Here is a 222,058-nt window from a genome sequence, read left to right on the forward strand (position 1 = left end):
CCCCTCTCCCGCCCTGCATCCGCGGGCACCCTCCCCCGCAAAGGGGGGAGGGTTTAGACAGGGCCTTACTGCGCCAGCCCGACCTGCACGAGGTTGTCGCTGAAGGTCGGCGAGTGGCCCATGCCGCCATAGGTCGAGGCGCTGATGACGTTCACCGCCCCGTCGCGGTTGAGCGAGTGCCAGTAGCCGAGCGAGGCGATCACCAGCCCCGGCGGCACCTCGTCGGTCACCCGCGCCTGCCCGTGGAAGGCGCCGCGGTCGTTGAAGACCCGCACCAGCGCGCCCTCGCCGATCTCGCGGCTCTGCGCGTCGGCCGGGTTGATCAGGATCGTCTGCTCCCCCTGCGAGCGGATCTTGTGGGCCTCGTTGGCGTATTGCGAGTTGAGGAAGCCGTGGCTCTTGGGCGAGACGATGTTGAGGGGATAGCGCTCGGCCTGGGCCGGATTCGTCTCCGGGCGCTCGTTGGCCGGCACGTAGCCCGGCAGCGGGTCGAGGGCCTCGCCGCCCTGGAACTTCTCGTACATCTGCCGGAACGGCGGGGCCACGAAGTTGCCGCCGGTGACCGCGGCCTCCGAGTAGAACTCGCACTTGCCCGACGGCGTCGGGAAGTTGCCCTCGGCATGCGGCGTGCGCGTGTCCGGATCGCCGATGTTCAGGCGGTACCAGCCGTGCTGGCGGAAATGGTCCATGCCGATGCCGCCGAGCTTCGGGCTCTCCCAATCGAGATACCATTCCATGAGCTCGGTCTCGCTCATGGAGAACTGAGGCTCGGTGAAGCCGAAGGTCTTGGCCAGCCGCCGGAACAGCTCGGCGTTCGAGACCGTCTCGCCCGGCGGCTCGATCGCCTTCTGGTTCAGGGTGAAGAAGAAGTGCCCCCAGGAGAACATCATGTCGTCGTGCTCGGCCGCCATGGTGGCCGGCAGCAGGATGTCGGCGTAGCGGGCGGTGTCGGTGACGAAGTGCTCGCTGACGACCGTGAACAGGTCCTCGCGGGCGAGCCCGCGCTTGATCTTGGCGGTCTCGGTCGAGTTCGAGACCGGGTTGGCGTTGTAGACCATCAGGGCGTGGATGCCGGGCTCGATCCCGGCCTCGCCGGTCAGCACCTCGCCGAGCTTGAGCACGTTGAGCACCCGCGTGCCCTCGGGGATCAGGTCCGGCCGGCAGACCCGGTCCCAATGCACCGGGAACTCCCACAGCGGCATCTGGTAGACGCCGCCGCCCGGATCTTTCCACGAGCCGGTCAGGGCGGGAAGCGAGAAGATCGCGCGCAGCGCCTGGGCGCCGCCGGCACTCCGCTCCACCGCCACGCCGGGCCGAAGCGCCGCGTTGCGGGTGGTGGCGTATTCGCGCGCAAGCTGCCGGATGTCCTCGGCCGGGATGCCGCAGATCTCCGCGGCGTATTCCGGCGTGAAGGCCTGCGCCCGCTCCTTCAGCGGCTCGAAGCCGACCGTGTGGTGGGCGATGTAGTCGTCGTCGGTCAGGCCCTCTTCGATGATGACGTGGATCATCGCCATGGCGAGCGCGCCGTCGGTGCCGGGTTTCGGCATCAGGTGCCAATCGGCCTGGGCGGCGGTGCGCGAGCGGTAGGGGTCGATCACGATGACGCGGGCGCCGTGGCGCTGCGCCTCCTTCACCACGTGCCAGTGGTGGATGTTGGTCGAGACCGAGTTGCAGCCCCAGATCACGATGAGTTTCGACTGCGCGAAGCTCATCGGGTCGGTGCCGTTGGTCGGGCCGACGGTCAGCAGCCACGCCGTGCACGAGCCCGAGCCGCAGAACGTCTTCTCGGCGACCGTCGCGCCGAGCCGGTTGAAGAAGGCGTCACCCACGGTGAGCCCCTGCACCACGCCCTCGTTGCCGAGATAATTGTAGGGAAGGATCGCCTCCGCCCCGTGCGTCTCGATGATGCCGGTGAAGCGGCGGTGGATCTCGGCGAGCGCCTCGTCCCAGCCGATCCGCTCGAAAAGGCCGCTGCCCTTCGGGCCGGCGCGGCGCATGGGGTAGAGGATGCGGTCGGGGTTGTAGTGGTGGCGGTCGAAATCCTTGAGCTTGCCGCAGAGCGCGCCGCGGGTCATCGGATGATCCGGGTTGCCGCGCACGTCGATCAGCCGCCCGTCCTCGACGGTGTAGATCATCGAGCAGGTATCGGGGCAGTCGTGCGGACAGGCGCCGAGGCGCGTCACGGTCTGCGCGACCGTCTCCGACGCGAGCGGCTCCGACAGGGGCATGCGCTCTTCGAGCATGGTGTTCCTCCTCATGAGGCCGGATCTTGGCGTCCGGCTCTTGCAAGCATCGAGCCTAGCGCGGCGGCATCCGGAAAAATAGTGCGATTCTAAGAAGCACGAGCCGGTACAACCCCACCGCGCAAGATCGGACCTTGCACCATGATGCATCGGCCTCGAACGAAGCTCGGCCATGAAGGCGAGCGGCCATCCCCTCGCCGAACGGACGCCCTAGATGAGCCGGCGTGCCTCGCCTCGTCCTCGTTCTCATTCCGGCCGCGCTCATGGCCCTCGCCGGTCCGTCGCGTGCGGCCCCCTCGCCCGAGAGCGAGACGGTGGAGCAGGCGCTCTGCCGGCTGATCGAGGATTCGGCCAAGGCGCGGCAGCTTCCGGTGCCGTTCCTGACCCGGCTGATCTGGCGCGAGAGTTCCTTCCGCGTCGGCGTGGTGAGCCCGGCCGGGGCGCAGGGGGTGGCGCAGTTCATGCCCGGCACCGCCAAGGACCGCGGGCTCAGCGATCCGTTCGATCCCGAGCAGGCGATTCCCCACGCGGCGCATTTCCTGGCCGACCTCAAGCGGCAGTTCGGCAATCTCGGGCTCGCGGCGGCGGCCTATAACGGCGGGCCGGGGCGCGTCTCGGCCTGGCTCGCGGGCAGCGGCGGCCTGCCCGCCGAGACGCGGGCCTACGTCATCGCCATCACCGGCCGGCCGGCGGAGGATTGGCGGCCGAACGCCGCCGTCGAGATGCCGGAGGGGGCCGATCCGGCCGGCAAGAAGCCCGACGCGACATCCGAGCCGAAGCCCGTCGCGCCCGAGGCCGAGACGCAGACCTGCCTTCAGGTCACGGCGGCCCTGCGCATCCCCTCGCGCGGGGACCGCTTCGCGCTCGCTATCGAGGGTGGCCCGGCCGCGCCGTGGGGCGTGCAGCTCGCCGGCAACTTCTCGAAATCGCTGGCGCTCGCGAGCTTCCAGCGGGCACGCACCCGCTATACCAGCGTGATCGGCGAGGTGCGGCCCATGATCATCGGCACGCGCCTGCGCTTCCGCGGCACGCGCACCTTCTACCGGGTGCGCATCCCGGCCGAGAGCCGCGGCGCGGCGGACGGCCTCTGCCAGAAGATCCGCACCGTGGGCGGCGCCTGCATCGTCCTGCGGACCTGAACCCATCAACCATCATCGCGGCCGACCATCATCGCGGCACTGCGCGGCCATGAAACCGCCGCGACCGCCGCGTCAATCACGGATCACATGATCAAGGCATTCGTCTCCCTCGTCTCCCTGGTCTGCCTCGGGCTCACCGCCCTGGGCCTGAGCGGCTGCTCGCCCCTGGCGCTGTTCGACGCGCTCGGCCCCCGCGACAAGGGCGGACGGATCGCGCTGCGCGACGCGGCCTACGGCGAGGACCCGCGCCAGCGCCTCGACGTGTTCGTGCCGGCCGTGCCCGCGGAGCGCGCGCCCGTGCTGGTGTTCTTCTACGGCGGCTCGTGGAACAGCGGCAGCAAGGACGACTACGCCTTCGTCGCGCAGGCCTTCGCCGCCCAGGGCTTCGTGACCGTGCTGCCGGACTACCGGCTCTACCCGCAATCGCGCTTCCCCGACTTCCTGGAGGACGGGGCGGCGGCCATCGCCTGGGTGCGCGACAACATCGCCGCACACGGGGGCGACCCGAGCCGCATCCTGCTCGCGGGCCATTCGGCCGGCGCCTACAACGCGGCGATGCTCGGGCTCGATTCCAGCTATCTGCGCCGGGCCGGCGTCGATCCGCGGGTGATCCGGGCGGTGGCCGGCCTGTCCGGCCCCTACGACTTCCTGCCCTTCGACCAGAAGACCTCGATCGACGTGTTCGGACAGGCGCCCGATCCGAAGGCGACGCAGCCCGTCACCTTCGCCGGCGCCCACTCGCCGCCGGCCTTCCTCGCCACCGGCGACACGGACACCGTCGTGCGCCCGCGCAACACCGCGAGCCTCGCCGAGCGCCTGCGCAGCGCCCGCGTCCCGGTGCAGGAGCGGGTCTACGAAGGGCTCGACCACGCCGACACGCTGCTGGCGCTCTCCATCACCTTCCGCAGCAAGGCCCCGGTGCTGGCCGAGATGAGCGCCTTCCTGCGCCAGCACGCGGGCGCGCGCCGGCTGACCACGCTGACGATGCACTGACGCCTTCAGGGCGTGCGTCGCTCCACCCGTCGTGCCGTGATCGGTGTGAACGGAAACCCGGAGGGACGCGGCAGCCCGCGCCCCTACTGTCCCGGCATCGTCAGGATCAGCGGCCCGTTGCGGGTCGCCACGACCGTGTGCTCGTACTGGACCGTGAGGGCGCGCGGCCGGCTGTAGAGGGTCCAGGGATCGTCCCCGTCCTCGGCGAAGTCGGCGCCCAGCGACAGGAAGGGCTCGACGGTCAGAACCAAACCCTCCGCCATGATCCGGCGCTCGGAGGCGTTGGGCCAGGTCGCGATCTCGGTCGGCTCCTCGTGCAGCGACCGGCCGACGCCGTGGCTGGCGAGGTTGCGCACCAGGGTATAGCCGTTCTTCTTCGCGAAGCTGCCCACGGCCTGGCCGATACCCGCCAGCGGCTTGCCGGCCCCGACCTGCCGCAGGCCCGACCACATCGCCCGGCGCCCGTCCTTGCACAGCCGCTCGACCGCGCGCGTCACCGGCGGCACGGCGAACGAGGCGCCGGTATCGGCGAAGAAGCCGTCCTTCTCCGCCGAGACGTCGATGTTGACGAGGTCGCCCGGTCCGATCCGGCGCTCGCCCGGGATGCCGTGGGCGATCTCCTCGTTGACGCTGATGCAGGTGGCCCCCGGAAAGCCGTAGACCGTCTCCGGCGCCGGACGCGCCCCGGCCGCCTCGAGAAACCGCCGCCCGACCCCATCGAGTTCGAGCGTGGTCATGCCGGGCTCGATCGCCCGGCCCATCGCCTCCAGCGCGTCGGCCACGATGCGCCCGATCCGTTTCAGCGCCGCGAGGTCGTCGTCGCTCGACACGGTCATGGGGTCTCCTTCCGTGGGATGCCGCAGGGGTTCCGGCTCGGTGGGCTCTCTTGGTCCGAAGCCGACGCTTGGTACCAAATTGCGCGGTGCGCTTGGGGGTGGAAAACCAGCATTGGCGCTGTCCCACACTTGAGGCGAAATTTCAGCGGGCCACCGTATCGCTTCCGATGGGCCCCGTGACCCAGGCCTGAGGGCGACGCCCCATTTCAGCGCGAAGCGCACAAGGGATGGACGAGCGGACGAGGGTCAGGACCGCTGGATCACACCGCTGCGGAGCCGAGCCAGTCGACCAGCTTTCCGACATCCCCCGCCCGGGCCGGATGTCGGGGGTGAACGACCCAGTAGGGGTGGGCGTCGAGAACGGGCCCGAAGGGTTGAACCAGGGCGCCGCTCGCGAGGTCGTCGGCGGCAAGCACGACCGACAGAAGCGCGATCCCTTGACCCGCAATCGCGGCCTGAATGACGTGACCTTCGTCGCTGAAGTGAATGCCCGCGCCGCCGTCGACGTCCGTGATCCCGGCCTTCCGCAGCCAGACCGGCCATGTCGGCGTCTCGTCGGTCAGGTGGGGCCACTCGAAGTGCAGCAGCGGGTAGCGCGCCAAATCTCTCTCGGATCGAACCGCGAGGCGGGGACTGCAGGCGGGCGTGACCCGGTCGACCACCAGCCTGTGACCGTCGAGGTCGGGGTAGGGACCGGGCCCGTAGCGGACGGCAACGTCCACGCCGTCGCGGGCGAAGTCGACCAGGCTGTCGGACGCGTGCAGTCGCAGGTCGCAACCGGGATGCACGGCACGGAAGTCGGCAAGCCGTGGCACGAGCCACTTCGCGACGAAGGCGGTGGGAGCCGACAGCGTGAGAAGACCGGCCGCTTGCCGGCCGCGTATCCGGTCGATGGCTTCGGCGAACGCGTCGAAGCCATCGCGAAGCACGGGCAGCAGCACGGCTCCCTCGGCGGTCAGCCGGACCCGGCGCGTCTCGCGGTGGAAGAGGCGAAGCCCCAAGGTCTGTTCGAGAAGCCGGATCTGATGGCTGATGGCGGTCGCCGTGACGCCCAGCTCGTCGGCGGCGCCGCGGAAGCTCAGGCGGCGCGCAGCCGCCTCGAAGGCCCGCAGCGCCGCGAGCGGGGGAAGCGATCTGCGCATCGTCATGGCTGAACGTAGCTCATCCATCCCGTGAGGAGAACGCGTTCGTCACCCCGCATCCCAGCTGACACAAGGGCGCCTCCCAGGGACAGGAGGCTCCCATGAAAGCGATGGTGTTGACGCGGTTCGGAGGGCCGGACAGTTTCGAACTCCGGGACCTCCCCGACCCAAGGCCAGGCCCCCGGCAGGTCCGCGTGGCCGTGCATGCGACATCGATCAACCCGCTCGACGGACAGATCCGCCGCGGTGACTACGCCGACCAAGTCGAACTGCCGGCCATCATCGGCCACGATGTCTCGGGGGTCGTCGACCAGATCGGATCCGACGTGACGGAGTTCCGCGTAGGCGATGAGGTCTATTACACGCCGCGGATCTTCAGCGGGCCGGGATCGTACGCGGAATACCACGTGGCGGACGCCGACATCGTGGCACGAAAGCCCGTCAACCTGACCCATTCCGAGGCCGCGAGCGTCAGCCTCGTCGGCGTGACCGTTTGGGAAGGGCTGGTCGAGCGGGCCCGGTTGCAGGTGACCGAAACGGTCCTGATCCACGGCGGGGCCGGCGGTGTCGGGGCCATCGCCGTTCAGGTCGCCAAGGCCATCGGCGCGCGTGTCCTGGCGACGGCGCGCGGCAGCGACGCAGCCCTCGTCGAAGGGCTCGGCGCCTCGGCCGTCATCGATTTCGAGCGCGAGGACGACGTGGAGGCCGTCAATCGCCTGACCGACGGCAGGGGCGTCGATGTCGTTCTGGATACGATCGGGCGCGACACGCTTTCGTGTTCCCCCCGCATCCTCCGCGAGGATGGGCGCGTCGTCACCCTGGTGGACACCGCGACCCCCCAGAACCTCATCGAGGCCTGGGGCCGGAACGCGACCTACCACTTCGTCTTCTCTCGCCAGAGCAGCAGCAAGCTCGACGCCCTCACGCGCCTCCTCGAGCGCGGCCTCGTGGTGCCGCAAGTCGGCCTGGAGTTTCCTCTCGAAGAAGTCGCCCGCGCTCACGCGCGCTCCGAGGAGGGCCGGCTCAGGGGCAAGATCGTGCTTCGGGTCCGATCGTGACGCCGCCGGATCTCCGCCAGAGCCCCGGCTCTCACAGGTCGCAAGTTCCTGTTGGTCGAGGACGACGGCACCGAAATCACTGCCGTTCCATGTTGGCGTCGACGTCGTCGGACCGCGCTGCAGTGCCGAGCGCGGTCGCTCGAAAGCAGACGTGCTGAGCGTCTCACGTAGATCGCAAGCAGCCCTTCGCAGCAAACGCCAAGCGTGCAAGTCGGATCGCACGCATCCTTGCCGGACCCGGCGCCGCAGCCCCTGCCCTTCGTCCGCTCCCGGCCGGCGCCTCTTCAGGCGATCACCTCCCCCGGGATCGGCCGCGGCCGGCGGTCCGGGCCGATGGCGACGAAGGTGAAGAGCCCCTCCGTCACCTTCGTGGTGTCCTCACCCTCCCGCTCCCGCCGCCAGACCTCGACCTGGATGCGCAATGAGGTGCGGCCCGTCCTCACGATCCAGGCATAGAAACTCACCTCGTCGCCGACGAAGACCGGCCGGTGGAAGGTCATCGCCTCCGCCGAGATCGTGGCGCAGCGCCCCCGCGCCCGGCGTGCGGCGACGTTGCCGGCCGCCATGTCCATCTGAGCCATCAGCCAGCCGCCGAAGATGTCGCCCGCCGGATTGGTGTCGGTGGGCATCGCCACCGTGCGGATCACCGGCGGCCCGCGGTCGGTGGGCTGGGTTTCGAGGAGGTTCGGCTCGCTCGTCATCGGATATCTTTACGGATCGGAGGGTGCGTCCGAGCGTAGCAGCTGCCGTACCGGCCGGGCAGCGCACGGGGTGACGGCGGCCCAGACTTGTCGCGAACCGCTCCACTCCGCCAGCCGCGGAGGCCCCGCGCCGCCGACCGCTCAAATGCGACCAAACGCGTTAACCGATTTTTAACCCGGCGATTGCGGCCGGCGGGCGCCTGTGAGAGCTTCATTAACGGAAGCTTAACTGCTCGGTCAGGGCCATGCGTATCGCGTTCTCCAAGCTCTGTGTCGCTCGGCCCCGGACGGCGCTCAACCTGCTCGCGGGCCTCGCCCTGACCGGCCTCTTCCTGGCCGCGCCGGCGCGCACCGAGGCGCAGACCCACGCCGCGCTTCCCGCGGCCAGCCTGTCGGCGGTCACCACCGGCCCCGCCCGGCCGATCGCCGCCTGGGCCGAGTTCTGCGAGCGCTATGCCGGCGAGTGCGCCGTCGACCGCACGGAGCCGGCCGTCATCACCCTGACGCCCGCCCTCTGGCAGACGATCAACGCCGTCAACCGCCGGATCAACCGGGCCGTCGAGGCGGTGACCGATCTCGATCACTGGCGCGCGGCCGACCGCTGGGATCTGGCCGAGGATGGCCGGGGCGATTGCGAGGACTTCCAGCTGCTCAAGCGCCGCCTGCTCGTCGATGCCGGTCTGCCGCGCCGGGCCATGCGGATGACGGTCGTCATCGACGAGAAGGGCGAGGGCCACGCCGTCCTCACCCTCATCACCAGCCGCGGCGACCTCGTGCTCGACAACAAGACCAACGCGATCCTGCCCTGGACCCAGACCGGCTACACCTTCGTCAAGCGCGAGAGCCAGGAAGCGGTGGGTTGGGTCGCGCTCGGCCGCGACGCCTCGCCGCTCACCGCGGCCAACCGCTGAGCGGACCATTTCGACTGTTCCGGATCGGGACCGAACCCGGCGCCGACGCGTTAGCAGACATTAACGGGTCGGCGACCAAGGTTGACAGGTGGTTTCCGAGAGCGGCCCGCGGCTCGGAAAACCCCGTCGTTTCCTCGGGTTCGCCGTCCCAGGGTCCGCCCCATGCGCCGCATCCTTGCCAGCCTCCTTCCGGCCTTCGTCCTCCTCGCCGCCCTCCCCGCCCGCGCGGAGAGCCCGGAGGCCGCGCGCCACACGGCCTGGCAGGCCTGCCTCGACGACGCCTTCGCGGACCACGCCCGCACCACGAGCCGCAGCTTCGCGGCGACCAAGGCGGTCTCGACCTGCCGCGACCGCGAGGAGGTCTATCTCGGCGCGCTCGCGGGCTCTCCGCTCCTCGACGGCGAGGACGTGGCACGCATCCGCCCCGCCCTGATCGCCCGCGCCCGCGATCGGCTGATGGGCAGGCAGCGCTTCAGCGCGCTCTGAACCGACCCGCCGCTCACGCCAGCATGTAGGCCAGCAGCGAGCGCAGCTGCGCCGGCTTGATCGGCTTGTGGACGAGTTCGGCCCCCGTGGCCTGGGCGCGGGCGGCGATGTCGGCGCCGTGATCGGCGGTGGTGAGGATGACCGGCGTGACCCAACCCCGGTCGCGCCGCAGGACATCGACCACATCGAGGCCGCAGGCGCCGTTGTCGAGGTGGTAGTCGATCACCATCACGTCCGGCCGCATCATCCCGGCCCCGAGCGCGGCCACGACGCCCGCCTGATCGCGAAACACCCGCACCTCGGCGTCCCAGTTGCGCAGGAGGCGCTGCAGCGCCTCCGCCGTCGAGGCGTCGTTCTCGATCACGAGCACGCGGGCGCCGGTCAGCGTCGTCGCCAGGGGCGCCAGCGGCACGGACGCACCGGGGCGCTGCGTGGCGATCGGCAGGGTGAGGCTCAGGCGCGTGCCATGGCCGGGGCGCGAATGCAAGGCGATGCCGTGGCCGAGCGTCGCGGCCGTGCGCTGGACGATCGACAGGCCGAGCCCGAGGCCGACGCCCCCGTCATCGGATTCGCGCCCGCCGCGGTAGAACTCCTCGAAGACGAGCGCCTGCTCGTGTTCGGGGATGCCGCGGCCGGTATCGATGACTTCGATCCGGCAGAGCTTGCCGTCCTTGCCGCCCCCGCGCCGCGCGGCGATCAGCACGCCGCCGCTCTCGGTGTAGCGGATCGCGTTGGAGACGAGGTTCTGCAGGATGCGCTGCAGCAGCACGCCGTCGGTCTCCACCACGAGGTCTCCGCAGCGGGTGACGAGGCGCAGCTCCTTGCGCTCGGCGAAGGGCCGGAAGCTCGCCTCGATCCCGGCCACGAGCTCGGCGAGCCGCACCGGCTTGACCACCGGGCGCACGATGCCGGCATCGAGCTTCGAGATGTCGATCAGCGTCTTGATCAGATCCTCGATCGTCTCCAGCCCCCGCTCCACCTGCCGGGCGATCCCCTTCGCCTCCGGGCTCGGAGCGAGGTCGGTCAGCGCCGAGAGGGAGAGGCGCGCCGCGTTGAGCGGCTGGAGCAGGTCGTGGCTCGCGGCGGCCAGGAAGCGGGTCTTGGAGCGGTTGGCGGTCTCGGCCTCTTCTTTGGCCGCCTGCAGCGCCTCGTTGGAGCGCTCCAGGCTGTGCATCAGGGTCGTCAGTTCCTCCGTGCGGGCGCGGACGCGGCCGTCCAGCATGATCGCGGTCTGGAACAGCGAGTAGGCGCCCCCATGCTGGTCCATGGTGCGCTCGACATGGGCCATCAGCGCCGCGTTGATGCGCTCGAGCTTGGCCACGCGCAGGTTCAGCGACTCGAGGGTCTGCGGTTCGGCGGGAGGCTCCGGCCAGAGGGTGGGGCGGTTCATCGCGTGGCCTTCGCGGCGCGGGGGCCCGGCTCCTCGGCCCGGCCGATCGCGATGCCCGTGAAGGTCTGGTTGAGGTGCATCGAGCGGTACTGCTCGCCGTAGGTCTCGAAGCCGACCACCCCGTAGCGCTTGTACAGCTCGGCGATGCGGTGGCGCACCTGCCGGCTCTCGGCGTCGAGCCGCCGGAACACGCAGTCGAAACCGATCACGAGGTCGAGCCCGCCGAGCGCCGCGTCGAGGGTTTCGAGTTCCGCGCGCGTCGCCTCGACGATGTCGCGGGGCTGGGCCAGCGTCATCACCACGCCCTCGCCGATGGCGCAGAAGAAGGTCAGCGACCCGTCCGGCTCCACCCGGCTGATCGAGCGGCAATAGTACTCGCCGCCGATCTTCACCGCGAGCGGATAGGCGGCAAAGCTCATCGGCGTGAGGTTCTCCGGATCGAGCCCGACCGCCATGGCGTATTCGCGCGCGGCCGGCTCGGCGTTCAGTTCGGTGACCCGCCGCGCCTCCTCGCGGGCGGCGGTGACCACGAACTTGCGGCTGGTCGGCTCGAAATTGTCGCTCTTGAAGATGCGGATCGGGAAATCGGTCTCGACGAGCAGGATCACCGCCGCGTCGCGCCACAGCGCGCCCTCGTGGATCAGGACGGTGCTGCGGAAGGCGAGGTCGTCGGCCGCCGAACCGCCGATCAGGGGGATGCCGTCGAGCGCCCAGGCGACCGCCGAGACCACGGTTTCCTCGGCATTGGAGAGCGCATCGATCAGGGAGAGCGCGAAGCGGTGGCCGCTGCCCGCATCCGGGCGACCCTGATCGAGCAGGCGGCGCAGGCCCCGCACGGTGGAGGCGGCCCCCTCCACGTCGAGCCGGGCGATATCGGTGAGCAGACCCGAGACGATCCGGAAGCCCTGGCGCGGGAAGGCGATGACGACGAGGCCGCGGTCGATCGAGCCCGCCGGGCTGATGCCGCCGGAGGTGGAGCAGCCGGTCAGGGCCACGCCGGGAAAGCGGGCGGAGAGCGCCGCGGCGAGGGTCTGCGCGTCGTAGGCCGGCGAGAAGAACACGATGAGGTGGCCGAGCACCGCGCGGTCGAGGATCTCCGCCACGGCCGCGACCGCGCCCTCCGCCTCGGCCGCATCGGTCCAGGCCGTCTGGATTCCGCACAGATGCCGCCGCATCTGCGTACCGTGCGCCACCGTCCCGCTCCCTCGCACGGGGCCGCCTCCGGCAGACCGGAGGCCCCTGACATATTGTGCACGACTATGTCTGCGGCGCGGGGGTGTGGCAATGGGCGGGCGGCCCACGGCTTCGAGAGCGCGCCACGTCCTCGGGATCAGGCTACAGCCGCCGGCCGCTCGCTCCGCGCCCGGTAGGACAGCGCCTCGGCCAGATGCAGCCGCCGCACCTGTGCCTCGCCGTCGAGGTCGGCCAGCGTGCGGGCGAGCCGGAGCGTGCGGTGAAAGCCCCGGGCGGAGAGCCGCATCGTCTCGGCCGCGCTGCGAACCAGCGCCGTCCCCTCGGCGTCGGGCGCCGCGACGGTCTCGATGACCGTGGCCGGGCAGGTGGCGTTGGTGGTGGCGCCCGGCAGCCCGAGCGCGGCGTAGCGCGCGCCCTGAAGCGCCCGCGCCGCGGCGACCCGCGCGGCGGCCTCCGCCGAGCCTTCCGCGGGCGGCGGCAGGATCAGGTCGGCCGCGGTCACGGCCGCGACCTCAATCCGCAGGTCGATCCGGTCGAGGAGCGGCCCGGAGATGCGCGCGCCGTACTGCGCCGCGCAGCGCTCGTTCGGGCCGCGCCGGCAGGCGTAGCCCGGCTCCAGGGCCATGCCGCAGCGGCAGGGGTTCATCGCCGCCACTAGCTGGAAGCGGGCTGGGTAGGTCACACGGTGGTTGGCCCGCGCGATCATGATCTCGCCCGTCTCCATGGGCTGGCGCAGGGAATCGAGCACCTGGGGCGTGAACTCGGGCAATTCGTCGAGGAAGAGCACGCCGCCATGGGCGAGCGAGGCCTCGCCCGGCCGCGCGGCGATGCCGCCGCCGACGAGAGCGGCCATGGAGGCGGAGTGGTGCGGCTGGCGGAACGGCCGGCGGTTCGAGAGCGCGCCGCCCTTCAGCGCGCCCGCCACCGACTGGATCATCGAGACTTCGAGGAGTTCGCGGGGGCCGAGCGGCGGCAGGATCGAGGGGAGCCGGGCGGCGAGCATCGACTTGCCGGCCCCGGGCGGGCCGTTCATCAACAGGTTGTGGCCGCCGGCCGCGGCGATCTCCAGGGCGCGCTTGGCGCTCTCCTGCCCCTTGATGTCGCGCAGATCCGGCATCGGCCCGGCCGGCGCGGCCACCGCGGGCTGCGGCCGGGCCATGACCTGGCTGCCCTTGAAGTGGTTGGCGAGCTGGATCAGCGAGCGCGGCGCCAGCACGTCCATGTCGCCGGCCGCCCAGGCCGCCTCCGGCCCCGTCGCCGCGGGGCAGATCAGCCCGAGCCCCTGGCCGTTGGCCGCCATCGCCGCCGGGAGCACCCCGGCCACCGCCGTGATCGAGCCGTCGAGCGCCAGTTCACCGAGCACGCAGTAGCCGCCCAGCGCATCGGCCGGCAGCGCGCCGATGGCGCCCATCACGGCGAGCGCGATCGGCAGGTCGTAGTGCGAACCTTCCTTGGGCAAGTCGGCGGGGGCGAGGTTGCAGGTGATGCGCTTGGCCGGCAGCGCCAGCCCGGAGGCGATCAGGGCCGAGCGCACCCGCTCGCGAGACTCGGCCACCGCCTTGTCCGGCAGGCCGACGATGGTGAAGGCGACAGCACCCGGCGCGATCTGCACCTGCACGTCGACGGCGCGCGCCTCGATCCCCTCGAAGGCGACGGTGGCGACGCGCGTGACCATTCTTCCCGTGCCAACCCCGATGCCGGAGGTTGCAGACTAGGCGGCGATACGCGCAAGAGCAATCGAAAGCTCGGCCGTTGGCGTGGCCAGGCAGGAACCACCGGCGATACAATTCGTTCGCCGGGTACCGATTTGCCGAAGGAGACTTGCATGTTTGCCCGCCCGCTCGCCGCCGCCGCGCTCGGCCTCGCCCTGCTCGCCGGCCCGGCGCTCGCCGACCAGAAGCTGCCGCCCGAGCAGCAGACCCAGGTCGAGGACATCCTGAAGAAGGAGGGCTTCACGAAGTGGAAGGAGATCGAACTCGACGACGGCATGATCGAGGTGGACGACGCCATCGACGCCAACGGCAAGCAGTTCGATCTCAAGCTCGACCCGAAGACCATGGAGATCGTGAAGCGCAAGGCGGAGTAGTCCGCGGGCCCCGGGAGGCCGTCTCCCGGGGCTACTTCACGCGGGTGAAGTAAGCCCCGCTCTGCGCGACGCCCGCGCCGTCCGGCTTGAGCCCCTGCCAGCGGGTGGTCAGCCGGGCGCCCTTCGTCAGGGTGAACAGCGGCTGGTCCGGCTTGTAGACCGCCACCCCGTACCTGTTGAGCGTCCCGCCGTCGCCGTAGCGGTGGAACGCCACGGCGAGATCCTGTCCCTCGCGGCGGGTCCGGCAGCGGATCTTTTCGTCGCTCTGGAAGCCCTTGATCGTCAGAACACAGCCGTCGCGGATGTCCGGGGGCAGCAGCACGAGGTCGTAATTCACGACGATTCCGGTGCCGCCGGCCGTGCGTCCGGCCGCGTGCGCGTAGCGGTAGCGGCCCTGCCAATCCTTGAGCGCGCCCTCCTGCGCCGGCTCCTGCGCCAGGGCCGCCCCCGACAGGCCGGCGAGCGCGGCCAGAACGCTCGAAATCCTGATCGTCCGCATGGCTCCTCCCTTCGAGAGGGTGAAGCATGGTCGCCGACGCCGGCCGAGACAACCCGGCCCGCGACCCGGCTTGCATCCGCCCGCGCCTGCCGTCATATACGGCTCGGGAGGTTGGCGAGGGACGTTTCACTCGCCAACCGGGTCAGGTCCGGAAGGAAGCAGCCCTAACGAGACCGAGCGGGTCTTTGTCCAGCCTCCCACCCTTGCCGTCGGTTCAAGCCGGACGGCCCCGGCCTCTTCCGAAAAATCCGACGGCGGCATGGACGAGACGCACGGCACGCTCACCGACGAGCCGGGCCTGCCCGGCATGCCCGCCGCTGCGCCGGCCGCGACGCCCTACCGGGTGCTGGCGCGAAAATACCGCCCCCAGACCTTCGACGACCTGATCGGCCAGGGCGCCATGGTGCGCACGCTGGCCAACGCGTTTTCCGCCAACCGCATTCCCCAGGCCTGGATGCTGACCGGGGTGCGCGGGGTCGGCAAGACGACCACCGCCCGCATCCTCGCCCGCGGCCTCAACTATCTGCGCGACGGCCAGCCCGATACCGGGCCGACGGTGGCGATGCCCGAACTCGGCCGCCACTGCCGGGCGATCATGGAATCCCGGCACATGGACGTGCTGGAGATGGACGCCGCCTCGCATACCGGCATCGACGACGTGCGCGGCATCATCGACGGCATCCGCTACGCGCCCACGGAAGCCCGCTACAAGGTCTACATCGTCGACGAGGTCCACATGCTTTCGGAGAAGGCGTTCAACGCCTTCCTGAAGACCCTGGAGGAGCCGCCGCCTCACGCCAAGTTCGTGTTCGCGACGACCGAAATCCGGAAAGTTCCGGTCACGATTCTGTCGCGCTGCCAGCGCTTCGACCTGCGCCGGGTCGAGGCCGACGTGCTCTCCGCCCATCTGAGAAAGATCTGCGGCGCGGAGGGCGTCGCGGTCGAGGACGAGGCGCTCGCCGCCCTCACCCGCGCCGCCGAGGGCTCGGTGCGCGACGCGCTCTCCCTGCTCGATCAGGCGATCGCCCACGGGGCGGGCGCGGTGACGGCAGGCGGCGTGCGCGACATGCTCGGCCTCGCCGACCGCTCGCGCATCGTCGATCTGTTCGAGGCGGTGATGCGCGGCGACGTGCCGGCCGCCTTCGCCGAGCTGCGCGCGCAGTACGATTCCGGCGCCGACCCGGCGGTGGTGCTCTCGGATCTGGCCGGCTTCACCCATCTCGTCACCCGCCTCAAGCTCGTTCCGGGGGCGGGTGCCGACCCCACCTTGAGCGAGGCGGAGCGCGTGCGCGGCGCGCACTGCGCCGAGCGCCTGCCCGTGCGGGCCTTGTCGCGAGCGTGGCAGATCCTGCTGAAGGCGCTGCCCGAGGTGCAGGCCGCGCCCCGTCCGCTCGCTGCGGCCGAGATGGCGATCGTGCGCCTCGCCTACGCCGCCGACCTGCCGACGCCCGACGAGGCCCTGCGCCGGCTCCGAAGCGAGAGCGCCGGCGCCGAGGGAGGTGCGGCGAACGCCTCCCGGCCGATCCCGGCCCGCGACGGCGGCCCGGGCGCCATGATGGCACGCGAGGCGGGCTCCGCGGCGCTGCAGATGGTGCCCTCGCCCCAGCCGCGCCCGGCCCTGGCCTCGGTCCCCGTCACCGCCGCGGCGCCCGAGGCGGCGCCCCGCCCCGCCCCGGCCGCGCCCGCCGGGCCGCGGCTCGGACGCTTCGAGGACGTGGTCGCCCAGGCCGAGGCTGCCCGCGACATCGCCTTGAAGGTCGCCCTGGAGCGCGACGTGCATCTCGTGCGCTTCGAGGAGGGGCGGATCGAGTTTCGCCTCGCGGCCGGCGGCCGGACCAGCCTCGCCAACGATCTCGCCCGGGCGCTGGACGCCTGGACCGGGCGGCGCTGGGTGGTCGTGGTCTCCAAGGAGGAGGGTGCGCCGACGCTGGAGCAGAACACCCGGCAGGCCGAGCAGACCCGGCACCAGAACGCCGCCGCCCACCCGCTGGTGCGCGAGGTGCTGACCCGGTTCCCCGGCGCGCAGATCGTCGACGTGCGCGACAAGGTGCCGGATGCGGGAGCCGATGTGGCGCCGGAGACGGCCGGGCCGGTCGAGCCGCTGCCGGACGAGACGGACGACGACGCTTAGCGCGTCGTCTCTGCCCGAAAGCCGGCCGCCTCCGTGCGGGATGATGCACGAACCGTCGCGATTGCCCTGGCAGGCCTGGGCGCGGGTGCCTAAGTGCCGAAGGCGAACCTGACCTCGACCGGAACCGGAGCGGATCCCACCATGCGCGACCTCATGGGCATCATGAAGCAGGCCCAGGCCATGCAGGAGAAGATGGCCTCGCTCCAGTCGGAACTCGACTCGGTGGAGGTGTCGGGTGCGTCCGGCGGCGGCGCCGTGAGCGTGCGCATGACGGCCAAGGGTCAGGTGCTCGGCGTCGCCATCGATCCGAGCCTGATGGTCGCCGACGAGCGCGAGATTCTGGAGGATCTGATCGTTGCCGCCTGCAACGACGCGCGCGCCAAGGCGGAGGCGACGGCGCAGGAGAAGATGGCCGAGCTGACCAAGGGCCTTCCCCTGCCTCCCGGGATGAAGCTGCCGTTCTAGCTCGGTCCCTGAGGAGTTGGCTGCGAGAGCCAGCTCCCTCGCGCCGCCACTGTCATAGGTTGTACTCCGACGTCGTTCTCCGTCGGCGGCGAGCCCATTCCTGCGTCAACCTGCCACGCCCGATCGTTGATTGCTCCTGTCCTACAGCCCCAGCGCGCGGGAATTTTTGAAAAACCTGATGAATCGCAGTGGCATAGCCACAACTTGCCGGCCTTGCATCCATAGTCGTTCCGTCCGCGGCTCAAAGATGCGCTCGAGCGGCAGACGCAACTCCAAATTATGTTAAGGCATGTAACTCGCCGATACGGTATGACGTGTTGGCCGGGCCGAACGCGGCCCCCCTTAGCGAGGCTCGGCGGTTCCGTCGGCCTTTCTCCGATCAGTGCCGGCGGAACCACCGCCGCGTTCCGGGGAGAGGCGATGACGGTCCCATCTCCCTTCACCCTGATCGCGGCGATGCTCCTCGCAACCGTCGTCGGCGCCAATCTCTGGGCGCTGCGATGCGCGGCCGCAATGACGGCTGCCGACGAGGCCGAGGGTGGAGATCGCTGACGCGATGCTGCTGCGGCCGAAGCCTCAGGCGGTGAGCCGCAGGGATGTGGCTTCCAGGCGCTCGTCGGCCTTGCGCGCGACGACGACCTGACGGACGCCCGCTTCCTTGGCCAGCCGGTAGAGCGAGACCAGCGCCGGATCGTCGGCTGCGGCATCCGAGGCGATCACGATCGAATCCATGCAGGGACCGACCGCGGTGACGAGGTCCGCCGCATCGCCGCCTGCAGCCGCGTCGAGGCGGCAGAGCACCCAGTCGTAGCTCTGCGCCAGGGCGTTGAGGCCGATGGCAAGCCCCTGCGGCTCCTCCACCAGCACGTCCAGGGATGCGAAGCCACGCTTGACCGCATGCAGCCGCGAGCCGGGCACGGCCTGGATCACGTCGGGGAACTTGGCCGCGCCGGCCACGAGGTCGGTCAGGCCGGGCTCGGCAAGGCCGGTGGCTGCACCGTTGACGTCGATCAACAGCGTCTGACCCCGCGGGCCGAGCACCCGAGCGAGGTCGGAGGCGAGGCCCGGCTCGCCCGAGCGCTGCGTCTCGACCACGAGCACGCAGCCTCCCCCGCCCTGCTCGGCAATGCCGGCGAGCCTGGCGATCAGCCCGTCGAGATCGGCCGAGGAGGCGGAGGAGCGCGTGGGAACGCTGAAGCGACCCTGGCCACCCTGAGCCGGCGCATCGACGCCCACCGGCACCGGGCTGGCGAAGACGGGGTGATGGACGGTGGCGGTGGCGCGCAGGGAATTGGCGAAGGCGAGCGCCGGCGCGAAGCGCTCGGCCGCGGAGGCCGGGTAGGTCGAGCCGTAGACGGGCTCGTGGACGGGCCGTCGGCGCGCGACGGGCTCGGGCTCGGGATAGAGATCGGGACCGGGGCGCACGGGACGGACGGAGGCCGTCTCGCCCTCGTCCTCGGTGCGGTCCTCGCCCGGTCCGGCGGGCGGCGCCACGAGGAGGTGGCGGCCGATGACGCCCGCGCTGGAGAGCAGGAAGGCCAGCAGGGTGGCAAAAGCGATGATCGGCAGCTTCTTGGGGAAGGAGGGCAGATCGGGCACCACCGCACGGGAGACGACGCGAGCATCGGCCGGGCTCGCATTCTCGGCGTCGCGCGCGGCAGCCTCGCGATAGCGGGCGAGGTAGGATTCGAGCTGCTCGCGCTGCGACTTCGCCTCGCGCTCCAGGGCGCGCAGCTGCACCTCGCTGGTGTTGCCCTTGGCCACCACGTCCTGCTGGCCGTCGACGGCCGCGCGCAGGCTCTCGACCCGCGCGCCCGCGATCTTAGCGTCGTTCTCCAGGGTGCGCACGATCCGCTCGGCCGCAGCCTTGATCTGGCTCTCCAGATCCTGAACCTGCGCGGTCAGTTCCTTGATGCGGGGATGGGCCGGCAGCAGCGTGCGCGATTCGAGCGCGAGCTGCGCGCGCATCGCCATGCGGCTCTCGACGGTGCGCCGGATCAGTTCGTTGTTGGCGACATCCGGGATTTCGAAGGCCCGGCCCTCCTTGATCATATCCTTGAGGAGCTTGGCGCGGGCGGTGAGGTCCGCCTGGATGGTGCGGGCCTGCGAGAGCTGGCTCGACAGCTCGGAGAGCTGCTGGGAGGAGAGCGGCTGGGCCGCATTGCTGCTGCCGACGCCGATCAGGCCGTTCTTGGCGCGGAAGGATTCCACCTTCGCCTCCGCCTCGGCGACGCGGGCGCGCAGAGTCTCGATGTTGTTGCCGAGCCAAGTCGAGGCGTAGCGGGCCGTATCGACGGAGGCCGCGGCCAGGGAGGCGAGGTAGAGGTCGGCGACCGTGTTGGCGCCGCGCGCCGCGAGATCGGGATCGCGCGAGCGGAACTCGAAGGAGAGGATGCGCGACTTGCCGACGGGATAGACCAGCAGGTGTTCGAGGTAGTTGTCGAGGATGCGATCCTCGGCGGCGCGCTCCATCGGGGCGGAGGCGAGGCCGAGCATCATCAGCGTGCGCCGGATGGCCGAGCTGCCCTCGGCCTGCGGATCGAATTCCGGGTTGCCGATCAGGTTCAGGCTGCGGATCGCCTGCCGGGCGAGATCGCGCGACATCGCAACCTGCACCTGACTCGCCACGGCCTGCTCGTCAATCGGCTGGGCTTGGTCCGCCCGTTCCGCCGCGGTGCGGGCGAAGGCGGGGTCGCGGCTCTCCAGGAGAACCTTGGCCTCGCCGGTGTAGCGTGGGGTCACGACCTGCACGAACACCACGGCGCCGAGCGCGGCGATGAGCGTCGGCAGCGCGATCCAGGCCCAGGAGCGGCGCAGCACGCCCGCGATCTGCGAGACGGCCAAGCCGTCGCCGGGGCCGCCGGGACCCGTTGGGCCGCCGGGCGGGATGGAGGACGGATCGGTCGACAGCCGGAGGCGAGGCATGGGCAGTCTTTACGCAAGGCAGAGCGCGGGCCTGGGCAGGCGGCCCGTCGCTGATCAGTAGAAAGCGTTAAGGTTGACTTCGCGTTAAGACGCGGGCCGCACCCCTGCTCTGCGGGCACCAAACCGGAATCAGCATCGATCCTGGCAAATGTTGCGATGCGCCTCCGCCGGCCGGCTGGATCAGCTTTCGTTAACCATGTCGCCTTAAAGCAGGAACAAGGTTTCTCACGACAGCGATGGCGATGCAGCGGCGCGCATTCCTTCTGGCCCTCCCGTCGGTCCTGACCCTCGGTGGCTGCCTGCGTCCGGACTTCCGGACCACGGATCTCGATGCCACCGGCACGGGCTCCATCGGCGCACGCTACGCCCTCGCGGCCGGCGACAAGCTGCGCGTGATCGTGTTCGGGCAGGACAACCTGTCCAACATCTACGCGGTGGATGGCGGCGGGCGGATCGCGATGCCGCTGATCGGCGTGGTTCAGGTCGGCGGTCAGACCACGGCCCAGGCCGCACGGTTGATCGAGTCGAAGCTCGCGGCCGGCTACGTGCGCGAGCCGCACGTGACCGTGGAGGTCGATGCCTACCGGCCCTTCTACATCCTCGGCGAGGTGACGACCTCCGGCCAGTATCCCTACGTCAACGGCATGACCGTGGAGACGGCGGTGGCGATCGCGGCGGGCTTCGGGCCGCGGGCGGCACGCGACTACGCCGTCCTCACCCGCGACGGACCCGGCGGCCTCATCAACGGGATCGTGCCGATGTCCTATCCCGTGCGGCCGGGCGACACGATCGTCGTCAAGGAGCGGTTCTTCTGATCCTGAAATCACGCGACCCGGCGGATCACAGCTTCCCCCGGACGGCAGCGTTCATGGACGCCTAACCGCGATCCGCGAAAACTGCGAATGCGGAGCTTACGAGCGCCGGTCGAGGCGCTTTCGAGCGGGCGGCTTAACCCTGCACTGACGGGACGGACGCCATCTTCGCGACGGATCGGGCCCCACTGTCGGGATCGCCCGCGCGGAGACCGTCGCCGTGGCCGCCCCCATCGCCGCCTCACTTGCCGCCAATCTCGCCGCGCGCCCGGCGGCGGACCTGCCCTCCCTCGGCACGGGCGGTGAGCGCCATCGCATCCTCCACGTCTTCCGGGCGCCCGTCGGCGGCCTGTTCCGCCACGTGGTCGACCTCACCCGCCTCCAGGCGGCGGCAGGGCACGCGGTCGGCCTCGTCTGCGATGCCTCGACCGGAGGCGAGCGAGCCGAACGGGCGCTGGCCGATCTGGCGCCCCATCTCGCCCTCGGCGTCGTGCGCGTCCCGATGCGCCGCAACCCCCATCCGCGCGACCTTCAGGCGATGAAGACCGTGCGCGAACGGGCTCTGGCGGTGGGGGCGAACGTCCTGCACGGACACGGTGCCAAGGGCGGTGTCTTCGCCCGCCTCTCGCCGCTCGGTGCGGCGGGACAGGGGGTGATCCGCACCTACACCCCCCATGGCGGCAGCTACAATTACCGGCCCGGCACGGCCCTGCACCGGCTCTACATGGCGGCGGAGCGCCTCATGGCGCGCTCGACCGATCTGTTCCTGTTCGAGAGCGAGTACGTCGCATCCCGCCACAACGCCTATGCCGGCGGGCCGCAGCGGCTCGCGCGGATCGTCCATAACGGCATCGCCGAGGCGGAGTTCGCCCCGGTGGGAACGGTGCCCGACCCGTTCGACCTCGTCTATGTCGGCGAGTTGCGCGAGGCGAAAGGCCTTCCGGTGCTGCTGCGGGCGCTCGCCCGACTCCACTCCGAGGGCCGCAACCTGCGGCTCCTGATGGTGGGGTCGGGGCCGGATACCGAGAGCCTCACGGCCATGGCCGGAGCCCTCGGGCTTGCCCAGGCCATCGCCTTCGAACCGCCTCAGGCCATTCGCCCGGTGCTCGGCCGCGGCCGCGTGATGGTGGTTCCCTCGCTCGCGGAGTCCCTGCCCTACGTCGTCCTCGAAGCCGCGGCCGCCGCTCAGCCGCTCGTGGCGACCAATGTCGGCGGCATCCCTGAGATTTTCGGCAGCCTCTCCCGCGACCTCGTTCCGCCGGGCGATTGCAGTGCGCTCAGTCGCGCCATCGCCCGCATCCTCGATGAACCGCCGGAGGCGCGCGAGGGCCGCGCCCGCGCCCTCAGCGCTTCGCTGCGAACCCGCTTCTCCATGGAGCGCATGGCGGCCGACGTGCTGTGCGGCTACGCGGCCGCCCTGCGGGCGCGCTCGCCACGGCCCTTCACGATCCCCGCCTCGGCCTGATCCGGCGCGACGAGCCATCTCCGTGGGGCCTGTATCCGCAGGCCTCGATCCATGGATCGAAGCGGCGTCGCATTAAGAGTTTCTTGTCGGTTCGTCGGTATTGTCGAAGCCGGAGGCTGACAGTTTTCACGTGGAACATCGCGATGAGTGCCATCGACGTCCGTGATCTGCTCAAGGCAGCCGGGCAGGCCGGCTCGGCAACGCCGGTCCCCGCACCGCTGGGGCTCGGCGAGGCGAATGCCTCCGGGGTCATCCAGAACGCGTCCTCGCCTCGCCCCACGAGTCCGTGGCTCTCGCCGGTCGTGCTGACGGGCTGCGTGCGCCTGTTCGAATTCTGCGGGCTGATGCTGCTCGGCTTTGCCCTGCATCAGATCCTGCTGCGCGGGATCGTGCCCCTGGCGCCGCGCTATCCCGCGGCCATCCTCGCCGTCACCCTCGCGGGGCTCGGCCTGTTCCAGGCTTCCGGCAGCTACCGGATCGGTGCCCTGCGGGATTTCTCCAAGACGGCGGCGAAGCTCGCCACCGGCTGGTCGATCGCCTTCCTGATGGTGGCCGCAGCCATGGTGCTCGGCAAGATCGCCGACCATTACTCGCGGATCTGGCTGCTCGGCTACTACGCGGCCGGACTCGCCTTCCTGTTCGCGAGCCGGACGGCGGTCTCCCTTTTCGTGCGGCAGCAGATGGCGAAGGGCCGCTTCGATCGCCGCACCGCCATCGTCGGCGGCGGCCCGGCCGCCGAGGAGATGATCCGGGCGTTGGAGGCCGGCGGCGACCACGGCATCCGCATCGTCGGCATCTTCGACGACCGGGGCGACGACCGCGCCGGCACCATGGTGGCGGGCTATCCGAAGCTCGGCAACGTCAGCGACCTCGTCGCCTATGCCCGCATCAACACCGTCGACCTCGTGGTGTTCACCCTTCCGATCTCGGCCGAGGCGCGCATCCTGCAGATGCTCGCCAAGCTCTCGGTGCTGCCGGTGGACATCCGCCTCTCGGCGCATGCGGCCAAGCTACGGCTGCGCCCGCGGGCCTATTCCTATCTCGGCGGCGTGCCGCTACTCGACCTGTTCGACAAGCCGCTCGCCGACTGGGACGTGATCCTCAAGGGCTTGTTCGACCGTCTCGTCGGCCTCGCCCTGCTGCTGATGCTGTCGCCGGCCATGCTCGCGGTGGCCGTGGCCGTGAAGCTGACTTCGCCCGGTCCGGTGCTGTTCCGGCAGAAGCGCTACGGCTTCAACAACGAGCTGATCGAGGTGTTCAAGTTCCGCTCGATGTATGTCGATCAGTGCGATGCGGGTGCCGCGCAGCTCGTGAGCAAGTCCGATTCCCGCGTCACGCCGGTCGGCCGCTTCATCCGCAAGACCTCGCTGGACGAGTTGCCCCAACTCTTCAACGTGATCCGCGGCGACCTCTCCCTCGTTGGTCCGCGCCCGCACGCCCTTCAGGCGAAGGCCGCCAACACCCTCTACGATCAGGTCGTGGACGGCTACTTCGCCCGCCACAAGGTCAAGCCCGGCATCACCGGCTGGGCTCAGGTCAACGGCTGGCGCGGCGAGACCGACACCAGCGAGAAGATCCAGCGCCGGGTCGAGCACGACCTGCACTACATCGAGAATTGGTCGATCCTGTTCGACCTCAAGATCCTGCTCACCACGCCGCTCGCGCTCTTCAAGACCGACAACGCGTACTGAGGATCTTTGAGACTTCGAACGGGAGAGAGCCCGGGATGCGCCGTCGCGCCATCCCGGGCTCTCGTCATTCAGGGCGTGTCACCTGCCTACGCCGTGCGTTCCGACCCTAGGGCAGCGCGCCGGCCTTCTCCTTCACCTGGGTCATCGTATCCTGGCAGGCGGCCTCCTGGCCGGCCTTGTCCTGCTCCTTGGCCTTGGCGAGCAGCTTGCGTGCCTCTTCCACGCCGGCCTTGGTCGGCTTAGTCGAGGGGTCGGAGGGGGCGCCGGCCGGCGGCTTGTCCAGGGCCTTGGACGAGCCCGACGAGGTCGGACCGCCCGGAGGCTCCTTGCCCGTTACCTGCTCAGCGCCGGCGCTGTTGAGGCGCCGCTCCACCGCGGCGATGTCGTCCTTGCAGGTGATCGCCAGGGCGGGTCCCGCCGCGACCATCAGGCCGAGGGCGACGGGCAGGCTGAGGGCTCTGTGCATGGGCTTGTATCCTCCGATCGATCCGGGCGGGTCGGCCGTGACGCCGCCTGCTTCGGCCGGAGAAAGCTGGTGGGACCCACCCGAGGTTCCGCCTCTGCGACGCTTCGCCCGGGCGCTTCCGACATGAGAAAGGGTGCGGATCTCGCGATCCGCACCCTTCTTTCGTCCCGATGTTTTCGGGAATTCAGCGCATCAGCTGGACGAGCGCCTGGCCGGCCGGACCCGTCAGCTCCCGGGCGTCGATCGTGCCGTCGTTGTCCGGATCGGCGGCCTTGAAGTACATCTCGACGGCGGCGAGATATTCCTTCTTGTCGAGCGTGCCGTCGTTGTCCGGGTCGAGCTTCTTGAGGTCGGCCTCGGTGAGGCGGCCCTGCAGCTCCTTGGCATCGAGGGTGCCGTCCTTATCCGGATCGAGCTTGTCGAAGGCGGCGGACGCAGCTGTCTGGGCCTCCTTGAGATCGATCGTGCCGTCCTTGTCCGGATCGAAGGCAGCGATGTCGACCTTGGTCGTGGTCGGGGCGGCATAGGCCGGAACCGCGACGAGCGCGGCGAGAAGAACGGCGGAGGAAAGACGGAACGCCATCGGCGCAAACTCCTGGTCGAAGGGCCCGGTCGGACCGGGCGGGCGGCAAAGTCGCAGGGCGGCGGGCAGGACGAGGTGCATCGGGCGCCCCGGCCATCCGGCCTCGCTTCAACTTGCGTAACTTGCCCGGGAAAGTTTGGCAATAGGAGGGGGCGTCTTTCACGACCCTTTTGCCCGACCTGCCCTGCGTCGCATCCCAGACATGTGAAGACGGCGCGGCTCAATCAAGAACCGCGCCGTCTTTTGGGGCTGGGGTGCCCCGGGCCTTGCGGGCCCAGGAGCGTGTCGTGCGATTGCGCGGGGCCTTAGCCCTTGCGCACCAGCGGCTCGACGATCGGAGCCGGCGGCGGGGGCTCGAACAGGATGCGCAGGCCGCCGAAGGCCGCCACCGGCGCGCCGGGCGCGAGGCTGCGGTTCGAGGTGGCGTTGGGCACCGAGATGATCGGGACCTCGTTCACCGGCGAGAAGGTGCCGAAGGTGGCGTACTTGGTGTTGAAGGCGTTCTCGACGTATCCGTAGAGCTCGATGTTCGGAGCGATACGGTAGCTGGTGTTGAAGCCGAACACCGCGAAGTCGCCGGTGGTCTTGTTCTGGTTGGTCGGGTCGCCGACGAGGAACTTGCCCGTGGCGAAGCGGGCGAGCGCGCCGACGCGCCATTCCGGCGTGACCTGGTATTGCAGGCCGACCTTGAGCTGATGCGGCGCGACGCCGGGCAGGCGGTTGCCGGGCCGCACGAGCACGACGCCGCTCTCGTCGCCGCCGGCGCTGTTGAACGGGTTGCCGGGTGCCGCGAGTTCGACCGGCGACTCGAAGGTGGCGTTGACGAGGGCGTAATCGACGAAGGCGCTCCAGGTCGGCGTGTTGTAGAACAGGCTCACCTCGGCGCCCTGCCGCTTGGTCGAGCCGACGTTGCGGAAAAAGGCGCGGCCGATCGTGTCGGGAGCCGGCACGAACAGGATGTCGTCGTCGTTGCGGGTCGTGAAGAAGCCCGCCTTCCACGAGAAGATGCCGCCGAAGACGTCGTCGGGCTGCGGGATGCGGCCGCGCAGGCCGGCCTCGACGGTGCGCGCCACCACCTGCTTCAGCGGCGGATCGCCGACGAAGAAGTTGGTGAGCGAGCAGGGCGCCTGCGGGTCGGCGCAGGACAGCTCGGCCGGGGTCGGCGCGCGGTTGGCTTCCGTGTAGCCGCCGTAGGCGACGAGGTAGTCCGGGACGATCTTGTAGGTGGCGCCGATGCCGGGGTTGAAGCGCTGGTAGTAGTGGTCGCCGTTGAGCGCCGTGCCGATCTGGTCGCGCAGGATGATCTTGGCCATGTTGAACCGGCCCTGCAGCGTCAGGGTCAGCCGGTCGGTCAGGTCGGTGTTGTTCGAGAAGTAGATGCCGCCGTAATCGTTCGAGGTGCGCACCGAGACGGGTGTGATGATGCCGTCATCGCTGGAGACGACCACGCCGGGGGGCGAGAAGCCGCGATCGAAGGTGAGGCCGCCGATGGAATTGTCCGCGGTGAAGCGGGTGCGACCGCCGTCGTAGGAGCCGCCGAGCACGAAGCGGTTCGGCAGGCCGAACAGCGTCTCGCGCACCACCGTCTGGACCGTGGCGCCGAAATTGTCGGTGTCGGTGCGGGTCTGGTTCAGGAAGGCGTAGGGGCCGCCCTCGTCGAAGCGGTCGGCGAAGACCGGGTTGACCGCGCCGAAGTTGAAGGTGCGCAGGCGGTCGACCCGGACCGGGTTGCCGGTGCGGTCACGCAGGAAGAACTGGTTGTCGTCCGCGCCCTCGGAGCAGACGAAGCGCTCGTCGACCTCGCAGTTCTCCACGTCGGCGGCGTCACCGTTGGCGGTGCGCTGGCGGAACAGGCCGTAATAGGCGTTGCCCTGCACGCTGATGGTGGGCGTGACGTCGTAGGTGCCCGAGAGCTGGAAGCGCAGGAAGTCGTTCTTGGTCTGGTCGGGATAGGTGAACACGTCGGCGCGGTTGGCCTTGAGCAGTTCCACCGGGGCGGTGCCGTTGCCGGTGAGGCTGTTGCTGGCGCCGATCACGTTGAAGTGGAACTCGCCCCGCTCCGCCTGAACGCCGAGGTCGGCGTAGATCTGGTTGAGGCGCGAGGGCGAGTGCTTGCGCCAGCCGTCCTCGCCGAGCTTGGTGCCGGCGACGTAGAGGCCGATATTGTCGATGCGCTGGCCGTGCTGGAACGCCACCGCGCCGCGGCCGAACGAGCCGCCGAGCAGGTTCAGTTCGGTGCCCTGGTAGGTGAAGCCGTTCTTGAGCGTCACCGCCAGCGAGCCGCCGAGCGCGTTGAGGCCGAAGGCCGGGTTCGAGCCCTCCAGCTCGATCCGGTCGACCGCGATGTCGGGAATGAGATCCCACTGCACGGTGTCGCCGAAGGAGGTGTTGAAGCGGGCGCCGTTGAGGTAGACCGCCACGCCCTGCGGCGAGCCGCCGAGCGGCGAGGCCTCGAAGCCGCGATAGGTGATCGTCGGCTGGAAGGGGTTGCCCTGCGCGTTGTTGATGCTGATCGAGCCGACGCGCTCGTCGAGCGCGCGCACGGTGCTCGGGAAGCCGACCCGCGAGACGTCGCCGGCGGTCAGAACGCTCGTGTTCTGCGGCAGCTTGTTGCGGTCGATGCCGTCGAGCACCGTCACCTCGCGCAGACCCGAGGGGGTCGGGGTCGTGACCACCCGGCGCGAGGCCGCAACCGGCGTATTCGAAACGACGCTGATCTCTTCCAGCGTCACGGCCTGTTGGCCGCCCGCGCCCTGCGCCATCACCTGTCCCGGAAGCAGCGCAACCGATGCGATGAGGCTGCCTCGCAGCACCCGCATAGTCATTCCCCAGCCCTTGTCATTCGTGCTTGCCGCCCCTTGGATGGGACGGTTGCCGGATGTTGCTGGAGGCCGGAGGCCGCGACAATCGCCGCAGCGCCTCTGGGGGATTATTTATGATGAAACGCTCAAGCTTACCGAAGCCGCGTGCTGTTACGGCAACATATTTCTCGCTGTTCTTCAATCACTTACGGACAAAAAGGCAGAGAGATCCGGGACGATTCGGCAACAAACCAAACCGCACACGCCAGAAGCATGGAGCACGATTCGACTGCGGCCGAACGCAGCCGGAAAGATGACTTAAAGCAGAAACTCAGCCTGCAGGCTGATACCTCGGGGACGGGGAACGTTGTCGAAAGAATTCGCGCTGCCCGCCGGCCGTGCCCCGGGCCGATGCCGGGGCACGCGCGGGCCGTCCGCGTCCGTAACTCAGCCTGCAGGCTGATACCTCGGGGACGGGGAGCGTTGTCGAAAGAATTCGCGCCGCCCGCCGGCCGTGCCCCGGGCCGATGCCGGGGCACGCGCGGGCCGTCCGCGTCCGTCCGGATCAGAGGCGCGACTGGATGCGGCGGGCGACCTCGCCCAGGCGCTGTTCCAAGATCGTCGGCACCTCGCAGACGTAGGAGACCGACTGGTTGCGCTCGTCGAAGATGCGCCGGTCCCAGTTGAACTGCGTCTCCAAGTCTGCGGCTTCCTTGGAGGCGACCTTGGTCGGATCGGATTCCGGGCTGTCCTTGAGCTCGCTCACCTTGTCCGCCTCGTCACGGATGCGCTCGGCGAGACGGCGCTGGCCCTGAGCGTAGCGGGTAATGCCGTTCATCACGGTGCTGCGCTCGCCGTTGATGACCTCGAACACGCCGGCGAAGACGCGGGTGAGGCGCTTGCCCTTCTCGGCCGGATCGACCTTCGCCGCGAACTCGTCGAGCAGCGTGTCGACCTCCCGCAGCTCCGTGCGGCGGGAGGCGAGCTTGCGGGCGAGCTGGGCCGCCTCGCGGTCGTTGCCCCATTCCCCAGCCTCGGCGAGATCGGGGCCGGTCCAGACCGAGCCGTAGCCGAGCGTCGTGACCTTGCGCTGCGGGCAGGGCCAGTCCGGATCGGCCTTGGGCTGCGCCAGAGCAGGGCTCGCGGCGAGAGCGAGAAGGAGGACGAGCGGGAGGCGGACGCTGTGAGGGGGCATGGGCAAGCTCATCGGGGATGTCTCAGGCGGCTTCGCCGGCCGGTCCGCCCCGCCGGGCCATGATGCCGCGGCCCGGATCGTAGGCGATCGCGGCGAGCGCGAAGAACAGGAGGCCGGTTCCCACCACCACGGCGCAGGCGAGCGGCTCGAAACGCCCGTAGAGGGCGAAGCGCACCAGTTCGACGGCGTGGGTGAACGGGTTGGCTTGGCAGATCCAGTAGAGCCATTCGCTCGAGGCCCGGACCTGCCAGAGCGGATATAGGGCAGAAGAGGCAAAGAACATCGGGAAGATCACGAAATTCATGACGCTCGCGAAGTTCTCGAGTTGCCGCACCAGCGAGGACAGGAACAGGCCGATCGCGCCAAGCATCAGTCCCGAGGCCAGGAAGGCGGGCAGTGCGGCGAGGTAGCCGACCGGCGGAATGCCGGTCTCCCAGAACCACGCGATGGCCAGAAAGGCATAGGCCTGCACGATCGAGACGCTGACGCCGGCGATCAGCTTGGCGAGCAGCAGCGACCAGCGCGGATAGGGCGAGGTGAGCAGCACCTTCATGGAGCCGACCTCGCGGTCGTAGACCATGGAGAGCGAGGATTGCATGCCGTTGAAGAGCTGGATCATCACGGCGAGCCCCGGCACCACGTAGGCCTCGTAGAGCACGTAGGTCTCGTAGGGCGGCGTGATCGAGGTGCCGAGCGTGTTGCGGAAGCCCGCCGCGAAGATGAACAGCCAGACCAGCGGGCGGACCATCGCTGAGAAGAAGCGCTCCTTCTGGTGGAAGAAGCGCAGCAACTCGCGGCGCACGATGCCGCCGAGCGCGATGAGGTAGCCGACCGCATCGAGCCGGCCCGCATGGGGAACCGGTGTCGCGGCCTCCTCGGTGCGGGCCGCGACGCCGGATTGCGACGAAGAACTCATGACCGGAAACTCATGACCGGAAACTCATGCGGCGGACTTCACGGTCTCGCGGCCGGGCTCGGCGACGAGGCGGCGGAAGGCGGCTTCCAAACTCTCGCCGGGCCCGGCGATCTCCCCGGCGCGGCCCCGGGCGACGATGCGGCCCTTGTGGAGCACGACGGCGTCGTCCTCGGGCGAGATCTCCTCGAAGATGTGGGTCGCCCAGAGCACCGAGAGGCCCTCCTCCCGCACCAGGGCGCGGACGATGGCGACGATGTCGGCGCGGGATTCGAGGTCGAGCCCCACGGTCGGCTCGTCGAGCAGCAGGAGGCGCGGCGCGTGGATCAGGGAGCGGGCGATCTCGATGCGCCGCGACTGGCCGCCGGAGAGGGTGCGGATCTTGTCGTCGCGCCGCTCGGCCAGCCCGACGCGGGCGAGCAGCGTCGCGATCCGCGCGCGCGCGGCGGAACGGGCGATGCCGTGCAGGCTCGCGTGATAGTGCAGATTCTGCGCGACGGTGAGGTCGGTATCCAGCGTCCGGGCCTGGAACACCACGCCGAGGCGGGCGAGCGCCCGCGAGGGCTCCCGGTCGAGGGGATGGCCGAGGATCGAGACCCGGCCCTCCTGATGGTTGTAGAGCCGGGTGATCACCGAGAACAACGTGGTCTTGCCCGCGCCGTTGGGGCCGAGCAGCGCCATGAAGTGCCCGCGCTCCACCGTGAGCGACACGTCGTCGAGCGCGGCGCGCTGCCCGAAGCGGTGGCTGACGCTGGCGACCTCGAGGGCGGCGCTCATTTCGGCAGCGCCCGCCGCGCGTCGTCGAGGGCTTCCAGGCACTCGTCGAACTCGCCCTCGCCCTGTTCGCGCTCGGCGATCTTCAGCGCGCGGGTGAGTTTTTGGGGGACGCTTCCGGGCGCGAGCTTTTCGGCCTGCGCCCTCACCGCGGCGATGCCCTCGGCGCAGGCGGCCCGGTCGTCGGCCAGCGCGGGGGCGGCGAGGAGGATGAGGGCGAATGCGGCGCCCGCCATAAACCCGCCCCCCTTCGCGGGGGAGGGTGCCCTGCGGATGCAGGGCGGGAGAGGGGCCGGCTCCGCACCGTCCGGAAGCGGCGCTCCCCTCACCCGACCCGCTTCGCGGGCCACCCTCTCCCGCAGAGGGAAGAGGGGAATGGCTGTGCGGGATCTGAAGCCGATGCGCATGATCAAGCTCACTTCACCGTAATCGTGCCGGCCATGCCCTTCTCCTCAAGCCCTTGCGCGTACCACTTGTACGCACCCGGCTTGATGGCGACGAACTCGATGGCGATCTCGCCGGGATCGTCGAATTCGAGGTGATCGGGCGGGCCGCCGCCGTGGATCTCCTTGTGCTCGATCACGATCTGGTTGAACCAGATGTAGCGGAAGAACTCGGGCGCGTAGAACTTGTATTCCTGCCGCCCCTTGGCGACGATGCGCAGGCGGTAGGCCTTGCCGGCCTCCAGCTCGATATCCTTGTTCTCCACCACGAAATCGTTGCCCTCCTCGTTGCCGAGGACGAGGTCGGGCAGGTTCTGGCGCTTCTTGGTGAGGTCGAGGGCGCCGGCCGGGGCGCTCGCAAGCATCAGGGCCGCGGCGGCGAGGCCGAGGCGCGTCGTCCATCTCATGTCCGTTTCCTCCCTGCGCCGCCTTTGAACGGCGGTCCGTCGGTTATTTCTTCGAGATCGCCACGCCCCAGGGCAGCAGCCCGACCGGGATGCTCTTCACCACCTTCAGCCCCTCCACGTCGATCACCGACACGTCGTTGGAGGTGCCGTTGGTCGTGTAGAGCTGCTTCTCGTCCGGGGTGAAGGCGAGCTGCCAGACGCGCTGGCCCACGGGGAGGTACTTCTGCACCTCGTAGGTCTTGGCATCGACCACGGCGACGCGGTTGGCCGGCCCCAGCGCCACGAAGGCCTTGGTGCCGTCCCGGGTCAGGCGCACGCCCACGGGCTGGATCTGCTCGTCGGTCACGCTCGGAATCTTGAAGGTGATCTTCCTGATGACCTTGCGGGTGGCCACATCGATTACCGAGACCGTGCCGCCCACTTCCGCCGAGACCCAGAGGTATTTGCCGTCCGAGGAGAACTCGGCGAAGCGGGGCCGCGCATCGACCAGCACGTTGTCGATCACCTCGAAGGTCTTGGTGTCGATGAAGTGGGCCATGTTGGTGGTCTCGGAGGTGTTCACGAGGATCTTGCCGTCCGGCGACAGACCCATTCCCTCCGGCTCGACCCCCACCGGCACCTCGGCCAGCACCTTGTTCTTCTCGATGTCGAGGATGGTGACCTGGCTGTCGTCCTCGTTGGCGACGTAGAGCGGGTTGCCGCTCTGATCGAGGATGAACTGCTCCGGGTCCGGACCGGAGCGCAGCGAGCGGACCACCTTGCCGGTTGCCGTGTCGAGGACGTCGATGCGGTCGTCGTCGCTGGCGCAGACGAACAATTCCTTGTCGTCCTTGGAGAGCGTCACGCCGCGCGGACGACGCCCGACCTTCCAGGTTCCGGTGACCGCCATGGTCTGCGTGTCGATGACCGAGACGGTGTTGGCCTTCTCGTTGGTGACGTAGGCGGTGAAGGCCTGGGCGCTTGCCACGGTCCCGAGCCAAGCGCCTAAGGGTAGCGCGCCCGCGAGCAACGCGCAGCCCAGCCCTGCCCTGACGCGAGCGACCATCGGCATCCTCCCTGTCGTCGGCGGCGCTTGGATGCGCCGCGGTTGAATTCGTCTTGAGGGCGACATGGCCCTCGGGACCCGGCGCCTCAAAGAAAAAACGGGTGAGGGACGGCTTCCCGGCGGGCGGTCGATTGCCGCATCGTCCTCGGATCCGCCGAGGGTTTCGCCCGTTCGTGCCCCGGCCGCACCCGGAAACGATCACTTCAGCTTGCACGCGGTCTCGGGCTCGTCGGCGCCGAGGGTATCGAGCGGCGTGCGCTGGTGGATGAAGCCCTGCTCGGGCGCCACGGAGACCATGGCCTTGGGCTGCACCACGATGATCGGCTGGCGCAGCTGGTGGTCCCAGGGCCGGTAGGTCAGCGAGACGCCCTTGTAGGCCGGCAGCGAGAATTCGGGCGTGACGAGGTGAGCGGCGATCACCGCCGGGTCGATGCTGCGGGTCTGCGTGGCCGCCTCGCCGACGCTGCGCAGGGCCGACCAGACCTGATAGTCGAGCGGCTTCATCAGGCGCCCGGTCAGCCGCCGGAAGCGGTTCTGCGCCTGGGCCGCGCCCCAGGTCTCCAGGGTCGGGTGCCAGGTCGTGGCGATCAGCCCCTGCGTGCCGGCGACGGGGCGCGGATCGACCGTCCGGTAGGGCACGTACTCGCCCCAATCGCTCTCCTCGTCGGCAACGACGGCCATGTCGTAGTCGAGGCCGCGGGTGAACACCATCGCCTCGGCCCGGGTCGGCGTGTCGCCGCGGGCGCGGGCCAGCGGCCCGAAGGTCCAGGGCTTCTCCGCGGTGATCTTGAGGCCGAACTTGCGGGCGGAGTTCTTCATGGCCTCCGCGTAGGCCCGGTCGCGCTCGCTCGGGCCGACGATCAGGAAGATCTTCCGCCAGCGCATCAGCGTCATGTACTGCGCCAGCGCGTCCGTCTGCATGGCGCGGCTCGGCAGCACGTGGAACAGGTTGGTACGGCAATCGGCACCGCGCAGCCGGTCGTCCGGCGCGCCGGCGTTGAAGACGACGGCCCCCGTCCCCTTCAGCGCGTCGGCCACGGCCAGCACTTCGTCGGCCGGCAGCGCCAGCGCGAAGAAGCGCACGCCCTTGTCGGCCAAGTCCTTGGCCGCTTCCACGGCGCTGCGCTCGCCGTCGAGGGCGACCTCGTCCAGCGCGTAGGTCTGCTTGGTGAAGCGGCCGGTGGTGTTGTTGTCCTTCACCGCCATGCGGGCGCCGGCGACCCCGAGATCCTCGGGCTCGGCCTCCGCGTCGTAGGAGGAGGGCGCGGGCACCGGCCGGTAGAGGATGGCGACGCGGGTCTCCGAGGCGGGCGCAGGGGCCTGCGCGGCCGGCGGTTCGCCGGTCGCGGCCTTCGGCTCCTGAGCGTGGGCGGGAATGGGAATGCCCGGGCCGGCGACGAAGCCGGCGGCGAGGGCGAGGAGGAGCGGGGCGGACGAGCGCATTGTCCGGCAGGCTAGCAACATCTTGCCACTCGCCTCAACGACGGAAGCATAAGATTTTTATAAGATCCAGAGGCGGATGCGCCTTCTCGCCTCCCCGGCGGCCGGCTGCCGAAGGCGGCACCGCCCGCCGGGGAGGCGAGGCTCGTGAGGTTGCCAAATCCTCCGAGGACGCGAGTTTAGGGATGGTTCGCGCGGCCCCGCGCCCGACCCCAGGCTTGAGCCCCATGCGACTTCGCGCCCCTCCGTCCCGCCTCCGCTCCGCGCTGGCCGCGCTCGCCCTGGTGCCCACGCTCCCGGCCGTCCTCGGCGGCGCGGCGACGGCCGAAGAGGGCGCCCGCAAGGCCGCGATCTTCCCGGCCGAAGTCAACGACCCCACCCTCGCCTACGGTCGCAAGCCCCTTCCCGCCGACCAGAAGCGCCTCGAACTCGTGACCGACGGTCTGCGCAAGCAACTCGTCGAGAAGGGCGGCCTCGAGAGCGTCGATCTCGGACCCCAGGCCGAGGAGATCCGCAAGGAGAGCCCGCTCTACAAGTGCAACGGCTGCACCGGGCCCATCGCCAAGGCGCTCGGGGCGGAGCTGGCCGTGACCGCGTTCGCCGACAAGGGTGCCAACCAGCTCTTCAGCCTCGTCGTCGTCATCGCCGAGGCCGAGACCGGCAAGGTCGTGCGCCAGGGCCAGGTCGTGATAAGAGCCAACACCGACGACGACTGGTCCCACGCCGTGCGCTGGATCGTGAAGAACCGCCTGCTGGCCGAGCCGCTGCCCGGCCGATCCTGAGGGTGGGGCTTGCGCGGTCGCGAGGCCTGAGCAAAAGCGTTCCCCGTGTCCGACGCTGAACCGACTTTTCACCCGCGACCCCGGCTGCTCGTCAGCGTGCGTGCGCTCGACGAGGCGCTGACCGCCCTCGATGCCGGCGCGGACCTGATCGACGCCAAGGACCCGGAGCGCGGCGCGCTCGGCGCCCTTTCGCCCGAGACCGTGCGCGCCATCGTCGCCCGCGTGGGCGGCCGGGCGGTCACGAGTGCGGTGGCGGGCGACGGCACCGGCCGGGAGATCGCCGCGGCGGTCTCGGCCATGGCCGAGACGGGCGTCGACTTCATCAAGATCGCCGTGACCGCCGCCGGGGACGCGGCGCTGGAAAAGGCCGCCTCCCGCGTACCGGGCCGGGTCATCGGCGTGCTCTTCGCCGAGGACGGTGTGGCCCAGGATGGCTGGATCGAGGACGCGCCCGGCCGCCTCGCCGCGGCGGGTTTCTGCGGGGCGATGATCGACACGAGCGGCAAGAGCGGCGTGGCCCTCCCTGCCCTCCTGCCCGCGCCGCGTCTCGCCGCCTTCGTCGCGGCCTGCCGGGCGCGGGGACTGATGAGCGGTCTCGCCGGCTCGCTGGCTCTCTCCGACATCCCGGTCCTCGCGGCCCTGAACCCGGACTATCTCGGCTTCCGCGGCGGCCTGTGCCGGGCGAGCGACCGGCGGCAGGATCTCGACGGAGTCCGGGTGACGCAAGCCGTCGCGGCGTTGCGAGCCGGCCTGCGGGCCGACGCCGCGTGACCGCGATGAAGGGCACGGCAGAGATCCCGCCCCCCTCCGCAGGGAGCAGGGAGAACGCCATCGTCGTGAAGGTCGGCGGCAGCCTCGTCTCCGATCGGGACCGTCTGTGCGCCGTCCTGGCCGAGTGCGCGGAGACCCCTGTCGTCGCCGTGGTGCCCGGCGGCGGCCCCTTCGCCGAGGCGGTGCGTACGGCGCAGGCCGCCCTCGGCTTCGACGACCGCCTCGCCCACCGCCTCGCCCTCGACGCCATGGGCCGCATGGCCGAGGTCTTTTCCGCGCTCGAACCCCGGCTCGCCGTCGCCGCGAGCCCGGACGCCGTGGGAGAGATCCTGGATCGGGGCCGTTCGGCGATCTGGGATCCGGTCGCGCTGAAGGCCGGCCATCCCGAGATCCCGGAGAGCTGGGACGTCACCTCCGACAGCCTCGCCCTCTGGCTCGCCCGCGGGCTCGGCGCCGGGCGCTGCATCTTCGTGAAGTCGGCAAACCATGATGCGGCCGCCGATCTTCAGACGCTCGTGCGCTCGGGCCTCGTCGATGCCGCCTTCCCACGTTTCGCGGCCGCCTTCCCCGGCGAGATCGTGATCCGCGGCCCATTACCGGAAAGGCACGCCGCGTGAGCGCGCCCGAACACATCGTCCCCGAACATCTGGTCTTCGTCACCGGCAAGCTGGCCCATGCCCGGCTGGAGAAGGTGGCCGCGACCCTGCCGCCCGAGCGCTTCGCCTGGAGCATCGCCGATGCGGGCGTGAAGGTGGCCGCGCTGATGACCGAAGAGATCATCAAGCGGCGGGTGACGATGCCGGAGGGGGCGACCCGTATCGTCCTGCCCGGGCGCTGCCGCGCCAACCCGGAGGCTCTGGCCCGCCATTTCGGCCTGCCGGTCGAGCGGGGACCGGACGAGATCGTCGATTTGCCGGCTTATCTCGGCCTGACCGGCCGCAAGGTCGATCTCTCTCGGCACGACCTGCGCATCTTTTCCGAGATCGTCGACGCCTCGAAGATGACGGCGGACCAAGTCCTGGCCAAGGGCCTCGACCTCGCCCGCCGCGGCGCCGACGTGATCGACCTCGGCGGCCTGCCCGACACGCCCTTCCCGCATCTCGAGGATTGCGTGCGTGCGCTGAAACGGGCCGGGCTCAAGGTGAGCGTCGATTCCTTCTCGCTCGACGAGTTGACCCGCGGCGCGCGGGCCGGGGCCGACTACCTCCTCAGCCTCAACGAGGAGACGCTGGATCTCGCCTTCGAGACCGACGCGGTGCCGGTCCTCGTGCCGATGCGGCCCGACGACCTGCCCTCCCTCGACCGCGCCATCGAGCGGATGGAGCGGGCGGGGCGCCCCTACATGGCCGACCCGATCCTGGAGCCGATCCATTTCGGCTTCGTGGATTCGATCGCGCGCTACCGCGACACCCGGGCACGCTGGCCGGACATCGAGATGATGATGGGCACCGGCAACCTCACCGAGCTCACCGAGGCCGACAGCCTCGGCGTCACGGCCCTGCTCGTCGGGATGTGCTCGGAACTCGCCATCCGCAACGTGCTGATCGTGCAGGTCTCGAACCACACGCGCCGCACCGTGGAGGAGCATGACGCGGCCCGCCGGGTGATGTACGCGGCCAAGGAGGACGCGGCCCTGCCCAAGGGCTACGGCCGCGCCCTTCTGGCGCTTCACGACAAGCGCCCCTTCGTGCAGACCTCCGATGAAATTGCGGCCCTGGCCGCCGAGGTGCGCGATCCCAATTACCGCATCGCCGTCGCCGAGGACGGCATCCACGTCTACAACCGCGACATCCACCGGACCGGCACCGACGCGATGGCCTTCTTCCCCGATCTGAGCGTGGAGAGCGACGGCGCGCACGCCTTCTATCTCGGGGGCGAGCTGACCAAGGCCGAGACCGCCTTCCGCCTGGGCAAGCGCTACGTGCAGGACGAACCCCTGGACTGGGGCTGCGCCGCCGACCGCACCCAGGAGGACACCACCGCCTTCAAGGCGGCCGGGCCGACCAAGTCCAGCCACGCCAAGTCCAGCGGGACCAAGTCGAGCTACACCAAGTCCGCCCATACCCAGCATAGCGGCCCCGAGGCGTCCGAGGCGGCGCGCGCCGCCGCGACGCCACCGGAGCGGGACGCCGAGCCGCCGCAAACGGAGACCGGACGCGGTTCGGACGAGGCGCGGGACGCGCTCTCCGAGCCGAAGGGCGGGCGCATCGTCTGCGGCCGGCTTGTGCCGGATGAGGCTCCGAACGGGGACCGGAGCTGAGATGCCGCTGATCCTGGAGACCGTCGTCACCACCCTCTCGGCGGCGGGCGAGATGCACCTCGTGCCCTTCGGCCTGATCCGGGAGGGCGAGGATTTCGTGCTCGCCCCGTTCCGTCCCTCGCCCACCATCGAGAATCTCGCGGACCGTCCGTATTTCGCGGCCTCGGCGCCGAGCGACGTGCGGGTGATCGCGGGCGTCGTCACCGGGCGGCGCGACTGGCCGGTGGTGGATTGCGATCACATTCCGGGGAAGCGGCTGGCCGAATGCTTCGGTCATGCCGAGTTCGAGGTGGCGGCGATCGACGAGGACCCGCAACGTCCGCGCTACCGGGGGCGAATGGTGCATGCGGCCGGCCACGTGCCGTTCATCGGCTACAACCGGGCGCAGGGCGCTGTGATCGAGGCGGCGATCCTGTCCACGCGGCTCCACATGCTGAGCCCGGAAAAGGTCCTGACGGAGATGGCCTATCATGCCATAGCCATCGCCAAGACCGCCGGCCCGGCCGAACTCGAGGCCTGGGACTGGATCGAGGACAAGGTCGCGGCCGCGCTCGGGCGCAGCGAGCGCGTGCTCGACCCCGCCAGCCGCCCTTCGTGACGCAGGAGATGCTTGCTTCGATGCGGATCGCCCTTCTCGCCGCCGCGGCGCTCGCCCTGACCGCCGTGACGTCCGAGGCCCAGCACGCGCCGACCCGGCGCAAGATCGTCGAGACCATCACCATCGACGCGCCCGCCGACCGGGTCTGGGCGGTGGTCGGCAATCCGGCGGATGCGGGCTGGATCGAGAACGTGGCGCGCGCGGAGCAGACGGGCACGCCCGAGAAGCCCGGCTACCGGCTGACGCTGAAGAACGGCCACGCCATCGTCGAGGAGGCCCGCAAGATCGATCCCGAGCGCAGGAGCTTCGCCTACTACATCCTGCAGAACGAGGTCTCGGACCTGCCGGCCAAGGCCTATTCGGCGACGATCTCGGTGCGGCCCGAAGGGGACCACGCCGCGACCGTCGCGTGGAAGGCCGCCTTCTACCGGGGCCATCCGAACAATGACCCGCCGCCCGAACTCAACGACGAGAATTCGGAGAAGGCCGTGCGGGCCTGGGTTCATGCCAGCCTTGAGAACCTCAAGGCCCGGCTTGAGAAGGGCGGCTCCTGACGAGGGCGCCGTCCGCGAACGACGGGTGAGGACGCCGCCCTCCGGCGGCTTCGATGGGAGGAGAGAAAAAAATGAAGTTCAGAACGCTCGCCGCCGTGGCGGCGCTCGCCACGGTGACCTTTTCCGCGCAGGCTCACGGCCCCACGCGCCAGAAGGTGTCCGAGTCGATCGAGATCAACGCCCCCGCCGACAAGGTCTGGGCGATCATCGGCAACTTCCAGGACGGCAGCTGGATTCCCGTGGTCGAGAAGACCGAGGGCAAGGGCGGCAACGAGGTCAAGGCGACCCGCACGCTGACGCTCAAGGGCGGCGCCACGGTCGAGGAAGAACTCGCCAAGTACGACGCCGAAAAGAAGACCCTGATGTACCGGATCACCAAGGTCGACGTGAAGACCCTGCCGGTGAACGATTACTCCTCCACCATCGAGGTCGAGGGCGACGGCGCCAAGACCAAGATGACGTGGCGCGGCGCGTTCTATCGCGGCTACATGAACAACGATCCGCCGCCCGAGCTGAACGACGAGGCCTCCAAGAAGGCCGTGCTCGGCCTCTACAAGGCCGGCCTGGAGAACGTGAAGGCCAAGGCCGAGAAGGGCTCGTAAGGGGTCGATGATGCAGGACGCCGGCGTGCTGCGATCCCTTGGCCGGGCACGCCGGCCGAACCCTCTCCCCTCCGCGGGAGAGGGTGTTCCCCGAAAGGGACGAGCTGAGGAGAGCGCCGCTTCCGAACGATGCGGAGCCGGCCCCTCTCCCGCTTGCCCCGCAGGCCTCCTCCCCCGCAGAGGGGGAAGGGCTTTTTGGCACCTTGCCTATCTCCTCATGCTCGTCGGCTCCCCTGCCCTCGCGCAGGAGGCGGTCGTCACGGCACAGCTCGGCAACGCCGTCGAGATCGTGGACCTCGCCTCGAAGAAGGTCCTCGGCTCGATCCCCGTCCCGGGCGCGCCCGCCGGCATCGCCCTCTCCCCGGATCGCAGGACCGCCTACGTCACCCGCCCCGAGGGCAAGGGCGTCGCGGTGATCGATCTCGATGCCCGAACGATGCGCGCGAGCCTCGACCTGCCCGGCGGCCCCCTCGGTATCGGCGTCAACCCGGTCTCCGGCGAAGTCTACGTCGCCGACTGGTACGGGGCGCGCGTCTTCGTGCTGCGCCCGGACGGCGAGGGCCTGAAGCGGGAGGGCGAGATCGCCACCGGCCAATCGCCCTCGGGCCTCGCCGTCACACCGGACGGCGCGACGCTGCTGGTGGCCAACCGGGAATCGGATTCCGTGTCCGTGGTCGATCTGGCGACTCGCCGGGAGACGCGGCGCATCGCCGTGGGCGGGCATCCGTTCGGCCTGACGCTCTCGGCCGACGGCCGGCAGGCCTACACCGCCAACGTGACCTCGAACGATGTCTCGGCGATCGATGTCGCCGCGGGCCGCGAGACCGGCCGGGTCGCCACCGGCCAGCGCCCCTACGTCATCGCGCTCGCGGGCGGCAAAGGTTTCGTCACCGATCAGTATTCCAACACCGTGACGGTGTTCGATCCCGCGACCCTGAAGACGCTCGCCGCGATCGATGTCGGCGACCATCCCGAGGGTATCGCCACCACCCGCGACGGCAAGACCGTCGTCGTCGCCAACTGGGGCGACAACGCCCTGAGCCTGATCGATCCCTCGACCCTCAAGGTCACGGGCACGATCGAGACCGGCGACGGTCCCCGTGCCTTCGGCGATTTCCTGCGCTGATCGTCGCCCGGCCCGGTTCAGGCCGCCGCGGGCGGCTCGCCGGACCCGCCCTCCGCGGGCGAATTGAGGACGTCCTCCAGTTCGTCCACGAGGCGGTCGATCTGGTCCTCGCTCGCCAGAACCTTGGTGGTCCGTCCATCCTCGGTCACGAAGGCCAGCTCGATGGCCTCGCCGCTCCGGGCCGCCAGGATCCGGGCGAGCTTGTTGCCTGCGGTCATTCGCATCTCCTCGTTCCGTGTCGCCCCCGTCAACGCGCGGGGGCGGCCCCGTTCCTCACGCAATCAGCCCGACCGCGACGGCCGGCCCGCAGGTCGAGACCCAGTCCGATCCCGTCGCGGCGAGACGCCCGGCGATCACCCCCGTGAGCGGCAGCGGGCGGCGTCCGAGCCGGGCGGCAAGGCGCTCCGCCAGGAAGCGCCCCGCGCCGCAGACGACGAGGGGCGCGTCGGCGGGCAGATCGGGGCGCGAGAGCAGGGTCGCGGCGGCGTCGTGCAGGGGACGCATCTGCGCCTCCGCGAACCAAGCGGCCAGCGCCCGCCACTCGTCCGCGCTGCCCTCTCCCCGGTCGCGGCCGACCATGCGGGCGAGCCGCGTCTCGGTCTCGGGGAGCGACTTCCCCTTGAGATCGGCGCTGTGCTGCTGGTCGGCGCCCTCGGGCAGGTCGCCGGTCAGGCGGTAGATGTCGGCGGTGTTCGCAAAGGTCTCGGCCATCAGCGCCGTGCGCCGGCCGCGCCAGGGCGCGTGGGTCGCGAAGGCCAGGAGCGGCGTGCGCACCACGCCCGTATAGACGAGCTCGCCCGTCTCCAGCCGCTCGGCGTCGCTGTAGCCGCGGGCGGCGGGCCGCCCGTCCACGATCGGGATCAGGTCGGCGGTGGTCGAGCCGATATCGACGAGCAGGGCGTCGCGTGCGTGGCGCCCGACCAGCGCGGCGGTGGCGTGCCAGTTGGCCGAGGCGATGTCGGTCGCATGGGTGCGGGCGGCGTCCGCCGCGACGAAGCCGGAGCGGCCGGCATAGATGCGCACCGTCCCCTCAAGCGTGGCCGCGGCCCAGGCCGAGAGCCTATCGACGCCGTCGGCCCGGTCGGCGAAGCAGTCGGTCAATTCACCCGTCATGGTGACCGCGTGAGCGGCCTCGTCCCGCGCCCAGTCCGGCAGCCTCGCGAAGCTGTCGTCGAGGGCGCGCACGCCGCGCCAGAGCGCGCAGGGGGCCTGCACCGCCTCGACCACGCGGCCCTCCTCGATCAGCGCCGCCTTGACATGCACCCCGCCGAGATCCCACCCGACGACCCTGGTCAATTTCCGGTTCACGCGATGTCCCAAGGTTTCGAGGAGCGCCCGGCGCCCTTCCGGCTGATCCCGGTGATCGATCTGCGCCGGGGCCAGGTGGTGCGCGCCCGCGCGGGCGAGCGCGACGGCTATGCCCCGATCGACACCCCCTTGGCCAGGGGCTCCGCCCCCGCCGACATCGCCCGCGCCCTGATCGACGCGGTCGGGGCGGATCTCCTCTACGTGGCCGATCTCGACGCGATCATGGAGGGTACCGAGCCCGACCGCGCCAGCCTGGAGGCGGTGGCCCGGGCCTGTCCCGGAATCGTGCTCTGGGTCGATGCCGGCTTCTCCGATTTTTCGGGACTTGAGCGCTTCGGCGGGCTCGGGCTCGGCCGTCCGGTGATCGGCAGCGAGAGCCAGCGGGACGCCGATCTCGTGCGCGCGCTGGGACACCGCGCCGTGCTCTCCCTCGACAGCCGCGGCGAGACCCGGCTCGGGCCGGATGCCCTGCACGACGATGCGGGGGCGTGGCCCGACGAGGTGATCGTGATGACGCTGGCCCGGATCGGCACCGGCACCGGTCCCGATCTTTCCGGAATGTCACGAGCCATCGCGGCGGGCGGAGGCCGGCGGATCTACGCGGCGGGCGGCGTGCGGGGACCGGACGACGTGGCGCAACTCATCGAAGCGGGTGCAGCCGGTGCGCTCGTCGCCTCGGCCATCCACGACGGACGGCTGGGCTGAGTGCGCTGTCGGGTCGATCGGTCTCGGCTCCGTCGTCCTCGCGAGCATCGGCGAAGCGATCCGGGGGCGCGACCTCTCCGGATCATGCGGAGCACGGGATGGCTTCGGCCTTGCCTTGCCATGACGAAGCACACTCGACCCAGCCCAAAGTATTGAGGCGGGCATCGCCCAAAAAGAAAGGGACGGCCGAAGCCGTCCCGATCCGTTAGCGTCCAAGGAAGATTGAAGCCAGTCGCTGGAGCAGACCCCGCGGTGCGGGCGGAGGCTCGCTCTGCCCAGGACTGCCTCCGATCTAAGCGTTGGCGGCGAAGGGGTGGGTCGCCGACTTGCGCTGCTCGGTGACGACCGAAGCCTTCGGCTCGCCGTTCACGGCGCGCTGGATCGAGAGCTTGGTGGCCTCGTAGTTGTACTTCTGGATCTTGGCGTCGTCGGCCGCTTCCCAGTGGATGAACACGCCGACCAGCACGTACAGGTCGTCGGCTTCGTCGGCCGGGATGATGCCTTCGGCAACCGCGTCCTGCACGGCCATGGCGACGCCATGCTGGGCCGGGCCGAACATCTGGACGGCCTGACGGGCGTCGTTGATGGTGACCTTGTTGAACATCAGCGTGTTCGGCTTGCACGGCAGGTTCGGCGCGATCACGGCGAGCAGGCTGGTGAAGCCGTGCTTGTTGTTGACCAGACCGTTGCAGAAGGCCGTCTCGGCCGGCGAACCGCGCGGTCCGATGATGAGGTCGATGTGGGCGACTTCGTTGCCGTCGCCGACGAGGGCCTCGCCGACCTGAACCTTGGTGATCTTTGCCATTCGGGGTCTCTCCCTGGATTCCTGAAAAAAGGCCCGCCCTGAGAGGAGGCGGGGCCTGGAAGCCATCCTTGTTTGCGGCGCCCGGCTGAGAGCCGAGCCGGTTTGCCCGGATAGCGGGGCGGACCCTACAGCGGGCCCTTCCGCCGAACAACCCGCGCAAGACCCTGAAATCCGCGATTTTTTGGAAGTCTTCGGGCCTTGACGGAGAAGAATTCGTCCCCTCGCGGGCGAGGGCTCACGCCCCCTCGCCGCGTGCCGCCAGAAGCGCGTCGAGGAACAGGGTCGCGACCGTGAAATCGGCACTCGTGCCCGGGTTGAGGCCGGCTTCCTTCAGCAGCCTGTCGTGGGCCAGCAACGCCGCGACGGGCTCCGCGGCGAGGTCGATCCGGGACAGCCGCGCCTCGGCTTCCGCCCGCACCGCCTCCGCCCGCTCCGGCCCGAACTTGCGGGCGATGTGGCTGTCGGGCACGCCGGTCAGGTAGGCGAGATGCACCGCCGTGGTGGTCCAGGGCGGCGCGAGCCCCCGCGCCCGAGCACCCGCGAGCGCCGGAAGCCCGATCGCGAAGAGATCGCGATAACCGTCCGTATAGGCCCGGGCGATGCGGTCGCGGGGGGCGGCTTCCGCCATCGCCTCGCCGAGGGACGGGACCGGCCCTTCGGCGGCGACGTCGTGGCGCTCCGCACGCCCGAGCCCGCCGGGATTGGCGTGACGGATCGCGGCGAAGACGTCGCGCGCATCCGTTTCATCGAAATCCGCCAGCACCCCGTCGAGGCGCGCGCGCAGCGGCCCGGCCTGCTCCGCGGCGCGGGCCAGCGGCGCGCACAGCAGCAGGATGCCGAGATTGGTGTTCTGAGCGACCGCGGCGAAGGTCGCCTCGACCCCGCCGCGCACCCGCCGCCCCACCCGGGCGCCCGGCGCGGCGAGGCACGGAGCGGAGACCTCGGCGCTGGTCACGAAATCGGACACCACCATGCGGTGACCGGGGGCGTAGCCGTGGACGTTACCGGGTTTCAGCGCGTCGAGTTCGGCGAGGCAGGCGGCGCGGTAGCTGTCGGCCACCGTCGCCGCCGGCAGGCCGCGGGGCGCCGCCGCGCTCATCCGAGCGCCGAGACCAGCCGCGGCGGGCGCGCCGCGCGGACCGCGGTGAGGAAGCCGCGGGCGACGGCGCCGGCGATATCGACCTCCGTCACCTGCTGCAGCCCGGACCAGGCGGGCATGGAGTTGACCTCCAGCACGAGGAAGTTGCCCTCCCCGTCCTCGACGAGATCGATGCCGGTGTAATCGACGCCGATCGCCGCCGCCGCGGCCTCGGCCAGTTCGGCGGCGCAGGCCGGCACGTCCCAGGCGAAGGGTCGGCCTCCGCGGTGGACGTTGGTGATCCAGCCGTCGCCCTCGCGGATCATGCCGGCGATGGCCCGGCCCTCGCAGACGAAGACGCGATAGTCGCGCCAGAGCCCGTCGGCGCGGGGCACGTAGCGCTGGAGGTAGTAGACGCCGCTCACCGCCTCCTGAGCCGGCAAATCCTCGGGGGTCTCGAGGAGCATCAGCCCCTCGCCCTGCGAGCCGAACAGGGGCTTCAGCACGATGGGCGCTCCGGGCCGCGCCTCGCGGGCGACGATCTCGGCCGCGGCCTCGCGCTTCGAGACGACGAAGGTGTCCGGCGTCGGAAGGCCCGCGCGGGCGATCAGCAGAGAGGTCGCCGCCTTGTCCACCGAGCGCTCGATCGCCGTCGGCCCGTTCCAGACGGTCACGCCCGCGGCCACCAGGGCGTGGAGCACGCCGAGCCGCATGGTCGTCGCCTCGAAGGTGCCGCCGGCGATGGTGCGCAGCAGGACGCCGTCGGGCAGCCCATCCGCGAAGCCCGGAACGCGCAGCGGCTCAGCCCCGCCCGTCACCACGGCGACGTCGGCCAGCGAGAACAGCACCGGCTCGACGCCGAAGCCGCGCAAGGCCTCCCGCAGCCGCGCCTTGTGCCAATTGCCGTTGTCGGCCGCGAGCCCGATGCGCATGTGTTGTTCCAGTTGTTTCTCCCCTCTCCCCTCTGCGGGAGAGGGTGGCCCGCGAAGCGGGTCGGGTGAGGGGAGCGCCGCTTTCGGATGGTGCGGAGCCGACCCCTCTCCCGCCCTGCATCCGCAGGGCACCCTCCCCCGCAGAGGGGGGAGGGTTCGACGCGCAGTTCCTATGCGAAGGACGCATCCACGAGTTGCGGCTCAAGCCGGCCGCCCCGAAAGCTCTTGCCGGTCTTGACCGAGGTGACGATCGCCTCGGCCGGAGAGAACAGCGCGCCGTCGATCTTGTAGAAGTCGCCGTTCACCCGCGAGAAGATCTCCGCGAAGGGCGCGCCGTGGTCGGCGGAGGTGGTGGAGGGCAGCTGCTCGGCGAGTTGCTTGGCGTCCGCGTCGTCGGCATCGACGAAGAGCTGCACCCGGCCGCCGTAGATGATGGCGTCGTTGGTGCGGCCCATCGCCTGGATGAAGTCGGGATGCTGGGGCGAGAGCGGGGCCGAGCCGATGCCGTCGAGGATCTTATGCAGGTCGAAGCCGACGGTGTGGGCCTTGTGCAGCGCTACCTCCAGCACGCGGGCCACGACCTGGGTCGCGCCGGCGAGGCTCTGGGTCGGGGCGTAGATGAAGGTCACGTTCTCGGCCGCGATGCCCGTGGCGGCGGCGACCTTGTTCACCACCGAGGCCGGCGGAGCGCTGGCGGATTCGAGCACCAGGGCGGTCTTGGTCGCGTTGTCGCGGTAGCCGAGCTCCTTGTAGAGCTCCTCCACCACGGCGACCGCGCGGCCGGGGCCCGAACCGAGGGCGAAGAAGCCGGAATCGCCCTCCTCGTCGGCGAGGCTCCAGCCGGCATACTGCGAGCCGAGGCAGGCGAGCACCGGATCGGCGGAGTGGACCACCACCGTGTAGGGCCAGGAGGCGACCGGGCCGATCGGCGCGATCGTGACCGTGCCGAGGCCGCCGAGGCAGATCTCGGCGATGCGCCGGCCCGCCTCGATGGAGCCGCGGGCGTTGGCGCCGGCATCGACCGTGCGCGCGCCGTTCTCCTGGGCGACGATGAGCCGGAGCTTGGCCGCGTCAGCGACGAGGCTCTCGACCAGCGGCGCCGCCAGGGCGTTGAGGCTCGGGGCGCTCGTGTTGGAAGTCATGACTGTTCTCCGTCTCCTCCAGCAGAGCGCGGACCTGGGCGGTCCGCCTCCGCAATTCTTCTTTGACCGTCCCGGTCTCCGGCCCGGAGGCCGTGACCGTGCAGAGCGGCGCGTCGCGGGCCACGGGGCTGCCCACCCGCGGCCGATCGTGGACGTGGTCGGGCCAATCGAGCAACGGCACTGCCGTGCAGGTTCGGGCCGCGTAACAGATCTCGGCGCCTGTCGCATCCGTCGGAGCGGCTTCGATGGCAGGCATGCGGCCGAGGCTCGCCTCGATATGCTGGAGCAGCAGCGGCGTCGGGCGGCGGTCGAGCACGTCGAGGGTCGCGCCGGGGCGCGGGTTGATCTCCAGGAGCCACCAGCGCTCGCCCTCCACGAGGCAATCGGCGCTGGCCAGCCCCGTCAGCCCGGTCTCGCGCGCCAGCCGAAGGGCGGCCTGCGCGATCTGCGCCACGATCGCCGCCGGGATCGGCACCGCCTCGTCGCGGCCGCGGGCGAGGGCACCGGCATAGCGGAACGGCCGCAGCGGCGAGGGTGCCTGCCACTGCTCGGTCAGCGCGAGCGTTTCGATGCGGCGCCCATCGGACAGAACATTCAGGGCGAAGGCGCGGCCCGGCATGCGGGCCTGGAGGTAGTGGCCGGGCGGAGCTGCCCCCGTCGCGCTGGCGCGGATATGCGAGCCGCCGCAGCCGCCGATCCGCTTGACGAGCCAAGCATCCCGGTCCGCAACCGGGCCGGCGGTGATGGCCGGGTGCGGGATCGCGAGGCGCGCGCAGAGCGCGGCGAGGCGGAAGGGGTCCTTCAGCGCCGCGACCGTCTCGGGGGCGGCGCCGAGAAGGCGGTGGCGGGCACCGATCTCGGCGATCAGGTCCGGCGCGCCCTCGAAGCCGCTGCCGAGCACGATTCCGAATTCGGCCCCACCTGCCTGTTGCGACAGCGCGGCGAGCGCCGACAGCACACCGGCCCGGTCGCGGCGGCCGGCACCGAAGCGGCCGGGCAGCGCGCGGTGCGCCTCGGCCAGCGCCAGCGTGTCCTCGTCGCCGAACAGGTCGAGCACGAACGGCCGCAGGCCCGCCCGCCGCGCGGCCTGCGCCAGCGCCCGGCCGGACTGCGCGGCGATCAGGACCGCGCCGCCCTCGCGGTGCCGAGACCGGTTCAGAACCGCGCCTGTACCGTTTCCGGTTGATCTGTTCGGGCTTTGGGTCATCGCGAGCGAATGCGAAGCGATCCAGGGACGCGACCTTGCCGGACGGATCGACGCCCTGGATTGCTTCGGCTCCGCCTCGCAATGGCGGCGAGGAGTTCGTCCGGATCCGAACGCATCAAACGCAAGGCCGCCCTCAGCCGGCGATCTCGACGGCGAGCTTGTAGGCGTCGCGGAAGTCGAGGCAGAGCGGCTCCTGCGCCTCCAGCATCTTCCGGAACAGGCGGCACTGGGTCTGGTACTTCACGTTGCCGACCGCGAGCGCACCGATGCCGACGCCCCGGCCGACCGGCAGCGGCACGTCCGTGGCGTTCACGTCGATGCCGGCGATGCCGGCGGGCGGCACGGCGTTGACGTCGGAGGCGACCAAGAGCTTGGGCGCGGATTCGAGATCCTCCGCCGTCAGGATCGAGACGCCGGCAGGGCCGGCCGAGAGGATCACGTCGGCATCCGTGATGGCCGCGCGGCGCGCCTCGGGCAGGGTGCCGTCGACGGCGCCGACCTCGATGCCGAAGCGCCACTTCATGGTGAAGGCGATCTTCGAGACGCGCTCCTCGCCGTCATGCCCGACGAGCACGCTCTGGGCGCCCTCCAGCGCGCCGATCACCGCGGCCACGTAGGCGACCACGCCGGCGCCTCCGAAGATGACGATGCGCTTGCCCTTGAGGTCGGTGTCGAACTTCGCCTTCAGGGCGCGGGAGACCTCGGCGACCATCGCCGCGCCGGTGGTGAAGGAGCCGGCCGGGTCGGCGAAGACGTGGTTCACGAAGGGCGGCACGAAGGCCTTCTTGGCCCGGTCCACCATGTCGAGCGCCAGTTCGGCGTTCTTGCCGCCGATGAAGAGGCCGGTGCGCACGCCGTCCTGCGGCGCCCGGGAGAAGATCGAGTCCTGCGTCAGCGAGACGACATCGGCGAGATCGACGCCGGTATAGGGGATCAGCGTCTCGAACCCGGCATCGATCGCCATGTTCACGTCGAACGGGCTCATGTGCTTGAGCGGCGTCAGCATGTGCAGGATCGAGCGGGCCATGATCTTCGTCCTCCCGTGAGCGCGCCCTTTGCGGGCGCCAAGTCTCTCTTCACGAAACGTCTGCCGCGCCGCCGAGGCCGAAGGGTCTTCGGCCTCGGCGGCCGCACGTTCCCGCGAGATCCGTCCCGGTGCAAAGCCGGAACGGCCGGCACCGGTCAAGCGCAGGTTTCTTTGCAGCGCCGAAAAGAAAAGCTCTACAGTTCGGTCACCGAGGCGCCGACATTGCGCCCGCGGGCGATGACGAAGCGCAGGCGGCCCGGCCGTTCCAGGGACGCGACCAGCGCCTCCGCCTCCCGCTGCGAGGGCAGCAGCGCGAAGCCGGTCGGCCCCCAGGAACTCTGACCGTAGCCCGGCACGCCCATGGCCGCGATGGCGCCCAGCGCCTCGGCCACGGCCGGGCTCGCGAAGCGTCCCCCCTGGTGCGGGGCGAAATGATCGCCGACGCGCTTCTGGATCTCGGTGATGCCGGCCCCGAAGCCGTCCGGCTCGGCGGTCGCGGCGGCCGGCAGCACCTGCATCAGCACGATCCTGCAGATCTCGGCAGCCCCGGCCGCCGCGAAGGGCGGCAGGTCGCGGAACGCCTCCGTCTCCCGCGAGCCATGCACCCCGGTCATGGCTTCGTCGAGGATCAGCACGATCCGCCAGTCGTCCGGGTAGGGCAGCCGGGCGATCACGGGAGGCGGCGCGCCGGAATCGTCGCGGCCCCCGTCCACGATCAGGCCGCCCTCGGTGAAGGCGGCGAGCCCGACCCCGGAACGGTTGCCGCGGTCGAGCACGTCGGCGAAATCGGCCGGTGCGAAGGGGCATCGGTTGAGGCGGGCCAGGGCGGCGGCGACCGCCAGCGCGACCTGCGTGCCCGAGCCGAAGCCGGCATGGGGCGGGATCGTCTCCTCGACCTCCACCGCCACGTTGTCCGGCACGTCGAGATAGGAGGCCGCCGCGAGCAGGTTCGCGCGCACGCGCTCGGCCTCCGGGCCATGGGCGGAGACGCGCTTGGCGGGGCGGGCGACGAGCTGCACGGCCGGCGCGTCGAGGGCCAGCCCGATGCTGCCGAAGCGGCGTCCGAGACCACCGTTGAGATCGAGGAAGCCGAAATGCAGGCGCGCGGGGGCACGGACCCGGATGCCGGCTCCGGCGGGCTGCGCGGTCGTGCTCACGGTCTGACCCGTCGGTTGCGGGACCTCGGCCACGGTCTTTCCCTTCCGCCAACGCCTCCGGCCGGCGGAGACGCGCCCCTCGGGGCGGCCGGCTTGTCCCATGTGGCGGCGCCCGGGACAACCTCGTCCGCGCGCATCGGCGCGGGAGCCGATCCCGGCCGCCGGCCCGCGAAATCCTCGGCGCAAACTTCGCCGGGGGCTTGCGGCCTCCTGCACAGGAATGCAAAACCAGCCCGCTCCCTTTGCGGAGCCGGTCCGAGCCCCTGCCCTCGAACCCGAACCGGGTTTTCGAAGTCATCGAGGCTCCACCAGGAGTGCCCGCGGCGCTCTTCGGACATGACCGTCTTTCGCCCCGCCCCGGCGCGGGGATGCCCGAAGAAACGACGGCGAGACGGCGAGGAAGCATGGCAGCCTGGGTGAAGGGAGGCGCGGCGGATGTGGACGCGGCGGTCGAGGCCGCCGTCGATCTGCTCGCCGCGGCACGCGTGCCGGTGCTGGCGGGCCTGAGCGCCGAAGTCTCCGCGCTGCGCGCCGCCTATCGTCTCGCCGAAACGCTCGGCGCCTCGCTCGACCCGGTTTCCGGCCCCGGCGTCTACGCCGAACTCGGCGCGCTCAGCGCGGGCGGCGTCATGACCACGACCCGCGCCGAGACGATCGGCCGGGCCGACGTGGTGCTGGTCCTCGGCAATCGCCCCTGGGACGGCGACCTGATCGGAGAGATCGCCGCCGCTGCCCCGAGCCGCGGTCGCGCGGCGGGCGCCGAGCGCGCCCTGCTCTCGCTCGGCGGTCCGCAGAACGGCGCGATCCGCCACGTCGCCTACGCAGCCGAAGCCGGAGGCCTTGCCCTCTCGCTCGGGCATCTGCGCGCCTTCGCCAAGGGCCACCTCGCGGGCGAGGCCGCCTATGCCGACCTCGCCAAGCGCCTGTTCGCCGCGCAGTACGGCGTCGTCGTCTACGACCCGGAGGAGGTCGGTGAACTCGGCGTGGAGATGCTCCAGGGCCTGATCCGCGACCTCAACGAAACCACCCGCTTCTTCGCGCTCGCGCTCGCCGACCCGTTCCAGGGCCGGGCGACCGTGCAACTCTCCGCCTGGACCACGGGTCAGGCGCCCCGCGTCGGTTTCGGCCGACATCAGCCGGAGCACGATCCCTGGCGCTTCGACAGCGCCCGCCAGATCGCCGCGGGCGAGGCCGACGCCGCCCTGTGGCTCGCCTCCCTGCCCGCCCCGCGCCCCGCATGGCTCGGCAGCCTGCCGACGATCGCCATCGTCGGCGAGGGCTCTCAGGAGGCCGCGGGCGAGACGGCGGAGGTCGTCATCACCGTGGGCGTGCCCGGCCAGAGCGTCGGCGGCGCCCTCTGGAACGAGCGGCGCGGCGTCATCGCCTATGCCGAGCCCAAAGATCCGTCGAAGACCGCCGAAGCGCTGACCGCGTCGGGCGTGCTCGCCCGCATCCGCGACCGCCTCATCGAGAAAGGTGTCTCATGCTGACCCGCATCCACGGCGGACGGGTCGTCGATCCGACGGCCGGGCGCGACGCCATCGGCGACGTCTGGATCGAGGATGGCCGCGTCGTCGCCCCGAGCGAGCGCGCCCCCGACCAAACCATCGACGCCACGGGCTGCGTGGTGATGGCCGGCGGCGTCGAGGTTCACTCGCACATCGCCGGCGGCAACGTGGTGATGAGCCGCCTGCTGCTGCCCGACCTCTACGTCAGCGAGTCCGCTCCCAACGGCCACCCCTTCGCCCATGCCGGCGGCTCGGGAAGCTGGATCGGCGCCAACTATGCGCGGATGGGCTACACCACCGCGGTCGAGCCGGCGCTGCCGCCGTCGAACGCGCTCGCGACCCATCTCGAACTCGCCGACATCCCCCTGCTCGACCGCGGCGGCCTGGCCGTGCTCGGCAACGACGACCACCTGCTGCAGGTGCTGCGCGACGGCGAGGGCAAACAGGCTGTCCGCGATCTCGTGCAGCAGACGCTGGCCCATTCGCGGGGGCTGGGCGTCAAGTGCATCAACGCGGGCGGCGCCTCGGCCTTCAAGGACGGCGTGCTCAAGCTCAGCCTCGACGACGAGATCCCCTGCTACGGGCTCTCGACGCGAAAGATCATGTCGGCCCTGCTCGACGCGGTGGAAGAGATCGGTGTGCCGCACCCGCTGCACGTCCACTGCAACAATCTCGGCCTGCCCGGCGCCGACGACTCGCTCGTCGCGACGCTGGAGGCGGCCGAAGGCCGGCGCATCCACTTCGCCCACGCCCAGTTCTACGCCTACGGCGTGGTCGACCCCGAGAACCCGATGACGGGCGGCTTCCGCTCGGCGGCCGAGCGCATCAACGCGGCGATGGAGGAGCACCCCAACGCGACCTACGACGTGGGTCAGGTGGTGTTCGGCCAGACGGTGACGATCTCGCTCGACATCCTGCGCCAGTTCGGCGGCCGCAAGGGCGCCAAGCCGAAGAAGTGGGTGCTGACGGCGGGCGATGCCGAGGGCGGCGGCGTGGTGCCGTTCCTCTACCGGCCGCGCGGCCCCGTCTCGTCCCTGCAATGGGCGATCGGCCTCGAACTGATGCTGCTCTCGAGCAACCCCGAGCGCACCATCCTGACGACCGATCACCCGAACGGCGGCGTCTTCACCGAGTATCCGCGCATCATCCACCTGCTGATGGATGCCGAGGAGCGCGCCAAGGAAATCGCGACGCTGCCGGCCATCGTCGGCGAACGCTCCGGCCTGCCGAAGATCGAGCGCGAGTACACGTTCAGCGAGATCGCGCAGCTCACCCGCTCGGGTCCGGCCAAGCTCCTCGGCCTGACCGATCGCGGCCACCTGCGCGAGGGTGCCAAGGCCGACGTCGCGATCTACCGCGACGACCGCGACCGCACGGCGATGTTCAGCCATGCCAAGCTGGTGCTGAAGGACGGCCACAAAATCGTCGAGGACGGCGAAGTCGTCGCTTGGTTCTCGGGCAAGACGCTCAGCCTCGACGTCGAGGCCGATGCGGGCATGGAAAAGCGCGCCGAGAGCTACCTGCAGGACCGCTTCGGCGCCGGGCTCGACACCTTCGCGGTGCCGGACGCCGCCTTCCCGGAGAAGACCGGGACGTTCGAAGACGTGGCGTGCCGGGCGTGATGGGCGAGGGTGATGGGACGAAATCGATGAGCGACCTCATCCTCAACGGCATCAAGGTCGAGGACACCTTCGCCGAGGCCTTCGACGTGGCGGGGACCGCGATCATTGTCACCAACGACACGCCGAAATGGGCGATGATCGCGGCGACGGTGATGACGGGCTTCGCCACCTCGGTGATCGGCTGCGGCGCCGAGGCCGGCATCGACGCCGAGCTGTCTCCCGAGGAAACGCCGGACGGACGCCCGGGCGTGCGCATCCTGCTGTTCGGCTTCGAGCCGAACGGGCTGAAGGACCAGCTCCTCAAGCGCGTCGGCCAGTGCATCCTCACCTGCCCCGGCACCGCCTGCTTTGCCGGCGTCGAGGGGCCGACCAAGATCAAGCTCGGCGGCGCGATCCGCTATTTCGGCGACGGCTTCGCGGTCGCCAAGCGCCTGCCCGACCCTGAGGGCAAGATGCGCCGCTACTGGCGCATCCCCGTCATGGACGGCGAGTTCCTGTGCGAGGATTCGGTGCGCGCGGTGGATGGCGCGGTCGGCGGCGGCAACCTGCTGTTCCTCGGCAGCAAGCACGCCGACACGCTCGTCGTCGCCGAGATCGCCGTCGAGGCGGCCAAGGCCGTGCCCGGCGCGATCCTGCCCTTCCCCGGCGGCATCGTCCGCTCCGGCTCGAAGGTCGGCGGGCGCACCAAGGGCATGATGGCCTCGACCAACGACGCCTACTGCCCGACGCTCAAAGGCCGGGCCGGCTCGGCCCTGCCGCCCGAATGCGGCGTGGTGCTGGAGATCGTCATCGACGCGCTGACGTCCGCGGCCGTCGCCGAGTCGATGCGCGCGGCGCTCCACGCCGCCACCGAGATCGGCGCCAAGCACGGGCTCGTGGCCGTCACCGCCGGCAATTACGGCGGCAATCTCGGCCGGCACCACTACCACCTCCGCGACCTGCTGGAGAAACCCGCCGCATGAGGACTCAACGATGAGCACGCTGAGACTGCGCGGTGATCTGCCGGAGCGGGTCGACCTTCTCAACATCACCCCCCTCGCCCTGAGCGGATTGTCCGAGGCCGAGGCGGGCCGGCTCGCCATCGGCACCAGCCGCCGCGGCCTGACCCTCGGCGACGTGTTCGCGATCCGGCTCGACGGCTCCGACAGCCTCGTGATCGAGGGCGGCTCGTCCCGGCTCGACCGGGTCGGCGCGGCCCTGTCCGAGGGCTCGATCCGGGTCGAGGGCGATGTCGGCCAGCGCCTCGGTGAGGGCATGGCAGGCGGCGCACTCACGGTGACGGGCTCCGCCGGCCCCTTTGCGGCCACCAGCGCCACCGGCGGCACGATCACGATCCAGGGCGATGCCGGCGACCACGCGGGCGGCGCGGTCTACGCCGCCAAGGCCGGGCTCGACGGGGCCACGCTCGTGATCGAGGGCAAGGCGGGCGACCATCTCGGCGACCGCATGCGCCGCGGCATGATCCTGGCCGGTTCCGCCGGGGCCTTCGCGGCCTCCCGCATGATTGCGGGTACGATTCTCGTCTCCGGCGCGCTCGGCGACCATCCGGGCTACGGCATGCGCCGCGGCACGCTGATCGCCGGGAGCCACGGCGCGCTGCTGCCGACCTTCGTCGAGACCGGCACGCCGGATCTGGTCTTCACCCGGCTGCTGGCCCAGAGCCTCAAGCGCCTCGGCGCGCCGCAGGCCGGCCTGCTCGGCGGGACGCTCCGGCGCTACTCGGGAGATCTGGCGACGCTCGGCAAGGGCGAGATGTTCGTGCCGGCCTGATTCGGCAGGATTTTTCCGGTTTGGCACGGCAGGTCGCAGGAAAATGACTTGCCGGCCTGCTGTTTCCTCCCACCTTGCCTCGGACCGAGGCGCACGGCACCGACCCGGACGGGCCGCCGCGCCCTCCTCACGCCGAGGTCGCGCGCATGTTCCTGCTCCTGTCCGTCTGCCTGATCGCCCAGCCGGCGAAGTGCCACGACGAGCGGATCAACCTGAACTACGACAATCCGAACCCCTTCCTGTGTCTGCGCAATTCGCAGAGCACGCTCGCGGCGTGGCAGGAGGAGCATCCGGACTATCACGTGAAGAGCTGGCGCTGCGCCCCGAAGAGCAGCCTGCCCAACGACCTGTAGGCCGGGTCCGGAGCCGGCTCGGAATCCCTTGAGGCCCCGCCCCGGCGGTGACATGGTCCGGCTGCCGGTCCCGCGGCGGAGACGGAGATCATGCGCTCGCTGAAAGCCCGGTTTGCCCTGCTGCTCGGCGGCACGGCCCTGCTCGCGCTGCTGGCGGCGGCCGGCGTGCTCTGGTCGATCCGGCTCACCGAGAACGTCATCGACCGCACGCTCGCGGCCCAGCACCGGATGGAGCTTCTCGCCGAACTCTCCGGCCGGCTCGCGCAGTACGGGTTCGCCGCCATCGAGAGCGTCGGCAACCCGGACGCGCCGCCCGAAGCGCTCTCCGTGACCCGCGACCGGGTCGATCAGGCGCTGACCCAGGTCGACGACGCCATCGGCAGCGGCATGGCCCTGAGCAGCCGCCTGGAGGACCGCATCCAGTACGTCGCCCGCACCCGGCCGCTCGCCAAGGTGCGCGCCGCCCGGGCGATGCTCGACCGGCAGGTCACCCTGGTGCGGCGGGAAACCGATCCCGACCGGCGCAAGACGGCGATGCAGGGCGCTCTCAACGCCTTCGGCGCCATGACGGGCCCCCCGCTCTCCCTGCTGATCGAGGCGGAGCGGCGCAGCATGAATGCGGGCTCGGAGGATGCCCGCAGCCTGTCGCAGCGGCTCACCGCCGTGTCCCTGGCCGCCGTGGCGCTGGCGCTCGCCTTCGTGGCGGTGCTCTACCGCTCGGTCACGCGGCCGACCCTGGCGCGGATCGAGGAGATCCGCCGGGCCGCCGGCGCCGTCGGCAGCGGCGCGCTCGACACCCGGCTCTCGGTCGAGACCCGCGACGAGCTCGGGCTCCTGGTGGCGAACTTCAACCGGATGGCGGCGCGGCTCGCCCGCCGCGAGGGGCGGCTCGCCGCCGACCGGGCCGCCCTGGAGGATACGGTCCAGGCCCGCACCGCCGACCTGCGCGCCGCCAACGCGCGGCTGGAGATGGTGGACCGCTCGCGCCGCCGCTTCTTCGCCGATGTCAGCCACGAGCTGCGCACGCCGCTCACCGTCATCCTCGGCGAGTGCGACCTCGCCCAGAGGTCGGCGGAGCGCGCGGGCGGCCGGGCCGTCGATCACGGGCCCGTCTTCGCCACCATCCGCAAGCGGGCGCAGCGGCTCAAGCGGCGGGTGGAGGATCTCCTGCGCGTGGCCCGCTCGGAATCCGGCCAGATCGAACTCGACCGGCGCAGCGTGAGCGCGGTTGCGGTGCTCGGCGACGCCGTGGACAGCGCGGGCTCCGAGGCGGCCCGCCGCCGGGTCGAGCTGAGCCTGGAGCCCGGTGACCGCGACATCGAGATCAGCGCCGACCCGGAATGGCTGCGTCAGGTCGTCGAGAGCCTGATCGACAACGCCCTGCGCCACGCCACCGGCCTGACCCGCATCGTCGTCTCCCTGAGCGGGCGCGGCTCGGCGCAGGGCAGCCGCGCCCGGATCGTGATCGAGGACGACGGTCCCGGCTTCCCCGAGGAGGGCGAGGGGCTGTTCGAGCGCTTCCGCCGCGAGGCCCGGCCCGGGGAGGCCGGGTTCGGCATCGGTTTGGCCCTGGCGCGCTGGGTCGTTGAGCGCCATGATGGCGCGATCAGCCTCGGTCGGGCCGAGCATGGCGGCGCGCGGGTGGTTCTCGACCTGCCCGCGCTCGATGACGGCGCCGTGCCGGAACGGAACGAGGCGGGACAGGAGAGGATCGCCGCCGCATGACGACGCGCGTACTGATCGTCGAGGATGACATCGACATCCGCGGCATTCTGGCTCGTGGGCTGGAGGCGGAAGGCTTCTCCGTCGGCGTGGCCGGCCGGGTCGAGGACGCGCTGAGCGCCGCCCGGGACGAGGCCCCGGAGGCGGTGGTGCTCGACATCACCCTGCCCGACGGCTCGGGCCACGACGTCTGCCGCTCCCTGCGCGAAGGGGGCTATCCCGGCGCGATCCTATTCCTGAGCGCCCGCGACGAGGTGCGCGACCGGGCCGAGGGGCTGGCGCTCGGCGCCGACGACTACATCGTCAAGCCCTTCGTCTTCGACGAGCTTCTGGCCCGGCTCCAGGTGCATCTGCTCCGGCGGCGGGAGGCGGACACCCCGCGCACCGTCTTCACGGCAGGCCGCCTGACCCTCGACGTCAACATCCGTCAGGTCAGCTTCGGCGAGGCCTCCGCCCGGCTCACCCCGCGGGAGGCGGAACTGCTCGCCCTGCTGATGCAGGAGGTCAACCGCCCGATCTCGCGCGGCGAGATCTTCGATCGGCTCTGGGCGAGCCAGGGCGGCCTCTCGCTCAACGTGGTCGATGTCTATGTCGGCTATCTCCGCTCGAAGCTCTCCGACTTCGTGCGCCTGGGCGGGCCCGTGATCGTCACGGTGCGTGGCAAGGGTTTTATGCTCGACCTGCGCGGCCAGGATTTCCGCCACTGAAGAGAAATTCGAGAGCAGAGTCTTCACGGCATCGAATGCGTGCTCGTCCCGACGCCCTTCGTCGTCGCACCCGAAAGACCAGTTTTCGCTCAAGCCAGAAGAGAACGCACGTCCGAGCGTAACAGCCTGAAACTCCGGGCCATCCGCCGAGAGCCGGCTCGGAGAAAGCCTCGTGCGCCGCGTTGCGGCGGCATCACACGAGCCCGCACAGGCTTCATTGGAGCTTCCCAAGCCTGCAGCCGGTGCTGCAGTAAAATGTATTTTATTAATTTCGCCAGCATAGGTTTTCGCGGACAAGCCGCGACTGCCTGCGAGGGGCGATGACGATCAAGACCCGTTTGGTGGGCCTTATCACTCTGCTCAGCCTGATAATTTTTGTCTTCGCCGGCCATGGCAGCTTCGATGCATGGAGAGAGTCGGAGAAGGCGCGCTACGCTCAGCAACTCGCCGGCTTGGTCTCGACCCTGACCCGCGGCATGCACGGCCTGCGCTACGAGCGCGGCGCCACGACCTCGGCCCTGGCTCTCGAACCGGACAATCTCGGCGCCAACCTCGCCGACATGACGGCCCGCCGGAAGGCCGTCGACGGTTCGCTGTCCTCCGCGGGTGAACTCGTCTCCGCCACCGGCCTGGATCTGAAGGCCGTCAGCGCGCGCTACGAGGATCTGCGCCGCACCCGCGCCGAGGCCGACGCCGCCCTCGCCAAGCCGGTCGCGGAGCGCGACAAGGCCCTCTCGCGCCGGATGGCCGAGCAGTCCGTCGCCCTGCTGCGGGCGATCGAAACGCTCATCACCACGACCGAGATGCGCCTGCGGCAGGCCGATCCCCGCATGTCCAACCTGCTCCGGGCACGCGACCTGTCCTGGACGACCCGGAACCTGGCCGGCGACGCCACGCTGATCGTCATCGACGTGCTGGCTCAGGACAAGCTGATCTCGGCCGCGCAGGCGACGGAATACGCGGCGCTCGACCGGGAGACGAAATTCGTCTTCCAGCTCGTGCAGACCATCGCGGAGGGCGAAGCCGGGGCGGCCTCGCTCAAGGCGGCGATCAAGGCCGCGCAGACGAGCTATTTCGATGGGGTTCTGGCGGAGCGCACGCGTGCGGTGAACCCGGCCCTGGCGGATCGCTCGCTCGCGCGTCCCGGCGTGGCCGCCTACCGCAAGCAGTTCAATGTCGGGCTCGACGCCCTGGCGGACGTCGTCCTCGTCACCGTCGCCGAACTCGACGACATGGCGCAGATCACGGCCGAGGACGCTCGGCAGAAGCTTCTGCTGCAGGGTCTCCTGAGCGCGCTGGCGCTGGCCCTCGCCGTCGGCGGCGTGGTCTGGGTGGTGCGCGGCGTCACGAACCCCCTCGTCGCCATGACCGGCATCATGACCCGGCTCGCCGACGGCGATGCCGGCCTCGACATCCCCTTCCGTCGGCGGCGCGACGAGATCGGCGCGATGGCCGGGACCGTCCAGGTGTTCAAGGAGAACCTGCTGCGCACCCGCGCACTGGAACAGGAGAGCGCGGCGGCGCGGGCTTCCGCCGAGGAGCAGCGCAAGGTCGGCATGCGCAAGATGGCCGACGCCTTCGAGGCCGCCGTCGGCGGCGTCCTGACCGAGGTTTCGGGCTCGGCGACGCAGCTGGAAGCGACGGCCCGAAGCATGAGCACCATCGCCAGCCAGACCGCGAGCCAGTCGTCCAACGTCGCGGTGGCCGCCGATCAGGCGGCGGCGAATGTCGGCATGGTCGCGGCGGCTGCCGAGCAACTCGGCGCCTCCGTCCTCGAGATCGGGCGGCAGGTCGACGGGTCGGCCCATCTCGCCCGCGTCGTGGTGACGGAGGCCGACGCGACGGCCGAACTGGTGAACGCCCTCAAGGACGGCGCGACCCGCATCAACGACGTCGTCGGGATGATCGCCAGCATCGCCGGGCAGACGAACCTGCTCGCGCTCAACGCCACCATCGAGGCGGCCCGCGCGGGCGAGGCCGGCCGCGGCTTCGCCGTGGTCGCAGCCGAGGTCAAGGAACTCGCCTCCCAGACCGCGCGGGCGACCGAGGAGATCTCCCAGCAGATCGCGAAGATCCAGGGATCGACGGACGAGGCCGTGCAGGCGGTCATCTCCATCACCGACCGCATCCGCGAGATTTCAGGCCTGACGACCTCGATCGCGGCGGCGGTGGAGGAGCAGGGCGCGGCGACCCAGGAGATCGTGCGCAACGTCGCCCAGGCGGCCCAGGGCACCGGCGAGGTGACCACGAACATCGCCCGCGTCGCGGGGACCGTCGAGGAGACCGGGGCGGCTTCGAGCCAAGTGCTCGCCTCGGCCACCCAGCTCGCGCGGCAATCGGATCATCTCGGCCAGGAGGTGGCCCGCTTCCTGGGAACGGTGCGCGCCGCCTGATCCGGGCCACACAGACCCCGCCGCCGCCCCGCGGCGGGGTCCGTGAAATCGAACGCCGCCGCAAGGGCTCGACCGCGCGGCGGCGTTCGCGTCTTGAGTGGGCTCCGGCCGGAGGCGGATCGACGCACCCCGCGTCCTCACGCCCGCGCCGCGAGCCGAAGAACGACCAAAGTCCATGGTCGTGCTCACGCGAACTTGGGAGGAAACGGCAAGGTAGCTCTTGCGGGGGGCGCCCAAATTGGCGATATACCTCCGGCGCACGAAAACGAGTGCGCCGTCAGCATCTTACGATCTTCTTAAGGAAGTGGATCGTGGGCTTCCGGCGTTCCATAAAGTCGAGGAGAGACACCATGAAGTGGGCTGCCCCCATCGTTTCCGAGATCTGCGTCGGCATGGAAGTCACGAGCTACGAGTCGGCCGAGATCGACACCTTCAACTAAGGTGTTTCGAGCCGGGCCGCAGGGCGCAGACATCAGCGGGTTCTCACCATGCATGTCGTGATCCTCGGTTCGGCCGCGGGCGGCGGCGTTCCGCAATGGAACTGCCGCTGCTCCATCTGTTCGCTGGCCTGGGCCGGCGACGCTAGGGTCAAGCCGCGCACGCAGTCGAGCCTCGCGGTCTCCCCCGACGGGGAACGCTGGCTCTTGCTGAACGCCTCGCCCGACATCCGCCAGCAGATCCAGGCCAATCCGCAGATGCATCCGCGCGAGGGCCTGCGCCACTCGCCGATCCACGCGGTGCTGCTGACGAACGGTGACGTCGATCACGTTGCGGGCCTGCTGACGCTGCGCGAGGGCCAGCCCTTCACGCTCTACGCCACGCCCGGCATCCTGACCTCCGTCTCGGACAACCGCGTCTTCGACGTGATGGCCGCCGACGTGGTGAAGCGGCGGACCATCGCCCTCGACGAGACCTTCGAGCCGGTGCCCGGCCTCTCCATCACGCTGTTCGCGGTACCCGGCAAGGTGCCGCTCTGGCTGGAGGACGCCTCCATGGAGATCGGTGCGGAGACCGAGACCACCGTCGGCACGATGATCGAGGCGGGGGGCAAACGCCTCGCCTACATTCCCGGCTGCGCCCGGGTGACCGAGGATCTGAAGGCCCGCGTCGCGGGCGTCGATGCGCTCCTGTTCGACGGCACGGTGCTGGAGGACGACGACATGATCCGCGCGGGCGTCGGCACCAAGACCGGCTGGCGCATGGGCCATATCCAGATGAACGGCGAGACGGGTTCGATCGCCTCCTTCGAGAGCGTCGAGATCGGCCGGCGGGTCTTCGTCCACATCAACAACACCAACCCGGTCCTGGTCGAGGATTCGCCCGAGCGCGCGGGCGTCGAGGCCCGCGGCTGGACGGTCGCCCATGACGGCCTGACCCTCGACCTCTGAGCGGGTCGGAGCCCAGGATACGCCGCGGCGCCGACACCCGGCCTGGCAATTTAATGCCGGACCCAATATCTTTTGCACGATACAATCGTGCGGTGGGCGTACTGTCCGTCACGCGGGCCGCACCCCATCTCGAAAAAGCTCCAGGAAACGCGACCAAAGTCGGGGAAACCGAACGCCATGACCGCCCAATTCCCGCCCCCCGTCGGAGAAGCCGAGCAGCGCCTGCTGAGCCACGAGGAACTGGAGGCGGCCCTGCGCGACATCGGCGCCCGCCGCTACCACAACCTGCACCCGTTCCACCGCCTGCTGCACGACGGCAAGCTGAACAAGGATCAGGTCCGGGCCTGGGCGCTCAACCGCTACTATTACCAGGCGATGATCCCGGTGAAGGACGCCGCACTGCTGGCCCGCCTGCCGGACGCGCAGCTGCGCCGGATCTGGCGCCAGCGCATCGTCGATCACGACGGCGACCACGAGGGCGACGGCGGCATCGAGCGCTGGCTGAAGCTGGCGGAAGGCGTTGGCTTCGCGCGCGACTACGTCCTCTCGACCAACGGCATCCTCTCGGCGACGCGGTTCTCGGTCGATGCCTACGTGCACTTCGTCTCCGAGCGCAGCCTGCTCGAGGCCATCGCCTCCTCGCTGACCGAAATGTTCTCGCCGACCATCATCTCGGAGCGCGTCGCCGGGATGCTGAAGAACTACGACTTCATCACCAAGGAGACGCTCGCCTATTTCGACAAACGCCTCACCCAGGCCCCGCGCGACGCCGACTTCGCCCTCGACTACGTCAAGCGCCACGCCACCACGCCGGAGATGCAGCGCGCCGCCATGGCTGCGCTGACCTTCAAGTGCAACGTGCTCTGGACGCAACTCGACGCGCTGTACTTCGCCTACGTGGCGCCGGGCATGATCCCTCCGGATGCGTGGCAGCCGGGCGAGGGCCTCGTTCCCGAGGCAAGCCCTGCCGCGGCACCGACCGGTGCGCCGGCCGCCTTCTCGGGTGGCGACGTGCCGCGCCTGCCCCGCGGCGTGCGCCTGCGTTACGATGAGGTGCGCTCCAAGCACGTGCTGCTCGCGCCCGAGCGCACCTTCGACCTCGACGACAACGCCGTCGCGGTCCTCAAGCTCGTCGACGGCCAAGCCTCGGTCTCGCAGATCGCCCGCACGCTGGGTCAGACCTACGACGCCGATCCGGCCGTCATCGAGGCCGACATCCTCGTGATGCTGGCCGACCTCGCGCAAAAAAGGGTTCTGGAGCGATGAATGCACCGACCCCCGCCCCCTCCCCCGCGGAGGTGATTCCGGCGCCCGTGGGTCTGCTCGCCGAGCTGACCCACCGCTGCCCGCTGCGCTGTCCCTACTGCTCGAACCCGCTGGAGCTCGACCGGCGCTCGGCCGAGCTCGACACGGCGACGTGGCTGCGGGTGCTGACGGAGGCGGCGGGGCTCGGCGTGCTGCACGTCCACCTCTCGGGCGGCGAGCCGACCGCCCGTAACGACATCGTCGAGATCACGGCCAAATGCGCCGAACTCGGCCTCTACTCGAACCTAATCACCTCCGGTGTCGGCGGGGCGCTGGCCAAGCTCGACGCGCTCTACGATGCCGGGCTCGATCACGTGCAGCTCTCGGTGCAGGGGGTCGATGCGGCGAACGCCGAGAAGATCGGCGGCCTGAAGAACGCCCAACCCCAAAAAATGCAGTTCGCGGCGCGCGTCACCGCACTCGGTCTGCCGCTGACGCTGAATTCGGTGATCCACCGCGGCAACATCCACGAGGTGCCGGGCTTCATCGATCTCGCGGTCAAACTCGGGGCCAAGCGGCTCGAGGTGGCCCACACCCAGTATTACGGCTGGGCCTACGTGAACCGCGCCTCGCTGATGCCGGACAAGCGGCAGGTGGACGAGTCGATCCGCATCGTCGAGGCCGCCCGCGAGCGCCTCAAGGGTCAACTCGTCATCGACCTCGTAGTGCCGGACTACTACGCCAAGTACCCCAAGGCCTGCGCGGGCGGCTGGGGCCGCAAGCTCATGAACGTGACGCCCCAGGGCAAGGTCCTGCCCTGCCACGCCGCCGAAACGATTCCGGGCCTCGAATTCTGGTATGTCGGCGACCACTCCCTGGGCGACATCTGGACCCAGTCACCGGCCTTCGCCGCCTATCGCGGCACGTCCTGGATGAAGGAGCCCTGCCGCTCCTGCGACCGGCGCGAGAAGGATTGGGGCGGCTGCCGCTGTCAGGCGCTCGCTCTGACGGGGGATGCCGCCAACACCGACCCGGCCTGCTCCCTTTCGCCGCTGCACGGGAAAATGCGGGATCTTGCCAAGGAAGAGGCTGCCGAGACACCGCCTGACTATATATACCGCAGCATCGGGACGAATGTGCAAAACCCGCTGAACGAAAAGGCACCCCTTTGAGACGGATGACGCTGGCGGTCGCCCTTGCGGCGGCTCTCTCGACCACGTTTCTCGCGCCCCTCCCCCTCGCCTGGGCGGCGTCGGACAGCGGGCCCGCTCCGGCCGCCAAGGATGCCGCCCAAGGCACTGCCCAAGGCACCACCCAAGACACCGCCAAGGCGGCTGCGGCGCCGAGTGCCGGCGACCTGCTGTTCGAGCAGCCGCAGATGAAGAACACGACGCCCGGCAGCACCCTGACCTACGATTACCTGCGCCGCAGCGGCATCGTGAAGGGGCCCTACGGCCCGCCGCTCAACGACGCGATCAAGCTGACCGTCGAACCGGGCAAGAGCGCCGAGAGCCGCGACATCCGCGTGCAGATGTTCTCGGGCGGCTACCGCGTGCCGGCCGGTCCTTTCCAGGACATGCCGGGCAACCCGGTCCTGAGCCTGTTTCTGGAGAACCACCTGAAGGGCTTGGCGAGCCTGCTCGAGGCCAACCCGCGCTACATCAAGAACGCGATCCGCAAGGGTCTGCGCGAGAAATCGACGGTCACGCCGGTCCAGGTCGATTTCAAGGGCCGCAAGGTCGAGGGCTGGCGGGTCGAGATGAAGCCCTTCGAGGGCGACGCGCAGACCGAGCGGATGCGCGGTTTCGAGGCCCTCACCTACACCTTCGTCACCTCGCCGGAGGTGCCGGGCGAGATCGTCTCGATCGAGGCCCGTGCCCTGAAGCCGGACGGCGGCGAACTTCTCGAAGAGAGACTGGACTATGACCAGAAGGATTCCTGAGGCGCTTCTCGCCGCCCTCGTGGCCGCGGCGGTGATCGCTGCGCCCGCGCGCGCCGAGGAGAACGACTATCCGACGGATGCGCGCGCCGATTACGTGTTCGGCTGCATGGCGGCCAATGGCCAGACCCGCGAGGCGCTGGAGAAGTGCTCCTGCTCCCTCGACGCGCTCGCTTCGATCCTTCCTTACGACAAGTACGTGCAGGCGAGCACCATCCTCTCGATGCGCCAAGGCATCGGCCAGCGCACCACGGCGTTCAAGTCGACCAAGATGTTCGACGATCGGGTGGCCGACTTGCGCCGCGCCCAGGCCGAGGCGGAGATCCGCTGCTATCGCGGCGCATCCTGAGGTTTTCCGCGACGGCGGCCAGGGCCGAATGGATCTGGCAAAACCACAGGCGAGGGGCTAGGCGGGGGCGGGCCGATCGGCCCGGCCTCGACGAGCGACGACACCCGATGCCGCCCTCCCCTCCCCCGACCACCCGTCTGCAGGCTCTCCTGCCCAAACTCGGCCGGCGCACGCTGGTGATGGGCATCCTCAACGTGACGCCGGATTCGTTCTCGGACGGCGGTCGCTTCCAGGGCGTGGCCGAGGCGCAGGAGCAGGCCGCGGCGCTGACGCAAGCGGGCGCGCACATCCTCGATATCGGCGGCGAGTCGACCCGGCCCGGTCACAGCCCGGTCCCGGCCGAGGAAGAGCAGGCGCGTGTCCTTCCCGTGATCGAGGCCGTGGCGCCGGGCCTCGCCGTCCCGATCTCCATCGACACCTACAAGGCCTCGACCGCCGCCGCCGCACTGAAGGCGGGCGCGCGCATCGTCAACGACGTCTGGGGCCTGCAGCGCGAGCCCGACATCGCCCGGGTGGCGGCCGATCACGGCGCCCCGGTCATCGTCATGCACAACCGCGAGACGATCGACGGGTCGCTGGACATCGTCGCGGACATGCTGCGCTTCTTCGAGCGCTCGCTGACCATCGCCCGCCGCGCCGGCATCCCGGACGGCGACATCGTGCTCGATCCCGGCATCGGCTTCGGCAAGAGCTGGGAGCAGCATCTGGAGGCCCTGCGCCGCCTTCCTGAGATCCGCGCGCTGGGCTTCCCCCTCCTCGTCGGCGTCTCGCGGAAAAGCCTGCTCGGGCGTCTGCACGACCGCGAGACCGCGCCCAGCGATCGCCTGGTCGGCTCGCTCGCGGCGCATGTGCTGGCCGGATCGCTCGGCGCCGACATCGTGCGCGTCCACGACGTGGCGCCGCATGTCGAGGCCCTGCGCGTGCTCGACGCGGTGATGCGTCCCGGGAGCATCCATGGCTGACCGCATCCTCGTCCACCGCCTCGCGGTCTTCGCCCGCCACGGCGTGCTGCCGGAGGAGGAGCGGCTCGGCCAGCGCTTCTATATCTCGCTCGATTGCCGGCTCGACCTCTCGGAGGCTGGCCGCAGCGACGACGTGGCGGCGACCGTGAGCTACGCCGATCTGGCCGAGATCGCCCTCGACATCGCCACCAACCGCCGTTTCGCGCTGATCGAGGCCCTGGCCGAGGCGATCGCGCAGGCCTGCCTCGCGCGGTTCCCCCGCATCGAGACGCTCAGCGTGCGGATCGACAAGCCGAGCGCGCCGATCCCGGCCGTGCTCGACTACGCGGCCATCGAGATCGTGCGGGGGCGCAACCCGGAGCAGCGGCCATGACGCGCGCCTATCTCGGGCTCGGCAGCAACATCGGCGACAAGGCCGCGATGCTGGCCGAGGCCGTCGAGCGCCTCGCGGCGACTCCGGGCCTGCGGGTCACGGCGCGCTCGGCCGATTACCGCACGCCGCCCTGGGGCGACACGGACCAGGACTGGTTTCTCAACGCCGCGGTTGCCGTCGAGACCGAGCTGAGCCCGCACGCGCTGCTGGAGACCTGCCTGTCGATCGAGGCGGCGCTGGGCCGAGTGCGCGAGCGGCGCTGGGGGCCGCGCGTCATCGATATCGACGTGCTGGCCTACGAGGGCGCGCAGGTCTCCGACGAGCGCCTGGTGCTGCCCCACCGCTTCGTGCGCGAGCGGGCCTTCGTGCTGGTGCCGCTGGCGGAGATCGCCCCCGACCTCGTGATCGGCGGCGAGAGCGTGGCGGAGGCTCTGGCAAAGCTCGACGCGACCGGGATCGAGCGCGTCGCGTAGAAAAAAGGCCCGGACGGGTCCGGGCCTTCCTCATTCCGGCGTCGCTTCCAGAAGCTTGTTCTCTTCCTCGGCGAGCAGCGGCACGTCGTAGTCCCGCAGCACCTGCTCGATATCCGCCTTGCGCTTGCGCAGGACGGTGTTGAGGCTGCGCTTCCAGTCGTTCTCGTTGTGCCGCACGCCCATCGAGACGCGGAAGGTGAGCGCCGGCCGGCCGGGCTCATTGAGGAGCGGCACCACATCCATGGGCACGCCGCTCTGCCGGGCGAGCCAGCCCGCCGCCGGTCCCCAGAGAAGCGCCACGTCGATCTTCTTCTCGGCGAGATCCGCCATCACACCCGCCGCGACCGTCTGATGCTTGCGCTCAGGCCCGAAGGCGTAGGGCGCGTAGGCGTGCAGGCGCTCGCCCGAGAACTTCAGTTCGGTCAGCCGGTTGGAGGGCGGCGTTCCGGCGATGAAGCCGATGTCCTTGTCCTTCAGGCGCGGGTCGTCGAGGCTCTTGATGTCGGGCAGTTCGCCCTTGCGGGCCACCAGCACGTAGGCCGAGCGGTAATACGGATTGCTCGGCTGAACGATGTCGCCGCCCGAGGTGCCGATGATCAGGTCGCACAGGCCGGTGCCGAGGGTGTTGCGGACGAAGCCCGGCCCCTGGGTCAGCCAGTAATAGCGGAGCTTGACCTTCAGTTCGTCGGCGACGATCTGGGCGATCTTGTTCTCGAAGCCGTCGCTCTTGCGCTCGGAGAACGGCATATTGGCCGGATCGCTGCAGACGCGCAGCACGTCCGGCGTCACGAGGTCGGGCAGTTGCTGCGCCGAGGCGGGCCGCGCCCCTGCTGACATCAGCAGGAGCGCGGCGACCGCCGAAGTCGGGACGAAGGAACTGGTGCGGGTCATCAGCCGCCCAGGCACTCCTTCTCGTCCTTCTTGGCGGCCTCGGGCTTCTCTTCCTTCTCGCCCGGACGCGCGCGGCCCCAGGCACCGGACGCGCGGGCGCGCAGGTACACGTAGAGGTCGTTGGCGTAGCACATGACGTTCTTGTTGTCGCCGAAGGCCGGCATGACGCTCTCGTTGCCCGCCGTGTGGTTCTGGCGGCCGCCGGCCAGGATGCCGTAGAACTCCTCGTAGGAGAGGCGCTTCAGCGAGTCCTTGAGGACCGGGGCGTAGGTCGAGCCCATGCCGTCCGGGCCGTGGCAGACGTGGCACTCGGCGTGATAGCGACGGTACCCGGAATAGGTGTACCAATCGACCTTCTTGCCGTCATTCGTGATGTGGAAGGTCGGATGACCGTCCTTGTCGAGGTACTTGCCGTCCTCTTCCTTCACGGCCGCGGCAGCCTTGAGCACCGGCTCGTCGATCTCCTTGGCGTTGGGATCGAGCTTATTGGCGAGGTCGGGCTTCGCGTCCTGTGCGAAGACGGCGGTCGCGGTGGGCACCGCACCGAGCAAGGTTACACCGACGAGACCAAGAAGAGCGTTTCTTTTGATCGAAGACAAAGACGTTTCTCCCGAGACCATCTTGCTGCACCGCAACATTGATCGTGCGATTGCCAGAGCGCGGGCAGCATAATCATAAAATCATAAAAATGCCGGCGCGGAAACCGCGCCGGCATCTTTTCGCTCAGGTTCCCTGTGCGACTTAGTTGTTCGGCAGAGCGAACACGGTCAGCTGGCCACCGAGATTGGTGTAGCTCGACAGAGCCGCGTAGCCGCCCACCGCGCCGAGGCCGGCATTCGGGTCGGTCAAGCCGGCCGCAAGGCCGATGCCCGCCCAGCCGCCGACGCCCGACAGGACGCCCACGTACTGCTTGCCCTTGTGCTCGTAGGTCATCACGTTGCCGATGATGCCCGACGGGGTCTTGAACTTGTACAGTTCCTTACCCGACTTCGAGTCGACGGCCTTCAGGTAGCCTTCGAGCGTGCCGTAGAAGACCACGTCACCGGCCGTCGCCAGCGCGCCGCCCCAGGCCGAGAACTGCTCGGGGTTCGACCACTTGATCTTACCCGCGATACCGTCCCAGGCGATGAAGTTGCCCATGCCGCCGTGCGAGCCGGGGGCCGGGTACATCGACAGGGTCGCGCCGACATAGGGCTGGCCCGGGGTGTAGGTCACCTTGAAGGGCTCGTAGTCCATGCAGACGTGGTTGGTGGGCACGTAGAACAGGTTGGTCTTGGGCGAGAAGGCCGCCGGCTGCTGGTCCTTGGTGCCCAGAGCCGCCGGGCAGATGCCCTTCGAGTTCACGTCCTCGCCGTTCTGTTCGGTCGAGTACTTCGACACGACCAGCGGACGGCCGTAGGTCTTGGAACCCTTGTCCATGTCGACCTTGGTGGCCCAGTTCACGACCGGATCGAACTTCTCGGCGACGAGCAGCTCGCCGGTGGCGCGATCGAGCGTGTAGCCGAAGCCGTTACGGTCGAAGTGCGTCAGGAGCGGGCGGTCCTTGCCGTCGAACTTCTGATCCGTGAGGATCATCTCGTTGATGCCGTCGTAGTCCCACTCGTCGTGCGGGGTCATCTGGTAGACCCACTTGGCCGTGCCGGTGTCCGGGTTACGCGCCCAGATCGTCATGGACCACTTGTTGTCGCCCGGACGCTGCTTGGGGTTCCAGGTCGAGGGGTTGCCCGAGCCGTAGTAGAAGAGGTCGAGCTTGGGATCGTAGGAGAACCAGCCCCAGGTGCAGCCGCCGCCGGTCTTCCACTGATCGCCTTCCCAGGTCTTCAGCGAGGAGTCCTTGCCCACCGGCTTGCCGAGGTGGGTCGTCTTCTCCGGGTCCATGATCATGTCGGCGTCGGGGCCCTGGGAGTGGCCGCGCCACACCTTCTTGCCCGACTTCAGGTCGTAGGCGGTGACGTGGCAGTTCACGCCGAACTCGCCGCCGGAGATGCCGACGATGACCTTGTCCTTCACCGGGAGAACGGTGGCGGTGTTGGTCTCACCCTTGGACGGGTCGCCATTCTTGACCGACCAGTTCACCTTGCCGGACTTGGCATCGAGCGAGACGAGCGTGGTGTCGGCCTGGTGCAGGAGGATCGCGCCGTCGGCATAGGCCAGGCCACGGTTGACCGTGTCGCAGCACATCACCGGGATCACGGACGGATCCTGCTTGGGCTCGTACTTCCAGACGATCTTGGCGCCCTGATCGAGATCGAGCGCGTAGACGATGTTCGGGAAGGGGGTGTGGACGTACATGATATTGCCGACGACGAGCGGGGAGCCCTCGTGGCCGCGCAGCACGCCGGTCGAGAAGGTCCAGGCGACCTGGAGGTTCTTGACGTTGTTGGCGTTGATCTGGTCGAGCTTGGAATAGCGGGTGTTGGCGTAGTCGACCGTCTGAAGCACCTGCTCCGCCGGGTTGGCGATGCCCTTCATGACGCTTTCGTTGGCCAGGGCCGGGCTCGCAGCAGCGAGACCCGCACCGAGGGCGAGGAGATGTACCGCTCTCATGGATTCCTCCGACAGATCTTACCCGCGGCCGGATGGCAGCCCGCCACCCACCGTTGATTGACCTGCTGTTTGCGACAGGGATGATATTCGCTTCGGCAGCTCGCGACGGCTTGCCTTGGATCCGAGAAAATCCCGTTCTTTCGGCAGCTTACGCGGCTGGTTCCGCATCCCCGAGCGGCCCCCTCGAACCGAAGCTTGAACGAACTCTAAGAAAATTTTGGGCGCCGTCAACTCGCATTCGCGGGTGGAATGTCGCAGTCCGACTGTCTTTTTGCAGCAAATTTGTCGGCTATGACCGTCTTGCTGCAACGCACAAAGAGATATGCAGCGCACAGCATGGGGCTGTGCTTGGTGAACAACTTGATCACAGCGACGCGACCGAATGCGCTGGCCGCATGCGTTTTGCCTCAACGCTCCCGCTTCATGCGCCGTAGGCAACTGCTCGGCGGCTAAATCTAAGACTGGCCTCAACGACGCTTGCTGCGCCGCGAAGAAGCTCGGCTCTCCCATTCATGCTTGGCCGCGCGCCGCCGGCCCGAAACGACGTGAGGAAAACCGGGAATTTTTTGCAATCACCCGACCGAATCGTCCTTAAGAAGCGGCTGAGAGAACCGAGGATCGGCAGGAAATTGCCGGAGCCCGCCTTCGGGCAGGATCGCGCTGCGAAGCGAGCCGGATCGGGCGCGATTCTATCGTGCGACGATGTCGGGAAACCGGCCCGCCAGATCGTGGCGCGTCGCCTCGGTCCAGGCGCGGTCCCGCTCGCTCCGCGCCCGGTCGAGGGGGATCTCCGCCAGCAGGTGCGCGGGACGGGGCGAGACCAGCAGAAGTCGGTCGGCGATCTCGATGGCCTCGGCCACGTTGTGCGTGACCATCAGCACGCTGGTGCCTGAGCGCTCCACCGCGCCGACGACCAGGGCGCGCAGGGAGGCCGCGGCGGCGTCGTCCAGGGAGACGAAGGGCTCGTCGAGCACGAGGATGCGCGGACCCAGCGCCAGCGCCCGGGCGAGTGCCACCCGGCGCTGCATGCCGAGCGAGAGTGCGCCGGGATAGCGCGTGCGCCAGGGCGTCAGCCCGAGGGATTCGAACAGCGCGTCGAGATCGCGCGCCCGGTCCGCGCGGGGCAGGCCGAGGCGCACGTTCTGTTCGATGGTGCGCCAGGGCAGCAGCCGCGGGTCCTGAAACACCATCGCGACGCCGGCCTCGCCCGGGTCCGGCGTCACCGCCCCCTCGAAGTCGCGGTCGAGGCCGAGCAGGATGCGCAGGGTCGTGGTCTTGCCGGCTCCCGAGGGGCCGATCAGGCAGGTGATCTCTCGGCGCTGGAGGGAGAAGGCGAGGCCGCGCACCGCCTCCACGGCCTCCGTGCGCACCCGGCGGTAGACCTTGCGGTCCACGCGCACCGTGAGCAGCGGCGCGGCGGCGGCCTCGGCGCCGGTTGCGGGCTCAGCGCCAGCGGCGGACATGCGCGTCGAGGGGCTGGAGGACGAAGGCGTCGAGGGTGAGCATCACGCTCATGAAGACGAGGCTGTAGCCGATCACCGCCGTGACGTCGAAGAGGGTGAAGTAGTAGTTGATGGCAAAGCCCACGCCGTTGGGCCGCCCGAGCAGTTCCACCACGAGCACGATCTTCCAGGCCAGCGAGATGCCGGAGCGCGCCGCCGCCACCATGAAGGGCTGGAGCTGCGGCAGCAGCACGTGCGCGATCCAGGTGCGCCGGTCGAAGCGATAGGTCTGCGCCATCTCCTCCAAGCCGGGATCGAGACCGCGGGCCCCCTCGCGCATGATGACGGCGACGTTGGGCAGCTTGTTCAAGGCCACGGCGATGATGGCCGCGGTCTCGGTGAGCCCGAGCCAGACATAGGCCAGCACCGTGATGACGAGGGCGGGCGTGTTGAGGACGACGAGGAGCGGCGTGTCGAGCAGCCGGTCGGCGAGGCGCGAGCGGCCGAGCGCGATGCCGAGCAGGACGCCGAGGCTCATGGCGATCACGAAGGAGACCGCCACCCGCGCGAGCGTCACGCCGACATTGAAGAGCAGGCTGCCGCTCTCCGCCTCGCGCAGGATGAAGGCGAGCACCGCACTCGGCGGCGGCAGTGTGCGCACATCCGCGTAGACGGACACCGCCTGCCACAGGGCGAGCAGGACGACGAGCGAGAGGAGACGCGCGAGCAGGGCCATGCGCGCGTCAGACCGCCGCGACCGGCATCACGCGGCCGGTGCTCACCCGTTGCCCGAGGCGTCGAGATAGAGGTCGGTCGGCAGGTTCCGGCCGGGTCCGAGCAGCTTTTCGCCCCCGAACCGGACCAGCGCGGCGTAGATGCGCTCGCCGTCGGCGCGCTCCGCGGCGATCGCCCGGCGCGGGATGCCGGCGAGGAAGTCGCGCTTGAGCGCCGTGAAGGTCGCCTCGTCGTCCGCCGCCATGAGGGGGCGCACGCTCTCCCAGAGCTGGGGCTCGTTCGCCAGGGCGTCCTTGGCGGCAACCGACGCCCGGGCAAAGCCCCGCACCACCTCGCCCCGATCCGCGACGATGCGCCCGTCGTAGAGATAGCCGATCAGCGAGACGGGCCCGCGGGCGCCGAAGGCCCGCATCACGTCGTCGGCCGAGATCAGCCGCTTGAAGCCCTTGGCTTCGAGGCGGGCGCAGAACTGCCAGTAGAGGAGGGATGCGTCGAGTTCGCCGGTCTCGAGCTTCTGCGCCAGAAGCGGCGGCGCGCCGTAGGCGATCTGCGCGGCGGAAGCGAGTTCGAGCCCGGCGGTCTCCCGGGCCTGGGCCTGCAACAGGATCCAGTTCTTGTCGAGCGCGCCGCCCGCGACGCCGAGGCGCTTGCCCGCGAGCCCCTTCAGATCCTTGATCGGGCTGTCGGCGGGCACCATCAGCGCCCCCTCCATGGTGGAGTAGGGCGAGAAGCGCACGCCCCGTCCCTCGTTGCCGAGGCGGGCGGCGAAGATCAGGTCGCCGACGATGGCGTCGACCTGCCCCCCGAGGAAGGCGATGCGCGCGGCGTCGTTGCCGGCGAGCTTGACGGGTTCCAGGCTGAAGCCGTTGGCCTCGTCGAGGCGCCGCTCCTTGATGATCGCGGCCTCCCAGGAGGCGGTGCCGAAGGGCAGGACGCCGAGCCGGAAGGTCTCGCCCGCGGCCCGGGCCGGACGGACCGTCGGCAGAGCCGCCGCGAGCGACAGCGCCGCGGTCGCGAGCACGGCGCGCCGTGACAGCATGGGCGTTCCCTCACTCTTCTGAGACCGTCCGTCTTCTTCGAAGGCCGGCGTTTCTGTTGAAATTTTTAATAGGGAATCGCTCCGGCTCCGTCCACCGCCGCCGACGGCACCTCCACTGCGACACACGGGCCTGTACCCGCGCCGATCCCCGCTTGCGCCGCCGCCTGTCCCGAAGCAGGCTTCGCCCCACGCAACGGGAGGTGACGATGACCCAAGCACGCGAGAGCGTCCTCGACGACGCGACGGTCGAGCGGCGGCTCAAGGAGGAGCTGCCCGCTTGGCGGCTGGAGGACGGCTGGATCCGGCGGACCTACAAGACCGCCTCGTGGAAGAGCACGCTGATGGTCATCAACACGGTGGGCCATCTGGCCGAAGCCGCATGGCACCATCCCGATCTCACCGCCTCCTACGCCTGGGTTGAGGTGCGGCTGATGAACCATGCCGCCAAGGGCATCACCGAGAAGGATTTTTTGCTGGCAAAGAAGATCGAGGAGGTCGTGGGCTGGCAGCCGGGCGCGGAGGGCGGCGCCCTCGAAGGGACGCCGACCGATCCGCGCTTCGCCTACATCAAGTACGAGAAGTGAGGCGGGTTCAGGCGACGCCGTGCTGCCGGAACCAGTCCTGCAGCCGCTTCCAGCCGTCCTGCGCCGGCTCCGCGCGGTAGCTCGGACGGTAATCGGCATGGAAGGCGTGCGGCGCCTCCGGATAGACGACGAAATCGCAGGTCTTGCCGGCGCCCCGGCAGGCCTCCTTCATCCGGTCGATCGTGGCGACCGGAATGCCTTGATCGGCGCCCCCGTAGAGGCCGAGCACCGGCGCCTTGAGGTCGGCGGCGACATCGACCGGGTGCTTCGGCGTCAGGGCCGAGCTGTCGCCCACGAGCCGCCCGTACCACGCCACGCCCGCCTTCACGCCCGGATTGTGCGCGGCATAGAGCCAAGTGATGCGCCCGCCCCAGCAGAAGCCGGTGATCCCGAGGCGGCCCGTGTCGGCCTTGCCCGTGCCCTTGGCGAAGGCGACCGCCGCGTCGAGGTCGCTCATGACCTGCGCGTCGGGCACCTTGGAGACGACCTCGCTGACGATCTGCTGGATATTGGTCAACGTCGAGACGTCGCCCTGCCGGGCGTAGAGCTCGGGCGCCAGGGCGAAGTAGCCGAGCTTGGCCAGACGGCGGCACACATCCTTGATGTGCTCGTGGACGCCGAAGATTTCCTGCACGACGAGGATCGTCGGAAAGGGGCCGCCCTCGGCGGGCATGGCCCGGTAGGCCGGGATCTCGCCGTCCTGCGTCGGAATCTTCACCTCGCCGGCGATCAGGCCGTTCGTGTCCGTGGTGAGGGTGGTCTGGGCCGCGACGGGCTGCACGGCGAGCGCGAAGCCCGTGGCGAGACTCGTTGCGATCACGGTGCGCCGTGAGAGAGTCGTCTGAGCCGCGAGGCTCCGCAGGTCGGCGTCGAAAGCGGTCATGCGCGCCTCTCGGGAGGGGGAACATCGAGCGGGCCGAGGCCCGGCGACGGAAGTAGCGGCGGATCGGCGAATGGCGACGGCCGCACGCGGCATTCCTCGCTTTCACCGGGCATCCGATCTGGCAGCCTCGGCGGAGACGGCCGGGGCGGCGCTCAACTCCGCCTTCAGCGCATCGAGGAAGCGGCGCACCCGTGCCGGAAGGTGCTGCCGCGTCGGGAGGACGGCCCAGATCGCCAGCAGTTCGGGTTCGGTATCGGTCAGGTCCAGTGCGACCAGGGTCCCGTCGGCGAGGTCCTGAGCCACGTCCCAATAGGTCAGCAGGGCGAGGCCGGCACCGGCGAGGCAGGCTTCGCGCACGGCGTCGACGCTGTTGGCCGCCAGACGACCGTCGACCCGCTTGGTGAAGGGCCGCCCGTCTCGGCTGAACGGCCACGCATCCATCGCGTGCAGCGTCAGGCAGGCGTGACCATCGATGTCGGCGAGCCGCTGCGGGCTTCCGCGGGCGGCAAGATAGCTCGGGGCGGCGCAGAGAATGCGCGGGTTGTCGGCCAACCGGACGGCGACGAGGTCCGATGTCTGCAGGGTGGCCACGCGCAACGCGACATCGATCCCCGAGGCGACGATGTCCACGATGCTGTCGCTGAAGGTCAGATCCACCTGCAGCAACGGGTTCTCGGCCATCAAGCGAACGCCAAGCGGCACGACGAGTGCCCGCCCGATCCGGTTGGGCGCCGTGACGCGCAGGACGCCGCTCAAGCCTTCGTGGCGCTCGACGAACGCCGCCGCCGCGGCCTCCCGCGCTTCGAGCATCGCTCTCGCGAACGGGAGGAAGGTCTCGCCGTCCGTGGTCAGGGCGACCGCTCGGGTCGTGCGATGCAGGAGGCGGACGCCGAGTTCCGCCTCCAATGCGGCGAGGCGGCGACTGACCGCCATCGGCGAATGTCCCGACAGCCGCCCGGCGGCCGACAGACTGCCGGTCGTGACGATCGAGCAGAACAGGGCGACGTCGGACAGGTCCATCGTCATATCATGAGGCGATAAGATCCTTATCGTCCAGCCCCGCTACCGCGCCGGGGTCGCGGCCGCTACCTCGGTCCTATGCGAACCCAGCAGGCGGGCAGACCTCCCGTCCCCATGGACCGGCAGGCAAGCGCTGAGGCGGAGTCCGAGATGAGCACGAGCCACGACAGCTTTTTCACGCCCATCGATATAAACGGCGTCGCGTTGCGCAACCGCTTCGCGGTCGCGCCGATGACCCGGGTCAGCGCGACCGAGGACGGGTCCGCGACGGCGGAGATGGCGCGCTACTACGAGCGCTTCGCCCGCGGCGGCTTCGGCCTCCTGATCACCGAGGGCGTCTACACCGATCGGACGTTCGCCCAGGGCTACCGGCATCAGCCCGGCCTCACCGACGCGGCGCAGGCGCGCGCGTGGCGCCCGGTCGTGGAGGCCGCCCACCGCCACGGAGCGCGTATCGTCGCGCAGCTGATGCATGCGGGCGCGATCAGCCAGGGCAACCGCTTCCGCGACGACACCCTCGGCCCCTCGGCGGCCCAGCCCCGGGGCCAGCAGATGGCGTTCTACGACGGACAGGGCGCCTATCCGACGCCGCGCGCCATGACGGAGAGGGCCATCGCCGACGCCGTCCAGGGCTTCGCCGACGCGGCCGGCCGGGCCGTCGGCGACGCCGGCTTCGACGGCATCGAGATTCACGGCGCGAACGGCTACCTCATCGACCAGTTCCTGACGGAGTACAGCAACCGGCGCACCGACCGCTGGGGCGGCGATGCGTCCCGGCGCGTCGCGTTCCTGCTGGCGGTGGTCGGCGCGGTGCGGGCGAAGGTCGGCGGGCGGGTGCCGGTCGGCGTCCGGATTTCGCAGGGCAAGGTCAACGACCTCGCCCACAAATGGGCCGGGGGCGAGCGGGACGCCGAGACCATCTTCGGCTCGCTCGCGGATGCGGGCGTCGACGCCATCCACGTGACCGAGCACGAGGCCTGGAAGCCCGCCTTCGAGGGCGGCTCCGACAGCCTCGTCGGCCTCGCGCGGCGCTTCGCGCCGAAGGTGCGCCTGATCGCAAATGGCGGCCTTCACGACCCGGCGAGGGCGCGGCAGACCATGGAGGCCGGGGCCGACCTCGTGGCCCTCGGCAAGGGGGCGCTCGCCAATCCGGATTTCCCCGACCGCATCCGCACCGCGCGGGACGTGGCCGCGTTCGATCCCGCCCTCCTCGGGCCGATCGCCAACATCAAGCCGAGCGAGTTGGCCGCCTGAGTGTCCCTCGCAAAACACCCGCTGCGCCGTCATCGCCGGAACGAGAACGGTCAGAGACCGGGAGTTTCGCGAGGCGCTCCGAAACGCGAGCCCGCGTGCGGCGGACCGAATGCCATTCGAAACCAGGAAGGAGCAGGACGATGCTGGAACAAGTGGTCACCGAACCCGACAACTACGCGCCCTTCCTGCTCTCGCAGGGCATCCGCTACGGCAACCTGCTCTTCATCTCCGGTCAGGCGGGCGCGGGCGACGATGGCCGGATCGTCGCGGGCGGCTTCCGGGCCCAGGGCGAACAAGCCTTCGCCAACCTGCGCCGCGCCCTGGAAGCCGGCGGGTCGAGCCTGAGGGACGTCGTCAAGGTGACGATCTTCGTGACCGACATGGGTCACTTCCCCGATGTGGTCGAACTGCGCCGCAGGTTCTTCTCGGCTCCCTACCCCGCCGACACGATCGCGGAGGTGAAGGCGCTCTACGATCCGGCGGCGATGATCGAGATCGAAGCGATCGCGGCGGTGCGGGCGGCGTGAAGCCGGCGGGGCGCTGATCCGGCTCTTCCCATCGCACGAGCCGCTGCCATGCGACAGCAATGGCCGGCTCTGGGGCGATAGGCCGAAAGAAAATGGCCGGGCGAACCCGGCCATCCTCCGTTCTACCTGCGGAACGCGATCACTTCCCGCCCATCGCGTCGGCCTTCTGGATCAGCGCCTCGGCCATGCGGATCGAGGCGATGTCGATGAGGCGGCCGTCGAGGGCCACCGCGCCGCGACCGGCCTTGGCGGCTTCTTCCATGGCCTGGAGGATGCGGCGGGCCTTCTCGACCTCCTTCTCGGAGGGCGTGAATACGTCGTTGGCGAGTTCGATCTGCGAGGGGTGGATCGCCCACTTGCCCTCGTAGCCGGCGGCGGCGCAGCGGCGGGCAGCCGAGATGTAGCCGTCCTGATCCGAGAAATCGCCGAACGGGCCGTCGATCGGGCGCAGGCCGTAGGCGCGGCAGGCCACCAGCATGCGCTGCTGGGCGAACAGCCACGGGTCCTGCCAGTGCGTCTGGCGGTTGCCGGCCTCGTCCTTGTCGGTGAGCACCGAGTAGTCCTCGTTGACGCCGCCGATCACGGTGGAGCGGGTGCGGCAGGAGGCGGCGTAGTCGGCCACGCCGAAGGACATCGCCTCCAAACGCTTGGACGACTGGGCGATCGCCTCGACGTTGGCCATGCCGAGCGCCGTCTCGATCAGCACCTCGAAGCCGAGCTTCTTCTCGCGCTTCTTGGCCTGCTCGATCTGGGTGACGAGCACGTCGATGGCGTAGACGTCCTGCGGCACGCCGACCTTGGGGATCAGGATCATGTCGAGGCGCGGGCAAGCCTCCACGATGTCGACCACGTCGCGGTACATGTAGTGGGTGTCGAGACCGTTGATGCGGATCATCATGGTCTTGTTGCCCCAATCGATCTCGTTCAGGGCCTGGATGATGTTCTTGCGGGCCTGCTCCTTGTCGTCGGGGGCGACCGCGTCCTCAAGGTCGAGGAAGATCACGTCGGCCTTCGAGGCGGCCGACTTCTCCATGAAGGTCGGGTTGGAGCCGGGAACCGCGAGTTCCGAGCGGTGCAGGCGCGGGGTGGCCTGCTGGATCAGGGTGAAGCTCATCGGGAGTCCTCCGTTCTGTGAGACCGTCTTGTCGTGAGCGCGGTCACGCGATGGCGCGTGCCGCGCTTGAAAAGCATCGTCCTTTTCCGAAAGCCGGCGACGGCCATTCGAGACGATGTTCTATCTCGCGCGCCCGGGCCGGCCGTCCAGCCGGTTCCGGAACACGTCGCCGAGATTGTATGCATTATCCAGTCGCGCCGAAGCCGACGGCGATGCAGTTGATCGAGAGCAGCAGGGCGGACTTCACCGCCTCGCGCTTGTCCTCGTCGGATTCGCTGCGGTAGCGGCGCAGCAGCTCGACCTGCTCGCGGCTGACTTGGTTGATGGTCGGCAGGCGGCCCTCCAGGCGCTCCCGGAATTGCGGGAAGCGCTGGGCGAGTTCGCCGTCGCCGGAGACCCGCAGCACCATCTCCCGGGTCAGGGCATATTCCCGCTCGATCATGCCGAAGATGCGGGCGCGGATGCCCTCGTCCTCGACGAGGCCGGCATAGTCGCGGGCGATTTCCAGATCGACCATCATCAGCGTCTTCTCGACCTCGTCGAGGACGAGGCGGAAGACCCGGCAATCCCGAAACATGCGCCGGAGGAGGGCTTCGCCGGGCTCGCCGCGCACGTCGATGAAGCTTTTCAGGCCCGATCCGACGCCGTACCAGCCGGTGACGACGTGCCGGTTCTGCGCCCACGCGAACACCCAGGGGATCGCGCGCAGATCCGAGAGCGACTTGGCGCCGAAGCGGCGCGCGGGCCGCGAGCCGATGTTGAGCAGCGAAATCTCGTCGAGCGGGCTCGCCGCCTGGAAGTAATCGACGAGACCCTCGGCCTGGAGCAGGTTGACGTAGGCCGCCCGCGAGGCGCCGGAGAGCGCCTCCAGCGCATCGTCGAGTTCGGCGCGAGAGCCGTTAATGTTGCCGTTGCCGTTCCCCTCCGAGAGAAGGGCGTGTTCGAAGACCGAGGCCGCGAGCAGCTCCATCTGGTAGGCGGCGGTGCCCCGGTTGGCGTATTTGAACGAGACGACCTCGCCCTGCTCGGTGATGCGGAAGCGGCCCTGGATCGAGCCCGGCGGCTGGGCACTGATCCCGCGATGGGTCGGCACGCCGCCGCGGCTGACCGAGCCGCCGCGCCCGTGGAAGAAGGCGATCGGCACGCCGAGATGGTTGCCGAGCGTCGTCAGCCGCACCTGCGCCTTGTAGAGCTCCCAGTTCGAGGCGATGAAGCCGCCGTCCTTGTTGGAGTCGGAATAGCCGATCATCACCTCCTGCACCCCGCCCTGCCAACGGGTGGAGCGGCGCACCACGGGGATGCCGAGCAGTTCCTTCATGATGGCCGGCGCGGCGCGCAGGTCGTCGATGGTCTCGAACAGCGGCACGATCGGCAGCGGGCAGATCTCGGTGCCCGTCGCGTCGAGGAAGATGCCGGCCTCCTTGGCGAGCAAGTAGGCGCCGAGCACGTCGACGGTGGAGCGGGTCATCGACAGGATGAAGGCGCCGAAGGCCTCGCGGTCGAGGGTGTCGCGCATCTCGCCCACCAGGGCGAAGGTGGCCAGCGTCTCGCGCGCGTCGTCGGGCAGGCGGTCGGCGAAATCCTCGAACGAGGATTCGGGCGCGCGCGGCCGGGCGAGTTCGGTGAGCAGCCACTCCTTCCAGACGGGCGAATCCAATTCCGGCGGCTCGCGGTCGCCGTTGCGGAGCTTCCACAAGGCGTGCAGCGTCTTGGTCGTGCGCGTCGAATTTTCACGCAAATCCAAGCGGACGGTCGAGAACCGAAAAATCTCGACCATCCGCCGCACCGGGCGCACGATGTCGGTGGCGAGCGCGCCGCACTTGGCGTCGGCCAGCCCCTTCTCGAGGGTGCGCAGGTCGTTGATGAGCCCATCCGCGCTCGGATAGTCGGGCCCGACCGAGCGGACGCCCTTGTTGCGGGCGATCGTCGCCTCGAGCTTGCGCAGCACGCAGGAGAGGAACTGGCGGTAGGCCTCGCCGGGATTGCGGTTGGCGATCGCCCGCGCGTCGCCGGATTCGGCGAGCATGTGGGCGAGTTCGCGGCCGAAGGTCTCGGGCACCGGCAGCGAGCGCTCCGTGATCGAGAGCACACGGCCGAGATGGGTGATGCCGTCGCGGTAGCGGCGCAAGCTCGCCAGCGCGTTGCGCTGAAGCGTCTCGCGGGTGACGCTGGCGGTGACGTAGGGATTGCCGTCGCGGTCGCCGCCGATCCAGCTTCCGAACTGGAAGAAGGGCGGCACCTCAAAGGTCTCGTCGGGATAGTACTGGGCGAGGCTCTCCTCGAGCGAGACCATCACCTCGGGCAGCATCTCGAACAGGGTCTCGTCGAAGAAGTGCAGGCCCCAGGCGACCTCGCGCTCGACGGTGGCCTTCTCCAGATGCAATTCGCCGGTCATCCAGATGAGCTCGATCTGGTCGCGCAGCTCGTTCATCAGGCCGTTGCGCTCGCGCTCGGTCCAGCGCGGCAGTTCGAGCTCGCGCAGCACGAGGTAGATGCGGCGCAGCTTCTCCAGCACGGTGACGCGCTTGCCCTCGGTGGGATGCGCGGTGATCGTCGGGCGGATGCGCAGGTCTTTCAGCAGCGCGTGGATCTGCCCCGGGCCGATGCCCCGGGCGGAGGCCTCTGCCAGAACCTTGGCGAAGGAGCCGTTCAGCGCCTCGCGGCCCTGGTCGCGCTCGACGTGGCGGCGGCGGCGCATGGCCGCGTTCTGCTCGGCGATCGAGACGAGCTGGAACCAGATGCCCTGCACCTGCAGCGCACGGGCCAGCATCTCCGGCGTGAAGGAGGAAATGTCGGCGCGCCCGTGCAGCACGTCCTCCAGCTCGGGATCGTGGCGGCGGGCTACGTCGAGCAGGGCGTGGAACAGGATGTCGAGGGCGTCCTCGGTGGCCGTGCCGGTGATGACCGGCGGCGCGAAGGTCGAGTCGGTCGCGGCTGACGGCCGGGCGTGCAGCGTCTTGGTCATGAGATCCCCCCTGGCGAGGTTCTTTTTCCGGACTCCCGTGGGCAGGCCTGCGGGACGGTGGATCACTCCGATCCACGAGGCCCCTCCTCCTGAGCGCAAGGCCTGAAACGAGGAGGGGCGGGTCGTTCAAGTCAGGTGAGGCGGTGCCGTTCGCACCACCCCGAAGCCCCCTCCCCGCTCGGAAGAGGGGACAGCGCGATTACGCCGCGCGGGCGAGCACGTCGGCCACGGTGCTGCCGAAGGAGCCCGGATCGGGCGCCACGGTCAGGCCGTAGGAGCGCATGATCTCGGCCTTCTCCGCGGCGCTATCGCCGGTCGCCGAGATGATCGCGCCGGCATGCCCCATGCGGCGGCCCTTGGGGGCGGTGAGGCCGGCCACGAAGCCGATCACGGGCTTGGAAAAGTTCTCCTTGATCCAGGCCGAGGCCTCGGCCTCCTGCGGACCGCCGATCTCACCGATCATCAGCACGGCTTCCGTCTCCGGGTCCTGCTCGAACAGGGCGAGATGGTCGAGGAAGGAGGAGCCGTTGATCGGATCGCCGCCGATGCCGACGGAGGTCGAGATGCCGATACCGAGTTCCTTCATCTGCGCGGCGGCCTCGTAGCCCAGCGTACCGGAGCGCGAGATCACGCCGACCTTGCCGGGCAGGTAGATGTGGCCGGGCATGATGCCGAGCATCGACTTGCCGGGCGAGATGATGCCCGCACAGTTCGGGCCCACCACCATCGTGCGCTTCTCCTTCGGATAGCGCCGGAGGTAGCGCTTCACCCGCATCATGTCCTGAGCGGGAATGCCGTCGGTGATCGAGCAGACGAGCTTGAGGCCGGCATCGGCCGCCTCCATGATCGCGTCCGCCGCGAAGGGGGGCGCCACGAAGGTGATCGAGGTGGTGGCGCCGGTGGCGGCCACGGCCTCCTTGACGGTGTTGAACACCGGCACGCCGCAATGGGTCTTGCCGCCCTTGCCCGGGGTGACGCCGCCGACGACGTTCGAGCCGTAGGCGATCATCTCCTTGGCGTGGAAGGTGCCCTTGTCGCCCGTGATACCCTGAACGAGGATCGGGGTCTTCTCGTCGATGAGAATGCTCATGGCGTGATTCCTCCCTCTCTCGTCAGTGCTTGGCGCCGTGGCAGGCTTCGACGGCCTTGCGCGCGGCTTCCGTGAGGGTGTCGGCGGTGATGAGGTCGAGCCCGCTCTCGGCGAGGATCTTCTTGCCCTCCTCCACGTTCGTGCCGGCGAGCCGCACCACCAGCGGCACGTCGATCTTCACCTCGCGCGCGGCCTTCACCACACCCTCCGCGACCCAGTCGCAGCGGTTGATGCCGGCGAAGATGTTGACGAGGATCGCCTTCACGTTGCGGTCCGAGAGGACGAGGCGGAACGCCGTGGCGACGCGGTCGGGCGAGGCACCGCCGCCGACATCCAAAAAGTTCGCCGGCTCACCGCCCGCGTGCTTGATCATGTCCATGGTCGCCATGGCCAAGCCCGCACCGTTGACGATGCAGCCGATCTCGCCCTCGAGGCCGATATAGCTGAGATTGTGCTCGGCGGCCTGGGCCTCGCGGGGATCGCCTTGCGACGGGTCGTGCATGTCCGCGATGTTGCGACGGCGGAACAGGGCGTTGTCGTCGAAGGACATCTTGGCGTCGAGCGCCAGCACCCGGTCGTCCTTGGTCACGACGAGCGGGTTGATCTCCAGCATGGTGCCGTCGCAGTCTCGGAACGCCCGGTAGGCGTTCATGATGGTCTTCACCGCGGCCGAGACCTGCTTGATGTTCAGGCCCAATTGGAACGCGATCTCGCGGGCCTGGAACTGCTGCAGGCCGACGGCCGGCTCGACCACCACCTGGATCAGCGCCTCCGGCTCCTTGGCCGCGATCTCCTCGATATCCATGCCGCCGCGCTGGCTGGCGATGACCCGTACCCGCTCGGCTTTCCGGTCGAGGACGTAGCCGAGATAGAGTTCGCGCTCGAACGGGTCGGCGGTCTCGACGTAGACGCGCTGGACCGGCTTGCCGTCCGGTCCGGTCTGGAGGGTGACGAGGCGCTTGCCGAGGAGGTCACGGGCGGCGTCGCGCACCTCGTTGTAGGTGCGGCAGAGCTTGATCCCGCCCGCCTTGCCGCGCGCGCCGGCATGGATCTGGGCCTTCACCGCCCAGAACGAGCCGCCGAGCTCGGTCGCGGCGTAGACCGCCTGATCCGGGCTGAAGGCCACGGCGCCCTTCGGGACGGCGACTCCGAAGCTCGCGAGCAGCTCCTTGGCTTGGTACTCGTGAACGTCCATCGAGACCTCCTTCGCGTTTCCTGCTTTTTTCGTTGGGCCAACCTTCGCGGAAAAATTACTTTTCGGGAAGCGGGTCAGCTCTCAATTTTTTCTTTTGTAGTGCTTTAGTTTGCTTGCCCATCAGAGACTTAGCAGGCTTCTAAACTGACGATCGTGCGGTGTGGGTGCAGGACAGAGCAACGCTCGTCCCATCCGCCTCCTCATCCTGAGGTGCCGACGCGAAGCGTCGGCCTCGAAGGATCTTCCAGCAGCCGCGCGATCCCTGGAGGATCCTTCGAGGCCGCTTCGCGGCACCTCAGGATGAGGGACAGGGTTGGATTGCGGATATCCGCTCACCGCCCTAGCGAGGCGGAGCCGAAGCAATCCAGGGCTTCGCACCATCCGGACAAGGCGCGCCCCTGGATCGCTTCGCATTCGCTCGCGATGACGGCCAGAGGCACGGACCGTCCGAAACCTCAGTTCACCTTGGCCTTCACCGTCTCGTAGACCCGCTCGTTGATCGCACCGGCCTCAGCCAGCAGGCCCTCCAACTCCTTCAGCCGCTCCTCGGCGAAGGCGCGGTCGTCCAGCCCCTTGGCGTTGACGTAGACGTTCAGCGCGGCCGAGCGCAGGCCGGCATAGGCCGAAAGCACGGCGACGCCGGCATCGGAGATGACGTTGAGATTGCCCTTCTCGGCGACGATCTCGGCCAGATCGATCACCTCACGGCAGACGCGGCAGCAGGCGAGCGGCACGTCGGTCGCGGTCTTGAGCGCCTCCTGGATCCTGGCGGCGCGGGCGGCCTTCTCCTCGTCGGTGGTCTTGGGCAGCCCGTAGGCACCCATCACCGCGTCGAAGGCTTCCACGTCGTCGGCGATCATGCCGGTCAGCGTCCGGCGCAGGCCTTCCGACTTCTCCAGCACCTGCTTCAGGTCGGCCTCGACCTCGACGTACTTCTTCTTGCCGATGGTGAGGTTGCAGACCATCGACACGAGGGCCGCGCCCATGGCGCCGGAGATCGCGGCAGCCCCGCCGCCGCCGGGGGTCGGGGCCGAACTCGCCAGACCGTCGAGGAAGGTTTCGATCGTCTCGTTCGCGGCCATGGCTTCCCTGCCCTGTCGGTTCTTGTTGATTGGCATGGGCGACGCCGGCGCGAGACCAGCGCCGCCCGGATCGTCCGTGATCCGTCAGGCCATTTCCTTGGCCAGCTTGTAGATCTCCTCGGCGTCGAAGACGCCTTCGCTCGACTCGAACAGCTTGGCGATGCAGGCGCGGTGCAGCTTGAGCTTCAGGCCGCCGATGCCGAGCGCACCGAAGGCGCGCTTCCCGCCGTACTCCTTGCCCTTGTCGGTCGCCTCGATGCCGCCGATGCCGAGCGGCGGCTGAGCGTTGTAGTCGGCCACGATTTCGATCGAACTCTCGTTCTGCCACGCCGCCTGCGGCAGCAGTTCGAGGCCGATCGCGCCGGCGGTGAAGACGAAATGGGCGCCCTTCACCACTTCGGCGCGCGAGGCGTCGTCCGCGGTCTCGGCCGCGGTGACGTTGACCTTGAAGCGCTTGTTGACGGAATCGGCCGCGGCCTGCGCCTTGTCGAGCTTGCGCCCGCACAGCACGACCTCGGCCCCTTCGAGGGCGAGGAGCGCGGCGGAGCGCATCCCGACCGGGCCGGTGCCCGCGAGCACCACGGCCTTCTTGCCCGTCACCGAGCCGCCCGCCGCCTTGACGACGAGCGCCACGCCCGCCGCGGCGGTGGTGTTGGAGCCGTTCGAGTCCAGCATGCAGGACACGCGGAACGGGCCGAAGAAGCGCTTCTTCACAGCCTGGAACACCCGCTCGCCGGCCGCCATGTCGCCGCCGCCGACGAAGATCGCCGTCGACTGCTTCTCCTTGCCGCCGCGGGTGTAGATCGTGCCGTCGACATAGGCGCCGACATTGTCGGGCGTGACGTTGCCGTAGCCGGTGATGTGGTCGGCACCGCCGTCGTAGCCGACGACGACGTCGAAGACGCTCGGCGTGGCATCGGTGTCGAACTGGAAGAGCAGCTTCTTGGACATGGTTCCTCTGGCCGGTTGTTGGCCGCGCGGATGAGCGCACGGCGCGTTTTTTGAGAATTGAACGAGGCCGTTTGCCCGAGCAGCGGCTCTCAACGCTGAAGCTAGGCGGGCGGACGTCCCATTCTCTTCCTCATCCTGAGGTGCCGAAGCAAAGCGGAGGCCTCGAAGGGTCTTCCAGGAATCGCGGTGGGAACTGGAGGATCCTTCGAGGCCGCGGCGCGGCCCCTCAGGATGAGGGATTCGAGTGGGATGCCTTGCAGGCTACGCCTCGACGACGTTCTGCGGCTTGCCCGCCACAAAGGCCTCGACGTTGTCCACGAGCTGGTCGGCGAGGATCTGCATCGCCTCCTTGCTCGCCCAGGCCACGTGGGGCGTGACGATCAGATTCGGCAGATCGGCGTCGCACAGGATGTTGCCGTCCTTCGGGGGCTCCTGGGCCACCACGTCGAAGCCGGCGCCGCCGATGGTGCCGTCCTTGAGCGCCTGGAGCAGGGCCGCCTCGTCCACGAGCCCGCCGCGGGCCGTGTTGATGAGGATCGCCGAGGGCTTCATCTTCTTGAGCTGCTCGGCCCCGATCATGTTCCGGGTGTCGGGGGTCAGCGGCACGTGCAGGGTGATGACGTCGGACTGGGTCAGGATCGTCTCGAGATCCACGAGCCCGTCCTGCGGGAACACGTCGTAGGCCAGCACCTTCATGCCCAGCGCCTCCGCCCGCTTGGCAATCGACTTGCCGAGTGCGCCGTAGCCAATGATGCCGAGCGTCGAGCCGGCGATGTCGTAGATCGGGTAGTCGAAGTAGCAGAACTGCTTCGACTTGTTCCAATCGCCCCGGCGCACCGAGTTGGCGTAGGGGACGATCGCGCGACGCAGGGCGAACATCAGGCCGACCACGTGCTCTGGCACGGTGTTGAAGGCGTAGTTGCGGATGTTGACGACCGTGATGCCCTGCGCTTTGGCGGCGGCCTTGTCGACGACGTCCGTGCCGGTGGCGGCCACCGCAATCAGCTTCAGGTCGGGAAGCTGTTTCAGCGTGTCGGCGCGCATCGGCACCTTGTTGATCAGCGCGATCTCGGCGCCCTGGAGGCGCTCGACGATCTCCTCCGGCGTCCAGGTCGACTCGTATTCCTTGTACTCGTGCGGGAAGTTGAATTCGCGCACGGTCGCGTCGAGCGACTCGCGATCGAGGAAGACGACTTTCTTTGTCATTCTGGACCCCTTCCGGATCGACCGGCGGACGATCGTGTCTCTCGCGAACCTCCCGCGGCCCCGTCGTCGCCGGAGCGAGAACGATCAGGGGTCGGGCGTTTCGCGAGGCACCGGCGCCGGCCCCGTTTCCTCACCTGTCTCGAAGCGTCTCCCGCGAGAAGAGCCGGCAAGCCGGACGCGTCGCGGGGCGCCTTTCTCTATTTAGCGGAAGCGGCGCCGTTGGAACCGGCGCCGCCGCCAAAAAATCAGGCTTTCGCGAGGGGGTTTTCGCGCAGGTAGCTGGAGGCCGCGGCCACGCCCGAACCCGGCGTCACCTTCACGCCGTTGTCGAGGAGCGACATCTCGGCACCGGCGATCGCGCCGAGCAGCGACAGCTCGTTGAGATCACCCACGTGGCCGATGCGGAACACCTTGCCCGCGACCTGGGACAGGCCGGCGCCCAGCGCGAGGTTGTAGCGCACATAGGCGTGCTTGATGATCTTGGCCGCGTCCACACCCTCGGGCGCCAGGATGGCGGTGACGGTGTCGGAGTTCCACTCCGGCGACTTGGCGCAGGTCTTCAGGCCCCAGGCCGCGACCGCCTGACGGGTCGCCTCGCCGAGCACGGCGTGGCGGTGATAGACGTTCTCCAGGCCTTCCTCGAACAGGCAGGCGAGGGCCTCGCGCAGGCCGTAGAGGAGCGGCAGCGGCGGGGTGTAGGGGAAGTAGCCGGCCGGATTCTGCTTCTTGTGGTCTTCCCAGTCGAAGTAGACGCGGGCGAGCCGGTCGTTGCGGCCGGACTGCCCTTCGGCGGCCTTGAGCGCCTTCTGGCTGACGCAGATCACGCCGAGGCCGGCGGGCAGCATCAGGCCCTTCTGGGAGCCGGCGATGGCGCAGTCGACCTTCCACGCGTCGGCGTAGAACGGCAGCGAGCCGATCGAGGACACGCCGTCGACGAACAGCATGGCCGGGTGGCCGGCGGCGTCGATCGCCTTGCGCACGGCGCCGATGTTGGAGGTCACGCCGGTCGCGGTCTCGTTATGGACCACCATGACGGCCTTGATCTGATGATCCTTGTCGGCGCGCAGGGCCTCCTCGATCTTCTCGGGCTTGGCGCCGGTGCCCCACTCCTCCTCCTGGACGATCACGTCCAGGCCGAGGCGCTGGGCCATGTCGATCCAGAGGTGACTGAACTGGCCGTAGCGCGAGGTCAGCACCTTGTCGCCGCGGGCGAGCGTGTTGGTCAGCGCCGATTCCCAGATGCCCGTGCCGGAGGCCGGGAACAGGAAGATCGTGCCCTCGGTCGAGCCGAACACCTTCTTAGTGTCCTCGAACAGGGGCTTGGTCAGCGACGGGAAGTCGACCGAGCGGTGATCCTCGGACTGCACCATCATGGCGCGCATCACCCGATCCGGGATGTTGGTCGGGCCGGGAACGAACAGGTGGTTGCGTCCCGGACGTCTCGTTGCCGCCATGACAATTTCCTCCACTTAAAAGCCTTGGGCGTCCGGGCCTTCGTGGCCGCGTTCCCGCCCGATCCTGAAGGCGGGCTTGGCGCCCGCCGCGAAACGTCCTCAAGCCCCGGCGCCGGACGCGAAAAGGCCTCCCGCCGTCCGGGACCGTACCACTGCGATGTCGGATCGTTGACCATGCCGGAGCGGCGAAGCGGCCGTCGCGCCGCTCGCGTCGCGGCGCGTGCAGACACGCCGGTCGCCTCCAGAGGATCGAACCCTCGATGCGTCAGCTTCGCGCCGCATTCAAGCGCGCTCCCGCTGATTGTTCAGCGCTCCCATTCGTCGCGGCCCTTTTCGCGCCGCCGTCGGGCGCTGCCGAGCAGCAGACGACACGCGCGGCACAAGACCTTGGCCGCCGTTATGCCTGCCCCGCCAGGGAATGGAAAACGGAAAAAACTGAACTGAAAAACAAAAAGATTTTCATATGCATGGCTCGCGGGCAGGCCCTGCGGCGGCAGGTTTTCGGGCACGCCCCACCGGAACGCGCGTGCCGGCACGGCGCCGGGAGGCCGGCAGGATGGTTCCTGCCCCCGTCATCAAACTGAGATCGGAATGCGATTTGGCTCTCCCCCGTCGCGATGCGGTTGCAGGGAGCCGGAGGCGCAAGTGACACAAGATCCGGAGTCGACCATCCGCGTTCGGACGCTCTTCCTGTCCGATCTCCATCTCGGCACCAAGGGCTGTCAGGCCGCCCTGCTGCTCGACTTCCTGCGCGACGTCGATGCCGACACGATCTACCTCGTCGGCGACATCGTCGACGGCTGGCAGCTCCGCTCCGGCTGGTACTGGCCGCAGGCCCACAACGACGTGGTGCAGAAGCTGCTGCGCAAGGTGCGCAAAGGCGCCCACGTCGTCTACGTGCCCGGCAACCACGACGAGTTCCTGCGCGACTACATCGGCATGACCTTCGGCGGCGTCGAGGTCGCCGACAGCCGCATCCACGTCGCGGCCGACGGCAAGCGCTACCTCGTCATCCACGGCGATCAGTTCGACATGGTGGTGCGCCATTCCAAGTGGCTCGCGCATCTGGGCGACTGGGCCTACACCACGGCACTCTCCGTCAACACCGTCGTCAACCGCGTGCGCCGCCGCCTCGGGCTGGCCTATTGGTCGCTCTCGGCCTGGGCGAAGCTCAAGGTGAAGAACGCGGTCAACTTCATCGGCCAGTTCGAGACCTTCCTCGCCACGGAAGCCCGGCGCCAGGGAGCGGACGGGGTGATCTGCGGCCACATCCACCACGCGGCCCACCGCGACATCGACGGCCTGACCTACCTCAACACCGGCGACTGGGTGGAATCCTGCACCGGCATCGTCGAGCATTACGACGGCCGCATGGAGGTGCTGCACTACCCCGCCATGCTGCGCGAGCGCCGCGCCGCGGAGAGCTTCGAGCCCGACATCCGCCGCGCCGTCGCCTGACGAAATCCCCTCGCATGCGCCAAGCCACGGACTTTCCCACGGACCATCCCACGGACCATCCATGAGGCTGCTGCTCGCCACCGATGCGTGGCATCCGCAGGTCAACGGCGTCGTGCGCTCCATCGAGCGCATGGTGGAGGCCGGCGCCGGCCTGGGCGTCGAGCCGCTGATGCTGACGCCGGCCGATTTCGCTTCCCTGCCGATGCCGGGCTACCGGGAGATCCGGCTCTCGCTCGTCACCCGCGCCCGCGTGCTGGCGCGCTGGGACCGGCTGGCGCCGACCCACGTGCATATCGCCACGGAGGGACCGATCGGGCACGCGGTGCGCGCCGCCTGCCTCTCCCTCGGCCAAGCCTTCACCACGAGCTACCACACCCGCTTCCCCGAATACCTCGCCGCCCGCGCGCCGGTGCCGGAGGCCTGGAGCTATGCCTGGCTGCGCCGCTTCCACGCGGCGGCCAGCGGCACCATGGTCAGCACCCCCTCGCTGGAGCGGGAACTCACGGGGCGCGGCTTTCCCCGCCTGATGCGCTGGACGCGGGGCGTCGACACCGAACTCTTCCGCCCTCGTGAAGGCGACGCCCTGGCAAGCGCCCTGGCGGACCTGCCGCGCCCGATCTTCCTCTCGGTGGGGCGGCTCGCGGTGGAGAAGAACCTCGCCGCCTTCCTCGCGCTCGACCTGCCCGGCTCCAAGGTCGTGGTCGGCGACGGGCCGGACCGGGCCCGGCTCCAGGCGCTGGCGCCCGAGGCGCACTTCCTCGGCGCGCGCACCGGCGAGGCGCTGGCGCGCGTCTACGCGAGCGCGGATGCCTTCGTCTTCCCGAGCCTCACCGACACCTTCGGCATCGTGCTCCTCGAAGCCCTCGCCTCGGGCCTGCCGGTGGCCGCCTTCCCCGTCACCGGCCCCCTCGACGTGATCGGCGGCACCGGAGCGGGCGCCCTCGACACGGACCTGCGCGCCGCCGCCCTGGCCGCCCTCGCCGTCCCGCGGGAGCGCTGCCGGGCGGAGGCCCTGCGCTACACCTGGGCCGAGAGCGCGCGCCAGTTCTACGACAACATCGCCCAGGCCCACGCGCTGGGGCCGATGCACCGGACGGCCGGGCGGCCGAGCGGCGCGCCGCTGCCCCGCCCGGGCTGATTTTTCCCTAAGGCACCCTTGTCCGCGGGCTTTTCCCCCGTTCCGGGATGACCGGCGGCCGTGGGAATGCGAGGGTCCGCGCCATGGCCCTTCCAGCGAAACCCGCCAAGACGCTGCGTCCCTTCGATCCCGCCCGCGCCGCGACCTACCCGGCGGTGATCGGCTGCGACGAAGTCGGTCGCGGGGCCCTGTGCGGGCCGGTGATGGTGGCGGCGGTGTGGTTCGATCCCCTCGCCTTCCCGCCGGAACTCCTGGCCCGGCTCGACGACAGCAAGCGCCTGGACCGCCCGACGCGCGAAGCGCTGACACCGCTGATCCGGGCCCATGCCCGGGTGGCGCTCGCGGCGGGCTCCCGGGCGCTGGTGGACCGGATGAACGTACGCGGCGCGACCCTGGACGCCATGCGCCGGGCCGTGATGGCTCTGCGGCTCGAGACGGACGTGCTCGTGGACGGGCGCGACCCGATCCCCGGCCTTGCCCAGCCGTGCCGCGCGGTGATCGGCGGGGACCGCCTCGTGCCGCAGATCGCCGCCGCCTCCATCGTCGCCAAGACCCTGCGCGACGACGTCATGCGCCGCCTCGCCCGGCGCCATCCGGCCTATGCCTGGGAGCGCAATGCCGGCTACGGCACGGCCGCCCACCTCGCGGGCCTCTCGGCGCTGGGGCGCAGCCCGCACCACCGGGTGAGTTTTACCGGACGCTTCGGGGTGCTCGGCGGCGCTCCGACCGCCTGAGGTTTCAGAACAGCGCGAGCTGATCCCCCACCCGTGGCGGCACACGGAAAAGCTCCGCCGTCTGGCGAACCGGCTCCTCCGAAAAGCCGAGCCGCCGCTTGGCCAGGGCGAAGCGGCGGCGGATCAGGTCGGCGTAGGGTCCCTGCCCGATCATGCGGGTGCCGAAGCTGGCGTCGTAGGTCTTGCCGCCGCGGGCCCCGCTCAGCAGGGAGAAGACGTGCTCCTTGCGCCCCGGATAATGCTCTGAGAACCAGTCGCCGACGAGGTCGTCGAGTTCGTGGGGCAGGCGCAGCAGCACGTAGTTCGCCTCGCGCGCACCCGCCGCCCGCGACGCCTCCAGGATCGCCTCGATCTCGTGGTCGTTGAGCGAGGGGATGACGGGCGCGGCGATCACCATCACCGGCACGCCCGCCTCGCTCAAGCTGCGGATCGCCTCCAGGCGCCGGTGCGGATGGGGCGCGCGGGGTTCCATGCGCCGGGCGAGATCCGGATCGAGGGTGGTGACCGAGATCGCCACCTTCACGAGGTTCAGCGCCGCCATCTCCGCAAGGAGGTCGCGGTCGCGCAGGATCAGGTTCGACTTCGTGACGATGCCGACGGGATGGCGGAAGCGGGCCAGCACCTCCAGCACGGCGCGGGTGATGCGGTGGCCGCGCTCGATCGGCTGATAGGGATCTGTCGCGGTGCCGAGCGCGATGGTGCGGGGCCGGTAGCCCGGGGCCGACAATTCCCGCTCCAGAAGCGCCGCCGCCTCAGGCTTGGAGAACAGGCGCGTCTCGAAATCGAGTCCCGGCGAGAGGCCGACATAGCCGTGGTTCGGCCGGGCGAAGCAGTAGATGCAGCCGTGCTCGCAGCCGCGATAGGGATTGATCGAGCGGTCGAAGGGAATGTCCGGCGAGGCGTTGCGGGTGATGATGTGGCGTGCCTGCTCAGGGATCACCTCGGTGCGTAGCCTCGGCTCCGCCTCCTCGGGCCAGCCGTCGTCGAAGCGCTCGCGCCGGGTCGCCTCGAAGCGTCCCTCGGGATTGACGGTCGCCCCGCGCCCGCGCCGCGCCTCGAGCGCGACCCGCCGGCCACGCGGCGGACCGCCTGCCCTGTCCGCACCGAACTCCGCCGTCATGCCGCTCCCCGTTTGCTCCCCATCATAAGAACAAATAGCGAACATAGGAAGGGGGAATGCACAAGTTTCATGCAGATGCGGGCTTCACCCGCGATCCGGTGCCGGAAGCGGCTCAAGCTGCGCAACGAAAGCTTTGCGAAGACGCAAAATCGGTTATTCGCCCCGCATGATCACCGGTCTGATCCACGTGGCACGCCCGTCCGACCCGGCCGCGGTCGAATGCCTCGCCGACACGCTGAGCGCGCTCGTCGCGGGCGTGGCGGCAGGGCTCGTGGGCGATGCCGTGATCGTGACGGGAGCCCCCTGCTCCGCCCTGGAAACCATGGCCGAGGGCAGTGGCGCCACGCTGGTGCTGCGCCCGCCCGGCGCCGACCCGTGGAGCACGGGAGCGAAGGCGGCGCGGCGCGAGTGGCTGCTGTGCCTGGAGCCCGGCGACATCCCGGCGGAGGGCTGGATCCGCGCCCTCGACCGCTTCGTCGGCACCGCCCGGCCCGACATGGCGCTCGGCCGGATGCGACGCGCGCACGCCGCGCTCCCGGTTCGGATCGCCGCACGGGGCGAGAGCGTCATCGGCGCCGCGCGGCCGCGGGCGGGCGACGTGGTGCGCCGGGACCGCCTGCTGATCGGACTGCCCTTCTCGCCCCGCCTCAAAGTGCGGACGCTCTCGACCCGGATCGAGCGCGCCTGACGCGCGCGGGCGACCGCGGCCGAATCGGGGTCGAATCAGGGCCGACCGGTCTGGAACCATGCGGGGGCGGCCCGCATCAGCCCCATGAGGATGGCGGCGGCCAGGGCGGCCCCGAGGCTCATCTCGATCGCGTGCGCGTAGCCGGCCCGTTCCAGGACCGTGGCGGCGGAGGCGATCGTCAGGCCGATGCCGGCGGGAACAAGTTGGGGGGCGGAGGCGTTCATACCTCTACCCCTACACGATCCTGCTTGCGCGAAGGTAACCTCGGCGCATCGGCGCGCCGACAAAATCGCGCGAGGCACGCGGCGGCGCCGTGCCCCGGAACGCGAAAGGCCGCCCCGTTTGCCGGGGCGGCCTTTCGCGTCTTCGAAGCGAGGGAAGCGAGAGCTTACTTGATCTTGGCTTCCTTGAACTCGACGTGCTTGCGGGCGACCGGGTCATACTTCTTCATGACCATCTTCTCGGTCTGCGTGCGCGAGTTCTTCTTGGTGACGTAGAAGTAGCCCGTGTCGGCGGTCGAGACGAGGCGGATCTTGACGGTTACGGCCTTGGCCATGGCGGCGCTCCTGTAGCGGGTTCGGGGCGGTTCGCTTGGGTGGCGGCGCCAGCGCGGGCGAAACGCAAAAGGCCGGGAAGCCCCGGCCGAATTCCGGCGCGGTCAATGCCCGATGGGGGCGGTTTCGTCAAGCCGCGGGGCGCGGACGGCGTCAGCGCGGTGGGTAGGTGTGCTCCTCGGCCGGGAAGCGGCCGGCCCGGACCTCGTCGGCGTAGGCGCGCACGGCCTCCTCGATCTGCGTGCGCAGGGAGCCGAAGCTCTTCACGAATTTCGGCGCCCGGTCGCTGAGGCCCAGCATGTCCTCCAGCACGAGGATCTGCCCGTCGCAGGCCGCGGTCGCGCCGATGCCGATGGTCGCCGCCCGGATCGCCGGATCGGTGGCGATGGCCCGCGCCACCGGCTCGACCATGCCCTCGAAGACGATGGCGAAGGCGCCCGCATCGCTGATCGCCCGGGCGTCGGCTCGCAGCCGCGCCTCGTCGCCGGCCCCGTGCCCCTGCACCTTGAAGCCGCCCATGGTGTTCACGGATTGAGGAGTCAGCCCGATATGGCCCATCACCGGTACGCCGCGCTCGGTCAGGAAGGCGACCGTGTCGGCGAAGCGCGCGCCGCCCTCCAGCTTGACCGCGCCCGCCCCCGTCTCCTTGAGCACGCGGGCGGCGTTGAGGAAGGCCTGCTCGCGGCTCGCCTCGTAGGAGCCGAACGGCATGTCGACGACGACGAGGGCGCGATGGGTGCCGCGCATTACCGCCTGGGCCTGGAGGATCATCATCTCCAGCGTCACCGGCAGAGTCGATTCCATGCCGTGCATGACCATGCCGAGCGAGTCGCCGACCAGCACGAAGTCGCAATAGGCATCGACGATGCCGGCCGTATGGGCGTGGTAGGCAGTCAGCGCGATGATCTTGCGCCCCTCCGCCTTGCGCTTGATCAGATCCACCGCCTGCAGACGGCGCGTTTGAACGACCTGCGACATGGGGTGCGACCCGAAAAGGCTGGCGTTGCCTGGAGCCCGGCTCCGGCCGGGCGCATCGTGCGGAGAGGCCTCTATAAGCCCGTTCACGCCGTCCCGCAGGAGGCATGTGGGCTCGATCCGTTGGATCGTGGAGAGGTGTAACCCGGAGGGGCCTGGCCTGCTCCTGCGGTGACGCTCCGCGCTCCTCACGCCACGGCCGCCGGAGAGCGGCGGCCGGGATCGTCGGCGCTGTGCGATCGGAACGTCCCGCCTGCCCTTTTCGGGCGTTTCCTCCCTAGACTTCGAACCGCCTCCGGGTCCGCCGTTTTTCCGCCACATCCGGAACTCTGTCAATGGCTCAGCCTCGACCGGAGGCACTTGAGATTGCAGGAATTTCGAAGAGCTGGCAGGGGTCGGGCAAATTATGGCAAAATCGCGTCAGAGGGTCTTTTCGAGAAGCTGCTCGATCCACTCGGGCTGCGTCTCGCCGACGGAGCGGCCGACCTCGGACCGGCCCTTGTAGGCGATCAGGGTGCTCTGCATCTGCGCGCCGAACCGGCGCACGAGATCCCGCTCTGCGTCGAAGTCGATCGTGAAGACGGCCAGATCCTTGAAGCGCGGCTCGGCGGAAAGCGTCGCGAGGATCGGCTTCTGCGCCCGGCAGATCGGGCACCAGGGCGCCGAGATCTGCACGAGGATCGGCCGCCCCGCCGCCTGCGCCGCCTCGAAGGCCGCCGCGTCGTAGGCGACCGGGCCGGCGGCCTGCCCGGGAGCGGGCCAGGCGCCGGCCAGGAGCGCGATCGCGAGAAGGGCCTGTCGGCGGGTCGTCATCGGCTCGTCCTCGCGGCATCGGTCACAGAGAGCCTCAGCGCTGCGCCGCGCGCCCGGCGGTCGCGGCGACCCAGGCGGGATCGGGCTTGGCCACCGCGGTGTCGTGATCGTCCTGCCAGCCCTCGACACCGAGGGGAAACCAGTGAACGCGGGTATAGCCCGCCGCGATCAGCCGCTTGCCCGCGTTCCAGCTGCCCCAGCATTCCGGCCGGCAGAAGGTCACGACCGGCTTGGACGTGTCGCCGCCGGTCAGCTCGGCGACGCGGCGGAGGAAGGCCTCCCCCTGGTCCGGCGGGAGCGGGGCGCCCCCGGCGCCCGGCATCCAGACGGCGCCGGGGATGGAGCGGTGCGTCGGCAGCCAGGGCCGGTCGTCCGGCAGCCCCGCGGGACGGCGGTCGGCGAGCACCACGTCGATGAGGACCGGCTTTTCGGGCAGAAGCCGTTCGAGGCCCTTCAGGTCGATGACGGTCGCGCCCTTCAGGGTTGCCGGCGTGTAGCCCCGGGGCGGCCCGGTATAGAGCCCGTCCGGCTCCGGCACGTTGACCGGGGAATCGGCCGGGCCGGCCGCGCCGAGCAGCAGGCTCAGCGCGGCGAGCGCCGCGGTTCTGGCGATGAGGCGCATCCGCACGAGGCTCAGTTGCTCGCCGAGGGAAGCGGGAAGGTCTGCTCCCAGCGTCCGCCCTGGTTGTCGGAGGCCGCCACCTTCACCGGCCCCTTGCCGTCCGGCTTGATCGCGAAGTTGATGACCGGGTTCGAGGCGATCGAGATGTCGCCAGCGAGCTGGAACACGAGCTGGTCGCCGTGGCTCACGGCAAGCTTCTCGATGTAGCGGGCCGGCGTGTAGTCGCGGGTGACCTGATTCATCTGCATTCCCGAGAAGTTCGGGTGGCGCACCATCAGCGTGGCCTCGACCGGCTTGGCCGATTGCGGCTCGCCCGAGAACTTCATGCGCATCTCGCCCATGCCCTTCATGGCCTCCTCGTCGCTCATGCCCATCGGGGCCGAGCAGCCGCCCGAGGCCTTGACGAACTTGGCCGATTCGAGGAGCCGGCCGTCCTTGGTCTCCACCACCGCATGGACGTTGGTGTAGTTGTTCACCCGCACCCGCAGCCGGATCTCGCCGGGATCGGCGGCCGGGCCGAAGGTGAAGTGCGCCGCGTAGGGCGACGGGTTGTCGTCGATGATGAAGTAGAGGCCTTTCACGTTGTCCTTGTCGGCCAGCGTCAGGCCGATCGGCACCAGCGCGGCATCGAGCGCGCGGGCGGGCGCGTCGATGGTCACGGCGCTCTCGCGCGCCTCGACCTGCCGGTCGCCGAAGATGGTCTTCTTGATCTCGCTCCAGCGCGCGGCGCGCTCCTCGTCGGTATCGGTGGCGCCGGCCATCACGTGCGTCGGCGCGAGCGCCGCGGCCGAGAGGGTGAGGCTGAGGGCGAGCATCAGGCGTTTCATGGTCGGTCTCCTTCCCGGAAGTCCCCGAAGCGTACGGCCGTCATTCCCATTCGAGCTCTTGATAGGCCTGGGTGACGTTGCGGCCGTTGTAAGTGTCGAACAGGGCCCACCTGTCCCGCTCCCCCTGCGCCACCGTGCGCACCGCGCTCTCGATGGGCACGCTGTCGGCCACGGCCTTGCGGGTCTCGTCGCGCAGCGCGGAGAGGTAACGCGCGAGGTCGGCAAAAGCGGGTGCGGCATCGACCAGGGTCGGACCGTGGCCGGGCACGGCCTTGGCCGCGCCCATTCCCTTGAGCCGCTCGATCTCTCCGAGCCAGCCGCGCAGGCTGCCGTCGAGGGAGGGGATGCGGCCGACGAAGAGCAGGTCGGCGGGAAACAGCAGGCCGCTGCCGGTGTCGAGCATGGAGAGGTCGCAGGAGGTGTGCGCGGTGCCGTGGGCGGTGAGCCGCAGGATGCGCCCGCCGAGGTCGATCTCCGCCCCGTCCTTCACCTCCATGGTCGGGGTGACCACCTCCCCGGCCTTGTCCTCTCCGAGGATCTCGGCGAGGCGCTGGCGGTAGAACGCGCCGCGGGCGTCGAGCGCACCGCGCAAGGCGGCGTGGCCGACGAAGGTCGGGTTGTCGCCCCGGAAGGCGGCGGCGCCGAACACGTGGTCGGGATGGACGTGGGTGAGCATGACGAAGCGGATCGGCTTATCCGTGCGCCGGGCGATCTCGGCGCGCAGCCACTGCCCATCCGCGAGACTGCCGCCCGATTCGGTGACGAGCACCCCGTCGCGCCCGACGATGAAGCCGATATTGGCGATCCCGTCGGCATTCTCCGGCGTCGCCTCCGCGTCCGGCCCCCGCCGGATGAAGATGCCCGGTGCGACCTCGTCCATCGACAGGGTCTCCGCCGCCAGCCCGAGCCGCGGCAGGCAGCACAGGCAGAAGCCGCCGAACAGCGCCGCGCGGCGCGTGGCGCCGCCGCTCACCGCCGGCCTCCCGCGCCCGTCGATCCGAGGCACATCCGTGCCGCCATCTCCCGTTTCCTCCCGGCTTTTGCCGTTATATTGCAAACCATCTAGTAGGTAGATTTTTGGCCCGTCAAGTGCCAGGGTCGCGCAAACCATGGATCGGTCGCGGTCACGTGATCGGCCCCGGACGAACGGGCAGACGATGAGAGACACGCGCGCGTCACTTCTCAGCGAGGCAGAGATCCTGGTGCGCGGCCGGGGCTATTCCGGCTTCAGCTACGCCGACCTCGCCGAAGCCGTGGGCATCCGCAAGGCGAGCATCCACCACCATTTCCGCACCAAGGATGACCTCGCCCGCGCCCTGATCGAGGCCTACGACGCCCGCTACGACGCGGCGCTCGACGACATCTCGGGCCAGACCGCCGACGGGGTGGCCCGGATCGAGGCTTATGGCCGGCTCTATCTCGGCGGCGTCGAGCGGGGACTCGGCTGCCTCTGCGCGGCGCTCGCCGTCGAGCTGGAGACGCTGCCCGAGGCCTTGCGCCGCGCCATCACCGCCTTCTTCGACAAGCACATCGCCTGGCTCGCCGGCGTGCTCGAAGAGGGACAGATCAGCGGCAGCGTCCGCGCCGGTCTCGATCCGCAGGCCCATGCCCGTCTGATCGTCGCGGCCCTGGAAGGGGCCCTGCTGCTGGAGCGGTTCCTGGCGGGATCGGAAGGCTTCGAGCGGACGCTGAGGGCGCTGAGCGAGGGGCTGCGCCCAACGGCCGAACCTGATACCCTGCGGAACGAGGAGTCGCGGCCTTGAACAGAGCGGATGCCATCCGCCGCCTTAGGGACAGCGCCGACGCCGTGCGCACCATGGGGGCGACCTCGCTCTACTTGTTCGGCTCGACGGCACGGGGCGAGGCACGCACCGACAGCGATCTCGACCTCTTCATCGATTACGATCCCGGCACGCGCTTCAACGCCTTCGACCTCGTCGGCATCAAGCTGCTGCTCGAAGACCGCCTCGGGACCGCGATCGATATCACCACCCGCGACGGCCTCCACCCGCGATTGCGCGATGGAATCGAGGCCTCGGCGCTCCGCGTGTTCTGATGGCCCGGCGCGACTATCGGCACGCTCTGGACGACATGCTGGCCGCCCTCGACGGGATCGCCCAGGCCACGGCGGGACAGGACTTCGATGCCTTTTGCCGGAACTGGCTCCTCAAGCACGGCGTCGAGCGGGGGATCGAGATCATCTCGGGGGCGAGCCGCGCCGTGCCGGATGCTGTCAAGTCGCTGCGGCCCGAGATACCCTGGCATCGGGTGCGCGCCATCGGGAACATCCTGCGGCACGAGTATCACGGTCTGTCCGAGCGCATTCTCTGGAACGTCGTCGTCGACGAGCTGCCGCGCCTGCGCATCGCCGTCGAAGCGCTTCGAGCGCAAGCCGACGACCTTCCATCCGACCCGGATGATACAATATGACAGCCTGACATTCCGTCATCGCGCAATCTGCCTAGGCCTTTCATGTCCGACGCCTCTCCCCTCGCCGTCGCCTCCCAGAAGATCCCGGTGACCGTGCTCACCGGCTATCTCGGGGCGGGCAAGACGACGCTGCTCAACCGCATCCTCACCGAGCAGCACGGCAAGCGCTACGCCGTGATCGTCAACGAGTTCGGCGAGATCGGCATCGACAACGACCTCGTGGTCGGCGCCGACGAGGAAGTGTTCGAGATGAACAACGGCTGCGTCTGCTGCACCGTGCGCGGCGACCTGATCCGCATCATGGACGGGCTGGTGAAGCGCCGCGGCAAGTTCGATGCGATCATCGTCGAGACCACGGGGCTCGCCGATCCGGCCCCCGTCGCCCAGACCTTCTTCGTGGATCAGGATGTCGGCGACGCCGCCCGGCTCGACGCGGTGGTGACGGTGGCCGACGCCAAGTGGCTCACCGACCGGCTCGCCGACGCGCCCGAGGCCAAGAACCAGATCGCCTTCGCCGACGTGATCCTGCTCAACAAGGCCGACCTCGTCTCGGGCGAAGATCTCGACCGGGTCGAGGCTCAGATCCGGGCGATCAATCCCTGGGCCAAGGTCCACCGCACCGAGCGCTGCGCGATCCCGCTCGATCAGGTGCTCGACCGCAACGCCTTCGACCTCTCGCGCATCCTCGACGTGGAGCCCGACTTCCTGGAGGAGGGCCACCACCATCATCACGACGAGCAGATGCAGTCCGTCTCGGCCAAGCTCGACGGTCCGGTCGACCCGGAAAAGTTCATGCCCTGGATCTCCAACCTGACGCAGGTTCAGGGGCCGGACATCCTGCGCTGCAAGGGTATCGTCGCCTTTCCCGACGAGCCGAAGCGCTTCGTCTTCCAGGGCGTGCACATGATCCTCGACGGCGACGTTCAGGGCGAATGGGGCGCCGACGAGCCGCGCGTCTCCCGCGTGGTCTTCATCGGACGCAACCTCGACCCGGACGCCATCCGCGAAGGCTTTTTCGCCTGCAAGGCGTGAGGCGAGACCATCCGGCGACAGCAAAAAGGGCCGCCCGAACGGGCGGCCCTTACCTCTTGATCCGCGGACCGGATGGCGGCCGGGACCGAAGTCCCGATCCCGCTCTCAGAAATCCAGCAACACCCCGGCCGAGCCGATGGCGGCAGCGGCGAGACCGAGCGCGAACACGCCGATCATCGCGTAGGAAATCACCTTCAGCATCAGCGCTCCTCACGCTCCCGCATCGGGCGCCTTAACAGCGGCTGCCGCCGGAGGTCTGGCCGTACTGCTGAACCGGGAAGTTCTGCTGGTTGGCGTTGCCTTCCGCGGCCGAATTCATCGGGCAGCCGCGATAGATCGGGGCGCCCGGACCGGCGAGCGAACCGGTCCACTCGGCGGCGTACGGCGCCGGATGGACATGGGCATTGCTGAAGGCCATGACGGAGGAAACCGGGGCGACACCCAGAACAAGAGCGGCGACGGCGGCGGAAATACGGTTCTTCAAAGTCTTCTCCGATCCAATTGTTCGGACATCCCGGCGATCCGGCTGCCCTTTCGTCTTCGATAGACTTGATATGGTGCGCCGTCGCCCGCAGCGCCGTGTCGTTGCGCACGCAGCATCGTGGAACGATTCGGACGGCGCTCCGAAAGCTCCATGAAGAGCCGGCGCCACCCCGGAATGCAGGCGCGAGACTGCTCTTGAAGAGCGCTTTCCGATGCGGACTCGGACTGTATTCACGAAGCCGTGACCAAGTCTTTACATCACGCGGGAAGCCTTCACTGCGTCCGATCGCTTGCGCCGGTCGAGGCACGGGGGGCGAAAGGCCTCCGGCGACGGCCGCCGCCCGCGGCGCGCCGAGACGAAAGTCCGATCGCGGGTCGAGCCGCTCGTTGGTTAAAAGGCAACCTTTCGGTGCTTCGATGGCGCGGTCGAGGGATCGCGATCCCGGTGGCGCCGCCTCCAGCGGTTCCGGCGGGTGGCGTGTGCGACTCCCCGCGAGAGTTCGAGTGTGCCGATGCCCTCAACGACAGCCGCCTTCCCGGGCGTGCCGGCCGCCGCGGCGCCGTCGCGCTGGCGCGAGGGCGCCTGGAGCGGCGTCCCCGTCATCCGCGTCGTCCACGGGCTGGCCGGCGCGCTGCACGCGGCCTTCATCTTCTTCGCCTGCTTCGCCTTCTCGGACACCTCGCCCTACGACATCGTCGCGATCCCGACGATCCTGCTCTGGCTCGCGCTGGGCATCCGGCTGCACCGGGGGGCGATGCCGCTGGTCTTCCTGCTGCTGATCTATCTCGGCGCGATCGTCGTCGCGCTGGTGCCCTATCTCGACGAGCCGCTGCCGGTGACCTGGACGGTGCAGCTCATCTACCTCGTCGTGACCGGCATCTTCTTCGCCATGCTCTACGCCGACGACACGCACGCACGTCTCGAGGTGGCGCTCAAGGCCTACACGGCGAGCTGCGTGCTCTCCGCCTTCCTCGGCATCGTCGGCTACCTGCAGCTCCTGGGCATCGAGGACCTGTTCTACCGCTACGGCCGCGCCTCGGGCACGTTCCAGGACCCGAACGTGTTCGGCTCCTTCCTCACCCTCGGCGCGCTCTACCTCATGCACGGCCTCCTCTCCGGCTCCAGCCGGAGGCCGTTCCTGGCCCTGACGAGCCTCGTCGTCATCATGGCGGGCATCTTCCTGTCCTTCTCCCGCGGCTCCTGGGGCGGGACCGTCGTGGCGGTCGCCGTGATGGTCGGGGCGCTCTACACGACGAGCGGTTCGGGCCGCCTGCGGCGGCGGATCGTGACCATCGGCCTCGTCACCGCCGGGCTCGGCCTCGCGGCGCTCGCGGGCCTGCTCTCCATCGACAGCGTCGCCGAGACCTTCCAGACCCGCGCCGCCGTCACGCAGGACTACGACGAGGGCGAGACCGGGCGCTTCGGCAACCAGATCCGCGGCATGGGCCTGCTGCTGGAGCAGCCGCTCGGCATGGGGCCGCTGCAATGGCGCCTGATCTTCCGGCTGGAGCCGCACAATTCCTATATCGGCAGCTTCGCCAACGGCGGCTGGCTGGCCGGCGCCACCTTCATCGCCCTGGTCGCGGCGACGGGCTTCGTCGGCTTCCGGCTGATGGCGCGGCCCTCGCCCTACCGGGCTCACGCGCAGATCGTCTTCCCGGCGCTGCTGATGTTCTTCCTGCAGGCGATGCAGATCGACGTGGAGAAGTGGCGCCACGTCTACATGATGCTGGGCATGGTCTGGGCGCTGGAGGCCGCGCGCCTGCGCTGGCCCGGCTCCGCCGAGGCCCGGCTGGCACGGCCGTCGCACGGCGGACCGGGACGGCCGGAGCGGGGCAGGCTATGATGCGGCGTGGCGGTCGGGCGGACGTGCCTGGAAGCCTCGACTGGGCCGCGGGTCCGGCCGAGCACGCGGTCGCGAACATGACCGGCAACCCGCCTGGAGCGGTGAGCACCGTGAGCACCGGATCGGTGAGCGAGGCCGAACGCCTCGAAGCCCTGCACGACCTGCGCATCCTGGACACCGATCCGGAGGCGCATTTCGATGCCCTGTGCCGCACGGCGCAGCGCCTGTTCGGGGTGGCGACGGCCTACGTCTCCCTGGTCGATGCCGAGCGGCAATGGCTGAAGGCCTGTTCCGGCGGCATGCCCGCGCAGACGCCGCGGGACGGCTCCTTCTGCCATCTCACCATCACCCAGGACGCGGTGCTCGTCGTGCCCGACGCCCGCCGGGACCCGCGCTTCTCGACCCTCCCGATCGTGACGGGACCGCCGCACGTCGCCTTCTACGCGGGCGCTCCCCTGATCCTGCGGCCAGGCCTGCGGCTCGGCTCCCTCTGCCTCGTCGATCCGCGCCCGCGCGCGTTCTCGGCGGCCGACGCGGCGGCCCTGCGCGACCTCGCCGAGGTCGCCGTCGCGCAACTGCGCCTCCACCGCGACAACCTCGCCTTCGCCACCGAGCGGGCGCTGCGGCAGATCCACGAGAGCACGATCCGCGCGCAGGGCGCCGAGATCGAGCGCCGGGCGGCGGACAACTCGCTCCTCACCATGGCCGAGCAGATCGCCCAGGTCGGCCACTGGCGCATGAACTTCTCGGACGGCCGTCCGATCTATTCCGAGAGCTTCCTGCGCATCGCAGGCCTCGACCCGGCCGCGCCCCATCCCACCTTCACGCAGCTCTGCCATCCCGGGGATCGCGAGCGGATCGAGGCGATCAGCGCCGCGGCGATCGCCGGCGGCGGCGATTTCGAGTTCGAGGCGAGGGTCGTGCGTCCCGACGGCTCGGTGCGCGACATCATGGTGCGCGGCACCTGCAACAAGGACAGGGCCGGCCGCACGATCGGCCTGTTCGGCATCCTCATGGATGTCACCGACCGGCTGCGGATCCAGGCGGAGATCCGCCGCGGCGAGCAGCGCTACCGCAGCCTCGCGGATTCCCTGCCGCTTCTCGTCTGGACCCTCGATCCGGGCAGCGGCGAGGCGACCTACGCCAATGCGCGCTTCGAGGAGTATTACGGCCCGATCGGCCCGTCGCGGGCCCAGCGGCTCGGCCGCAACCATCCCGACGACGCGCCGGCCATGGAGGCGGCCTGGCAAGCGGCCCGCGCCAACGGGCGGGGCTATGACGGTCAGTGGCGCCTGCGCGCCCGGGACGGCTCCTACCGCTGGCACAAGCTGTCGCTCACGCCGGTCCGCAGCGCCGCCGATCCGAACGAGGTGACGGAGTGGATCGGGACCGCGCTCGACATCGACGAGATCGTCTCCGCCCGGCTCGCCATGGAGGACACGAGCCGCCTGCTCGGCATCGCCCTCGAAGGCGCGGAGGCCGGCACCTTCGACTGGAACCTGCGCACCGGCATCACCCTGCTCTCGCCGGAAAGCGCCCGGCTCTACGGCCTGCCCGAGACGCGCGAGCCCGTCGGCCTGTCGCCGACGGAATGGACGGCGGCCGTCCACCCGGACGATGTCGTCGAGACCTGGAACCGGATTCATCAAGCCATCGACTCCCGGACCCGCTTCACGGCGGAGTACCGGGTGGGTGCGCGCTGGATCTACGCCTGCGGCCGCACCCTCTACGGCCGCGACGGCCGGCCCTACCGGATGATCGGGCTGCATCTCGACATCACCGAGCGCAAGGCGGCCGAGGCGGCCCTGCGCGCCGTGACCGCGGAGGCGCAGGCCGCCACGGCGGAGGCCGAGCGGGCGAGCGCGGCCAAGAGCGAGTTCCTCGCCGCCATGAGCCACGAGATCCGCACGCCCCTCAACGGCATCCTCGGCTACGCCGACCTCCTGCTGGAGCGCCCCCACCGCGATCCGGAGGAACGCCGCCGGCTGGAGCTGATCCGCGTCTCGGGCGAGACCCTGCTCACCGTGGTCAACGACGTCCTCGACGTCTCGAAGATCGAGGCGGGCCAGTTCGAACTCGATCCGCTTCCCTTCGCCCTGGGCAAGCTGATCGACGACACCGTGGCGATCATGCGCGGCAGCGCCCTCAAGAGCGCGCTGACCATCGAGGCGCGGATCGACCCGCACCTGCCCGAGACGGTGGTCGGGGACGCCACCCGGCTGCGACAGGTGTTGTTCAACCTGCTCAACAACGCGGTGAAGTTCACGCCCGCCGGCTCCGTCACCCTCACCGTCCGCTGCGAGGGCAGCCGCCCGCTCCCCTCGGGCGAGACCGCGGAGGCCCTGCGCTTCGAGGTCGCCGATACCGGCATCGGCATCGCGCCCTCGCATCGGGACCGGCTGTTCAAGCGCTTCAGCCAGGTCGACGGCTCGATCAGCCGGCGCTTCGGCGGCTCCGGGCTCGGCCTCGCGATCTGCCGTCACCTCGTCACGATGATGGGGGGCGAGATCGGCGTCGAGAGCGAGGAAGGCGTCGGCTCGACCTTCTGGTTCACCCTGGCCCTGCCCCGGGCCGTCTCCGCTCCCGCCGCCGGGGCCGCCCCCGTCCCGGCAGCGCGGGAGGCCGGCGCGGGACCGGGCGGTGCGCGCATCCTCCTCGTCGAGGACGTGCCGATCAACCAGACCCTCGCCCGGGCCGTCCTGGAGGCCCAGGGCTACCGGGTCGACGTGGCCGGGGACGGGGCCGGGGCGCTGGCGGCCATCGCCGCGGTCTACGGGAGCGGCGGCCCGATCCCCGATCCCTACGCCGTGGTGCTGATGGACGTGCAGATGCCGGGCATGGACGGGCTCACCGCCACGCGCCGGATCCGCGCCCTCGAAGGCCCGGCCGCCCGCCTGCCGATCGTGGCCATGACCGCCAACGTGCTGGACGGGCAGGTGCAGGACCTGCTGGAGGCCGGCATGGACGACCATGTCGGCAAGCCGTTCAAGCGCGCGCATCTCTGCGCCACGATCGAGCGCTGGCGCACACTGGGCGACGCGCGGGCCTTCGAGGCCGCGTCTGCGGTTGCGCCGCGCGCCGCGGCGCGGGTGATCGACCGGGCGACCTTCACCGCGGTAGAGGACATGATGGGCCGCGAGCACGTCCAGACGCTGCTCTCGCTGCTCGAATCGGATCTCGAGCTGCGCTTCGATTCCGAGGAGGCCGGTTCGGCGGAAGGGGCGCTCGACCGAGAGCAGATCGCCTACGACGCCCATGCCGTGGTCGCCGCCGCCGGAGCGCTCGGCTTCGTCGGCCTGTCCGACCTGTGCCGGGAGATCGAAGCCGCCTGCCGGGAAGGCGCGGCCCTCTCGCCGCTGATCGGGCGGCTTCGCCTGCTCCGCTCGGAGACGCTGGACACCATCCGGGCCCTGCGGGCGGCGTGAGAGCCGATCGAGAACCGGGCAAGTCTCGAGATCGGGCTTGAGATCGGCCCCCGTGCGCGCCACCTGACAGCGGCCAAGCCCGCTTCCGCCGCCAGAGTCCGCCTTGCCGCCCCTCTTCGACTACGCCGCGCAAGCGGGCTCCGCGATCAAGGCCTTCGCGGAGGCCTCCAGCGACCTCCTGATTCAGCCGACGCTGCGCCTCGGCGTCACCGGCCTCGCCCGCTCCGGCAAGACGGTGTTCACGACCGCCCTCATCCACCACCTCGTGGAGGGCCACGCGCTCCCCGCCTTCGAGCCAGCGCATGCCGGCCGCCTGCGCCGCGCCCGGCTCGTGCCGCAGCCCGACGACGACGTGCCGCGCTTCCCCTTCGAGGAGAATTTTTCCGCGCTCACGGAGGCCCGGCGCTGGCCGGGCTCGACCGACCGGATCAGCCAGTTCCGCCTCGCCATCGAGTACGAGCGGGCGGGCGGCTGGCGCAGCGGGCCGGCGACGCTGATGCTCGACGTGGTGGATTATCCCGGCGAGTGGCTGCTCGATCTCGCCCTGGTCGATCAGAGCTACGTGGCGTGGTCGCGCGCCACCATCGCCGGCACCCGCCGGGCGGGCCGGGCCGAGATCGCCGCGCCCTGGCTCGCGGTGATGGCGGAGCTCGATCCGGCCGCGCCCCTCGACGAGGTGGTGGCCGAGCGCGCCGCCAACGCCTTCAAGGCCTATCTCGCGGCCCTGCGTGCGGGTGCGGAATCGGTCGCCACCACCCCGCCGGGGCGCTTCCTGATGCCCGGGGATCTGGCCGGCTCGCCGATGCTGACCTTCGCCCCCCTCGACCGGCTGGAAGAGGTGCAGGCGCCCGGCAGCCTCGGCGCCCTGATGGAGCGGCGCTTCGAGGCCTACAAGAGCAAGGTGGTGGAGCCGTTCTTCCGCGAGCATTTCCAGCGAGTCGACCGGCAGATCGTGCTGGTGGACGTGCTCTCGGCGGTCGATTCCGGGCCGGCGGCGCTCGCCGAGCTCGAAGAGGCGCTGGACGCGGTGCTGCTCGCCTTCCGCATCGGCCGCAACAGCCTGCTCTCGCGCTTCTTCGCGCCCCGGGCCGAGCGGATCATGTTCGCCGCGACCAAGGCCGACCACCTGCACCAGTCGAGCCACGACCGTCTCGACGCGCTGCTGCGCCTGCTGGTCTCGCGGGCGATGCGCCGGACCGAGGCCGCGGGCGCCCGGGTCGGCACCGTGGCGCTCGCCTCCGTCCGCGCCACACGCGAAACCACGGTGCATGACGGCGGCGAGGTGCTGCGCGCCGTCTCCGGCACGCCGGAGGCGGGCGAGCATGTCGGCGACGAGACCTTCGACGGGCTCTCGGAAGCCGCGGTGTTTCCCGGCGAATTGCCCGCCGACCCGCAGGCGGTGCTCGACGGGGCGGTTCCGCCGGGCTCCTTCCGCTTCCCGCGCTTTCGCCCGCCCCCGGTCAGGTCCGACGCGCTCGGCCGGCCGGGCCATCTGCCGCAGATCCGGCTCGACCGGGCCATGCAGTTCCTGATCGGGGATCGGCTGACGTGACCAACCCGCAGCGCCCGCGCGCCTTCCGCATCCCGTCCGCCGACCAGCCGCCGCCGGAGGCCGCAACCGCCGAGGCGCCGCCCCCGCCGCGGCCGGAAGTACGCTTCGTCGACGAGCCCTACGAGATCGTGGACGCGGCCGACGGCGTCGCCGTGCCGGTGGCGCCCAAGCGTCGGGCGCCCTGGCTCTCGATCCTGTTCAGCGCGCTCGGCGGCCTCGTCACCATCGCGGTCGGCCTCTCGATCGAGCGGCTGATCACCGACCTGTTCGCCACCGCCCCCTGGCTCGGCTTCGTCGCGCTGGCCCTCCTCGGAATCGCGGCGGTCGCCCTCACGGCCCTCGTCGCCCGCGAGGCGCTCGGCGTCTGGCGCGAGCGCAAGATCGAGGCGTTGCGCGAGCGCGCGCTCGCGGCGCTGTCCACCCGCGATCACACCGCGGCGCAGGGCGTGGTGCAGGAGTTGCGCGGCTTCTACACGGGCCGGCCCGCGCTCGCCGCCGGCATCCGGCGGCTGGACGCCGTGGGCGACGCGATCCTCGACGTGGACGACCGTCTGGCGCTCGCCGAGGGCGAGTTGCTGAGTCCCCTCGACCGGCAGGCCAAGGCGGCCATCGCCCAGGCCGCGAGCCAAGTCTCGGCCGTGACGGCTTTGAGCCCGCGAGCCATCGTCGACGTCGCCTTCGTGGTGTTTTCCGCCGCCCGGCTCCTGCGCCGGATCGCGGCGATTTACGGGGGCCGCCCCGGCCTGCTCGGCTTCCTGCGCCTCGCAAGGGCGGCTTTGGCCCACCTGACCGTGACCGGCGGCATGGCGGTGGGCGAGGGCATGCTGCATCAGGTGCTCGGCCTGGGGCTCGCCGCCCGCGTCTCGGCTAAGCTGGGTGAAGGCGTGCTCAACGGGTTGATGACGGCCCGCTTCGGCCTTGCGGCGCTTGCCGTCTGCCGTCCCCTGCCCTTCGTCCGCGTGAGCCCGCCGACGGTCAACGATGTCGCCGGCCAGCTTTTCCGCAGCAGCGAGGACAAGGCGTGACGCGCCCTCGCCCTGGCGCAGCGGGTTGATCGGGTTCGCAGCAGCGCCCCGAACAAGAAAGCTCCCGCACCGGCTGGTGCGGGAGCTTCTCACTTGAAACGGCCTTGAGGCTTGGACAGCCTTGAGGCGCGGCGATCAGCAGTCGTCGCCGCCCTTCTTGTCGCCGAGCTTCTGGTCGTGGCCGGCCGCGTTCATCGCGCCGACGGTGCCCGGGGCGGCCGGCTGATCGCCGCCCGCGGTGTTCTTGGCGGACGAGGTCTGGTCCGAGCCCGGCTTGTTGCCGACGCCCTGGCCGGCGCCGACATTGTTCATCGCGCCGACGGTGCCGGGGGAAGCCGGCTGCTGACCGCCCGCGAGGTTCTTCGAACCCGCCTCGGCACCGCTGCCGGTGCTGCTGTTCGCGGCCGTCGATCCCTCGGGAGCCTTGGCGGTGCTGCCGGTGTTGCACGGCGCGGCGAGCGCGGAACCGGCGATGAAGGCGAAAGCGGTGGCGGTGGCGATGGTCTTCGTGAACGTCACGATAGCGTTCCTCCGATTCTGTCCGACCGGATTTGCCGACCGGTGTGCCCGGAGAAAGCGATTAAGGAAATTTAAGTTCCCGATTCTTCCCGAGATGAATTATTTTTTGGAATTCGCGAACGAGAACCGCTTTCCCGCCGCTTGGGCCCGTCACTTGGGCCAGTCACTTGGGAAAGTCGATACGAACCATCGGCTTGGTGATGGGGGCCAAAGCGCCGGGCTCAGAGCGGTGCGAGGAAGCCCGCCAGCCGCATCAGCCCCTCGGGCCAGGGCCCGTGTCCGCTCGCCACGTTGATGTGGCCGGCCTCGCCCGCATCCACCAGCGCCGAGCCCCAGGCATAGGCGTAATCCTCCGCCCGCTCATAGGTGCAATGCGGGTCGGTGCGGCTCGCCACGAGGAGCGAGGGGAACGGCAGGGGATCGCGCGGGACGGGAGCGAAGGCGCGCACGCTCTCGGGCAGGTCCGCCCCGGCCTCGATATCGGGGAAGGCCACGAGCAGGGCCCCGCGCACCACGCCTTCGGGAAAGCGCGGCGCCGCCTCCACCGCCGCGACGACGCCGAGGCTGTGGGCGATGAGGATGACCGGCCGGTTCGCCGCCGCCACCGCTTCCGCGATCCGGGTGCGCCACGCCTCGGGGTCGGGCTGGTGCCAATCGTCCTGCGCGACGATCCGCGCGGTCTTGAGCCGCGACGCCCAGCGGGCCTGCCAGTGCTCCTCCTCGGAGCCGGCATAGCCGGGCAGGATCAGGATGTCGCAATCGGCGGTCTTCATGGGCGGTCTTCTACGGATGGGCGGCGCCTCGACGCAACGGGCGGCGGGGCGGGCGGCTCCCTCGCCCGCCGCCCTCAGGCGAGCCAGTCGGGCAGGCGGTCGAGGCGGATCATGTCGTCGTAGCTCGGGCGCGGGCGCACCACCGCCGAGCGGTCGCCGCTCACCAGCACCTCGGGCACGAGGCGGCGGCTGTTGTAGGTGCCAGCCTGGACCGCGCCGTAGGCCCCCGCGCTCATCACGGCGATCAGGTCGCCCGGCGCCACCGCCGGCATCTCGCGGCCGAGCGCGAAGTAATCGCCGCTCTCGCAGACCGGGCCGACCACGTCCGCCGTCAGCCGGGGCGTGTCGGGGGCCGGCTCGCGCAGGGGCCGCAGGGCGTGGAAGGCCTCGTAGAGCGTCGGGCGGATCAGATCGTTCATCGCCCCATCGACGATGACGAAGGTCTTGCTCTCCGTGGGCTTCACGTAGATCACCCGGGTGACGAGGATGCCGGCATTGCCCGCGATCATCCGCCCGATCTCGAAGACCGGACGCAGGCCCAGCGGCTTGAAATGCCGGCGCAGAATCTCGGCCAAAGCCGCCGGGTCGGGCGGGGGCGCGTTGTCGTCGCGGTAGGGAATGCCGAGCCCGCCGCCGAAATCGACGTGGTGCAGCCGGTGCCCGTCGGCGAGGAGGTCGCGGGCGAGTTCGCAGAGCAGGCGGGCGGCGTTGTCGAAGGGGGTCAGGTCCGTGATCTGGCTGCCGATATGCATGTCGACGCCGGTGATCGACAGGCCCGGCATCCGCGCGGCCAGGGCGTAGACCTCCCGGGCGCGGGAGATCGGGATGCCGAACTTGTTCTCGGACTTGCCCGTCGAGATCTTGGCGTGCGTACGCGCGTCCACGTCCGGGTTCACCCGGATCGAGACCGGGGCCGTCTGCCCGCGGGAGGCGGCGACTTCGGACAGGGCGGCGAGTTCGGGTTCGCTCTCGACGTTGAAGCAGAGGATGCCCGCGTCGAGGGCGGCGGCCATCTCCTCGCGGGTCTTGCCGACGCCGGAGAAGACGATGCGCTCCCCCGGCACGCCCGCGGCGAGCGCCCGGCGCAGTTCGCCCTCGGAAACGATGTCCATGCCCGCGCCCTGGCGGGCGAGCGTGGCGAGCACCGCCTGATTCGAGTTCGCCTTCATGGCAAAGCAGACCAGCGCGTCGTCGGCGGCGAAGGCCTCGGCGAAGACGCGGTAATGCCGCTCCAGAGTCGCGGTGCTGTAGCAGTAGAACGGCGTGCCGACGGCCTCCGCGAGCGCGGTCAGATCGACGTCCTCGGCGTGGAGGCGCCCGTCCCGATAGTGGAAATGGTGCATGTCCGGACAATCCGCCGCCGCTTGCCTCGCCGGTCCCACGGGACCGGGCCGTCGCGCCCAGTGGCTCTAAGGGGTGTGAGGTGCTCTCCGGCGGGCGGAGCGCATCCTACAGGATCGCGTCGAGGATGAAGGGTTCCTTCGGGATCCGGTAGCCGCGCTTGCTCCCGCGGGAGGTGGTGACCGGAACGGCGTCGCCGCCGGGCGGGATCGCCGCGGGGTTCAGCTCGTCGCCCGCCAGGACGGCGTCCGCCTCGGGCGCCGCGCCGCGATCACCGACGGAGACCGTGCTGCCCGGCAGGCTCCGGGCCGAGGCCGGCGCCCCGGGGCGCACGACGGGGGCGGTCTCGGAGACGGCCGCGCCCGGCGGCTCCAGGCTGCCGCGCCGGCCGCAGGCCGAGCAGGTCAGGGCGAGGCCGAGCGCGATCAGGATCGGAAGGCGGGAGGAGGGGGCGGACATCGGCATTTCCGGCATGGCGGCGGCGCCAGCTTAACCGTTGGCCGCGCGCGGCGCGAGCCCGCGGCCGCGGGGACTCCTCAGCTCTTCTTGTTGCCGCGCGCGGAATCCTTGGGCGGCGTGTAGGCGTCGATCGCCCGGCGGCAGTTCTCGGAGAGCTTGGACCAGTTGGTCTTGAAGCACTGGTCGGTCGCCGGATCGTCCGGATCGAGGTTGCCGCAATAGCTGAGATAGTCGCCGGTGCAGTACTTCTTGAGCGTCTCGTTGCCGCGCTTCGACTGCTGCGCCTGTGCCGGGACGGCCAGCAGGACGGCCGCGCCCGTCAGGGCGAGAACGAAGGGCGTCAGCTTCAGGGCCATGATGTTCGCTCGATCGCGGTTGTGGGAAGATCCGGCGCGATGATGCCCCCGCATGTCCGCAACAAGGCGGCCCCGGGGCAAACGCAAGGTGGATCGGTGCTTACGGGCTCCCGGGAAACGCCGCAAGGGAGATGGCCGCGGGCGGGTGCCCGCGCGGTGCGTTTCGGCTCCCGGCGGCTCAGCCCTCGGCGAGCGCGGGGGCCGGTGCGGAGGCTGGGAAGGTGCCGACCTGGGGCAGGCGCTCGCGCCGGGCCAGGGCATCGGCCACCTCGGCGATGCGACGGCGCAGCTCGGCGGTGTCGTCGCCTCCGCGGGCGGCGAGGGCGGCCTGCGCCGCCGCGAGTTCCGTGCGCAGCCTCTCCAGCTCGGCGCGCAGCATCCCGGTCTCGTCCGCGTCGTCTTCGGCGGAGAGGGCGGCGGGCTCCCCTTGCGCGCGGCGGGCGCGCTTGAGGTCGTCGAGGATGGTGCGGTGGGCCTCCTCTAGGGCATGGAGGGTGGCGAGCCCGGTCTCGCCCTCGGCACGGACCCGGGCGAGATCGCGGTCGAGGCCGGCGATGCGTTCGAGGGCGCGGGCCACCTCCGCCTCGCTCAGGAGGCGGGCGGCGACCGCGGCTTCCGCCTCCATGGTGCGGGCCCCGATCGCGGCCATGTCGGCGTGGCGGTGGGCGGCGACCGCCTCCGCCTTGCGCTCCAGCCGGCGCTGCGCCACGGCGAATTCCGCCCGCAGATGGTCACGCTCGGCCACCACCTCGGAGACGCTCACCGGCAGGGTCGCCTCGATCCGCCGCCGGGCGAGGCGGGCGGCGCGGGCGTTCACCGTCGGCAGGATCGTCAGGGCGCACAGGCTCGCCACAAGGAAGCCGAGCCCGAAGATCATCACGGTCTCGATCACGTCGGGGGGCCCTCACGCCGCCTCGGCCGGCAAGTCCGGCCGCTGCGTCTTTTGCCCGTCTTGCCCGCGGGGAGGCAAGCGGCCTTCGGTCGCGCCGCGAAGCCACTCTTGCGGCTCCGCGCGTGAAGGCGGCCCGGAGGAAAAATCAGAACGGGTTCCAGGTCGGACGGCCGGTGAACTTCAGATAGCCGACATTGATGCCGAGCCGGGCGCCCACGCCCGAGCGGATCGGCACCACGATGACCCCGCCATCGGTCACCGCGGTCATGCCGAAGCCGCCGATGAAGTAGGCCGAGCCGTCCACCCCGCCGAAGCGGCGGTAGAGGTCGCGCACGGCGGGCAGATTGTAGACGAGCATCATGGTGCGCGCCCCGTCGCCGCCGACATCGAAGCCCAGCGTCGGCCCCTGCCAGTAGATCCGGCGCTGCCCGGCATTGCGGGTATAGAGCGTGCCCTCGCCGTAGCGCAGGCCGCCGACGATGGCGCCCGAGGCCTCCTGACCGAGGATGTAGCCGTTGGGCTCGCCCCAGCGCCGGGTCGCCTCCTCGACGGTCAGCGCGAGGCCGCGCGACACGCTGCCGAAGAAGCGGTGCCCGTTCTCGACGATCTCCCGGGGGCGGAACGAGTCAGGGCGGACGCTGTCGTCCTGATAGGCCAGAGCGGGGACGGCACCGGCCAGGAAACCGCCGGACAGCCCGGCCGACAGGCCGAGCAGGGCGGTGCGGCGGGTGGTGCCCCGACGGATGGGATCGTGCGGCATGTCGGTCTCCCTCTCCCCGCGCGCGGGCGCTCCCGCCCGGCGGGCACGACATCGCCGCAGGGAGTGCGCAATCTCGGGACCGATCAAGTCAAGATTGGGTTAACAGGCGATTAAGCCTCCGCCGGCCGAAGGCTCAGGCGCCGCCCGCCCGGCGGAGGTCGAAATACGAGACGGCACTGCGCGGCGGCAGGGCCAGCGCGTCGCAATAGGCCGCCGAGCCGAGCGCGGCGAAGGGACCGTTGCGGTAGAAGCGGTCGCGATGCCCGTAGGTGACCAGCGCCCCGCCGGGGCCGATCACGCGCCCGCCGGCCATGGTCAGCACGTGGTCGCCGGCGGCCGTGTCCCACTCCATGGTGGGGGCGCAGCGCACGTAGAGGTCCGCCTCGCCCGACGCGATCAGGCAGAACTTCACCGCCGAGGAGGCGACCCGCCGCTCGCCGACCGCCAGACGTTCCAGGCAGGCATCGGTCTCGCTGTCGCCGTGGCGGCGGCTGATCAGGGCGACCGGGCCCGAAGCGGGCGCCGCGCGCACCCTCACCGGACGGAAGGCCCCGGGCCGGCCCTCGCGGATCGGCGCCTCGCGGGCGCTCGTGCCCGCCGCCCAGACCCGCCCGAGACCCGGCGCCGCCAGGGCCGCGGCCACCGGCCGGTCGCCCTGCACGAGGCAGATGTTGACGCAGTACTGCTCGTGGCCCGCCAGGAAGTCGCGGGTGCCGTCGAGGGGATCGACCAGGAAGAACAGCGGCGCGGGTTGCGCGGCGCAGGAGGTCTCCTCCGCGATCACCGGGATGTCGGGATAGGCCCGCGCCAGAGCCGCGACGATCAGGGCCTCCGAGCGGGTGTCGGCGAGGCTGGCCGGCGAGCCGTCGGGCTTGATCACGTGCGGGCAGTCGCTGCCGTGATAGCCCTTGAGGATCCGCCCGGCCTCGCAGGCGATGCCGGCGAGCCGCTCGGCGATGGCGTCGCGCATCGGCTCCGGGACGGGTACCGTCAGGGACACCGGCTCGCAGGCCGGGACGGGGTCAGACGCGGTCGCTGGCGCAGACATGCGATTGTCATCTCACGGCAAAGACCGGCTTGTCGACCGGCGGGCGCACAAATCGGCGTGGCCTCCGTATCCGCGACGCTGCCCCACGCGGCCCGATTGGTCGAGGCGGCGCGGAGGCCGCACGACGGACGCGGCTTTCCAAAGCGTGCGTCCGTGACTATTCGCTTGGCTCAACCGGTGCCTGCGGCGTCCGAGGAGCGGGCTGCCCGCAACGGACGAGGCCGCGCGACACCTTTCAATATCCGGGAACGGAGCGTGCCATGAGCGGTCCCACCAGCCTCACCCTCGACGCCCTCGATCTCTCGGCGCTGCTGTGCTCGCGCGTGTGCCACGACGTGATCAGCCCGATCGGCGCCATCGTGAACGGCCTCGAAGTGCTGGAGGACGACGATGACCCCTCCATGCGCGAGTTCGCCCTCGACCTGATCCGCAAGAGCGCCCGCACCGCCTCGGCCCGGATCCAGTTCGCGCGCATCGCCTTCGGCGCGGCGGGCTCGGCCGGCGCCTCGATCGATCTGGCCGATGCGGAGAAGGTCGCGCGGGCCATGTTCGCCGACGAGAAGACGCAGATCACCTGGAGCGCCCCGCAGGCCCTGTTCCCGAAGAACAAGGTGAAGCTCCTGCTCAACCTCGTGGTGATCGCGTCGAGCGCGATCCCCCGCGGCGGCGTGATCGACGTGGCCGTGACCGGCGGCGGCGACGCGCCCCGCTTCGTCCTGCGCGCCAAGGGCAGCCATGCCCGCATCCCGGCCCATGTGGAAGCCCTGATCGCCGGCACACCCGAGGGCGGCACCGTCGATGCCCACGGCATCCTGCCCTTCTATGCCGGCCTCGTGGCCCGCGCCGCGGCGATGGACGTGCGTTTCGCCATCGAGGGCGACGAGGTGACGGTGACCGCCACGCCGACCGAGGCCGGGACGGGGCTGCCCGGCGCGCCCGCCCCGAGCGTCGAGGACGAACGCCCCTCCGACAGCGCGCCGCCGGACACGCAGCTCGCCTGAGGCGGCCTTCCCCGTGGGACGGCGCCGTCCCACGGAGTGGATTCCTTATAAGGGGTGGCCGGCGGCGTCTTTCGGTCGTCTGAAGCGACGAACAATTGTGAATTTTAGCGCCGCCGCAACGCTTCACTAACTTTCCAAGGCGAGAGTGCTCGTCGCACGTCCGTTCGTGCGCGTAGACGAGTATCCCCCATGGACGATCTGCTTCGCGAGTTCCTGGTCGAGAGCGCCGAGCACCTGGACACGGTCGACGCGGAGCTTGTTCGGTTCGAGCAGGATCCGAACAACCAGCAGATCCTGCGCAACATCTTCCGGCTGGTGCACACTATCAAGGGCACCTGCGGCTTCCTCGGTCTTCCGCGCCTGGAAGCTTTGGCCCACGCCGCCGAAACGCTGATGGGGCGCTTTCGCGACGGTTATCCCGTCAGCGGCTCCTCGGTGACGCTGATCCTCGCCACCCTCGACCGTCTCAAGGCGATCCTCGCCGATCTGGAGGCCACCGGCTCCGAGCCCGCGGGGGGCGATTCCGACCTGATCGACGCCCTGGAGCAGATGTCCTCCGAGGAGGCGCCCGCCGCCGCTCCGCCGCCGCCCGCGCCGGTGCTGCAGGCGCTGCCGGCCATCGTCGAGCGCGAGTTGAAGCCCGGCGAGGTCTCGCTCGAGGATCTGGAGCGCGCCTTCATGGAAGCGCCCGGCCCCGACGATTTCGCCAGCGAGCCGCCTGCGCCGGTGGCCGCGCCGGCCGCCGCGCCGAAGGTCGAGATGGCGTCTGCGATCGCGGACGAGCCCGCCGCCCCCGCCCGGGAGCCGGAATCGGCCGCCGAGCGGTCCGCGCCGTCGGCCTCGGCGCCCGCCGAGGGCGGCGAGGGCGGGGTCGCCAAGGTGCAGACGATCCGCGTGAACGTCGACACCATCGAGCACCTGATGACGATGGTCTCCGAGCTGGTGCTGACCCGCAACCAGCTCCTCGAGATCGCCCGCCGCCACGAGGATTCCGGCTACAAGGTCCCGCTGCAGCGCCTCAGCCACGTCACGGCCGAGCTGCAGGAAGGCGTGATGAAGACGCGCATGCAGCCGATCGGCAATGCGTGGCAGAAGCTGCCCCGGGTCGTGCGCGACCTCTCGGCCGAACTCGGCAAGGGCATCGACCTCGTGATGTCGGGCGCCGAGACCGAACTCGACCGGCAGGTGCTCGACGTCATCAAGGACCCGCTCACCCACATGGTGCGCAACTCGGCCGATCACGGCATCGAGTCCACCAACGAGCGCATCAAGGCCGGCAAGCCCGCCCGCGGCTCGATCCGCCTCTCGGCCTATCACGAGGGCGGCACGATCACGATCGAGATCGCCGACGACGGCAAGGGCCTCGACCTCGCCGCGATCCGCAAGAAGGCGATCGAGCGCAACTTCGCGCCCGCCGCCGACATCGAGCGGATGACCGATGCGCAGGTCGCGAAGTTCATCTTCCACGCCGGCTTCTCCACCGCCAAGGCGATCACCTCGGTCTCCGGCCGCGGCGTCGGCATGGACGTGGTCAAGACCAACATCGAGACCATCGGCGGCGTGGTCGACATCGCGACCGAACTCGGCCGCGGCACCACCTTCACCATCAAGATCCCGCTCACCCTGGCCATCGTCTCGGCGCTGATCGTCAAGGCGAACGAGCAGCGCTACGCCGTGCCGCAGATCGCCGTGCTCGAACTGGTGCGGGTCGATCCCAAGAACGACAACAAGAGCACCAACACCATCGAGCGCATCCACGGCGCGCCGGTGCTGCGCCTGCGCGAGCGGCTCCTGCCGATCGTCACCCTGGATGGGCTGATGCGCGGCCAAGCCACCGTCGAGGAGGGCGAGGTCGTCGAATCCGGCTTCGTCGTGGTGGCCCAGGTCGGGCGCCAGCGCTTCGGCGTCCTCGTGGACGAGGTCTTCCACACGGAGGAGATCGTCGTGAAGCCGATGTCGTCGAAGCTGCGGCACATCCCGCTCTTTGCCGGCAACACGATCCTCGGCGACGGCGCCGTGGTGCTGATCGTCGATCCCAACGGCGTGGCCAAGCTGGTCGGTCAGAGCGCACAGTCCGGCGCGGCGACGGAGACGGAGGCCGAGGAGAGCGAGGCGGGCGACGCCAAGGCGACGCTCCTCGTCTTCAAGGGCGGTGCGGGCGGCTTCAAGGCGGTGCCGCTCTCCCTCGTCACCCGCCTGGAGGAGATCGACGCCTCGAAGATCGAGCATCTGGGCGGGCGCCCGCTCATCCAGTACCGCGGCCGCCTGATGCCGCTGGTCCCGGCCGATCCCGGCATCGCGCTGCGCTCCGAGGGCAACCAGGCGCTGGTGGTGTTCTCCGACGGCGACCGGGCCATGGGCCTCGTGGTGGACGAGATCGTCGACATCGTCGAGGAGCGCCTCGACATCGAGATCTCCGCCGACCGCTCCGACCTCATCGGCTCGGCGGTGCTGCGGGGCCGGGCCACCGACATCATCAACATCGCCCACTTCCTGCCGCTCGCCTACGACGACTGGGCGCGCGGGCCGCGCAAGACCACGGTCAAGGCGCCCTCGCTGCTGCTCGTGGACGACTCGGCCTTCTTCCGCGACATGCTCACCCCCGTGCTCAAGGCGGCGGGCTACGGCGTCACGGTCGCCGCCAGTGCCGACGAGGCGTTGGCAGCTCTCAGGGGCAATCCGGGCATCGACCTCGTGGTCAGCGACCTCGACATGCCCGGCCGCAGCGGCTTCGACCTCGTGGCCGCCATGCGCGGGGCCGGCGGTCGGCTCGCCGAGATGCCGGTGATTGCACTGACCGGCACGGTCGGGGCCGACGCGATCGAGCAGGCACGGCGCCTCGCGATCAGCGACCTCGTCGCCAAGTTCGACCGCAGCGGCCTGCTCGCCGCCCTGTCCGAGATCGGTGAAGCCGGCCCGTCCGGCGACGCCCGCGCCGCCGCCTGAGACACGAACGGACCGGAAGAGGAGCCGCCGCCATGCAGGCCGCCAACGCCAACACCGTCGCCACCGACACCACCGACTACGTCACCGTCTTCGTCGGCGAGACCATGTTCGGGCTCACCATCGACCGGGTGCACGACGTGTTCGTGCCCGCCGGTATCACCCCGGTGCCGCTCGCACCCAAGGAGATCGTCGGCCTGCTCAACCTGCGCGGCCGGGTCGTCACCGCCCTGTGCCTGCGCCGCCGGCTCGGCATCCCGGCCCGCGGGGCGGGCGCGGCGGAGATGGCGATCGGCCTCGAACAGGCGGGGGAGACCTTCGCGCTCATCGTCGACGGCGTCGGCGAGGTGTTGAAGCTCGGCGCCGACACCCAGGAGCCGGTTCCGATCAACCTCGATGCCCGCTGGCGCGATATCTCGCTCGGCGTCCATCGCCTGGACGGTCGCCTGCTCGTGATCCTCGACGTCGACGCGCTGCTCGCCTTCGGCGACGCCCGCGACGCCAAGGTGGCCTGAGGTGGAGGCCGCTCCCATGAAAACCGCCGCCACCCGGACCGCCCTGATCGTGGACGACTCGGCGGTGATCCGGAAGGTCGCCCGCCGCATCCTGGAGACGCTCGACTTCAGCGTCCGCGACGCGGAGGACGGCGAGACGGCTCTGGCGCTGTGCGCCGAAGCGATGCCCTCGGTGATCCTGCTCGACTGGAACATGCCGAACATGGACGGCTACGAGGTGCTGCGCCAACTGCGGCAATCCTCCCGCGGCGACCAGCCGAAAGTGCTGTTCTGCACCACCGAGAACGATGTCGGCGCCATCGCCCGGGCGCTGCGCGCGGGCGCCGACGAGTACATCATGAAGCCTTTCGACCGCGAGATCCTGACGGCCAAGCTCGATCAGGTCGGCTTCGCGATGCACCCGTCCGAGGCGGCCTGACCCCCTTCTCGCGGCTGCGGGGACCGTGACGGTCCCCGCCCTCCCTCCTCGATCCGGAAGCGAACCCCCATGTCGGCCTTTCCCGCCGTCGCCCACGCTCCGGCCGCGCGCAGCCCGGTGAAGGTGCTCGTCGCCGACGATTCCGCCGTGGTGCGCGGCCTCGTCTCGCGCTGGCTCGGCGAGGCGGGCCACGAGGTCGTCGCCACCGCCCCCAACGGGCGCGCCGCGGTCGAGGCCCTGGCCCGTTGCGCCCCCGACGTGGTGCTCCTCGACATCGAGATGCCGGAACTCGACGGCATCCAGGCCCTGCCCCTGATGCTGGCCAAGCAGCCGGGCGTGCAGGTCGTGATGATGTCGACCCTGACCCAGCGCAACGCCGACGTCTCCCTGCGCTGCCTCGCCCTCGGCGCGGTCGACTACATCCCCAAGCCCGAGAGCAACCGCGGCGTCACCACCTCGGACGGCTTCCGCAACGACCTCATCGAGCGCATCCGCGTGTTCGGGGCCGCCCGCGCCCGGCGCCGGCCCGGCCCGACCGCGGTCGAGAGCGGTTCCGCGGCGGCGCCCGCCGCGCCGGCCGTCTCGCGCCTGTCCGGCACGGTGACGTTGCGCCCGAAGCCCCGCACCGTGGTGGCGCCGCGCGCCCTGCTGATCGGCTCCTCGACCGGCGGCCCGCGGGCGGTGGGCGAAGTGCTGGAGAAGATCGGTGCGGCCACCCTGCGGCGCCTGCCGGTGCTGATCGTGCAGCACATGCCGCCGGTCTTCACGGCGGTGTTCGCCGAACATCTCGGCGCGCGGATCGGCCTGCCGGCGGCCGAGGGCAAAGCCGACGAGCGGGTCCAGCCCGGCCGCATCTACGTCGCGCCGGGCGGGCGCCACATGCGGCTGTCCGGCTCGGCCACCGAACCCGTGATCCGCCTCGACGACGGGCCGCCGGTCAACTTCTGCCGCCCGGCGGTCGATGTGATGTTCCTCGACGCCGCCGCCCTCTACGGCGGGGCGACGCTCAGCGTCATCCTCACCGGCATGGGCTCGGACGGCACGGCGGGCGGCCGCGCCCTGGTCGAGGCCGGCGGCACCCTGCTCGCCCAGGACGAGGCCACCAGCACGGTCTGGGGCATGCCCGGCAGCGTCGCCAAGGCGGGCCTGTGCCACGCCGTCCTGCCCCTGCCCGAGATCGGGCCGGCCCTGCGCCAGGCGATCGCGGAGCGCGGGTGATGACGGAGGCGGATTTCACGTTCCTGCGCGATTATCTCAGGAAGCGCTCGGGCCTAAGCCTCGGCGGCGAGAAGCGCTACCTCGTCGAGAGCCGGCTCTCCCCCGTCTGCCGCCGCTTCGGCATCGGCACCCTGTCCGACCTCGTCGGCACCCTGCGGCTGTCGCGGGAAGGCCCGCTGGAGCGGGCCGTGGTCGAGGCGATGACCACCAACGAGACCTTCTTCTTCCGCGACCGGGCCCCCTTCGACCTGTTCCGCGACGTGCTGCTGCCCCGGGCCATCGCCGCCCGCGCCTCCGTGCGGCGCCTGCGGATCTGGTCGGCCGCCGCCTCCACCGGCCAGGAACCCTACTCCCTGGCCATGCTGATCCACGAGGCCGCCGCCCAGCTCGCCGGCTGGCAGATCGAGATCGTCGGCACCGATCTCTCGACGGAGGTGCTGGAGAAGGCCCGGCTCGGCCTTTACAGCCATTTCGAGGTGCAGCGCGGCCTGCCCGTGCAACTCCTCGTCAAGCACTTCACGCAGGTCGGCGAGCAGTGGCGGATCAGCCCCAAGATCGCGGGCATGGTGAGCTACCGGCCGCTCAACCTGCTGCACTCCTTCGAGCATCTGGGCCAGTTCGACATCGTCTACTGCCGCAACGTGTTGATCTACTTCGACGCGCCGACCAAGGCCGACGTGCTGCAACGGATCGCCAAGGTGCTCGCACCCGACGGAGCCGTGCTGCTCGGGGCCGCCGAGACGGTGATCGGCCTCACCGACGCGCTGGCGCCCGACGGCGAGCATCGCGGCCTCTACCGCCATCCCGCCACGAGCGCGCGGGCGCCCCTGCCCCACCGCCTCGCCGCGGGCTTCTGAGAGACGCCCGTCTCGCGGCAGGCCGCGGGATCGGCTAGCTTCGCCGCATGACGCACGACGCGCCGCGGCTGCTGCCCTGCGGGGACACGGCCTTCACCATCGAGTTCGGCACGCGGATCGACGCCGGGGCGAGCGCCCGCGTGCTGGCCCTCGACGCGGCCCTGGCCGAGCGGGGCTGGCCCGGGCTGCTGGAGACGGTGCCGACCTACCGCTCGCTGACCGTGCATCTCGACCCGTTGCGCGCCGACCCGGCCGAACTCGGCCGCGCGGTGCTGGCGCTCGCCGCCGAGGCGCTGGCGCCGGTACCGTCCCGGCGGCTGTGGCGGATCCCCGTGGTCTATGGCGGCGCCTTCGGCATCGACTTGGAGGCGGTCGCCGCCCATCACGGCCTCGCGCCCGAGGCGGTGATCGCGCGCCACAGCGCCCCCGAATACCGGGTCGCGATGATCGGCTTCCTGCCGGGCTACGCCTATCTCGAAGGGCTCGATCCCGGCCTCGCCCTGTCGCGCCGCCCGAATCCGCGGCCGCTCACGCCCGCCGGCACCGTCTCCATCGGCGGCGCGCAGGCGCTGGTGGGAAGCATCGCCGCGCCCAGCGGCTGGCACCTGCTCGGCCGCACGCCCGAGAAAACCTTCGTACCGGGGCGCGAGCCGGTCTTTCTGCTGCGGCCCGGCGACCGCGTCCGCTTCGTGCCGACCCCGCCGGAGCGCTGGGACGCGCTCGCCGCCGCGGCGGAGGCCGGCGAGGCCGTGGCCGAATTGTGCGAGGCATGAACGCCCGCCTGCACGTCGCCCGCCTGACCGGAGCGGCCTCGCTTCAGGATGCGGGACGCCACGGCTTCCTGCGCTACGGCCTCTCCGCCTCCGGGCCGATGGACCCGCTCGCCCATGCCGCGGCCAACCTCCTCGTCGGCAACGGGCCGGAGGCAGCGGCCATCGAACTCGGGCTTGCCGCCGCGCGCCTGCGGGTCGAGGGCGGAGCGGTGCGGCTCGCGCTGGCGGGCGCGCCGAGCGTGCTGCGCCTCGACGGCGAAACCATCGCCGCCCACCGCTCCTTCGTGCTGCGAGAGGGCTCGGAACTCGTGATCGAGCGGCCCCGCGAGGGCGTGTTCGCCTCGCTCGCGGCCGGCGGCGGCTTTGCCGTGCCCCCCGTGATGGGAAGCCGCTCGCTGCACCAGCGCGCCGCCCTCGGCGGGCTCGACGGGCAGCCCCTGCGCGAGGGCGACCGCCTGCCGCTGGCCCCCTCCCCGCCCGGCGGCGCGGCCGAGCAGGCTCTCGATCCGGTTCCGCTGGAGCGGGAGGCTCCCATCCGCGTCGTGCTCGGGCCCCAGGACGACCTCTTCCCGGAGGTCGGGCTCGCGACCTTCCTATCGCAGGATTTCACCGTCTCGAACCGGGCCGATCGCATGGGCTACCAGCTCGACGGGCCCGGGATCGCGCACGGCCCGGGCGGCTTCAACATCGTTTCCGACGCCACCGTGGCGGGCTCGGTGCAGGTCCCGGGCTCGGGCCGGCCCATCGTGCTGCTCGCCGACCGCCAAACCACTGGCGGCTACCCGAAGATCGCCACCGTGATCTCGGCCGACCTGCGCCGGATCGCGCAGCGGCGCCCCGGCGAGCGCCTGCGCTTCGCGGCGGTCGATCTCGAAACCGCCACCCGCCTCGCCCGTGCGCAAGGGGCGCTCCTGGCGGGGCTGGCCGCACGGCTGCGGCCGGTCACGGGCGTGGCCGAGCGGCTGATGAGCGCCAATCTCGCGGGCGAGGCGGTGGACGCCCTGCGCGCCGGAGATTGAGATCCTGCGCGAAGCGGATTCTTCGGGGACGCGGAGGCCTCTCGCGCGTTGTCGGCCCATGTCACGCGCTTCCCCGACCCTCGCCCCGACGCAATCCGAGCCACCCCGCCTCGGCTTCTGCTGCACCTTCATTCCCGATCCGGACCCCGCCCACAAAACCCTCAAGGCGGCCAAGGACGCGGCCAAGCTGATGAACCTCGGCACGGTGACCATGGCGCATCTGGAGCGCCTGGGCCCGACCGCGCGCGTCGAGAAGCTGACGGGCGTGGTGCGCCACAACCTCGCGGCCCTGGAGCGGCAGATCGCCTGGGTCTCGGCCCGCCCGCCGCTGGAGCGGCTGCTGCGCATGGCGAGTTCGGTCCTGCCCGGCTACACCCATCCGGTGGCACAGCCCCTCTACGCCGAGCCCGCGCTGCGGGCCCTGATCGAGACCGGGCTTGCCCGCATCGGCGAGCGGGCGCGGGCGGGCGCCGTGCGGCTCAGCATGCATCCCGGCCCGTTCTGCATCATCGCCTCGCGCAATCCGCGGGCGCAGGAGAACGGCATCGCCGAGCTGGAGTACCACGCCGAGGTGATGGCGATGCTGGGCTACGGCTCCGGCTGGCACCCGCACGGGGCGCACGTGAACATCCATATCGGTGGGCGCGAGCCCGGCATCGAGGGATTCCGCGAGAGCCTGTCCCTGATCTCGCAGACCGCGCGCGACCTGCTCACCGTGGAGAACGACGAGTCGCTGTTCGGCCTCGACGCGGTGCTGCGCCTGGGCGACCGGGTACCGGTCGTGCTCGATCTCCACCATCACTGGGTCGAGAGCCGGGGCGCGTATATCGAGCCCGACGATCCCCGCATCCAGGCGGTCATCGCCTCCTGGCGCGGGGTGCGGCCGGTGAGCCATGTCAGCGTCTCGCGCGAGACGGTCCTGCCCGACCACGACCCCTCGACCCTGCCGGACTTCGCCGCGCTCTCGGGTGAGGGCCATTCCTGGCGCGATCTGGCGGCACATTCCGACCTGATGTGGAACGAGGCGGTCAACGCGCTCGTCGCCCGCCACCTCGCCTGGAGCGACTTCGAGATCGAGGCCAAGGGCAAAAACCAAGCGAGCGTGCCGCTGGCCGCGCGGATCGGGCGGGACCTCTCGCTGGCCGCGGCCTGAGCGGCCGCGGATCGGCCCTGCGCCTCAGGCTCCGACGCTCAGGACGCTCGCCATGATCGTGCCGTAGTGGCAGGCGGTCGCGGCGAGCACGAAGGCGTGCCAGATCGCGTTCTGGAACGGCAGGCCGCGCCAGACGTGGAAGACCACGCCGCCCGAGTAGAGCAGGCCGCCAGCGGCCAGAAACCAGAGGGCGGAGGGGGTCAGCCCCGAGATCACCGACTCGTAGGCCAGCACGCCGCTCCAGCCGAGCATCAGGTAGAGTACGATCGAGACCCGGTCCCAGCGCCCCGGCATCAGGATCTTGATGGCGATGCCGGCCAGCGCCACCGCCCAGATCAGGGCGAGCAGGCTCCAGGCTACGGGGCCGGAGCCGACCAGGGCCACGACCGGCGTGTAGGTGCCGGCGATCATCAGGTAGATGAAAGCGTGGTCGAACCGGCGCAGGATCCACTTGCGCGGGCTGACCGGCCACATGTTGTAGGCCGCAGAAGCGCCCAGCATCGCAACCATCGCGGTCGCGTAGACCAGCAGAGAGGCGCGCTCGATCCAACCAAGATGGGTGAGGGCCGCCGTCACGACCAAGCAGATCGCCCCGAGAAGTCCGAGAACGACACCCGCGATATGGACCGCCCCGTCCGCCCGCAATTCGCTGGGCGTGTAGTTCCAGGTCAGCGCAATCGGTCGTCCGTCCTCAGCCAGAAACATCCTCTGCTCCTGTGTTGGCGAGGTATTTAAGTCTTAGCAGATGCGACTCGTTCCATAGCCGGACTACCGAGATGCGACCTCTCCACAGAAATGATACGGCCGACGACTGAGCCCGTGCTGTGCAGCGCAAGATAAGCCGGTTTTTGTGCTGCACCGCCGTCCGGCCGCGCAGAATCCCTTCCTCAGGATCGGGACCGATGGCGACGGTTTCGTGACCCCGCCCGAGGGCGGAGCAGGTTTCGCGCCACTCGCGGTCCCGCCGCAGGTGGGGTCAGGCCCCGCGGCCGGCGAGCGCTTCGAGGCCGATCGGCACCGTGCCCTCGGCGGGCGCCCGGGCCGCACGCACGCCGAGGCCGAGGCGGGCATGGACGGTGGCCATGATCAGCACCGCCATGGCGAAGACCTGATGGGCGAGCCCCGCCCAGAGCGGCACCTGCAAGAGCAGGGTCACGATGCCGAGGCCCATCTGCGCCACGACGAGGGCGGCCACCCCCATCGCCCGTCCCCCGACCCCGCTGCGGACGGCCTGGACCGCGTGGGCGAGGGCCGCCAGCACCACGAGATAGGCGAACAGGCGATGGTTGAGCTGCACCAGGGCGAGGTTGTCGACGAAGTTCTCGATGAAGGGCACCTTGTCGAAGAGCACGCGCGCGGGCGGCACGAGCACGCCGTCCATGTCGGGCCAGGTGTTGTAGAGCAGCCCCGCCTTGGAGCCGGCCACGAGCCCGCCGAGCCAGATCTGCACGAGCACCAGCGCCGGCAGCAGGCAGGCGACGATCCGCACCGGTTCGGGCGCCGGGGCGAGGGCCCGCGCCCGGGTGCCGGCGGCGAGCCAGACGAGGCCCGCCAGGATCAGACTCGCGGTGGTGAGGTGCAGGGCGAGCTTGAGGGGGGCGACCGCCGTCATGCCGGGCTGAAGGCCCGAGGCGACCATGATCCAGCCGATCGCCCCCTGGAGCCCGCCGAGCAGGCCGAGGCCGAGCAGGCCCAGCAGCAGGCGGCGGCCGAGCATGCCGCGCCACCAGAACCACGCGAAGGGCAGGAAGAAGACGAGGCCGACGAAGCGCCCGAGCAGGCGGTGGCCCCATTCCCACCAGTAGAGCGTCTTGAAGCCGTCGAGACCGATGCCCTGGTTGAGGATGCGGAATTGCGGCGTGTCGCGGTACTTTTCGAACTCCGCCGCCCAATCGGCCGCACTCAGGGGCGGCACCACGCCCGTCACCGGCCGCCACTCGGTGATCGAGAGGCCCGACCCCGTGAGCCGCGTCGCCCCGCCGACCGCGACCATCGCCACGACGAGTACGGCCAGGAGGTAGAGCCATGCGCGGACCGCGCCGCGCCCGGGGCGGCCCGAGCCCGCCGGAACGGCGTCGAAGCGGTCGGCGGAAGAAGCTGTCGACAGTCTCATGGTCTCGCGTGCCCGGTCCGGCGGCTTTGGAACGCTTTGGAGCGAAGAGCGCCGGGCGTGGCTTACGGGAAGCACGGCCCCGTGCGCAACGCGGCGTATGACGCAGCCGCCCGGCGTTGCGGGGGAGGCCCGAGGTCGGTACGACCCTTTTTCGGCGCGCAAGCGCCCTGCCCCGACACGAGAGATGCAAGGCCCCATGCGCCGCCGCTCGCGCACCCTGCTCGGAACCTTCGGCATCCTGGTCTTCGTGATCGTCTATGCGCCGCTTGCCATGGCGCTCGCCGACAGCCGCATCGCGGAGACGCATCCGGCGGTGCAGACGGTGATCTACTCGATCCTCGGGATCGCCTGGATCTTCCCCCTGATGCCGCTGATCCGGTGGATGGAACGGCCCGACGAATAGGCCGCGAGACCGGAAGCCCCTTTTTTCGCCGCACTCTGGCGAGAAGACGGAGCCTTCTACGCTCAAGGTTCGCTTCCGAAAGTCGTCCGTCGCCCATGCGCCGTCGTCTGCCCCGGCTCCGGCCGCACGTCCTCTTCAGCCTCTGCCTCGTCACGCTGACCGCGCCGGCGGCGGCCCAGGGCGCGCCGCGCTCCATGGCGGAGTGCGAGCGGCTCAAGAACGACCTCGCCTACAACCAGTGCCTCGCCATGTTCGGGCCGCCCGCCCGGAACGTCGCGAGCGGCGGCGGCTACACCTCCGGCAGCGATCCGGTGCCCAGCACGTCCTCGGTCGCCTCGACGGCGACGATCCCCGGCATCCCCTCCGTCGAGGAGCCCGACCTCGAGCCCGCCCGGAGAAGCCGGCGCGGGCGCGCGAGCCGCCGGCACGGCCGGGCCAGCGCCAGCTTCGATGTCGGCAGCGTCGAGAGCGGCACGGGGGAGGCGGAATCCGGCTCCTCGCGCTCGCGCCGCCGTCGCCGCTGAGGCGCGCTCAGGCCACGTTGAGCCGCCGACCGCGGTTCCAGGCCAGGAACGGCACGCCCGAGATCAGGCTCGCGAGCGCCGCGTCGGTCTGGTGCAGCCCGTTCACCGAGACCCGCGGCAGGGCCTGGAGATGGCGCCCGTGCTCCGCGAAGAGGTGGCCCGGCCGGGTCGTCACCGCGGTGGCGAAGCCGAGTCTTTCCGCCATCGCGAATTCCCGCGGCCCCGCCGAAGTCGGGTCGCCGACGGGATAGGAGAGGTGACGCACCGGGCGCTCCAGCTCGGCCTCGATCCGCGCCCGGCTCGCGGCGATCTCCCGTTCCGCGAAGACAGGATCGTGCTTGGCGAGCATGGGGTGCGAGAGCGTGTGCGCGCCGATGGTGACGGACGGGTCGCGGGCGAGATCGCGCAGCGCGCCCCAGCCGAGGCACAGGTCGCGGGCGATCTCGCCCGGCGCGAATCCGGCCTCGCGGCACAGGCGCGCGATCGCTTCCAGCAGAACCGGTTCGGGGCCGCCTCGGAGGCTGCGGTAGGCGCTCTCGAAGGCGGCCGTCTTCTCCGCATCCGTGCGCGCGGGCAGGACGAGTCCGTCCAGGCGCACCGCGTCGAGCCGGGCGATGGCCCGCTCGAGCTCGATCCACCACAGCCGCCCCCGCCCGTCGGCGAAGTCGCTCGTGACGAACAGCGTCCAGGGTGCGCCGTGGCGGGCCAGCACCGGCCGGGCCTGCTCGACGTTGTCGCGGTAGCCGTCGTCGAAGGTCAGCACCGCGAAGGGCCGTCCGCCGGGCGGCTCCGCCAGCCGTTCGGGCACCTGATCGAGGCCGATCGTCTCGAAGCCGCGGGCGGCGAGCAGGCTTAAGGTCCGGTCGAGGAAACCGGGGGTGATCGACAGGAGCGCGTTGGGCGCGAAAGCCGCCGCCGGCTCCGGGCGGACGTGGTGGAAGGTGAGGATCAGCCCGCGCCCCCGGGCGGCGGGGGCGAGCCAGCGGTCGGCGCCGCTCGCGGCGACGGCGCGGAAGCCGGCGCGGAACAGCCGGTGACGGGTGCGGGGCGACAGCATGGTGCGTTGGGCGGCCAGAGCGCCGGGGAGCCCCGGCCGAAGCGAGGCTAGCGCGGAACGCGAAAAGCTTTCGTTACCCATCCCCGCAGATCGATCACCGCCGTCAACCGGGGTTTGAGGCCGGCCGGGCGAGGGTCGCGTCCAAGACTTTGTTTCAGCGCGCAAAGGTGTCCCGCCCGCTCGCGGGCGGCGGGCGCCCGCGCCGGGAGATCGGGACATGGCGGCTCTGGCCGAAAATCTGGTGGTCGGCGAGGCGGTGCGCCCGCATCGCGGCGGCCTCACCGCGGAAGCGTTCTCCGATCTCGCGGCGGTCGAGGGGCTCTGGCGCGGGCTCGAATCCGATCCGGCGGTGCTGATGACGCCCTACCAGCGCTTCGACTGGGTCGCGGCCTATCTCGGCGCCGGGATCGAGGCCGGCGCGGCGCCCCGCATCCTCGTGCTGCGGGACGACAGCGGGCGCGCCCGCGTGCTGATCCCGCTCGTGGTCGGGCGCCGCGGGCCCTTGCGGGTCGCGCGGGTGGTCGGCGACCGGCACGCCAATTTCCACATGCCGCTCTTCGCCTCCCGCGAGGCGGCGGCGATGCGGGCGGAGGATCTGACCGAGGCGCTGGTGCGGGCGGGCCGTGCGGCGGGCATCGACGCCTACGCCTTCGCCAACCAGCCCCGCTTCTGGGACGGCGTGCCGAACCCTCTGGGCGTACGCGGGCTGGCCGCTCCGAGCGACGCCTACGGCATGCTGCTCGGCCCCGATGCCGAGGCGACCCTGCGCCGGGTGTTCAGCGGCGACACCCGCAAGAAGCTGCGAGCCAAGGAGCGCAAGCTCGTGGAAGTCCTCGGCCCGGTCGAGCACCGCGTCGCCCGCACGCCGGAGGCGGCGGCCGAGATCCAGGCGGCCTTCTACGCGCAGAAGGCCGCGCGCTTCGCGAGCCTCGGCGTCGCCGATCCCTTCGCGGAACCGGCCGTGCAACGCTTCATCGCCGCCGCGACGACGGGCGAGGGCGAGCGCGCACCGGCCGTCGAAGTCCACGCCCTCGTGGCGAGCGAGAGCGGGCGCATCCTGGCGACCTTCGGCGGCGCCGTGGACGTCGCGCGCTTCTGCGGGATGTGGACCTCGTTCGAGAGCGACCCTGACCTCGGCCGCTACAGCCCCGGCGAGATCCTGCTGCACCGGCTCGTCGGCGATCAGGCGGCGCGGGGGCGGCGCGCTCTCGACCTCGGCGTCGGCGAAGCGGGCTACAAGGCCAAGACCTGCGACGAGACGATCGAGCTCGTCGAGCAGGTCGTGCCGGTCAGCCCCCTGAGCCACGGCTTCGTGCTGGCCTCGGGGCTGGCGGTGCGGCTCAAGCACCGCATCAAGCGCTCGCCGCGGCTCTGGGCGGCGGCTCAGCGCTTGATGCGGCTGCGGCGCTAGGCACCGTCCGCAGGCCGGCGGAGAGCATCCGGTCTCCGTCGGATCGATGTCTTCTGCCCTCCGCCGTCACTGCGAGCGAAGCGATGACGGCAGAGGGTGCGTCGTAATGGAAGGAGCGCCGGGGCGGATCAGAAGCCGCGGTTGGCGATCGAGGGCAGCGAGGGCTGGGTGTAGGCGCGGTTCACGTCGCGGCGGCTCTGCGTGCCGTTGGTGTCGGAGGAGCTGCGATAGTTGCTGCTGTCGAAGGACGAGGACAGACCGGGGCCGCCGGAATCCGTGCTGTTGCAGGCGGACAGGCCGAGGCCCAGGGCCACGGCGAGAAGGAGGAGCGTGGGGCGCATCGAGACTTCCTGTCGAAGGCGGGGCGGCCCCGCGGATCGCAAAGGCGTGCCGCGCCGCGCCCCCCCGCGGCAAGGGAAAAGTGGCGGCGCGGGAACGTTCCCGCGCCGGGTGTGACCTATTCGGCGGCCGCCTTGAGGTAGCGGGCCGGGTCGTAGTTGAGGATCGGCCCGAGCCAGCGCTCGACCGCGGCGATGTCCATGCCCTTGCGCAGGGCATAATCCTCGACCTGATCCCGCTCCACCTTGGCGACGCCGAAGTAATGCGCGTCCGGATGCGCGAGGTAGAGGCCCGAGACCGACGAGCCCGGCCACATGGCGTAGGACTCGGTGAGCTTCACGCCGATGCGGCTCTCCGCCTTGAGAAGATCGAACAGCGTCACCTTCTCGGTGTGGTCGGGCTGGGCCGGGTAGCCCGGCGCGGGCCGGATGCCGTCGTACTTCTCGTGGACGAGTTCGTCCGCGGTGAACGCCTCGTCCGGCGCGTAGCCCCAGAACTCCCGGCGGACGCGCTCATGCATCCGCTCGGCGAAGGCCTCGGCGATGCGGTCGGCGAGCGCCTTGACGAGGATCGAGCGGTAATCGTCGTTCGCCCGCTCGAAGCGCTCGGCGATGCGCACCTCTTCCAGGCCCGCGGTCACCACGAAGGCGCCGACATAATCGGCGATGCCGGTCTCGGCCGGCGCCACGAAGTCGGAGATGCAGGTGTTGGGGCGCCCGTCGCGCTTCGACAGCTGCTGGCGCAGGCCGTGGAAGGTCGCGAGCGTCTCCTGCCGGCTCTCGCCGGTGAAGAGCCGGATGTCGTCGCCGACGCTGTTGGCCGGCCAGAAGCCGATCACCGCCTTCGGGTTGAACCAGCGCTCCTCCACGATCTGCTTGAGCATCGCCTGCGCGTCCTCGAACAGCGCCCGCGCCGCCGGGCCCTGATCGGGATCGTCGAGGATCGCGGGGTAGCGGCCCTTGAACTCGTAGGTCTGCAGGAACGGCGTCCAGTCGATGTAGGGGACGAGATCCGCCACCTCGTAGGACCCGTAGACGCGAGTGCCGGTGAAGCTCGGCTTCTTCGGGGCGTAGCCCGACCAGTCGACCTTGAAGGCATTGGCCCGGGCTTTCGCCAGCGGCAGGCGCTGCTTGTCGAGTTCCGAGCGGGCATGCGCGTCGGCGACCTTGCGGTACTCGGCGCGCACCTTCTCGATGGTGGGCCCACGGGTCTCCTTCGAGATCAGGCTCGACACGACGCCCACCGCGCGGCTCGCATCGGTGACGTAGACCGCCTGGCCGCGATCGTAGGCCGGGTGGATCTTCACCGCGGTGTGGACGCGGCTCGTGGTGGCGCCGCCGATCAGCAGCGGCATCTCCATGCCCTCGCGCTCCATCTCGGCGGCGACGTGCACCATCTCGTCGAGCGAGGGGGTGATGAGGCCCGAGAGGCCGACGATGTCGACGTTCTCGCGCTTGGCCGTCTCCAGGATCTTGGCCGCCGGCACCATCACGCCGAGATCGATGATCTCGTAATTGTTGCAGGCGAGCACGACGCCGACGATGTTCTTGCCGATGTCGTGGACATCGCCCTTCACGGTCGCCATCAGCACCTTGCCGGCGGCCCGGCGCTGGCCGTCGCCGCCATTGGCCCGCTTCTCCTCCTCCATGAAGGGTTCAAGATAGGCCACCGCCTGCTTCATTACCCGGGCCGACTTGACCACCTGCGGCAGGAACATTTTTCCTGAGCCGAACAGGTCGCCGACCACGTTCATGCCGGCCATCAGCGGGCCCTCGATGACGTGGAGCGGACGCTCGACGCCCTTCCGCGCCTCTTCCGTGTCCGCGATGATGTACTCGGTGATCCCGTTGACCAGCGCGTGCTCGATGCGCTTCTCGACCGGGGCCTCGCGCCAGGAGAGGTCGGCGGTCTTGGCCTGGGCCGAGGCGCCGGTCTTGAAGCGCTCGGCGGCCTCCAGCAGGCGCTCCGTGGAATCGTCGCGCCGGTTGAGGACCACGTCCTCGCAGAGTTCGCGGAGTTCGCTCGGGATCTCGTCGTAGACGGCGAGCTGGCCGGCATTGACGATGCCCATGTCCATGCCGGCCTTGATGCAGTGGAACAGGAACACCGCGTGCATCGCCTCGCGCACCGGCTCGTTGCCGCGGAAGGCGAAGGACAGGTTCGAGACGCCGCCGGAGATGTGGGCGTGGGGCAGGGTCTCGCGGATGGTGCGGGTCGCCTCGATGAAGGCGACGCCGTAGGGGTTGTGCTCTTCGATACCCGTGGCGACGGCGAAGATGTTGGGGTCGAAGATGATGTCTTCGGGTGGGAAACCGACCTGCTCGGTGAGGATCTTGTAGGCCTTGGTGCAGATCTCGACCTTGCGCTCGTAAGAGTCCGCTTGGCCCTGCTCGTCGAAGGCCATCACCACCACCGCCGCGCCGTAGGAGCGGCAGACTTTGGCGGCCTCGATGAACTTGTCCTCGCCCTCCTTCATGGAGATCGAGTTCACGATCGGCTTGCCCTGGATGCACTTCAGCCCGGCCTCGATCACCTCGAACTTCGAGGAATCGACCATCACGGGCACGCGGGCGATGTCGGGCTCGGCGGCGACGAGGTTGAGGAACTCGACCATCGCCTTCTGCGAGTCGAGCAGGCCCTCGTCCATGTTGACGTCGATGACCTGGGCGCCGGCCGCGACCTGATCGCGGGCGACGTCGAGCGCGGCGGCGTAATCGCCGTTGGTGATGAGCTTCCTGAACTTGGCTGAGCCGGTGACGTTGGTGCGCTCGCCGACGTTCACGAAGGGGATTTCCTTCGTGAGCACGAAGGGCTCGAGGCCCGACAGGCGCATCAGGCGCGCAATCTCGGGGATTTTCCGCGGGGTCTTGTCGGCGACAGCTTCCGCGATGGCGCGGATGTGGTCCGGGGTGGTGCCGCAGCAGCCGCCGACCATGTTGACGAGGCCGGAGGCCGCGAACTCGCCCACCAGCTTGCCCATCGCCTCCGGGCTCTCGTCGTAGAGGCCGAACTCGTTGGGCAGGCCGGCATTCGGATAGGCGCAGACCAGCGTGTCGCAGATGCGCGCCAGCTCGGCGATGTGGCCGCGCATCTCCTTGGCGCCGAGCGCACAATTGAGGCCGAAGGTCAGCGGATCGGAGTGGCGCAGGGAATTCCAGAAGGCGCCGGGCGTCTGGCCCGACAGGGTGCGGCCCGACAGGTCGGTGATGGTGCCCGAGATCTGGATCGGCAGCCGGATGCCGGTCTCGTCAAAGACCTGCCACGCGGCGGCGATCGCCGCCTTGGCGTTGAGCGTGTCGAAGATCGTCTCGATCAGGATGAGTTCGGCGCCGCCGTCGATCAGCCCGCGCACCTGCTCGACATAGGCCTGCTTGACCCCGTCGAAGGTGACGGCGCGGTAGCCGGGATTGTTCACGTCCGGCGAGATCGAGAGCGTGCGGTTGGTCGGGCCGATGGCGCCGGCGACGAAGCGGCGGCGGCCGTCCTGCTCTTCCGCGAGCTTGGCCGCCTCGCGGGCGAGGCGTGCGCCCTGCGCGTTCAGTTCGTGGATGATCGATTCCATGCCGTAATCGGCCTGGGCGATCGTGGTCCCGGAAAACGTGTTGGTCTCGCAGACATCGGCGCCGGCGAGGAAGTAGTCGAGGTGGATCTGCCGGATCGCATCGGGCTGCGTCAGGATCAGGAGGTCGTTGTTGCCCTTCTGATCGTGCCCGTGATCCTTGAACCGCTCACCCCGGAAGTCCTCCTCCGTGTATTTGAGCCGCTGGATCACGGTGCCCATCGCCCCGTCGAGGACGAGGATCTTTTCGGACGCGCGCTGGCGCAGCGCGCGCTCGATTTCGGCGCCGTCGACGGGGGGGAAAGCGGTCATCGGGTCTCTCGGGCAATCGGCATAAGCATCGGCGAGGCCAACGGCATTCGCTCAATGGGGAACTGACGGCAGTTTCAGGAGCGCGATTCGAGCGACGCGAGCCGCCTCTCGATGATCTCCAGGCGTTCTTCGACCTCGGCTGCGGCGTAGCGCCCAAGCACGGACTCGCCGTTGATGGCCTCCCGCATGTTCGCAAGGCGGCCTTCGATCCGCTCGAGACGCTCGTTCACGGAGGTGAACTGGCGCTCGTTGTTCCCGCCGAGATCTTTGATCTCGGCGCGCATCTCCCGCAGAAGCGGCAGGATCATGTCTTGCGGATCGGCCACGGCTAATTCTCCCGAGTTAGCCTCGATTTAAGCTGCCGCCTTCGCAGGCGCCACCTTGGCCGGCGCCTGCGAGCGCAGGCCGAGCAGGTGGCAGATGGCGTAGACGAGATCCGAGCGGTTCATCGAGTAGAAGTGGAAATCCTCCACGCCCTCGTCGACGAGGTCGAGCACCTGCTCGGCGGCGACCGCCGCCGCGACGAGGCGTCGGGTCTCGACGTCGTTCTCCAGCCCCTCGAACCGGGCCGCGAGCCAGTAGGGCACCGAAGCGCCGGTGCGGCGGGCGAAGTTGGCCGCCTGCTTGAAGTTCTGCACCGGCAGGATGCCGGGGATGATCGGAATGTCGATGCCGGCCGCGCGCACCTTCTCGAGATAGCGGAGATAGATCTCGTTATCGAAGAAGAACTGGGTGATCGCCTGATCGGCGCCGGCATCGACCTTGGCCTTCAGCGCGTCGATGTCGGCGTCGAGCGAGGCGGCCTCCGGGTGCTTCTCCGGGTAGGCCGAGACCGAAACCTTGAAGTCGCCGATCCGCTTGATGCCGGCCACGAGATCGCAGGTCTGGGCGTAGCCACCGGGATGAGGCCGGTAGGTATGGCCGACGCCCTCCGCCGGGTCGCCGCGCAGGGCCACGATGTGGCGCACGCCCGCATCCCAGTAGGACTGCACGACGGCGTCGATCTCTTCACGCGTGGCGTTGACGCAGGTGAGGTGGGCGGCGGGCTTGAGACTCGTCTCGCGCACCATGCGCGCCACGGTGTTGTGCGTGCGCTCACGGGTCGAGCCGCCGGCGCCGTAGGTCACCGAGACAAATTTCGGCTGGAGCGGCGCCAGCCGCTCGATCGAGGACCAGAGGATGTTCTCCATCTCCTCGGTCTTGGGCGGAAAGAACTCGATGGAGACGCGGATCGGGCGGAAGCCGTCGCGGCTGGCACGGTGCCGGGATTCGCTGGGCATCGGATCGTCCCTCTTGATGCGGTCGTGTCGTCGTGAGGCCGGGGCGTCAGGCCACGGCGCGTTCGGGTTCGGCCGCCGCGGCTCCGGCCGAGGCGTCGTGCGCCAGCCAGAGCGTGACGGTGAGCGGCAATTCGGTGCCGTCCTCGGGCGCGAGGTTGCGGCTCTCGACATCGGAGAGGCCCGCCTGGACGAGCCAGCCCGCGACCTGATCGGCCGCGAAGCCGAGGCGGCGATGGGCTTGGGTCTCGCGCAGCTGTTCGAGATCGTGCGGCGCGAAATCGACCACCAGCAGCCGCCCGCCCGGCGTTACGAGGCGGGCCGCCTCGCGAAGCGCGCGGGCCGGGTCGTCGAGATAGTGCAGCACCTGATGCAGCACCACGAGGTCGAAGCTGGCGCGCCCGAAGGGCGGCGCGTGCAGATCGCCCTGGCGCAGATCGACCCGCGACAGGCCGAGCTGCTCCAGATTCGCCCGGGCGACCGAGAGCATGGCATGGCTCGAATCGAGCCCGGTGGCGCGGGCCGCGAGCGGCGCCAGCAGGCCGAGCATCTTGCCGGTGCCGGTGCCGAGATCGACGACGTGGCGCACCGGCCGGCTGCCGAGCGCCTCGAGCACCGCCGCCTCCACCGCGGCCTCGGGCACGTGGAGGGAGCGCAGGCCGTCCCATTTGGGGGCGAGGCGCGCGAAGAAGGCCTGGGCCGCCTCGGCCCGCTGGGCGCGCACGGAATCGAGCCGGGCGCGGTCCTCCGAGAGCGGCGGCGCCTTGCGCTCCAGGGCCTCGATCAGCGGCTCGACGAAGCCGATCGCCGCCTCGCGCAGGCGGAAGAAGGCCCAGGCGCCCTCGCGGTGACGCTCGATCAAGCCCGACTCGACCAGAAGCTTGAGGTGGCGCGAGATGCGCGGCTGGGATTGGCCGAGGATGTCGGTGAGGTCGGAGACCGACAATTCCCCTTCGGCCAGCAGCGCGAGGATGCGCAGCCGCGTCTCCTCCGCCGCGGCCCGCAGCACGGCGAGCGCCTCGGCGAAGGGCACCGGGACCGTGGTCGCACTGTTCGTGGGGCCGCTCTCGCTAGACATAAAGATATCTTTATGTGCGTAGCGGGCCGGTGGCAAGAGGTTTCCTGACGACTGGGCCCCATCGTCAGCGGCGGGCCGCTACTGGTAGGCCTGCTTCAGGTCGAGGGTGCAGCGCTTCCCGACCTCGTCGTAGCCGCTCTCGAGCCAAGCCTTGGCCGCGGCCCGCCCCTTGTCCCGCAGGCGCTCGATCATGCGCCAGCGGGCATCGACGCGCGAGGAGGCGGCGAAGCCGTCGAGGGAGTCGGTCCCGTCGATGCGGTGGAGGAAGACCCGCTCCAGCCCCGGGACCTCGCCCTGCCCACCCTCGTCGATCAGCCCGTGCACGAAGTCGATGGCGCGCAATTCGCGCATCAGATTGGCGTTGAAGGTGATCTCGTTGAGCCGGTTCTGGATGTCGCTGGCCGAGCGCGGCGTCTCGCGGCGCTCCACCGGGTTGATCTGCACCAGCAGGATGTCGCGGGTGCTCGACCCGTGCAGGGGGTAGAGGGCCGGATTGCCGAGATAGCCGCCGTCCCAGTAGGGCACGCCGTCGATCTCCACCGCCTGGAACACGGTCGGCAGGCAGGCCGAGGCCATCAGGTGATCGGCGGTCAGGCGCTCCCGCTCGAACACGGCGAGCTTACCGGTCCAGACATTGGTGGCCGAGACGAAGACGTTGGCGGTCTCGGCCGCGCGCAGGCGATCGAAATCGACCGTGTGCTCCAACGCGTCGCGCAGCGGATTGAAGTTCAGCGGATTGGTGGCGTAGGGGCCCGGATTGAACGCCTTCAGCCACGGCTCGATGAAGGGATTGCCCTTCCAGAACTGGAACAGGCCGTCGATCAGGCCCTTCTGCGAGGGGCGCAGGTCGGCATCCAGGCTCGCCTCGCGCCAGAACTTCTCCAGCGCCGCGCGTGCCCCGTCGGGGCCGCCCGCGAGCCAGCCGTCCACGAGGACGACGGCGTTCATCGCCCCCGCGCTCGCGCCGGTCACCGCCTCGAAGGCGATGCGGCCGTCCTCGATCAGCGCGTCGAGCACGCCCCAGGTGAAGGCGCCGTGCGAGCCGCCGCCCTGGAGCGCGAGCGCGACGGCCTTCTCGGCCCGCGGACCGGCGAGGCCGCGGAAATCGCGACCCGGTCGCGTCGAATCGGCGATGGGGTCGGGGACGGCCGTCGCGGGGTTGTGGGCGTCGTCGGGCTCGACGCCCCGCAGGGCTTCGGCGGTCTGCGGATCGGGGCTCGTCGCGTCCATCGTCCCTCACAGGTTTGTTGCAGCGCATCTGAAGATGGTGCAAAGCAGCAAGCGTGCCCGTGCGGTTCTTTGCCCCGCGGGCAGGCGAATGCAAGATATGATAAGGCGCTTCTGTCCCTCGGCATCCTTGCATCGGCACGACACACGCTCGACATCACGGTTCGGATGCGACATGGAAGCGGCTTCGGAAGCGAGGCACGCTGCGCATGCGCGGGCGCGGCGGCAGGTCGCGGATCGCGCCGGATTCAGGTAGGATCGCTCCTGCGCCTGCGGAATGCCTCAAGGCCGGCACGCGCGGACGACAGTTGACCCGCGAAGGCACGATGGAAGTCATGGAAGCTCCCGACGCCCTGGCAAACCCGCTCGATCCCCGGAGCCCGAACATGACGGGGCCGGAGATCGCAGGGCCGGCACCGCGCCACCGCACCGTCGGCGTGCAGATCGGCAGCGGGGAAGGCGCGGTCACCGTCGGCGGCGGCGCCCCGATCGTCGTGCAGTCGATGACCAACACCGACACGGCCGACATCGACGGCACCGTGGCCCAGGTGGCCCAGCTCGCCCGTGCCGGCTCGGAGCTGGTGCGCATCACCGTCGATCGCGACGAGGCGGCGGCCGCCGTGCCGAAGATCCGCGAGCGGCTCGACCGCATCGGCGTGCACGTGCCGCTGGTGGGCGACTTCCACTATATCGGCCACAAGCTCCTGTCCGATCATCCGGCCTGCGCCGAGGCGCTGGCCAAGTACCGGATCAACCCGGGCAATGTCGGCTTCAAGGAGAAGAAGGACACCCAGTTCTCGACCATCGTCGAGCAGGCCGTCCGCTACGGCAAGACCGTGCGCATCGGCGCGAACTGGGGCTCGCTCGACGGCGAGCTGCTGACCCACCTGATGGACGAGAACGCCAAGCTGCCCCGCCCCATCGATGCCCGCGCGGTCATGCGCGAGGCCATGGTGCAGTCGGCGCTGACCTCGGCCGACCGCGCGGTGGCGCTGGGGCTGCCCAAGGATCGCATCATCCTCTCCGCCAAGGTCTCGGCGGTGCAGGATCTGATCGCGGTCTACCGCGAGGTGGCGCGCCGCTCCGACTACGCGATCCATCTCGGCCTGACCGAGGCCGGCATGGGCTCGAAGGGCATCGTCGCGGCCTCGGCCGCCATCGGCGTGCTGCTCCAGGAAGGCATCGGCGACACGATCCGCTACTCGCTGACGCCCGAGCCCGGCGGCGACCGCACCGTGGAGGTCAAGGCCGCGCAGGAACTCCTGCAGACCATGGGCTTCCGCACCTTCGTGCCCCTGGTGGCCGCCTGCCCCGGCTGCGGGCGCACCACCTCGACGACCTTCCAGGAGTTGGCCCGCGACATCCAGAACTGGATCTCCACTTCCATGCCGGAATGGAAGAAGTCCTATCCGGGCGTCGAAGGCCTTAACGTGGCGGTGATGGGCTGCATCGTGAACGGCCCCGGCGAGTCGAAGCACGCCGATATCGGTATCTCGCTGCCCGGCACCGGCGAGAGCCCGAGCGCTCCGGTCTTCATCGACGGCAAGAAGGCGATGACCCTGCGCGGCGCGACCCTCGCTAAGGACTTCGAGACCATCGTGGTCGACTACATCGAGCGCCGCTTCGGCCAGGGCAAGCGCGACGCCGCCGAGTGAGTGTCCCCGGGGGCCGCATCCGACACCTGCGCGGGTGGCGGACGCGACCCCCGTCCCGATCCGGAGGCGACCCGTGGTCCGGACGCCGCCGCCCGCTCTTCCCGATCCTCGCCGCCCCTCGCTCGCCGCGATGCGCGCTCCGAGCCACGCGATCCGAACGCGCGCCACTCGTCCCGAGCCGCGACGGCGCGGTGCACGGATCGCCGCCTGAGGCGCCGCCCGTCCGGGTGACGGGCGCGCATCGAATCGCTCCACCGACGCATTTCCTTCATGCGTGTCCGGCAGACCCGGCCGGACGACGCGCGAGCCCAGGCATGCCTGCCCGATGACCCAGCCTGCCAGCCCAAGCGCCGCCCCGTCGATCCCGCCGGACGATCCTGCCGCGGCTCCCGCCGCGGGCGGTCCGGCGCCCGGCGAGGGTGGTCCGGTCGCGACCTCGGCGGGGGTCGCCGACGCCTCGCCGGAGGACGCGCACGGCCACGCCAAGACCGGCTTCTGGGCGCTCACGATCGGCTCCGTCGGCGTCGTCTACGGCGATATCGGCACGAGCCCGCTCTATGCCTTCCGCGAGGCGCTGGCGCCTTCGCGCACGGACGGCGTCCTGCTGCCCGAGGAGGTGATCGGCACCACCTCGCTCATCATCTGGGCGCTGCTCTTGATCGTCACGATCAAGTACGTCGCGATCCTCTTGCGCATGGACAATAACGGCGAGGGCGGAATCCTCTCGCTGATGGCCAAGGCCCGCCACGCGCTCGGCGGCTCGAAGCTCGTGTTCATGCTGGGCCTGCTCGGCGCCTCGCTGTTCTACGGCGATTCCGTCATCACCCCGGCCATGTCGATACTCTCGGCGGTCGAGGGCCTGAAGCTCGTCACCCCGGCCCTCGACGCGTACGTGCTGCCGATCACGGTGACGATCATCGTCGCCCTGTTCGCGGTGCAGAGCCACGGCACGGCGCGGGTCGCGACCTTCTTCGGCCCGGTCATGGTGCTGTGGTTCCTGGCGCTGGCGGCGGCCGCACTGCCCTACATCATCGGCAATCCCGGCGTGCTGGCCGCCTTCAATCCCTGGTACGCGCTGCACTACCTGCTCGGCCACGGCACCGGCGCGCTGGTGGCGCTCGGCGCCGTGTTCCTGGCGGTGACGGGCGCCGAGGCGCTGTTCGCCGATCTCGGCCATTTCGGGCGCCGGCCGATCCAGGTGGCGTGGCTGTTCCTCGTCGCGCCGTGCCTCGTGCTCAACTATCTCGGCCAGACCGCGCTCGTGCTGGCCAAGCCCGAGACCATCGATCCGTTCTACCAGCTCGTACCCGAATGGGGCCTGATCCCCATGGTGGTGCTCGCCACCATCGCCACCGTGACGGCGAGCCAAGCGGTCATCACCGGCGCCTTCTCCCTGTCGCGGCAGGCGATCCAGCTCGGCATGCTGCCGCGCATGGAGATCCGTCACACCTCCGAGGCGCATTCCGGCCAGATCTACCTGCCGCAGATCAACATGCTGCTGGCGCTCGGCGTGGTGATCCTGGCGATCACCTTCCGCTCCTCCTCGTCGCTCGCCTCGGCCTACGGCATCGCGGTGACCGGCACGATGCTGCTGACCGCCTCCATGGCCTACGTGGTGCTGTGGAAGGTGGTGCGCCTGAAACCCATCGTGGCGGCGATCGTGATGGCGCCCTTCATCGTCATCGAGTTCCTGTTCATGCTCTCGAACCTGCTCAAGGTGCACGAGGGCGGCTACGTGCCCCTGCTGCTCGCGGGCGGGCTGATGCTGATGATGTGGACCTGGGTGCGAGGCGTCACGATCCTGTTCAACAAGACCCGCAAGACCGACGTGCCGCTGATCGAACTCGTCGGCATGCTGGAGAAGAGCACCTCCTACCAGCGGGTGAAGGGCACGGCGGTCTTCCTCACGAGCGATCCCCAGATCGCCCCCGCCGCGCTCCTGCACAACATGAAGCACAACAAGGTGATCCACGAGAAGAACGTGGTGCTCACCGTCGAGACCATGGACCGGCCCCGCGCCACGCAACGCGAGCGGGTGCGCATCGAGCCGGTGGGGTTCGGCTTCTACCGGGTGGTGATGCGCTTCGGGTACATGGAGACGCCCAACATCCCGCGCACCCTGACCCTGCTCAAGCGCGAGGGCTTCAAGTTCGACATCATGTCGACCTCGTTCTTCCTGTCGCGCCGCTCGATCCGCCCGGCGGCCCATTCCGGGATGCCGCTCTGGCAGGACCGGATCTTCATCACCCTGGCCAAGAACGCCAACGACGCCACGGACTTCTTCCAGATCCCGACCGGCCGCGTCGTCGAGGTCGGCACGCAAGTCACCGTTTGACATCCGGCGTCCGGCCTCGCGGCCGGTTCGCCAAACGGTCGCTCCTCTCAGGAAACCAACAACAGGTTGCGCAAAATCCTGTGGCAGACCCGCTACAGGATGATCATTTGCGCGCGACTGTCTTGCGTGCCGAGGCGCCGTCTCGTACCGCTGAGCTTGCGAAAAGCAAGCAACAACAACAGTTTAGCATAATTCCAAACAACAGACCGACCCCGTTCCGCGCGTTTCTGCGGAGGCCGTCGACTGTGCTGGGCAGATGGGGTCAGGAGTATGGGGTCGGTTCGCACTCTCGTCGGCGTCCGCGCCCTGCGGACGATGGCGCTGGCAGGCGCCTCGCTGTTCGCGCTCACCGCGAGCGCCTCGGCGCAGCAGGCCACAGCCCGGCTCGATGAACTGTCGGTCGAAGGCAGCGGTCGGGGTGCCGGCGCCACGGGCGGCCAGCCTGCCCAACGCGGCGCGGATGGGCGTGTCGCCCCCGAGGACCCGCGCGGCCCCGTCGCGGGCTACGTCGCCACCCGATCGGTGACCGCGACCAAGACCAACACGCCGCTGATCGAGACCCCGCAATCGATCACGGTGATCGGCACCGAGCAGATCCAGGCTCAGGGAGCCACGACGCTGACGCAGGCGACCCAGTACACTGCCGGCATCTATTCCGGCGTGACGGGTGTCGACGAGCGCGTCGACTTCTTCAATCTGCGCGGCTTCCGGGCGAGCGACTACGGCATCTACAAGGACGGCCTGCAACTCCTCAACTACGGGTTCGGCACCCTGAAGACCGAGGTCTTCGGCCTTGAGCGCATCGAGGTTCTGCGCGGTCCCGCCGCGGTCCTGTTCGGTGCCGGCAATCCGGGCGGCATCGTCAACCAGATCACCAAGCGACCGACGCTGACCCCGTTCGGATATGTCGAAGTCGGCGGCGGCTCGTTCGGCCAAGTCTATGGCGCCTTCGACATCGGTGGCCCTGCCGACGATTCGGGCCACTGGTTCTACCGCCTCACCGGAATCGGCCGGGCCGGTGGAACGCAAGTCGATGGAGCCGATTCGGATCGCTACTACATCGCACCGGCGCTAACCTATCGGCCGGATGCCGGAACCTCGTTCACCCTGCTCACCAGCTATCAGCGCGATTCCAGTGCGGTTACGGCGAATTTTCTGCCGTATTCCGGGACCGTGCGTCCGAACCTGAGCGGCCTCCGCATTCCTCGCTCCCTGAATGTCGGCGATCCGACCTTCAACAACTTCCAGCGCGAGCAGCTCTTCGCCGGTTACGAGTTTGAGCACGCCGTCGATGCGACTTGGACGGTGCGCCAGAACCTGCGCTACTCCTTCAGCGACGGCTATCAGAACTCCTATGTCGGCCAGTCCGGCTATGCCGACCCTGCGCAGACGCAGCTCGCTCGCTACCAGTTCGGCTTTACGGACAAGGTCAGCCTGTTCCAGGTCGACAACCAGGCCGAGGCGCGTTTCTCGGACGGCTTTTTCCGGCATGACCTGATCCTCGGCGTCGATTACAAGAACTACACGCTGCACGACAATCAGCAGGTTCTGTTCCCGGGGCCGAACCTCAATCTCCTCAATCCCATCTTCGGGCCTCCGCAAGATCGAGCTCCGACCAATCTCGTCGACGTGCCGCGCTTCACGCAGATCGGTCTTTACGCCCAAGACCAGATCAAGCTGACCGAAAACCTGACCCTCGTCGCCGGACTGCGTCAGGACTTCGCCACGAGCGATGTGAAGGTGAAATTCAGCCGCTTCGGCGACCAGAGTTCGTCGCGGGACGATCAGGCTCTCACCGGACGCGTCGCGCTGATCTACAACTTCGACTTCGGGCTCGCGCCCTACGTCTCGTACTCGACCTCGTTCCAGCCGCAGATCGGTATCGACTCGATCACGGGCGGAGCGCTCGTGCCCGATCGGGGCGAGCAGGTCGAGGTCGGCGTGAAGTTCCAGCCGATCGGCGAACGCTACTTCCTGACGGTGGCGGCCTTCGATCTCGTCCGCGACAACCCGCCGATTCCCTCACCCTTCGCCAACGGCAGCAGCACGACGCAGCTGGGCTCCGTCCGTTCGCGCGGCATCGAGGCTCAGTTCGTCGGCAACCTCTTCGACGGCCTGAACGTGGTCGCCGCCGTCACCCATTTCGATCTCGAATACATCAAGAGCCAGCAGACTCAGCTCATCGGCAGGACGCCGATCGGCGTGCCTGAGACCTATGCCTCCGCCTTCCTGGACTACACCATTCCCGTGGGCGACTACCGCGGCCTCGGGTTCGGCGGCGGCGTCCGTTATGTCGGCCGATCCTTCGCGAACGACATCAACTCGCTGACCGTGCCGGATTTCGTGCTCTTCGACGCGACGGTTCACTACACCTGGGACCGTTGGCGCGCGGCGGTCACGGCGTCGAACATCGGCGACCGGCGCTTCGTCACGTCCTGCACGGACCTGAACAACTGCTTCTACGGCGAGGCCCGCCGCGTGCTGGCCAGCCTGAGCTACAAGTGGTGAGTCGCCGCAGGGCCTGTCGTCGGGTCCTGCACGACCTTGGAGGCGGCCGGCGGCCGGGCTATCTCGTGTTTCTCTAAGCGGATCGTGAGAATCCGCCTCTTCGAGGAACGCTCCCCGTCATGACCTTCCGTCCCCTCCTCGCCGCCCTGATGGTCGGCGGCCTCGCCCTTCCGGCGCTCGCCCAGGAGCCTACCGCGCCGCCGCCCGCGCAGCAGGCTCCACAGCAGGAAACCCAGCCGGAGACTCCGAAGGAGGCCTCTCCCCCGCGGCCGATCCGCAATGCGCCGAGCCCGCGGGCGCTGGAATTTGCCGCCTACATCTTCTCGGCGGTCAATGTCTGCGGCTACCAGCTCGGCACGGCCGAGTTCGAGGCACTGCTCGCCAAGCAGAACACCAAGCTCGCCGACGTGAGCCCCCGCGGCCCCTTCGGCAATCGGGTGATGGGCATCTTCACCCTGATGTCCAACCAAATGAACCTGAACCGCGAGCGGTCCTGCCTTGCCGTGGCCGGCGAGTACGGGCCGGAGGGCAATGTCGCCAAGAACGTCCTGCTGCCGCCGGGCACCCGCGAGGCGCCGCCTGCGTCGGATTCCTCCGGGGCCAAGCCGGCGCAGCCTTAAGGCGGTCGCAGGCTCCGCGCAGGGCGGCTCCCCCCCGGCGCGAAATGCTGTAGAGGGACGGCGAAACCCTTCGTCGTCCGCCTCTCCCGCTGGCCCAGGCCCATGTCCGCAACCGACCCCGCCAACCAGTTGCTGCGTCCTCAGCCGCGCCCCGGCGTGCTCGCCATCGAGGCCTACGTGCCCGGCAAGAGCGCCGCGCCGGGCGTCGCCAAGATCCACAAGCTCTCCTCCAACGAGACGCCGCTGGGGCCGAGCCCCCGCGCGGTCGAGGCTTATCGCGCGCAGGCCGACAGCCTCGCCCTGTATCCGGACGGGAGCGCGGCGCGGCTGCGCGCGGCGATCGGCGCCCGCTACGGGCTGGACCCCGCCCGCATCGTCTGCGGCGCGGGCTCGGACGAGCTTCTGACCCTGCTGGCGATGGCCTTCGTCGGGCCGGGGGACGAGGGCATCTACTCCACCCACGGCTTCCTCGTGTACCGCATCGCGATCCTCACCGCGGGCGGCACCCCGGTCGTGGCGCCGGAGACGACCCTCACGGTGGATGTCGACGCCATCCTCGCCGCGGTCACGCCCCGCACCCGGATCGTCTATCTGGCCAACCCCAACAATCCGACCGGCACCTACCTGCCCTTCGAGGAGGTGCGCCGCCTGCATGCCGGCCTGCCGGGCAACGTGCTGCTGGTGCTCGACGGCGCCTATGCCGAGTACGTGCGCGCCAACGACTACACCGCCGGGCTCGAACTGGCGCTCGACGCGCCCAACGTCGTGATGACCCGCACCTTCTCGAAGATCCACGGGCTGGCCGCGCAGCGCATCGGCTGGATGGTGGGTTCCGAGGCCGTGATCGATGCGATCAACCGCATCCGCGGGCCATTCAACCTCTCGGCGGGCGGCATCGCGGCCGGGGCGGCGGCGATCGCCGACGAGGCCCATGTCGCGGCGGCGGTGGCCCACAACGACGAGTGGCTCGCCTGGCTCACCCACGCGGTCGAGGCTTTGGGGCTCACGGTGACGCCGAGCGTCGGCAACTTCCTGCTCGTGCACTTCTCCGACGCGCCCGGCCGGACCGCAGAGGAGGCCGACGCGCACCTGACGCGCTGCGGGGTGATCGTGCGGCGCGTCTCCTCCTACGGCCTGCCCAACGCCCTGCGGGTCACGGTCGGCAGCGGGGAGGCCAACCGCGCCTTCGTGGAGGCCCTCGGGGACTTCCTGGGGAACCCGCGTTCGTGACGGCGGTGGTGGAGCGCCTCGCCATCGTCGGCCTCGGCCTGATCGGCTCCTCGATCGCCCGCGGCGCCCGGACCTACGGGCTCGCCGAGACGATCGTGGCGGTGGACCGCGACGCGGACGTGATCGAGCGCGTGAGGGCCTTGGGGCTGGCCGAGGCCGCGAGCACCGAGGCCTCCGCGGTGGCGGGCGCCGACCTCGTGATCCTGTGCGTGCCGGTCGGCGCCATCGGCACGGTGGCGGGGCAGATCGCGCCGCACCTGAAGCCGGGTGTCGTCGTCTCCGACGTGGGCTCGGTGAAGGCCGCCGTGGTCGCGGCGGTGGCGCCGCATCTGTCTGAAAGGAATCCGTTCGTGCCGGCCCATCCGGTGGCGGGCACCGAGTATTCGGGGCCGGATTCGGGCTTCGCCACCCTGTTCTCGAACCGCTGGTGCATCCTCACGCCGCCCGACGGTGCGGACCCGGCGGCGGTCGAGCGGGTGCAGGCGCTCTGGCAGGGCCTGGGGGCCATCGTCGAGACGATGACGCCGGAGCATCACGACCTCGTGCTCGCCATCACCAGCCACGTGCCGCACCTGATCGCCTACAACATCGTCGGCACCGCCGCCGACCTCGAGGAGGTCACGCAGTCCGAGGTGATCAAGTTCTCCGCCGGCGGCTTTCGCGACTTCACCCGCATCGCGGCCTCCGACCCGACCATGTGGCGCGACATCTTCCTGACCAACCGCGAGGCGGTGCTGGAGATGTTGGGACGCTTCAACGAGGATCTGTCCGCCCTCTCGCGCGCCATCCGCTGGGGCGACGGCGAGGCGCTGCACGACCTGTTCACCCGCACCCGAACGATCCGCCGCGGCATCGTCGCCATGGGGCAGGAGACGCCGGAGCCGGATTTCGGCCGCTCCCGCAAGGCGGCGCCCACCGGACCGCAGGGCTGAGAAAGGAAACGCCGCCATGCGGACCTTCGCGATCGTCACCGTCCTCGAGGGCGCAGTGCCCGGCCTGGCCGAGTGGCTCGCCTTCCACCGCGCCGTCGGCGTGCGGCACTTCGTGATCTACGACAACGGCATCGACGCCGAGGCAACCGCAACCCTGACGCTGCATGAGGGGATCGGCGTCACCACCCTGCCCTGTCCGAGCCGCCTCGACTGCGCGCCGCGTTTCGCGGCCTACGAGCATTTCCTGGCCTCGCGGGCGCGCCTGTTCCGCTTCGCCGCCTTCCTCGACACCGACGAGTTCCTGGTGCCGCCCCCCGGCCGCAGCCTGGAGGGCTGGCTCGCCCGCATCCCCGCCCATGCCGGGGCGGTGGCGGTCAACCGGCGCGCCTTCGACAGCGCGCAGCCGGCGCAGCCCGATCCCGGCCTCGTGCTGCGGCGCTTCCCGCGGGCGCTGGCGGGCACGGACCGGAGCGAGAACCGCGTCGCCAAGTCGATCTACCGGCAGGGCGCCATCGCCGCGATCCGCGATCCCCACCGGGCGGCCCTGGTGCAGGGGGAGTGGCTGATGAGCGACTTCAGCCCGGCGGAGGCCGACCCGAACCGTCCCGACGCCATCCTCGGCGTCCGGCACGGCGAGATCCGGATCAACCACTATCCCTCGCAGGCCCTCTCACAGGCCGGCGACTCGTCCGGCGGGGGCGAGGCCTGCCCGCGCACGCAGAGCTGGATCGGGCCGACCCTCGACGAGATGCGCCATCTCCTCGCCTTCGCGGACGCCGTCGCGCCGGCCGCGGCGGCACAGCTGCGGGCCCGCTACGCCGCGGTGCCGGAGCTGGCCCGACCGGTCTCCCCGCAGGAACACCGGCTCTGGCGCCTGCGCCACCTCCATCGGCCGCGGGCGGAGGCGGCAGGCCGTTTCCTCCAGCGCAAGATCTTCGGCGCGCCGCGCCCCTGGTAGGCGCCCGCCTCACGCCGTGATCGCGAGGCGAAGCCTCGAGGGCATCGTCCCGAAAGGTGGCCGCCGGCTTTCGGGACGATACGAAACAAGAGACGAGAACATCGTGCCGGATACGATATCCGGCACGATGTTAGCGCTGCCCCTTTCGTGCGGCGGGGGCCTTCCTGCCCTTGCCCGTCCCGGTCTTGCGCCCGGGCATCGCCTTCCCGCTTCTGGACTTTGCCGTCGACGCCCGTCCGGCCGTCCTGAGGTATGTCTGCGCCCGCGGGTTGCGGGCCGCGGCGGAGGCGAGGATCAAGCGCATCCCCTCGTCGGTGTCGCGGGCGGCGCCGCGGCCGGCCACGAGGTTGCGGCCGAGCTGGTACTGCGACTCCGAATAGGCCACCGCGTCGATGTCGGAGCGGTTGTCGATCGACTGTCGGAACCAGTAATTCGCCTCCTCGTAGTCGGGCATGCCGTCCCAGCCCTGGATCAGGGCCATGCCGAGATTGTGGTAGGCGACCGCCGCGCCGCCCACCGCGGCCTCACGCAGCATCCGCGTGGCCCGTGCCCCGTTGGGTTGCGGCCGGTCCATCTCCATCAGCGCAAGGTCGTTCAGGGCCTGGGGCAACCCCTGCTCGGCCGATTCCTGCAGCAGCGTGAGACCGCGCAGCCGGTCCTTCGGCACGCCGCGGCCCTTGAAATAGAGGTTGGCCAGGTTGAGCTTGGCGGTCCGGTCGTTCTTCGCGACCGCCATTTCGAGCCAACGGACAGCCTCCCTGTCGTCCTGCTTCACCCCACGGCCGGCCATGAAGGCGTAGCCGATATTGTTCATGGAGGCGGCCGAGCCGCGCTCGGCGCCCTTGCGGTACCATGCCAGGGCCTCGGTCAGATCGCGGGGCACGCCCCGGGCGTGGTCGTACTGCATCCCGATGGCGGTGTAGGCCGCGGCCACGCCCTTCGCGGCCGCCCGGTCGTACCAGCGCCGCGCCTCGGCGTGGTCGGTCGGCACGCCCTGGCCGTAATCGTGGATCGCGCCGATCTGGTTCATCGCCCGGCCGTCGCCGGCCTCCGCCGCACGGCGGAACCACTTCATCGCCAGAGCGTAGTTGCGCACCACGCCGTTCGCATCCTGATAGCGGACGCCGAGCCCGTGCGCGGCCTCGACCGAGCCGCCCTCGGCCAGCCGTTCGAGCAGCACGAGGCCCAGCGGCACGTTGGTCGGCGCCTTGTCGATGTAGGAATTGGCGAGCGCGAAATGCGCCGTGGCATTGCCGAGACCGCTCGCCCGCAGGAGCCAGCGCCGCTGGCCCGCGATGTCGACGGGGCCGCCCTCGCCCGCCCGCATCATTCCCGCGAGTTCCAGCATGGCTGGGATCGAGTCCCGCTCCGAGGCCAGAAGATAGAAGCGCCGCGCCGCCGTGAGGTCCCGCGTCAGCCCGAGGCCTCGGTCGTGCAGTTGCCCATAGACGAAGGCAGCGTGCCGGCTTCCGCTCGCGATCGCTCCCTCCAGAAGAGAGCGAATGCGCGCCTCGTCCGGCCCGAACCGCCCGTCGGCGGTCTCCGCGAGCATCCGCGCCAGATCCGCTGCCGCGGGGGCGTGCCCGGCCCGGGCCGCCTCCTCCAAGAGAGCGAGCGCCCGGGCGGTGTCGCGCTGCGGCGGCTCGGCCTGGGCGAGGTTTCGGGCCAGATAGCGCTTGAGTTCGGGGTGGCCGGTTCGCGCGACGCCCTCGCTCAGCACCGCGAGGCCGGCCGGACGATCCTTCGGCAACGCAGCACCGTAGAGCCCGTCGAAGAACCCCTCGCCCATCGCGTCGAAGCCGCCGGAAAAGCCGAGATCCTTCGCACGGCGGAAGGCCGCGAGTGCCGCGTCCTTGCGCTCCAAAGCCTTGAGGGTGAGACCGAGCCGGTAGGCGTGACGCCCCTCCCCCGGTTCCGCATCTGCGGCGGCGGCACAGGCGGTCGCGGCGGCCTCCAGGGCAGCGGTCCGGCCCTCGGTCACGCCGTCGAGAATCGAGCGGTCCGGGGAGACGACCTCGATCTCACGCGGGAGACCGACGGCACGGTCGCAGGCCTCACCCGGCGTGCCTCCGGAGGCCGCAACCGGCCCCTGCGCAGCGGGATCGCGCGGAACCGTCTCGGATGGGGCCGGACGCTGTTCCTCCTCGGCCCGGAGCGGGCCCGGAACCGCGAGAGCGACGCCGAGCAGGAGCGCGACGAGGGAGGCGCGCACCGGCCGTTCCCGCCATCGACCCCGCTCCTCCTCCTGCCGTGGCCCGAGGCCTTCACCGAAGCTGGCGTCGTCGCCAGCGCGACCGGACGCGTTCGCGGAGATGGGACTCATCCCCCGCCGTTTCCCACCCCGCGCGCATCGCGCGGAACGGCGCGAAGCCGAGGCTGCTGCAGTCTCCGGCGACATGTTGGGAAACTCCGGCGATTCAGTCCGCGGCCCTGCCCTCCCGGCAACGTGTCGCCGGAGATCGAGGAGGGGCGGCATCCGTGTGCGGAGATGGGTCACACGCCCGCGCTGTCATCGGCCGTGAGCCGACGGTGACATCGAAACGTCAGCGGCGTCGGGCCTGCGGCCGGCGCGGTCTTCCCTCAGTATAGGACCGGCAGCACCACGTTCGGCACCGGGAAGGGTCCGAGCATCAGCCGCCCGTCGGTGAGGCGCAGGGTCGGCAGGGGCTTGAGACCGTTGGGGCCGCTCTCGTCGGCCGCCCGGGCCTCGCCGGCGGCATCCTCGCGCTTGCGCAGGCCGCCGAGGAACTGGCCGACGATGCTGCCGATCAGCGCGCCCTTGTCCGCGCCGAAGCGCTGGCCCATCACCTGCCCGACCAGGGCTTCGAGGCCGGCTGCGCGGATGTCGAAGCGCCCCTCGGGACGGTGCTCGCCGTCGAGGCCGACCGCGCCCTTGGCCTGAAGACGCCGCTCGCCCTTGGCGATGGAGATGCGACTCACGTCGAGCCGGCCGTCGGCCTGACGCCACTTCTCCAGTTCCCGCGCCACGGTGCCCGTGCGCAGGACGTTTGCCCGCTCGATGGTGGTGTCGAGGTCGATGTCGGCCGGGTCGGCGCTGCCGCTGAGCGCGTCGAGCCGCGGCACCGCCGCCTTGGCGAGCCGCAGGCTCACGTCGATGGCGCCCTCGCTCTCGAAGCGGCCGGGGGTCGGCCGGGCATGCAATTCGAGGTGCTGCGCGGCGAAGTCGACAGGGCCGGGATCGGGTGATTGCACGCTGCCCTTCGGCGCGTCGACGACCAGGGAGACGCGGCTGAAGCCGTTCGAGGCGGCGTGGAAGCTCGCCTCCAGGGAGGTCCAGGTGACGGCCCCGATCAGATCACCCTGCTCGACGTGGAACGGCCCCGTGGCCTCTAAAACGGCGTGGCGGGGATCGTAGACCTGCACGACGACGGTGATCGGCCCCAGCGTGAAGCGGCTGTCCGAACGGGCGAAGCGCACCGAGGCGCAGCGCAGCTCCAGGCGGAAGGGGAAGCCGGTGATGGAGCGGTCGGCGCAGGTCCACTGGCGGCCGGCCTGAGCCTCGCGGGCGAGCCAGGCATCCATCTCGCTCTCGGCCTTGCCGCGAATGAAGAACCACGCGGCGGTCCAGGCCAGGACGATGGCGGCGAGGAGAATATAGGGAAGGAACAGGCCGATCCGCCTGCGCGGCCGGGGGGCCGGTCCGCCGGGAATCGGTTCGGGAGTCTGCGCCATCGGCCTCGTTCCTGCGCCGCCCGGCAGGGCAGGCCGGGCGGCCCCGTGTTTGGAGACCGGGGCGGCGCAAGGCAAGTGCCCTCCCCGGGCCGGCCTCTCACAGGCCGGCGAGCGGAATCGGGGCGATCGGAGCCATCAGGCAGCTGAAAGGTCCGCGTCCGCGGCGAGGTCGGTGACGACGGCGCGGCGCGCCTCCTCGCTCTCGGCGAGGCGATGGACATGCATCTCCGTCGCGCCGTTCTGGCGGGCGCGGGCGAGCCAGTTGCGGTGCAGCCGCTCCCGCGCGCCCCTGCCGATGGCGGCGATCGCGACGGCTTCGGCGATGCCGGCCTCGTCCCGCCGCACCGCGATCACCACCGCCTCGCCGATCTCGGCGAGTTCGGCTTCCACGAGATCGTGGACGCCCACGACGTAGCGCCGGCCCGAACGCCCGCGCCACGCGCTCAAGGACGGGGCCGCGCTGCCGCGCAGGCCCGCCATGGTTCGGAGCCGCTCCTCGCGCACATCCGCTCTCCGGGATCGGTCGTCCTTCAGGTCACGCAGCGCGACCGACCAGGACAGGGCTCGTTTGTTCGCCATTTGTTCCAATCTACGACGGGGGCCCGATCGCCGTCAAGGCGCAGGTTCGGAACGGGTTTCCGGTATGATCGGAAGGTGGGAATCCGCCCGCGGTTCCACAAGCGAGCGCAGACGATTGCCTGCGGCGGCATGCCCCCTCCCCGATCATCGTCTCGCCGCACGGCCCTCATAGAGACAGCATTCGTAAAGTATGATCGTGCCAGGGTGACCGGGCGCGGCGCCTGCCGTACAAGCGGAGCCGTGCCGGGTCCGCGAGGAACTCGGGCGCGATGCGGTGGGGAGCGGCCTCGGGGCGTGTGATGGGTGTGGCGACGATGAAGCCAGGTGTGAGGCCGAGGGTCCGGCCAGCTGTCCGGGTCGCCCGGCTCGTGCTCGCCGCCGGCCTCGCTCTGAATCTCGGCGCCTGTTTCCGCCCCCTCTACGGGCCGACCGCCTCGGGCGAATCGATGCAGGGATTGCTTGCGGCGATCCAAGTCGACGACGTCCTCATGGCCCAGGATCAGGAGCGGCTCGGCCATTACCTGCGCAGCGAGCTGATCTTCGATCTCGACGGTTCCGGTCAGGCCGCCGTGCCCAAGCGCTACCGCCTGAAGATGCAGGGCAGCGAGCAGGTGCAGACGCCGATCGTCTCCTCCACCACCGCCCGGGCGGAGGCCGGCACGATCGTCGGCACCGTGAAGTTCTCCCTGGAGAGCCTGGACGGGCGCCGCATCCTCACCGAGGGCGTCGCCACGGCGACCGCGACCTACGACCGCTCGATCCAGCGCTTCGCCTCCCTGCGCGCCGCGCGGGACGCCGAGATCCGGCTCGCCAAGGTGCTGGCCGACCAGATCAGGACCCGGATCGCCTCCGTCCTCACCGTCAAGCCCAACCCCTGACGGCCGCGGCATGACGGCGGTCAAGGCCGGCGATGTCGAGGGCCTCGTCCGGCGCGGGCCCGATGCGCGCATCGCGGTGGTGCTGGTCTACGGGCCCGATACCGGCCTCGTCGCCGACCGCGCAACGCGGCTGGTGCGCGGCATGGTAGCGGACCCCGACGACCCCTTCGCCCTGATCAAGATCGACGGCGACACGCTCGCCGCCGATCCCGGCCGGCTGATGGACGAGGCCGGAACCGTCGGCCTGTTCGGCGGGAGCCGCACCATCTGGGTCCGTTCGGGAAGCCGCAACTACGCTCCGGCGGTCGATGCCGTGCTGAAGGCGCCAACCGAGGGCGCGCGCATCGTGGTGGAGGCGGGCGATCTCGGTCGCTCGGCCCCCCTGCGCACCCTCTGCGAGGGCTCGGCGAAGGCGCTGGCGCTGCCCTGCTACGCGGACGACGAGCGCACCCTCGCCGACCTCATCGAGCGCACGCTCCAAGAGGACGGCCTGCGCATCGACCGGGATGCCCGCGACCTGCTGACCGGCAGCCTCGGCAGCGACCGCCGCGCCAGCCTCTCCGAGATCGGCAAGCTCGCCCTCTACGCCCGCGGCCAGGCCAGCGTCGGCCTCGACGATGTGGAGGCGATCGTCAGCGATGTCGGCGCGAGCGTCCTCAACGCGTTGATCGACGCCGCCTTCGCCGGGCGCGCAGGGGACGCCGAGCGGGAATATCGCCGCTTCCGCCACGAGGGGATGGACCCCTCCGCCATGCTGGGCGCGGGGCTGCGGCACGGCCTCGCCCTTCTCTCCCTGCGCCTCGACAACCCGCGGGGCAGCGCGAGCCAGCTCGTCGCCAACTGGCGCGGCCTACACTTCCGGCGCAAGGCGCTCGCGGAAGCCCAGCTCGCCCGCTGGTCGGCGCCGGGCCTGCAGCAGGCGGTGGGCTGGCTCCAGGACGCCGTTCTGGCCTGCCGCCGCTCCGAGCCGGACCTCGCTCATGCGCAGGCCCAGGGCGTCTTCCTGCGCATCGCCGTCGAGGCCTCCCGACGCCGGGCCTGAACGGGTCGACCGCTCGTCGTCTCAGACGGCTTCCGGCTGATCGCTTCGGTCTCTTCCTTCGTCCTTGCGAGGCTCAGCGAAAGCAATCCAGGGCGCGACCTTTCCTGAGATGCCGCGCCCTGGATCGCTTCGCTGCCGCTCGCGATGACGGAGCGGGGCAAAGGCCAAAACGATCAAACGGAGTCGATATCAGACGCCGAACGGCTCCAGATCGATCCGCCAGGGCGCGTCGAAGACGAACTCTTCGAGGTTCACTCCAGCCCCATCGCGATCGACGACGAGGAAGCTCTGCGCGCCGCCGATCGGCGCCAGCACGCCATGCCACGTGCCGGCGCGGTAGTTCACGCCCTGCCCCGGCGCGGTCAGGAAGGCGAGCGGTTCGCCGGGGCGCCCGTTCCGGTCGGGACAGACGGTCACGAGGAAGGGCGCATCGCACAACGGGACGAAGGCCTGCGAGCCGAACGGGTGCCGCTCGACGAGGTCGAGGTGGAACGGTGCCGGAGCGGGCTTCGAATCGACGAGGCTGAGCACGACCTCCGCCCCCTCGCCGAGGGCCTGCGCCGTGGCGAGGGCGTGGTAGCGCAGGGCCCTGTCGCCGTTCATCGGCCGCGGCACGCGCCCGTTCCGGTCGATCACCGCGCCGAACTCGGCGAAGGCCTCGCGGGTCAGCGGGCGGGCGGTGACGACGCGATCCGGCATCTCAGCGCCCCGCCAACCGGAGCCGGGGGTGCCGGTTCACGTCCTTATAGAGCAGGTAGCGGAACGGCTCCGGCCCGCCCGCGTAGCAGGCCTGGGGGCAGAAGGCCCGCAGCCACAGGAAGTCGCCCGCCTCCACCTCCACCCAGTCCCGGTTGAGCCGGTAGACGCCCTTGCCCTGGAGCACGAACAGCCCGTGCTCCATCACGTGCGTCTCCTCGAAGGGGATGACGGCGCCGGGCCGCAGCGTGACGATGTTGACGTGCATGTCGTGGCGCAGATCGGCCGGGTCGACGAAGCGCGTCGTCGCCCAGGCGCCGTCCGTGCCCGGCATCGCCATCGGCTCCACGGCAGCGTCGGAGGTGAAGAGCGGCTCGGGCAGCGCGAGGCCTTCGACGGGTTCGTAGGCCTTCCGGATCCAGTGATAGCGCGCGGTCGCAGTGCCGTCGTTGCGCAACGTCCAGTCCGCGCCCGGCGGGAGATAGGCGTAGCCACCCGGCTCGAGCGGGTGCGGCGTGCCGCCGAGGGTCACCGTCAGCCCGCCCGCGACGACGAACAGCACGCTCTCGGCCCCCGCATCGGGCTCCGGCCGGTCGCTGCCGCCGCCCGGCGCCGTCTCCATCAGGCACTGGCAGAACGTCTCGGAAAATCCCGTCATCGGCCGGGCCAACACCCAGGCGCGGGTCTTCTCCCAGAACGGAAGGGCGCTCGTCACAATGTCCCGCATCACCCCCCGCGGGATCAGGGCGTAGGCCTCCGTGAAGACCGCTCTTCCCGCGTGCAGGGTGGCTTGACCGGGCAGACCGCCGGCCGCGACGTGGTAGCGCTGGATCGTCATGGAAGCCCCCGCAGCGGGAAGGCGGGATCAGCTCCCGCCGAGCTTGCGGCAAAGCGCGTCTCGCTCCTCGGCGCTGGCGTAGCGGATGCGGATCTCCCCCTCCCCGCTCGCCTTGCTCTTCACCGCCACGGTATGGCCGAGGGCGCGGCCCAGCAGTTCTTCCAGGGAGCGCAGGGCAGCGTCGGAGCCGGCGGAGCGGCGCGGCCGGCCGGGGCGGGGCGTCTCGTCCTGCGGCGCCTCCGCGGCGGCCAGAGCCTCGACCTCGCGGACGGACAGGCCCTCGGCCACGATACGGCGCGCGATCGCCTCGGGATCGCGCACGGAGAGCAGGGCGCGGGCATGGCCGGCGGTGATCTCGCTCGCGGTGACGCGATCCTGGATTGCGGGCGGGAGCTGAAGAAGGCGCAGGGTGTTGGCGAGATGGCTGCGGCTCTTGCCGAGCAAATCGGCAAGCTCGGCCTGCGTGTACTGGAACTCTCCCATCAACCTTTCGTATCCGGCAGCCTCCTCGATCGCGTTGAGGTCGGCGCGCTGGACGTTTTCGAGGATCGCGTATTCGAGCGAGGTGCGGTCGTCGATCTCGACCACGACCACCGGCACCTCGTTGAGGCCGGCCCGCTGGGCGGCCCGCCAGCGCCGCTCGCCGGCCACGATCTCGAAGGTGCCGGGAACGCCGGAGAGCGCGCGCACCACGATCGGCTGGATCACGCCGCGCTGGCGGATCGAGGTCGCCAGCTCGTCGAGTTCCGGTTCCAAGAAACGGCGGCGGGGATTGCGCGGGTTGGGACGCAGAAACTCCACCGCCACCTTGCGCTGCGGCTGCCCCGAGGCACGGGCCGCGTCCCCGCCGGCATCGTCAGAAAAGTCGCCGATCAGCGCCGCAAGGCCGCGCCCGAGCCGCGGCCGCGCCGCATCATCCGCCATCGCCACGAGAGGACTCCGTTACGCTTCAGGTTTCAGGCGGCGGCGGCGGGCGGCGGCGCCCGGCCCTCGCGCTGGATGACTTCGGAGGCGAGGCGCAGATAGGCCTGCGAGCCCGCGCATTTCAGGTCGTAGAGCAAAACCGGCTTGCCGTGCGAGGGCGCCTCCGAGACCCGCACGTTGCGCGGGATCATGGTCTCGTAGACCTTGTCGCCCATGAAGCCGCGCACGTCCGCCACGACCTGGGTCGAGAGGTTGTTGCGCGGGTCGTACATGGTCAGCACGACGCCCTGGATCTGCAGCTTCGGATTGAGGGCGCCCCGAACCTGCTCGACGGTGCGCAGCAACTGGCTGAGACCTTCGAGGGCGAAGAACTCGCATTGCAGCGGCACCATCACCGCGTCGGCGGCGGCGAGCGCGTTGATGGTGAGCAGGTTGAGTGAGGGCGGGCAGTCGATCAGCACGTAGCTGATGGGCTCCGTGCCCTCCGGGGTCGTGAGGTCTCGCAGGATGTTGCGCAGGCGGTGGGCCCGGTCGGACGCGCTCGCCAGTTCGAGTTCGAGACCGAGCAGATCCATGGTCGAGGGCGCGACCGACAAGCGCGGCACCGCCGTCGGGGTGATCGCCTCGGAGAGCGGGGCTTCGCCCGCCATCACGTGGTAGGTCGAGACCTTGCGGCGGCGCCGGTCGATGCCGAGTCCGGTCGAGGCGTTGCCCTGCGGGTCGAGGTCGATCACCAGCACCTGCTCGCCGATGGCGGCGAGCGCCGTGCCCAGATTGATCGCGGTGGTGGTCTTGCCGACGCCGCCCTTCTGGTTGGCGAGCGCGAGCACGCGAAGCGGTTTGGCCGGGGCCGGGTCGGCCTTTGTCGAATCGGTCATGGATCCACGCGGGAAAGCGACGTGACGCGCACGATCCGTGCCTGCGAGTCGGTGCGGCTCGGAATCAGGTCGCGGGCGAATGTCCACTCTCTGTCGGCCTCGGTCAATTCCGTGGCTGCATCACGTCCCTTCGGAAACAGCCCGACGGTGCCTTTTGTCAACAGAGGCTCGGTCCAGGCGAGGAGCTGACCGAGCGGCGCTAGGGCCCGGGCGCAGACGATTTCCGCCTCGGTGAAGCCAGCGATCACCGCCTCGATCCGAGTGTTGTAAACGGTGACGGGCGCCGAGGTCAGGCGGGCCGTCTCGGTCAGAAAGGCGCATTTGCGGGCGTTGCTTTCCACCAGATCCATGCGGAAGCCGGGGCGGTCCCGGCCGGCGATGGCAAGGATCAGTCCGGGAATGCCGGCACCGGAGCCGAGATCGACCCAGCGGGTCGCGTCCGGGGCCAGCGCCAGGAGTTGCAGTGCATCGGCGATGTGCCGCTGCCAGACTTCCGTCAGGGTGGCGGGTCCGACGAGGTTCTTGACCGTCTGCCACCGGGTGAGCTGCGACACGTAGAGATCGAGCGCGGCGATTGTTTCACGTGAAACATTGTGCTCAGCCAGCACGTGGGCACGCTGGTTAGTGCTCATGCGTGCGACCTCTCTCTGCCGGCGCGGGCGGCCGCGTTGAACCCTCCCGCATCGTCAGACCGAAACCTGTGCCCTGCCCCGGCGGGCATGAGCAGCCAGCAGCGTGAGCGCGGCGGGTGTGACACCCTCGATCCGGGCCGCCTGACCCAGGGTCGTCGGCCGCACGCCATCGAGCTTGGCCCGCATCTCGTTGGAGAGGCCCGCGATCGCGCCGTAGTCGAGGGCGGCCGGCAGGCGCACCGCCTCGTCCCGGCGGAAGGCGACGATGTCCGCCTGCTGCCGATCGAGATAGACGGCGTAGGTCGCATCCGTGCGCAGACGCTCGGCAATCCGCGGCGGCACGGCCGCCAGTTCCGGCCAGACCCCGGCGAGCTGCTCCCAGCCGATCTCGGGATAGGACAGGAGCTGAAAGGCGCTGCGGCGCAGGCCATCGCGGTTGAGGGAGAGGCCGTGGCGCGCCGCCTCGTTCGGGGTCAGGCTGAGGGCGTCGAGGCGTGCCCTCACCGCGGCGAGCGCCGTTTGCGCGGCGGCGAAATGCGCCGCGCGGCCTGAGCCGACGCAGCCCAGGACCGCGCCGCGGGGCGTCAGACGCTCGTCGGCATTGTCGACGCGCAGGCTGAGCCGGTACTCGGAGCGCGAGGTGAACATGCGGTAGGGCTCGCTCACCCCATGCGTGACGAGATCGTCGATCATCACGCCGAGATAGGATTCCGCCCGGTCGAAGATCGCGAGATCCGAGCCGCCCGCGAACCGCGCGGCGTTGAGGCCCGCGACCAGCCCCTGCCCCGCCGCCTCTTCGTAGCCGGTGGTGCCGTTGATCTGCCCCGCCAGGAACAGGCCCGGCAGGCGCTTGGCTTGAAGCGTGGCGTCGAGTTCGCGCGGGTCGACGTAATCGTACTCGATGGCGTAGCCGGGCCGCACGATCCGCGTGCGCTCCAGCCCTGGAATGGCGGCGATGATGCCGGCCTGAACCGCCTCCGGCAGCGCCGTCGAGATGCCGTTCGGATAGACGATGGGGTCGTCGAGACCTTCCGGCTCGAGGAAGATCTGGTGTCCCTCGCGGTCGCCGAAGCGCACCACCTTGTCTTCGATCGAGGGGCAGTAGCGGGGTCCCCGGCTGCTGATGCCGCCGGAATACATTGGGGACCGGTGGAGGTTCGCCCGGATGAGATCGTGGACGGCCGTCGTCGTGCGGGTGATGCCGCAGGCGATCTGGGGCGTGGTGATGCGCTCGGTCAGTGTCGAGAACGGAACGGGTTCCTCGTCCGCGTGCTGCATCTCCAGGGCGGACCAGTCGATCGTGCGACCGTCGAGGCGGGGCGGCGTCCCGGTCTTCAGCCGGCCGAGGCGGAAGCCGTATCGGTCGAGCGTATGGGCGAGACCGATCGCCGGCCCCTCCCCCACGCGGCCGGCGGGAATCTGCGTCTCGCCGATATGGATCAGCCCCCGCAGGAAGGTGCCCGTGGTGATCACCACCGCCGCGGCCGAAACCCGTCGTCCATCCGCGAGCACGGCGCCCGCGACGCGGCCCGTCTCGACGATCAGGTCGCCGGCCTCGCCCTCGATGACGGTGAGCCCGTCCGTTTCGGCGACGGCCCGCTGCATGGCGCTGGCATAGATTGCCCGGTCGGCCTGGGTGCGGGGGCCGCGCACGGCCGGACCCTTGCGGCGGTTGAGCAGGCGGAACTGGATGCCGGCGGCATCTGCGACGCGGCCCATCAATCCGTCGAGGGCATCGACCTCACGAACGAGGTGACCCTTGCCGAGGCCGCCGATGGCAGGGTTGCAGGACATCGCGCCGATGGTCGCAGCCCGATGGGTGACGAGCGCCGTCCGAGCGCCGCTCCGCGCGGCTGCCGCGGCCGCTTCGACGCCGGCATGGCCGCCGCCGACGACGATCACGTCGTAGCAGGAAGAGATGTCGTGCATGGGCTGTGCTTACGCATGCCCGAAGAGGGAGGTCAACGCACCCGCATGCGCCGGACAATGGCGCGCGGCACCGAGCCTCGATCAAAGCTTCCGTCCCCTCCGTCCAGGGGGCGGGTCAGCGGGAACCGGCCACTTCGCGCCGATCTCAGGCGGCAGAGCGCTGCGGCTCCGAAGCAAGCATCGCGGATGTCGGGCGGACCTGAACATCGATCCGGAAAATCGCGGGATTGGCGTCGTCAGCCACTTCGAGCGACCATGTGCTCCCAAGAGGCATCTGGTGCCCGCTGTCCTTGAGCAGAGATCCGGCCATGCGCACGGCCTCTCTCACAGCGACATCGAGATCGGGAAGTTCGACACCTTCGTCATCGATCAGACCGAGATTGTCATGCACGTTGAAGTAATACCTTGGCATATTCGCCCCTGCAGATAGAACGCATCGGGATCAAATGATGCCGCAGAGGCTTTATTTGCGAAAGCTGCCTGTTTGGGAATTCATGAGCAGTTTTTGCTCATAATGTTGGCTTCGACGCAAAGTGCCGGCAATTTCTGCGCACACCCAAGATCCGAGCGAGATGCAACAGCCATTGAAACACGATCCGATCATGTAATGTCATATTGCGTACAATAAAACGGGGTTCAACAGAAACTCGAACACTCGACGGCGCGTGCGGCAATCGTTCAGCCGATGTCGGCTGCCATTGTCGGCCGAGGTTGCAGGTTTCATATCGCGTCTCCATGCTCCGCCTCGAAAGCCCCGGCACCCGCTCCCCGATGAACACGGCCGATCTCCGATTCTCTTCAACCGACTTTCTCAAGCTTCTCGAAAGCGTAGGGCTGACGGGAACCTGGGGCTGGCGATTTGCCGAGCGAGACCATGTCTGGTCGCCGGGCCTCTTCCGCCTGCTCGGTCTGGCGCCCGGCGCCCTGCCCCCGAGCTACGAGCGGCTTATCCGGTTCGTCCATCCCGAGGACCGAGACCTTCTCGAGCGTGCCGAGGACATCGCGACGTACGGCGTCCTGAACGACCACACCGTCCGCGTGATCCGCGCTGACGGGGCATCGCGCATCCTGAGCCTTCGGGGCCGCGTCTACCACACGCCCGAAGGCCGCCCATGCGCCGCGGCAGGCGTCGTGCTGAACGTAACCGACCGGGAACAGATGGCCGCAGCCCTGCAATTGGAGCGCCGTCGCCAGTGGGCCTTGTTCGAGACGCTTCAATCCTGGTCGAACGCGGCGCTGTATACCGGCGGCCAGCGCGTGGCGTCACCCGAGATCCTGAGCCTCACCGGCATAACGCAGGACACCTTCCAGGCCAATTGCGACAGCATCGTCGCAAGGGACGACCGTGTGCGGATGCGGGCCGAGCTTCAGGCGTTGATCGCGTCTGGCAAACCGTTCGAGGTGTCAAAACGGCTGATCTTGTCGGATGGCGAGCAGGGCCATTTCCGGTTTCTCTACGCACCCGTGCGTGACACCGCGGGTCGGATCGAGACATGGGCCACGCATGCCGCCCGCATCGGCGGTCCGGCGGCACCGGCCGTCGATCAGGTCCGCAAAGGGCTGGAGGACGGCATCGAGGCGCATCATCTGCGCGCGGCACGGGCACTGCTCGGCTGGTCGATGCAGGATCTCGCCCGGGCCGGCGGCCTGTCCTTTGCCACCGTCCGGCGCCTCGAAGAATCCGTTGGCGGGCGACGCGCCCACAGCCACCGGATGGCGATCGCGGCGTTGCAGCGAGCCGGAATCGGCTTTCGGATCATCGACGGCAACCACATCGCCGTGTTCAAGACCTGACCCATTCTCTCGACGGATCGTCCGCTGAGGCTGACATCACTTGCCGATGCAGAAGCCGGAAAAGAGGCGATCCAGCATCGCTTCGACGCCGACATGGCCGCCGACCTCGCCGAGCGCGCGGACGGCAAGGCGAAGATCTTCGGCGGTCAGTTCAGGCGGATGGCCGGGCCGCGCCCTCGCCACACGGTCCAGATGGGTCGCGGCCCGGGTCAGGGCCTCGCGATGGCGCTCGCGGGTGATGAGGGCATCCCCTTGCCCGAACGAGGCCTCCGCCGCCTGCCGGATCGCGTCGAGCAAACCCTCGAGCCCGGCACCCGTCAGCGCCGAGACCGATAGCCCGGCCTCAGACGAGGGCGCATCCACAAGATCCGCCTTGGTACGAACGAGAAGCGTAGCGCGATCGGCCGGCGCATCGGCACTGGCATCGCCCACCGGAACCAGCCTCAGCACGAGATCGGCGCCCTCGGCACGGCGGCGCGTACGCCGGACGCCCTCCGCCTCGACCGCATCGTCCGTCTCGCGCAGGCCCGCCGTATCGACCAGCAGCACGGGCAGGCCGCCGAGATCGCAGCGCACCTCGATGGCATCGCGGGTGGTGCCGGGAATGTCGGAGACGATCGCCACCTCCCGCCCGCTCAACGCGTTGAGCAGGGTGGACTTGCCGGCATTGGGTGCGCCGACCAGCACCACGCAAAACCCCTCGCGCAGGCGCTCGCCCCGCCGTCCGTCGGCAAGGGCGTTCTCGATCGCATCGCGCAGGACGGCGGCCCGCCCTCCCAGCGCAGCATCCAGATCCGCATCGTCCACGTCGCCCTCGTCGGCGAAATCGAGCGCAGCCTCCGCGCTGGCCAGAAGGTCGATACCGGCCTCGCGCCAGGTCGCCACCTGACGGCCGAGCGCGCCGTCGAGTTGGCGCAGGGCCTGGACGCGCTGCGCCTCTGTCTCGGCGTCGATGAGGTCGGCGATGCCCTCCGCCTCGGTGAGGTCGATGCGGCCGTTCAGGAAGGCCCGCCGGCTGAAGGCCCCGGCCTCCGCCGGCCGGCATCCCGGCACCCGCCCGAGCGCCCGCAGCACCGCGGACCGCACCGCCGCGCCGCCGTGGAGATGCAGTTCAGCCATGTCCTCGCCGGTCGCCGTGCCCGGCCCCGGCAGCCAGACGACCACGGCCTGATCGAGAACCTCCCCGGAGGCCGGATCACGCAGGCGCCGCAGGGAATGCCGGCGCGGCGGCGGCCGGCCGCCCGCGAGGGCATCGAGTGCGAGCCCGGCCGCCGGCCCGCTGATCCGCACCACTGCCAGCGCCGCGCGGCCGAAGCCGCTCGCCGGGGCGAAGATGGTGTCGTCGCGCGCAGGCAGGGCCTCGCTCACAGGACGAGGTTCACGATCCGCCCCGGCACCACGATGACCTTACGCGGGGCGCGGCCTTCCAGAGCCCGCTGCACGGCCTCCAGCGCGAGCGTCGCCGCCTCGACCGCCTTCGCGTCGGCGTCCCGAGGGACGGTGACATCCGCCCGCTTCTTGCCGTTGATCTGGACGGGGAGGGTGATCTCGTCCTCGACCAGCAGGGCTCGGTCCGCCTCGGGCCAGGACGTCTGGGAGACGAGCCCCTCCCCGCCCAGAACCCGCCAGCACTCCTCCGCCAGATGCGGCATCATCGGCGCGATGAGCTGGACGAGGATGCGGGCCGCCTCGCCCGCAGCCGCCTGCGAGACTCCGCCCCGCAAGCCCTCGTCGAGGGCATTCGCCAGCGTGTAGATGTGGGCGACGCAGCGGTTGAAGCGTAGGCGCTCGACATCCTCGCCGACGGCGGCCAGGGCTTTGTGGGCGGCCTTGCGAAGGGCGGCATCCCCGCGAGACGCCGCGCCGCGCGCCCCGGCAGCGCCGTGAACGAGGCGCCAGACGCGCTGCACGAAGCGGGAGGCGCCCTGCACGCCCTCCTCGGTCCAAATCACGTCGCGCTCAGGGGGCGAGTCGGAGAGCATGAACCAGCGGGCGGTGTCGGCACCGTAGCTGGCAATGATGTCGTCGGGATCGACGACGTTCTTCTTCGACTTCGACATCTTCTCGGTCGGGCCGACCGTTATCGGCTCGCCGGTTTTCACGTGAAACGCGCGACGCTCCCCACCCTCGCTCTCGAAGCGAATCTCGGCCGGCGGCACCCAGGCGCCGGCTGCGTCCTTGTACGTTTCGTGGACGACCATGCCCTGCGTGAACAGGCCGGCGAACGGCTCGGACACGCCGGCCCAGCCGGTCACGCGCATCGCCCGCATGAAGAAGCGCGAGTAGAGCAGGTGCAGGATCGCATGCTCGACGCCGCCGATATACTGATCGACGGCGAGCCAGTGATCGACCGTCTTGCGGTCGGTCGGCGCGTCGGCGAGCCACGGCGCCGTGAAGCGGGCGTAGTACCAGGACGAGTCCACGAAGGTGTCCATCGTGTCGGTCTCGCGCCGGGCCGCCGCGCCGCAACGGGGGCAGGGCACCTGCCGCCACGCCTGATCCCGCTCCAGCGGGTTGCCGGGCTGATCGAACGAGACCTCGTCGGGCAGCTTCACCGGCAGATCCGCGACGGGCACCGACACCGGGCCGCAGGCCTCGCAGTGGATGATCGGGATCGGGCAGCCCCAATAGCGCTGGCGCGAGACGCCCCAGTCGCGCAGGCGGAACTGCACTTTTCGCCGGGCAACGGGTGCGCCGTCCAACGTCTCGCCTTCCAGCCGATCGGCGACGGCCCTGAACGCCTCGTCGGTGCCCATGCCGTCGAGGAAGCGCGAATGGATCATCCGGCCATCGCCGTCATAGGCGGTGTCGGTGATGACGAACGTCGCCGGGTCCTGCCCTTCCGGGCAGACGACCGGCGTGTTGCCGAGGCCGTACTTGTTGGCGAAGTCGAGGTCGCGCTGGTCGTGGGCCGGGCAGCCGAACACCGCGCCGGTGCCGTACTCCATGAGAACGAAGTTCGCGACGAAGACCGGCAGCTCCCAGGTGGGATCGAGCGGGTGGCGCACGCTGAGCCCGGTATCGTGCCCGAGCTTCTCCGCCGTATCGATCGCCTCCTGCGCCGTGCCGATGCGGCGGCATTCCTCGGCGAAGGTCTGCAATTCCGCGGCTCTCGGGCCGGACTCGGCCAGCGCCTTGGCCAGCGGATGATCGACGGAGATGGCCAGGAACTTCGCACCGAACAACGTGTCGGGACGGGTGGTATAGACCGTCAGTTCCTGCGTGCCGGCGAATGGCGCGGCCAGGGCGAAGCGCACTTCCAGCCCCTCGGAGCGGCCGATCCAGTTGCGCTGCATCAGCCGGACCTTTTCCGGCCAGCGCTCCAGCCCGTCGAGGGCGTCGTGCAGATCCTGGGCGAAATCGGTGATCTTGAAGAACCACTGAGTCAGCTCGCGCTGCTCCACGAGCGCACCCGAGCGCCAGCCGCGGCCGTCGATGACCTGCTCGTTGGCGAGCACCGTGTGATCGACCGGGTCCCAGTTCACCTTGGCCGTGCGGCGGGTGACGAGGCCCTTGTCGAGGAAGTCGAGGAACATGCGCTGCTGGTGCTTGTAATAGTCGGGATCGCAGGTCGCGATCTCCCGGCTCCAGTCCAGCGACAGGCCCATGCTCTGGAGCTGGCCGCGCATGGTGGCGATGTTGGCATAGGTCCAGTCCCGCGGGTTGACCTTGCGCTCCATGGCCGCGTTCTCCGCCGGCAGGCCGAAGGCGTCCCAGCCCATCGGGTGGAGCACGTTGTGGCCCCGGGCGCGCTTGTAGCGGGCCACCACGTCGCCCATGGCGTAGTTGCGCACGTGGCCGATATGGATGCGCCCCGACGGGTAGGGGAACATCTCCAGGACGTAGTATTTCGGGCGCGGATCGTCGTTCTTCGTCTCGAAGAGCTTGGCCTCGTTCCAGGCCTGCTGCCAGCGCGGCTCGGCATCCTTGGCGTTGTAGCGCTCGGGCGCCGTGGGGGAGGGCTGTGCGGAGTCGGTCATCGCGGGCGCCGGGATCAGCGAAGGAAGGGGCTGGGGCCGCGCGAGGTGTCGCGGGCACGCAAGCCCGGCACCTAGCATATCCGAAGGCGCGCGGGTCAACGATCGGCGCGGCTCAGGTCTGCTGATAGACCGCCATCACCCGGTCGAAGCGGCGTTCGCCGAGATCGGACTCGCGGATCAGGAAGTAGACCGTGCCCTCCGCACTCTCCTGCTGATAATCGCCGACGTCGATCTGGAGCAGAAGGCGCCATGTCGGCATGGCAGCCTCGATCCCAGCCCGGTGCAGATCGATCGATTCCCGGCCGAGGTGTTGCACGCCAAAGCGGCCGGCGACCTCCGCCTCGAAGCGCGGGTCGCTCTGCTCGGGCAGGGGCGAGCCGAGGAGCTGGTTGCGCCGCCCCGTATTGGCGGCGCCGTAATAGGTATCGAAGGTCCGCGAGAACAGCTCTTGGTACGCGTCGCGGAAACTCTCTTCGGCCTCCCCTTTTGCGGCCAGCGCCGCTTTCAGGGCCGGCTTCGCCTCGGCCTCGAGGCTTTCGACGGCCGGCGGGCGCAGGGTGAGGTGCAAGCGCATCGGCCGGGACGGGCCACCGTAGGGCGTGCCGGAATCGGGCTTGGGGGCTGGCAGTTTGAAGTCCCTGTTGATCTTCGCGGTCTCGGCCCGGTGCGCCTCCGCCGCGGCCGCGAGGTCGGGGGGCAGGGCCTGCGCGGTGAGACTCTCGCGCGGGCTCTCGTCCCAAATGACGCGAACGGATTCGGTGCCGTTGTCCCACGGGCCGGCGAGGAGGTCGTAGAAGAACAGGAGCCGCCCCTGCTCCGGCAGGGCGGCGGCGGGGCCGCCCTGCCCTCGCGCCTCCGCGAGATCGACCTGAGCGAAGAAGGCGTAGGGCAGTTCTTTCCGGAAATGCCGCCGCATCTCCTCGCCCGCCTCCGCGTTCCCGCGCCGGGCGATCGCCTCGATGTCGGCCGGCTTGGCCCGCCGCGGCCATGCCAGTCCCGGCGGGAGGTCGGGCGTGCCGCCGATCCGCGTGCCGCCGAGGCGCGCCTCGCCCTTCGGCCGTGGCCGGAACACCAGGGTGGGCACCAGCGCCGCGACGACGATTTCCGCCTGCGGACGGGTGAAGTGCTGCGCGAGCTGGGCGTAGGCGTCGGCCGGCGAATCGAACATCGGGCGCGGCGTCTCCGTTTATGAGAGGGAGAGACCAACCTATCGCCGGGGCGAGGGATGGAAAGGCGCGGGCGCGGCCTTGAAGTCCGCAGGAGTCCGCCGCAAGGAGACGCGATGACGGAGAACACCCCGAACCTCGAGACCCTGCCGCCGGTCGGCGAGGCCGATGTCGCCGCCGGTCTCGCGGAGGTGCGCGCCGGCATCCGCCGGGCCGCCGAGGACAGCGAGCGCGATCCCGCGAGCGTCCACCTCGTCGCCGTCTCGAAGACGGTGCCGGCCGAGGGCATCCTGCCGGCCCTGGAAGCCGGGCAGCGGATCTTCGGCGAGAACTACGTGCAGGAATCGAAGGCCAAGTGGCCGGCTTTGCGCGAGCGTTACCCGGATGTCGAACTGCACCTCGTCGGCCCGCTGCAATCCAACAAGGCGCGCGAGGCGGTCGAACTCTTCGACGTGATCCACGGGCTCGACCGGCTCTCGCTCGCGGCGGCGCTTGCCAAGGAGATCGGGCGGACGGGGCGTGCACCCAAGCTGCTGATCCAGGTCAATACCGGCGACGAGGCGCAGAAGGCCGGCGTCGCCCCCAATCAGGTGGATGTGCTGCTCTCGGAGTGCCGCGAGACCCACGGCCTGGCCATTCACGGCCTGATGTGCATCCCGCCGGCCGAGGATCCGCCCTCCCCCCATTTCGCCCTGCTCGCGCGCATCGCCGCGCGCCACGGCCTGCCGATCCTCTCCATGGGCATGAGCGCCGATTACCCGGCCGCGATCCAGATGGGTGCCACCCATGTCCGCGTCGGCACCGCGATCTTCGGACGCCGGGCGAAGCGATGAGCGAGGACGGCGGTTCCCACTCGGCCGGAATCGGCGCAGACGATGAGCCGGCCAAATAAGAGCGTCAGCGGATCGCCAGGCGCGTGCGCGGTCCGAGACGGCGAAGCAGGCGCAGCAGATCGCCGGGCTTGAGGGCGACGCAACCCTCCGTCGGCCGGTAGCCGGCGCGGGCGACGTGCAGGAAGATCGCCGAGCCGCGCCCGGGGCGGATCGGCCCGCGATTGTAGTCGAGGTCGATCACGAGGTCGTAGAGCCCGTCGTCGCGCCACAACGCCTCGGCGCTCGCCGTATCGCTCGGCAGACGGATCGGCCGGTTGTAGCGGCGGTCTCCTGGTGCATCGCACCAGCCGTCCTGCGGCCGCGTCGGCCGCAGCGTCAGCCCGCTCGCGGGCCGGACCGGGAAGCGGTCCGGACGGTAGAAGCCGCCGCGCAGGCGAAAGACGCCCCGCGGCGAGGCGCCGTCCCCCTCCCGCTTGCGCATCGTCACGCCCGCACGCCCGAGGGCGCAGGGCAGGACGGTCCGGCCCGCGCTCAGCGTGCCGCGGGTCGGGTCTCCCGGCAACGGGCGAACCCGCAGGATGGCGAGCGCCGTGGCCTGCCGGCCTCTCGTCCCCTCGCCTCCCTTCGCTCCGGACTTCCCGTTCTTCACCCGCCGCATTGCCGGTTCGTCCCGCACGCTTCCCGGCTCCCCGCCGTCAAGCGGACGTGACGGTTTGAACATGGCGAAAATTATGCATAAGCGCGCAGTGCGGATTTCCTGTAGCGTAAAACGAACTAAGTTTATTTCCGGATGGGATCGTGAGGGTCCCGTCGGCGGCCAAGCCAGAGGGCGATCTGCCTTTCCGGACCGGCTTGCCGTCATGAGATTGTCCCGGCCACCTGCCCGAGCTTCGCGCGGGGTGTGCGGGGCCGGAAAGTTTGTCGAGAGCGACGGCGTCGATGTCGAATCCTTACTGCCTCCTCGTCTGTGACGACGACGAGGCCCTGCGCGAAGCGCTGACGGAGCAGATCGACGCGTACGACGAGTTCTCCGTCGTCGGCGAACCGACGGCGGCCGGGGCGCTCGCCCGCGTGGGACAGGACCCCGTCGACCTGATCGTGATGGATGTCGGCCTGCCGGACATGGACGGGCGCGAGGCCGTGCGCACGCTGCGCCGCAACGGCTATCGCGGGCCGATCATCATGCTGACCGCGCAGGAATCCGACGACGACATGGTCGAGGGGCTGGAGGCCGGCGCCAACGACTACGTGGTCAAGCCCTTCAAGTTCGCGGTGCTGCTCGCCCGCATCCGCGTGCAGCTGCGCCAGCACGAGGCGAGCGAGGACGCGGTGTTCCGCATCGGTCCCTACACCTTCCGGCCGGGCGCCAAGCTGCTCGTGGGCGAGCGCGGCTCGAAGCTGAAGCTGACCGAGAAGGAGACGGCGATCCTGCGCTACCTCTACCGCGCCGGCCGCGAGGTGGTGGGGCGCGACACGCTGCTCGCCGAGGTCTGGGGCTACAACGCCCACGTCACCACCCACACCCTGGAAACGCATATCTACCGGCTGCGCCAGAAGATCGAGCCGAACCCCGCAGTCGCGGCCATCCTCGTCACGGAGGGCGGCGGCTACAAGCTGCTGCCCTGATCCTCACCGGGGAACCGGTATCCACCTCCGCACACAGGTCCGCCGCGGGGACGCCGTTTCGCGCGGGGTCCGTATCGGCTAGGCTTGGCCGCAGAGGCAGGATCTCGCGGCCGAGGGGTGGGGCAAGCGTTGGGGCTCGACGACGACATCGCGATCCTCTCCGCGGCGCCGGTGTTCGAGCTGTTCGAGCGTGACGCCCTGCGCCTGCTGTGCTTTGCCGGCGAACGGCGCAACCTGGAGGCAGGTGACCTGCTGTTCGCCCGCGGCGAGCCGTCGGACGGCGGCTACGTGGTGATGTCGGGCACCATCGCCCTGACCCCGCGGCGGGCGTCGGAGGCGCCGGTCACCGTCTCCCGCTCCGGCGTGATCGGGCGCAACGCGCTGTTCCATCAGGCGGAACGGCCGGCCGAGGCGCGGGCGACCGAGCCCTCCGAAGTGATGCGCGTGACCCCATCCGTGATGAGCCGCGTGCTGCGCGAGTTCCCCGATGTCGCGCTGGCGATCCGCGGCGGCATGGCCGAGGAACTCATCGATCTCGTTCAGGGCCTGTCGAGCGTGCGCGGGCGGCTCGGCGCGCTGTCCCCACGCAAACGGTGACAGGGGCGGGCGGCTTTTGTAAGCACGGCCATCCTTTGCCGCCGATCAGTCCGGAAAGCCCCGATGTCCCAAGCCGCGCCCCACGCCGATCTCGAGAAGACCATCGAAGCCGCCTGGGAGGAGCGCACCGGCATCTCGACCACGACCACGGGCCCCGTGCGCGAGGCGGTGGACGAGGCGCTGAACCTGCTCGATTCCGGCAAGGCCCGCGTCGCCGAGAAGGTCGGCGAGAAGGGCAACGAGTCCTGGCAGGTCAACCAGTGGCTCAAGAAGGCGGTGCTGCTCTCCTTCCGCCTCAACGACATGGTGCCGATCGAGGGCGGCCCCGGCTCCTCCCCCTGGTGGGACAAGGTGCCCTCCAAGTTTTCCGGCTGGGGCGAGGCGGAGTTCCGCGCCGCCGGCTTCCGCGCGGTGCCGGGCTGCTTCGTGCGCCGCGGCTCCTACATCGCGCCGGGCGCGGTGCTGATGCCGAGCTTCATCAATCTCGGCGCCCATGTGGGCGAGGGCACCATGGTCGACACCTGGGTGACGATCGGCTCCTGCGCGCAGGTCGGCAAGAACTGCCACATCTCCGGCGGCGCCGGCATCGCCGGCGTGCTGGAGCCGCTCCAGGCCAACCCAGTCATCATCGAGGACAACTGCTTCGTCGGCGCCCGCGCCGAGGTGGCCGAGGGCGTGATCATCGGCGAGGGCTCGGTCCTGTCGATGGGCGTCTATATCGGCGCCTCGACCCGGATCATCGACCGCAACACGGGCGAGACCTTCTACGGCCGCGTGCCGCCCTACTCGGTGGTCGTCTCCGGCACCACGCCCGGCAAGCCCCTGCCGGACGGCACACCCGGCCCCGGCCTCTACTGTGCCGTCATCGTCAAGCGCGTCGATGCGGGCACCCGCGCCAAGACCGGCATCAACGAGCTGCTGCGGACCTGATGGCGCCCGTCGGAACCACCCTCGCCACGCGGACCCTCGACCTGACGGTCGCGGGTCACCGGGTTCCGACGCCCTGTACCGAGGTCGGGGAGGGGCCGCCCGCGCTGCTCCTGCCCGCCCTCTCCTCGATCTCCGCCCGCGAGGAGATGCTGCCGCTGGCCCGTGAACTCGGGGCCGCCCATCGCTGCCTCGTGCCCGATTGGCCGGGCTTCGGTGCCCACGCGCGGGCCGCCCTGCCGCTGAACCCCGAGACCCTGCACGCCTTCCTCGACGCCCTGCTCGCGGCGGCGCCCGGTCCCTACGCCCTCGCGGTCGCGGCCGGACACGCCGCGCCCTACCTCGCGGCCGCCGCGCGCCGTCATCCGGGCGCCTTCGCACGGCTCGTGCTCGTCGCGCCGACCTGGCGCGGGCCGCTGCCGACTGCCATGGGACCGGAGCGCGCCCGCTGGTTCGGACGAATCCGCCGGGCGGTCGAGATGCCGCTCCTCGGCGAAGCGCTCTACCGGATCAATATCAGCCCGCCGATCATCGGCCGGATGATGCGCGCCCACGTCTACGCGGACGCCGCGCACGTGACGCCCGGGGTCGTCGCCGCCAAGCACCGGATCACCCGCCAGCGCCGGGGCCGGTTCGGCACCGCCGCCTTCGTCACCGGCGGGCTCGATCCGTTCGATGCGCGCGAGCCGTTCCTGGCCCTGTTCGACGAGGGCCTGCCGCCCGTCTCCGTCCTGCGCCCGGAGGGGGTGCCCCGGCGCTCGGGCGCCGAGATGGATGCGCTGATCGGGACGGGCCGCGTCGTGGCGCGTCGGGTGCCGGGCGCGCTGAGCCCGCACGAAGAATTTCCGCGCGCCATCGCCGAAGCGATCCGGGCGGCCTGAACGCTCCCTCGAAGGCGGGCACCTTTCGCTTCCTCCGCCCTGTCACCGCTCCCGGCGACCGACCGGCTTTCGCCTCGTTCGAAACCTCTTCAAGGTACTGGGCCTGTGACGCGCCTGTCGCACGGCGCCCATAGATAGCTCGGAGCCTCGGCCCGGAAGACGCGCTCCGCTTCCCGAACGAAGCTCCCGACCTTCTCGACACGGTCCTCGAAAGCCTGTTTTGATGTCCCGCTCGACCCGTGCGCCGGCTCGCCTCGGCGGCCTGCTGATGCTCCTCCTCGCCGCCGGTCCGCTCGGGGCGCAGCCGGCGGCACCGCCGGAGCCCGCCGTGAAATCGGCGCCATCGCTGGAGCGGGACAAGCTCGGCACCGCCGCCCCGAAGGGCTATCTCAGCGAGGAGGCGACGCCGAACCTCGTGGCGATCCTGCCCCCGCCGCCGGCGGGGCATTCCCCGGCGGAGGCGGCGGACAAGGCGGTCTACAACGCCAGCCGGGCCTACGAGGGCAGCCCGCGCTGGGCCCTGGCCACCAACGACGTGGCCGATGGCGGCGCCGCCCTCCTCGAAGATTATGCCTGTGTGCTCGGGCAGCGCATCGACCAGGCGCGCGTGCCCGACTTGATGCGCCTGCTCGACCGCGCCCGCATCGACATCGCCCGGGCCACCCGTGTCGCGAAGCGACGCTACCGCCGCCTGCGGCCCTTCGTCGGCAACGCTGCGCCGATCTGCGTTGCCCGCACGCCCGAACTCGCCGACAGCTTCAGCTACCCGTCCGGCCATGCCGGCCAGGGCTGGGCCTACGGCCTGATCATGGCGAGCCTGATGCCGGAAAAGGCGACGCAGTTCCTCGTGCGCAGCCGGCTCTACGGCGAGAGTCGGGTGGTTTGCGGCGTCCACTGGCTCAGCGATGTCGAGGCCGCCCGCACCGGCGCCTCGGCGCTGGTCGCCGTGCTGATGACGGATTCCGGCTTCCGCGCGGATCTGGAGCGCGCCCGGTCCGACCTGAAGCGGGCCCTGGGCGGGGAGGGGACGAAGCCCGACCCTGCGATCTGCGCCCGTGAGGATGCGGCGGCCCGTCAACCGCTGCTCTAGACCATCGTGCCGGATATCGTATCCGGCACGATGTTCCAGCCTCTTGTTTCGCATCGTCTTTCTCCGAAAGCCGGCAGCCACCTTTCGAGACGATGCTTTAGGCATCCGTCGGGACGATTCGCCGACCCACGGATCGGCGTGCGACGTCAGGTCAGCGTGAACGACCGGCGCCGCCGCGGGTATTGCGGAGGCCGACCCCGGTTCTGTTATCGTGGGCGATCCCGGCCGCTCGATGCGGGCCTGACCGACCGCGGGTGAAGGCGATTTCCGCCCTGAGCACCGTCACGCAAGCCGATCTCGACGGCGCCCTCACGGGCGCCTTCGCCGCGTTCTCGGGCCGGCTGCGCCGTGATCCCGATCCGGCGGCTTGCACCCTGCAGGAACTCGGGCGTTCGGGTGCCCTTGCCGATGCCCTCGCCACCTTCGCGGATGCGCATCCGGGCTGTGAGCGTCCGGCGGTCGCCTCTCTCTGGAGCGCCTATCTCTTCGCCGGCCTGATCGCGCCCACCCTCGCTGCAGGAGCGCGGCTCGGACGGGATCTCCCGCTGGGCTCCCTCCATCTGGCCCCGACGACCGGTCTGCCCGCGACGGTCCATCTCGCGCAGGAATTTGCCTGGCCGGCCTCGCTCCCGGCGCAGGTCGACCGATTGCTCGCCGAATCGGTCGCGCCCGTCATCCGCTCACTGCGGACGGAGACCGGCCTGTCGACGCGGCTGCTATGGGAGAATGCCGGCGGCCACCTGTTCTGGACGCTGAGCGAGATCCGACGGGAAAACCCGGGCCGCACCGGGGAGGTAACCGAGGCCCTGCGCGCGCTGCGCTGGCCGCGCGAAGCATGCTCGGCGCTCACGCTGATGCGCGCCGACGCGGTTGCGGGTTGCGAGCCGCCGCGCCGCCGGGTCTGCTGCCTGCGGCACGGTCTGCCGGGTTCCTCGCATTGCGAGGGCATCTGTCCGCTCCTCAGGCGGGCGGGGGAGATCGGCTGAAGGCTTGCCGTCCCCCGCCGGGTTTTCACGGGAAAACCGGCCTCATACGGTTTCCGTTTGATCGCTCTGGTCTCTTCCCTCGTCCTTGCGAGGCGAAGCCGTGGCAATCCAGGGCTCCGCACTGTCCGGACAGGTCGCGCTCTGGGTCGCTTCGGCTCCGCCTCGCGAAGACGGAGCGGGGCAAAGACCGAGGCGATCAAACGAAGACGATATCACGCCTTCCCGATCGGGTTCTTGGCGCGCCTGCGGCGCCGGGCCAGCATGTTGAGCCCCTCCACGCCCGCCGAGAAGGCCATGGCGCTGTAGATGTAGCCCTTGGGCACATGTGCCCCGAAGCCTTCGGCCAGCAGCGTCATGCCGATCATGATGAGGAAGCCGAGCGCCAGCATCACGACGGTCGGGTTCGCAGCGATGAAGCGCGAGAGCGGATCGGCTGCGATCAGCATCACGGTGACGGCCGTGACGACCGCGATCACCATGATCGGCACGTGGTCCGTCATGCCGACGGCGGTGATGATCGAATCGACCGAGAAGACGAGGTCGAGCAGCAGGATCTGCGCGATGGCGGAGCCGAAATTGAGTGCCGTCTGATGGCCCAGCTTCTCCTCCGGCGCCGGATCGACGCTGTGGTGGATCTCCTTTGTCGCCTTCCACAGCAGGAACAGGCCGCCCGCGATGAGGATGAGATCGCGCCAGGAGAAGCCCTTGCCGAGGATCTCGAAGACCGGCTCCGTCAGGTGGACGATCCAGGCCACGGTGCCGAGCAGGGCGAGCCGCAGCACCAGCGCGAGGCCGATGCCGATGCGCCGAGCCCGGCTCTGCTGATGCTCCGGCAGCCGATTGGTCAGGATCGAGATGAAGATCAGGTTGTCGATGCCGAGCACCACCTCCATCACGATCAGCGTCGCGAGAGCGGCCCAGGCAGTGGGATCGGCGGCGAGTTGCAGCAGGTCGTCCACGAGTCGTTCCGTCGGTCGGAGGGAGAGGCGGGCGCTGCCTCAGAAGGGGAGGGGGAAGCGATGCGACGGGCCGGGCGCCCCGTCCGGCGGCGCGAGGACCCGCACGGCCTTGGGCACGACCTTGAAATGGGCCGGCGTCCAGGTCGTCAATTCGCCGTCGGTGTTGACCGCCCGCGGCTTGCGGGTCCTCAGCACCAGTTCCGTGGTCTCGAAGGCGCGCACGTCCGCGGCCTTGCCGTGGGTGCCCCGGCGCAGGGCCGGCAGCAGCGCGATCAGCCGCCACCAATGGGCGACCTCCAGGCTGTAGAAGTCGAGCTGCCCGTCATCGACGGTAGCGTCCTCCTGCACGGTCATGCCGCCGCCGTAGTGCCGCCCGTTCCCGACCGAGGCCTGGATCGTGGTCACCTTCTCGGTGCGACCGTCATGCTCGATGGTCACGGTGAAGGGGCGGGCGCGGCGCAGGAGCCGGAAGGCGGCGATGGCGTAGCCCACGGTGCCCCAGGCCTTCTTGGCCTCCGCCGTGAGTTCGCTGGCGAGGTCGGCCGAGAAGCCGACACTGGCCACGTTGAAATAGTAGTGCCCGTTGACCCAGCCGAGATCGATCGCCTTCTCGGGCGCCGTGGGGATGACGCGCGCGGCCGCCTCCGGATCGAGAGGCAGGCCGAGCGAGCGGGCGAGGTCGTTGGCGGTGCCGAGCGGCAGGATGCCGAAGGGCAGCTTGGTCTCGACCAAGGCCTGGGACGCCGCGTTCATGGTGCCGTCGCCGCCGCCGAGGACCACGAGATCGACCGACCCCGCGTGGCGCCCGATCACCGCGTGGCAATCGGCGCTGTTCTCCGGCTCCACGAGTTCGAGGCCGCCCTCGCGCAGGATCGTGCGGATCGCGTCGAGCGGAGCGCCGCCGTTGCGGGCCTTGGCGTTGACGAGGAAGAGGGCCCGGCGCGGGCTTTGCGCGCCCGCACTCAAGAGACCGCTCCGCACGCATTCGAACGGGGCAGGAAGACCAGCATGGCCGGCAAAGGGATATCCTCGCACGCTCTCGCGCCGCGTCCGCGCGAGCGGTTGAAGGATCCGACATCACGGTCGACGCCTCGACCGTCAGAGGGGCCCGGACCCGCCTCGGGGCATCGCGCCCGCCGCTCCCGAAGGAGACGGTCCGCCCCCAGACGCGAAGGACGGCGGCTACGCTCAAGGTGGTCACTCCCCGCCTGATGGCAAGGGTCGGGTCCGCACACGAACAGGGGAGACGCCGGGCGCGGGGAGAGCGGGGGTAACCTTGCCCCCGGCGGCGCCATCGGTCGCAAGCGGCGCGTCCCCGGTGTAGGCAAACCGAGCCCTTCGACGGAAAAACGTGGAACCGTAGCGGTCTCGTCGCGCGTTCCGTCCACCCGAGCGCCGCCCGCGAAACCCGTCCTGCCGCCTTGAGCCAACGGTGCATGCCGCCGGTTCCGGGCATTTCGCGCGGCATCCTACCGGCCTGCCTGTCCGATCGGTCTTGCCATGCGCCCCGCCCTGCTCCTGACCCTGCTCCTCTCCACCGCCTGCGCGCCCCAGGCCCAGGCCCAGCAGAGCCCGAACTGGGTCGATCCGCCCGCGAAGTCGGGCGCGCCCAGTCCCGGAGCCGAGCGGGCCAAGCCGGCGCCGGAGGCCGGCAACCGTTCCGAGGCGGCGCCGGACGAGGCCGCCGAGACCCGTCGGGCGGCCGCGCCCACCCGGCGCAGCGCCCGGCGCCAGGAGCGGGCCTACGGGCAGACGGCCGACCGGGATCACGCCGCGGAGGCCCGTCGCGGGCGCCGGGCCGCGATCCGCGAGCGCGCCCGTGCCCAGGCCGCGCGCACCCATCGCCCCATGAATCCGGCCACGACCCCGCCGCCGGTCGCAATCGCCCGGGCCGAGCCCGATCCGCGCTTCTCCGATTGGGCGATCACGGCGCAGCGCCTGAGCCTCAATTACCTCGCCAGCATCTCGGCGCCGAACGGTGCGATGCTGGCCTCCGCCCCGCGCTTCTACGGCGCGCAGGTGCGCTTCCACGGGCGCAACCTCGCGATCCCGGCCCTGATGGCCGAGAAGCGCCGCTTCGTGCGCCGCTGGCCGGAGCGGCGCTACGAGCCGCAGGGCGAGCCGCGCGTCGCCTGCGACGGGCCGAGCGCGACCTGCCTCGTGCGCACCGTCTACGACTTCACGGCCGTGAGTCCCACCCGCGGCGCCCGCTCCCAGGGCGTCGCCGAACTTCTGCTCACCGTGAGCTTCGCGGGCGGGCGCCCGGTGGTCGTCTCCGAATCGAGCCGCGTCCTCAGCCGGGGCGGGTCCGGGGGCGCCTGAGCGGGGCCGCACGGGGCGGACAGAGCCGCCGCATGGACCGCATAGTCCTGCGCGGTCCATGCTGTAGAAGGAGGCGGCGGGGGCCTCTCCAAGCAGGGGCCCGGAACGGGTGAGAGACGGGGCGTCGGACACGTGAAGGGATCGGCAAAGGCCGCAGGCCGGACCAGCGAGGAGGCTGCCGCGCCGCCGGAGGCACCGCTCTCCGAGGATGATCGCCGGATCCGCGCGCTGATCCTGGCCGAACTCGACCGGCGGGGCGTGCGCCCGGTCGCGCGCCGGACCCTGGCGCTGATCGCGGAAGGTTTCGTCGAGCCCGCCGACGGCGTGCCCGGCTACCGGATCGTCGATCGCGGCGGCGCGGTGCGGCTGCGCGGCGCGGGGGAGGGGGCCGGCGTGCCGCTGACCCTGCACGAACTCGTCGAAGAGCTTCGCGCGCAGCACGCGCCCCTGTTCCTGCCGCCGGAACCGGAGCCGGAACCGGAGCCTCCGCGGGACGCCATCGCCGATGTGCGGGCGGCGGGCGCGCGCTTCGTCGAGACGCAATCGGCCCTGGCACGCTCGCTGGCGAACACCTCGGCCGAGCGGAGCCGGGCGCTCGCCAGCGCGGCGAGCGAGACCGTGGAGGGCTGGCGCAGCCGCCTCGCCGAGCGGCTGAAGGCCCGGCCGCGTCCGGCCCCGGTGTCGACCACCATCACGGCCACGGACGACATCGCCCCGTCAGCCACCGCAGGCGCCACGCCCGACGCGGCGCAGCGCCTGACCGAGGCACGGGCCCGGCTCGGCGCGGGCTGGCAGCGGCTCGCCGGCGGGCTTCAGCCCGGCCAGACGCTGACCCGGGTCCGCGACCTCATGGACGACGCCCTCTCCGCCGGAAGCCGTCGGCCGGTGGTCCTGATGACCCTCGGCGCCTTGGCGGGCGCCGGCCTCGTGGCGGCCCTCTCGCTAAGGGGAGACACCGGCGAGGAGGCCGGCTCGGCCGCCCGGTCGGGCTCCGAGACGCAGACCGCCCAGAGGGCGCCCGCCGGAGCACCGTCGGCCTCGGGGCAGCGCGGGTCCGACGAGCCGGCCCCCGATGCGCCGCCTTCCGAGACGCCGGAGGCGCGCCCGCCGGAGCCGGAGCCGCGGCGCAACAACCCCAATGCCCTGACCGGCATACCGGAGGTGATCGACACCGCCACGCTGCGGGTGGGCGGAAAGGTCGTGCGCCTGTTCGGAGTCGAGTGGGTCCGCGGTGGGCAGGCCGACGAATTGTCGAAGTATCTGCGCGGACGGCAGGTGAGCTGCCAGCCCGCCCCCGGCAGCAGCGCGCATATCTGCACCGTGGAGGGCCGCGACCTCTCGGAAGTGGTGCTGTTCAACGGCGGAGGCCGCGCCTCGGCGGAAGCGACGCCCGATCTTGCCGCGGCCGAGGATCACGCCCGCACCGAGCGGCTCGGGGTGTGGAAGCGGTGAGGGCCAGCCCCCTCACCGCCCGCCTCGTCAACGCAGCAGGTTGGTCCGGGCGAGGTCGAGGATCGCGTCGCCGCGCCCGTTCATCACGGCCTGGAGCGCGTAGAGGCTGAAGCCCTTCACCTGCTCGGCCTGGAGCTTGGGCGGCATGGCGAGTTCCTGGCGGTTCGTCACCACGTCGAGGAGCGCCGGGCCGGGATGGGCCAGCACGTCCCGGATCGCCCCCTCCAGATCGCCCGGATCCTCGACCCGATGGGCGTGGATGCCGATGGCGCGGGCCATGGCGGCGAAATCCGGATTCGCGAGCGCGACGCCGGTCTCCAGATAGCCCGCCGCCTTCATCTCCAGCTCGACGAAGCCCAGCGTGCCGTTGTTGAAGATGACCACCTTCACCGGCAGCTTCTCCTGGGTCAGGGTGAGGATGTCGCCCATCAGCATGGCAAAGCCCCCATCGCCCGACAGCGAGATCACCTGCCGGCCCGGACTCGCCGCCTGGATCCCGATGGCGTGGGACAGGGCGTTGGCCATGGAGCCGTGCGCCCAGGAGCCGATCAGGCGGCGTCCGGCGGTCATGGCGAGGTAGCGGGCGGCCCAGACGGTGGGCGTGCCGACATCGGCCGTGAACACGGCGTCGTCGGTCGCCGCCTCGCTCAAGAGGCGCGTGAGATATTGCGGGTGGATCGGCTTGCGCCCGGGCTTGCCGGTGGCGAGGTCGTCGAGGTCTTCGCGCGCCTTGGCGTAGTGCTTGAGGCTGGCCTGCAGATGGCGGTCGCTGTCGTTGCCGGTGAGCCGCGGCAGCAGGGCTTCGAGGGTGGCGGCGACGTCGCCGACGAGGCCGAGTTCCAGCCGGCAGCGCTTGCCCAGATTCTCGGGCCGCAGATCGACCTGCGCGATCTTGGCGTGCTCGGGATAGAACTGACGGTAGGGGAAGTCGGTGCCGAGCATCAGCAGGGTCTCGCAGGCCTCCATGGCCGCGTAGCCCGAGGAGAACCCGATCAAGCCGGTCATGCCGACATCGTAGGGGTTGTCGTGCTCGACATGCTCCTTGCCGCCGAGCGCGTGGACGATCGGGCTCTTGAGCCGTTCGGCCAGCCGCATCAACGGCGCGTGCGCCCCGGCGCAGCCCCGCCCGCACAGCAGCGTGATTTTTTTGGAGTTATTGAGCAGGTCGGCGAGGCGGTCGAGTTCGTCGGCCGGCGGCACGGTGACGGGCGCGCGCGGGCGAAGCGTCGCGGGAGCGGCCAGCGCGCGCTTGGGCGCCTCCTTCAGGGCAACCGTGCCGGGAATGACGACCACGGCGACGCCGCGCCGGCCCACGGCCGTGCGGATCGCCGTCTCCAGCACGTTGGGCAGCTGCTGTGGGTCGGAGACCAGCTCGCAGAAATGGCTGCAATCGCGGAACAGCTCCTCCGGCCGGGTGGCCTGGAAGTAGTTCAGCCCGATCTCGGAGGAGGGGATGTGCGCGGCGATCGCCAGAACCGGCGTGCGGGTGCGGTGGGCGTCGAACAGACCGTTGATGAGGTGGAGGTTGCCCGGTCCGCAGGAGCCGGCGCAGACCGCGAGTTCACCCGTCACCTGCGCCTCGCCCGCGGCGGCGAAGGCGGCCACCTCCTCGTGGCGGACATGCACCCAATCGATGACGCCACGGCTCCGGATCGACTCGGTGATCCCGTTCAGGCTGTCGCCGACGAGACCGTAGACACGCCGCACGCCCGCCAGCTCGAGCGTTTCGACCACGAGATCCGATACGTTGCGGGTTGCCATGCGCCGTCTCCGAACAGGACCGCCCTCGGGCAGTCATGGCGGGCCAACGTCGCGAGGGAGCATTGGTTCGGGCGGGCGGAAGATTTTGCGATTACTGCATAATTTCGCGCATCACGCCCATCGGGCGCGGCAGGATCGCGCGCGAGGTGCCCGCTCGGCGCTCCATCGGCAACCGTGCGGGCCGGAACCGGCCGGCGATGCCGGCCGATCCGTTCGAGACCTCCGCCTCAGGTGTTCATCGAGTCGAAGAAGTCGCCGTTGCTCTTGGTCTGACGCAGCTTGTCCATGAGGAACTCGATCGCGTCGGTGACGCCCATCGGGTTGAGGATGCGGCGCAGGACGTAGGTCTTCTTGAGCGCATCCGGCGGGACCAGCAGCTCCTCCTTGCGGGTGCCGGAGCGGGTGATGTCGATGGCCGGGAAGATACGCTTGTCGGAGACCTTGCGGTCCAGGATGATCTCGGAGTTGCCGGTACCCTTGAACTCCTCGAAGATCACCTCGTCCATGCGCGATCCGGTGTCGATCAGCGCGGTGGCGATGATGGTGAGCGAGCCGCCCTCCTCGATGTTGCGGGCCGCGCCGAAGAAGCGCTTGGGCCGCTGCAGGGCGTTGGCGTCGACGCCGCCGGTCAGCACCTTGCCGGAGGAGGGCACCACGGTGTTGTAGGCGCGGCCGAGGCGGGTGATGGAATCGAGCAGGATCACCACGTCGCGGCCGTGTTCCACCAGCCGCTTGGCCTTCTCGATCACCATCTCGGCGACCTGCACGTGGCGGGTGGCCGGCTCGTCGAAGGTGGAGGCGATGACCTCGCCCTTCACCGAGCGGATCATGTCGGTCACCTCTTCCGGGCGCTCGTCGATGAGCAGCACGATGAGGTAGCATTCGGGGTGGTTGAGGGTGATCGACTGCGCGATGTTCTGCATCAGCACGGTCTTACCCGTGCGCGGCGGCGCGACGATCAGCGCGCGCTGGCCCTTACCGATCGGCGAGACGATGTCGATGATGCGGGGCGAAAAATCTTTCTTGGTCGGGTTGTCCAGTTCGAGCTTGAACCGCTTGGTGGGGAAGAGCGGCGTCAGGTTGTCGAAGTGGACCTTGTGCTTGATCTTCTCCGGGTTCTCGAAGTTGATCGTGTTGACCTTGATCAGCGCGAAGTAGCGCTCGCCGTCCTTGGGGCCGCGGATCGGGCCCTCCACCGTGTCGCCCGTGCGCAGGCCGAAGCGGCGGATCTGGGTCGGCGAGATGTAGATGTCGTCCGGACCCGGCAGGTAGTTCGAGTCGTTCGAGCGCAGGAAGCCGAACCCGTCCTGGAGCACCTCGACCGTGCCGGCACCGATGATCTCGGTCTCGTTGGCCGCGAGCTGCTTGAGGATCGCGAACATCAGCTCCTGCTTGCGCATGGTCGATGCGTTCTCGACCTCGACCTCCTCGGCGAAGGCCGTGAGCTCGGTCGGCGATTTGGATTTGAGATCCTGAAGCCGCATCTCGCGTCGTGCGACGAGATCGGCCGGCGCGGGCGCGCTTTCGACCGGAGCTTCGACGGGGGCGAGAGCGTCGTTCTGTGACGTCATGTGGGAGGATGCAACCAACGAATGGCGGGGAAGAATCGGCCGGTCGGGGAGCAGGGCTGAACGCCGGGGAGGCGTTCCAGGTCCGTAGCCGCCGCGGGCGCGCGGCCCGGTCCACGCATCGGGTCCGCTCGGCCGGAACGACCTCGGGATGCGACACGGCTGCAATCGGAGAGCAGGGGTCAATAGCGCGTTTCGCCGCCCGGCTCAAGACCCGAGAACTTGAAGTCTTGGGAGATTATCGCCGCCGCAGCCGCACGTAGAGAGCGCCGGCCCCGCCGTGATGGCGCGCCGCCTCCTCGAAGCCGAGGACGAAACCGCGCAGATCCGGTCCCCGCAGCCAGTGGGGCACGCTGCGCCGGAGCACGCCGCGCTCCGAGACACCGCGCTCCCCGCCGCCGAAGGCCGAGCCCTCGCCGCCCTTGCCGGTCACCACGAGCACGCGGGCATGTCCCGCCGCGCGGCAGCGCAGCAGAAAGCCGACCAGGGCGGAATGGGCCTCCGCCTGGTAGAGGCCGTGCAGGTCGATGCGCGCCTCGATCTCCAGCCTGCCCCGCTCCAGCCCGCGCCGCTCCCGCCGCTCGAGCCCGGGCGTGACCGGGAGGGCGGGCGGTGGCGCCTGGGCCGGTGCGGGACCGGCGCGGGCGATCTCGGGGGCGAGATCGCCGAGCTTGAGCGGCTTTCCGACCTTTCGGGACGGGACCGCCGCGGGGATCGGCCGGGCGGGGAAAGGAGCGGGGGGAGAGGGCACCGCCTTCTTCGCGGCCGGCCGCACCGCCGGACGGGCCGGAGCGGGCGGGTTCGGCCGCGGCGCGGCGGCTTTCTCGGGTTCGGGCGAGGGCGGCTTCTTCGGCTTGGCGCGCCCGCGCAGGGGGGTGATCAGCTTGGCGATCTCCCCCCAGAGATGGGCTTCCTCCCGCGAGAGCAGGCGCGCGCGCCGCGGCGGCCGCGCGCTCACGGCCGTCCCGCTCCGGTGGCGGCCTCCGGCGCGGCCGCGTCCTGCGCGGGGGCGGTTGCGGACGGCGCGGAGGGCTTGGGGATCAGCACGACGAAGCCCATGCGATCGTGCAGGTCGCCCGCCGCGCGGCCCGCCGCGGCGCCGGTGCCGACATAGAGATCGCCCCGGGCCGGGCCGACGATGGCCGAGCCGGTATCGGCGGCGACGACGAGATGGCCGCGGCCGGGCTGGCCCGGCAGCTTGCCCTCCAGCCAGAAGGGCAGGCCGTAGCGCCACAAGCCACCGTCCACCGCCATGCTGCGGCCGGGGCTCAGGGGAACGCCGGCCGCGCCGGGCGGGCCGAGGGCGGGGTCGGTCACCGGCTCGGTCCGGAAGAAGATGTAGGAGGCGTTCATCCGCATCAGCCGGCGGGCATGGTCCGGGTTGGCGCGCAGCCACGAAGTCCAGCGCTCCAGGCTGAGGCCGTTGATGGGCAGGTGTCCCTCGGCGACGAGGAGCTTGCCGATCGAGGTGTAGGGCTGCCCGTTCTTGCCGTCGTAGAGCACCCGCATCGAGCGCCCGTCCGGCAGCCGCACCCGGCCGGAGCCCTGAACCTGCAGCACGAAGAGATCGACGGCATCCCGCAGCCACAGGAGCGGCCGGGTGCGGGCGCCGAGCGCCCCGTCCTCGATCGCCGCACGGTCGGGATAGGGCACGAGCCCGGTCTCGGTCCGGCGTCCCGCCCGGAAGATCGGATCGAGACCAGGCGCCGTCTCGCCGGGGGCGAGGCTGACGAGGTCGTCGGGCCGGGCGAGGACAGCGGCGGTGTAGCCGGGGCCGGGTTCGAGCGAGCCGGTCAGCTCCGGCTCGAAATAGCCGGTGAGGAAGCCGGCCCTGCGCTCCGGCTCCGTGCCGGAGGCCGGGCGCACGATGCGGTAGGCCGAGAACCGAGCCTCGAAGAATGTTTTCGCCTCACCCGGTTTCACCGCGGCGGCGCTCGCGCAGGCGGCCGCGAGATCGGCGGGGGTGCCCGTCACGCTCGGCGCCTGCGGCGGATTGGGACCGGGCCCCGCGCAGCTCCGCCGGAAGGCGTCGAGGGCGGCGCCGGCATCGTCCTCGCGCCAGCCCGGCAGGGCGGCGAGCACGACAGGCTCCAGCACCGCGCCGGGAACTTGCGGGGGCGCGGGAGAGGGTTCGGCCAGACAGGGGGCCGCAACGGAAACGGCCGCAGCGGCGAGGACCGCTGCGGCCGGAAGGGAAACGCGCCGGGACGGCATGACGGAACCGATCAGCCGCCCGCGTCGGTCGCGACGAGCTGCCAGTTGGGATCGCGCGACCCCAGCGTGCGGGCGAAGGTCCAGACGTCGGGCACCTCGACGCCGGTCTCGGCATTGCCGTCGATCACCTTGCCCTCCGCGTCGCGGGTGGCGGTGATGAGGTTCGAGAGGAAGCGCACGGTGACCTGCGCGACGCGGTTCTTCACCTCGACGGCGACCATCTCGGCCTTATCGATGGAGATGAAGGTGGTCTCCACGGTCTCGTGGCGCTTCTCGCGCTCCGAGATCGCCCGCTCGAAGCCCTCGCAGACCTCCCGGGACAGCAGCGCGCGCAGGGTCTTGCGGTCCCCCTTGGCGAAGGCGATGACGATAGCCTCGTAGGCCCCCTTCGCGCCTTCCAGGAAGGCGCGGGGCTCGAAGGCCGGCTCGACCTGAACCACCTGCTCCAGGCCGCGGGCGACCGCCGAGCCCGGCTCTGCGATGCCGCGCCAGTCGCGCGGGGCGGTCTGCACCGCGGCGCCGGCCTGGGCGCGGTCGGCGCCGGGCAGGCGCACCACGTTGTCACCCTCGCCCCGTCCGGCCTGCGGCTCGGTGCGGTTGCGCTCGACCGGCCGGAAGGGCGAGCGCTCCGTGCCGGTCTTCTGGCCGAGCACCGAGCGCAGCCGCCAGATCACGAAGACGGCCAGCGCCAGGAAGATCAGGGTCGTTACGTCGAAGGAATCCTGCATCACCGATCCGAATCGTGACCGTCGCACGCGTGAGTCCGGCGCCCGAAGGCCGCGCGGACGAGGGGCCCGTCCCGTGATCCCGCCCGCCATGCTCCGAAAGATGGTTCGCGAAAGCCCCGCCGGCGGGCGGCGGAACCTGTCGCGAAACGGCTCTTAGCCGAGGGCGGCGCGGGGATCGAGCCGGGACGAGATGTCTTGCAAGGTGCTCTTGGCCGTTTGTCTCCGACTGCCAAAGTCCGTGACCTTATCGTGATATGGGCCGGCCTGCGAGCGATTCCAGGCAAGCCGGCGAGACGAGCCCCGCGTCCCATTCACGCGCAGTCGAGAACGGGGCTCGAACGTGCTGCCCGCGCCCCGGACCGGAGGCGCCCGCATCGCCCGGGTTCGGCTTGTTCGCGCGGTACGGGCATGGTAGCCGCAGCCCGCGCCGAAGGGGCGCTCGTGCGCTTCTTCAGAACCCGCGCACGACGACGCGAGGAGGAGAGACGCCATGGCCGATACCGCGGCACCCAACGGCAACGGCGCACAGACCGAGGATCTCGCGCCCGCGATCAACGCGCTGGCGCAGTACGCCAAGGACCTCTCCTTCGAGAACCCGAACGCGCCGCGCTCCCTGCAGCCGCAGGAGGGCGGGCCTCAGATCAACATTCAGGTCAACGTCAACGCTCAGCAGATCGCCGAGGCCGATTTCGAGGTCGAGCTGACGCTGGAGGGCGACGCCAAGATCAAGAACGAGGTGCTGTTCGCCTTCGAGCTGAAATATGCCGGCATCTTCCGCATGCGCAACATCCCGCAGGACCAGATCCATCCGGCCGTGATGATCGAGTGCCCGCGCCTGCTCTTCCCCTTCGCGCGCCAGATCGTCGCCGAGGCCGTGCGCAACGGCGGCTTCCCGCCCCTCTACATCGACCCGATCGATTTCGTCGGCCTCTACCGTCAGAAGATGATGGAAGCCCAGGGCGCCGAGGGCGCCTCGGGACCGAACGCGCCGCTCGCCTCCTGAGGCGGGACCCGGCTTCCGGCCGGGCGGCGAAACCGGTTCGAACACGGCACGGGGCTCCGCGATGCGGGGCCCCTTTTCGTTGCGGCCTCGCGGCGAAGCCGCACGGGGCGGGAGACCGGACGGGCCTTGCAAGCGTTGCAGGGTCAGCGTTGCCAAGTCAGCGTTGCCACAAGCGCGGCGGTGCGTTAGGCGCCCGCCCCCGGATCAGCCCCAAGGACAGCATGGCGCCCACCACCCACCTCGCCCTGATCAACGTCTTCATCGGCGACATCCAGGGCGGGCTCGGGCCGTTCCTCGGCACGTGGCTCGCGCAGATGCGGCAGTGGAGCCCGTCGCAGGTCGGGCTCGTCACCACGCTGGTGGGCGCGGGCACGCTGCTCCTCAGCGGCCCCTTCGGCGCGCTCGTCGACCGGCTCGGGCGGCCGCGCCTGCTCATCGTGATCGCCTGCGCCGCGATCCTCGCCGGCACGCTGCTCTTGATGCCGGCCCATTCCTTCCTGCCGGTGCTCGCCGCGCAGTTCCTCGCGGCCGCGGGCGGCACGCTGCTGCTGCTCGCCGTGACCGCGCTGACGCTCGGCGTCGTCGGCAAGGACGCCTTCCCGCGCCAGCAGGGCCGCAACCAGGCCTTCAACCATGTCGGCATCCTGATCGCCGCCGGCCTCATCACCGTCGGCACCGCCCGGTTCGGGCCGGAGATCGCCTTCTGGGTGCTCGGCGCGATGGCGGCAGCCGCCATCGCCGCCACCCTGGCCATGCCCGCCCGCGCCTTCAACGGACGCCGGGCCGCGGGCTGGAACGAAGAGGACGAGGCGGCACCGGCCCGTTCCTCCTACGCCCAGGTCTTCACCAACAAGCGGCTGCTCGTGCTCGCCGTGGCGCTCGCCCTGTTCCAGCTCGGCAATGGCGGCATGCTGACCCTGCTCGGGCAGAAGCTCGTGCACACCGCCGACAATCCCACCGCCTGGACCGCCCGCTACGTCATGGTGGCGCAACTGGTGATGGTGCCCGTGGCGCTGGCCGCCGGCTCGCTCGCCGACCGGCGCGGCCGGCGCCAGCTCCTCATCGCCGCCTGTGTCGCCCTGCCCGTCCGGGCGGCGCTCTCGGCCTTCATCGACGATCCGTACTGGCTCGTCACCGCCGAGATCCTCGACGGCGTGGCCTCGGGCATCATCGGCGTGGCGGTCCCGGTGGTCGTGGCCGACCTGACCTGGGGCTCGGGCCGCACCCAGACTGCGCTCGGCACCGTCAACGCCGTGCAGGGCGCGGGCGGCGCGCTCTCGGCCTGGTACGGCGGCCTCGCGCAGGGCTGGTTCGGCTGGTCCGGCGCCTTCCTGGCGCTCGGTGCGGCGGGTATCGGCGCGCTCGTCCTGGTCTGGTGGCTCGCCGCCACCACCGAGGAGAGCCCGTCCCGTCGCCGCCGCACCCGCCGGGCGGAGCGGCTGCGCGCCGCCGAGGGGTCGGCCTGATCGCAGGATCCGATCCCCGGAACAGGCTGGCGCCCCGCCGGTTCACCGGGCGGCCTTCTTTGGCCTCGAGGTGTCCATGGCCCGAACGCAGGACGACGACAGCGGACGAACCATCCGGGCCTACGAGCCGCGGGCGGTGCCCTGGCTCAGCGTCGTGTTCGGCTACGGGCCGATGCTGCCCTTCGTCGCCGGGGCGGTGCTGGTCTGGCTGCTGCCGGGCGGGGCGGCCGAGGCGGTCTTCACCCTGACCCTGCTTTGGGGCTGCGCGATCCTGCTGTTCCTGTCGGGCGTGCGCCGCGGCGTCAGCTTCCGCACCGAGGGCGGGGCGACGCTGGCGCAGATCGCCACGATGCTGAGCCTGTTCCTGCTCGGCTACGGCGCACTCCTCGCCTTCGCCCTGGGCAAGCCGGCCATCGCGCTGGGCCTGCTGATCGTCGGCTTCACCGAGATCACGATCCTCGATCCCGTTGCCGCCCGCCGCGGCGAGGCGCCCCTGTTCTTCGAGCGCCTGCGCCCCGCGCAGATCCCGCTGGCAGTGCTCGGCCTCGGGGCGCTCCTGGCCTACCGCCTGACGCTCTGAGCCTCCGTCCAGGGTGATTGGAGAATGTCGGCGGCTTTCGTAGAACGCCGCACCGCCACGCGCTCGGATCGCCCCATGCACGTCAGCCACGATCCCACCGCCCCGGAATCCGAGACGATCGGGTTCGAAGCCTTCCTCGCCGTCGACATCCGCGTCGGCACCGTCGTCTCGGCGGACGCCTTTCCCGAGGCGCGAAAAGCCGCGATCAAGCTCGTGATCGATTTCGGACCGGTGATCGGCACCAAGCGCTCCAGCGCGCAGATCACCGAGCATTACGCGCCCGGGACCCTGGTGGGTCGGCAGGTCGCGGCGGTGGTGAACTTCCCGCCGCGCCAGATCGGGAAGTTCCTCTCGGAGGTGCTGACGCTGGGCTTTGCCGACGAGGCGGGCGCCGTCGTCCTGTTCGCCCCCGACCGGCCGGTGCCCGACGGCAGCCGCCTGTTCTAGAGCGCCCTTCGGGTTGCCGCCTCACGGCCGCCTGCGATAGAGCCGGGTTTCCCTTCAAGAACCGCTCCGATCGGCGACGATATGGCCAAGGCCGAGACCCTGAAACCCCGCCTGCCGCGCGGCTTCCCCGACCGGCACGAGGCCGACATCCTCGCCCAGGGGCGCATGCTCGACACGATCCGGCAGACCTTCGAGCTCTACGGCTTCGAGGCGCTGGAGACGCCCTTCGTCGAGTACACCGAGTCGCTGGGCAAGTTCCTGCCGGATCTCGACCGGCCGAACGAGGGCGTCTTTTCGTTCCAGGACGACGACGAGCAGTGGCTCTCGCTCCGCTACGACCTGACGGCCCCGCTGGCTCGCCACGTCGCCGAAAACTTCGACGCGATCCCCAAACCCTATCGCAGCTACCGGGCGGGCTACGTCTTCCGCAACGAGAAGCCGGGTCCGGGCCGCTTCCGCCAGTTCATGCAGTTCGACGCCGACATCGTCGGTGCCGCCTCCGTCGCGGCGGATGCCGAGACCTGCATGCTGATGGCCGACACGCTGGAGCGCCTCGGGCTCGCCGGCCAGTACGTGGTCAAGGTCAACAACCGCAAGGTGCTCGACGGGGTGATGGAGGCGATCGGCCTCGCCGGTCCCGATAAGGCGGGCCAGAGGCTCACCGTTCTGCGCGCCATCGACAAGCTCGACCGCCTCGGCGCGGACGGCGTGCGCCTGCTGCTCGGCCCAGGCCGCAAGGACGAGAGCGGCGACTTCACCAAGGGCGCCGGGCTTTCGGAGGCCGCCATCGAGCGCATCCTGGCCTATGTCGGCTTCGAGGCGAGCCCGCACGAGGGCGCCGACCGGATGGCGTTCTGGGAGAAGTTCTTCGGCTCCTGGCAGGAGGTCGTCGGCACCTCCGAGACCGGCCGGGAGGGCATCGCCGAATTGCACGCGATCATGCGTCTGTGCGAGGCGGCGGGCTACGGCCACGACCGGGTGCGGGCCGACCCTTCCGTAGTGCGCGGCCTCGAATACTATACCGGTCCCGTCTACGAAGCGGAGCTGACCTTCCCCGTCACCAATGAGGACGGCCAGACCGTGCGCTTCGGCTCGGTGGCGGGCGGCGGGCGCTACGACGGACTCGTCGGGCGCTTCCGCAGCGAGCCGGTGCCGGCGACTGGCTTCTCCATCGGCGTCTCGCGCCTGTTCTCGGCCCTGCGGTTGACCAAGAGCCCGCTGGTCGAGGGCGCGGCCAAGCCCGGTCCCGTGGTCGTGCTGGTTCTGGATCGTGAGAACATCGCCGAATATCAGGCGCTGGTCACGCGCCTGCGCGCCGAAAACATCCGGGCCGAACTCTATCTGGGTGCTGCCGGGATGAAGGCGCAGATGAAGTATGCCGACCGGCGCCGGGCGCCCGCGGTGGTGATCCAGGGCTCGAACGAGCGCGAGGCCGGCGAGGTCCAGATCAAGGACCTGATCGAAGGTGCGCGCAAGGCGGAGGCGATCGCCAGCAACGCCGAGTGGAAGGCCTCGCGTCCCGCGCAGGTCTCGGTGCCGGTGGAGCGGATGGTCGAAGCGGTCCGCGAGGTCCTGACCCTCCATTTCGGGTGAGGCGAGGCGGAGCCAAGCTACTCGTGACGACAGCGGCGGAGAAGCCGGGAGCTTTGACGCTCCCGGCAATGCTTCGTCTCAAAGCCGATGCGCCGTCCGCTCGGTCGCGTCGTAGCCCGCGGTCTGGCCGGAAGCCGGGTTGGCCTGCGGTCCGCCCTGCGGCGCGCCGGCGCGCTTGACCGCCGCGTCGAGGTTTTCGGGATCGAGGGCCGTCTCGACGAAGGCGCGGCCGCGATGGGTCAGGTCGCGGGCGTAGCGGATGCCCTGGTCGCGCAGGTCGTCGGCATAGGGGCCGAGCGCCTGATCCTCCTGGCGGGTGCGCGGCAGCAGCGCGCCGAGCAGCAGGCCCGCGGCGAGGCCAACCACGCCGACAAGGAGCGGGTTCTCCGAGACGAATTGCTCCGTGGCGGTGCGCCCCTCGTGCAGGCGGCGGGTGCCGCGGTCGGCGAGGTCGGCGGCGCGGCGGCGCTGCGTCTCGTAGCGGTCCTCGGCCCAGGACCGGGCATCCTCGTAGGCCTCGCCCGCCCGGTCGCGCGCGGCGCGAACGGTGTCGCCGGCCTGGGCACGGGCGGACTCCGCGGCGCCACTGACCCGATCCTTCAGTTCGGAAGCCTTGTTCGCGGCCTGATCGCGCAGGTCGCGCCCCGTCTCGGAGACCTGCTCGGTGGTGTCCTGCAGGCCGGCCTGGAGACGGGCATTGGCCTCGCGGCCCTGCGTGGTCGCTCGGTCGGCGATGTCGTGCAGGCTGTGATCGACGCCGGCCTCGCGGGGCATGCCGGAGCGGCCGGCGATGTTCTCGGGCAGGGTCTCGACGGGCGCGCCGACCGGCGGCGTGGTCGGGCCTTGATGGGTGGGTCCTTGGCTCATGATGGGCTCCGTCTCTTGGCAGGCCGTCGGCGCGGGGATTCGCGCGCGGCTCCTGGGATGGTCAGACCTGACGCTCGGGCGGCAGGTCGTGGGCAGGGCGTCCGCCGGGGGCGTCGGGGTCGTAGGTGCGGTCGGCCCCCGTCACGGTGACGGGCTTGACCTCCACGGGCACGACGGCGCGCGTGGCGGGGCGGGCGGCCGGGCGCCGGGCCGTCCGCATGCCGTTGAGCAACAGGCCGACGCCCGCCGCGATCAGCAGCACCGGAACGGGGTTGCGCCGCACCGCCTCCAGGGCGTCGTCGTAGACGCCGCTATAGGGCGTGCGCCGGGCCGAGCCGAGCATCTCGTCGACGAGGCTCGACGCGTTCAGCCGACCCTGAATCCGGTCGATGGTCTCGTCGAGCCGGGCACGGCTCTGCTCGATGTCCTTCTCGAGGTCCGAGATCGATTCGCTCATCCCGAAACCCTTTCCGTCAGCGCGCGGGCATCCTGCCGGACCTGCCGCGTGGTCCGGGTCGGGGCGAGGTTGGACAGCGACATCGCCCGGGCGCCGATGACGCCGAGCACGATCGCCACGAGCAGCATGCCGCCGCCGACGATCAGGGCCGCCAGCCATTCGGAGCCCACGAGCGTCGCGACGTACTTCACCAGCGCACCGATCAGCACCAGCATCGCCGTGACCGCGAACACCGCGGCGAGCACCATCATCGCGAGGCCGACGAACAGCGAGCGGACGTTGTTCGTCATCTCCGTGCGGAAGAGCGCGATCTCCTTGCTGGCGAGTTCGCTCGCCTCGCGCAGGGCGTCCGCAACGAGCCCCTGGATGGAGGAGGAGGGAGGCGGGGGAGGAGGAGGGCTCGTCATCGTGCGTCCCCTCAGCCCCGGTAGCCGTCGTCGAACCGGTCCGTATCGGCCGTGCCGGAAGCCTTGACGAAGCGCGACAGCAGGAAGCCCGCGGCGAAGGTCGCCACCGCCACCGTCACCGGCGAGCGGCGAGCGAAGGCCTCGGCCTCGTGGTAGATGTCGTCGAGGCTGCGCCGCTCGATCGAGCCGGCGAAGTCGTCGAGCCCTTCCGCCGCGCTGTCGAAGAAAGCGCGGATGTTGGGGCGGTCGTCGAAGGTCTTGCCGGAATCGCGCAGGGACTTGGCGAGATCCGAGACGGAGCGGGCGGCCTCGCCCTTGCGGTCGTCGACGTAAGAGAGGGCGTGCTGGCGCGCGGCCGCCGCGAAACCCTTGCCGCGCTCGGCCGCGACGCTCGCCGTCTCCTCGACGTCGTGGCGCAGGTCCTGCAGATCCGCCTTGGCCTCGGGCGAACCGGCGCCGGAGGCGGCACCGCCGATGGGATCTGGGGACGCGGAAGCTGTCATGGACTGAACTCCGGACGTGGTCGCGAGAGACGGGAGAAGAGGACGATGGGCGCGAGGGCGCCGCGATCCTCGTGAACTCGGCCGGAGAACCATTGGCCGCCTCGCGAGGTTCCGCTTTGCAAAGGCCAGCGCGTTGCGCCGGGCATCGCGGGGGCGACGCGGGCCGTCCCGAAGCGGGATAAAGCGAGGAGGCGCCGTTCATCCCCATGATCTCGTTCCGATGATTTCCCCCCGATGATTTCCCCCGACGGTCGCGCTCCGGCTCTGCGCGGGATGTCAGCGCCTGTTCAGCTTATCCCTTGCATGGTGGCCGGCACTCTGCTGCACTGCAAAGGACAGGGGAGGATGCGGAGATCGGTCGGGCGGATGCCGGGTCGGACAGCGGACACGCCGTCGGATCGTCCGCTTGACCGGCACGGGGGGATGCGCTTGGCTGTCTTTCGACGGATCGCGCTCGGCTTCCGCGCGTTTTCCCACAGACGCAAGACCGTTCGGCAGGCGTGCGTCGCGCGCCCGCCCCATCAAGGACCGGAGCCGGGTTCGTGGCACGTCTGATCATTGTCTCCAACCGTGTCGCCGTGCCCGCAGAGGGCAAGGACGCGGTCTCCGCGGGCGGACTGGCCGTCGCGGTCAAGGAGGCGTTCTCGTCGTACGAGGGCCTCTGGTTCGGCTGGAGCGGCAACATCTGCGACAACCCGAGCACCGAGCCCGAGCTGATCCAGCGCGGGCCGATCCAGTACGCCGTGCTCGACCTCTCGCCCCAGGATCACCGCGAGTACTACGCGGGCTTCGCCAACCGGGCGCTCTGGCCGATCATGCACTACCGGATCGGACTCGGGACCTTCTCCCGCTCCGACTATGCCGGCTACCAGCGCGTCAACCAGACCTTCGCCCAGGCGCTCGCCAAGCTGGTCGAGCCCGATGATCTGATCTGGGTGCACGACTACCACCTGCTGCCGCTGGCGAGCGAGCTGCGCGGCCAGGGCATCGCCAACCCGATCGGCTACTTCCACCACATCCCGTGGCCGGCGGCGGACGTGTTCAACACCCTGCCCGCCAGCGACGAGCTGCTGCGCGCCCTGGCCGATTACGACCTGATCGGCCTCCAGACCGATTCGGACGTGCAGAACCTCTCGCGCAACTTCATCGACACGATGCGCGCGATCCCGCTCGGCGGCGGCTCGATGATGGTGGACGGGCGGCGCACCCGCATCCGCTCCTTCCCCATCGGCATCGACGTGGCGAGCTTCAAGGACGCCGCCGACAAGGCCGGCGCCAACAAGGTGGTGCGCGAGACCATGGCGGGCCTGCGCACCCGCAAGCTGCTGATCGGCGTCGACCGGCTCGACTACTCGAAGGGCGTGCCCGAGCGCATGGAGGCGGTGGACCGCTTCTTCGCCTCCAACCCCGATCAGCGCGGCAACGTGGTCTACATCCAGATCACGCCGAAATCCCGCAGCGAGGTGCCCGAATACGAGCAGCTCTCCCGCGAGGTGAACGAGAAGGTCGGCGACATCAACGGCATGCTCGGCGAGCCGGCCTGGACGCCGATCCAGTACGTCACCAAGGCCTATCCGCGCCCCGTGCTCGCCGGCCTCTACCGCGCCGCCCGGGTCGGCCTCGTCACGCCCATGCGCGACGGCATGAACCTCGTCGCCAAGGAATACGTCGTCGCGCAGAGCGCGGAGGATCCCGGCGTCCTCGTGCTCTCGAAATTCGCGGGTGCGGCCCGGCAGCTGCCCGAGGCCTTGCTCGTGAATCCCTACGACCGCTTCGAGGTCGCCGAGGCGATCCGGCAGGCGCTCTACATGCCTCGCGGTGAGCGCCTGGAGCGCTGGAAGCCGATGGCCGACCGCATGCTGCGCGAGGACGTGGATTGGTGGGCGCGCGCCTTCATGACGGAGCTGGAGAACTTCCGCACCGTCGAGCGCGAACCGCCGACCGCGGCGGCGGCGGCGGAGTAGGGACGCGCTTCGCCTCGGCGACGAATCGGCCTAAGTCGAAGCGTGGCCTCGTTTTCAGGCCCCCGCTTCACGAAAGACCGGAATGATCGTCATCGAGGAGGGATCGCCGACGCCGCTCGGCGCACATTTCGACGGCCGCGGCGTCAACTTCGCCCTCTTCTCGCAGCACGCGACCCGGGTCGATCTCTGCCTGTTCGATCCCGGCGCCCGGCACGAATCGCGCACGATCCGCCTGCCCTGCCGGACCGACGACGTCTTCCACGGTTATCTCCACGGCCTGCTGCCGGGTCAGCAATACGCCTACCGGGTGTTCGGCCCCTGGGACCCGGCGGCGGGGCACCGCTTCAACCCGGCCAAGCTCGTCCTCGACCCCTATGCCCGCGAGATCGCCGGGCGCATCCGCTGGCACGACGCCCTCTACAGCCATCGCCGCGGCGGCGTGCGAGAGGACCAGATGGACCGGCGCGACAGCGCACCCTTCCTGCCCCGCGGTGTGGTCACGCGCCCCGACACGCCCGATCCGGTGGCCCTGCCAACGCCGCGCCCACTCCACGAGACGGTGATCTACGAGGCCCACGTCAAGGCGCTGACCATGACGCATCCGGCCCTCTCGGAGGCGGAGCGTGGCACCTATCTCGGGCTGGCCCACCCCGCCATCATCGAACACCTCCTGAGGCTCGGCGTCACCGCGCTCGAACTCCTGCCGATCCAGGCGTTTGCCGACGACCGCTTCCTCGTGGAGAAGGGGCTCGTCAATTTCTGGGGCTACCAGCCCTACAACTACTTCGCGCCCGAGCCGCGCTATCTCGGCGAGGGCGATGCCAGCGGCCTGCGCTTCGCCATCCGCGAACTCGCGGCGGCCGGCATCGAAACCCTGGTCGACGTGGTCTACAACCACACGGCGGAGGGCGACCATCTCGGTCCGACGCTCTCCTTCCGCGGCATCGACAATGCGAGCTACTACAAGCTCGACCCCGACAATCCCCGCCGGAACGTCGATTGCACCGGCTGCGGCAACACCCTGAACGTCGCCCATCCGCGGGTGATGCGCATGGTGCTCGACTCCCTGCGCCACTGGGTGACCGTCTACGGCGTAGCGGGCTTCCGCTTCGATCTCGCCACCAGCCTGGGCCGGGCACCGCTCGATTTCTCGCCCGAGGCCGCCTTCTTCCAGGCGGTGCAGCAGGATCCCGTCCTGTCGCGCGTCAAGCTCATCGCCGAGCCCTGGGACATCGGCATGGGCGGCTACCGGCTCGGCGGCTATCCCTACGGCTGGAGCGAGTGGAACGATCAGTTCCGCGATCACCTGCGCGGATTCTGGCGGGGCGATTCCGGCACGCTGGCCAAGCTCACACAGGGCCTCTCGGGCTCCCGCGAGATCTTCCTGCCGTCGGGCCGCTCGCCGCTGGCCAGCATCAACTTCGTGGCTTCGCACGACGGCTTCACGCTGGCCGACGTCGTCGCCTACGCGGAGAAGCACAACGAGGCCAACGGCGAGGAGAACCGCGACGGCCACGGCCACAACCTCTCGGCCAATTACGGCGTCGAGGGGCCGACCGACGATTCCCGCATCCTGGCCTTACGCGCCCGCCAGAAGCGCAACATGCTGGCCTGCCTGTTCTTCGCGCAGGGCGTGCCGATGCTGCTGATGGGCGACGAGCGCTCGCGCTCACAGAGCGGCAACAACAACGCCTACTGCCAGGACAACGCCCTGAGCTGGATGGATTGGGAGAACGACCCCGATCCGACCCTGACCGCGTTCGTCGCCAATCTCGCGGCCCTGCGCCGGGCCTGCCGCTCCCTGCGCCGCCGCCACTTCCTGATCGGCAGCCGCGTCGGCGAGACCGAGCTGAAGGACGTGCACTGGCTCTCTCCCGACGGCACCGAGATGGACGGGGCCGCCTGGGCCGACGGCGAACGCCAAGCCTTCGGCATGCAGATGAGCAACGACATCGAGGGATCGGAGCGCGTCCTCATCCTGATGAACGCGGCGCCGGAGGCATGCCCCTTCGCCCTGCCGGCCGAACTCGGCGGCCCCTGGCGCCCGGTCTTCGACACGACCCTCGACCGCGGCACCGTGCCCGAGGGAACGCGCCCGATGGTTCCCCCCGCCGGCACGGTCGACCTGCCCGAGCGGGCGGTGCTGGTGCTGAAATCGCCGCCCATCCTGTCCTGAGACCGCCCGCGCCCCGGGAAAACGTCGCCGGCATCTCGGCTTCCTGCGCCCCCCGTGGCATCGTGAGGGTGCGGGCCCGAGCGGGCGGGGAGAGGGACGATATCGATGCAGGCGGGAAGCGGCGGGGCGGCGCGGGTGACGGTGGTCGATCACCCGCTCGTCCAGCACAAGCTGACGATGATGCGCGACGGCGAGCGCTCGACGAAGGGGTTCCGCGAACTCCTGAACGAGATCGGCATGCTGCTCGCCTACGAGGTGACCCGCGACCTACCGCTCGAGCCGGTCACCATCCAGACGCCGATCCAGCCCATGGAAGGGCGCCGGATCGCCGGCAAGAAGCTCGTGCTCGCCCCGATCCTGCGCGCCGGCGTCGGCTTCCTCGACGGCATGCTCTCGCTGATGCCCTCGGCCCGCGTCGCCCATGTCGGGCTCTACCGCGATCCCGACACGCTTCAGGCGGTGGAGTACTATTTCAAGAGCCCGTCGGATCTGGCCGACCGCACGGTCCTAGTGCTCGATCCCATGCTCGCCACCGCCAACTCGGCGGTCGCGGCGGTGGAGCGTCTCAAGAGCCGGGGCGCGCGGGATCTCCGCTTCGTCTGCCTGCTCGCCGCGCCCGAGGGCATCGCCCGCTTCCAGGCGGCCCATCCCGACGTGCCGGTCTGAACCGCAGCGATCGACAGCCACCTCAACGACCACGGCTACATCGTGCCGGGCCTCGGCGACGCGGGCGACCGGATGTACGGCACGCGCTGATTCTTTTGGTGGCATCGTCCCGAAAGGGGCGCCGGCATTTGGACGATGCTCGACCGGCTCAGTTCCGCTGGCGCTGGGCACCATGGCGGATCGTGACGATGATGACGGCATCGGCCGCTTGGCTGACGGTGTAATAGATCAGGTACGGAAGACGCGGAACGACGAAACGGCGCAGGTTCGGACGCACGAGCCGGCCGGCATCCGGATACGTCGCCAGGAGCGAGAAGGCATCTCGAATCGCCCGCTGCACGTGGGACGCGGCTGGCGGATTCTCTCGATGAATATAGTCGGCGATCTCGCGCAGCCGCCGTGTAGCGCGCTGAGAGACTTCTAGCCTCAGCGCTCGAAGCTGCGGAAGGCCGCTTCGACCTCTTCGGGAGAAGCCAGCTCACCGCGATCGATTTCGGCGAGCCCGGCCATCACGTCCTCGATGTGGTCGGGATCGATATCGTCCGAGACTCCGATTTTGGCGAGACCCAGTATGGCTTCGGCGATCGTATCCTGATCCGTCGCGGGAAGCCGGCGCACGGCCTCGACAGCTTGTTCGAGCAGCTTCGTCATGTGTCACCTTCCGAGCGTGAAACATACATGGCTCGACGCGTCCCGTCCTCTGCGCCATGTGATCGGCCATCGTCCGCCGAACCCGCGCCCCTGAGGAGCCTCCATGCCCCAAGACCTGCCCGAGACCATGCGCCAGATCCGCTTCCAGGGCGCGGGAGGGCCGGAGGTGATCGCGGTCGAGACCGTCACGCTGCCCAAGCCCGCGGCCGGGCAGGTTCTGGTCGAGGTGGTCGCGGCGGGCGTCAACCGGCCCGACATCATGCAGCGGCAGGGCAGCTACCCGCCGCCCAAGGGCGCGACCGAGATCCCGGGACTGGAGATCGCCGGGCGCATCGCCGCCCTGGGCGAGGGCGTCACGGATTGGGCCGTGGGCGACGAGGTCTGCGCGCTGGTCATCAGCGGCGGCTACGCGGAGTTCGCTCTGGCCGAGACGGGGCAGGTGCTGCGGAAGCCCGAACCGCTCTCGCTCGTGGAAGCGGCCGGGCTGCCCGAGACCGTCTTCACCGTCTATTCCACGGTGATTCAGCGCGGGCGTCTGCAGAAGGGCGAGACCTTCCTCGTCCATGGCGGCTCGAGCGGGATCGGCACCACCGCGATCCAGATCGCCAAGCAGCACGGCGCCCGCGTCCTCACCACCGCCGGCTCGGCCGAGAAGTGCCGCTTCTGCGAGGAGTTGGGGGCGGACGCCGCCATCAACTACCGCGAGGCCGATTTCGCCGAGGAGGTGAAGCGTCTCACGGACGGCCGGGGCGTGGACGTGATCCTCGACATGGTGGGCGCGGCCTATCTCCAGAAGAACATCGCCTCGCTCGCGGTGGAGGGGCGCCTCGTCCAGATCGCCTTCATGCAGGGCTACAAGGCGGAGAGCCTCACGCTGACCCCGATCATGCTCAAGCGCCTCACGATCACCGGCGCGACGCTCCGGGCTCAGCCGAAGGAGAGCAAGGCGGCCATCGCCGAGGGCCTGCGCCGGGAGGTGTGGCCGCTGGTCGAGGCGGGCAAGATCCGCCCCGTCGTGCACGCGACCTTCCCCCTGGAGGAGGCCCGCAAGGCCCACGAACTCATGGAGACCAGCAGTCATACGGGCAAGATCCTGCTGGTGACCGGGCGCTGACGGCGCAGCTTCGCGCAGGAACTCTCGAAGCCTGACCGGCGTTGGCCAAGCATATCCGATGCTGCCGACGCCGCCCCTTCCAGTGGGCGGCAGAGAGGGAACTTCATGGCTCAGATCGAGAACCAAACCGATGCCCGCCAGGGCGCGAAGGGCAAGCCGGTCCTCTACGTGCTGGTGGCGAGCCTCGTCCTGCTCGCCGTCGCCACGGTCGGACTCCTGAGCTGGAACCGGGCCGAGTCGCCGGCCGACCATGCCGGCAAGAGCCAGGAATCGGCTCGCGAGATGACCACCGGCTCGGTGAACAAGGCGCCGTCCTCGAACAGCGGCAACGTGCCGACCGAGAACCCGGCCTACCCGCAGCCGGCCCAGAAGTCGGCGCAGTAACGCCGATAGCCTGCTGACCCAGAAAGCCTCCCGGGATGCGCTCCCGGGGGGCTTTTTCGTTTCATCGATCGGCCGAAAGGCTCATCGATCGTTGCGAGCGCCGGCGAACCGTGTGGACGGCTCCCGGCCTGCGGCAGGCGCTACCCGACGCCTGTCGGTCCGTCGATGACCCGCCGCACCCTCCGGGCCAGCTCCATGCGCTTGTAGGGCTTGTTGATGATCTCGAACTCGGTGCCGCCCGCATCGGTGCGCTCCAGCGAGGCCTCGGCGTAGCCGGTGGTGAGCAGCACCTTGATCTTGGGCTGTCGCTCCCGGGCGGCGCGGGCCAGCATCACACCGTTCATGCCGCCGGGCATGATGAGATCGGTGAACAGAAGGTCGATGCGCGCCTCGCCGTCGAGGATCTCAATGGCGACCCGGGGACTGTCGACGACGACGACCTTGTAGCCGAAATCCTCCAGGATGGTGCCCGCCGTCGCCGCCACGTCCGGCCGGTCGTCCACGATCAGCACCGTCTCGGTGCCGTGCCGGTCGACGGCGCGCTGCACGGGCTTGGCCTCGTCCTCGATCTTGTGGTCGGAGGCCGGGAAGAGGAGCCGCACCGTGGTGCCGTGGCCGACCTCGGAATAGATCTTCACCGACCCGCCCGACTGCTTGACGAAGCCGTAGACCATGGCGAGCCCGAGCCCGGTGCCCTTGCCCTCCCCCTTGGTGGTGAAGAACGGCTCCATGACGCGCGTCAGGATCTCGGACGGCATGCCCGTCCCGGTATCGGTCACCGAGACAACCACGTAGGCGCCGGGCGGCACGGTCTTGGTGAGGGCGGTGTCCTCGTCCTCGATCAGCAGGTTCTCCGTCCGCATCGTCACCGTGCCGCCCCCGGGCATCGCGTCGCGGGCGTTGATGAGGACGTTGAGCAGGGCGACCTCGGCCTGAGTCGGGTCGATGCGCGTCGTCCAGAGTTCCGGCGCGAGCACGGCCTTCAACTCGATGTCGTCCCCGAGCGTCCGGCCCGTCATCTCGGTCATGCCCTCGACGAGGCCGTTGAGATTGAGCAGGCGCCCCTCCAGCCGCTGCTTGCGCGAGAAGGCGAGAAGCTGATGCGTGAGCTTGGCGGCCCGGTCGGTCGCCGCCCGCACCGCCTCGGAAGCCCGGCGCATCCGCGCGATGTCGATCGTCGGATGATCGAGCAGCGCCAGGATCACCTCGTTGTGGCCGGAGACGACTTGGAGCAGGTTGTTGAAGTCGTGGGCGATGCCGCCGGTGAGCTGGCCCAGGCTCTCCATCTTCTGGGACTGGTAGAGCGATTCCTCGGCGTCGCGCCGGCGCGAAACGTCGAGCTGCGAGCCGAAGAAGTAGACGAGGTCACCCGAGCGGTCGAAGACCGGGCTGACGAACAGCGCGTTCCAGAACGAGGAGCCGTCCTTGCGGTAGTTCAGGATCTCGGTGGCGAACTCGCGGTGCTCCAGCACGGCGTCGCGCACCTCCGCAACGGTCTCGCGGTCGGTGCTCGGTCCCTGGAGGAAGCGGCAGTTGTTTCCGATCAACTCCTCGACCGTGTAGCCGGTCATGCGGATGAAGGCGCGGTTGGCGAAGATGATCGGGTTGTCCGGCTGGCGCGGATCCGTGACGATCATCGGCATGCGCGTGCGTTCGACGGCCGCGAAGAAGATGTCGTGGTGCTGATCGACGACGCCGGCGGGGCCGCTGCCCGTCACGGGGGTGTTGGGGCCGGGAGCCTGGGGCTTCTCGGGCGAACTCGGCATGCGGACGGAATTCCCGTGGATGTGACCCACGGGGTCGGATCACGCATCTCAATACATTCGCACCAAGACGCGTTCCAAGGAAAGTCGAGCGAGCGATGATCCTCGAACGACAGAAAGTCGCATTCAGATCGACGGCGCGAGATGCACCATCAATTATGCGTGTCTTCGCGGAAAAATCTCTTTGTATGAAATCATACAATAAAACTTCACGAGGTCATCGGTCGCGACCACGATTCGATGCTGTCGCTCTACTTTCGGCCTTGTTCGAGGACGTGCCGACCCACGCGCGACTGGCTTTGCGGCACGCATCGAGGATGGGCCGTCCCGGCTCTGGCCGGGACGGCATAGGGCGTTTTGCGAGTTCTCAGACGTGGATCGCGCGCTTGTCGACGGCCAGCGCGGCTTCCTTGACCGCTTCCGTCAGCGTCGGATGGGCGTGGCAGGTGCGGGCGATGTCCTCGGCGGAGGCCGCGAACTCCATCGCCACCGCGACCTCGGCGATGAGGTTGCCCGCATCCGCGCCGACGATGTGCACGCCGAGCACCCGGTCCGTCTTCTCGTCGGCGAGGATCTTCACGAAGCCGTCGGTGGTGCCGTTGGCCTTGGCGCGGCCGTTGGCGGTGAAGGGGAACTTGCCGGCCTTGTAGCTGATCCCGTCCTTCTTCAGCTCCTCCTCGCTCTTCCCGACCGAGGCGACCTCGGGGAAGGTGTAGACCACGTTCGGGATCACCCCGTAATTCACGTGGCCCGACTGGCCGGCCAGGATCTCGGCCACCGCCACGCCCTCGTCCTCCGCCTTGTGGGCGAGCATCGGCCCGGCGATCACGTCGCCGATGGCGTAGATGCCGGTGACGTTGGTGGCGTAGTGCGAGTCCGTCTCGATGCGGCCCTTGTCGTCGGTGGCCACGCCCACGGTCTCGAGCCCGAGCCCTTCGGTGTAGGGCACCCGGCCGATGGCGACGAGCACCACGTCGGCCTCGAGCTTCTCCGGCTCGCCGCCCTGGGCCGGCTCGACGGTGACGGTTGCGCCCTTCTTGCCTGCCTCGACGGCGGTCACCTTGGTCGAGAGCTTGAAGACCATGCCCTGCTTGGCCAGGATGCGCTGGAACTGCTTGCCGACCTCGCCGTCCATGCCGGGCAGCACCCGGTCGAGATACTCGACCACCGTCACCTCGGCACCGAGCCGGCGCCAGACCGAGCCGAGTTCGAGCCCGATCACGCCCGCGCCGATCACGACCAGCTTCTTCGGCACCCGATCGAGTTCGAGCGCACCGGTGGAGGAGACCACCGTCTTCTCGTCGATCGTGACACCGGGCAGCCGGGTCACGTCGGAGCCGGTGGCGATGACGATGTTCTTGGTCTCCAGCATCTGGTTGCCGCCGTCCTCGGCGATCACCTCGACGCGGCCGGCCCCGGCGATGCGGCCGCGGCCGTGATAGGTATCGACCTTGTTCTTCTTGAGCAGGAACTCGACGCCCTTGGTGTTGCCGTCGACCCCGCCCTGCTTGAACGCCTGCATCTTCTTCAGGTCGAGCTTCACCGTGCCGACATCGATGCCGAGCTCGCCGAAGTGCTTGTTGGCTTCCTCGAAGGCTTCCGAGGCGTGCAGCAGCGCCTTCGAGGGAATGCAGCCGACGTTGAGGCAGGTGCCGCCGTGGGTCGCCCGCTTCTCGACCACCGCGGTCTTGAGGCCCAGCTGGGCCGCGCGGATGGCGCAGACATAGCCACCGGGGCCGGTGCCGATGACGACGAGATCGTAGCTCATGGAAGGGTCTGTCCTCGTGATGGCGTGTCGGTCGAGCCGGTCGCGGGTGGGGCGGGCGCCGCGCGTTCCCAGGCCGCGATGACGGCGAGCAGGTGCGGCGACCGGGGTGTGGCGAGTTCGCGGGCGTAGGCGGGATAGGTCTTCCGCTCGTCGCCGATCTGCAGGTAGGGCGGCATCAGAGGCGTCGCGCCGTGCCGGACGAGGCGTTCGAGGGCCTCGGGCTTGTCGAGGCGGATCGCCTCGAAGGTGAAGGTCCCCTCCGCCTCCTCGATCGGCGTCTCGGGCGCGATCCGCCCCGCGGCCAGCAGGCCCGAAAAGGCGGCGAGATCGTCTCCTTTCAACGCCGCGTAGCCCCGCGCGCTGTCGCGGCGCTGCTCCGGGGCCAGCGGGGCCAGGGCGGCGGCGAAGGCGACCTTCCGGGGATCGCGCCCGTCCCCGTTCTCGATCACGCCGAAATCGGTCACGAGACGGAGTGCCCGCCCGTCCGCGTCGAGGCCCCAGTACGAGGCGTAGACGCCGTCGCCCCAGCCGCTGGAGAACACCGCGACCCGGGCCGGCGCGTCGGGCAGCGGCCGGTGCATGACCCAGTTCCGGTTCGCACCCTCCAACTCATCCGCGAGCACGTTATCGAAATAGTTGCTGTAGCGGGGTGTCCGCCTCTGCTCCCGCGCCTCGCGCCGCTCCATGGCGGCGCGCGCGGCCGGGTCCATGAAGCAGCCGAGGCCGGCATCGACGGGGTAGCCGAAGATCTCGCCCGCCTTCAGGGTGGCGACGTCCTGCCCCGGCACGAGGGCGAGGTCCCAGCGTTCCGGCGCCCCGTCCGCGAAACGCAGCTCGGCCAGCGCGACGCGGTCCTGCGCGAGGTAGAGCGTGATGGGATAATCTCCCGGTGCGACGTGACGGGTGAAGGGCGCCCGTTCGGGCTGCACCAGGGGATCGGCGGCGATCACCGTCCCGCTCGGGAGAGGCAGGATGCCGAGCGCCATGCGTGTGATGCCCCGCTCGCGGAGCGCCTCTTCCGCGAGCCCGGTCACCGACAGGTTGGGCTCGCTCTCCCGGGTGTCGAAGGCCCCTTCGGCCATCGGCTTGCCTCCGTCGCGCGCCGCGTGCTGCCACGGGAAGAGCCGGGCCAGCGAGGCCGCCAGCCCGGCGCCGACCGCCGCGGTCGCGAACCACAGCGCGGCGCGCCGGGTCGGTTCGGGAAGTCGGGGCAGCATCATCCGATCGGTCGGCGCTCACGGGGGCCGGCGCCACGGTCCCGCGCCCGATGAGGCGGGGCCGTGGGCGGCCTGAAGCGGGCCTCGATCAAAGATCCAGCACGAGGCGGGCCGGATCCTCCAGGGCTTCCTTGACGCGGACGAGGAAGGTCACGGCCTCCTTCCCGTCGACGATGCGGTGGTCGTAGGACAGCGCCAGATACATCATCGGCCGCGCCTCGATCTTGCCGTTCCGCACCACCGGCCGCTCCTCGATGCGGTGCATGCCGAGGATGCCCGATTGCGGCGCGTTGAGGATCGGCGTCGACATCAGCGAGCCGTAGATGCCGCCGTTGGTGATGGTGAAGGTGCCGCCCTGCATCTCGTCGATGGAGAGCTTGCCCTCGCGGGCCTTCTTGCCGAAGCCCGAGATCTTCTTCTCGATGCCGGCGATCGACAGGTCGTCGGCGTCGCGCACCACCGGCACGACGAGGCCCTTATCGGTGCCGACGGCGATGCCGATGTGGTAATAGTTCTTGTAGACGAGGTCCTGCCCGTCGATCTCGGCATTGACCGCCGGCACGTCCTTGAGCGCGCCGATCACCGCCTTGGTGAAGAAGCCCATGAAGCCGAGCTTCGTCCCGTGCTTCTTCTCGAAGATGTCCTTGTACTGGCTCCGCAGAGCCATCACCGCGCCCATGTCCACGTCGTTGAACGTGGTCAGCATCGCCGCATTGTCCTGGGCGCTCTTCAAGCGCTTGGCGATGGTCTGGCGCAGCTTGGTCATCCGCACGCGCTCCTCGCGCGCGGCGTCGTCCGGTGCGGAGGGCGCGCGCGGCGGGGCCGGGGCCTTGGTCTCCTGAGCCGGCGCCTTCGCGCCGCCCTTGTCGATCGCGGCAAGCATGTCGCCCTTGGTCACGCGACCGTCCTTGCCGCTGCCGTTGAGACTCGCCGGGTCGATGCCGGATTCGCGGGCGAGCTTGGCCACCGCCGGGCCGCTCTCGTCGGCGCCACGGCCGCCGGCCGGCGGAGCGTCGCCGTGGCTGCCGTAGGAGGCGGAGGATTCCTTCGCCGGCTCGTCCTTGGCCGGCTTGCCCTCGCCCTTCTCCGCGCGGGCCTCCGTCTTGGTCTCGGCGGGCTCGGCGCTCTTCGGGGCGGGCTTGCTCTCCGACGGGCCCGCTCCCTTATCGGCGCCCTTGCCACCCTCGACGATCGAGCCCAGCACCGCGCCGGGCTCCACCGTCTCGCCGTCCTTGACGAGGATCTCGCCGAGTTCGCCCGCGGCCGGCGCGTTCACCTCGAGGGTGACCTTGTCGGTTTCGAGCTCCACCAGGGGCTCGTCGGCGGCCACGGTGTCGCCGGGCTTCTTGAACCAGCGGCCGATCGTGGCCTCGCTTACGGATTCGCCGAGCGTGGGGACGAGGATGTCGGTCGCCATGGTTTCGTCTTCACCGAGGTTTCGGGGCGCGTGAGGAGAACGCGGCGCCCGGTTGGTGGATCGTTCGGGAGGCGGGCGGCCCTCAGGCCGCCAGCGCCTCGTTGAGGAAGGCCTGGAGCTGGGCGAGGTGCTTCGACATCTGGCCGACCGCGGTCGAGGCCGAGGCCGGGCGACCGACGTAGCGGGGCCGCTTCGAGGCGGAGCCGGCTTGGCCGAGCACCCATTCGAGATAGGGCTCGACGAAGGACCACGAGCCCATGTTCTTGGGCTCCTCCTGGCACCACACCACCTCCGCGTTGCGGAAGCGGGTCATCTCGTTGGCCAAAGCCTTGAGCGGGAAGGGATAGAGCTGCTCGACGCGCATCAGGTAGACATCGTTGACGCCGCGCTTCTCCCGCTCCTCCAAGAGGTCGTAATAGACCTTGCCGGAGCAGAGCACGACCCGGCGGATCTTGTCGTCGCGCACGAGTTTCACGCCGCTGTCGTCGTGCTCCACGTCGTCCCAGAGGATGCGGTGGAAGGTCGAGCCCTCCGCGATTTCCTCCAGCTTCGAGACCGCCCGCTTGTGGCGCAGCAGCGATTTGGGCGTCATCAGGATCAGCGGCTTGCGGAAGTCACGCTTCAACTGACGGCGCAGGATGTGGAAGTAGTTCGAGGGCGTCGAGCAGTTGGCGACCTGCATGTTGTCCTCGGCGCACATCTGCAGGTAGCGCTCCAGGCGGGCGGAGGAGTGCTCCGGTCCCTGGCCCTCGTAGCCGTGCGGCAGCAGCATCACGAGGCCGGACATGCGCAGCCACTTGCGCTCGCCGGACGAGATGAACTGGTCGATCACCACCTGCGCGCCGTTGGCGAAGTCGCCGAACTGCGCCTCCCACAGCACCAGGGAATTGGGTTCGGCCAGCGAGTAGCCGTACTCGAAGCCGAGCACCGCCTCCTCGGAGAGCATCGAGTTGATGACCTCCAGGTTCGCCTGCCCCTCGCGCACCGAGTTGAGCGGCGTGTAGCGCTGCTCGTTCTCCTGATCGATCACCACGGCGTGGCGCTGCGAGAAGGTGCCGCGCTCCACGTCCTGGCCGGAGAGGCGGACGCGGTGGCCCTCGATCAGCAGCGAGCCGAAGGCCAGGGCCTCGGCGGTCGCCCAGTCGATGCCGACGCCCGTCTCGACCGCCTTGGCGCGGTTGTCGAAGAAGCGCTGGATCGTGCGGTGCAGGTGGAAGCCCGGCGGGGGGGTGGTGATCCGCTTGGCGAGGTCGCGCAGGGTGTCGGCGGGGACGCCGGTGCGCCCGCGGCGCGGATCGTCCACGTCCTCGCGCACGGCCTTGAAGCCGGACCAGCGCCCGTCCAGCCAGTCGGCCTTGTTGGCCTTGTAGCCGCCGGCCACGTCGAGCTCGCTCTCCAGCATCGAGCGGAACTCGGCCTTGCGCGCGTCGAGCTGCTCCTGGGTCACGTCGCCCTGCGCGACGAGCTTCTTGCCGTAGGTCTCCAGCGCGGTCGGGTGCTTGCGGATGCGCTGGTACATCTTCGGCTGGGTGAAGGCCGGCTCGTCGCCCTCGTTGTGGCCGAAGCGGCGGTAGCAGAGCATGTCGATGACGACCGGCTTGCCGAACTTCTGCCGGTACTCGACCGCGACCTTGGCAGCGAAGGTGACCGCCTCCGGGTCGTCGCCGTTGCAGTGGAAGATCGGGGCTTCCACCATCTTGGCGACATCGGACGGGTAGGGCGAAGACCGCGAGAAGCGCGGATCGGTGGTGAAGCCGATCTGGTTGTTGATGATGAAGTGGATCGAGCCGCCGGTGCGGTGGCCCTTCAGGCCTGACAGGCCGAGGCACTCGGCCACCACGCCCTGGCCGGCGAAGGCCGCGTCGCCGTGGATGAGCAGCGGCAGCACCCGGCGGCGCTCGACGTTGGGCTTGGCCTTCTGGTCCTGCTTGGCCCGCACCTTTCCGAGCACCACGGGATCGACGATCTCGAGGTGGGACGGGTTGGCGGTCAGCGAGAGGTGGACGGTGTTGTCGTCGAAGGCGCGGTCGGAGGACGCGCCGAGATGGTACTTCACGTCGCCCGAGCCCTCGACCTCGGCCGGGGAAGTCGAACCGCCCTTGAACTCGTGGAACACCGCCCGGAAGGGCTTGGCCATCACGTTGGTGAGCACGTTCAGCCGGCCGCGATGGGCCATGCCGAGCACGATCTCCTCGACGCCGAGCGCGCCGCCGCGCTTGATGATCTGTTCGAGCGCCGGGACCATCGCCTCGCCGCCGTCGAGGCCGAAGCGCTTGGTGCCGGTGTATTTGAGGTCGAGGAACTTCTCGAAGCCCTCCGCCTCGATCAGCTTGTTCAGGATCGCCCGGCGCCCTTCCGGCGTGAACGAGATCTCCTTGTCCTTGCCCTCGATGCGCTCCTGAATCCACGCCTTCTCCTCCGGGTCGGAGATGTGCATGAACTCGACGCCGAGCGTCTGGCAGTAGGTGCGCTCCAGGATGGCGACGATCTCGCGGATCGTCGAGAACTCCATGCCGAGCACGTTGTCGAGGAAGATCTTGCGGTCCCAGTCGCTCTCCTGGAAGCCGTAATGCTGCGGGTGCAGCTCCTCGTGGTCGCCGCGCGGGGCCAGCCCGATCGGGTCGAGCTTGGCGTGGAGGTGGCCGCGCATGCGGTAGGCGCGGATCAGCATGATCGCGCGCACGGAATCCTTGGTGGCCTGCTCGACCGAGACGCCCGTGGCCGCGACGATCGCCGCGCCCTTGGCGGAATCACCGGGCTTGCCGGGCTGGGACTTGGCCTGGATCTTCTCGCCGAGCGCCCTTTCCAACGCGCCCCAATTACCGTCGAGCGCGGAGACGATCTCGCCGTTGGCCGCCACCGGCCAGTTGGGCTTGGCCCAGGAGGCGCCCTCGGCGTTCTTCTTCACCAGGGCGACGTCCTCGCCCAGCTCCTTGAAGAATTGCTGCCACTCGGGATCGACCGAGTTCGGGTCGCGGGCATAGGCCGCCTGCAGTTCCTCGATCCAGGCGGCGTTGGCGCCGTAGAGGAAGGAGGTCTGAAGAAGGGCTTCGTTCGCGTCCTGGCGTGCCATTGCTGCCTGTCCTACCGCTCGGGCGGCGCTGTGCTCAGCCTGCCGCCGCGTCGAGTCCGATCCGGCGCGCTCCGTCCGGGCAAAGCCCTAACGTCCTGCCTCGCGCCCCCGGATCCGTTCGGGGCACGGTCGCGCCCCGATATCCTGTCCCATATGGGTCGCCCGAGCTTGCGTGCGGTGCAACACAGCCGCGCAGGTCCCGGTTACAGACCCCAACGACTCTTCATCACCTTGCCTTCAGCACGTCCACGAGCGTGGAGCCGAGCCGGGCCGGCGACGGCGAGACGCGGATGCCCGCCGCCTCCATCGCCGCGATCTTGTCCTCGGCGCCGCCCTTGCCGCCGGAGATGATGGCGCCCGCATGGCCCATGCGGCGGCCCGGAGGCGCCGTGCGGCCGGCGATGAAGCCGACCATGGGCTTCTTGCGTCCGCGCTTGGCCTCGTCGGCCAGGAACTGCGCCGCCTCTTCCTCGGCCGAGCCGCCGATCTCGCCGATCATCACGATCGACTCGGTCTTGGGGTCGGCGAGGAACATCTCGAGCATGTCGATGAACTCGGTGCCCTTGACCGGATCGCCGCCGATGCCGACCGCCGTGGTCTGGCCGAGTCCGGCATTCGAGGTCTGGAACACCGCCTCGTAGGTCAGGGTCCCCGAGCGCGAGACGATGCCGACGGAGCCCGGCTTGAAGATGTTGGCCGGCATGATGCCGATCTTCGACTGGCCCGCCGTGACCACGCCGGGGCAGTTCGGCCCGATCAGGCGCGACTTCGAGCCTTCGAGCGCGCGCTTGACCCGCACCATGTCGAGCACCGGAATGCCTTCCGTGATGCAGACGATCAGGGGGATTTCGGCCTGGATCGCCTCGCAGATCGCGTCGGCCGCGCCCGGCGGCGGCACGTAGACGACGGAGGCGTCAGCGCCGGTGGCCTCGCGCGCCTCGGCCACGGTGTCGAACACCGGCAGACCGAGATGGGTTGAGCCGCCCTTACCGGGGCTGGTGCCGCCGACCATCTGGGTGCCGTAGGCGATGGCCTGCTCGGAGTGGAAGGTGCCGTTCTTGCCGGTGAAGCCCTGGCAGATGACCCGGGTGTTGGCGTCGATGAGAATGGACATCTGTCAGCTCAACCCTTCTTCACCGCGGCGACGATCTTCTGCGCGGCGTCGTCGAGATCGTCCGCGGGGATGACGTTGAGGCCGGAATTCCGGATGATCTCCTTGCCCTCCTCGACGTTGGTGCCCTCCAGCCGCACGACCAGCGGCACTTCGAGGCCGACCGTCTTGACCGCCGCGATCACGCCGCGGGCGATGACGTCGCACTTCATGATCCCGCCGAAAATGTTGACGAGGATGCCTTTCACCTGCGGGTCGGCGGTGATGATCTTGAAGGCCGCCGTCACCTTCTCCTCGGAGGCGCCGCCGCCGACATCGAGGAAGTTCGCCGGCTCCTCGCCGTAGAGCTTGATGATGTCGAGGGTCGCCATGGCCAGACCCGCACCGTTGACCATGCAGCCGATCGTGCCGTCGAGCGCGATATAGGCGAGGTCGTATTTCGAGGCCTCGATCTCTTTGGCGTCCTCTTCCGTCTCGTCGCGGAGCGCGACGATGTCGGGGTGGCGGTAGAGGGCGTTCGAATCGAAGGAAATCTTGGCGTCGAGGCACTTGAGAGAACCGTCGCCGGTCAGAACCAGCGGGTTGATCTCCAGCATGCTCATGTCCTTGGCCGTGAAGGCCGCGTAGAGCTTCTCCGTCAGCGCGCCCGCTTCCTTGGCCTGGGGGCCGGAGAGGCCGAGCGCCTTGGCGACGGCGCGGCCGTGGTGGGGCATGATGCCCGTGGCCGGATCGACCGAGAAGGTGACGATCTTCTCAGGGGTGTCGTGGGCGACCTGCTCGATATCCATGCCGCCCTCCGTCGAGACGACGAAGGCGACGCGGCCGGTCTCGCGATCGACGAGCATCGACAGGTAGAACTCGGCGGCGATGGAGGCGCCTTCCTCGATGTAGAGGCGGTTGACCTGCTTGCCGGCCTCTCCGGTCTGCACGGTCACCAGCGTCTGCCCGAGCATCTCGCCCGCGAACTGCACCACCTCGTCCTTCGACTTGGTGACGCGCACGCCGCCCTTGGCACCCGCGGGGGCGCCCTTGAAGGTGCCCTTGCCGCGCCCGCCCGCGTGGATCTGCGACTTCACCACCCAGACCGGACCGCCGAGCGTGTCGGCCGCCGCTGCGGCCTCCTCCGGCTTGAAGATCGGCACGCCGCGGGAGACCGGCAGGCCGAACTCCTTCAGGACGGCTTTGGCCTGGTATTCGTGGATGTTCATCGAGACCTCGTCGAGCGGATAGGGCCTAGCCAATAGCGTAGAGCGGCAGTGGAGCGAAGGGCGCCGAGGCGGCCCGCCCGCAAATCACTGCCCGCTCTTCGCTCGCTTTTACACGAGCTTGTCGTTGATGCCCTGGCAGGCGGCGATCAGGCCCTTCACGGCGCCGACCGACTTCTCGAACATCGTCTTCTCGTCGTCGTTGAAGGTCACTTCGAGGACGCGCTCGACGCCGTTCTCGCCGATCACCACTGGCACGCCGACATAGAGGCCGTCCACGCCGTACTCGCCCGAGAGGTAGGCGGCGCAGGGCAGCACCCGCTTCTTGTCCTTGAGGTAGCTCTCGGCCATGGCGATGGCGGAGGCCGCCGGCGCGTAGAAGGCCGAGCCGGTCTTCAGGAGGTTGACGATCTCGCCGCCGCCCTTGCGGGTGCGCTCGACCATGGCATCGAGTTTCTCCTGAGTGGTCCAGCCGAGCTTGACCAGATCGGTCAGAGGCACGCCGGCCACCGTCGAGTAGCGGGTCAGCGGCACCATGTCGTCGCCGTGGCCACCGAGCACGAAGGCGGTCACGTCCTCGACCGAGACCTTGAACTCGTCGGCCAGGAAGTGGCGGAAGCGGGCGGAATCGAGCACGCCGGCCATGCCGACGACCTTGTTGGTGGGCAGGCCCGAGAACTTCTGCAGCGCCCATACCATCGCGTCGAGCGGGTTGGTGATGCAGATCACGAAGGCGTCGGGAGCGTGCTCCTTGATGCCGGCGCCGACCGCCTCCATCACCTTCAGGTTGATGCCGATGAGGTCGTCGCGGCTCATGCCGGGCTTGCGCGGCACGCCCGCGGTGACGATCACCACGTCGGCCCCGGCGATCGCCGCGTAGTCGCTGGCGCCCGAATACTTGGCGTCGAAGCCGTCGACGGGAGCGGATTCGGCGATGTCGAGCGCCTTGCCCTGCGGCACGCCGTCGACGATGTCGAACAGCACCACGTCACCGAGTTCCTTGAGACCCGCGAGATGGGCAAGGGTGCCGCCGATCTGTCCGGCCCCGATGAGCGCGATCTTGCTGCGTGCCATGAACGTTCTAGCCTCCGGTCGGAATGCGTGGCGGTTCGAAAAATCTTGTCAGCGATCTCGCAGATGGTGCGATGCGGCCGAACCTTCGCCGATCAATCTCGATGAGGCCGGTGTTTGGCGGAAAAGCCACACTCCTTCAACCCGACGAAGGTCGAGGCAGGCCGCCCCCGGCCCGGTCGTAGGGGCCGGCAGGCGGAGCCGGGTCGTGGAAAAAGCCGAGCTTTCGCAAGCGATTGGCGCTGATCGGAGCGGCGATAGGCAGCCGGCAAGGGGTCGGTGACAGGATTCGCGATCTGTCATCCGGGCGGTTTTGATCCTACCGCAATGCAGCTTCGAAGCCTTATTCGATCGTCAGAAGGTGCCCGTGCGCAGGGCGCGTTGGATCGACTGGATCACGGCGCCGAGTCGGGCATCGAGCAGGTCGCGGGGAACGTCCGCATCGTGCTGGATCGCGACCGGATGCGTGAAGCGGTAGCTCGCATCGAAGATGACGGCGATGGCCCGCTCCCGGTCGCGGGCGGCGAAGACGCCGGTTCCGATTCCCTCCTCGACGATCCGCTCGACGAGGGTGCGGAGGCGGACGCGGTGGCGGCGGGCGATCGGGCGGGACGCGACCGTGGCGTCGAGATGGACCGCGAACAGGTTCGGCTCGTGGGTCAGCATCTCGCTCTGCGCCGTGGCCAGCGCGCCGATGAAGCGCTCGATCTTGTCGTCGGCGGGATCGGGCGCGTCGGCGATGCCGGCGAGTTCCGTCTCCAGGTCGCGCAGCCAGCGCCCGGCGACGGCATCGAGCAGGGCGTCCTTCGAGGGGAAGTAGCGGTAGACGTTGGCATGGGTCATGCCTGCCTCCGCGGCGACCGCGACCACGGTCACCCGTTTGGGGCCGAGGCGGGTCAGATGCTCCGTTGCGATGGCCAGGAGGCGCGCATCCGTCGAGACCGGCGTGGCCCGGGCTCGGGCTGCGGGGCCGCTGAGACGGGAGACACGCGGGCTGAGGCCGCGCGGATCGGTGTCTGAGTCGCTCGCCTCCCTCTCGCTGTCGGTGAAGGGTAAGGAGACAGATCCGTACGGCAGCATGTGTTTCCTGGCACGAAAAAGACAAACGTGGGGGCACTCGACTGAGAGACCCCAGTCGAGAGCGGTGCCGTCCCACGCGCTCGCGTGAGCCTCCCCGCCCCGGCGACGAATGGCAACCCCCTCTCGCTACCGATTTGCGGTCGATCCCATTTATGATGCACGCAGGACGGGTTTCGGAGGGTGTGCCGGGGGCATTCGGTGTGGAGAGAGGCCTGCATCCGACCCTTCGCCGCATCCGGAAAACCGTCTATGACCGCGCCATGACTCTTCCCGAGCCGCCGGCCCCGTCGCCCGGCGAACCGATCGAAGCACGCCTGCGCCGCGGCCTGGGAGCCCGGTCGATCGTGCTCGTCGGTCTGATGGGGGCGGGCAAGAGCACGGTCGGTCGCCGCCTCGCCAGCCGTCTGGGGCTGATGTTCAAGGATGCCGACCACGAGATCGAGGCGGCCGCCAAGCTCACCATCGCCGACATCTTCGCCATCTACGGCGAGGCGAGCTTCCGTGAGGGCGAAGAGCGCGTCATCGCGCGCCTGATGCGCGAGGGGCCGATGGTGCTGGCCACGGGCGGCGGCGCCTTTATGCGCGAGGCGACCCGGGCCCGGATCGCCGAAGGGGGTATTTCGGTCTGGCTCAAGGCCGATCTCGACGTGCTGATGCGCCGCGTCCGCAAGCGTCAAACGCGCCCGCTCCTCCAGACGGAGGATCCGGAAGCGACCATGCGTGCGCTGATGGAGCTGCGCCATCCCGTCTATGCCCAGGCCGACGTCACGGTGCTCTCCCGCGAGGTATCCCACGATCGCGTCGTCGAGGACGTGATGGAAGCTCTCGACATCCACATCAATCCGACACTCGCGGCCAAATCACAACATTTGATATCTCCTATGCAAAAGCAACCCTCGCGTGTGCACGTCCCGCTCTCCGGCGGGCGCGACTACGACATCCGCATCGGCCGCGGCCTCATCGACGCGGTGGGAGCAGAGGCGCGGGATCTCGGCGCGCGGGCGGCCGGCATCGTCACGGACGAGACGGTGGCGGGCCTCTACGGCGAGCGGGTGCGCGCGAGTCTGGAAGCCGCTGGCCTGTGCTGCGAGCTCATCGCCGTTCCGCCGGGGGAAGCGTCGAAGAGCTACGCGGAGTTCGCCCGCGTCTGCGACAGCCTGCTCGCCCAGAGAATCGAGCGTGGCGACCTCGTCGTGGCGCTCGGCGGCGGCGTGGTCGGGGATCTGGCGGGCTTTGCGGCCGCCTCCCTGCGACGCGGCGTCCGCTTCGTTCAGGTGCCGACGACCCTGCTCGCGCAGGTTGATTCGTCGGTGGGCGGCAAGACCGGGATCAACTCGCCCCACGGCAAGAACCTGATCGGCGCCTTCCACCAGCCGCGCCTCGTCATCGCCGACACCGCGACCCTCGACACGCTCTCGGAGCGCGAGATGCGGGCGGGCTACGCCGAGGTCGCCAAGTACGGGCTGATCGGGGATGCCGGCTTCTTCGAATGGTGCGAGGCGAACTGGGCCGGCATCTTCTCGGGCGGGCCGGAGCGCGACGAGGCGGTGGCCGCCTGCTGCCGCGCCAAAGCCGGCGTCGTGACCCGCGACGAGCGGGAGGACGGCGAGCGGGCGCTGCTCAATCTCGGCCACACCTTCGGTCACGCCCTGGAACGCTTGACGGGCTACGACGCCGCCCGTCTCGTCCACGGCGAGGGCGTGGCGATCGGGCTGGCCCTCGCCTTCCGCTTCTCGGCCCGGCTCGGCCTGTGCCCCGGCCAGGATGCGGGGCGCGTGGCCAACCACCTCGCGCTGGCCGGACTGCCGACCCGGCTGAGCCAGGTGCCCGGCGGCGCCGGCGATCCGGATGCCCTCCTCGATGCCATGGCTCAGGACAAGAAGGTCCGCGACGGCCGGCTCACCTTCATCCTCGCCCGCGGCATCGGTCAGAGCTTCATCGCCCCGGGGATCGACGCGGCGGAGGTGCGGGCGTTCCTGGAGGTGGAACTGCAGGGCTGAAGCCGGACGCCCGCGAAATCGCGGGCCGCTCCCCGGCATCGGGCGCAGTCGCGTTCCCGCCCGAATGCGCCTATATGAGAGCCGTTCCAGCTTCCTAAGGTCTAGAGCCATGGCGACGGCGTCGTTCGACTCCGCCCCGGGCGCATCGCGCGCCCTCCCCGCAATCGAGAAGACGCCCGAGGTCACGGCCCTCTCGACCCTGCCCGGCCGCAAGGCCTCCCTCGTCGGCCTCACGCGCGAGGGTCTCAAGCAGGCGCTCATCGGCATCGGCGTGCCCGAGCGCGAGACGCGGATGCGGGTGAGCCAGATCTGGCACTGGCTCTACGTGCGCGGCGCCCGCGCGTTCTCCGAGATGACCAATGTCGGCAAGGGGCTGAAGGCGCAGCTTGCCGATCACTTCACCCTCGAACGCCCGGAGGTCGTCACCGAGCAGGTCTCGCGTGACGGCACCCGCAAATGGCTCCTGCGCATGGCGCCGACCGGCGCGCACGACCACAATCGCGGCGCCGAGATCGAGTGCGTCTACATCCCCGGCGACGACCGCGGCACGCTCTGCGTCTCGTCCCAGGTCGGCTGCACCCTGACCTGCTCGTTCTGCCACACCGGCACGCAGCGCCTCGTGCGCAACCTCTCCACCGCGGAGATCGTCTCGCAGCTCGTCGTCGCCCGCGACGCGCTCGGCGACTTCACCGGCCAGATGCCGGGCAAGGATGGCGGCGAGCCCGGCCGGCTCGTGACCAACATCGTGTTCATGGGCATGGGCGAACCGCTCTACAATCTCGACGCGGTGATCGATGCCATCGCCGTGATGTCGGACCAGGAGGGGCTCGCCCTCTCGCGGCGGCGCATCACGGTCTCGACTTCGGGCGTGGTGCCGCAGATCGAGCGGCTGGGGCTCGAGGCCAATGCCATGCTGGCGATCTCGCTGCACGCCGTGCGCGACGAGTTGCGCAACGAACTGGTGCCCCTGAACCGCAAATATCCGATCGCGCAGCTTCTCGACGCCTGCCGGAATTATCCGGGGCTGAGCAACGCCCGGCGCATCACCTTCGAGTACGTGATGCTCAAGGGCGTCAACGATTCGGACGCCGATGCCCGCGCCCTGGTGCGGCTGCTCAAGGGCATCCCGGCCAAGATCAACCTGATCCCGTTCAATCCCTGGCCCGGCTCGAAATACGAGTGCTCGGACTGGGAGCGGATCGAGCGCTTCTCCGAGATCGTCTTCACCGCCGGCTACGCCTCGCCGGTGCGCACCCCGCGCGGGCGCGACATCCTCGCGGCCTGCGGCCAGCTCAAGAGCGAGACGGAGAAGCTGCGCGCCCGCGCCCGGATGATGCTCGAAGAGGGCATGGGCGCCGAGGCCGTCTACGCAGACCAAGTGGACTGAGCGCCGGTTCGACCACTCTATTCTGGCGGCCATGAGTCTGGCGGCCACGACGCTCCTCATGCTGAGGTGCTGCGCCAGCAGCCTCGAAGCACGCCGCGACGCTCCACCGGAACCGGCTCCGTAGGATCGACCGTTCCGGGGTGCTTCGAGGCCGAGCTTTCGCTCGGCACCTCAGCATGAGGACGCACGAGTTTGCCAAAATAGATCAGTCAAGCAGGCTCTGACCGTCGCCCCTCCCCGCCGGTTCGGAGAGGGGCCTTCATCGCTCACGCCGCGATCGGGGCGGCGACCGGCTCGGCGGCGCGCACGTCGGCATCGACGTGGCTCTCGAAGCGGGTGAAGTTCTCGCGGAACATCGTGACGAGGCGCGTGGCGGTCTCGGCGAAGGCCGCCTTGTTGGTCCAGGTCTCGACCGGCGAGAGCACCTGCGTCTCGACGCCGGGCACCTCGACGGGCACCGAGAAGCCGAAATACGGGTCGCGGCGGAATTCGGTCTGCGCCAGAGAGCCGTCGAGCGCCGCCGAGAGCAGCCGGCGGGTGACGCGGATCGGCATGCGCCGCCCGGTGCCGACCCCGCCGCCGGTCCAGCCGGTGTTGACGAGCCAGCAATCGACGCCGTGCTCGGCCATCAGCTCCCGCAGCAGGTTGCCGTAGACGCTCGGGTGGCGCGGCATGAACGGCGCCCCGAAGCAGGTCGAGAAGGTCGCCTCGGGCGCGGTCAGCCCGCGCTCGGTCCCGGCCACCTTGGCGGTGTAGCCCGAGAGGAAGTGGTACATCGCCTCCGCGCCCGTCAGCTTGGCGATCGGCGGCATCACGCCGAAGGCGTCGCAGGTCAGCATCACGATGTTCTTGGGATGCCCGGCCCGGCCGGTGGCGCTGGCATTGGCGATGAAGTCGAGCGGGTAGGCGCAGCGGGTGTTCTCGGTGAGCGAGGCGTCGTCGAAGTCGGGCGCGCGGCTCACGGGATCGATGACGACGTTCTCCATCACCGTGCCGAAGCGCTCGGTGGTGGCGTAGATCTCCGGCTCGGCGTTGCGCGAGAGCCGGATGGTCTTGGCGTAGCAGCCGCCCTCGAAGTTGAAGATGCCGTCCCGGCTCCAGCCGTGCTCGTCGTCGCCGATCAGCTGGCGCGAGGAATCGTTCGAGAGCGTGGTCTTGCCGGTGCCGGACAGGCCGAAGAACACGGCCGAATCACCGGTCTCGTCGAGGCTGGCATTGGCCGAGCAGTGCATCGGCATCACGCCGGTGCCGGGGAGCACGTAGTTGAGATAGGTGAAGACCGACTTCTTCATCTCCCCGGCATAGGCCGAGCCGCCGATCAGAACGATCTTCTGCGCAAAATCGATGGCGATGACGGTCTTGGAGCGGCAGCCGTGCCGGGCCGGATCGGCCTGGAAGCTCGGCAGGTCGATGATCGTCAGTTCCGGTACGTAGGCGGCGAGATCGTCGCGCTCGGGGCGGATCAGCAGGTTGCGGATGAACAGGGAGTGCCAGGCGAACTCGGTATAGACCCGTGCCCGCACCCGGTGAGCCGGGTCGGCGCCGCCGTAGAGATCCTGGGCGAACAGCTCCTTGCCCCGGGCATGGGCGCGGAAATCGCCGAGGAGCGTCGCGAACTGGTCGGGCGTGATCGAGCCGTTGTTGTCCCACCAGATCTCGTTCTCGGTGCCGGCATCGCGCACCACGTACTTGTCCTTGGGCGAGCGGCCGGTGTGGCTGCCGGTGGTCGCCACCAGCGCGCCGCCGCGGGCGAGCTGTGCTTCCCCGCGCTGCAGGGCCTCCTCGTAGAGCCGGGGCGCCTCAAGATTCCAGTGGACGGCGGCGAGATCGGTCAGGCCGATCGCCTCCGGACCGTGGGCCGCGTTGAATTCACCGATGGTCTTCACGGAACTAGTCCTCCCTCACGGCCCTGATCGCACCGTCACGCCGCCGGCGAGCGCGGCGTCCGACTTCTTGTCGCGAGGCGTCCGTGCGGTCGCTCAGGGCCGCCGCACGCAGGTTCTCCGCCCCGCCCCCGCCAATGGATCGGTCTCGGGCTTGGCCGTCAACTATTCCTTGGTGCGGGTTCAAATTAAATTTGCTCGCCGGCTCCTCTTGAAACGGCCGAGCTGTCGCTTTCCTGAACGGGAAAATGCCGGGGGGAAGGCTTATGTGAGGGCAGGGCGCCCGCCGCCCCGTTCCTCGCAACCGTCCGAAGTTCCCGCATGCCCCAAGCCGTCGCCGGTCCGGAGATCGAGCGCCTGATCCAGCTTCTCGGACGCATGCCGGGCCTCGGCCCCCGCTCCGCCCGCCGGGCCGCGCTCCAGCTCATCAAGAAGCGCGAGACCCTGCTGGCGCCGCTGGCCGAGGCGATGCGGGTCGCGGCCGAACGCATCGTCGTCTGCCGCTCCTGCGGCAACGTCGATACCAGCGATCCCTGCACGATCTGCCGGGACGAGACCCGCGATCCGACGATGCTGGTCGTGGTCGAGGATGTGTCCGACCTCTGGGCGTTGGAGCGCTCCGGCGCGGTCAAGGCGCGCTACCACGTGCTCGGCGGCGTGCTCTCGGCGCTGGACGGGGTGCGGCCCGAGCACCTCACCATCGCCCGTCTGGTCGAGCGGGCGAGCGAGCCGGGCGTCAAGGAGATCATCCTGGCCCTCAACGCCACCGTCGACGGCCAGACCACGGCCCACTACGTCACCGAATCCCTCAAGCATCTCGGGCTCACCATCACCCGCCTCGCCCACGGCGTGCCGGTCGGCGGCGAACTCGATTATCTCGACGAGGGCACGCTCACGGCGGCGATCCGCAGCCGCACGGCGTTCTGAGGACCGGCGGGCGATTTGACCGACTTCGCGCCGCCGCCTATCTGCGGATGACGCAACGCTTTTTCACGCGTTCCCCCACGTCCCTGCCCATCCCGGCCCGGAAGCCATGACCGTCCGCCCCCTCGTGATCCTGCCCGACGCGCAGCTGCGCCTCATCTCCGAGCCGGTGGCGGCCGTCACCGAGGAGATCCGGACGCTCGCCCGCGACATGATCGAGACGATGTACGACGCTCCCGGCGTCGGCCTCGCCGCGATCCAGATCGGGGTGGCCAAGCGCGTCGTCACCATCGACACCTCGAAGGACGAGACGGCCCGGAACCCAACCGTCTACCTCAACCCGGAGATCGTCTGGACCTCGGACGAGAGGCGGGTCTACGACGAGGGCTGCCTGTCGATCCCCGAATTCTACGGCGAGGTCGAGCGGCCGGACCGCGTCCGCGTGCGCTACATGAACCTCGACGGGCAGACCGTGGAGCAGGAGGCCGACGGCCTGCTCGCCACCTGCCTGCAGCACGAGATCGACCACCTCAACGGCGTGCTGTTCATCGACCACCTGTCGAAGCTCAAGCGCGACCGGGTGATGAAGAAGTTCACCAAGGCCGCCAAGCGCGACGCCGCCTGACGAAGGTCCGATGCGCATCGTCTTCATGGGGACGCCGGATTTCGCCGTCCCCACCCTGGCCCGTCTGCACGCCGACGGCCACACGATCGCCGCCGTCTACACCCGCGCGCCCGCCAAGGCCGGCCGCGGCATGGCCCTGAAGCCGTCCCCCGTCCACGCCCGCGCCGAGGCTCTGGGCCTGCCCGTCCTCACCCCTTCAAGCCTGAAGGCGCCGGAGGCCGCCGAGACCTTCGCCGGCCACGCGGCCGACGTGGCCGTGGTCGTCGCCTACGGCATGCTGCTCCCGCAAGCGATCCTCGACCTGCCGCGCCACGGCTGCCTCAACCTGCACGGCTCGCTGCTGCCGCGCTGGCGCGGGGCCGCGCCGATCCAGCGCGCGGTGATGGCGGGCGATGCGCAGAGCGGCGTCGGCGTCATGCGCATGGAGGCCGGGCTCGATACAGGGCCGGTGGCGATGGAGGCGCGCGTGGCCATCACCGAGGGCATGACCGCGGGCGAACTGCACGACGCGCTGATGCCGCTCGGCGCCGACCTGATGGGGCGGGCGATCCACGCCCTGGATCGGGGCGGCCTGACCTTCACGCCGCAGGCCGAAGAGGGCGTCGTCTACGCCCACAAGATCAGCAACGAGGAGGCGCGCATCGACTGGGCACGCCCGGCGGCCGAGGTCGCTCGCCACATCAACGGATTGTCGCCGTTCCCGGGGGCCGCTTTCGAGGCCGACCTCGGCAAGGGGCCGGAACGGGTCAAGGTGCTGCGGGCCCTGCCCGCCGAGGGATCGGCGGCGCCCGGGACGCTGCTCGATGCGTCCTGCACCATCGCCTGCGGCGCGGGCGCCGTGCGGCTCCTCGAACTGCGCCGGGCCGGCAAGGGCGGCACGGCCAGCGGCGAGGAGTTTTTGCGCGG

206 protein-coding genes, 1 other RNA gene and 1 pseudogene (1 of these 208 only partly in view) are annotated in these 222,058 nt (G+C 70.0%); 100 read left to right on the forward strand and 108 right to left on the reverse strand.

Annotated elements, in window-relative coordinates; genetic code table 11:
- Nucleotides 1-65: 65 nt before the first annotated feature.
- Nucleotides 66-2,228 (reverse strand): molybdopterin-containing oxidoreductase family protein, encoded by a 2,163-nt coding sequence (locus ACPCJR_RS10670; RefSeq protein ID WP_391512377.1) that lies wholly within the window; start codon nt 2,226-2,228, stop codon nt 66-68.
- 239 nt (nt 2,229-2,467) lie between these two features.
- Between ACPCJR_RS10670 and ACPCJR_RS10675 the strand changes: the two genes are divergently transcribed.
- Both ACPCJR_RS10675 and ACPCJR_RS10680 read left to right on the forward strand, forming a co-directional pair.
- A complete protein-coding gene (locus ACPCJR_RS10675; protein ID WP_391512322.1) occupies nt 2,468-3,382 on the forward strand; it encodes a transglycosylase SLT domain-containing protein in 915 nt (304 codons plus the stop codon).
- 87 nt (nt 3,383-3,469) lie between these two features.
- Complete coding sequence (locus ACPCJR_RS10680; RefSeq protein WP_391512321.1) at nt 3,470-4,375, forward strand: alpha/beta hydrolase; 906 nt, start codon at nt 3,470-3,472, stop codon at nt 4,373-4,375.
- An 83-nt stretch (nt 4,376-4,458) separates the two neighbouring features.
- On the opposite strand, the gene map is transcribed toward ACPCJR_RS10680, so the two are convergent.
- Nucleotides 4,459-5,211, reverse strand: a complete 753-nt coding sequence (map, locus tag ACPCJR_RS10685) for a type I methionyl aminopeptidase (RefSeq protein WP_391512320.1) — start codon at nt 5,209-5,211, stop codon at nt 4,459-4,461.
- Nucleotides 5,212-5,471: 260 nt separating this feature from the next.
- Nucleotides 5,472-6,359 carry a transcriptional regulator GcvA gene (gene gcvA, locus ACPCJR_RS10690; RefSeq protein ID WP_391512319.1) on the reverse strand — a complete coding sequence of 296 codons (888 nt, stop codon included), beginning with the start codon at nt 6,357-6,359 and terminating at the stop codon, nt 5,472-5,474.
- A 95-nt stretch (nt 6,360-6,454) separates the two neighbouring features.
- Here gcvA and ACPCJR_RS10695 point away from each other — a divergent pair, with 95 nt between their 5' ends.
- A complete protein-coding gene (locus ACPCJR_RS10695; RefSeq protein WP_391512318.1) occupies nt 6,455-7,411 on the forward strand; it encodes a zinc-dependent alcohol dehydrogenase family protein in 957 nt (318 codons plus the stop codon).
- Nucleotides 7,412-7,695: 284 nt separating this feature from the next.
- Here ACPCJR_RS10695 and ACPCJR_RS10700 read toward each other — a convergent pair whose 3' ends face one another.
- The gene (locus tag ACPCJR_RS10700; protein WP_391512317.1) at nt 7,696-8,112 is read right to left on the reverse strand and encodes an acyl-CoA thioesterase; all 417 of its coding nucleotides are present in this window, start codon (nt 8,110-8,112) and stop codon (nt 7,696-7,698) included.
- A gap of 245 nt (nt 8,113-8,357) precedes the next feature.
- On the opposite strand from ACPCJR_RS10700, the gene ACPCJR_RS10705 reads away from it, so the two are divergent.
- Together ACPCJR_RS10705 and ACPCJR_RS10710 are read left to right on the forward strand one after the other, a co-directional pair.
- Nucleotides 8,358-9,023, forward strand: a complete 666-nt coding sequence (locus tag ACPCJR_RS10705; RefSeq protein ID WP_391512316.1) for a transglutaminase-like cysteine peptidase — start codon at nt 8,358-8,360, stop codon at nt 9,021-9,023.
- A gap of 162 nt (nt 9,024-9,185) precedes the next feature.
- Entirely contained in the window at nt 9,186-9,509 is a 324-nt protein-coding gene (locus tag ACPCJR_RS10710; RefSeq protein WP_391512315.1) for a hypothetical protein, read from the forward strand.
- A gap of 13 nt (nt 9,510-9,522) precedes the next feature.
- On the opposite strand, the gene ACPCJR_RS10715 is transcribed toward ACPCJR_RS10710, so the two are convergent.
- From ACPCJR_RS10715 to ACPCJR_RS10725, 3 genes are all read right to left on the reverse strand, one after another.
- Entirely contained in the window at nt 9,523-10,899 is a 1,377-nt protein-coding gene (locus ACPCJR_RS10715; protein WP_391512314.1) for a hybrid sensor histidine kinase/response regulator, read from the reverse strand.
- A complete protein-coding gene (locus ACPCJR_RS10720; RefSeq protein ID WP_391512313.1) occupies nt 10,896-12,092 on the reverse strand; it encodes an FIST N-terminal domain-containing protein in 1,197 nt (398 codons plus the stop codon). Before ACPCJR_RS10720 ends, ACPCJR_RS10715 begins: the two co-directional genes overlap by 4 nt.
- Nucleotides 12,093-12,229: 137 nt before the next feature.
- Nucleotides 12,230-13,768, reverse strand: a complete 1,539-nt coding sequence (locus tag ACPCJR_RS10725; protein WP_391512312.1) for a YifB family Mg chelatase-like AAA ATPase — start codon at nt 13,766-13,768, stop codon at nt 12,230-12,232.
- Nucleotides 13,769-13,918: 150 nt separating this feature from the next.
- On the opposite strand from ACPCJR_RS10725, the gene ACPCJR_RS10730 reads away from it, so the two are divergent.
- The gene (locus ACPCJR_RS10730) at nt 13,919-14,179 is read left to right on the forward strand and encodes a PepSY domain-containing protein (RefSeq protein ID WP_391512311.1); all 261 of its coding nucleotides are present in this window, start codon (nt 13,919-13,921) and stop codon (nt 14,177-14,179) included.
- Nucleotides 14,180-14,210: 31 nt separating this feature from the next.
- Here ACPCJR_RS10730 and ACPCJR_RS10735 read toward each other — a convergent pair whose 3' ends face one another.
- On the reverse strand, nt 14,211-14,678 hold the full coding sequence (locus tag ACPCJR_RS10735) for a DUF5991 domain-containing protein (protein ID WP_391512310.1): 468 nt from the start codon (nt 14,676-14,678) through the stop codon (nt 14,211-14,213).
- 105 nt (nt 14,679-14,783) lie between these two features.
- Between ACPCJR_RS10735 and ffs the strand changes: the two genes are divergently transcribed.
- From ffs to ACPCJR_RS10755, 4 genes are all read left to right on the forward strand, one after another.
- An RNA gene (ffs, locus tag ACPCJR_RS10740) (signal recognition particle sRNA small type) lies at nt 14,784-14,880 on the forward strand.
- Between the two features lie 57 nt (nt 14,881-14,937).
- Nucleotides 14,938-16,809 carry a DNA polymerase III subunit gamma/tau gene (locus ACPCJR_RS10745; RefSeq protein ID WP_391512309.1) on the forward strand — a complete coding sequence of 624 codons (1,872 nt, stop codon included), beginning with the start codon at nt 14,938-14,940 and terminating at the stop codon, nt 16,807-16,809.
- A 141-nt stretch (nt 16,810-16,950) separates the two neighbouring features.
- Nucleotides 16,951-17,274 carry a YbaB/EbfC family nucleoid-associated protein gene (locus ACPCJR_RS10750; protein ID WP_391512308.1) on the forward strand — a complete coding sequence of 108 codons (324 nt, stop codon included), beginning with the start codon at nt 16,951-16,953 and terminating at the stop codon, nt 17,272-17,274.
- Between the two features lie 420 nt (nt 17,275-17,694).
- Complete coding sequence (locus ACPCJR_RS10755) at nt 17,695-17,826, forward strand: hypothetical protein (protein ID WP_391512307.1); 132 nt, start codon at nt 17,695-17,697, stop codon at nt 17,824-17,826.
- 24 nt (nt 17,827-17,850) lie between these two features.
- Here the strand turns inward: ACPCJR_RS10755 and ACPCJR_RS10760 are convergent, their stop codons facing one another.
- Entirely contained in the window at nt 17,851-20,199 is a 2,349-nt protein-coding gene (locus ACPCJR_RS10760) for a GumC family protein (protein WP_391512306.1), read from the reverse strand.
- A 236-nt stretch (nt 20,200-20,435) separates the two neighbouring features.
- Between ACPCJR_RS10760 and ACPCJR_RS10765 the strand changes: the two genes are divergently transcribed.
- The 3 genes from ACPCJR_RS10765 (at nt 20,436) to ACPCJR_RS10775 (ending at nt 24,167) form a co-directional block, all read left to right on the forward strand.
- Nucleotides 20,436-21,014: a polysaccharide biosynthesis/export family protein gene (locus tag ACPCJR_RS10765; protein WP_110353705.1), complete on the forward strand. Its 579-nt coding sequence runs from the start codon at nt 20,436-20,438 to the stop codon at nt 21,012-21,014.
- Nucleotides 21,015-21,231: 217 nt separating this feature from the next.
- Nucleotides 21,232-22,476 (forward strand): glycosyltransferase family 4 protein, encoded by a 1,245-nt coding sequence (locus ACPCJR_RS10770; protein ID WP_391512305.1) that lies wholly within the window; start codon nt 21,232-21,234, stop codon nt 22,474-22,476.
- A 143-nt stretch (nt 22,477-22,619) separates the two neighbouring features.
- Complete coding sequence (locus ACPCJR_RS10775) at nt 22,620-24,167, forward strand: undecaprenyl-phosphate glucose phosphotransferase (RefSeq protein WP_391512304.1); 1,548 nt, start codon at nt 22,620-22,622, stop codon at nt 24,165-24,167.
- Nucleotides 24,168-24,273: 106 nt separating this feature from the next.
- Here ACPCJR_RS10775 and ACPCJR_RS10780 read toward each other — a convergent pair whose 3' ends face one another.
- From ACPCJR_RS10780 to ACPCJR_RS10825, 10 genes are all read right to left on the reverse strand, one after another.
- Nucleotides 24,274-24,633, reverse strand: coding sequence for a hypothetical protein (locus tag ACPCJR_RS10780; RefSeq protein WP_391512303.1), 360 nt, complete (start codon nt 24,631-24,633; stop codon nt 24,274-24,276).
- A gap of 184 nt (nt 24,634-24,817) precedes the next feature.
- Nucleotides 24,818-25,216 carry an EF-hand domain-containing protein gene (locus tag ACPCJR_RS10785; protein WP_110353709.1) on the reverse strand — a complete coding sequence of 133 codons (399 nt, stop codon included), beginning with the start codon at nt 25,214-25,216 and terminating at the stop codon, nt 24,818-24,820.
- 305 nt (nt 25,217-25,521) lie between these two features.
- Nucleotides 25,522-28,035, reverse strand: a complete 2,514-nt coding sequence (locus tag ACPCJR_RS10790) for a TonB-dependent receptor (protein WP_391512302.1) — start codon at nt 28,033-28,035, stop codon at nt 25,522-25,524.
- A 547-nt stretch (nt 28,036-28,582) separates the two neighbouring features.
- A complete protein-coding gene (locus ACPCJR_RS10795) occupies nt 28,583-29,212 on the reverse strand; it encodes a hypothetical protein (protein ID WP_391512301.1) in 630 nt (209 codons plus the stop codon).
- Nucleotides 29,213-29,234: 22 nt separating this feature from the next.
- Nucleotides 29,235-30,128: an ABC transporter permease gene (locus ACPCJR_RS10800; RefSeq protein ID WP_110353712.1), complete on the reverse strand. Its 894-nt coding sequence runs from the start codon at nt 30,126-30,128 to the stop codon at nt 29,235-29,237.
- A 24-nt stretch (nt 30,129-30,152) separates the two neighbouring features.
- Complete coding sequence (locus tag ACPCJR_RS10805) at nt 30,153-30,902, reverse strand: ABC transporter ATP-binding protein (protein ID WP_391512300.1); 750 nt, start codon at nt 30,900-30,902, stop codon at nt 30,153-30,155.
- A complete protein-coding gene (locus tag ACPCJR_RS10810) occupies nt 30,899-31,135 on the reverse strand; it encodes a hypothetical protein (RefSeq protein WP_391512299.1) in 237 nt (78 codons plus the stop codon). The genes ACPCJR_RS10805 and ACPCJR_RS10810 overlap by 4 nt, the downstream gene beginning before the upstream one ends.
- 179 nt (nt 31,136-31,314) lie before the next feature.
- Nucleotides 31,315-31,749, reverse strand: a complete 435-nt coding sequence (locus tag ACPCJR_RS10815) for a hypothetical protein (RefSeq protein ID WP_391512298.1) — start codon at nt 31,747-31,749, stop codon at nt 31,315-31,317.
- Between the two features lie 43 nt (nt 31,750-31,792).
- Complete coding sequence (locus tag ACPCJR_RS10820; RefSeq protein ID WP_391512297.1) at nt 31,793-32,794, reverse strand: YVTN family beta-propeller repeat protein; 1,002 nt, start codon at nt 32,792-32,794, stop codon at nt 31,793-31,795.
- A 198-nt stretch (nt 32,795-32,992) separates the two neighbouring features.
- Entirely contained in the window at nt 32,993-34,237 is a 1,245-nt protein-coding gene (locus tag ACPCJR_RS10825; protein ID WP_391512296.1) for an ABC transporter substrate-binding protein, read from the reverse strand.
- A gap of 224 nt (nt 34,238-34,461) precedes the next feature.
- Here ACPCJR_RS10825 and ACPCJR_RS10830 point away from each other — a divergent pair, with 224 nt between their 5' ends.
- From ACPCJR_RS10830 to ACPCJR_RS10865, 8 genes are all read left to right on the forward strand, one after another.
- The gene (locus tag ACPCJR_RS10830) at nt 34,462-35,016 is read left to right on the forward strand and encodes a DUF3280 domain-containing protein (RefSeq protein WP_391512295.1); all 555 of its coding nucleotides are present in this window, start codon (nt 34,462-34,464) and stop codon (nt 35,014-35,016) included.
- A 96-nt stretch (nt 35,017-35,112) separates the two neighbouring features.
- On the forward strand, nt 35,113-35,787 hold the full coding sequence (locus ACPCJR_RS10835; RefSeq protein WP_391512294.1) for a (5-formylfuran-3-yl)methyl phosphate synthase: 675 nt from the start codon (nt 35,113-35,115) through the stop codon (nt 35,785-35,787).
- A 5-nt stretch (nt 35,788-35,792) separates the two neighbouring features.
- The gene (locus tag ACPCJR_RS10840) at nt 35,793-36,404 is read left to right on the forward strand and encodes a uridylate kinase (RefSeq protein WP_391512293.1); all 612 of its coding nucleotides are present in this window, start codon (nt 35,793-35,795) and stop codon (nt 36,402-36,404) included.
- Nucleotides 36,401-38,047: a DUF6513 domain-containing protein gene (locus ACPCJR_RS10845; RefSeq protein ID WP_391512292.1), complete on the forward strand. Its 1,647-nt coding sequence runs from the start codon at nt 36,401-36,403 to the stop codon at nt 38,045-38,047. Before ACPCJR_RS10840 ends, ACPCJR_RS10845 begins: the two co-directional genes overlap by 4 nt.
- A gap of 1 nt (nt 38,048) precedes the next feature.
- The gene (locus ACPCJR_RS10850) at nt 38,049-38,645 is read left to right on the forward strand and encodes a DUF447 domain-containing protein (RefSeq protein ID WP_110353721.1); all 597 of its coding nucleotides are present in this window, start codon (nt 38,049-38,051) and stop codon (nt 38,643-38,645) included.
- A gap of 20 nt (nt 38,646-38,665) precedes the next feature.
- Complete coding sequence (locus ACPCJR_RS10855; RefSeq protein WP_391512291.1) at nt 38,666-39,199, forward strand: SRPBCC family protein; 534 nt, start codon at nt 38,666-38,668, stop codon at nt 39,197-39,199.
- 71 nt (nt 39,200-39,270) lie between these two features.
- Nucleotides 39,271-39,801: an SRPBCC family protein gene (locus tag ACPCJR_RS10860; protein ID WP_391512290.1), complete on the forward strand. Its 531-nt coding sequence runs from the start codon at nt 39,271-39,273 to the stop codon at nt 39,799-39,801.
- A gap of 217 nt (nt 39,802-40,018) precedes the next feature.
- On the forward strand, nt 40,019-40,927 hold the full coding sequence (locus tag ACPCJR_RS10865; protein WP_391512289.1) for a beta-propeller fold lactonase family protein: 909 nt from the start codon (nt 40,019-40,021) through the stop codon (nt 40,925-40,927).
- 17 nt (nt 40,928-40,944) lie between these two features.
- Here ACPCJR_RS10865 and ACPCJR_RS10870 read toward each other — a convergent pair whose 3' ends face one another.
- Nucleotides 40,945-41,145: a hypothetical protein gene (locus ACPCJR_RS10870; RefSeq protein WP_391512288.1), complete on the reverse strand. Its 201-nt coding sequence runs from the start codon at nt 41,143-41,145 to the stop codon at nt 40,945-40,947.
- Nucleotides 41,146-41,200: 55 nt separating this feature from the next.
- Nucleotides 41,201-42,235, reverse strand: coding sequence for a hydantoinase/oxoprolinase family protein (locus ACPCJR_RS10875; RefSeq protein ID WP_391512287.1), 1,035 nt, complete (start codon nt 42,233-42,235; stop codon nt 41,201-41,203).
- Between the two features lie 3 nt (nt 42,236-42,238).
- Between ACPCJR_RS10875 and ACPCJR_RS10880 the strand changes: the two genes are divergently transcribed.
- The gene (locus ACPCJR_RS10880) at nt 42,239-42,940 is read left to right on the forward strand and encodes a HisA/HisF-related TIM barrel protein (protein ID WP_391512286.1); all 702 of its coding nucleotides are present in this window, start codon (nt 42,239-42,241) and stop codon (nt 42,938-42,940) included.
- A gap of 292 nt (nt 42,941-43,232) precedes the next feature.
- Here the strand turns inward: ACPCJR_RS10880 and fae are convergent, their stop codons facing one another.
- The 7 genes from fae to ACPCJR_RS10915 all read right to left on the reverse strand — a co-directional run bounded on the left by fae (nt 43,233) and on the right by ACPCJR_RS10915 (nt 50,288).
- On the reverse strand, nt 43,233-43,745 hold the full coding sequence (gene fae / locus ACPCJR_RS10885) for a 5,6,7,8-tetrahydromethanopterin hydro-lyase (RefSeq protein ID WP_003604760.1): 513 nt from the start codon (nt 43,743-43,745) through the stop codon (nt 43,233-43,235).
- Between the two features lie 235 nt (nt 43,746-43,980).
- Nucleotides 43,981-44,844 (reverse strand): triphosphoribosyl-dephospho-CoA synthase, encoded by an 864-nt coding sequence (locus ACPCJR_RS10890; protein ID WP_391512285.1) that lies wholly within the window; start codon nt 44,842-44,844, stop codon nt 43,981-43,983.
- Nucleotides 44,841-45,755 carry an ATP-grasp domain-containing protein gene (locus ACPCJR_RS10895; protein WP_391512284.1) on the reverse strand — a complete coding sequence of 305 codons (915 nt, stop codon included), beginning with the start codon at nt 45,753-45,755 and terminating at the stop codon, nt 44,841-44,843. Before ACPCJR_RS10895 ends, ACPCJR_RS10890 begins: the two co-directional genes overlap by 4 nt.
- Before the next feature lie 170 nt (nt 45,756-45,925).
- The gene (mch, locus tag ACPCJR_RS10900) at nt 45,926-46,897 is read right to left on the reverse strand and encodes a methenyltetrahydromethanopterin cyclohydrolase (protein WP_391512283.1); all 972 of its coding nucleotides are present in this window, start codon (nt 46,895-46,897) and stop codon (nt 45,926-45,928) included.
- Complete coding sequence (locus ACPCJR_RS10905) at nt 46,827-47,954, reverse strand: ATP-grasp domain-containing protein (RefSeq protein WP_391512376.1); 1,128 nt, start codon at nt 47,952-47,954, stop codon at nt 46,827-46,829. Before ACPCJR_RS10905 ends, mch begins: the two co-directional genes overlap by 71 nt.
- A gap of 283 nt (nt 47,955-48,237) precedes the next feature.
- A complete protein-coding gene (mtdB, locus tag ACPCJR_RS10910) occupies nt 48,238-49,131 on the reverse strand; it encodes an NAD(P)-dependent methylenetetrahydromethanopterin dehydrogenase (RefSeq protein ID WP_391512282.1) in 894 nt (297 codons plus the stop codon).
- A gap of 194 nt (nt 49,132-49,325) precedes the next feature.
- Nucleotides 49,326-50,288, reverse strand: a complete 963-nt coding sequence (locus ACPCJR_RS10915) for a beta-ribofuranosylaminobenzene 5'-phosphate synthase family protein (protein WP_391512281.1) — start codon at nt 50,286-50,288, stop codon at nt 49,326-49,328.
- 404 nt (nt 50,289-50,692) lie between these two features.
- On the opposite strand from ACPCJR_RS10915, the gene ACPCJR_RS10920 reads away from it, so the two are divergent.
- The 17 genes from ACPCJR_RS10920 to folK all read left to right on the forward strand — a co-directional run bounded on the left by ACPCJR_RS10920 (nt 50,693) and on the right by folK (nt 67,092).
- Nucleotides 50,693-51,778 carry a formyltransferase gene (locus ACPCJR_RS10920; protein ID WP_391512280.1) on the forward strand — a complete coding sequence of 362 codons (1,086 nt, stop codon included), beginning with the start codon at nt 50,693-50,695 and terminating at the stop codon, nt 51,776-51,778.
- Complete coding sequence (locus ACPCJR_RS10925) at nt 51,772-53,418, forward strand: formylmethanofuran dehydrogenase subunit A (RefSeq protein ID WP_391512279.1); 1,647 nt, start codon at nt 51,772-51,774, stop codon at nt 53,416-53,418. Before ACPCJR_RS10920 ends, ACPCJR_RS10925 begins: the two co-directional genes overlap by 7 nt.
- Before the next feature lie 26 nt (nt 53,419-53,444).
- Nucleotides 53,445-54,380: a formylmethanofuran--tetrahydromethanopterin N-formyltransferase gene (fhcD, locus tag ACPCJR_RS10930; RefSeq protein ID WP_391512278.1), complete on the forward strand. Its 936-nt coding sequence runs from the start codon at nt 53,445-53,447 to the stop codon at nt 54,378-54,380.
- 10 nt (nt 54,381-54,390) lie between these two features.
- Nucleotides 54,391-55,188, forward strand: coding sequence for a formylmethanofuran dehydrogenase subunit C (locus ACPCJR_RS10935; RefSeq protein WP_391512277.1), 798 nt, complete (start codon nt 54,391-54,393; stop codon nt 55,186-55,188).
- 146 nt (nt 55,189-55,334) lie between these two features.
- A complete protein-coding gene (locus tag ACPCJR_RS10940) occupies nt 55,335-55,541 on the forward strand; it encodes a hypothetical protein (protein WP_391512276.1) in 207 nt (68 codons plus the stop codon).
- A gap of 90 nt (nt 55,542-55,631) precedes the next feature.
- A complete protein-coding gene (locus ACPCJR_RS10945) occupies nt 55,632-57,266 on the forward strand; it encodes a sensor histidine kinase (RefSeq protein ID WP_391512275.1) in 1,635 nt (544 codons plus the stop codon).
- A complete protein-coding gene (locus ACPCJR_RS10950; protein WP_003597598.1) occupies nt 57,263-57,970 on the forward strand; it encodes a response regulator transcription factor in 708 nt (235 codons plus the stop codon). Before ACPCJR_RS10945 ends, ACPCJR_RS10950 begins: the two co-directional genes overlap by 4 nt.
- A 320-nt stretch (nt 57,971-58,290) precedes the next feature.
- The gene (locus tag ACPCJR_RS10955) at nt 58,291-60,363 is read left to right on the forward strand and encodes a methyl-accepting chemotaxis protein (RefSeq protein WP_391512274.1); all 2,073 of its coding nucleotides are present in this window, start codon (nt 58,291-58,293) and stop codon (nt 60,361-60,363) included.
- A 350-nt stretch (nt 60,364-60,713) separates the two neighbouring features.
- Nucleotides 60,714-60,803 carry a pyrroloquinoline quinone precursor peptide PqqA gene (gene pqqA / locus ACPCJR_RS10960; protein ID WP_012317526.1) on the forward strand — a complete coding sequence of 30 codons (90 nt, stop codon included), beginning with the start codon at nt 60,714-60,716 and terminating at the stop codon, nt 60,801-60,803.
- 48 nt (nt 60,804-60,851) lie between these two features.
- Complete coding sequence (gene pqqB, locus ACPCJR_RS10965) at nt 60,852-61,751, forward strand: pyrroloquinoline quinone biosynthesis protein PqqB (protein WP_391512273.1); 900 nt, start codon at nt 60,852-60,854, stop codon at nt 61,749-61,751.
- 177 nt (nt 61,752-61,928) lie between these two features.
- Nucleotides 61,929-63,017: a pyrroloquinoline-quinone synthase PqqC gene (pqqC, locus tag ACPCJR_RS10970; protein ID WP_391512272.1), complete on the forward strand. Its 1,089-nt coding sequence runs from the start codon at nt 61,929-61,931 to the stop codon at nt 63,015-63,017.
- A complete protein-coding gene (gene pqqE, locus ACPCJR_RS10975; protein ID WP_391512271.1) occupies nt 63,014-64,168 on the forward strand; it encodes a pyrroloquinoline quinone biosynthesis protein PqqE in 1,155 nt (384 codons plus the stop codon). Before pqqC ends, pqqE begins: the two co-directional genes overlap by 4 nt.
- Nucleotides 64,165-64,938 carry a hypothetical protein gene (locus tag ACPCJR_RS10980; protein ID WP_391512270.1) on the forward strand — a complete coding sequence of 258 codons (774 nt, stop codon included), beginning with the start codon at nt 64,165-64,167 and terminating at the stop codon, nt 64,936-64,938. Before pqqE ends, ACPCJR_RS10980 begins: the two co-directional genes overlap by 4 nt.
- Complete coding sequence (locus tag ACPCJR_RS10985) at nt 64,919-65,284, forward strand: hypothetical protein (protein WP_110353740.1); 366 nt, start codon at nt 64,919-64,921, stop codon at nt 65,282-65,284. Before ACPCJR_RS10980 ends, ACPCJR_RS10985 begins: the two co-directional genes overlap by 20 nt.
- Nucleotides 65,285-65,391: 107 nt before the next feature.
- On the forward strand, nt 65,392-66,246 hold the full coding sequence (gene folP, locus ACPCJR_RS10990; RefSeq protein ID WP_391512269.1) for a dihydropteroate synthase: 855 nt from the start codon (nt 65,392-65,394) through the stop codon (nt 66,244-66,246).
- Nucleotides 66,239-66,619: a dihydroneopterin aldolase gene (gene folB / locus ACPCJR_RS10995; protein WP_391512268.1), complete on the forward strand. Its 381-nt coding sequence runs from the start codon at nt 66,239-66,241 to the stop codon at nt 66,617-66,619. Before folP ends, folB begins: the two co-directional genes overlap by 8 nt.
- Complete coding sequence (gene folK / locus ACPCJR_RS11000) at nt 66,616-67,092, forward strand: 2-amino-4-hydroxy-6-hydroxymethyldihydropteridine diphosphokinase (RefSeq protein WP_391512267.1); 477 nt, start codon at nt 66,616-66,618, stop codon at nt 67,090-67,092. Before folB ends, folK begins: the two co-directional genes overlap by 4 nt.
- Before the next feature lie 30 nt (nt 67,093-67,122).
- Here folK and xoxJ read toward each other — a convergent pair whose 3' ends face one another.
- The 6 genes from xoxJ to ACPCJR_RS11030 form a co-directional block, all read right to left on the reverse strand.
- Nucleotides 67,123-67,983: a rare earth element methanol dehydrogenase accessory protein XoxJ gene (xoxJ, locus tag ACPCJR_RS11005; RefSeq protein WP_391512266.1), complete on the reverse strand. Its 861-nt coding sequence runs from the start codon at nt 67,981-67,983 to the stop codon at nt 67,123-67,125.
- On the reverse strand, nt 67,983-68,534 hold the full coding sequence (xoxG, locus tag ACPCJR_RS11010) for a methanol metabolism c-type cytochrome XoxG (protein WP_391512265.1): 552 nt from the start codon (nt 68,532-68,534) through the stop codon (nt 67,983-67,985). The genes xoxJ and xoxG overlap by 1 nt, the downstream gene beginning before the upstream one ends.
- 190 nt (nt 68,535-68,724) lie before the next feature.
- The gene (gene xoxF1, locus ACPCJR_RS11015; protein WP_391512264.1) at nt 68,725-70,530 is read right to left on the reverse strand and encodes a lanthanide-dependent methanol dehydrogenase XoxF1; all 1,806 of its coding nucleotides are present in this window, start codon (nt 70,528-70,530) and stop codon (nt 68,725-68,727) included.
- 689 nt (nt 70,531-71,219) lie between these two features.
- A complete protein-coding gene (locus tag ACPCJR_RS11020; protein WP_391512263.1) occupies nt 71,220-71,993 on the reverse strand; it encodes an ABC transporter ATP-binding protein in 774 nt (257 codons plus the stop codon).
- Nucleotides 71,974-72,708 (reverse strand): ABC transporter permease, encoded by a 735-nt coding sequence (locus ACPCJR_RS11025; protein ID WP_391512262.1) that lies wholly within the window; start codon nt 72,706-72,708, stop codon nt 71,974-71,976. Before ACPCJR_RS11025 ends, ACPCJR_RS11020 begins: the two co-directional genes overlap by 20 nt.
- Before the next feature lie 42 nt (nt 72,709-72,750).
- Complete coding sequence (locus ACPCJR_RS11030; RefSeq protein ID WP_391512261.1) at nt 72,751-73,746, reverse strand: ABC transporter substrate-binding protein; 996 nt, start codon at nt 73,744-73,746, stop codon at nt 72,751-72,753.
- Between the two features lie 206 nt (nt 73,747-73,952).
- On the opposite strand from ACPCJR_RS11030, the gene ACPCJR_RS11035 reads away from it, so the two are divergent.
- Nucleotides 73,953-74,330 (forward strand): 4a-hydroxytetrahydrobiopterin dehydratase, encoded by a 378-nt coding sequence (locus ACPCJR_RS11035; RefSeq protein WP_391512260.1) that lies wholly within the window; start codon nt 73,953-73,955, stop codon nt 74,328-74,330.
- A gap of 7 nt (nt 74,331-74,337) precedes the next feature.
- Here ACPCJR_RS11035 and ACPCJR_RS11040 read toward each other — a convergent pair whose 3' ends face one another.
- Complete coding sequence (locus tag ACPCJR_RS11040; protein WP_391512259.1) at nt 74,338-75,213, reverse strand: dienelactone hydrolase family protein; 876 nt, start codon at nt 75,211-75,213, stop codon at nt 74,338-74,340.
- Nucleotides 75,214-75,315: 102 nt separating this feature from the next.
- Nucleotides 75,316-76,233 carry a LysR family transcriptional regulator gene (locus tag ACPCJR_RS11045; protein ID WP_391512258.1) on the reverse strand — a complete coding sequence of 306 codons (918 nt, stop codon included), beginning with the start codon at nt 76,231-76,233 and terminating at the stop codon, nt 75,316-75,318.
- 150 nt (nt 76,234-76,383) lie between these two features.
- Here ACPCJR_RS11045 and ACPCJR_RS11050 point away from each other — a divergent pair, with 150 nt between their 5' ends.
- Nucleotides 76,384-77,487 (forward strand): NADH:flavin oxidoreductase, encoded by a 1,104-nt coding sequence (locus tag ACPCJR_RS11050; protein WP_391512257.1) that lies wholly within the window; start codon nt 76,384-76,386, stop codon nt 77,485-77,487.
- A 140-nt stretch (nt 77,488-77,627) separates the two neighbouring features.
- Entirely contained in the window at nt 77,628-78,014 is a 387-nt protein-coding gene (locus ACPCJR_RS11055; RefSeq protein ID WP_391512256.1) for a RidA family protein, read from the forward strand.
- Nucleotides 78,015-78,153: 139 nt separating this feature from the next.
- Here ACPCJR_RS11055 and ACPCJR_RS11060 read toward each other — a convergent pair whose 3' ends face one another.
- From ACPCJR_RS11060 to ACPCJR_RS11100, 9 genes are all read right to left on the reverse strand, one after another.
- Nucleotides 78,154-79,128: an HpcH/HpaI aldolase/citrate lyase family protein gene (locus ACPCJR_RS11060; RefSeq protein WP_391512255.1), complete on the reverse strand. Its 975-nt coding sequence runs from the start codon at nt 79,126-79,128 to the stop codon at nt 78,154-78,156.
- Nucleotides 79,129-79,312: 184 nt separating this feature from the next.
- Entirely contained in the window at nt 79,313-82,093 is a 2,781-nt protein-coding gene (locus tag ACPCJR_RS11065) for a phosphoenolpyruvate carboxylase (RefSeq protein WP_391512254.1), read from the reverse strand.
- 199 nt (nt 82,094-82,292) lie between these two features.
- Nucleotides 82,293-83,183: a succinate--CoA ligase subunit alpha gene (gene sucD, locus ACPCJR_RS11070; protein WP_110350282.1), complete on the reverse strand. Its 891-nt coding sequence runs from the start codon at nt 83,181-83,183 to the stop codon at nt 82,293-82,295.
- Nucleotides 83,184-83,205: 22 nt separating this feature from the next.
- A complete protein-coding gene (locus ACPCJR_RS11075) occupies nt 83,206-84,378 on the reverse strand; it encodes a malate--CoA ligase subunit beta (RefSeq protein WP_391512253.1) in 1,173 nt (390 codons plus the stop codon).
- Between the two features lie 455 nt (nt 84,379-84,833).
- Nucleotides 84,834-85,460, reverse strand: a complete 627-nt coding sequence (fchA, locus tag ACPCJR_RS11080; RefSeq protein WP_391512252.1) for a methenyltetrahydrofolate cyclohydrolase — start codon at nt 85,458-85,460, stop codon at nt 84,834-84,836.
- 84 nt (nt 85,461-85,544) lie between these two features.
- The gene (locus ACPCJR_RS11085) at nt 85,545-86,411 is read right to left on the reverse strand and encodes an NADP-dependent methylenetetrahydromethanopterin/methylenetetrahydrofolate dehydrogenase (protein ID WP_391512251.1); all 867 of its coding nucleotides are present in this window, start codon (nt 86,409-86,411) and stop codon (nt 85,545-85,547) included.
- 261 nt (nt 86,412-86,672) lie between these two features.
- Nucleotides 86,673-87,617, reverse strand: coding sequence for a D-2-hydroxyacid dehydrogenase (locus tag ACPCJR_RS11090; protein WP_391512250.1), 945 nt, complete (start codon nt 87,615-87,617; stop codon nt 86,673-86,675).
- A 245-nt stretch (nt 87,618-87,862) separates the two neighbouring features.
- On the reverse strand, nt 87,863-89,071 hold the full coding sequence (locus ACPCJR_RS11095) for an aminotransferase class V-fold PLP-dependent enzyme (RefSeq protein ID WP_391512249.1): 1,209 nt from the start codon (nt 89,069-89,071) through the stop codon (nt 87,863-87,865).
- 305 nt (nt 89,072-89,376) lie between these two features.
- Nucleotides 89,377-89,580 carry a hypothetical protein gene (locus ACPCJR_RS11100; protein WP_391512248.1) on the reverse strand — a complete coding sequence of 68 codons (204 nt, stop codon included), beginning with the start codon at nt 89,578-89,580 and terminating at the stop codon, nt 89,377-89,379.
- 136 nt (nt 89,581-89,716) lie between these two features.
- On the opposite strand from ACPCJR_RS11100, the gene ACPCJR_RS11105 reads away from it, so the two are divergent.
- The 3 genes from ACPCJR_RS11105 to ACPCJR_RS11115 all read left to right on the forward strand — a co-directional run bounded on the left by ACPCJR_RS11105 (nt 89,717) and on the right by ACPCJR_RS11115 (nt 92,401).
- A complete protein-coding gene (locus tag ACPCJR_RS11105; RefSeq protein ID WP_391512247.1) occupies nt 89,717-90,529 on the forward strand; it encodes a UDP-2,3-diacylglucosamine diphosphatase in 813 nt (270 codons plus the stop codon).
- A gap of 61 nt (nt 90,530-90,590) precedes the next feature.
- Nucleotides 90,591-91,667 carry a glycosyltransferase family 4 protein gene (locus ACPCJR_RS11110; protein ID WP_391512246.1) on the forward strand — a complete coding sequence of 359 codons (1,077 nt, stop codon included), beginning with the start codon at nt 90,591-90,593 and terminating at the stop codon, nt 91,665-91,667.
- An 83-nt stretch (nt 91,668-91,750) separates the two neighbouring features.
- The gene (locus tag ACPCJR_RS11115; protein WP_391512245.1) at nt 91,751-92,401 is read left to right on the forward strand and encodes a ribonuclease HII; all 651 of its coding nucleotides are present in this window, start codon (nt 91,751-91,753) and stop codon (nt 92,399-92,401) included.
- Between the two features lie 4 nt (nt 92,402-92,405).
- Here the strand turns inward: ACPCJR_RS11115 and ACPCJR_RS11120 are convergent, their stop codons facing one another.
- Nucleotides 92,406-93,521, reverse strand: a complete 1,116-nt coding sequence (locus tag ACPCJR_RS11120) for a PA0069 family radical SAM protein (RefSeq protein WP_391512244.1) — start codon at nt 93,519-93,521, stop codon at nt 92,406-92,408.
- A gap of 166 nt (nt 93,522-93,687) precedes the next feature.
- On the opposite strand from ACPCJR_RS11120, the gene ACPCJR_RS11125 reads away from it, so the two are divergent.
- On the forward strand, nt 93,688-94,209 hold the full coding sequence (locus ACPCJR_RS11125; protein WP_391512243.1) for a hypothetical protein: 522 nt from the start codon (nt 93,688-93,690) through the stop codon (nt 94,207-94,209).
- 35 nt (nt 94,210-94,244) lie between these two features.
- Here the strand turns inward: ACPCJR_RS11125 and ACPCJR_RS11130 are convergent, their stop codons facing one another.
- From ACPCJR_RS11130 to ACPCJR_RS11160, 7 genes are all read right to left on the reverse strand, one after another.
- Nucleotides 94,245-94,433: a hypothetical protein gene (locus ACPCJR_RS11130; protein WP_391512242.1), complete on the reverse strand. Its 189-nt coding sequence runs from the start codon at nt 94,431-94,433 to the stop codon at nt 94,245-94,247.
- Nucleotides 94,434-94,597: 164 nt separating this feature from the next.
- The gene (gene rpmG, locus ACPCJR_RS11135) at nt 94,598-94,765 is read right to left on the reverse strand and encodes a 50S ribosomal protein L33 (RefSeq protein ID WP_003602581.1); all 168 of its coding nucleotides are present in this window, start codon (nt 94,763-94,765) and stop codon (nt 94,598-94,600) included.
- Nucleotides 94,766-94,916: 151 nt separating this feature from the next.
- Nucleotides 94,917-95,741, reverse strand: a complete 825-nt coding sequence (gene panB / locus ACPCJR_RS11140) for a 3-methyl-2-oxobutanoate hydroxymethyltransferase (protein ID WP_391512241.1) — start codon at nt 95,739-95,741, stop codon at nt 94,917-94,919.
- Between the two features lie 417 nt (nt 95,742-96,158).
- Nucleotides 96,159-96,551 carry a thioredoxin family protein gene (locus tag ACPCJR_RS11145; protein ID WP_391512240.1) on the reverse strand — a complete coding sequence of 131 codons (393 nt, stop codon included), beginning with the start codon at nt 96,549-96,551 and terminating at the stop codon, nt 96,159-96,161.
- Between the two features lie 34 nt (nt 96,552-96,585).
- On the reverse strand, nt 96,586-97,173 hold the full coding sequence (locus ACPCJR_RS11150; RefSeq protein WP_391512239.1) for a rhodanese-like domain-containing protein: 588 nt from the start codon (nt 97,171-97,173) through the stop codon (nt 96,586-96,588).
- An 11-nt stretch (nt 97,174-97,184) separates the two neighbouring features.
- The gene (locus ACPCJR_RS11155) at nt 97,185-98,000 is read right to left on the reverse strand and encodes a quinoprotein dehydrogenase-associated SoxYZ-like carrier (protein WP_391512238.1); all 816 of its coding nucleotides are present in this window, start codon (nt 97,998-98,000) and stop codon (nt 97,185-97,187) included.
- Nucleotides 98,001-98,040: 40 nt separating this feature from the next.
- On the reverse strand, nt 98,041-98,973 hold the full coding sequence (locus ACPCJR_RS11160) for a quinoprotein relay system zinc metallohydrolase 2 (RefSeq protein WP_391512237.1): 933 nt from the start codon (nt 98,971-98,973) through the stop codon (nt 98,041-98,043).
- A gap of 184 nt (nt 98,974-99,157) precedes the next feature.
- Here ACPCJR_RS11160 and ACPCJR_RS11165 point away from each other — a divergent pair, with 184 nt between their 5' ends.
- The 4 genes from ACPCJR_RS11165 to ACPCJR_RS11180 are packed head-to-tail and all read left to right on the forward strand — an operon-like array spanning nt 99,158 to nt 101,462.
- Complete coding sequence (locus tag ACPCJR_RS11165) at nt 99,158-99,763, forward strand: TetR/AcrR family transcriptional regulator (RefSeq protein WP_391512236.1); 606 nt, start codon at nt 99,158-99,160, stop codon at nt 99,761-99,763.
- Nucleotides 99,760-100,056, forward strand: a complete 297-nt coding sequence (locus ACPCJR_RS11170) for a nucleotidyltransferase family protein (RefSeq protein ID WP_391512235.1) — start codon at nt 99,760-99,762, stop codon at nt 100,054-100,056. Before ACPCJR_RS11165 ends, ACPCJR_RS11170 begins: the two co-directional genes overlap by 4 nt.
- The gene (locus tag ACPCJR_RS11175) at nt 100,056-100,430 is read left to right on the forward strand and encodes a DUF86 domain-containing protein (RefSeq protein ID WP_391512234.1); all 375 of its coding nucleotides are present in this window, start codon (nt 100,056-100,058) and stop codon (nt 100,428-100,430) included. Before ACPCJR_RS11170 ends, ACPCJR_RS11175 begins: the two co-directional genes overlap by 1 nt.
- Nucleotides 100,431-100,472: 42 nt before the next feature.
- Nucleotides 100,473-101,462, forward strand: a complete 990-nt coding sequence (locus ACPCJR_RS11180; protein ID WP_391512233.1) for a CobW family GTP-binding protein — start codon at nt 100,473-100,475, stop codon at nt 101,460-101,462.
- A 232-nt stretch (nt 101,463-101,694) separates the two neighbouring features.
- Here ACPCJR_RS11180 and ACPCJR_RS11185 read toward each other — a convergent pair whose 3' ends face one another.
- A complete protein-coding gene (locus ACPCJR_RS11185; RefSeq protein WP_391512232.1) occupies nt 101,695-101,946 on the reverse strand; it encodes a hypothetical protein in 252 nt (83 codons plus the stop codon).
- A gap of 511 nt (nt 101,947-102,457) precedes the next feature.
- Here ACPCJR_RS11185 and ACPCJR_RS11190 point away from each other — a divergent pair.
- From ACPCJR_RS11190 to ACPCJR_RS11205, 4 genes are all read left to right on the forward strand, one after another.
- Entirely contained in the window at nt 102,458-103,792 is a 1,335-nt protein-coding gene (locus ACPCJR_RS11190) for an O-antigen ligase family protein (RefSeq protein ID WP_391512231.1), read from the forward strand.
- A 110-nt stretch (nt 103,793-103,902) separates the two neighbouring features.
- A complete protein-coding gene (locus ACPCJR_RS11195) occupies nt 103,903-107,217 on the forward strand; it encodes a PAS domain-containing protein (protein WP_391512230.1) in 3,315 nt (1,104 codons plus the stop codon).
- 103 nt (nt 107,218-107,320) lie between these two features.
- Nucleotides 107,321-108,769 (forward strand): YcjX family protein, encoded by a 1,449-nt coding sequence (locus ACPCJR_RS11200; protein WP_391512229.1) that lies wholly within the window; start codon nt 107,321-107,323, stop codon nt 108,767-108,769.
- The gene (locus ACPCJR_RS11205) at nt 108,766-109,794 is read left to right on the forward strand and encodes a YcjF family protein (RefSeq protein ID WP_391512228.1); all 1,029 of its coding nucleotides are present in this window, start codon (nt 108,766-108,768) and stop codon (nt 109,792-109,794) included. The genes ACPCJR_RS11200 and ACPCJR_RS11205 overlap by 4 nt, the downstream gene beginning before the upstream one ends.
- A 135-nt stretch (nt 109,795-109,929) precedes the next feature.
- Here ACPCJR_RS11205 and ACPCJR_RS11210 read toward each other — a convergent pair whose 3' ends face one another.
- The 8 genes from ACPCJR_RS11210 to ACPCJR_RS11245 form a co-directional block, all read right to left on the reverse strand.
- Nucleotides 109,930-110,313, reverse strand: a complete 384-nt coding sequence (locus ACPCJR_RS11210; RefSeq protein WP_391512227.1) for an exopolysaccharide production protein YjbE — start codon at nt 110,311-110,313, stop codon at nt 109,930-109,932.
- A gap of 221 nt (nt 110,314-110,534) precedes the next feature.
- The gene (locus tag ACPCJR_RS11215; protein WP_391512226.1) at nt 110,535-111,086 is read right to left on the reverse strand and encodes an RBBP9/YdeN family alpha/beta hydrolase; all 552 of its coding nucleotides are present in this window, start codon (nt 111,084-111,086) and stop codon (nt 110,535-110,537) included.
- A gap of 74 nt (nt 111,087-111,160) precedes the next feature.
- Nucleotides 111,161-112,429, reverse strand: coding sequence for a diaminopimelate decarboxylase (gene lysA / locus ACPCJR_RS11220; protein ID WP_391512225.1), 1,269 nt, complete (start codon nt 112,427-112,429; stop codon nt 111,161-111,163).
- Nucleotides 112,430-112,535: 106 nt separating this feature from the next.
- Nucleotides 112,536-112,886, reverse strand: coding sequence for a hypothetical protein (locus ACPCJR_RS11225; RefSeq protein WP_110350308.1), 351 nt, complete (start codon nt 112,884-112,886; stop codon nt 112,536-112,538).
- A gap of 77 nt (nt 112,887-112,963) precedes the next feature.
- Nucleotides 112,964-113,242, reverse strand: a complete 279-nt coding sequence (locus ACPCJR_RS11230) for a 3',5'-cyclic-nucleotide phosphodiesterase (protein ID WP_391512224.1) — start codon at nt 113,240-113,242, stop codon at nt 112,964-112,966.
- Between the two features lie 178 nt (nt 113,243-113,420).
- Nucleotides 113,421-114,119 (reverse strand): hypothetical protein, encoded by a 699-nt coding sequence (locus tag ACPCJR_RS11235; protein WP_391512375.1) that lies wholly within the window; start codon nt 114,117-114,119, stop codon nt 113,421-113,423.
- A gap of 160 nt (nt 114,120-114,279) precedes the next feature.
- Complete coding sequence (locus tag ACPCJR_RS11240) at nt 114,280-114,894, reverse strand: DUF1134 domain-containing protein (RefSeq protein WP_110350310.1); 615 nt, start codon at nt 114,892-114,894, stop codon at nt 114,280-114,282.
- Between the two features lie 133 nt (nt 114,895-115,027).
- Complete coding sequence (locus ACPCJR_RS11245; RefSeq protein WP_391512223.1) at nt 115,028-115,864, reverse strand: 3'(2'),5'-bisphosphate nucleotidase CysQ family protein; 837 nt, start codon at nt 115,862-115,864, stop codon at nt 115,028-115,030.
- Between the two features lie 338 nt (nt 115,865-116,202).
- Here ACPCJR_RS11245 and chpT point away from each other — a divergent pair, with 338 nt between their 5' ends.
- The 9 genes from chpT to ACPCJR_RS11290 all read left to right on the forward strand — a co-directional run bounded on the left by chpT (nt 116,203) and on the right by ACPCJR_RS11290 (nt 125,839).
- Complete coding sequence (gene chpT, locus ACPCJR_RS11250; RefSeq protein WP_331287792.1) at nt 116,203-116,943, forward strand: histidine phosphotransferase ChpT; 741 nt, start codon at nt 116,203-116,205, stop codon at nt 116,941-116,943.
- A 189-nt stretch (nt 116,944-117,132) separates the two neighbouring features.
- Nucleotides 117,133-119,889 carry a chemotaxis protein CheW gene (locus tag ACPCJR_RS11255; protein ID WP_391512222.1) on the forward strand — a complete coding sequence of 919 codons (2,757 nt, stop codon included), beginning with the start codon at nt 117,133-117,135 and terminating at the stop codon, nt 119,887-119,889.
- Between the two features lie 32 nt (nt 119,890-119,921).
- Complete coding sequence (locus tag ACPCJR_RS11260) at nt 119,922-120,401, forward strand: chemotaxis protein CheW (protein WP_391512221.1); 480 nt, start codon at nt 119,922-119,924, stop codon at nt 120,399-120,401.
- A gap of 16 nt (nt 120,402-120,417) precedes the next feature.
- On the forward strand, nt 120,418-120,819 hold the full coding sequence (locus tag ACPCJR_RS11265; protein ID WP_391512220.1) for a response regulator: 402 nt from the start codon (nt 120,418-120,420) through the stop codon (nt 120,817-120,819).
- A 69-nt stretch (nt 120,820-120,888) separates the two neighbouring features.
- A complete protein-coding gene (locus ACPCJR_RS11270; RefSeq protein WP_391512219.1) occupies nt 120,889-122,037 on the forward strand; it encodes a protein-glutamate methylesterase/protein-glutamine glutaminase in 1,149 nt (382 codons plus the stop codon).
- The gene (locus ACPCJR_RS11275; RefSeq protein ID WP_391512218.1) at nt 122,037-122,894 is read left to right on the forward strand and encodes a CheR family methyltransferase; all 858 of its coding nucleotides are present in this window, start codon (nt 122,037-122,039) and stop codon (nt 122,892-122,894) included. The genes ACPCJR_RS11270 and ACPCJR_RS11275 overlap by 1 nt, the downstream gene beginning before the upstream one ends.
- 47 nt (nt 122,895-122,941) lie before the next feature.
- The gene (gene pxpB / locus ACPCJR_RS11280; RefSeq protein WP_391512217.1) at nt 122,942-123,667 is read left to right on the forward strand and encodes a 5-oxoprolinase subunit PxpB; all 726 of its coding nucleotides are present in this window, start codon (nt 122,942-122,944) and stop codon (nt 123,665-123,667) included.
- On the forward strand, nt 123,664-124,686 hold the full coding sequence (locus ACPCJR_RS11285; protein WP_391512216.1) for a biotin-dependent carboxyltransferase family protein: 1,023 nt from the start codon (nt 123,664-123,666) through the stop codon (nt 124,684-124,686). Before pxpB ends, ACPCJR_RS11285 begins: the two co-directional genes overlap by 4 nt.
- A 58-nt stretch (nt 124,687-124,744) precedes the next feature.
- Nucleotides 124,745-125,839, forward strand: a complete 1,095-nt coding sequence (locus ACPCJR_RS11290) for a UV damage endonuclease UvsE (protein WP_391512215.1) — start codon at nt 124,745-124,747, stop codon at nt 125,837-125,839.
- Nucleotides 125,840-125,863: 24 nt separating this feature from the next.
- On the opposite strand, the gene trhA is transcribed toward ACPCJR_RS11290, so the two are convergent.
- Both trhA and ACPCJR_RS11300 read right to left on the reverse strand, forming a co-directional pair.
- A complete protein-coding gene (trhA, locus tag ACPCJR_RS11295) occupies nt 125,864-126,544 on the reverse strand; it encodes a PAQR family membrane homeostasis protein TrhA (protein WP_110350320.1) in 681 nt (226 codons plus the stop codon).
- 271 nt (nt 126,545-126,815) lie between these two features.
- Nucleotides 126,816-127,952, reverse strand: coding sequence for a COX15/CtaA family protein (locus ACPCJR_RS11300; RefSeq protein WP_391512214.1), 1,137 nt, complete (start codon nt 127,950-127,952; stop codon nt 126,816-126,818).
- Between the two features lie 196 nt (nt 127,953-128,148).
- Here ACPCJR_RS11300 and ACPCJR_RS11305 point away from each other — a divergent pair, with 196 nt between their 5' ends.
- Both ACPCJR_RS11305 and ACPCJR_RS11310 read left to right on the forward strand, forming a co-directional pair.
- Complete coding sequence (locus ACPCJR_RS11305) at nt 128,149-128,355, forward strand: DUF2842 domain-containing protein (RefSeq protein WP_110350322.1); 207 nt, start codon at nt 128,149-128,151, stop codon at nt 128,353-128,355.
- 95 nt (nt 128,356-128,450) lie between these two features.
- Nucleotides 128,451-128,879 carry a hypothetical protein gene (locus tag ACPCJR_RS11310; RefSeq protein ID WP_391512213.1) on the forward strand — a complete coding sequence of 143 codons (429 nt, stop codon included), beginning with the start codon at nt 128,451-128,453 and terminating at the stop codon, nt 128,877-128,879.
- Nucleotides 128,880-128,886: 7 nt separating this feature from the next.
- On the opposite strand, the gene ACPCJR_RS11315 is transcribed toward ACPCJR_RS11310, so the two are convergent.
- Entirely contained in the window at nt 128,887-129,936 is a 1,050-nt protein-coding gene (locus tag ACPCJR_RS11315; protein WP_391512212.1) for a polysaccharide deacetylase family protein, read from the reverse strand.
- A 217-nt stretch (nt 129,937-130,153) separates the two neighbouring features.
- Here ACPCJR_RS11315 and ACPCJR_RS11320 point away from each other — a divergent pair, with 217 nt between their 5' ends.
- Nucleotides 130,154-131,347 (forward strand): GNAT family N-acetyltransferase, encoded by a 1,194-nt coding sequence (locus ACPCJR_RS11320; protein WP_391512211.1) that lies wholly within the window; start codon nt 130,154-130,156, stop codon nt 131,345-131,347.
- A gap of 128 nt (nt 131,348-131,475) precedes the next feature.
- Here the strand turns inward: ACPCJR_RS11320 and ACPCJR_RS11325 are convergent, their stop codons facing one another.
- The 6 genes from ACPCJR_RS11325 to ACPCJR_RS11350 all read right to left on the reverse strand — a co-directional run bounded on the left by ACPCJR_RS11325 (nt 131,476) and on the right by ACPCJR_RS11350 (nt 139,142).
- A complete protein-coding gene (locus ACPCJR_RS11325; RefSeq protein ID WP_391512210.1) occupies nt 131,476-131,688 on the reverse strand; it encodes a hypothetical protein in 213 nt (70 codons plus the stop codon).
- A 116-nt stretch (nt 131,689-131,804) separates the two neighbouring features.
- Nucleotides 131,805-135,557, reverse strand: coding sequence for a methionine synthase (gene metH, locus ACPCJR_RS11330; protein WP_391512209.1), 3,753 nt, complete (start codon nt 135,555-135,557; stop codon nt 131,805-131,807).
- Nucleotides 135,558-135,631: 74 nt separating this feature from the next.
- On the reverse strand, nt 135,632-135,865 hold the full coding sequence (locus tag ACPCJR_RS11335; protein WP_391512208.1) for a hypothetical protein: 234 nt from the start codon (nt 135,863-135,865) through the stop codon (nt 135,632-135,634).
- Between the two features lie 45 nt (nt 135,866-135,910).
- Nucleotides 135,911-136,837 carry a methylenetetrahydrofolate reductase [NAD(P)H] gene (gene metF, locus ACPCJR_RS11340; protein WP_391512207.1) on the reverse strand — a complete coding sequence of 309 codons (927 nt, stop codon included), beginning with the start codon at nt 136,835-136,837 and terminating at the stop codon, nt 135,911-135,913.
- Nucleotides 136,838-136,883: 46 nt separating this feature from the next.
- Nucleotides 136,884-137,912, reverse strand: coding sequence for an ArsR/SmtB family transcription factor (locus tag ACPCJR_RS11345; RefSeq protein WP_391512206.1), 1,029 nt, complete (start codon nt 137,910-137,912; stop codon nt 136,884-136,886).
- A gap of 78 nt (nt 137,913-137,990) precedes the next feature.
- A complete protein-coding gene (locus ACPCJR_RS11350) occupies nt 137,991-139,142 on the reverse strand; it encodes a patatin-like phospholipase family protein (RefSeq protein ID WP_391512205.1) in 1,152 nt (383 codons plus the stop codon).
- A gap of 323 nt (nt 139,143-139,465) precedes the next feature.
- Here ACPCJR_RS11350 and ispG point away from each other — a divergent pair, with 323 nt between their 5' ends.
- From ispG to ACPCJR_RS11385, 7 genes are all read left to right on the forward strand, one after another.
- Nucleotides 139,466-140,794 carry a flavodoxin-dependent (E)-4-hydroxy-3-methylbut-2-enyl-diphosphate synthase gene (ispG, locus tag ACPCJR_RS11355; RefSeq protein WP_391512204.1) on the forward strand — a complete coding sequence of 443 codons (1,329 nt, stop codon included), beginning with the start codon at nt 139,466-139,468 and terminating at the stop codon, nt 140,792-140,794.
- Between the two features lie 325 nt (nt 140,795-141,119).
- Nucleotides 141,120-143,129, forward strand: coding sequence for a potassium transporter Kup (locus tag ACPCJR_RS11360; protein WP_391512203.1), 2,010 nt, complete (start codon nt 141,120-141,122; stop codon nt 143,127-143,129).
- 270 nt (nt 143,130-143,399) lie between these two features.
- On the forward strand, nt 143,400-145,637 hold the full coding sequence (locus ACPCJR_RS11365; protein ID WP_391512202.1) for a TonB-dependent siderophore receptor: 2,238 nt from the start codon (nt 143,400-143,402) through the stop codon (nt 145,635-145,637).
- Between the two features lie 119 nt (nt 145,638-145,756).
- Nucleotides 145,757-146,257: a hypothetical protein gene (locus ACPCJR_RS11370; RefSeq protein WP_391512201.1), complete on the forward strand. Its 501-nt coding sequence runs from the start codon at nt 145,757-145,759 to the stop codon at nt 146,255-146,257.
- A 102-nt stretch (nt 146,258-146,359) separates the two neighbouring features.
- Nucleotides 146,360-147,487, forward strand: coding sequence for a pyridoxal phosphate-dependent aminotransferase (locus tag ACPCJR_RS11375; protein ID WP_391512200.1), 1,128 nt, complete (start codon nt 146,360-146,362; stop codon nt 147,485-147,487).
- Nucleotides 147,484-148,419 (forward strand): prephenate/arogenate dehydrogenase family protein, encoded by a 936-nt coding sequence (locus tag ACPCJR_RS11380; protein ID WP_391512199.1) that lies wholly within the window; start codon nt 147,484-147,486, stop codon nt 148,417-148,419. Before ACPCJR_RS11375 ends, ACPCJR_RS11380 begins: the two co-directional genes overlap by 4 nt.
- A 16-nt stretch (nt 148,420-148,435) precedes the next feature.
- On the forward strand, nt 148,436-149,377 hold the full coding sequence (locus tag ACPCJR_RS11385; protein ID WP_391512198.1) for a glycosyltransferase family 2 protein: 942 nt from the start codon (nt 148,436-148,438) through the stop codon (nt 149,375-149,377).
- A 130-nt stretch (nt 149,378-149,507) separates the two neighbouring features.
- Here ACPCJR_RS11385 and ACPCJR_RS11390 read toward each other — a convergent pair whose 3' ends face one another.
- The 3 genes from ACPCJR_RS11390 to ACPCJR_RS11400 form a co-directional block, all read right to left on the reverse strand.
- Nucleotides 149,508-151,589 carry a tetratricopeptide repeat protein gene (locus tag ACPCJR_RS11390; RefSeq protein ID WP_391512197.1) on the reverse strand — a complete coding sequence of 694 codons (2,082 nt, stop codon included), beginning with the start codon at nt 151,587-151,589 and terminating at the stop codon, nt 149,508-149,510.
- 368 nt (nt 151,590-151,957) lie between these two features.
- Nucleotides 151,958-153,070 carry a DUF2125 domain-containing protein gene (locus ACPCJR_RS11395; protein ID WP_391512196.1) on the reverse strand — a complete coding sequence of 371 codons (1,113 nt, stop codon included), beginning with the start codon at nt 153,068-153,070 and terminating at the stop codon, nt 151,958-151,960.
- 135 nt (nt 153,071-153,205) lie between these two features.
- Nucleotides 153,206-153,649, reverse strand: a complete 444-nt coding sequence (locus tag ACPCJR_RS11400; protein WP_391512195.1) for a hypothetical protein — start codon at nt 153,647-153,649, stop codon at nt 153,206-153,208.
- A 314-nt stretch (nt 153,650-153,963) separates the two neighbouring features.
- On the opposite strand from ACPCJR_RS11400, the gene lptE reads away from it, so the two are divergent.
- Both lptE and holA read left to right on the forward strand, forming a co-directional pair.
- Entirely contained in the window at nt 153,964-154,527 is a 564-nt protein-coding gene (gene lptE / locus ACPCJR_RS11405) for an LPS assembly lipoprotein LptE (protein ID WP_331287768.1), read from the forward strand.
- A gap of 10 nt (nt 154,528-154,537) precedes the next feature.
- Complete coding sequence (holA, locus tag ACPCJR_RS11410) at nt 154,538-155,569, forward strand: DNA polymerase III subunit delta (RefSeq protein ID WP_391512194.1); 1,032 nt, start codon at nt 154,538-154,540, stop codon at nt 155,567-155,569.
- Between the two features lie 189 nt (nt 155,570-155,758).
- Here the strand turns inward: holA and ACPCJR_RS11415 are convergent, their stop codons facing one another.
- The 7 genes from ACPCJR_RS11415 to ACPCJR_RS11445 form a co-directional block, all read right to left on the reverse strand.
- Complete coding sequence (locus tag ACPCJR_RS11415) at nt 155,759-156,268, reverse strand: ureidoglycolate lyase (protein WP_391512193.1); 510 nt, start codon at nt 156,266-156,268, stop codon at nt 155,759-155,761.
- A gap of 1 nt (nt 156,269) precedes the next feature.
- On the reverse strand, nt 156,270-157,103 hold the full coding sequence (locus ACPCJR_RS11420) for a bifunctional allantoicase/(S)-ureidoglycine aminohydrolase (RefSeq protein WP_391512192.1): 834 nt from the start codon (nt 157,101-157,103) through the stop codon (nt 156,270-156,272).
- 27 nt (nt 157,104-157,130) lie between these two features.
- A complete protein-coding gene (locus ACPCJR_RS11425) occupies nt 157,131-158,027 on the reverse strand; it encodes a ParB/RepB/Spo0J family partition protein (protein ID WP_391512374.1) in 897 nt (298 codons plus the stop codon).
- A gap of 32 nt (nt 158,028-158,059) precedes the next feature.
- Nucleotides 158,060-158,905 carry a ParA family protein gene (locus ACPCJR_RS11430; protein ID WP_391512191.1) on the reverse strand — a complete coding sequence of 282 codons (846 nt, stop codon included), beginning with the start codon at nt 158,903-158,905 and terminating at the stop codon, nt 158,060-158,062.
- Entirely contained in the window at nt 158,902-159,537 is a 636-nt protein-coding gene (gene rsmG, locus ACPCJR_RS11435; protein WP_391512190.1) for a 16S rRNA (guanine(527)-N(7))-methyltransferase RsmG, read from the reverse strand. The genes ACPCJR_RS11430 and rsmG overlap by 4 nt, the downstream gene beginning before the upstream one ends.
- Nucleotides 159,538-159,591: 54 nt before the next feature.
- A complete protein-coding gene (gene mnmG, locus ACPCJR_RS11440) occupies nt 159,592-161,466 on the reverse strand; it encodes a tRNA uridine-5-carboxymethylaminomethyl(34) synthesis enzyme MnmG (RefSeq protein WP_391512189.1) in 1,875 nt (624 codons plus the stop codon).
- Between the two features lie 145 nt (nt 161,467-161,611).
- Nucleotides 161,612-161,878, reverse strand: coding sequence for a DUF6894 family protein (locus tag ACPCJR_RS11445; RefSeq protein ID WP_391512188.1), 267 nt, complete (start codon nt 161,876-161,878; stop codon nt 161,612-161,614).
- A gap of 323 nt (nt 161,879-162,201) precedes the next feature.
- On the opposite strand from ACPCJR_RS11445, the gene ACPCJR_RS11450 reads away from it, so the two are divergent.
- Nucleotides 162,202-163,260 (forward strand): PAS domain-containing protein, encoded by a 1,059-nt coding sequence (locus ACPCJR_RS11450; RefSeq protein ID WP_391512187.1) that lies wholly within the window; start codon nt 162,202-162,204, stop codon nt 163,258-163,260.
- 36 nt (nt 163,261-163,296) lie between these two features.
- On the opposite strand, the gene mnmE is transcribed toward ACPCJR_RS11450, so the two are convergent.
- The 3 genes from mnmE to ACPCJR_RS11465 form a co-directional block, all read right to left on the reverse strand.
- Nucleotides 163,297-164,628, reverse strand: coding sequence for a tRNA uridine-5-carboxymethylaminomethyl(34) synthesis GTPase MnmE (gene mnmE / locus ACPCJR_RS11455; protein WP_391512186.1), 1,332 nt, complete (start codon nt 164,626-164,628; stop codon nt 163,297-163,299).
- Nucleotides 164,625-167,240 (reverse strand): leucine--tRNA ligase, encoded by a 2,616-nt coding sequence (leuS, locus tag ACPCJR_RS11460; protein ID WP_391512185.1) that lies wholly within the window; start codon nt 167,238-167,240, stop codon nt 164,625-164,627. Before leuS ends, mnmE begins: the two co-directional genes overlap by 4 nt.
- A gap of 112 nt (nt 167,241-167,352) precedes the next feature.
- Nucleotides 167,353-168,408, reverse strand: a complete 1,056-nt coding sequence (locus ACPCJR_RS11465) for a DUF1963 domain-containing protein (protein ID WP_391512184.1) — start codon at nt 168,406-168,408, stop codon at nt 167,353-167,355.
- Between the two features lie 114 nt (nt 168,409-168,522).
- Between ACPCJR_RS11465 and ACPCJR_RS11470 the strand changes: the two genes are divergently transcribed.
- Nucleotides 168,523-169,239, forward strand: a complete 717-nt coding sequence (locus tag ACPCJR_RS11470; RefSeq protein ID WP_391512183.1) for a YggS family pyridoxal phosphate-dependent enzyme — start codon at nt 168,523-168,525, stop codon at nt 169,237-169,239.
- Between the two features lie 64 nt (nt 169,240-169,303).
- On the opposite strand, the gene ACPCJR_RS11475 is transcribed toward ACPCJR_RS11470, so the two are convergent.
- Nucleotides 169,304-169,915 carry a L,D-transpeptidase family protein gene (locus ACPCJR_RS11475; protein WP_391512182.1) on the reverse strand — a complete coding sequence of 204 codons (612 nt, stop codon included), beginning with the start codon at nt 169,913-169,915 and terminating at the stop codon, nt 169,304-169,306.
- 263 nt (nt 169,916-170,178) lie between these two features.
- On the opposite strand from ACPCJR_RS11475, the gene ACPCJR_RS11480 reads away from it, so the two are divergent.
- From ACPCJR_RS11480 to fhuF, 6 genes are all read left to right on the forward strand, one after another.
- Complete coding sequence (locus ACPCJR_RS11480) at nt 170,179-170,865, forward strand: response regulator transcription factor (RefSeq protein WP_110350352.1); 687 nt, start codon at nt 170,179-170,181, stop codon at nt 170,863-170,865.
- A gap of 129 nt (nt 170,866-170,994) precedes the next feature.
- Nucleotides 170,995-171,462, forward strand: a complete 468-nt coding sequence (locus ACPCJR_RS11485; protein ID WP_391512373.1) for a Crp/Fnr family transcriptional regulator — start codon at nt 170,995-170,997, stop codon at nt 171,460-171,462.
- Between the two features lie 63 nt (nt 171,463-171,525).
- Entirely contained in the window at nt 171,526-172,392 is an 867-nt protein-coding gene (gene dapD, locus ACPCJR_RS11490) for a 2,3,4,5-tetrahydropyridine-2,6-dicarboxylate N-succinyltransferase (RefSeq protein WP_391512181.1), read from the forward strand.
- Entirely contained in the window at nt 172,392-173,270 is an 879-nt protein-coding gene (locus ACPCJR_RS11495; protein WP_391512180.1) for an alpha/beta fold hydrolase, read from the forward strand. Before dapD ends, ACPCJR_RS11495 begins: the two co-directional genes overlap by 1 nt.
- Nucleotides 173,271-173,493: 223 nt before the next feature.
- Nucleotides 173,494-174,360 carry an acid phosphatase gene (locus tag ACPCJR_RS11500; protein ID WP_391512179.1) on the forward strand — a complete coding sequence of 289 codons (867 nt, stop codon included), beginning with the start codon at nt 173,494-173,496 and terminating at the stop codon, nt 174,358-174,360.
- Between the two features lie 254 nt (nt 174,361-174,614).
- Entirely contained in the window at nt 174,615-175,346 is a 732-nt protein-coding gene (gene fhuF / locus ACPCJR_RS11505; protein ID WP_391512178.1) for a siderophore-iron reductase FhuF, read from the forward strand.
- A gap of 212 nt (nt 175,347-175,558) precedes the next feature.
- On the opposite strand, the gene ACPCJR_RS11510 is transcribed toward fhuF, so the two are convergent.
- Both ACPCJR_RS11510 and ACPCJR_RS11515 read right to left on the reverse strand, forming a co-directional pair.
- Complete coding sequence (locus ACPCJR_RS11510; RefSeq protein ID WP_391512177.1) at nt 175,559-176,305, reverse strand: TerC family protein; 747 nt, start codon at nt 176,303-176,305, stop codon at nt 175,559-175,561.
- Nucleotides 176,306-176,344: 39 nt separating this feature from the next.
- The gene (locus ACPCJR_RS11515; RefSeq protein ID WP_391512176.1) at nt 176,345-177,271 is read right to left on the reverse strand and encodes a lipid kinase; all 927 of its coding nucleotides are present in this window, start codon (nt 177,269-177,271) and stop codon (nt 176,345-176,347) included.
- 534 nt (nt 177,272-177,805) lie between these two features.
- Between ACPCJR_RS11515 and ACPCJR_RS11520 the strand changes: the two genes are divergently transcribed.
- Together ACPCJR_RS11520 and ACPCJR_RS11525 are read left to right on the forward strand one after the other, a co-directional pair.
- Nucleotides 177,806-178,627: a hypothetical protein gene (locus ACPCJR_RS11520; protein ID WP_391512175.1), complete on the forward strand. Its 822-nt coding sequence runs from the start codon at nt 177,806-177,808 to the stop codon at nt 178,625-178,627.
- Nucleotides 178,628-178,759: 132 nt separating this feature from the next.
- A complete protein-coding gene (locus ACPCJR_RS11525; protein WP_391512174.1) occupies nt 178,760-180,079 on the forward strand; it encodes a thermonuclease family protein in 1,320 nt (439 codons plus the stop codon).
- Between the two features lie 27 nt (nt 180,080-180,106).
- Here ACPCJR_RS11525 and poxB read toward each other — a convergent pair whose 3' ends face one another.
- From poxB to ACPCJR_RS11550, 5 genes are all read right to left on the reverse strand, one after another.
- Nucleotides 180,107-181,840: a ubiquinone-dependent pyruvate dehydrogenase gene (poxB, locus tag ACPCJR_RS11530; protein ID WP_391512173.1), complete on the reverse strand. Its 1,734-nt coding sequence runs from the start codon at nt 181,838-181,840 to the stop codon at nt 180,107-180,109.
- Between the two features lie 227 nt (nt 181,841-182,067).
- On the reverse strand, nt 182,068-183,411 hold the full coding sequence (gene rho / locus ACPCJR_RS11535; protein ID WP_391512172.1) for a transcription termination factor Rho: 1,344 nt from the start codon (nt 183,409-183,411) through the stop codon (nt 182,068-182,070).
- A 235-nt stretch (nt 183,412-183,646) separates the two neighbouring features.
- Complete coding sequence (locus ACPCJR_RS11540) at nt 183,647-184,366, reverse strand: Smr/MutS family protein (protein ID WP_391512171.1); 720 nt, start codon at nt 184,364-184,366, stop codon at nt 183,647-183,649.
- Entirely contained in the window at nt 184,363-185,622 is a 1,260-nt protein-coding gene (locus ACPCJR_RS11545) for a murein transglycosylase A (RefSeq protein ID WP_391512170.1), read from the reverse strand. The genes ACPCJR_RS11540 and ACPCJR_RS11545 overlap by 4 nt, the downstream gene beginning before the upstream one ends.
- Before the next feature lie 11 nt (nt 185,623-185,633).
- Nucleotides 185,634-186,350: a Tim44/TimA family putative adaptor protein gene (locus ACPCJR_RS11550; RefSeq protein ID WP_110350365.1), complete on the reverse strand. Its 717-nt coding sequence runs from the start codon at nt 186,348-186,350 to the stop codon at nt 185,634-185,636.
- A 490-nt stretch (nt 186,351-186,840) separates the two neighbouring features.
- Between ACPCJR_RS11550 and secB the strand changes: the two genes are divergently transcribed.
- From secB to hisS, 5 genes are all read left to right on the forward strand, one after another.
- Nucleotides 186,841-187,353 (forward strand): protein-export chaperone SecB, encoded by a 513-nt coding sequence (secB, locus tag ACPCJR_RS11555; protein ID WP_391512169.1) that lies wholly within the window; start codon nt 186,841-186,843, stop codon nt 187,351-187,353.
- 221 nt (nt 187,354-187,574) lie between these two features.
- Nucleotides 187,575-188,819 carry an MFS transporter gene (locus ACPCJR_RS11560; protein ID WP_391512168.1) on the forward strand — a complete coding sequence of 415 codons (1,245 nt, stop codon included), beginning with the start codon at nt 187,575-187,577 and terminating at the stop codon, nt 188,817-188,819.
- Nucleotides 188,820-188,895: 76 nt separating this feature from the next.
- Nucleotides 188,896-189,399, forward strand: a complete 504-nt coding sequence (locus ACPCJR_RS11565) for a DUF3429 domain-containing protein (RefSeq protein ID WP_391512167.1) — start codon at nt 188,896-188,898, stop codon at nt 189,397-189,399.
- Nucleotides 189,400-189,474: 75 nt separating this feature from the next.
- A complete protein-coding gene (locus ACPCJR_RS11570; protein WP_391512166.1) occupies nt 189,475-189,846 on the forward strand; it encodes a tRNA-binding protein in 372 nt (123 codons plus the stop codon).
- Between the two features lie 81 nt (nt 189,847-189,927).
- Nucleotides 189,928-191,439 (forward strand): histidine--tRNA ligase, encoded by a 1,512-nt coding sequence (gene hisS, locus ACPCJR_RS11575; RefSeq protein WP_391512165.1) that lies wholly within the window; start codon nt 189,928-189,930, stop codon nt 191,437-191,439.
- A 78-nt stretch (nt 191,440-191,517) separates the two neighbouring features.
- Here hisS and ACPCJR_RS11580 read toward each other — a convergent pair whose 3' ends face one another.
- The 4 genes from ACPCJR_RS11580 to ACPCJR_RS11595 all read right to left on the reverse strand — a co-directional run bounded on the left by ACPCJR_RS11580 (nt 191,518) and on the right by ACPCJR_RS11595 (nt 193,673).
- On the reverse strand, nt 191,518-192,306 hold the full coding sequence (locus ACPCJR_RS11580; RefSeq protein ID WP_391512164.1) for a hypothetical protein: 789 nt from the start codon (nt 192,304-192,306) through the stop codon (nt 191,518-191,520).
- Between the two features lie 61 nt (nt 192,307-192,367).
- Nucleotides 192,368-192,763, reverse strand: coding sequence for a DUF3618 domain-containing protein (locus ACPCJR_RS11585; RefSeq protein ID WP_391512163.1), 396 nt, complete (start codon nt 192,761-192,763; stop codon nt 192,368-192,370).
- Complete coding sequence (locus ACPCJR_RS11590) at nt 192,760-193,170, reverse strand: phage holin family protein (RefSeq protein ID WP_110350372.1); 411 nt, start codon at nt 193,168-193,170, stop codon at nt 192,760-192,762. Before ACPCJR_RS11590 ends, ACPCJR_RS11585 begins: the two co-directional genes overlap by 4 nt.
- A gap of 11 nt (nt 193,171-193,181) precedes the next feature.
- The gene (locus ACPCJR_RS11595) at nt 193,182-193,673 is read right to left on the reverse strand and encodes a hypothetical protein (protein WP_391512162.1); all 492 of its coding nucleotides are present in this window, start codon (nt 193,671-193,673) and stop codon (nt 193,182-193,184) included.
- A 542-nt stretch (nt 193,674-194,215) separates the two neighbouring features.
- Between ACPCJR_RS11595 and ACPCJR_RS11600 the strand changes: the two genes are divergently transcribed.
- The 3 genes and pseudogenes from ACPCJR_RS11600 (at nt 194,216) to upp (ending at nt 198,569) form a co-directional block, all read left to right on the forward strand.
- Nucleotides 194,216-195,637, forward strand: a complete 1,422-nt coding sequence (locus tag ACPCJR_RS11600; RefSeq protein WP_110350374.1) for an alpha,alpha-trehalose-phosphate synthase (UDP-forming) — start codon at nt 194,216-194,218, stop codon at nt 195,635-195,637.
- An 82-nt stretch (nt 195,638-195,719) separates the two neighbouring features.
- Nucleotides 195,720-197,813: a glycogen debranching protein GlgX gene (glgX, locus tag ACPCJR_RS11605; RefSeq protein ID WP_391512161.1), complete on the forward strand. Its 2,094-nt coding sequence runs from the start codon at nt 195,720-195,722 to the stop codon at nt 197,811-197,813.
- Between the two features lie 105 nt (nt 197,814-197,918).
- Nucleotides 197,919-198,569 (forward strand): annotated as a pseudogene (upp, locus tag ACPCJR_RS11610) (uracil phosphoribosyltransferase).
- A 58-nt stretch (nt 198,570-198,627) separates the two neighbouring features.
- On the opposite strand, the gene ACPCJR_RS11615 reads toward upp, so the two are convergent.
- The gene (locus ACPCJR_RS11615) at nt 198,628-198,909 is read right to left on the reverse strand and encodes a type II toxin-antitoxin system RelE/ParE family toxin (RefSeq protein ID WP_391512372.1); all 282 of its coding nucleotides are present in this window, start codon (nt 198,907-198,909) and stop codon (nt 198,628-198,630) included.
- Nucleotides 198,906-199,130 carry a hypothetical protein gene (locus ACPCJR_RS11620; protein WP_391512160.1) on the reverse strand — a complete coding sequence of 75 codons (225 nt, stop codon included), beginning with the start codon at nt 199,128-199,130 and terminating at the stop codon, nt 198,906-198,908. Before ACPCJR_RS11620 ends, ACPCJR_RS11615 begins: the two co-directional genes overlap by 4 nt.
- Before the next feature lie 103 nt (nt 199,131-199,233).
- Here ACPCJR_RS11620 and ACPCJR_RS11625 point away from each other — a divergent pair, with 103 nt between their 5' ends.
- Nucleotides 199,234-200,244 (forward strand): NAD(P)H-quinone oxidoreductase, encoded by a 1,011-nt coding sequence (locus tag ACPCJR_RS11625; RefSeq protein ID WP_391512159.1) that lies wholly within the window; start codon nt 199,234-199,236, stop codon nt 200,242-200,244.
- Nucleotides 200,245-200,349: 105 nt separating this feature from the next.
- Nucleotides 200,350-200,628, forward strand: a complete 279-nt coding sequence (locus ACPCJR_RS11630) for a hypothetical protein (protein ID WP_391512158.1) — start codon at nt 200,350-200,352, stop codon at nt 200,626-200,628.
- Between the two features lie 140 nt (nt 200,629-200,768).
- Here the strand turns inward: ACPCJR_RS11630 and ACPCJR_RS11635 are convergent, their stop codons facing one another.
- From ACPCJR_RS11635 to ACPCJR_RS11675, 9 genes are all read right to left on the reverse strand, one after another.
- Nucleotides 200,769-202,394: a hybrid sensor histidine kinase/response regulator gene (locus ACPCJR_RS11635; RefSeq protein WP_391512157.1), complete on the reverse strand. Its 1,626-nt coding sequence runs from the start codon at nt 202,392-202,394 to the stop codon at nt 200,769-200,771.
- A 364-nt stretch (nt 202,395-202,758) separates the two neighbouring features.
- Nucleotides 202,759-204,159, reverse strand: coding sequence for a dihydrolipoyl dehydrogenase (gene lpdA / locus ACPCJR_RS11640; protein WP_391512156.1), 1,401 nt, complete (start codon nt 204,157-204,159; stop codon nt 202,759-202,761).
- Nucleotides 204,156-205,379 (reverse strand): DUF4241 domain-containing protein, encoded by a 1,224-nt coding sequence (locus ACPCJR_RS11645; protein WP_391512155.1) that lies wholly within the window; start codon nt 205,377-205,379, stop codon nt 204,156-204,158. The genes lpdA and ACPCJR_RS11645 overlap by 4 nt, the downstream gene beginning before the upstream one ends.
- Nucleotides 205,380-205,464: 85 nt before the next feature.
- Entirely contained in the window at nt 205,465-206,793 is a 1,329-nt protein-coding gene (odhB, locus tag ACPCJR_RS11650; RefSeq protein ID WP_391512154.1) for a 2-oxoglutarate dehydrogenase complex dihydrolipoyllysine-residue succinyltransferase, read from the reverse strand.
- Between the two features lie 82 nt (nt 206,794-206,875).
- The gene (locus ACPCJR_RS11655; protein ID WP_391512153.1) at nt 206,876-209,866 is read right to left on the reverse strand and encodes a 2-oxoglutarate dehydrogenase E1 component; all 2,991 of its coding nucleotides are present in this window, start codon (nt 209,864-209,866) and stop codon (nt 206,876-206,878) included.
- 226 nt (nt 209,867-210,092) lie between these two features.
- Entirely contained in the window at nt 210,093-210,980 is an 888-nt protein-coding gene (gene sucD, locus ACPCJR_RS11660) for a succinate--CoA ligase subunit alpha (protein ID WP_391512152.1), read from the reverse strand.
- An 8-nt stretch (nt 210,981-210,988) separates the two neighbouring features.
- A complete protein-coding gene (gene sucC / locus ACPCJR_RS11665) occupies nt 210,989-212,185 on the reverse strand; it encodes an ADP-forming succinate--CoA ligase subunit beta (RefSeq protein WP_391512151.1) in 1,197 nt (398 codons plus the stop codon).
- A gap of 108 nt (nt 212,186-212,293) precedes the next feature.
- Nucleotides 212,294-213,256: a malate dehydrogenase gene (mdh, locus tag ACPCJR_RS11670; protein WP_391512150.1), complete on the reverse strand. Its 963-nt coding sequence runs from the start codon at nt 213,254-213,256 to the stop codon at nt 212,294-212,296.
- A 351-nt stretch (nt 213,257-213,607) separates the two neighbouring features.
- Nucleotides 213,608-214,333 (reverse strand): TetR family transcriptional regulator, encoded by a 726-nt coding sequence (locus ACPCJR_RS11675; RefSeq protein ID WP_391512149.1) that lies wholly within the window; start codon nt 214,331-214,333, stop codon nt 213,608-213,610.
- A gap of 260 nt (nt 214,334-214,593) precedes the next feature.
- Here ACPCJR_RS11675 and aroB point away from each other — a divergent pair, with 260 nt between their 5' ends.
- Both aroB and rlmN read left to right on the forward strand, forming a co-directional pair.
- A complete protein-coding gene (gene aroB, locus ACPCJR_RS11680) occupies nt 214,594-216,333 on the forward strand; it encodes a 3-dehydroquinate synthase (RefSeq protein WP_391512148.1) in 1,740 nt (579 codons plus the stop codon).
- Nucleotides 216,334-216,442: 109 nt separating this feature from the next.
- On the forward strand, nt 216,443-217,720 hold the full coding sequence (gene rlmN / locus ACPCJR_RS11685; RefSeq protein WP_391512147.1) for a 23S rRNA (adenine(2503)-C(2))-methyltransferase RlmN: 1,278 nt from the start codon (nt 216,443-216,445) through the stop codon (nt 217,718-217,720).
- Nucleotides 217,721-217,986: 266 nt separating this feature from the next.
- On the opposite strand, the gene ACPCJR_RS11690 is transcribed toward rlmN, so the two are convergent.
- Nucleotides 217,987-219,606 carry a phosphoenolpyruvate carboxykinase gene (locus tag ACPCJR_RS11690; protein WP_391512146.1) on the reverse strand — a complete coding sequence of 540 codons (1,620 nt, stop codon included), beginning with the start codon at nt 219,604-219,606 and terminating at the stop codon, nt 217,987-217,989.
- A 318-nt stretch (nt 219,607-219,924) separates the two neighbouring features.
- Between ACPCJR_RS11690 and recR the strand changes: the two genes are divergently transcribed.
- The 3 genes from recR to fmt form a co-directional block, all read left to right on the forward strand.
- Nucleotides 219,925-220,530 (forward strand): recombination mediator RecR, encoded by a 606-nt coding sequence (recR, locus tag ACPCJR_RS11695; RefSeq protein WP_331287714.1) that lies wholly within the window; start codon nt 219,925-219,927, stop codon nt 220,528-220,530.
- Nucleotides 220,531-220,636: 106 nt separating this feature from the next.
- Nucleotides 220,637-221,152 carry a peptide deformylase gene (locus tag ACPCJR_RS11700; RefSeq protein WP_391512145.1) on the forward strand — a complete coding sequence of 172 codons (516 nt, stop codon included), beginning with the start codon at nt 220,637-220,639 and terminating at the stop codon, nt 221,150-221,152.
- A 10-nt stretch (nt 221,153-221,162) separates the two neighbouring features.
- Nucleotides 221,163-222,058, forward strand: partial view of a methionyl-tRNA formyltransferase gene (gene fmt, locus ACPCJR_RS11705; protein ID WP_391512144.1) — the 5' portion only. 34 nt of this gene lie beyond the right edge of the window; only the first 896 of its 930 coding nucleotides appear in the window; it begins with the start codon at nt 221,163-221,165; the stop codon falls past the right edge of the window.

It is taken from the genome of Methylobacterium sp. NPDC097929 (assembly GCF_049543375.1).
In the GTDB taxonomy this organism is placed as follows: domain Bacteria; phylum Pseudomonadota; class Alphaproteobacteria; order Rhizobiales; family Beijerinckiaceae; genus Methylobacterium.

Excerpts from the sequence above, each read along its gene's own strand:
- ACPCJR_RS10670 (WP_391512377.1), bottom strand. The coding sequence starts at position 2,228 with ATGCCCCTGTCGGAGCCGCTCGCGTCGGAGACGGTCGCGCAGACCGTG.
- ACPCJR_RS10680 (WP_391512321.1), top strand. The coding sequence starts at position 3,470 with ATGATCAAGGCATTCGTCTCCCTCGTCTCCCTGGTCTGCCTCGGGCTC.
- map (WP_391512320.1), bottom strand. The coding sequence starts at position 5,211 with ATGACCGTGTCGAGCGACGACGACCTCGCGGCGCTGAAACGGATCGGG.
- gcvA (WP_391512319.1), bottom strand. The coding sequence starts at position 6,359 with ATGACGATGCGCAGATCGCTTCCCCCGCTCGCGGCGCTGCGGGCCTTC.
- ACPCJR_RS10695 (WP_391512318.1), top strand. The coding sequence starts at position 6,455 with ATGAAAGCGATGGTGTTGACGCGGTTCGGAGGGCCGGACAGTTTCGAA.
- ACPCJR_RS10700 (WP_391512317.1), bottom strand. The coding sequence starts at position 8,112 with ATGACGAGCGAGCCGAACCTCCTCGAAACCCAGCCCACCGACCGCGGG.
- ACPCJR_RS10705 (WP_391512316.1), top strand. The coding sequence starts at position 8,358 with ATGCGTATCGCGTTCTCCAAGCTCTGTGTCGCTCGGCCCCGGACGGCG.
- ACPCJR_RS10710 (WP_391512315.1), top strand. The coding sequence starts at position 9,186 with ATGCGCCGCATCCTTGCCAGCCTCCTTCCGGCCTTCGTCCTCCTCGCC.
- ACPCJR_RS10715 (WP_391512314.1), bottom strand. The coding sequence starts at position 10,899 with ATGAACCGCCCCACCCTCTGGCCGGAGCCTCCCGCCGAACCGCAGACC.
- ACPCJR_RS10725 (WP_391512312.1), bottom strand. The coding sequence starts at position 13,768 with ATGGTCACGCGCGTCGCCACCGTCGCCTTCGAGGGGATCGAGGCGCGC.
- ACPCJR_RS10730 (WP_391512311.1), top strand. The coding sequence starts at position 13,919 with ATGTTTGCCCGCCCGCTCGCCGCCGCCGCGCTCGGCCTCGCCCTGCTC.
- ACPCJR_RS10735 (WP_391512310.1), bottom strand. The coding sequence starts at position 14,678 with ATGCGGACGATCAGGATTTCGAGCGTTCTGGCCGCGCTCGCCGGCCTG.
- ACPCJR_RS10745 (WP_391512309.1), top strand. The coding sequence starts at position 14,938 with ATGGACGAGACGCACGGCACGCTCACCGACGAGCCGGGCCTGCCCGGC.
- ACPCJR_RS10750 (WP_391512308.1), top strand. The coding sequence starts at position 16,951 with ATGCGCGACCTCATGGGCATCATGAAGCAGGCCCAGGCCATGCAGGAG.
- ACPCJR_RS10755 (WP_391512307.1), top strand. The coding sequence starts at position 17,695 with ATGACGGTCCCATCTCCCTTCACCCTGATCGCGGCGATGCTCCTCGCA.
- ACPCJR_RS10760 (WP_391512306.1), bottom strand. The coding sequence starts at position 20,199 with ATGCCTCGCCTCCGGCTGTCGACCGATCCGTCCTCCATCCCGCCCGGC.
- ACPCJR_RS10765 (WP_110353705.1), top strand. The coding sequence starts at position 20,436 with ATGGCGATGCAGCGGCGCGCATTCCTTCTGGCCCTCCCGTCGGTCCTG.
- ACPCJR_RS10775 (WP_391512304.1), top strand. The coding sequence starts at position 22,620 with ATGAGTGCCATCGACGTCCGTGATCTGCTCAAGGCAGCCGGGCAGGCC.
- ACPCJR_RS10780 (WP_391512303.1), bottom strand. The coding sequence starts at position 24,633 with ATGCACAGAGCCCTCAGCCTGCCCGTCGCCCTCGGCCTGATGGTCGCG.
- ACPCJR_RS10785 (WP_110353709.1), bottom strand. The coding sequence starts at position 25,216 with ATGGCGTTCCGTCTTTCCTCCGCCGTTCTTCTCGCCGCGCTCGTCGCG.
- ACPCJR_RS10790 (WP_391512302.1), bottom strand. The coding sequence starts at position 28,035 with ATGCGGGTGCTGCGAGGCAGCCTCATCGCATCGGTTGCGCTGCTTCCG.
- ACPCJR_RS10795 (WP_391512301.1), bottom strand. The coding sequence starts at position 29,212 with ATGCCCCCTCACAGCGTCCGCCTCCCGCTCGTCCTCCTTCTCGCTCTC.
- ACPCJR_RS10800 (WP_110353712.1), bottom strand. The coding sequence starts at position 30,128 with ATGAGTTCTTCGTCGCAATCCGGCGTCGCGGCCCGCACCGAGGAGGCC.
- ACPCJR_RS10805 (WP_391512300.1), bottom strand. The coding sequence starts at position 30,902 with ATGAGCGCCGCCCTCGAGGTCGCCAGCGTCAGCCACCGCTTCGGGCAG.
- ACPCJR_RS10810 (WP_391512299.1), bottom strand. The coding sequence starts at position 31,135 with ATGGCGGGCGCCGCATTCGCCCTCATCCTCCTCGCCGCCCCCGCGCTG.
- ACPCJR_RS10815 (WP_391512298.1), bottom strand. The coding sequence starts at position 31,749 with ATGAGATGGACGACGCGCCTCGGCCTCGCCGCCGCGGCCCTGATGCTT.
- ACPCJR_RS10820 (WP_391512297.1), bottom strand. The coding sequence starts at position 32,794 with ATGGTCGCTCGCGTCAGGGCAGGGCTGGGCTGCGCGTTGCTCGCGGGC.
- ACPCJR_RS10825 (WP_391512296.1), bottom strand. The coding sequence starts at position 34,237 with ATGCGCTCGTCCGCCCCGCTCCTCCTCGCCCTCGCCGCCGGCTTCGTC.
- ACPCJR_RS10830 (WP_391512295.1), top strand. The coding sequence starts at position 34,462 with ATGCGACTTCGCGCCCCTCCGTCCCGCCTCCGCTCCGCGCTGGCCGCG.
- ACPCJR_RS10840 (WP_391512293.1), top strand. The coding sequence starts at position 35,793 with ATGAAGGGCACGGCAGAGATCCCGCCCCCCTCCGCAGGGAGCAGGGAG.
- ACPCJR_RS10850 (WP_110353721.1), top strand. The coding sequence starts at position 38,049 with ATGCCGCTGATCCTGGAGACCGTCGTCACCACCCTCTCGGCGGCGGGC.
- ACPCJR_RS10855 (WP_391512291.1), top strand. The coding sequence starts at position 38,666 with ATGCGGATCGCCCTTCTCGCCGCCGCGGCGCTCGCCCTGACCGCCGTG.
- ACPCJR_RS10860 (WP_391512290.1), top strand. The coding sequence starts at position 39,271 with ATGAAGTTCAGAACGCTCGCCGCCGTGGCGGCGCTCGCCACGGTGACC.
- ACPCJR_RS10865 (WP_391512289.1), top strand. The coding sequence starts at position 40,019 with ATGCTCGTCGGCTCCCCTGCCCTCGCGCAGGAGGCGGTCGTCACGGCA.
- ACPCJR_RS10870 (WP_391512288.1), bottom strand. The coding sequence starts at position 41,145 with ATGACCGCAGGCAACAAGCTCGCCCGGATCCTGGCGGCCCGGAGCGGC.
- ACPCJR_RS10880 (WP_391512286.1), top strand. The coding sequence starts at position 42,239 with ATGTCCCAAGGTTTCGAGGAGCGCCCGGCGCCCTTCCGGCTGATCCCG.
- fae (WP_003604760.1), bottom strand. The coding sequence starts at position 43,745 with ATGGCAAAGATCACCAAGGTTCAGGTCGGCGAGGCCCTCGTCGGCGAC.
- ACPCJR_RS10890 (WP_391512285.1), bottom strand. The coding sequence starts at position 44,844 with ATGAGCGCGGCGGCGCCCCGCGGCCTGCCGGCGGCGACGGTGGCCGAC.
- ACPCJR_RS10895 (WP_391512284.1), bottom strand. The coding sequence starts at position 45,755 with ATGCGCATCGGGCTCGCGGCCGACAACGGCAATTGGCACAAGGCGCGG.
- mch (WP_391512283.1), bottom strand. The coding sequence starts at position 46,897 with ATGACTTCCAACACGAGCGCCCCGAGCCTCAACGCCCTGGCGGCGCCG.
- mtdB (WP_391512282.1), bottom strand. The coding sequence starts at position 49,131 with ATGGCCCGCTCGATCCTGCACATGCTGACGCCGCTCAAGCACATGAGC.
- ACPCJR_RS10920 (WP_391512280.1), top strand. The coding sequence starts at position 50,693 with ATGGCAGCCTGGGTGAAGGGAGGCGCGGCGGATGTGGACGCGGCGGTC.
- ACPCJR_RS10925 (WP_391512279.1), top strand. The coding sequence starts at position 51,772 with ATGCTGACCCGCATCCACGGCGGACGGGTCGTCGATCCGACGGCCGGG.
- fhcD (WP_391512278.1), top strand. The coding sequence starts at position 53,445 with ATGAGCGACCTCATCCTCAACGGCATCAAGGTCGAGGACACCTTCGCC.
- ACPCJR_RS10935 (WP_391512277.1), top strand. The coding sequence starts at position 54,391 with ATGAGCACGCTGAGACTGCGCGGTGATCTGCCGGAGCGGGTCGACCTT.
- ACPCJR_RS10940 (WP_391512276.1), top strand. The coding sequence starts at position 55,335 with ATGTTCCTGCTCCTGTCCGTCTGCCTGATCGCCCAGCCGGCGAAGTGC.
- ACPCJR_RS10945 (WP_391512275.1), top strand. The coding sequence starts at position 55,632 with ATGCGCTCGCTGAAAGCCCGGTTTGCCCTGCTGCTCGGCGGCACGGCC.
- ACPCJR_RS10950 (WP_003597598.1), top strand. The coding sequence starts at position 57,263 with ATGACGACGCGCGTACTGATCGTCGAGGATGACATCGACATCCGCGGC.
- ACPCJR_RS10955 (WP_391512274.1), top strand. The coding sequence starts at position 58,291 with ATGACGATCAAGACCCGTTTGGTGGGCCTTATCACTCTGCTCAGCCTG.
- pqqA (WP_012317526.1), top strand. The coding sequence starts at position 60,714 with ATGAAGTGGGCTGCCCCCATCGTTTCCGAGATCTGCGTCGGCATGGAA.
- pqqB (WP_391512273.1), top strand. The coding sequence starts at position 60,852 with ATGCATGTCGTGATCCTCGGTTCGGCCGCGGGCGGCGGCGTTCCGCAA.
- pqqC (WP_391512272.1), top strand. The coding sequence starts at position 61,929 with ATGACCGCCCAATTCCCGCCCCCCGTCGGAGAAGCCGAGCAGCGCCTG.
- pqqE (WP_391512271.1), top strand. The coding sequence starts at position 63,014 with ATGAATGCACCGACCCCCGCCCCCTCCCCCGCGGAGGTGATTCCGGCG.
- ACPCJR_RS10985 (WP_110353740.1), top strand. The coding sequence starts at position 64,919 with ATGACCAGAAGGATTCCTGAGGCGCTTCTCGCCGCCCTCGTGGCCGCG.
- folP (WP_391512269.1), top strand. The coding sequence starts at position 65,392 with ATGCCGCCCTCCCCTCCCCCGACCACCCGTCTGCAGGCTCTCCTGCCC.
- folB (WP_391512268.1), top strand. The coding sequence starts at position 66,239 with ATGGCTGACCGCATCCTCGTCCACCGCCTCGCGGTCTTCGCCCGCCAC.
- folK (WP_391512267.1), top strand. The coding sequence starts at position 66,616 with ATGACGCGCGCCTATCTCGGGCTCGGCAGCAACATCGGCGACAAGGCC.
- xoxJ (WP_391512266.1), bottom strand. The coding sequence starts at position 67,983 with ATGACCCGCACCAGTTCCTTCGTCCCGACTTCGGCGGTCGCCGCGCTC.
- xoxF1 (WP_391512264.1), bottom strand. The coding sequence starts at position 70,530 with ATGAGAGCGGTACATCTCCTCGCCCTCGGTGCGGGTCTCGCTGCTGCG.
- ACPCJR_RS11020 (WP_391512263.1), bottom strand. The coding sequence starts at position 71,993 with ATGTCCGCCGCTGGCGCTGAGCCCGCAACCGGCGCCGAGGCCGCCGCC.
- ACPCJR_RS11025 (WP_391512262.1), bottom strand. The coding sequence starts at position 72,708 with ATGGCCCTGCTCGCGCGTCTCCTCTCGCTCGTCGTCCTGCTCGCCCTG.
- ACPCJR_RS11030 (WP_391512261.1), bottom strand. The coding sequence starts at position 73,746 with ATGCTGTCACGGCGCGCCGTGCTCGCGACCGCGGCGCTGTCGCTCGCG.
- ACPCJR_RS11035 (WP_391512260.1), top strand. The coding sequence starts at position 73,953 with ATGACCCAAGCACGCGAGAGCGTCCTCGACGACGCGACGGTCGAGCGG.
- ACPCJR_RS11040 (WP_391512259.1), bottom strand. The coding sequence starts at position 75,213 with ATGACCGCTTTCGACGCCGACCTGCGGAGCCTCGCGGCTCAGACGACT.
- ACPCJR_RS11045 (WP_391512258.1), bottom strand. The coding sequence starts at position 76,233 with ATGGACCTGTCCGACGTCGCCCTGTTCTGCTCGATCGTCACGACCGGC.
- ACPCJR_RS11050 (WP_391512257.1), top strand. The coding sequence starts at position 76,384 with ATGAGCACGAGCCACGACAGCTTTTTCACGCCCATCGATATAAACGGC.
- ACPCJR_RS11055 (WP_391512256.1), top strand. The coding sequence starts at position 77,628 with ATGCTGGAACAAGTGGTCACCGAACCCGACAACTACGCGCCCTTCCTG.
- ACPCJR_RS11060 (WP_391512255.1), bottom strand. The coding sequence starts at position 79,128 with ATGAGCTTCACCCTGATCCAGCAGGCCACCCCGCGCCTGCACCGCTCG.
- ACPCJR_RS11065 (WP_391512254.1), bottom strand. The coding sequence starts at position 82,093 with ATGACCAAGACGCTGCACGCCCGGCCGTCAGCCGCGACCGACTCGACC.
- sucD (WP_110350282.1), bottom strand. The coding sequence starts at position 83,183 with ATGAGCATTCTCATCGACGAGAAGACCCCGATCCTCGTTCAGGGTATC.
- ACPCJR_RS11075 (WP_391512253.1), bottom strand. The coding sequence starts at position 84,378 with ATGGACGTTCACGAGTACCAAGCCAAGGAGCTGCTCGCGAGCTTCGGA.
- fchA (WP_391512252.1), bottom strand. The coding sequence starts at position 85,460 with ATGGCCGCGAACGAGACGATCGAAACCTTCCTCGACGGTCTGGCGAGT.
- ACPCJR_RS11085 (WP_391512251.1), bottom strand. The coding sequence starts at position 86,411 with ATGTCCAAGAAGCTGCTCTTCCAGTTCGACACCGATGCCACGCCGAGC.
- ACPCJR_RS11090 (WP_391512250.1), bottom strand. The coding sequence starts at position 87,617 with ATGACAAAGAAAGTCGTCTTCCTCGATCGCGAGTCGCTCGACGCGACC.
- ACPCJR_RS11095 (WP_391512249.1), bottom strand. The coding sequence starts at position 89,071 with ATGGCGGCAACGAGACGTCCGGGACGCAACCACCTGTTCGTTCCCGGC.
- ACPCJR_RS11110 (WP_391512246.1), top strand. The coding sequence starts at position 90,591 with ATGAGGCTGCTGCTCGCCACCGATGCGTGGCATCCGCAGGTCAACGGC.
- ACPCJR_RS11115 (WP_391512245.1), top strand. The coding sequence starts at position 91,751 with ATGGCCCTTCCAGCGAAACCCGCCAAGACGCTGCGTCCCTTCGATCCC.
- ACPCJR_RS11120 (WP_391512244.1), bottom strand. The coding sequence starts at position 93,521 with ATGACGGCGGAGTTCGGTGCGGACAGGGCAGGCGGTCCGCCGCGTGGC.
- ACPCJR_RS11125 (WP_391512243.1), top strand. The coding sequence starts at position 93,688 with ATGATCACCGGTCTGATCCACGTGGCACGCCCGTCCGACCCGGCCGCG.
- ACPCJR_RS11130 (WP_391512242.1), bottom strand. The coding sequence starts at position 94,433 with ATGAACGCCTCCGCCCCCCAACTTGTTCCCGCCGGCATCGGCCTGACG.
- rpmG (WP_003602581.1), bottom strand. The coding sequence starts at position 94,765 with ATGGCCAAGGCCGTAACCGTCAAGATCCGCCTCGTCTCGACCGCCGAC.
- panB (WP_391512241.1), bottom strand. The coding sequence starts at position 95,741 with ATGTCGCAGGTCGTTCAAACGCGCCGTCTGCAGGCGGTGGATCTGATC.
- ACPCJR_RS11145 (WP_391512240.1), bottom strand. The coding sequence starts at position 96,551 with ATGACGACCCGCCGACAGGCCCTTCTCGCGATCGCGCTCCTGGCCGGC.
- ACPCJR_RS11150 (WP_391512239.1), bottom strand. The coding sequence starts at position 97,173 with ATGCGCCTCATCGCCAGAACCGCGGCGCTCGCCGCGCTGAGCCTGCTG.
- ACPCJR_RS11155 (WP_391512238.1), bottom strand. The coding sequence starts at position 98,000 with ATGAAACGCCTGATGCTCGCCCTCAGCCTCACCCTCTCGGCCGCGGCG.
- ACPCJR_RS11165 (WP_391512236.1), top strand. The coding sequence starts at position 99,158 with ATGAGAGACACGCGCGCGTCACTTCTCAGCGAGGCAGAGATCCTGGTG.
- ACPCJR_RS11175 (WP_391512234.1), top strand. The coding sequence starts at position 100,056 with ATGGCCCGGCGCGACTATCGGCACGCTCTGGACGACATGCTGGCCGCC.
- ACPCJR_RS11180 (WP_391512233.1), top strand. The coding sequence starts at position 100,473 with ATGTCCGACGCCTCTCCCCTCGCCGTCGCCTCCCAGAAGATCCCGGTG.
- ACPCJR_RS11190 (WP_391512231.1), top strand. The coding sequence starts at position 102,458 with ATGCCCTCAACGACAGCCGCCTTCCCGGGCGTGCCGGCCGCCGCGGCG.
- ACPCJR_RS11215 (WP_391512226.1), bottom strand. The coding sequence starts at position 111,086 with ATGAAGACCGCCGATTGCGACATCCTGATCCTGCCCGGCTATGCCGGC.
- lysA (WP_391512225.1), bottom strand. The coding sequence starts at position 112,429 with ATGCACCATTTCCACTATCGGGACGGGCGCCTCCACGCCGAGGACGTC.
- ACPCJR_RS11225 (WP_110350308.1), bottom strand. The coding sequence starts at position 112,886 with ATGTCCGCCCCCTCCTCCCGCCTTCCGATCCTGATCGCGCTCGGCCTC.
- ACPCJR_RS11230 (WP_391512224.1), bottom strand. The coding sequence starts at position 113,242 with ATGGCCCTGAAGCTGACGCCCTTCGTTCTCGCCCTGACGGGCGCGGCC.
- ACPCJR_RS11235 (WP_391512375.1), bottom strand. The coding sequence starts at position 114,119 with ATGATCTTCGGGCTCGGCTTCCTTGTGGCGAGCCTGTGCGCCCTGACG.
- ACPCJR_RS11240 (WP_110350310.1), bottom strand. The coding sequence starts at position 114,894 with ATGCCGCACGATCCCATCCGTCGGGGCACCACCCGCCGCACCGCCCTG.
- ACPCJR_RS11245 (WP_391512223.1), bottom strand. The coding sequence starts at position 115,864 with ATGCGCGACGCCATCGCCGAGCGGCTCGCCGGCATCGCCTGCGAGGCC.
- chpT (WP_331287792.1), top strand. The coding sequence starts at position 116,203 with ATGAGCGGTCCCACCAGCCTCACCCTCGACGCCCTCGATCTCTCGGCG.
- ACPCJR_RS11255 (WP_391512222.1), top strand. The coding sequence starts at position 117,133 with ATGGACGATCTGCTTCGCGAGTTCCTGGTCGAGAGCGCCGAGCACCTG.
- ACPCJR_RS11260 (WP_391512221.1), top strand. The coding sequence starts at position 119,922 with ATGCAGGCCGCCAACGCCAACACCGTCGCCACCGACACCACCGACTAC.
- ACPCJR_RS11265 (WP_391512220.1), top strand. The coding sequence starts at position 120,418 with ATGAAAACCGCCGCCACCCGGACCGCCCTGATCGTGGACGACTCGGCG.
- ACPCJR_RS11270 (WP_391512219.1), top strand. The coding sequence starts at position 120,889 with ATGTCGGCCTTTCCCGCCGTCGCCCACGCTCCGGCCGCGCGCAGCCCG.
- ACPCJR_RS11275 (WP_391512218.1), top strand. The coding sequence starts at position 122,037 with ATGACGGAGGCGGATTTCACGTTCCTGCGCGATTATCTCAGGAAGCGC.
- pxpB (WP_391512217.1), top strand. The coding sequence starts at position 122,942 with ATGACGCACGACGCGCCGCGGCTGCTGCCCTGCGGGGACACGGCCTTC.
- ACPCJR_RS11285 (WP_391512216.1), top strand. The coding sequence starts at position 123,664 with ATGAACGCCCGCCTGCACGTCGCCCGCCTGACCGGAGCGGCCTCGCTT.
- ACPCJR_RS11290 (WP_391512215.1), top strand. The coding sequence starts at position 124,745 with ATGTCACGCGCTTCCCCGACCCTCGCCCCGACGCAATCCGAGCCACCC.
- trhA (WP_110350320.1), bottom strand. The coding sequence starts at position 126,544 with ATGTTTCTGGCTGAGGACGGACGACCGATTGCGCTGACCTGGAACTAC.
- ACPCJR_RS11300 (WP_391512214.1), bottom strand. The coding sequence starts at position 127,952 with ATGAGACTGTCGACAGCTTCTTCCGCCGACCGCTTCGACGCCGTTCCG.
- ACPCJR_RS11305 (WP_110350322.1), top strand. The coding sequence starts at position 128,149 with ATGCGCCGCCGCTCGCGCACCCTGCTCGGAACCTTCGGCATCCTGGTC.
- ACPCJR_RS11310 (WP_391512213.1), top strand. The coding sequence starts at position 128,451 with ATGCGCCGTCGTCTGCCCCGGCTCCGGCCGCACGTCCTCTTCAGCCTC.
- ACPCJR_RS11315 (WP_391512212.1), bottom strand. The coding sequence starts at position 129,936 with ATGCTGTCGCCCCGCACCCGTCACCGGCTGTTCCGCGCCGGCTTCCGC.
- ACPCJR_RS11320 (WP_391512211.1), top strand. The coding sequence starts at position 130,154 with ATGGCGGCTCTGGCCGAAAATCTGGTGGTCGGCGAGGCGGTGCGCCCG.
- ACPCJR_RS11325 (WP_391512210.1), bottom strand. The coding sequence starts at position 131,688 with ATGCGCCCCACGCTCCTCCTTCTCGCCGTGGCCCTGGGCCTCGGCCTG.
- metH (WP_391512209.1), bottom strand. The coding sequence starts at position 135,557 with ATGACCGCTTTCCCCCCCGTCGACGGCGCCGAAATCGAGCGCGCGCTG.
- ACPCJR_RS11335 (WP_391512208.1), bottom strand. The coding sequence starts at position 135,865 with ATGATCCTGCCGCTTCTGCGGGAGATGCGCGCCGAGATCAAAGATCTC.
- metF (WP_391512207.1), bottom strand. The coding sequence starts at position 136,837 with ATGCCCAGCGAATCCCGGCACCGTGCCAGCCGCGACGGCTTCCGCCCG.
- ACPCJR_RS11345 (WP_391512206.1), bottom strand. The coding sequence starts at position 137,912 with ATGTCTAGCGAGAGCGGCCCCACGAACAGTGCGACCACGGTCCCGGTG.
- ACPCJR_RS11350 (WP_391512205.1), bottom strand. The coding sequence starts at position 139,142 with ATGGACGCGACGAGCCCCGATCCGCAGACCGCCGAAGCCCTGCGGGGC.
- ispG (WP_391512204.1), top strand. The coding sequence starts at position 139,466 with ATGGAAGTCATGGAAGCTCCCGACGCCCTGGCAAACCCGCTCGATCCC.
- ACPCJR_RS11360 (WP_391512203.1), top strand. The coding sequence starts at position 141,120 with ATGACCCAGCCTGCCAGCCCAAGCGCCGCCCCGTCGATCCCGCCGGAC.
- ACPCJR_RS11365 (WP_391512202.1), top strand. The coding sequence starts at position 143,400 with ATGGGGTCGGTTCGCACTCTCGTCGGCGTCCGCGCCCTGCGGACGATG.
- ACPCJR_RS11370 (WP_391512201.1), top strand. The coding sequence starts at position 145,757 with ATGACCTTCCGTCCCCTCCTCGCCGCCCTGATGGTCGGCGGCCTCGCC.
- ACPCJR_RS11375 (WP_391512200.1), top strand. The coding sequence starts at position 146,360 with ATGTCCGCAACCGACCCCGCCAACCAGTTGCTGCGTCCTCAGCCGCGC.
- ACPCJR_RS11385 (WP_391512198.1), top strand. The coding sequence starts at position 148,436 with ATGCGGACCTTCGCGATCGTCACCGTCCTCGAGGGCGCAGTGCCCGGC.
- ACPCJR_RS11395 (WP_391512196.1), bottom strand. The coding sequence starts at position 153,070 with ATGGCGCAGACTCCCGAACCGATTCCCGGCGGACCGGCCCCCCGGCCG.
- ACPCJR_RS11400 (WP_391512195.1), bottom strand. The coding sequence starts at position 153,649 with ATGGCGAACAAACGAGCCCTGTCCTGGTCGGTCGCGCTGCGTGACCTG.
- lptE (WP_331287768.1), top strand. The coding sequence starts at position 153,964 with ATGAAGCCAGGTGTGAGGCCGAGGGTCCGGCCAGCTGTCCGGGTCGCC.
- holA (WP_391512194.1), top strand. The coding sequence starts at position 154,538 with ATGACGGCGGTCAAGGCCGGCGATGTCGAGGGCCTCGTCCGGCGCGGG.
- ACPCJR_RS11415 (WP_391512193.1), bottom strand. The coding sequence starts at position 156,268 with ATGCCGGATCGCGTCGTCACCGCCCGCCCGCTGACCCGCGAGGCCTTC.
- ACPCJR_RS11420 (WP_391512192.1), bottom strand. The coding sequence starts at position 157,103 with ATGACGATCCAGCGCTACCACGTCGCGGCCGGCGGTCTGCCCGGTCAA.
- ACPCJR_RS11425 (WP_391512374.1), bottom strand. The coding sequence starts at position 158,027 with ATGGCGGATGATGCGGCGCGGCCGCGGCTCGGGCGCGGCCTTGCGGCG.
- ACPCJR_RS11430 (WP_391512191.1), bottom strand. The coding sequence starts at position 158,905 with ATGACCGATTCGACAAAGGCCGACCCGGCCCCGGCCAAACCGCTTCGC.
- rsmG (WP_391512190.1), bottom strand. The coding sequence starts at position 159,537 with ATGAGCACTAACCAGCGTGCCCACGTGCTGGCTGAGCACAATGTTTCA.
- mnmG (WP_391512189.1), bottom strand. The coding sequence starts at position 161,466 with ATGCACGACATCTCTTCCTGCTACGACGTGATCGTCGTCGGCGGCGGC.
- ACPCJR_RS11445 (WP_391512188.1), bottom strand. The coding sequence starts at position 161,878 with ATGCCAAGGTATTACTTCAACGTGCATGACAATCTCGGTCTGATCGAT.
- ACPCJR_RS11450 (WP_391512187.1), top strand. The coding sequence starts at position 162,202 with ATGCTCCGCCTCGAAAGCCCCGGCACCCGCTCCCCGATGAACACGGCC.
- leuS (WP_391512185.1), bottom strand. The coding sequence starts at position 167,240 with ATGACCGACTCCGCACAGCCCTCCCCCACGGCGCCCGAGCGCTACAAC.
- ACPCJR_RS11465 (WP_391512184.1), bottom strand. The coding sequence starts at position 168,408 with ATGTTCGATTCGCCGGCCGACGCCTACGCCCAGCTCGCGCAGCACTTC.
- ACPCJR_RS11470 (WP_391512183.1), top strand. The coding sequence starts at position 168,523 with ATGACGGAGAACACCCCGAACCTCGAGACCCTGCCGCCGGTCGGCGAG.
- ACPCJR_RS11480 (WP_110350352.1), top strand. The coding sequence starts at position 170,179 with ATGTCGAATCCTTACTGCCTCCTCGTCTGTGACGACGACGAGGCCCTG.
- dapD (WP_391512181.1), top strand. The coding sequence starts at position 171,526 with ATGTCCCAAGCCGCGCCCCACGCCGATCTCGAGAAGACCATCGAAGCC.
- ACPCJR_RS11495 (WP_391512180.1), top strand. The coding sequence starts at position 172,392 with ATGGCGCCCGTCGGAACCACCCTCGCCACGCGGACCCTCGACCTGACG.
- ACPCJR_RS11500 (WP_391512179.1), top strand. The coding sequence starts at position 173,494 with ATGTCCCGCTCGACCCGTGCGCCGGCTCGCCTCGGCGGCCTGCTGATG.
- ACPCJR_RS11520 (WP_391512175.1), top strand. The coding sequence starts at position 177,806 with ATGCGCCCCGCCCTGCTCCTGACCCTGCTCCTCTCCACCGCCTGCGCG.
- poxB (WP_391512173.1), bottom strand. The coding sequence starts at position 181,840 with ATGGCAACCCGCAACGTATCGGATCTCGTGGTCGAAACGCTCGAGCTG.
- rho (WP_391512172.1), bottom strand. The coding sequence starts at position 183,411 with ATGACGTCACAGAACGACGCTCTCGCCCCCGTCGAAGCTCCGGTCGAA.
- ACPCJR_RS11545 (WP_391512170.1), bottom strand. The coding sequence starts at position 185,622 with ATGCCGTCCCGGCGCGTTTCCCTTCCGGCCGCAGCGGTCCTCGCCGCT.
- ACPCJR_RS11550 (WP_110350365.1), bottom strand. The coding sequence starts at position 186,350 with ATGCAGGATTCCTTCGACGTAACGACCCTGATCTTCCTGGCGCTGGCC.
- secB (WP_391512169.1), top strand. The coding sequence starts at position 186,841 with ATGGCCGATACCGCGGCACCCAACGGCAACGGCGCACAGACCGAGGAT.
- ACPCJR_RS11560 (WP_391512168.1), top strand. The coding sequence starts at position 187,575 with ATGGCGCCCACCACCCACCTCGCCCTGATCAACGTCTTCATCGGCGAC.
- ACPCJR_RS11565 (WP_391512167.1), top strand. The coding sequence starts at position 188,896 with ATGGCCCGAACGCAGGACGACGACAGCGGACGAACCATCCGGGCCTAC.
- ACPCJR_RS11570 (WP_391512166.1), top strand. The coding sequence starts at position 189,475 with ATGCACGTCAGCCACGATCCCACCGCCCCGGAATCCGAGACGATCGGG.
- hisS (WP_391512165.1), top strand. The coding sequence starts at position 189,928 with ATGGCCAAGGCCGAGACCCTGAAACCCCGCCTGCCGCGCGGCTTCCCC.
- ACPCJR_RS11580 (WP_391512164.1), bottom strand. The coding sequence starts at position 192,306 with ATGAGCCAAGGACCCACCCATCAAGGCCCGACCACGCCGCCGGTCGGC.
- ACPCJR_RS11585 (WP_391512163.1), bottom strand. The coding sequence starts at position 192,763 with ATGAGCGAATCGATCTCGGACCTCGAGAAGGACATCGAGCAGAGCCGT.
- ACPCJR_RS11590 (WP_110350372.1), bottom strand. The coding sequence starts at position 193,170 with ATGACGAGCCCTCCTCCTCCCCCGCCTCCCTCCTCCTCCATCCAGGGG.
- ACPCJR_RS11595 (WP_391512162.1), bottom strand. The coding sequence starts at position 193,673 with ATGACAGCTTCCGCGTCCCCAGATCCCATCGGCGGTGCCGCCTCCGGC.
- glgX (WP_391512161.1), top strand. The coding sequence starts at position 195,720 with ATGATCGTCATCGAGGAGGGATCGCCGACGCCGCTCGGCGCACATTTC.
- ACPCJR_RS11620 (WP_391512160.1), bottom strand. The coding sequence starts at position 199,130 with ATGACGAAGCTGCTCGAACAAGCTGTCGAGGCCGTGCGCCGGCTTCCC.
- ACPCJR_RS11625 (WP_391512159.1), top strand. The coding sequence starts at position 199,234 with ATGCCCCAAGACCTGCCCGAGACCATGCGCCAGATCCGCTTCCAGGGC.
- ACPCJR_RS11630 (WP_391512158.1), top strand. The coding sequence starts at position 200,350 with ATGGCTCAGATCGAGAACCAAACCGATGCCCGCCAGGGCGCGAAGGGC.
- ACPCJR_RS11635 (WP_391512157.1), bottom strand. The coding sequence starts at position 202,394 with ATGCCGAGTTCGCCCGAGAAGCCCCAGGCTCCCGGCCCCAACACCCCC.
- lpdA (WP_391512156.1), bottom strand. The coding sequence starts at position 204,159 with ATGAGCTACGATCTCGTCGTCATCGGCACCGGCCCCGGTGGCTATGTC.
- ACPCJR_RS11645 (WP_391512155.1), bottom strand. The coding sequence starts at position 205,379 with ATGATGCTGCCCCGACTTCCCGAACCGACCCGGCGCGCCGCGCTGTGG.
- odhB (WP_391512154.1), bottom strand. The coding sequence starts at position 206,793 with ATGGCGACCGACATCCTCGTCCCCACGCTCGGCGAATCCGTAAGCGAG.
- ACPCJR_RS11655 (WP_391512153.1), bottom strand. The coding sequence starts at position 209,866 with ATGGCACGCCAGGACGCGAACGAAGCCCTTCTTCAGACCTCCTTCCTC.
- sucD (WP_391512152.1), bottom strand. The coding sequence starts at position 210,980 with ATGTCCATTCTCATCGACGCCAACACCCGGGTCATCTGCCAGGGCTTC.
- sucC (WP_391512151.1), bottom strand. The coding sequence starts at position 212,185 with ATGAACATCCACGAATACCAGGCCAAAGCCGTCCTGAAGGAGTTCGGC.
- mdh (WP_391512150.1), bottom strand. The coding sequence starts at position 213,256 with ATGGCACGCAGCAAGATCGCGCTCATCGGGGCCGGACAGATCGGCGGC.
- ACPCJR_RS11675 (WP_391512149.1), bottom strand. The coding sequence starts at position 214,333 with ATGCTGCCGTACGGATCTGTCTCCTTACCCTTCACCGACAGCGAGAGG.
- aroB (WP_391512148.1), top strand. The coding sequence starts at position 214,594 with ATGACTCTTCCCGAGCCGCCGGCCCCGTCGCCCGGCGAACCGATCGAA.
- rlmN (WP_391512147.1), top strand. The coding sequence starts at position 216,443 with ATGGCGACGGCGTCGTTCGACTCCGCCCCGGGCGCATCGCGCGCCCTC.
- recR (WP_331287714.1), top strand. The coding sequence starts at position 219,925 with ATGCCCCAAGCCGTCGCCGGTCCGGAGATCGAGCGCCTGATCCAGCTT.
- ACPCJR_RS11700 (WP_391512145.1), top strand. The coding sequence starts at position 220,637 with ATGACCGTCCGCCCCCTCGTGATCCTGCCCGACGCGCAGCTGCGCCTC.